We start from the raw sequence: 230,686 nt of genomic DNA on the forward strand, positions 1-230,686 counted from the left end.
AGCTACGAGGACCCGCGGCCCGGCTACACGGCTCTCGCCGGGCACTTCGCGTTCTACCCGGGCCGTGTCGACCTGTGCACCGTCGACGGGGAGCCGGTGCGGGCGCAGCCGGGCGACTTCTACGGCGGCTGGATCACCGAGGAGATCACCGGGCCCTTCAAGGGGGTCCCCGGCAGTGCGGGGTGGTGAGCCGCGCACCCGGAATTCCGTCCCTGGCAGAGCACACACCGTGGAGGACATCATGGCGACGATCCATCCCCTGGTGAAGCCCGAGGAGACCCCGCCCGTCGAGGGCGGCATCGCCGAGGCGCATCCGGAGCGGCCGGACGGCGGCCCGTGGGAGCACCCCGGGGTCTTCCTCGCCCTCATCGTGATAGGCGCGCTCGCACTCGCGGCCCTGTTCGCCGCCCGGGCCTCCGTCCTGTGAGCCGGGCACCCGCCTCGTCGGACCGGTGAGGCGCCGCCGGCCGCTCAGGGGGTACGGTGCTCCGCCGCCAGCCGGAGCACCTCGGGCAGGTCGTCGAGCCGGCCCAGACCGCGTACGGCCTGGGCCGTGCGGGCGTTGGCGGCCAGCCGCTCGCGATGACGGTGGAGGAAGGACCAGTACCCGACCGTGAACGGGCAGGCGTCGTCCCCCGTGCGGGCCGTGGGCCGGTACCGGCAGGGCCCGCAGAGGTCGCTCATCCGGTTCAGGTAGGCGCCGCCGGTGGTGTACGGCTTGGTCGTCATCCGGCCGCCGTCGGCGTACTGGGACATGCCCACCACATTGGGCAGCATCACCCAGTCGTAGCCGTCGACGAAGCTGCGGTGGAACCAGTCGGTGACCGCCGCGGGATCCCAGCCGTACTGCAGGGCGTGGCTGCCGAGCACCATCAGCCGGGGGATGTGGTGCGTCCAGCCGGTGTCCCGCACCTGGGCGAGCACCGTGGACAGGCAGCGGGCCTCGACGGCGTCGGCGTCGAGTTCGAGGAACCAGCGCGGCAGCGGCTCCGTGTGGCCGAGCGCGTTGGCGTGCCGGTAGTCCTCGCCGAAGTGCCAGTACAGCTGCCAGACGTACTCGCGCCAGCCGCAGATCTGACGGATGAAGCCCTCGGCGCTGTTGAGCGGCACCTCGCCGTCGCGCCACGCCTGCTCGGCACGGGCCACGCACTCCCGGGGCGACAGCAGGCCCAGGTTCAGCGAGGAGGAGAGCAGGCTGTGGCTCATGACGGGGTCCTCGGCCAGCACGGCGTCCTCGTGCGCGCCGAACGAGGCCAGGCGGTCCCGGACGAAGTGGTCGAGCGCGGTGAGGGCCTCGCGCCGGGTGGCGGGGAAGGTCCGGGGGCCGTCGCGCCCGACGAAGGAGATGCCGTCCTCGCGCTCCCAGCGGTCCAGATCGGCGCGGACCTCCTCGTCGATCGCGTCCTCGCGCGGCCGGTACGGCGGCTTCACGTCGAGGCGGCGGGCTCCCCTGGGCGGCGGCTGCCGGTTGTCGTGGTCGTGGTTCCACCGCCCGCCGGCGGGGTCCGGCCCGTCCATCAGGATGCGGCGGTCGGCCCGCACCCAGCGGTAGAAGTCCTCCTGGCGCAGCCGCCGCGGGGCGTGGTCGGCCGCCCACCGGGCGAACTCCCGCCGGTCGACGAGGAATCCGCGCGCCGGGTGGACCGTCACCTGCGGCAGCGCGTCGAGCAGCCGGAGCGCGGCGCGCGAGGTGGGGTGGTGGACGCTGACGGGCGCGTCCCCGACGGCCTCGGCGAGGCCGGCCCGGTACGTGTCCGCCCGCACGTACCGGGCGCCGAGTTCCGCGGCGCGGTGCCGCATCGCGCTGAGCAGCAGATGGGCCTTGGCGCGGTGGAAGCGGCGTCGGCGGAAGACGGAACGCGCCTCGATGATCAGCCAGTCGGTGTCGCGGGGGGTGCCGCCGGCCGCCGTGGCCGTGAAGTGCGGGCCCAGCTGGTCGCCGAACAGCCAGTGCGTCGCCGTCATGCGGGGTTCGGCGGCGCGGGGGCGGAGGCGAGCGCCGTGGGCCCGGTCGCGGGGGGACGCCGCCGCAGGTCGGCCAGGACCTCGCGGGCCGCGCGGGCCCCGGAGGCCAGGGCGCCCTGGAGCGAGCCCGTGGCCCGGTGGTCGCCGCACACGTACCGGCCGGGCGCGAAGCGGGTGGTGCGCGACAGCGGGAGGGGCGGTGGCATGGCCGGCAGCGCGTCGTGGACCGCGACGCGGTGGACCGGTTCCCAGGACCGGGTGTCCGTGTCGTAGACCTCGGCGAGAGCGGCCCGGACGGCCGCCTCCCGCTCCGGGTCCGGGTCCCCGAGGACGGAGGTCGACACCAGGGCCCGGCCGTCCGTCGCGAAGCCGCGGTGCACCTCGGTGAGGACGCAGGAGTTGAGGAAGCGGCGCCGCGCGTCGACGACCAGGGTCGGCTCGGGCAGCGGGGAGCGTTCCGCCGCGTGGTACAGCGTGGTGACGACCCGGCCGCTCGGCACGTCCAGGCCGGGGAGCAGCCGGGCGGCGGCGCGCTGGCCGGTGGCGACCACGACCGCGCGGGCGGCCAGTTCGCTGCCGTCGGCCAGTGTCACGCCCCGGTCGGTGAGCGAGGCGACCGGCAGCCCGGTGCGCAGGACTCCGGGAGGCAGTCCGGACGCGAGCTGGGCGGGGACGGCGCCGATGCCCTCGGCGGGCAGGCACAGGGTGCCGCGCAGCATCGTCCGCCAGACGAGGTGGAAGAAGCGGGCGGAGGTCTCCAGTTCGTCCTCCAGGAACACCCCGGACAGGAACGGGCGGAAGAAGGTCTCCACGAGGTCGGGCGAGACGCCGGCGTCGGCGAGCGCGGTGAGCGTGGTGGCGTCGGGCCGGGTCCGCAGGTACCGGGCCGGAGCCAGTAGGTCGCGGGCGGACAGCGCGCCCAGGGCGAGCAGGTCGCGGGTCGAGGCGAGCCTGCCGGGCAGCAGGTCGCGGCTCTCGCGGAGGCGTCGGGTGGGGTCGGTGAAGCGGCGAGGCCCGTCGTCGGTGTGCACGAGCACGCCGGGTGTGAACGGCCTCAGCCGCAGGGCCCGCAGGTCCAGGCGCCGCTTCACCTGCGGGTACGCGGTGTTGAACACCTGGAATCCGCGGTCGACGGTGAAGCCGGCGACGCGGTCGGTGCGCATCCGGCCGCCCACGGTCCCGGCGGTCTCCAGCAGGCTCACACGGAGCCCGCCGGCGACCAGGTCGGCCGCGCAGGCCAGTCCGGCGGCTCCCGCTCCGACGACCAGTACGTCGTCGCCGCCATCCCTCTGCCCCATGAACGTCGTCACTCCTCGCCGGGTCGGCCGTCTCCGGGCCGTCACGTTACGCGGGGCGCTGGGCCCGCCGGGTCAGGGCGCGCCGCCCGTCCCCCGACCCGGGCCGAGGTGCACTCGTCCGTGCGGCGCGGCCCTCCGAGGTGCCGCACCGGTCCGGCGCCTCAGTGCCTCAGCGGCTCAGCGGCTCAGGGCGGTCTCCCGGTCCATGTGCGACAGCTTGTCGGGGTTGCGGACGGCGTAGAGCCCGGTGATGAGGCCGTCCTCGATGCGCAGGGCCACGACGGTGTCGAGCGCGCCGTCGAGCCGGAGGACCAGCGCCGGGTACCCGTTCACCTCGGCCGGGCGCAGCAGCATCTCCTGCCCCGCGAGTCTGCCGAGCCCGCCGATCATCAGGCGGGCCACCTTGTCGGCCCCCACGACGGGTCGCAGGACGGCCCTCCGGACGCCGCCGCCGTCGCCCATGAGGACGACGTCCGGTGCGAGGAGGTCGAGCAGGCCCTGGAGGTCACCGGTCTCGGTCGCGCGCCGGAAGGCGTCGAGCGCGTGGCGGGTCTCGGCGGCGGAGACCGTCTCGCGGGGGCGGCGCGCGGCGACGTGGGCCCGTGCCCGGTGGGCGATCTGGCGTACGGCGGCCGGGCTCTTGTCGACGGCTTCGGCGATCTCGTCGTATCCGAGGTCGAACACCTCGCGCAGGACGAACACCGCCCGCTCGGTCGGCCCGAGCGTCTCCAGCACGAGCAGCATCGCCATCGAGACGCTGTCGGCGAGCTCGACGTCGTCGGCCACGTCCGGGGTGGTCAGCAGCGGCTCGGGCAGCCAGGTCCCGACGTAGGACTCCTTGCGGCGGCCGAGCGTCCGCAGCCGGGTGAGCGCCTGGCGCGTGGTGATCCGGACCAGGTAGGCGCGCCGGTCGAGCACCTCGTCGAGGTCGACGCCCACCCACCGCAGCCAGGTCTCCTGGAGGACGTCCTCCGCGTCGGCGGCCGAGCCGAGCATCTCGTAGGCGACGGTGAACAGCAGGTTGCGATGGGCGACGAAGGCCTCGGTGGCCCGGTCCGTGCGTGGGTCGCCGTCGAGGCGTGCGCCGATGTCCCGCGGCTCCCGGGGGCCGCTCCCGTGCCGGGCCTCGCGGGTGTCCTGCGTGTGCTCGCTGCGCTCGGCGGTCACCGGATTCTCCTCACTGCGCGCTGTCGCCCCTGCCACGCCCACAAGACGCCGCCCGACCGGTATCCGTGACATCCGAGCAGGATGGCAGAGGTCACACCGGCGCGGCGGTTCGTACGAGCCCGGCAGGTTCGCCGCCGTGACGGGCCGATGCGGCGGGTGCACCGGAACCGTCCTCCCGGGGCGCTCTTTCCCCGAACACCCGTCTCCTTCCGTCGCCCCCGCTCACCTCATCGGGTGAAGAACGGCGCCGGGACCAACCCGCGGGCCATCTCGCGGCGAACCAGCGGGCGGAGGGCCGGCCACCGGTCCTCCCCCGCTCGGACCGAGCGGGTCGGAATCAGAGGAAAGGTGCGTCTCGCATGCAGCACGTACTGAAGACCGCGGGCATGGCCCTGGCCGCCGGAGCCGTCGTCGTCGGCGGTTCGTCGACGGCGCTGGCCGACTCCGGGGCGGGGGCCGTCGCGGCCCACTCCCCCGGCGTGGCGTCGGGCAACGTCGTCCAGGCGCCGATCCACGTGCCGGTGAACCTGTGCGGCAACACCGTCACCGTGATCGGCCTGCTGAACCCCGCGTTCGGCAACGCCTGCGTCAACCACTGACGCACCGCTCCGGCCGCCGACTCCAGGACGGCACGCCGGGCTGAGCGGACGCCGCGTGGGGCGGCGGGGACGACCAGCACCGTTCCCCCGCCCCACGGGGTACACCGGCACTCCACGCACGGGCGTGGGCTCCGTTCTTCCCCTGTGGGGAGATTCGGGGGCCACGCGGGGCGACCCGCATCCGAAAGGGACGTACCGCCCGAAATCGTCGGCATCAGCGCAGGGTGCGCTGCCGGGCGGACGGAGATGTGATGAAGCTACGAGACGAGCTCCCGGTCGATCACCATCTGGCGAGGGTCTACCGCTCCGGCGCCGCCCTGTGCGGCCTGATCCTCATCACCTTCGGCTGCCTCGGCCTCGCCGACGCGCTCAGCCCCTTCGACACCTCGGGCGACCGCATCCTCGGAATGAGCACGAACACGACCCTGAGCATCCTGTCCCTGACCTTCGGACTCGCCCTGGTCGCCGGCGCGGTCATCGGGGGCAACATCGCCTCGACGCTGAACATGACGGTGGGCACGCTGTTCCTCCTCAGCGGCTTCGCGCACCTCTTCGTCCTGGACAAGCCGGCGAACTTCCTCGACTTCGGCATGACGAACGTGCTGTTCAGCTTCGTCATGGGTCTGCTGGTCCTGACCTTCGGCATGTACGGGCGGGTGTCGAGCAAGCTTCCGCACGACAACCCCTACTGGCAGCGCCGGCACCCCGAACAGGCGGCGCGCGAGGGCCGCGGCGCCTCCGCCGTCGCGCACGGCGAGCTGTCCCCGGCGCCGCGGCCGGCACGCGGGTACCTCGACGCGAAGTGAGCCCGCGCGGGCGCCTCTTCTCCCCCACGGAAAATGCCGGGCCTCGGCACCCCGACGTGACAGTCGATACCCGCCGCCCGGGTCCCGCGGGGAGCGATCTCCGGGCATACTTACTCCCCGGTAACCGATCCTCGTCCGACCCGGAGGAGCTCCATGCCTCGGCCCGCCCGCCCCGCCCTTCTGCTCGCCGGTCTGCTGGCCGCCGCGGGCACCGCCCACTTCGTCGCGCCCCGCCGGTTCGACGCGACCATCCCGCGCGCGCTGCCCGGCAGCCCCAGGGCGTGGACGCAGGCGAGCGGGGTCGCCGAGCTCGCCCTGGCCGCGGGGCTCGCGTTCCCGGGGACGCGCCGGGCGAGCGCCCGGGCGACGGCCCTGTTCTTCGCGGCCGTGTTCCCGGCCAACGTGAAGATGGCGTACGACTGGCGCGACCGCTCCACCGCGGCCCGGACCGTGGCCTACGCCCGGCTCCCGCTCCAGATCCCGCTGATCCTGTGGGCCAGGAACGCCACACGCGACGAGGACTGAGCGCCGCCGCGCCCGACCCGGAGCGGCCGGGCGCGGAACGGCACCGGGAGGCCCCGGGGGCCACACCTGGCAGGTGCGGCCCCCGGGGCCTCTGTCGTACGCGACGGAACGGACCGGAGCGTTCAGGGGATCGCCCGCCTGCGGACCACCTCCGATCGCGTCACCGCGGCCCGCCGTCCGGAGCGGCGTCGCCGCCGGCGCCGGGGTCGCTGCTCCGGGGACTCTCCCCGCAGCAGGAGGACCGCCAGCAGGCAGGGGACGAGGACGAGCAGGGAGAAGGTCATGCCCCCTCCCCGATGATCCCCTTCCCGATCGGGGCGCGTCCGGCGCGCCGGGTCGGCGGTGCGCCCCAGGCAGCCGCCCGGAGGCGTTCCATCGCCGGTGTGACGCCGGTCAGGCGCAGCCGCCGGCCCTCCGCCGTCCAGCCTCGCAGGATCCGCAGCAGGGCGGAGTCCGCGAAGGTGACGAGCGAGGTGTCGAGGACGAGGCGGCGGTAGCCGTAGGCGGAGGCCACGGCCAGCAGCACCCGGAGCGGCCCCGCGCTGAGGTGGTCGACCTCACCGTGGAGTGCGACCCGCAGGGTGTCCCCGTCGTACGTGCTGCAGGACCGGACGCTTATGCCGCACGGCGCGGCGTCCGCGCCCTGCTCACGTGGTCCCTGGCCGGTGGGGGTGGTCAGTATCGGAGGGTTGTTCGCGGTGCTCACGCCCCTCCAACCGGTGTCCCCGGGTGTCCGGCACGGCGCTTCACCCCTGCGGAACGGCATTGCGCACGTGCGGGGGTAATCCGTCACCCGTCCGAGCCAACTCCGCATCCGGCACACGGAGCTACCGGGCCAGCATCCCCTCCCGCAGGCGCGCCAGGTTGCCGGCGAGCAGCCGGGAGACCTGCATCTGGGAGACGCCGAGGCGCTCCCCTATCTCCGACTGCGTCAGCTCCTCCACGAACCGCAGGTGCAGCAGGCGCCGGTCCCGCTCGCCGAGTCGCTCCAGCAGGGGCGCGAGGGTGTGGAAGTCCTCGAAGAGCTCGACCGCGTGGTCCTGCTCGCCGATGAAGTGGGCCAGCGACACGTCGTCGTTCTCGTCGTCGCCGATCGCGGCGTCCAGCGACATCGAGGTGTAGCCGTTGGACGCGAGACGCGCCTCGACGACCTCCTCCTCGGTGAGGTCCATGTGCTCCGCCAGTTCGGCCACCCGCGGCGACCGGCCGAGGCGCGCGCCGAGTTCCTCCGCGGCCCTGGCCAGTTCGACGCGCGCCTCCTGGAGCCGGCGGGGCACGTGCACGGCCCAGGAGGTGTCCCGGTAGTGGCGCTTGATCTCGCCGACGATGTAGGGGACGGCGAACGAGGCGAACTGCACCTCGCGTGTCAGGTCGAAGCGGTCGATCGCCTTGATGAGGCCGATCGCGCCGACCTGGACGATGTCCTCGCGCTCGTCGCCGTGCGAGCGGAACCTGCCCGCCGCGTAGGACACCAGGGACATGTTCATGTCGATCAGTGTGGTGCGGACGTACTGGTGGTCGGGGGTCCCCTCCTCCAGTTCCGCGAGCCGCGCGAAGAACACCTTGGACAGCTCGCGCGCGTCCTTCGGGACGAGCTTGTCCGGGGCTTCGACGACGGGCAGCCCTCCCGCCCCGGTCTCGGCAGCCGTCCTCGTCTCCGTCGGCACCGCGGTCGGCACGTCGATGACCTCCTTCTGTCCGTGGCGTGGCTCGTCTTCCCGGCAGGACGGGGCGCCTACCCCGCCTTCCCGGGCGCATGCCCGCCGATTCCGGGTGGCCGTCGCAGGCGCCGCGATCGCGGCCTCCTCGCCCGGAGCCCGCCCCCACCGGCCTTCGCGGAAGCCGCGGTTGCTCCCGCGACAGGGCGGCCCGACCGCGCCCGCCCACCGTCGCGGCGGCCGCGAGCCGGGCCGCCGCGATCGGCGCGGGAGCTGCCCGTCGCCGCCGGATCAGCCACCCCACCCGCGGAGTTCGCCGCCGTCGGACAACGTGCCGGTGAGCCGCACCGGCCCTCGCGCGGGCGTGCGCACGGCCAGCACGGAGCCGCGTACGGCGGCGGAGACGGCGCCCTCGGCGGCGACCCCGGTCAGACGCCGGCTGCCCGCGGCGAGGTAGTAGCCCGCACCGGACGGCGCGGTCCAGTACGTGCCGGCGAGCAGGTGCCGGCCGAACCGGCCGCAGGCCGCCGTGTCCGCTCCCCGAGGTGCCGTGCCGGCCACCGGACGGGCGCGTCCCGCCGGATCCTCGAAGGCCACGTCCACCCGGCCGTGCCCCGTCCAGGTGTCCGCGCGCGTACAGGTCCAGGTGGCCGCGCCGGCGCGTTCGGGCAGCTGCTGCCGGGCGAACTCCCACCGGTTCACGGCGCGGACCCCGCTGCCGCGCAACGCGGGCAGCGCACAGGCCGAGCGGGCCCACGCACCGAGTCCGGCGGCGGAGGTCGCCTCCCGGGGCTGCCGTGAGGGGGCTCCGGTCCCGGGCTCCGGCGTCCAGGTCAGATGGACGGGCGCGAGCTCGCCGAGGTCCGCCAGCAGGAAGGCGTGGTCCTCCACGATCCGTGTCGACGACCGGAGTTGCAGCACGGGCGGCGGGCCGCAGCCGGCGGAAGCCCGTGGGACGGGATCCGTGACGCCGTCCCGGGAGACGCCGAGCCGGGCGGCCGGGACGTCCGGCCGCAGGAGATCGCGCACGGAGCTCTCGGCGATCCAGGGCGCGAGCAGGAAGCGGGCTCCGGCGGACGACCTGGCCAGCACCACGGCCGCGCCGGTGGTGACGTCGGCGTCGTCCGCCCGCGCGAGGTCGAGCCGCGCCGGGCCTCGGCCGGCCGGCGGCTCGGTGTAGCGGGCCAGCCGGACGCCGTCGTGGACCAGCACCACGGCGGCGCCGTCGACGACTCCGGCGTACAGCAGCCGCGCCGGGACCGTGGGCGGTGTCGTCGGGGTGTCCGGTGTCGCGGTGAGCCGGGGTCCCGGCTCGCCGGGCCGGGCGGAGCCGCGTACCCATGCGCCGAGCGCGCGGCCGAGCAGCGCCCGGTCGCCGGTCATCGGGCCGCGGGCGGGCCAGACGGTCAGGTCGACCCGCCCGGTGTCGGCCCACCGCTCGTCGGGGACGCGCACCAGCCGGTCGGGGTCGGCGGCGCGGGCGAGGGCGCCGGCGAGGACGGGCGCGAGTGGCGGACCGGCCTCGGGGACCGGCCGGAGGGCCGCCGTGGCGGTGGCGGCCGCGGTGAGCAGGACGGCCGCGGCGAGCGCGGCGAGCCGGATCCGGTGCCTTCGCCCCAGCAGGTCCGTGGGCCGGGTCTGCACGGTGCAGGGGTCGAACTCGGCCCCCAGGAGTAGCGATTCGGCTTCGGGACCGGCCGCGGCGCGCACCCGCTCGGCGCCGTGCAGGGCCGTGTCGGGCGCGCTGACGCCGGCCACGGCGAGCAGCCGGGCGGCGGATCGGGGGGACAGCCCTTCGAGGACGCACAGCGCGAACGCGGCCCGGACCTCGGCGGTCTCGCGGGCGAGCACGCGCTCCAGGGCGAGTTCGTCGGCCTCGCCGGCCCGGGGGAAGAGCCGTATCCCGAACACCGCGGGGAGCGGAGGGCGGAGGGTGAGGCGCCACGGGCGCCGGGCGGCGGTCAGCGCGGCGGCCACGACCTGTTCCCGCAGCCAGTCGCGGGCGTCACCCGCGGTGCTCCGCCGCTCCGTTGCCTGGTCCTCGGCGTGCGCCGGGCGCCCGGCACCGCGCTGGGCGGGCACCCGCTCCGTTCCGCCGCGCCGGCCGGTCGGCAGCCGTCCCGGGCCCGAACGGCGCGCGCCCGAGAAGGACTTCTGCACCAGGGAGTGCGCGGCGAGGACGCGGCGGTGGCGGCCGAGGGACGACGGCAGGATGACGTGGGCCAGCCGGACGAGCCGGGGGTAGTGCTCGACGAGCGCGGCCTCGGCCGCGACCCGGGTGGGCCGGTGGGGGGATATGCCGGGGTCGGCGAGGGCGGAGTGCGACTGCATGACCGTCCAACGAACCGGGTGGCGACCCGGTCACGTCGGACGGCTGACCGGAGGGCCCCCCACGCGGGTGCCGGCAGCCGCGGCGGCCCGTCGGAGTGCGCGGACCGGCACCCGCGGCCACCCGCCGGCCCTCCCGACGCCGCGGGCGGCCCGGAAACCCGATCGGCCGGGACGAGCGGGCGGCGCCCGGGTGGACCGGGCCCGGGTGGGCGAGCCGCCGCCCGGATCGCCCCGTGCGGGGACGGCGGGCCGGCGGGCTCCCCGGCCGCCTCGGTCGGGTGACCGGTCATTCTGCCGATGCCTTCGCCCGCCGGCGCCTCGACAGTGGCCGGGCCGGTAGATACCGGGGCGCCGACCGATCCCCCGGCCGCCGCCGCGCACCCCACGCCACGACGCAACACGACACGAGAGGACGACTCCGTCGTGAAACGACACCTCGCAGCCGCCGCAGCACTGTCTTCCCTGGCCTTCCTCGCCACCGCCCCCGGGGCCCAGGCCGCGGACAACCCGTACCAGCGCGGGCCCGCACCGACCGTGAGCTCGATCGAGGCGGCCCGCGGTTCCTACGCGGTCTCCCAGACCAGCGTCTCCTCCCTCACCGTCACCGGCTTCGGCGGCGGCACCATCTACTACCCGACGTCGACGAGCGACGGCACGTTCGGCGCGGTGGTGATCTCCCCCGGCTTCACCGCGTACGAGTCCTCGATCGCCTGGCTGGGTCCGCGGCTGGCATCGCAGGGCTTCGTCGTGTTCACCATCGACACCCTCACCACGCTCGACCAGCCCGACAGCCGGGGGCGGCAACTCCTCGCGGCCCTCGACTACCTGACCGAGCGCAGCTCGGTCCGGGGGCGCGTCGACGCCGCGCGCCTGGGCGTCATGGGGCACTCGATGGGTGGCGGCGGCACCCTGGAGGCGGCCAAGAGCCGGCCCTCGCTGAAGGCGGCCATCCCGCTGACCGGCTGGAACACGGACAAGACCTGGCCCGAGATCAGCACGCCGACGCTGGTCGTGGGGGCGGACGGCGACACGGTCGCGCCCGTCGCGACCCACTCGGAGCCGTTCTACGAGAGTCTGCCCGCCTCGCTGGACAAGGCGTACCTGGAGCTCAACGGCGCCACGCACTTCACGCCGAACAGCTCCAACACGACGATCGCGAAGTACAGCATCTCCTGGCTCAAGCGGTTCATCGACAACGACACCCGCTTCGACCAGTTCCTGTGCCCGCTGCCGCGACCGAGCCTGACGATCGAGGAGTACCGGGGCACCTGCCCGCTGGGTTCCTGACGGGGGGACCGTCGTCCCCGCCGGCCGCGTGAGCCGCCGGGGACGACGGTTGTCCGCGTGCACAACGCACGGCCGTCAGATGTGGGCCCTGGCCCAGTCCGCGGCCCCTATCGCCGGTCCCTACCGGCCAGTACCGTGACGGCGTGAGTGGAGCGACGAGGGCCGCCGCTGCTCCGCGGCTGTACGACCGCACGACCGAACTCGCCGCCGTGGCCGGGCTGTCGGCCCGGGCCGCGGCCGGTGCGGGCGGTGTGCTGCTCGTCGCCGGCGGCCCGGGCCTGGGCCGGACGGCCCTGCTCGACCGTGCGGTGCGCGACGCCCCGGTCCGGGCGCACCGGGTGGCCGCGCCGAGCGGCAACCGGGTTCCCTGGAGCGGTGTCCGGGCCCTGCTCGCGGCGCTCGCCCCGACGCCGGCCGCGGCACGCGCGGCCCTGCGGGTGGCGCGGGGGCCGGGCGGTGTGGCCGGGGCGTTGACCGCGTTGCGCGCCGGGGAACCGCTGCTGCTGGGCGTCGACGACCACCACCTCTGGGACGCGCACTCGCGTGCCGCGCTCGCGACGGCGTGGCGCGCCGGCTCCGGCCCGTGGGCGTGGGTCGTCTCGCTGGCGGGGCACCACCGGCCCCCCGACGTGCCGGGCGCCCGGCTGCTGAGGCTGGCACCGCTCGGCCGGGAGGGCGCCGCCGCGCTGCTGGACGAGGTGTGCCGGTCCCCGCTGAAGCCGGCCGTCCGGGCCCGGCTGGTGGACGAGGCGGCGGGGCATCCGGGGCTGCTGACCGCCATGGCGGCACGCCTCTCCGCCGCCCAGCTCGCCGGCGAGACCGACCTGCCGGTCACGGTCGCGGACGACGGGGTGCTGCGGAAGGTGTACCAGGGGATCCTGGACTCCCTGCCCGCGGAGTGCGGGCGGGTGCTGACACTGGTGGCGATCGCGGGCGAGGCCGGACCGGGGGCCGGAGAGGACGACGCCGGCGCGGCCCACCCGGCCGGCGGGCCCGTACGGCATCCGTCCTCGCGCTCCGGCGCCCGGCCCGTCGCCGCCGACGCCGTGCTGGCGGTCGCGCGCACCACGAGGACGTCCCCCGAGGCCCTCGACCGGCTGGTCGCGGACGGGCTGCTGCGGGGGCCTCGGGAGGCGTTGCGGTTCGAGGACCCCTTCCTGCGGCGCGCCGTCCTGGGCGCCGTGCCGACGGCACGACGCCGGGACCTGCGTGCCCTGTTCACCCCGCCCCGGGAACCGGGCGTCCCGCCCGGGCCGGCCCGCACGAGCGTGCCGCGGGGCCCCGGACCGCACGGCTCGGCGCTGGTCCGGGGGGCCGGGCACCGGGCGGACCGGCTCCGTCCCGCCGACGAGGTGCGGGCACTGCCCGGTGTGGTGCGCGGCCGGGCCGAACTCGCGCGCGGATTGGCCGGGATGGCGGACGGACCGGTCGCGGACGCCCACCAGGTGCTGCTCCTCGCGGCCTCGCTGCTGCGCGAGGACGCGCCGGAGGAGGCCGCCGACGCCCGCTTCCTCGCCATGGAGGCGGCCTGGTCCGCGGGCGACGCCGACGCGTGCGCGACCGCCCTCGCCGCGGGGGACGGTCCCGGCGGGGCGGCCGGCCCGGGCGCCGCGGGGGGCGACGGCGCCGAGCGGGACTTCCGGGACGGCATGCGCGCGGCGCTGGCCGTCCGGCTGCACGAGGCACGGGAGCCGTTGGCCCGGGTGGTCGCCCGGGACGGCGTGTCCGACGAGCCGCGCCTTCTGCTGCGCGCGGGAGCGGCCGCCCTGGTGCTGGGGGACGCGGCCTCGGCCGTACGCGTCCACTCGCGCGCGCTGGCGGCCGTGCGGGCAGAGGGCCGCACGGCGCTGCTGCCGCGCGTGCTGGAGCACCTCTCCTACGCCGAGTTGAGGGCCGGGCGGCACGAGCGGGCCGCCGCGCACGCCCGGGAGGGCCTGCGGGCGGCGCACCTCACCGGCCAGCGCAACTCGGCGGCCCACCAGCACGCCGTCCTGGCCCTCGCGGCCTCCGTCGCGGGCGACACGCGGGCGGTGGCCGAGCACGCCGGCCGGGCGCTGGTGACCGCCCGCCCCCACGGACTCGCGCAGGCGACGACCCTCGCCGAGTGGTCGCTGGCCCGGGCCGAACTGGGCGGCGGACTGGCGGCGCATGCCGCGGCGCGCCTCGCCCCGCTCGTGGGACCGGGGCCCCGGAGCGGTCATTTCGCCCTGCGGATGCTGGCCGTGCCCTGCTTCGTCGAGGCGGCCTGCGCGGCCGGCCGGCGGGCCGACGCCCACGCCGCGGCGGAGGAGTTCGCCGTCTGGTCGGACCTGGGGCTCGATCCGCAGGCGCCGGCCCAGCTGGCCCGGTGCCGTGCGCTGCTGGCGGCGACGGAGGACTCGGCCCGCTGGTACGGGGAGGCGGTCCGGCAGCACGCGGACTGCGGCAACGACTTCGAACGCGCCCGGACCCTCCTCGCGTACGGCAAGTGGCTGCGGCGGCGCCGGCGGCCGGTGGAGGCGCGCGCCCCGCTCAGCGACGCGCTCGTCACGTTCGAGCGCGCGTCGGCCGGCGTCTGGGCGGACCAGGCGCGGGCGGAACTGCGGGCCACGGGCGGGGCGGTGGGCGGTACGGGGCCGGGGGGCGCGGCCGGGGAGCTGACACCGCAGCAGCAGCGCATCGCCGGACTGGTCGCGGACGGGGCGACGAACCGCGAGATCGCCGACCGGCTGTCGCTGAGCCCCCGGACGGTCGACCACCATCTGCGGAACGTGTTCGCCCGGCTCGGGGTCCGCTCCCGGGTCGAGCTCTCGGGGGTCCTGTCGCGCGCCGCCCGGGACGGCCGCGGAGGCCCGAGGTGACCGGCCGGCGGGGCGGCCGGCGCGGGTGACGCGCCGGCCGGGCGAGGGCCGCCGGGGAGGTACCGGCACCGTGCGGACGGCGCATCCGCGGGAAGTGCCCGCGGCGAAGTGGGGGCATGAGCCTGCAGGCACGTCGGCGAAGGAGCGCGGTCATGACCGGGACGGGCGTCAGGGTCCTCGTGGTCGGGGCCACCGGGGAGATCGGCGGCATCGCCGCCCGGCAGCTGGCCGGGCACGGCGCCGCGACGGCGCTCGCGGGACGGAACCGCCGGCGGCTGGAGGAGACGGCGGGGGAACTCGGCGGTCGGCCGTGGCAGACGTTCGACGCCTACGACCTCGACGGCTGCGCGCGGCTGGCCGGCTGGGCGGGGACCGTGCTCGGCGGGCTCGACGCGCTGGTCGTGGCGGTCGGCGTGGCCGGCTTCGGGCCGGCGACGGATGTGTCGGACGCCTCGTGCGAGCACCTGTTCACCGTCAACGCCCTGGCCCCGATGGCCGTCGTCCGCGGCGCGCTGCCGGTGCTGGGGGCCGGCGGAGCGGTGGTCGTGGTGACGGGTGAGATCGTGGACCGCCCCGCTCTGGGGATGGCCGACTACGCGGCGGCGAAGGGCGCGCTCGCCGTGTGGCTGGGCGTGGTGGGACGCGAGGCGCGGCGCCGCCGGATCGGCGTCACGGACGTGCGGATGCCCCATCTGGACACGGGCTTCGCCGGCCGCGCGGCGGTGGGCACGGCGCCCGCCCTGCCCCCGGGGGCGGACCCGGAGGAGGCGGTGCGCCGCCTGGTGGTGCCACCGGCGCTGGGGGCGTCGGCAGGTGGAGAGGACGCCCGGGACCGGCACTCCACCGAACCCTGAACCGGCTGGTGGGAGGTGCCCCGCCGGTCCGGCCGGGTGGTGCGGAGGCATGGCTTTCGGACGGTGTGGAAGGAAGCCAGGTGACCACTCTCCGTCGACCCCCTCCGCGCCCCCTCCTCCGACGACAGGAGACCCGTTTGTCCACCCCGTCCTGGTACGAAGACGTCTCCCCCGGCCGCGGCGTTCTGCCGCCCCGCGCCTGGTACGCCCGCTCCGACGCGGCCGCCCTCCCCCTGGACGGCACCTGGCGTTTCCGGCTGTCGCCCACCGCCGACCACGCCGACGAGTCCTTCGCCGCCGAGGGGTACGACGCGCGTGACTGGGGGGAGGTCACCGTGCCCGGGCACTGGGTGCTCCAGGGCGAGGACCGCGGCTCCCCCGCGTACACCAACGTCGTCTACCCCTTCCCGGTCGACCCGCCGCGCGTGCCCACCGAGAACCCGACCGGCGACCATCTGCGCCGGTTCGACCTCCCGGACGACTGGCCGGAGGCCGGCGGGGCGGTGCTGCGGTTCGACGGCGTCGACTCCTGCGCGCGGGTGTGGCTCAACGGGAGCGAGCTCGGGGAGTTCAAGGGTTCGCGGCTGCCCCACGAGTTCTCCGTCGGCCGGATCCTCAGGCCGCGTGGCAACGTGCTCGCCGTCCGCGTCCACCAGTGGTCCTCGGGTTCGTACCTGGAGGACCAGGACCAGTGGTGGCTGCCCGGCATCTTCCGCGGGGTGACCCTGCTGCACCGCCCGGAGGGGGCGCCCGGGGACTTCTTCGTGCACGCCTCCTACGACCACGCGGACGGTACCGGCACCCTGCGCGTCGTGTGCGACGTGCCCGGCCGGGTCACGGTCCCGGAGCTCGGTGTCGACGTCCCGACGGGCGAGCCGGTGACGGTTCCGGTCGAGCCGTGGACCGCGGAGACGCCCCGGCTGTACGACGGCGAGCTGGCGACGGGCGGCGAGCGGATCCCCCTGCGCGTCGGGTTCCGGACGGTCCGCGTCGAGGACGGCGTCCTCACGGTGAACGGGCGCCGCGTCCTCTTCCGAGGGGTGAACCGGCACGAGTTCCACCCCGACGGCGGACGGTGCCTCGCCCCGGCGACCATGCGCAGGGACGTGGAACTGATGAAGCGTCACAACATCAACGCCGTCCGCACCTCGCACTATCCCCCGCACCCGGCCTTCCTCGACCTGTGCGACGAGTACGGCCTGTGGGTGATCGACGAGTGCGACCTGGAGACGCACGGCTTCCAGCGCCTCGGCTGGCGGGGCAACCCCGTCGACGACGCCCGCTGGACGCCGGCGCTGCTCGACCGGGCCGCGCGCATGGTGGAGCGGGACAAGAACCACCCGTCGGTGATCCTCTGGTCGCTGGGCAACGAGTGCGGCACCGGCGCGGGGCTCGGCGCGATGGCCGACGCGATCCGCGAACGCGATCCCTCCCGGCTGCTGCACTACGAGGGGGACCGGTCCTGCGAGCACACCGACGTCTACTCGCGGATGTACGCCACGCACGACGAGGTCGACGAGATCGGCCGCCGCGCGGACGACGGCCCCGCGGCCCGCGGCGCGCTGCCCTTCGTCCTCTGCGAGTACGCGCACGCCATGGGCAACGGGCCGGGCGGACTGGCCGCGTACCAGCGGCTCTTCGAGAAGTACGAGCGCTGCCAAGGCGGCTTCGTGTGGGAGTGGATCGACCACGGACTGGCCCACCCCGTCCACGGCTACGCGTACGGCGGCGACTTCGGCGAGGAGCTCCACGACGGCAACTTCGTCTGTGACGGGCTGCTGTTCCCCGACCGGACGCCGTCCCCCGGTCTGGCCGAGTTCAAGAAGGTGGTCGAGCCGGTCCGCGTCGGGGCGGCGCGGGACGCGGGCGCCGTGCGCGTCACCAATCTGCGCGACTTCGCCGACCTCTCGGACCTCGCCTTCACCTGGACGTACCAGGTCGACGGGGAGACCGTCGGCGGCGGGCCGCTGAAGGTCCCGCTGCTCGCCGCCGGGGAGAGCGCCGAGGTCGCCCTGCCCGAGCCGCCTGAGCACGGGCCGGCCGGCGAACGGACCTGGACGGTACGGGCGGAGCTCGCCCGCGACACCCGCTGGGCCCCGGCGGGTCACGAGGTCGCCTGGGGGCAGCTGCGGGTGTCGGCGCGCCGGCCCCCGGCGGCGGCGCTCGGCGCGCGGGCGGACGTACGGGACGGCCGGATCGTCCTGGGGCCGGGCGTGTTCGACGCCCGGACGGGTGAGCCGCTGGCCCTCGGCGGGATGCCGCTGACGGGCTTCCGGCTCGACGTGTGGCGGGCGCCCACCGACAACGACAACGGGTCGGCGCGCCGGCCCGCCGAGCGGTTCGGCCGGCTCTGGCGCGAGCTGGGCCTGCACCGGATGCGGCACCGGATCGACGCGGTGTCCCTCGACCGGACTCCGGGGGAGGCCGGCGGCGACACGCTGACGGTGCGGACCCGGGTGGCGCCGGCGGCCCGCGACGTGGCGCTGCGCACGGCGTACCGCTGGACCTCGGACGGGACGCGGCTGCGGCTCGCGGTGTCCGTCACGCCGGAGGGCGAGTGGCGGCTGCCGCTCCCGAGACTCGGTGTCACGCTGGGTCTGCCGGCCGCCCTCGACGAGGTCGTCTGGTTCGGCGGCGGTCCGGGCGAGGCCTACCCGGACACCCGGGAGGCCGCTCGGCTCGGCCGCTGGCACGGTACGGTCGACGGCCTCCAGACGCCGTACGTGCGGCCGCAGGAGAACGGCGCCCGGATCGACACCCGGTGGGTCGAACTGCGCGGCGGCACAGGCGGGTTGAGGGTGGAGGGGGATCCCGCGTTCTGGTTCGCGGCGCGCCGCTGGACCGACACGGCCCTCGACGCGGCGACCCACCGCGACGGCCTCGTCCCCGGTGGGGCGGTGTGGCTCCGGCTGGACCACGCCCAGCAGGGCATCGGTTCGGGTTCCTGCGGCCCCGGTGTCCTGCCCGAGTTCGGGCCGCTGCCCGCTCCCGCGGCGTTCGCCTTCACCTTCACGGCGCTCGCCGCCTCCTGAGACCGGAGGCGGCGCGCAGGGCCGGGCAGACCCGGGGAAGCGGGTCTGCCCGGCTCGTCGTACGCGGAGCCCCTTCTCGCGGGGCGGGCTGTTACTCGAGGAGCTCCGCGTACGAGCCCATGGCCAGGGCGATGTCCGCCTGGGCCCAGAACCGGTGGTAGGTGAAGACGGGCGCGGCGCCGCCCGCGAGGTAGGCCTCGATCTTCGGCCAGGCCGGATCGTCCTGGTAGAAACCGCGGATCGAGGCGAAGGTGGACGAGGAGTCGACCGGGTCGCCGTTCGGCATGGTGCCCGTCCAGCCGCTGGGCACGTACACCGGGTCGTCGAAGCGGTTGTAGTCGGCGCGGGTCTCCTCGACGGCGATGCCCAGCGGGTCCTGGTGGTGGGTCCACATGCCGTCGAGCAGTGCCTTGGCGACCCGCTTGGCCTCGGCGTGGCCGGACTTGGCCGCGTAGTAGGTCAGGGTCTTGGCGTAGGCCGCGGCCACGCCGACGTCGTCGGTGTAGTCGGCGACGGTGACGTGCAGGCCGGCGTTGGCGCCGGGAGCGGCGGCGTTCCAGGTGTCGGGCGCGCCGGACCACTGGAGGGTGGAGGGGATGCGGTAGGTGCCGTCGGGGTTGACGGTGGTCTTCGACAGCGCCCAGGTGACCCACTTGTCGAGGACGGTCTTGGCGGCGGCGTCACCGGACTGCCGGTAGTACTCGGCGACGCGCTCCATGGACCAGGCCTGGAAGCCGAACCACTGGTTGGACGCGGGGTCGTGGTAGACCGGCTTCTCGTCGTAGAAGAGGCCGTGGAAGGTGGGGGTGCCGGCCGGGGGCTGCGCGTACCGTCCCTGCCAGCTGTTCGTGGCGCCGCCCGCGATCGCGCCCTCGTCCGACTGGAGCCAGCGGTAGAACTCCAGTTGGCGGTCGAGGCTGGTCGCCCAGTCCGCGGCGCCGGTCGCCGACTTCGGCTTCAGCGGGGCGTACTCGCTGAGCGCGTAGGCGGCGAGCGGGTTCTGGTAACCGCCGTGGGCGTGACTGGAGCCGATCCGCCAGGCCCAGCCGGCCGAGGTGTCGGTGGCACCGCCCCAGGCGTAGTACCAGGACATCAGGTAGTGCGCGCTGTTCTTGCCGGTGCCGGCGGGGCAGGTGGTGGGGCCGACGCAGTCGCCGGCCTTCTTGAAGTACTTGTCGAACATGGAGTACCGCAGGTAGTCGCCCATCCTGGCCGCCTTGGAGACGGTCGCGGTGACCTGCCCGCCCTTGCCCTGCTCCTTGGCCCAGACGTCGGCCCAGTAGGCGGCCTGGACGGCGCGCGCGTCGGCGTCCGGGGCGTTGGTGAACTTCCACTGCTTCGCGTAGGAGGAGTCGCCGGTGAACAGGTCGAGGTAGCCGTTCCGGCCGCCGTGGGCGAAGCGGTCGCAGGTGGGGTGCGGGACGGTCTCCCAGACGGACTCCTGGGGACCGCGCTGGAAGGTGTTGATGTACGAGGGTCCGGTCGCCGTCGGTCCGGCGGAGCACGTGCCGGGCTCGTTGCCGTAGCCGTAGACGTTGTCGACGTCCTGGAGCCAGTGCATGCCGTAGACGTCGTCCGTGCCGTAGGCGCTCTTCAGTTCACCGGCGATCGGGTCGGCGCCGGCGGTGACCGCCGGGTCCAGCTTCGCCGGGTACTGCGAGGGCAGGTCGTGCTCGGGGGCGTAGGTGGCGGGCTTGGACGCGTTGTAGAAGGAGTTGGTGGGCTGGTCGGCGTGGGTGGGGATCATGAACTTCTCCATGGTCTCCCAGGCGCCGTTGAACTTGGTCCAGTCACCGGTGATCTTGCCGTACATGGCCTGGAGCCAGATCAGGTAGCTGTACGCCTCCGAGGTCGTCTCGTGCCCGTGGTCGGGGGCTTCGACGATCAGCGTCTCGACCGAGTGGTACGGGACGCCCTCCGGTGAGAAGTAGCCGTTGGCCGGGTCGGTGATCTTCCCGTGCAGGGCGAGGAAGCGGGCGTCGTAGGTGGAGTCGGCGGCCAGCTCGGTCGCGGTCACCTCGGCCTTGGTGTGGCCGGGCGCGGTCGCGGTGAAGACGGCGGAGCCCGTGCCGGTGGTCCCCGCGGCGACCGTCACCCTCTGGGCGGTGTTCCAGTTCGCCGGGGTGAAGGTGAGGGTGGCGGGTGTCGCCGAGAGGTCGGTGTTGCCCGAGGTCCGGGCGACGCCGACCGTGACGTTCGCGGCGGGCCGAGTGGAGAGCTTCAGGTCGAACGTGCCGGACTCGCCGCGGCGCACGGCCAGTTGGCCGGGGGTGGCGACGAGGGCGGGTCCCGCGGCGACGGTGATGCCGACGGGGGCGGACTCGCCCGAGGCGCCGAGGCTGTCGTACGCCTTGGCGTAGAGGGAGTGGGCGCCGGCTCCGAGGCCGGCCGCGCCGAGGGTGAAGGGCGCGCTGGTGTCCGTACCCAGGAGCGTGGTGTCGCTGTAGAACTCCACCTTCTCGACGACGGCTCCGTCCGCGGCGGCGGCGGTGGCGGCGAGCGGGACGGAGTCACCCGCGGTGTAGACGGCGCCCGGGGCGGGGCTGGTCAGGACGGCGACCGGGGGCTGGTGGGCTCCGGTGCAGGGGGTGCCGTTGACGGCGAAGGAGGTGGGGGCGGTGTTGGTCCCGCTGTAGGTGAACTGGGCGCCGGCGGTCACGGCCGCGCCCGGCGCGACCGTTCTGTTCCAGCCGGCGTGGGTGACGCTCACCGTCTTGCCGGACTGGGTCCAGGTGCCGTTCCAGCCGTTCGTCAGCTTCTGGTCGCCGGTGTAGGCGTAGCCGAGGGTCCAGCCGTCGAGGGCGGTGGTGGAGCGGTTGGTGAGGGTGACGTCCGCGGTGAAGCCGGATCCCCAGTCGTTGGTCCTGTAGTCCACGCTGCACTGCACCGCCGCGGCCGTGGCCGGGGTGGTGCCGACGGCGGTCAGGCCGAGGGGGAGCGAAAGGGCCGCGGCCAGCGCGGTCAGCGTGCCGCGTCGTCTGCGGGGCGGGTGTGGTGGCATGCGGGTGGTTCTCCTCGCGGCTCGGGGAGGTGGGGCGTGCGAAGAGCGTGAGCACAAGCTCTGAACCAGTGGGAGCGCTCCCACTGTGCCGACGTGACGCGGGCGCGTCAAGGTGCGTGAAGAGTCGAAGCCAATCGGCTGGGAATTCCGTCAACTCCTCTTTTGCTTGGCGCTAGTTGCCGCTACGGTCTGGCCCACCAGTGGGAGCGATTCCATGCCGTCGGCGCGTCTCAGGGCGCGCCCTCGCCTCAAGGAGTCGCTCATGCGACATCCCCCGCGTCTGCCCGCCCTGCTCACCGGGGCGGCCCTCCTGACGGCGAGCTGTGCGTTCGCCGTCGTGGGTACGGCGACAGGAGCCGCCGCCGTACCCGCCTGCACCGTCCAGTACTCCGTCGTCGGCTCATGGGCCGGCGGCTTCCAGGGTTCCGTCACCGTCACCAACGGCGCCGCGGCGCTGAACGGCTGGAGCCTCGGCTTCGCGTTCCTCGACGGCCAGCGGATCAGTCAGGGCTGGGGCGCCAAGTGGTCCCAGACCGATGCCGGCGTCACGGCCGCGAACGAGAGCTGGAACGCGTCGCTCGGCACGGGCGCGAGCGTCACCGCCGGCTTCATCGCCTCGTGGTCGGGTTCCCACCGCGCGCCCGCCGCGTTCACGCTGAACGGCGCGGTCTGCAACGAGGACCCCGGCCCCACCGAACCGACCCCGACCCCAACCGGACCGACGCCGACGCCGACCGAACCGACCGATCCCCCCGACCCGGTCACCGGAGCGCCCGAGCTGGGCGTCACCGGCAACCGGCTCACCGACCGGAACGGCGCCACCCGCCGCCTCCTCGGCGTCAACCGCTCCGGCGGCGAGTTCATGTGCGTGCAGGGCCACGGCTTCTTCGACGGCCCGGTCGACGACGCCGCCGTGCGCGCCATCGCCGACTGGAAGGCGAACACCGTCCGTATCCCGCTCAACGAGGAGTGCTGGCTGGGCCACGACAACGTCAAGCCCGAGTACCGGGGCGCCGCCTACGTCGACGCCGTGAAGGGCCTGGTCGACCGGGTCCTCGCCCACGGCATGACCCCGGTCGTCGAACTGCACTGGACGTACGGGCAGTACACCGGCAATTCGGCGGGCTGCTCCGACGTCCACGCCACCTGCCAGAAGCCGATGCCGAACGCCCGGTACACCCCGGCGTTCTGGACCTCGGTCGCGAACACCTTCAAGCACGACCGGCGGATCGTCTTCGACCTCTTCAACGAGCCCTATCCCGACCGGGCGACCACCACCGCCGCACAGGCCTGGACCTGCTGGCGCGACGGCGGCACCTGCCCGGGCATCGGCTACGAGGTCGCCGGCATGCAGGACCTGGTCGACGCCGTGCGCGCGACGGGCTCCCGCAACGTCGTCCTCGTCCCCGGCATCGCCTACTCCAACGACCTGAGCCAGTGGCTCGCGCACGCCCCCACCGACCCGGCGGGCCTGCTCGCCGCGGCCTGGCACGTCTACAACTTCAACACCTGCGCGAACGAGGCGTGCTGGGACAGCACCCTCGCCCCCGTCTCCGCCCGGGTCCCCCTCGTGGCGGGCGAGATCGGCGAGAACACCTGCGGGCACGGCTTCATCGACCGCGTCATGACGTGGTTCGACGACCGCGGGCTCTCCTATCTCGGCTGGACCTGGAACACCTGGAACTGCTCGTCCGGTCCGGCACTGATCACCTCGTACGACGGCACCCCCACCAGTTTCGGCATCGGGCTGCGCGACCGACTGCGCGCCCTGAACTGAGAGGCACCTCATCACCATGAGCCGCACAACCCGCACGCCCCGCCGCACGGCTCTGCTGGCGGCCCTCGGCCTGATCACGGCCACCGGCGCCACCGCCACCGTCCTCACCACCACCGCGGGCGCAGCCGCCGCGGGCTGCAAGGTCGAGTACCAGATCACCAACCAGTGGAACACCGGCTTCGGCGCCAACGTGGTCGTCACCAACACCGGTGACCCGGTGGCCTCCTGGACCCTGGAGTGGTCCTACGGCGGCGACCAGAAGGTCACCCAGGGCTGGAACGCCACGATCACCCAGTCCGGGGCCGCGGTCACGGCCAAGAGCCTGTCGTACAACGGGACGCTGGCCACGGGCGGTTCGACGAGCTTCGGCTTCAACGGCTCGTACAGCGGCACCAACGCCGTCCCCGCGAGCTTCAGGCTGAACGGCGTCACCTGCAACGGGACCACGGAGCCGACGACCCCGCCCACCACGCCGCCCACGACCCCGCCGACGACCCCGCCGCCGTCGGGCGGCAAGGCCGACAACCCGTACGCCGGCGCCAAGGTGTACGTGAACCCGGAGTGGTCCGCCAAGGCCGCCGCCGAGCCGGGCGGCAGCAAGGTGGCGAACCAGCCCACCGGTGTCTGGCTGGACCGCACCGCCGCCATCGCGGGCGTGAACGGCGGCATGGGCCTGCGCGACCACCTCGACGCCGCCCTCGCCCAGAAGGGCAGCGGCGAGCTCGTCGTCCAGCTGGTGATCTACAACCTCCCCGGACGCGACTGCGCGGCGCTCGCCTCGAACGGCGAGCTCGGCCCCACCGAGATCGACAGGTACAAGACCCAGTACATCGACCCGATCGCCGCGATCCTCGCCGACTCCAAGTACGCGGGGCTGCGGATCGTCACCACCGTCGAGATCGACTCGCTGCCGAACCTCGTCACCAACGTCTCCGGGCGTCCCACGGCGACCCCGAACTGCGACGTGATGAAGTCCAACAGCAACTACATCAAGGGCGTCGGCTACGCGCTGAACAAGCTGGGCTCCATCGCCAACGTCTACAACTACGTGGACGCCGGCCACCACGGCTGGCTCGGCTGGGACGACAACTTCGGCCCCTCGGCCGAGCTGTTCAAGACGGCGGCGACGGCGGAGGGCTCCACCCTCGCCAACGTCCACGGCTTCATCGTGAACACCGCCAACTACAGCGCGCTCAAGGAGGACCACTTCACCATCGACGACAGCGTCAACGGCGTCTCCGTGCGCCAGTCGAAGTGGGTCGACTGGAACCGGTACACCGACGAGCTGTCGTACGCCCAGGCCATGCGGACCAAACTGGTCTCCCTCGGCTTCGACCAGAACCTCGGCATGCTGATCGACACCTCCCGCAACGGCTGGGGCGGTACCGCCCGGCCGACCGCACCCGGCGCCAGGACGACGGTCGACACCTACGTGAACGGCGGGCGCTACGACCGGCGCATCCACCTCGGCAACTGGTGCAACCAGTCGGGCGCCGGACTCGGCGAACGGCCGCAGGCCGCTCCGGCCGCCGGCATCGACGCGTACGTGTGGATCAAGCCGCCGGGCGAGTCGGACGGCGCCAGCAAGGAGATCCCGAACAACGAGGGCAAGGGCTTCGACCGGATGTGCGACCCCACCTACACGGGCAACGCGCGCAACGGCAACAGCATGTCGGGCGCCCTGCCCGACGCGCCGCTCTCGGGTCAGTGGTTCTCGGCCCAGTTCCAGGAGCTGCTGAAGAACGCCCACCCGGCGCTCTGACACCGCACCGGTGAGCGCCCGGGGCCGTACGGAACCGCCGGGTTCCGTACGGCCCCGGTGCGTGCCCGCGACAGCGCGCCGGCGTCCGCGCACGCGGCCCGCGGCGGGTCGCGCTCAGGAGGAGTCGCGCACGATCAGCTCCGTCGGCAGGACCCGGCGCGGCTCCCCCTCGGCCGTCCGCTCGCCCTCCGCCTTCTCCGCGATCTTCTGCAGCAGCAGCCGGGTCATCGTCCGGCCCATCTCCTCGATCGGCTGGCGCACACTCGTCAGCGGCGGGTCCATGTGCCGCGCCACCGCCGAGTCGTCCACCCCGACCAACGCCACGTCCTCGGGGACCCGGCGCCCCGCCTCCCGCAGCACGGACCGGGCACCGGCCGCCATCACGTCGGATGCCGCGAACACGGCGTCCAGGTCCGGGCTCCGCTCCAGCAGGTCCCGCATCGCCAGCCGGCCGCCCTCCTCCGTGAAGTCACCCGTCGCCACCAGCGACTCGTCCGGGGCCAGGCCGGCCTCCGCCAGACCGGCCCGGTAGCCGCCCAGACGGGCGCGGGCCACGTACATGTCCGGCGGACCGCTGATGGTCGCGATCCGGGCCCGGCCGCGGCCCACGAGGTGGGCGACGGCCGCACGGCCCGCGCCGATGTTGTCGGAGTCCACGTAGGCGACGGGTTCGGCCTCCGCGCGCCGCCCGTTCATGACCACCGGCAGCCCGAGCTCCCGCACCCGGTCGGGCAGCGGGTCGTCGCCGTGCACGGACGCCAGCAGCACGCCGTCGACGCGCTGGGCGGCGAGGTACTGCTCGAAACGCTGCCGCTCCTGCTCGGTGCGCACCAGGGTGAGCAGCAACTGCTTGTCGGCGTCGGCGAGCTCGGCGCTCACGCCGCGCATGAGGTCGAGGAAGTAGGGCTCCGCGAAGAGCCTCGCCTCGGTCTCGGGGATCACCAGGGCGACCGCGTCGGTGCGGCTGCCGGCCAGCGCCCGGGCCGCCTGGTTGGGGACGTACCCGAGTTCGGCGACGGCGCGGGCGACGGCGTTCCTGGTCTGTTCGCTCACCCGGGGCGAGCCGTTGATCACCCGCGAGACCGTGCCCCTGCCGACGCCGGCCAGGGCCGCGACCTCCTCCAGAGTGGGCCTGCCGTTGCGCCGTCCGTTCACGAACCTCGAACTCCCCTCGTACGAACCCGTGTTCCGCGCCGATCCCGTCGCGGCAGATCAGAGGGGCTGAGGCCGCTCCGAGCCCCTCCCCGGGCGCGCGTGGAACAACCTACGCCGACCCGAGGAATGGGAGCGCTCCCACACTACGGGACGACCCTCCCCGATGTCATGGTCCGCGTTCAGGACATGACGACGCCCCTCGGGGCGCGAGGGCCCGAAACCCGACGAACACCTTCCGGTAACGAATCCGCGTTCATGTCTTGACACTCGCACCCGCCAGGCAGCAACCTTCCGGCAACGACGTGGGAGCGCTCCCATCCGGGAAGCGACACCGACCCTTCATCAGGTCCGGGCGGGGCCTCGCCGAGCCGCGAACCCCCCGCCGGGCCCACTTGGCGCACAACGAGCACCACCTTGGACGAGGAGAGTGGAATGCGCACTTCCAGCAGCAGACGCGGTCACCGCACCGCCATAGCCGCGGTCGCCGTCCTCGCGACCGGCACGGCCCTGCTCACCGGCTGCGGCGGCGGGAGCGACGACGACGCGTCCGGCGACGGGAAGATCACGCTGCGGATCGGGACCTTCGGTTCGTTCGGCTACGACAACAAGACCGGCGCCAAGCTCTACGCCGAGTACGAGAAGACCCACCCCAACATCAAGATTGAAGAGTCGAACGTCGCCGACGGCCAGAAGTACTGGGACACGCTGAAGCTGCGCCTCTCCCGCAACAGCGGCCTGGCCGACATCCAGGCCCTGGAGGTGGGCTACATCGCGGAGGCGACCGGCCCCGCGATGGGCGACAAGTGGGTCGACCTCGGCAAGACCGGCGGCGCGGACCTCGGGGCGTTCCTCGACTGGAAGGTCAAGCAGGCCACCACCGGCAAGGGCTCCGTGATCGGACTCGGCACCGACATCGGCCCGATGGCCATCTGCTACAACAAGGACCTGTTCGCCAAGGCCAAGCTGCCCACCGACCGCACCGAGGTCGCCAAGCTGTGGGCCGGCGACTGGGCGAAGTTCCTGGAGGCCGGCAAGACCTACCAGAAGAGCGCCCCCGCCGGGACCTCGTTCCACGACTCGGCGAGCGGCCTGTTCAACGCCGTGGTCTCCAGCCAGCCCATCCAGTACGCGAACGCCCAGGGCGAGCTCGACTACGAGAACAGCCCCGGTGTGAAGAAGGCCTGGGAGACCGCCGTCTCCGCCGCGCAGAGCGGACTGACCGCCAAGCTGCGCCAGTTCGACGAGAAGGGCACCTGGAACGCCGCCTTCAAGAACTCCAAGTTCGCCACGGTCGCCTGCCCGAGCTGGATGACGGGCATCATCAAGGACCAGGCCGGCGCGGGCAACCAGGGCAAGTGGGACATCGCGGCCCCGCCGGTGGCCGGCAACTGGGGCGGCGCCTTCCTCGCCGTCCCGAAGGCCGGCAAGCACACCAAGGAGGCCGCCGAGCTCGCCGCCTGGCTGACGGCCCCGGAGCAGCACGCCAAGGTCTTCGGCGTGAACGGGAACATCCCGTCCTCCAAGGACACGCTGACCTCCTCGGTCGTCCAGGACGCGAAGCTGCCCTACTTCGGGGACACCCCGGTGGGCAAGATCTACTCGGAGGCCGCCGCCGGCATCACACCCGCGCCGATCAGCCGCTGGGACGGCCAGGTGAAGACCTTCATCACCGACAACGGCGTCCTCGACATCGAGCAGCGGGGCACGGCACCGGACAAGGCCTGGCAGAACGTCAAGAAGCTGATCGACGACAAGATCGACCAGTAGCGGGGACCGCGTGACGGCCCGCCGCCGCCTGAGGGCGGCGGGCCGTCACCGTCCGCACCACCGCACGCATCGACCTGGAAGGACGCCCCCGTGGCCACCTCCGTTCGGGCGACGAGCGGCGACTCCCCGCCCCCCGTCGCACCCCCGCCCTCCTCCCCCGGCCCGCGCGCGCACGCGGCCGGCCGGACCGGCTGGCGCAGCACGCTCTACCGCTGGGACCTCAAGGCGATCCCGTACGTCTTCGTCGCCCCCTTCTTCCTCACCTTCGCGGCCTTCGGCCTCTTCCCGCTGATCTACACGGGCTGGCTCTCGCTCAACCGGGTCGAGCTCGGCGGCACCGCCGAGTGGCGGGGGCTGGAGAACTACAGCTCGCTGGCGACCAGCGAGTTCTTCTGGAACGCGCTCGCCAACACCTTCACCATCGGCGTGATCTCCACCGTCCCGCAGCTCATGATGGCGCTGGGGCTGGCCCACCTGCTCAACTACAAACTGCGCGGCCGCGGGTTCTTCCGGGTCGCGGTCCTCGCCCCGTACGCGACCTCGATCGCGGCGGCCACGCTGGTCTTCGCCCAGCTGTTCAACACCGACTACGGCCTGATCAACACGGCCCTGGGCTGGGTCGGCTTCGACCCCGTCTCCTGGGAGTCGTCCAAGTGGCCGTCGCAGATCGCCATCTCGGCGATCGTGACCTGGCGCTGGACCGGCTACAACGCGCTCATCTACCTGGCCGCGATGCAGGCCGTGCCGCAGGACCTGTACGAGGCCGCGGCGCTGGACGGTGCCTCGCGCTGGCGCCAGTTCCTCAGCGTCACCATCCCGTCGATCCGCCCGACGATCCTGTTCACCGTCATCGTCTCCACCATCGGCGCCACCCAGCTCTTCGGCGAGCCGATGATCTTCGGTGGCAGTGTCGGCATCAGCGGCGGCAGCGGCAACCAGTACCAGACCCTGAGCCTGCTGATGTACGAGAAGGGCTGGGTGACCGGCGCGCTGGGCCAGGCGTCCGCGATCGCCTGGGTGATGCTGCTGCTCCTGCTGCTGATCGGCGCGGTCCAGGCGCTCGTCGGCCGGGCGAACCGCAAGAAGCTGGGGGCCTGACCTCATGACCCACACCCTCGACGCGACGCGCGCCGCCGACGGCGGCCGCCCGAGGCGCGGCAGGCGGCGTTCGGCGGCCGGCCGCCAGCACCACGCGGGACCGCTGACGTACGTGCTGCTCGGCTTCGCCGCCCTGATCTCGCTCTTCCCGCTGTACTGGAACCTCGTCGCCGCCTCCCACACGGGCGAGCGCGTGGTCTCGCCCCCGGCCCCCCTGCTGCCCGGGCCGCGGCTCTTCGACAACCTCACCTTCGCCTGGAACCAGGTCGACATGGGCGAGGCGCTGGTCAACACGACCGTCGTCGCGAGTCTCGTCGCCGTGTCCACGGTCCTGTTCTCGACCCTGGCCGGCTTCGCCTTCGCCAAGCTGCCCTTCAAGGGCCGGGGCGCACTGCTCGCGCTGGTCGTCGCGACGATGACGATCCCGCCGCAGCTCAGCGTGATCCCGCTCTACCAGATCATCACCGACCTCGGCTGGGTCGACCAGCTCCAGTCGGTCGTCCTGCCGTCCCTGGTCGCCGCCTTCGGCGTGTTCTTCATGCGGCAGTTCCTGATCGAGGCGCTGCCCGTGGAGCTGGTCGAGGCCGCCCGGATGGACGGCGCGCACAGCCTGCGGATCATCTGGCACGTGGTGTTCCCGGTGGCCAGACCCGCGATGGCGGTGCTCGGCATGCTCGTCTTCGTCCAGGCGTGGAACGACTTCTTCTGGCCGTTCATCGCGCTGACCCCGGACGGCAGCCCGACCCTCCAGGTGGCGCTGGCCGGTCTCGGGGCGGGCAACCACTCCGTCGACCAGGCGATCGTGCTGACCGGCGCGCTGATATCCACGGTGCCGCTGCTGCTGGTCTTCGCCGTGCTCGGCAAGCACATCGTGGGCGGCATCACCGCCGGCGCCGTCAAGAGCTGACCGCCGCTTCCCCCTGTCCGTACCGCATCCGCATCTTCGCGTTGGGAGCGCTCTCCTATGACCGCGTCCGAGACCCGGCCGCTCACCGCCACCCGTTCCTTTCCCGCCGATTTCCTCTGGGGCTCGGCCACCGCCGCCTACCAGATCGAGGGCGCCGCCCGCGAGGACGGCCGGACGCCGTCCATCTGGGACACCTTCTCGCACACCCCGGGCAAGGTCTTCGAGGGCCACACCGGTGACGTGGCCGTCGACCACTACCACCGGTTCCGGGACGACGTCCGGCTGATGGCCGACCTCGGTCTGAACGCCTACCGGTTCTCCGTCTCGTGGTCGCGGGTGCAGCCCACCGGCCGCGGCCCGGCCGTGCAGAAGGGCCTGGACTTCTACCGGCAGCTGGTCGACGAGCTGCTCGCCGCCGGCATCGAGCCCGCCCTGACCCTCTACCACTGGGACCTGCCCCAGGAGCTGGAGGACGCGGGCGGGTGGCCCGAGCGCGCCACGGCCGAGCGCTTCGGCGACTACGCGGCCCTCGTGGCCGACGCCCTCGGCGACCGGGTGAAGCGCTGGACCACCCTCAACGAGCCCTGGTGCAGCGCCTTCCTCGGCTACGGCTCGGGCGTCCACGCGCCGGGCCGGACGAACCCGGTCTCCGCGCTGCGGGCGGCGCACCACCTCAACCTCGGCCACGGCCTCGCCGTCCAGGCACTGCGGTCCGCGCTGCCCGAGGGCAGTCAGCTCTCGGTCTCGCTCAACCTGCACGAGATCCGTCCGCTCACCCCCTCGGCCGAGGACGTGGAGGCGGCCCGGCAGATCGACGCCGTCGGCAACCGGGTCTGGCTCGGCCCCATGCTGGAGGGCGCGTACCCCGAGGACCTGCTCGCGGACACGGCGCACCTGACCGACTGGTCCTTCGTCCGGGACGGCGACACCGCGACCGCGCACCAGCCGCTGGACCTGCTGGCGATCAACTACTACGCCCCGACGGTCGTCTCGCGGGTCGCGCAGGGCGACGAGAAGCCGCAGGACGACGGCCACGGCAACAGCGAGCACTCGCCGTGGCCGGGCGCGGACGACGTCGCCTTCCACCGGGCGCCGGGCGAGCGCACGGCGATGGGCTGGCCGGTCGACGCGAGCGCGCTGTACGACCTGCTGAAGCGCACGGCGGACCGCTATCCCGGTCTGCCGCTGGTGATCAGCGAGAACGGCGCCGCCTACGAGGACGAGGTCGGCCCGGACGGCACCGTGCACGACCCCGAGCGCGCCGCGTACGTCCACGCGCACCTGGACGCGGTGCACCGCGCGATCACCGACGGGGTGGACGTGCGGGGCTACTTCCTCTGGTCGCTGCTCGACAACTTCGAGTGGGCCTACGGCTACGCCAAGCGGTTCGGCGCGGTCCACGTCGACTACGACACCCTGGAGCGCACGCCCAAGTCGAGTGCCCTCTGGTACGCCGGGGTGGCCCGGTCGGGCGAGCTGCGCGCCCCCGGCGACGCGTGAGCGTACCTACCCGATGACAGGGGGCGGGCACCCGGGAGGGAAGCCCGCCCCTCCGCCGTGCGGGGGCGGGGGCGGGGGCCGGCAGCCACGGGTGGCTCCGTGCGACCGGCGGGCGCGCGGGTCGCCGCGCCGGTACGACCGGCGGGCGCATGGATCAGCGCCGTACGACCGGCACCCGCAGGGGGGCCCGGAAGGACAGCAGGCCGAGCATCGGAGGCTGCCGCGGTGCGGGGGCGGGTGGTGTTGCCGGGTCGGCCGACCGCCCGGCCGCCGGGCCGGGTTCCGGGGCTCCCGCGAGGCGGACGTCCGGGAGACGAAGGGCCGCCGCCCGCAGCGCGACCGCCGCCTCCGTGCGCGCCAGGGACGCGCCCGGACAGCGGTGACGTCCCACGCCGAACGCGAGGTGGTGGCGGGCGTTCGGACGGTGCGGGCACATCCGCTCGGGGTCGGTGAAGACCTCCGGGTCGGAGCCGGTACCCATCAGCATGAGCAGCAGCTGCGCCCCGGCGGGGAGCCGCACCCCGCCGAGGTCCACGGGGTGCGCGGTGACGCGGCGCCAGGTGGTCACCGGCGGCTCGCGGCGCAGCACCTCCTCCACCCACGCCTCGGCCAGACCGGGCTCGCTCGCGGGCCGCGGCCACAGTCCGGGTTCGGTGAGCGCGCGGTGCAGCACGGTCGAGATGAGCTGCCCGGTCGTGGACTGCCCGGCGATGAAGACGAAGAAGCACGCGCCGACGGCGGTCGCGACGTCGAGCGGCCGGCCGTCGGGCAGCAGATGGCGGGTCAGCGCACCGATGAACGAGTCCGGCGCGACCTCGGCGTCGCGCACGGTCGCGGTGAGCCACCGATGGAACTCGCCCGCGAGCTGCGCCAGTTCCAGCTGCCGCTCCGGTGCGGGCCGCCCCCAGAACAGCTCCAGCGACGCGTCGCTCCAGCGCACCAGGGTGGCCGGGTCGATGCCCTCGATGCCGAGCAGCTCCATCAGCACGCGGCAGGGCAGGATCTGGGCGAAGGTCTCGAACAGGTCGCATGCGCCACCGGCCGCCGTCCGCGCCTCCGCCGTGTCGAGCAGCTCGTCGGCGATCCGCTCGATCACCGGGACGGCCGCCGCCACCCGTTGGGCGTTGAAGAAGCGGGTGACGGTGCGGCGCAGCCCGTGATGGCTGGCGGTGCCGTTGTTCGCGAGGGCGGGCGGCAGGCGGAACCCGGACCGGGCGAGCACCCGCAGGACGGGGACGGGCAGCGGGTCGACCGCGTGCTGGGCGTTGTCCGGACGGTACGCGGCCGGGTCGAGCAGGACCCGCCGTACGTCCTCGTAGCGGCTGACGAGCCACAGGCCGGTGCCCGGATCGTGGTGCACCGGCGCCTCGGCGCGCAGGGTGTCCAGCCAGGGGTACGGCTCGCGTACGAAGCCGTCCCCGAACAGGTCGAGGAGACCGAGCGGTTCGCGTCCGTCGCCGGCCGCGCCGCCGCCGGGAGCAAGAGGGGCAGCGTCCAGAGCCGGGGAGGTCACCGCCGGACGCTAACACGCGGGCGGGGCCTCGTCGGGCGCGCGTGCGCGGCGTCACACGAGGTCGGGGGCGGGTGCGGGCCGGACACGGCGAGCGATCCCGCCCGGGGCGGGCGCGCCGTCGGCCGGGCCGGGACGCGGGCGGCCGGGGCACGGTGCGGCGGCCGGGCGGGCCGGCGCCGCACCCCGTCTCCTCCCGCGCCGAGGCCGGGCGGGCCGGCCGCCCGGCGTTCGTCAGCCGCGGCACCTCACAGGTCCTCGCCGTCGGCCGTGTCGTCGTCCGACTGGGCCACGGCGCGGCGGCCGACCACGGCCGCGGCGGCCAGCGCGCTGCCGAGGAAGGCCGTGGCGACGACCCAGGGGCGGTCGAGGACATGTCCCGTGGCGTGGTCGAGGGAGTAGCGGCCCGCGCCGGCGATGCCGATCGCGGCCGCGGTGAAGCCGAGGAACGCGGGGTACTCGAAGCCGCCTCCCTGCGCGAAGAAGCCGGCCGGGGCGTGCACGGAGACCGCGCCGGCCATGGCACCGGCCGCGGCGGCGCCGGCGGCCGGGGTGGCGAGGCCGAGGGCGAGCAGGGCGCCGCCGCCCGCCTCCCCGAGACCCGCGGCGATCGCGCTCTCGCGCGGTGGCGAGAAGCCCATCGCCTCCATGGCGTGGGAGGTGCCCTCGATGCCGCCTCCGCCGAACCAGCCGAAGAGCTTCTGGGTTCCGTGCGCGGCCAGGACGGCGCCGGTGCCGACCCGTAGGACGAGGAGCCCGAGGTCGCGTCGGTTGAGGTTCATGGGGTCTCCCGGTACGTGGGGGTGCGGGATCGCGGGGCGTGTGCCGCGCGTCGTGGGGCGGGGGCACGCAGCGGCGGGTGGGACGTGCCGCGGGCGGTCCGCGAGGGCGTACGTCTCCACTCTGGTCGCGGGGACGCCCGGCGGCCGCGCGATACTGCGCCGTTCAGGTCAGATTTTGCGGCATTTGTCCGCTATTGCTTTAGTGAGAGCGCCGCCACCGACCGGGGCGGACCCGAGGGAGGTGGGTACGCATGACCGCCGAGACCGCCCGATCCGCCGAGACCGCCGAGACCGCCGCGCTGCGGGAGCGGGTCCGGGCCCTGATGCCGCGCGCCAAGCAGGACCTGACCGAGCTCGTCGCGATGCGCTCGGTCGCGGACCCGCGGCAGTTCCCGCCCGAGGAGTGCGCGAGGACGGCCGACTTCCTGGTCCGCGCCTTCACCGAGGCCGGACTCGGGGACATGCGCCGGGTGACCACCCCCGACGGCACCGACGCGGTCGTCGGCCACGCCCCCGGCCCGGCCGGCTCCCCCACGGTGCTCCTCTACTGCCACTACGACGTCCAGCCGCCGCTCGACGACGACGCCTGGACCACCCCGCCCTTCGAGCTGACCGAACGCGACGGCCGCTGGTACGGGCGCGGCGCCGCGGACTGCAAGGGCAACATCGCCATGCACCTCACCGCGCTGCGGGCCCTGGGCGGGGCGCACGGGGGCGGCTTCCCCGTCACCGTCAAGTTCGTCGCGGAAGGGTCGGAGGAACAGGGCACCGGCGGCCTCGAGGAGCTGGTGCCACGGCAGCCGGACCTGTTCGACGCCGACTGCCTGCTGATCTGCGACACCGGGAACTTCGCCCTGGGCCTGCCCACCGCCACGACCTCGCTGCGCGGCCTGACCAACGTCGTCGTCACCGTCTCGACGCTGAAGGGCGAGATGCACTCGGGCATGTTCGGCGGACCGGCCCCCGACGCGCTGGCCGCGCTGGTACGGATCCTCGACAGCCTGCGGGACGAGAAGGGCGGCACCACCGTCAGGGGGCTGGCCGGCGACGGGGTCTGGGACGGCGTGGACTACCCGGCCGACCGGTTCCGCGCCGACGTCGGCGCCCTGGAAGGCGTGTCCCTGCTCGGCACGGGCTCGGTGGCCGACGAGCTGTGGGCCCGGCCGGCCGTCACGGTGCTGGGCATCGACTGCCCGCCGGTGGTGGGCTCGTCGGCGGCCGTACAGGCGAAGGTCCGGGCCCGGGTCAGTCTGCGCGTCCCCCCGGGCGTCGACGCGGACGACGCCCGGCGCGCGCTCACCGACCACCTCGTCGCGGCGGCGCCGTGGGGCGCGCGGGTCGAGGTGGAGGCCGAGAGCGCCGGGCAGCCCTTCCGCGCCCGCACCGACGGTCCGGCCTACCGGGCCCTGGCCGCCGCGATGCGCGAGGCGTACGGGAAGGACATGGTGGAGTCGGGGCAGGGCGGTTCGATCCCGCTCTGCAACGTGCTGGCCGGCCGGTTCCCGGACGCGGAGATCGCGCTGATCGGCGTGGAGGAGCCGGGCTGCCTCATCCACGCGCCGAACGAGAGCGTGGATCCGTCCGAGATCGAGAACATGGCGCTGGCCGAGGCGCTCTTCCTCCGCGCGTACGCAGAATCGCGCTGACCGTGCGTCCCCGCACGGCCCCGCGCCCGACGACGGGAGTCCTCCCATGACCCGGACATACGAACCACCGCCCGAGCGGCCCGCGGACCCTGGGGACCTGCCGCCGGGGCCCCTGAGCATGCTCGCCGGCCTCGCCTGGCAGGCCCTGCTGATCGCGGGTCTGATGGCTCTGGCGCTGGGAGTGATCGTGCTGGTGTGGCCGGAGGCCACGCTCCGCGTCGTGGGTGTGCTGTTCGGTCTCTACCTGCTGTTCAGCGGCGTGATGCAACTCGTCACCGCCTTCGGCACCCATGGCACCACCGCGCTGCGGGTGATGGCCTTCATCAGCGGCGCGGTGTCGATCCTGCTGGGCCTGTTCTGCTTCCGCGGCGCCATGCAGTCGACGCTGCTGCTCGCCCTGTGGATCGGCATCGGATGGCTCTTCCGCGGCATCACGCAGACCGTGGCGGCGGCCTCCGACGAGACGATGCCGGCGCGCGGCTGGCAGATCTTCCTCGGGATCGTCAGCGCGCTCGCCGGCATCGTGCTGATCGTGTCCCCGCTGGAGTCGGCCCGGGTGCTGACCGTCCTGGTGGGCGTCTGGCTGCTGGTGCTGGGGGCGGTCGAGATCGTCACCGCGTTCCGCGTGCGGGCCAGGGCGAAGACGCTGCCCGCCGACGTGTGAACTCCCGCCCCGAGAAGGCCCCGGCCACCCGGCCGGGGCCTTCCGCGCATGCGCTACATTTTGCCGGTCCTTGACCGCGATCATCCACGATCACTCTCCCCTCGGAGCCGGCTCACATGACCGACATCGTCAACGGCCTCGGCCGGGCCACCGCCTACGGCGCACTCGGCGTGGTGCTGCTGATCCTCGGCATCGTCCTCGTCGACCTCCTCACCCCGGGGAAGCTCGGACGGCAGATATGGGAGGAGCGCAACCGCAACGCCGCCCTGCTGCTCAGTTCCGCCCTGCTCGGCATCGGCGGCATCGTCTTCACGTCGATCTGGACGACCTACCACGACTTCGGCAAGGGCCTCGTCTCCACGGCCGCGTTCGGCCTGCTCGGACTGGTGATGATGGCCGTGGCGTTCCTGGTGGTGGACCTGATCACGCCCGGCAGGCTGGGGGCCACGCTGGTGGATCCGCAGCCGCACCCGGCGGTCTGGGTCACGGCGTCCTGCAACATCGCGGTCTCGGCGATCGTCTCCGCCTCCATCGCCTGACCGGCCGCTCGGCCGTTCACCTCTGGGCCGGCTCCACCTCCAGGAACCTCCGCCGCCGCGGTCCCCGGTACAGCAACGCCTCCCAGCCGAGCCGTTCGAGGACGGGCACGCACGCGGCGAGCGCGGACTCCTCCTCGTGCGCGGCCCCGCCGCCGGGCGGCCCCAGCCACTCCACGACGGCGGTGCCGGGCCGCTCGCCGGCGGTGACCCGGTAGCCGGTCGCCACCCGGGCGCCGGAGGCGTCGACGGCGGAGGGTGCGGTCCGTGCCGCCTCCAGGGCGAGAGCGACCGCCCGGACGGGCCGGCGCCGTTCCCAGTCGGCGGGGAACTCCCGCGGATCCCCGCCCCGGTGCCCGGTCAGCCGGCGGATCTGCAGCAGCCCGTCGAGGGCCGCCCGCACCTCCCGGGACCGCTGCTCGGCCGCCTCCGGGGGCAGCGGCGGACCGTCCCCCGTCGCCGGTTCGAACGTCCCGCCGGTCACAGCAGTCGCCGGATGTCACCGCGCACCCGGTAGAAGCCGCCGGAGGCGGCGTGCAGCGCGTCGACCGCGTAGCGCGCGCCGGGTTCCCGGATCGCCCGGGGGAACTGCACGTTCCAGGACCGCTCGTAACCGTCGGTCAGCACGTGCACCCGGGTCCGGCCGCCCTCCTGGACGCACTCGACGACCACCGAACCGGCCGGCGCGGACACGACGGTGGTGACGGCCGAGACGGTCGTCGCCGGCTCGTAGGTGGGCAGGGCCGCGGCAAGCTTGACGTCCCGGGCGACCGGCACCGTGCCCTGCTGCGCGGCGGTGATCGCCGCCTCGCTCGCGTCCACGCACACCAGTGAGCCGTCGGTGTTCACCAGGTAGAGCCGCTCGTCGCGGTACTGCATGGAGAGCGCCGATCCGCCGCCGGTGCCCAGCTTCCACAGCCGGGTGCCGTCCTCGGCGAAGCAGTACACGGAGGAGGCCGAGTCGGCGGCGAAGACGAACCGCCCACCCGGCGAGGTCGCGCAGGAGTAGACGGGGCTGTCGCAGGCGTACACGGCCTCGATCCGGCCGTCCTTCTTCGCGAGGCGCTGCACCTTCCGGCGCGCCGTGCCCGCGTACACGGAGTCGTCCTCCTGCCAGCCGAAGAGGACCCCGCCCTCGGTGGCCGTGTGCCACAGCTCGCCGCCGCCGTCGGGGGCGTACGCCGTCACGCCCTTGGTGTGCCCGTGATAGACGCCCCGGTCGTCGGCCCGCACCATCCAGGCGTGCTCGCCGCGGCCGGTGCGCGACCACTGGTGCTCGTCCTCGTGGTCGATGACGGTCAGCCGGCCGGAGCGGTCGGCGACGTCCAGCACGCCCTCGTGGATGTCGAGCCAGAAGATGTCGACGTCCGTGGCGATGTCGTACGCGGCGAAGGGCAGCTTCGACGAGAGGTCGTACACCCGGCCGTCGTCACATCCGGCGTAGATCCAGAAGTCGTCGGCGACCAGGCACTTCACTCCGTCTGGCAGACTGAACCGGGCCTGTACCTCGCCCGAGTGGCTCAGGGTGTAGACGTCGCCGGACTGGTTCCCGACCCAGCAGCGTTCGTCGTCGACGTGGATGCCGAAGGCCGCGGAGCCGGTGCGGAAGCGCCACAGGACCGGCGCGACCGCGCGGGCCGTCGACGGCGCCGACGCGACCTCGCGGCGGGTGACCGAGCGCGCGGCGCGCTGCCCCTGGACGGCCGGGGCGTATCCCTTGCGGACCTTCTCGCCTATCTTCTTCGCCGCCGCGGCGCGCGCCTTCTCGACGGTGGCGAAGGTCGAGGTCTGCGTCTGACCGGCGGCGCCGATCCGTCCGTAACGGACCGACACCACCAGGTCCTCGACCGTCACTTCGTAGAACTTGTGCGCGCCGCCGCCGTCCTGCGACAGCTCCAGATAGGTCTTCGTCGTCATGTCGAGAACGGTAGGGGGCGCCACTGACATCGGCCTCCCGTGCGGCTCCGGCGCGGGCGGCGGGTCGGCCGCCCGCGTCAGCGGACCGTGGAGGTCGAGCCGCCGCTGGTTCCCGACAATGACACTCCCTCATATTGGTTTGCTGCAAAGAGAGTTGCCGCGGCACGGGACGATTCGCCCACCTCGGGTCCACGCGTCCCGCGTTGGCCGAAGCAACGGTTGTGAAGCCGGGGATCGACTCGTAGCATCGCGGCCGACGCGGCGATCATCGGCATGTCCGGGACAACGGACGAGCGCCGGCCGAGAGCGCCGCTGCACCGTCCACGGCGAACCACAGCGAGAGGGAAGCAGTCATGCTCCGTAAGGCAACGGCGATGCTCGGATCCCTGGGCATCGCGGCGGCGATTCTGGTCGTCGGCGCTCCCACGGCCTCGGCCGGCGGCTACGGCTGCACGGGAAGCCAGATCGCCACCTATCCCGTGAAGTACGGCTCCACCACGTACGGGAACATCTACGTCTACTACGATGCGGCGACCGGCAACAACTGTGCGGTCAACGTCGCCACCACCGCGGGCGGGTACGGCAAGGACAAGTACATGGAGGTGCAGATCACGCGCTGCTCCGAGACCTCCACCTCCTCCACCTGCCATGTGGTGACCCAGGACTACGAGGGCTACTACCCGTTCAAGTACTACGCCGGCCCCGTCACGGTGAACGCCGCCGGCCGCTGCATCAACGTCTCCGCCGAGATCGTCTACGGCGGCAACACCGCGAAGGGCACCAACTACGGCGCCGACCACTGCGGTTGATCCGCCCGGGTGAGCCGCGCGAGTCGTGGAGCACCCCGAACCCCTCCGGGTGACGATCCGGAGGGGTGCCGCGCGACGGTGCGGACGGCGCCCTACCGCGCCGCCCGCCACCAGGCGTAGGTGGACGCGATGCCCTCGCGCAGGCCGATCGCGGGCTTCCAGCCGAGCGCGTGCAGCCGGGACACGTCGAGCAGTTTGCGCGGCGTGCCGTCGGGCTTCCCCGTGTCCCAGCGCACTTCGCCCCGGTAGCCCGTCACATCGGCGACGACGGCGGCGAGTTCGCGGATCGTGAGGTCCTCGCCGCAGCCGATGTTCACGGGCTCGTCGCCGTCGTAGCTCCGCAGCAGCAGGCCGCACGCCTCGGCCAGGTCGTCGACGTGCAGGAACTCCCGGCGCGGCGCGCCGGATCCCCACAGCGTGAGCTGCTCGTGGCCGGCCTCGCGAGCCTCGTGGAAGCGGCGGATCAGCGCGGGCAGGACGTGCGAGGTCGCCAGGTCGAAGTTGTCGCCGGGGCCGTAGAGATTGGTCGGCATCGCGGAGACGTAGGCGGCACCGTACTGCCTGCGGTACGCCCGGATCTGGGCGATGCCCGCGATCTTGGCGAGCGCGTAGGCCTCGTTCGTGGGCTCCAGCGGGCCGGTGAGGAGCGCGTCCTCGGTGATCGGCTGGGCCGCCTCCCGGGGGTAGATGCAGGACGAGCCGAGGAAGAGCAGCCGCCGCACCCCGGCGGCGTGCGCGCCGGCGATCACGCTCAGCTGGATCCGGAGGTTGTCCTCCAGGAACTGCACCGGGCTCGCGCTGTTCGCCATGATCCCGCCCACCTTGGCCGCGGCGAGGACGACGGCGTCCGGCCGGGTCCCGGCGAGGTGGGCCGCGGTCCGGTCCGCGTCGCGCAGGTCCAGTTCGGCGCGCCCGCGCGTGAGCACCTCGTATCCGTCCGCGGTCAGCCGACGGGCCACGGCCGAGCCGACGAGGCCGCGGTGACCCGCGACGAACACGCGGGCCCCCGGGAGCAGGTACGGCGTCGGTCCGGTCGTCGATTCAGTCATGAACCGGATCATGCCAGTCGATCCGGAGCGGAACGTCGCATATCGGCGTGACGCCCCCGGCGTGTGCCCCTCCCGACCCGCCGCCGTGCGGGGGCGTCCGGACCGGACGCCCCCGCACGGCGGTGTCAGACCTCCACGGCGTCGGCCGGGCGGTTCTCCTTGATCGTGATCCGCCCCTTCCTGATGGTCGCGAGGCGCGGCGCGCGACGGGCGATGACGCTGTCGTGGGTGACCATCACGAAGGTCAGTCCGTGCTCCTTCCACAGCCCTTCGAGGAGCTCCACGATCTCGTCGCGCATGGACTCGTCGAGGTTGCCCGTCGGCTCGTCGGCGAGCAGCACCTTCGGGCGCTTCACCAGCGCGCGGGCGATGGCGACACGCTGCTGCTGACCGCCGGACAGCTCGGACGGCAGATGCCCGAGGCGCTCGGCGAGGCCGACCGACTCCAGTGCCTCCGCCGCCCGGCTCCGCCGCTCGGCGGCCTTGAGGCCGAGCGGGACGAGCGCCGTCTCGACGTTCTCCTGGGCGGTGAGCGTGGGGATGAGGTTGAAGCTCTGGAACACGAAGCCGATCTTCTCGCTGCGCACCGTGGTCAGCCTGCTCTCCGGGAGCTTGGCCAGATCGATCCCGTCGAGCAGGACGCTGCCCGCCGTGGGCCGGTCGAGGCCGCCGAGCATCTGCAGCAGGGTGGACTTCCCGCCGCCGGTGGGTCCCTGGATGACCAGACGGTCGCCCTCCCCGATGGTGAGGTCGACGCCGGCGAGCGCGTCGACTCTCTCCTGGCCTCTGCGGTACTGCTTGGTGACGCCGGTGAGTTCGTACATGGTGCAACTCCTGCGGTACGTGAAGGGGTGGGGGGCTACTCGACGCGGCGCAGGGCGTCGGCCGGGCGGAGCCGGGAGGCGCGCCAGGCGCCGAATCCGCCCGCGATCAGGCCGCCGCCGAGGGCGAGCACGACGGCGAGTCCGACGGTCGTGACGCTCACGGGCGCGGTGAGGGCGATGTCGAGGGTGTTGCCTCCGCCGCCCCCGGCGGCCGAGACCATGGGGCCGCCGAAGCCCCGGCCGCCCCCGCCGCCGGGTCCGCCGGTCAGTGCCCGGGAGCCGAGTTCGGCGGTGAGGGTCGGGCTGATCGCGGTGACCAGGTACGCGCCGCCGAGGCCGACGGCGATGCCGAGCGCTCCGCCGATGAGGCCGTTGACGAGGGCCTCGCCCATCACCTGCCGGGTGACCCGGCCGCTCTTCCAGCCGAGCGCCTTGAGCGTGCCGAACTCGCGGACGCGGCGGCTGACGGCGGAGGAGGTGAGCAGCCCGGCGACGAGGACGGCGGCCACGAGGACGGCGTAGGACAGCCACCGGCCCACGTTGGTCGCGAGGTCGGCCGCCGTGTCGAGGGATCCGGAGACCGTCTCGGCGAGATCGGCGGAGGTCGTGACGGTGGTTCCGGCGACGTTCTTCTGGATCGCGGACTTGACGCCGTCGATCCGGGTGGAGTCGGTGGCCTGCACGTAGACCGTGGTGATCTTGTCCTTGGAGTCGGACAGGGTCTGCGCCTGCTTCAGGGGCAGGTAGACCTGGGCGGCCGCCTGGCCGCTGTCGGCCGTGGCGATGCCGATGACCTGGAACGCCACGCCCTTCACGGTGAGGGTCTTGCCGACCGAGAGTCCCTCCTGCTTGGCGTAGGCGCTGTCGACGACCACGACCTTGGCGTCGGTCTCGGTGGTCTTGAAGGTGCGGCCCGTGGTGATCGTGGAGGTGGTGAGGGGACCGAGGTCCGGAGCGGTCACGTCGGTGCCGTAGAGCGAGAAGGAGTCGACGTCGAAGGCGGCGCCGCCGCCGGTGACGGTGTCGCTCCGGCCGGAACCGCCGCCGGAGCCGCCCGGTCCGCCGGGCTGGGCCGGCTGGGCTCCTTCGCCACGCTGGATCTCGCCACGCTTGAACTCGCCGTTGATCTTCAGGTTGGTGAGGCTCAGCCCGCCGACGGCATGGGCGACGCCGTCCTGCTTCGCGACGGTGGCGACGGTGGAGGCGGGGAGGGTCTGGAAGCCCTGGACCATCAGGCGGTCGCTGCTCTGTTCCTCACCGTCGCCCTTGCCCTGGAACTCGAAGCGCGGCCGGTTCGGCTGCTCGCCCGCCTTGGGCTCCTCGCGTGCCTTGGTGACCGTGAGGTCGGTGCCCAGCCCGTACAGGGACTCCAGGACCTGGGTCTGCGCCTGCTTCATGCCGGAGGCCACCGAGTTGACGACGATGACCAGCGCGATTCCGAGCGCGAGCCCGGAGGCGACGACCAGCGCCGCCTTTCTGCGACGGCGCAGTTCGCGCCGGAGGTAGGTGAAGAACATGGGCGCGAAGCTAGGCACCCGGGGTGATGGCCGGATAAGGCAAGGGTGAGAGGCGGATGAGAGTCGGGCCGCGGGCGTCCGGCGGTGCGTCAGGCCGCGTACGACAAGGGGTCCGCGAGGACCTCGCGCAGGACGACGGCCGCCGCCCCGCGAGCCGCGTCCGCGGAGGCCGAGGCGGCGCGCAGTCGGCCCGCGGAGGGGGTCCAGAGGCCGGAGACGACACGGCGGCCGAGTTCGGCCTCGACGGCCGGGCCCAGCCGGGACATCAGGCGCGGGTAGATGCCGCCGAGGACCACCGTCTCCGGATCGAGGAGGTTGACCGCGCCGGACAGCGCGAGGCCGAGCATGGTGCCCGCCTCCTCGACGGCGGCCACCGCGCGTGTCTCGCCGGCGTCGACGCGCCGGGCCAGCTCGTCGACCCCGGCGGGACCGGCGGGCGGGCCCGGGGTACCGACGGGTCCGGCGGCGGCGCCGTCGCCGTCCTGCCGGGCTCCGGCCGACTCGGGACCGTCCGCCGTCGCCGTGCCGCTGGGCTCGGGGACGGCCGCCCACGCCTGCCCGTCGTACGGATCGGAGGCCGGCGCCAGGCCCGCCGCGCGGAGCAGCGCCGCCTGGCCGGCGTACTGCTCCAGGCAGCCGTACGAGCCGCAGCGGCAACGGCGCCCCTGCGGGGAGACCACCATGTGGCCGATCTCGCCGGCGAAGCCGTGTGCGCCGCGCAGGAGTTCGCCGTTCACCACGATCGCGCCGCCCACGCCGATCTCGCCCGTGAGGTGCAGGAAGGTCCGCGCCTCCCCCGCCTCGCCGAACCACAGCTCGGCGAGGGCCGCGGCGTTCGCCTCGTTGTCCGAGGCGACGGCCAGCTCGGGCCGTCCCGGGCGCCGCGCGGTCAGCGCGTCGGCGAACAGCCGGTCGGCGGCCACCCGGTTCCAGCCGAGGTTGGGGGCCTGGTGGACGGTGCCGGCGGAGACGAGTCCGGGCAGGGCGAGCCGTACACCGGCGGCCCGCAGTCCGTGTCCGGCCGCTTCCTCCAGGGCGCGGGCGGCGAGGCCCGCGGCACGCTCCAGGACCTCGGCGGGCCCCGCCGCGCGATTGTCGACGGACTCGGTCAGGCGCACCCGGTCGGTGCCCGTGAGGTCGACGACGCAGACGGACACGTAGTCGACGTTGACCTCGACACCGAGACCGGCGGGGCCGGTGTCCGCGGCCTTCAGGACCGTGCCGGGACGCCCCGCCTGGCCGCTGAAGGTCTTGCCCGACTCGACCAGGAACCCGTTCTCCATGAGCTGTTCGACCAGGGAGGACACGGCCGCCCGGGTCAGCCCGACCCGGGCCGCGACCGCCGCGCGGGTGGTCTCCCCCGCCGCGTGGACGGTCCGCAGCACCAGGCTGAGGTTGTGCCGCCGCACGCTCGCCTTGTCGGCCTTGGGTTCCACCGGCTGGACGCGGCCGGTCCCGGGAGTCTTCGTCATCGTGAGCCGAGCCTAATCGTCCCGCCGAACAGTTCAACCACCGAACTCTTCCTGGCTAGGGTGGAGGCCATGCCCCTTCCGCGCGACTACCGCGGCCAGACCTGTGCCCTCGCCCGCTCGATGGAGATCGTCGGTGAGCGCTGGACCCTGCTCATCGTGCGGGACGCCTTCCACGGGGTGCGCCGCTTCGGGGAGTTCGCCGCCCATCTGCGCCTGCCGCGGGCCGTGCTGACCGACCGGCTCGCCACGCTGGTCGAGGCGCGGGTCCTGGAGCGGCTCCCGGACACCGGACGGCGCGAGGTCTACGGGCTCACGCCGAAGGGCGTCGCGCTCTGGCCCGCCGTCCGCGCCCTCACCGACTGGGGCGACGAGTTCTACGGCGCGGGCGCCGGCCCGCGCCGGGTCTTCCGGCACAGCCTCGACGACGCACCGCTCACCGCCGACGGACGCTGCACCGGCTGCGGCGCGGCGGTCGGGGCGGCCGACACCCTCGTCACCCCGGGCCCCGGCCTCGCTCCCGCGGCCGAGGACGACGACCCCGTCACGGCGGCACTCGCCCGCCCGCACCGTCTGCTCCGGCCCCTGCTCGAACCGCGTCCCCGTACCCGTCCCCGTACAGAGAGAGGTCCCCACTCATGAAGATCCTGATCGTCGGCGCCGGAGCCACCGGAGGGTACTTCGGCGCCCTGCTCGCCCGCGCCGGGCAGGACGTCACCTTCCTGGTCCGGCCGGGCCGGGCCGCGGCCCTCCGCGAGCGCGGCCTGCGCGTGGTGGGGCGCGACGAGGAATGGACCCTCGAACCGCGGCTGGTCACGGCCGGCGCCCTGACCACGCCGTACGACCTGGTCCTGCTGTCCGTGAAGTCCACGGCCCTGGCGCAGGCCGTCGAGGACGTCGCCCCGGCCGTCGGTCCGGACACCGCGATCGTCCCGCTGCTCAACGGCCTGGCCCACGTCGAGGCCCTCAACGCCCGGTTCGGCGCCCCGGCCGTGCTCGGCGGTGTCGCCAAGGTGGTGACGACCCTCGACGACACGGGCGACATCCAGCGCCTCGCGCCGCTCGCCCATCTGACGATCGGCGAGCAGGACGGCTCGCGCTCGCCCCGGGTGGAGAAGATCGCGGCGGTCCTCGGCGAGGCGGGCATCGACGTCCTGGTGCCCGCGGACGTGCTCACCGCGATGTGGCACAAGTGGGTCTTCATCACCACCTTCGGCGCGGTCACCGGCCTGATGCGCGGCACGGTCGGCGAGGTCAACGCCGCTCCGGGCGGGCCGGACCTCGGCCCGGCGGTGCTCGCCGAGGCCGCCGCGGTGTCGGCCGCCGCGGGGCATCCCGTCCCGGAGGCGGAGCGGAAGGCGACGCTGGCCGTCGTCAACGCCCCGGGCTCCTCCATGGTCCCCTCGCTCTACCGCGATCTGACGGCCGGTCGCCCCACCGAGGTGGAACATCTCTTCGGCGACCTGGTCGACCGGGCCCGCGCCCTGTCGGTGCCCACGCCGCTGCTCGACCTGGCGACCCTGCACCTCCGGGTCCACCAGGCACGGGCGCTCGCGGCCGACGGCCGCTGACGTCGGGCCGTACGGCCTCCGGCCGGAGCGGGCATCCGCGCCCGGCCGGCGGTGGCGGCGCTGAGGTCCGGGCCGGCGGTCCGTGACCGCGCCGGCGGCCGGTGACCGTGCCGTGCGAGGGAGCCGGTCCGGGCGTCCGGGTCCTCCGCACGGAGCGCCTGGTTCGGCGGCGGCAGAGCGGGAAAGGATGCGTCGTTCCGGACCCGTGACCGAAGGAGGCGCATGCCGCACCCCTCAGCCTCGTGCCCCGCGCCACCGGGGCGGCCGCGCCGGGAGCCGGCGTGGGTTCGGTAGCCGAGGCGCTGCGGGAGGCGCCGGCCGCTCTGCAGCGCTGGCGGCGCGACCCCGTGGTCGTCCAGACGCTGCGGTCCACGGCCGCGGCCACGATCTCCTACGTCGTCGCCCTCTGGCTCAGCAGCGAACCCGCGCCCCTGACCGCCCCGCTCACGGCCCTCCTTGTCGTCCAGGTGACCCTGTACGCGACGCTCACCACGAGCCTCCGCCGGGTGAACGCCGTCGTGGTCGGCGTCGTCATCGCGATCGCGTTCAGTGTCCTCGTCGGCCTGACGTGGTGGAGCCTGGCCCTGGTCATCCTCGCCTCCCTCGTCGTCGGACGCTTCGTCCGGGTCGAGGAGTTCGTGCCCGAGGTCGCGATCAGCGCGATGCTCGTCCTCGGCGTCACCCAGGTCGCCAGCACGGCCTGGGACCGGGTCCTGGAGACACTGATCGGCGCGGTCGTCGGCCTGCTCTTCAACGTCGTGCTCGTGCCGCCCGTCTGGGTGGACACGGCCGGCGAGTCGATCGGGGACCTGGCCCGCCGGATGCGGCTGCTGCTGCTCGACGTCGGCGAACAGCTCACCGCGCCCGCGCCGGTCGAGCGGGTCGAGGCGCGGCTCCACGAGGCACGGCGGCTGGACAACGACATCGCCGACGTCGACGCGGCGCTGCGCCAGGCGGAGGACAGCCTCCGGCTCAACCCCCGCGTGAAGGAGGGTTTCCTCCATCGCATCGTGCTGCGCACGGGGCTCGACACCCTGGAGATCTGCGCGGTGGTGGTGCGGGTGCTCACCCGCACGCTGACCGACCTGGCCAAGCGACGTCAGGGCGAGGTGCTCTTCCCCCGCGAGACGGGCCTCGTACTGGAGGAGACGGTCCAGCACCTGGCGGACACCCTCGTGAGCTTCGCCGTGCTCGTGACCTCGCCGTCCACCGGAGGGTCCGCGGCGGCCGAGGCGCGGCTCGGCGCGGAGCTCGAGGCCGCCGCCACCGCCCGGCACCGCGCGGCGGGCCTGCTCTGGGAGCAGGCCCAGGACGATCCCGAACTGTGGCATCTGTACGGGGCGATGCTGGCCGAGATCGACCGGGTCCTCGACGAGCTCGACCCGGACCATCGCGGGCGCCGGCTGATGGAGGAACTGGACCGCCACGCCCGCGAGCAGCGGGCGCGCCGCCACCGCATCCGCTCCTTCGCCCGGCCCGGCGGCGGGTCGTAAGACACCCCCTCAAAGCGCGGGCGGGCCGCCCCGCACCGGGAGGAGCGGGCGGCCCGCCGGAGCGGCCCGCCTCAGGACACCGCCCGCTTGATCAGGTCGGCGATCCGTGCCTCGTCGGCACCGGTCAGGTCCGTCAGGGCGTAGCTGGTCGCCCAGAAGGCGCCGTCGTCGAGCGCGGCCAGGTCGCTGAAGCCCAGGGTGGCGTAGCGCGACTTGAACTTCTGCGCGCTCTGGAAGAAGAACACGACCTTGCCGTCCCTGGCGTAGGCCGGCATCCCGTACCAGAGCTTCGGCGTGAGCTCCGGTGCGGCCTCCTTGGCGATGGCGTGGATCCGTTCGGCGAGGACGCGGTCCGCCTCCGGCATCTCCGCGATCTTCGCCAGCACCTCGCTCTCGGTGTCCGCCTTGGCCCCGCGCGAGCCGCGGCGCGCGCCCTTCTTCAGCTCCTGCGCGCGCTCCTTCATCGCGCCGCGCTCGTCGTCCGTGAAGCCGTCGTACTTCTCGCCGGCGGTGCCGTTGCCCTCGGCGGACGTCGTGGTGCTGCTCATGACGGGTTCCTCTCGTGCGTGGCTTGCTCGGGATGGGTCGGGACCTCGGAGTCCGAAGCTTCGGATTGCAGGGCTTCGGGCTTCAGGGCTTCGGAGTTCGGGACCGGGGACGCGGCGCGGCGGCGGCCGCTGGAGAACCGATCGACTGCGGGGCGGCCTCCGCGGCGGTCAGCCGAGCCAGCGGCCGTCGCGCATGAGGTCCCGGCCGCGGAGCTCGTTCGCCTCCCGCCAGGCCTGGACACGCCGCGGCCGGATCAGGAAGTACTGGTACGGCTCGTCCAGCTCGCGCGGGTCGAAACCGGTCCTGGCGGCGAAGGCGTCACCCGTCCCGGCGGCGAGGTCGGCGAGTTCGACCGGCTCTGCGGTGCCGTCCACGACGACGACGTCGCGCGTCGGCCCGAGACCGAGCCGCACGTGGCCGTCGGCCAGCAGGTTCCGGCCGGTGACCGAGGCGCGCGGGGTCGAGACGAGGAAGGCGTCCCCGTCCCACAGGTACGAGAGCGGGATCAGGTGGACTCCCGGGGAGCCCGGCGTCGCGACCCAGACGTCGACGTCGCTCTCCAGCCTCGCGCGGGTGTCCCGCAGCCGCTCCTCGAGCCCTCGCGGCGGCGCGCCTGTCATGGTTTCCTCCGTCGTTCGTGGTGGAGAACCCCGCCGTGCGGCAGGGCTCGTCGGCCAGGTGGCCGGTCGGGTGCCGCCTCGGCGGCCGGTGCGGCCCGCGGCCTCCGGCGTTGCCGGTCGGGCCCGGTCCGTACGGCCGGACCGGCGGGTCGGGCCGGATCAGCCGTGCGGGCCAGTCGGGTCGTGTGGGTGGGTCAGGCCGTGCGGGCCGGCTCCACGGCCTCCCAGGCGAACCCGTCCGGGTCGGAGAAGGCCCCGGCGGCGCTGGAGAGCGCGATCCGGTGCGAGCCGGTGCCCTCCTCGGGGACGCCGACGTCCTTGGCGAGCGCCCGCCGCCCGTACAGCGCGAGCTTCACGGGCGACGAGGGGGCGGCGAACTCGACGTACTTGCGGCCGAAGCTCTTGGCCACCACAAGGCCCTGCTCGACGTAGAAGCGCTTGCTCTCGGCCACGTCCGTGGCGCCCAGCAGGAGGACGAACTCGTCGATGCGCGGCTCGACCGGGGCGGTGTTCTTCCGCGCCGACGTGGCGATCTTGCAGATCGTGCCGTCGGGGGCGCGGACGACGCCGCCGTAGCCCCAGAAGGACTTCGTGGCGGGCTTCAGCACCGTGGCGCCCGCGTCGACGGCCGCCGCGACGAAGTGGTCGACGACGGCGGGCTGCGCCACCGTGAGGGCCAGGGCGAACCCGCGGAAGCCGGTGGTCTCCGCGTCCGAGGCCCGCAGGCGGACGTGGGCGTCCAGGCCGAAGGCGGTGTAGAAGCGGGCGGCGGCCGTGGTGTCGGCCACCTCGAGGGTGAGGGTTTCGATGGAGGTCATGTCGTAGACGCTAGTTTCTGCTCGGTGTCGGATGCTTCTCGATTCCTGATCGGTCGGCCTGCCTGCGCCGGAAGGCGCACCGCCGGTACCGTCGCGTCGGCCGCCGCGTGGTGCCGGTAGGCGTCCGGTGCCACGCCGACCAGCTCGGTGAAACGGCTGCGGAAGACGCCGGGCGACGGGCAGCCCACCGCGGCGGACACCTCGGTCTCGCCGAGACCGCCGCGCCGCAACAGCGCGGTGGCGTGCGCGACACGGCGTGCCGTCAGGTAGCCGTACGGCGATCTGCCGTAGGCGAGCCGGAACTCACGGCTGAGGTGGCCGGGCGGCATGCCCGCGCCGCGGGCCAGCTCCTCCACGTCCAGCGGGCGCGCGTACTCCCGGTCGATCCGGTCGCGGACGCGGCGCAGGTGCGCGAGGTCGAGCAGCCGCTGCGCGGCCAGCCGTGCGCGTTTCCATCCGGGATGACACATGCGGGAACCCCTTCTTCGACGTGCGCGGGTGACGGGTGCGGGCCGGAGGGGGTGCCCGGCGGCCGGTGTCGTGCGGGGCACGACGGCCCGGCCACCGGGGACACGCGGCCCCGACCGGGTGGGTCAGCGGAGCTCTTGGATGCGGACCAGGTTGCCCGCGGGGTCGCGGAAGGCGCAGTCGCGCACGCCGTACGGCTGCTCAGTCGGCTCCTGGACGACCTCGACGTCTCCGGCCTGCACCTTCTCGAAGGTGCCGTCGAGGTCCCGGGTGGCGAGGAGGATCCAGCCGTAGGTGCCCTTGGCCATCATCTCGGCGATGGTGCGGCGTTCGTCCTCGGTGATGCCCGGGTCGGCGGCCGGCGGCGCGAGGAGGATCGAGGTGCCGGGCTGGTCGACGGGGCCGACGGTGATCCAGCGCATCTTGCCCTGGCCGACGTCGTTGCGGACCTCGAAGCCGAGGACGTCGCGGTAGAAGGCGACGGAGGCGTCCGGGTCGTCGTGCGGAAGGGCGGTGGTGTGAATGGTGATGTCCATGACCGTCACGTTAGAGGCGCCGGGTGCCGGACGCTTCTCGATTCCTGATCGGTGCTCCGGGCGTCCCCCGTACGGACCCGGCGGGTGTCCGAGCCGGACCCGGCGGGTGTCATGGGTCCGACCCGCCGGCGGTCGCACGTCCCGATCCGGCGGCGGTCGCACGTCCCGATCCGGCGGGCGTCCGGAGTCCTGGCCGGGGCGCGGGAGCGCGACGCCCGTCAGGCGTCGCGCTCCCCGGCTCAGTGGAGGTCGGCCCGGGCGGTGGTGCCGTCGAGGAAGCCGCCCGACTGGTGCTGCCACAGCTTCGCGTAGGCGCCCTCGGCCTCGAGGAGCTCCTGGTGGGTGCCCTGTTCGATGATCCGTCCGCGGTCGAGGACGATGAGCCGGTCCATGGTGGCGACGGTGCTCAGCCGGTGTGCCACCACCAGCGCCGTCCGCCCCTCCATGAGGCGCCACAGCGCGTCCTGCACCAGGATCTCGCTCTCGGAGTCGAGTGCGCTGGTCGCCTCGTCCAGCAGGAGGATCGGGGCGTCGCGCAGGATGGCGCGGGCGAGGGCGACCCGCTGGCGCTGTCCCCCGGACAGCTTGACGCCCCGTTCGCCCACCATCGTGTCGTAGCCGTCGGGGAGCGCCTCGACGAACTCCGAGACGTGCGCGGCCTCGGCGGCCCGCCGGATCTCCGCGTCGGTGGCGCCGGGCCGGGCGAACGCGATGTTGTCGCGCAGCGTGCGGTGGAACATGGCCGGGTCCTGGGGCACGTAGGCGATGAGACTGCGCAGGTCGGCCTGGCGCAGCCGGCTGATGTCCTGCCCGCCGACGAGGATCCGGCCGGCGTCGATGTCGGTCATCCGCAGCAACAGCCGGGTGAGCGTGGTCTTCCCCCCGCCGGACCGGCCGACGAGACCGATCTTCGTCCCGCTGGACACGGCCAGGTCGAGGCCCTCGAAGAGCGGCTTCCCACCCCCGTGGGCGAAGGTCACCTGCTCGAACCGCACGTCGACGGCCCGGCCCACCAGCGGCTCGGGCGACTCCGGGTCGCGCACCGTGGGCGGGTCCAGCAGGAGTTCGGTGAACTGCGCGGCCTCCGTCATCGAGCTCTCCAGACGGCGGTAGATCTGGTTGAACTCGAACATGATCCGGGTCGCGTTCGCGTAGTAGGTGAAGGCGACGACGACCGCCTCCACACCCCGCTCCCCCGCACCGAGCGACAGGGCGAGCACCAGCCCCAGCACGTTGGTCAGTACGGACATCGGCGCGACCAGCGTGTCGATGCGCAGGTTGCCGTAGTCCCACGAGCGCAGCGTGAGGCGCCGGGACTCCGCGACGCGGGACCGGTGCTCCGCGGCCTCGCGGTCCTCGGCGGCGAACGACCGGACCGTGTCCATGTTCATCAGGCTGTCGGCGACGTGCCCGGACACCCGGGCGATCGCCTGCTCGCGCCGGGCGACGAGCGCCTGCCGGCGGCGGATGAGGGGGGCCACGCCCAGCCCCGTGACGGCGATCAGCGCCAACAGCCCGAGCACGAGCAGGGGGTCGTACTGCCACAGCACCACCGAGGCGAACAGCAGCGGGACGACGCTGCCGATGACCGAGAACGTCAGGGTGTCGACGCAGTCCTCGAAGCGGGAGGCGAAGCTCAGGACGCGCTTGGTCAGGGATCCGGCGAAGTTGTCGTGGAAGAACGACGCGTCCTTGGCGAACAGTTCGTCCATGCCGATCACGTACAGATGCTCGATGCCCCGGGCGTCGAGGCGGTTCAGGCAGTGCAGTCCGACGCGCCACAGGGCCTCCGCGAGCAGCAGGACGCCCGCGAAGCCGAGGATGTACGGCAGCGTCGGACCGATGCCGGCGGCTCCGCCGTGGTCGCCGGCGATCCGTCCGACGAGCTTGGCGACGACCAGTGGCGCGAGGTAGTGGATGCCGATGTTGCCGAGGGCGGGCAGCAGCATCGCCGGCACGGTCAGCCACCGGAGCCGGGCCAGTTCCCGCCCGTAGAAACGTAGTGCGAGGAGTACGGAACCTTTGCTGGGTAATCCTTCACCTGATGCGGACAATCCCATCCCAACCCTATGCAGTGGTGACAGTCGGTGAGGAAACGGAGTCTCCCGCAGGGACGTCGGCCGCGTCCAAGCCTTTTCCGGGAGTGGCTGATTCACCTCCCCCGGGGGTGGCCGACGGGTCACCGACGAGGGGTCGGCCACCCCGCCCGACCCCTCTGACCTGTGAAGACCCCGTGAATGAGACGATCATGACGGGACGGCAGGGGTTACGCTCACCAAATGAAACTCATGTTCGGACGAGGAAAACGTCTCGCCCAGTTGTCACTCGGTGCGGCCGTAGCCGCCTCCGTGCTGCTCCCCGTCCAGCCCGCCCAGGCCGCCTCCGGCCTGGACCCGTTCACCGCGAACTTCACGCTCACCCGCGTGGACGGCGACAAGACCGGCCTCGTCGACTCCGCCGAGGCCGCCGGCGTCGCCAAGGCGTCCGTCACCGACGTCCTGGGCACCCGCACGGGCCGCCCGGGCCTCTGCCACGCGACCGGGCTGAACGGCGCCCTCAAGCCCGGCGGGTTCTGCTGGGACGACGAGGACGACCGGTCCAACTACGCCGACGCCGCCGGCGGCTGGATGCCGCAGGGCTTCGCCGGTTCGCACGCCGCCACCGCCGACGGGCTGTACTCGGGCCGCTCCCTGACGGTCACCTCCTGGTACCACGGCACGTACGTCTCGGACCGCACGCCGACGACCGTCGAGGACTACGCCCGGGTCTCGATCGCCGAGTCGGCCGGTGGCCAGGTCACGTACGGCCACATCGCGCTGGTGGAGCCGGTCAGCGGCAACTTCCAGCCGCTCCGGTGGAACTCGCACTCGGACGGGGTCGCCTGGTACGGCAACCGGCTGTTCGTGGCCAACGGCGCGGAGCTCCAGGTCTTCGACCTCACGCGCATGTGGCGGATGAACGACACCACGAGCGCCCTCACCCGCCTGGCCGCCGGCAAGACGTCGGCCCGGTTCCACCTCTGGGCGATGCCGCTCGTCGCCCGCTACAGCACGATCTCCACCGCCGCGGTCGACAACCCCGCCACCGCCTTCGTCAACAACAGCCCTCGCGCCTGCGGCCCGTCCGTCAACAGCGAACTGTGCCTGAGCAGCCTGAGCATCGACCGGTCCGGCGCGACGCCGGCCCTGGTCTCGGTGGAGAACCGGAACGGCGCGGGGGCCCGCATCGTCCGCTGGCCGCTGTCGGCCCTCGGTACCGGCACCCCCACGACGGTGGCCTCGGAGACCACGGGCTACAGCTCTCCCGTGTGGGGCATCCAGGGCACCGCCACGGACGGCACCACCTACTACATGAGCGGCACCTGCCCGACGTACTGGCCGGGCGGCACCGAGCCCTACTCCTGCATCCACGCGGCCAAGCCCGGCGAGGCCCCGCACGTCCTCACCCAGGCGCCGCAGCTGACCCAGGGCCTCTCCTGGGACCCCCACGCCAAGCGGCTCTGGGGCGCCAACGAGGCACTGGTCGACTCCACCGGACCGCGCCGGGTCGTCTTCAACGTCGAGCCCGACGCCGGCAAGCCCGTCGACGGCTGGAGCTGGCTCACCAACTTCCACCGTGCGGGCTCCGTCTGCGCGACGCCCCAGGGCGACGGCACCGCCAACGGCACCCCGATCACGGTGTGGCCCTGCACGGGTTCGGACAGCCAGCGGTGGAAGTACGAGAACGGCCTGATCGTCCACCGGGCGAGCGGCAAGTGCATCACCCCGGAGGCGAACGGCGCCAACACCAACGGCGCGCTGCTGACCCTGTGGACGTGCAACCCGTCGAGCGACGTCCAGCGCTTCTCCCCGTCGGCCGACGGCAGCGCCGTCAACGCCTACGGCAAGGCCATCACGCCGAAGGGCAACTCCCTGGGCAACGGCGTCTGGCTGACCCTGTGGACCCAGGGCAGCCCCACCCCCGACGTCCAGGACTGGGTGATCAAGGGCTTCTAGACCGAGAAGACCGCCCGGACAGGACCTGCCCATGGCCCGGTGACGCGGTCGGACTCCCGCACAGCCATCCGCCCGACGCGCCGAAGGACCTCCTGGTGACAACGCTTCGAGAGATCACAGCCCTGCTGGGCGAACCCCGGTTCAACTGGACGGATCCGGCTCCGTGGCTCGAGTTGGAGCAGGAACTCGGTATCGGGTTCCCCGCCGACTTCCGCGAGATCGTGGACGCCTACGGTTCGATCGAGATCAACCGGCAGCTGTACCTGAAGCACCCCGCCGGCCATCTCCTGCACGGCCTGGGCAGGTTCATCAAGGACGATCTCGACCTCTGGCGCGAGGAGGACATGGCGGAGTTCCTGCCGAGCCCCGTGGGCGCGAACCCCGGGGAACTGATGCCGGTGGCCACCGCCACGACGGGCGAGGCGGTCTTCCTGCGCGTCCCCGACGACCCGGCGTCGCCCTGGCGCGTCGTGGTCCAGGAGTTCGACAGTCCGGCCTGGACCCTCTACGAGATGACCTTCGGCGAGTGGCTGCTGGCCTATCTCCGGGGCAGGGACGTGACGTTGTGCTCCCGCGACCGGGCGCCTGACGGCCCGTTCTACACGTTCCTGCCCTGAGGGCCGTCCCGGTGACGGGGGGCCGCCACCGTACGAGGACGGCGACGGCCCCTACCGGAGCTCCCCTGCGCGGCACCCGGTCAGCCGGTCGTCCTGACCGGGGCACTGCCGCGGCCCCGGTCCCGGCCGCTGAGCTCGGCGTCGAGCGTCTCCTGGGCCACGCGCATGGCGTCGGCGTACACGGGCTCACCCAGCCGCTTCCACATCTCCTCCTCGGAGACGTCCTCCACGCGGCCGACCACCCACCAGATGTTGCCGAAGGGGTCCTTGACCCGGCCGCCGCGCTGTCCGAAGGCATCGTCGACGACGGGGGTGACGACCCGGCCTCCGGCGGCCACGGCCCGGGAGACGGCGTGGTCGGGGTCGGGAACGAACACGCGCAGCAGACTCGGCATGGCGGGCCAGTCGGCGTGCCGGTCGAAGGCGAGCACGACGGTGTCGCCGATCCGGATCTCCCCATGGCCGATCGCACCGTCCTCGGTCCGCACCCGCGCCAGCTCCGCACCGCCGAACACCCGGGTGACGAAGTCGAGGAAGGCCCCCGTGTCGTCGGTGACGACCCAGGGCGCGACAGTGGTGTATCCGACGGGCGCCGCGCTGTCGGTCTGCTCGGGCATCGTGATCCTTCCGTCGATGTCGGTTGACGGCAGCGACGGTAGGCGAGGAGTAGGTCGGATTCCGTCCTAGAAAAAGCGGTGTCGGGTCACCACCGGGGGATGAGCGGCGTGTCGGGTCACCACCGGGCGATGAGCGGCGTGTCCGGTTCGTGCTCACGCCAGGCTTCGGCGAGGCGGACGAGGCGGTGGGGGGCGGCGATGCCGCGCACGGTTGTGATCCTCCCGTCGGTGAGGTCGAACGTCACGGCGCCGACGACCCGGTCGCCGGGCACGAAGAGGATGGCGGGGGCGCCGTTGACGAGCGCGTAGTGGACGGCAGGCGTGCCGCCGGCGAGTCGCCGTTTCGCGGGGGTGGGCTTGAAGCCGGCCCGCGCGATGGCGGCGATGCGCTGCGGGGTGTCGTACCGCAGCAGCTTCCGGCTCAGTCCGGCGCCGTCGGAGATCGCGGTGGCGTCGTCGGTGAGCAGCGCGACCAGCCGTTCGACGCGGCCCGAGGTGGCCGCGGCGAGGAATTCCTCGACGATCCTGCGGGCGGACGCCGGGTCGACCTCGCCGCCGCGGCGCGCGGCGGTGATGCGGTGCCGGGCCCGGTGGAGGTGCTGCTGGCTGGCGGACTCGGTGATGTCGAGGATCTCGGCGACCTCGGCGTGGCTGTAGGAGAACGCTTCGCGCAGGACGTAGACGGCCCGCTCGTGGGGTGACAGGCGCTCCATGAGGGTCAGCACGGCCAGGGACACCGATTCGCGCTGCTCGAAGGTGTCGGCCGGGCCGAGCATCGGGTCGCCGTCGAGGAGCGGTTCGGGCAGCCAGGCGCCGACCGTGCGTTCGCGGCGGGCGTGTGCCGAGCGGAGCCGGTCGAGGCACAGGTTCGTGACGACCTTGGTCAGCCATGCTTCCGGCACCCTGATCCGCTGCCGGTCGGCGGCCTGCCAGTGCAGGAACGCGTCCTGCACGATGTCCTCGGCGTCGGCGGCCGACCCCAGCAGCCGGTACGCCAGCGAGGCCAGCCGGTTGCGACCGGCCTCGAACCGGCCGGCGTCGAAGCGATCAACGGCGGTGCTGTCCACGCGGACCACCTTAGGTGCTACGCGATCGCCTTCTCGGCGGAAGCTTCCGGCGAGAAGGCGGCCAGGTGGCGCTTGCGCCTGGGCAGGCCGAAGGTCGGGTGCGAGGTGGTCCACAGCGACATGCCGAGGATGCCCGCCTTGATCCGCGCGGCCTTCCGGCCGCCCAGGTACTTCGGCTTCGCCCGCCCCTCGTCGTCGACCATCTGCAGGATCCCGTCCCGCCGGCCGAGGCTGATGTGGTTTCCGTGGTACTCCAGCCTGGCGTTCGGGATCTCACGGCCGGTCAGCCGTCCCACGATCGCGGCCGTGGCCTGGAGGCCGGTGTAACCGGCCGAAGCGCAGGACATCGGCAGCGGCCGGCCGTTGTCGCCGATCGCGTGGACGCTGTCACCGACGGCGTAGACGTTCGGGTGCGAGAGCGACCGCATGGTGCGATCGACGACGATCCGGCCTTCCTCGGTGACCTCCAGCCCAGCGACGGCGGCGAGGGGGCTGACCGCGAACCCGGCCGTCCACACGGTCGCGTCGGACGCCAGGACGGTGCCGTCGGCACACAGCACCCGTGTCGCTTCGACGGCTTCGACGGCGGTGTGCTCCAGGACGGTGACGCCCAGCCGGTCGCAGGCCCGGCGCAGATGGCCGCGGGCCCCGGCGGAGAGCGGGGCGCCCAGCTCGCCCCGGGCGACCAGTGTCACCGACAGGCCCGGCCGGGACTCGGCGATCTCGGTGGCGGTCTCGATGCCGGTCAAACCGTCGCCGACGACCAGCACTTCCCCGCCTTCGTCCCGCCTGCTCAGGCCGTCCAGGCGTTCGCGCAGGCGCACCGCCGCCGGACGACCGGCGACGTGGAAGGCGTGCTCGGCGACGCCGGGGACGCCGTGGTCGGCGACGTGGCTGCCGAGCGCGTAGAGAAGCGTGTCGTAGCCGAGCTCGCCGCCGCCTTGGGCGTCGGCCACGGCGACGGCCCGGCGCTCGGGGTCGACGGCGGTGACACGGGCCAGGCGGAGCCGGATCCCGGTGCCGGCGAAGACGTCGGCGAGCTGTGGAGCCTCGATCTCCTGGCCGGCCGCGAGCTGGTGCAGCCGCAGCCGCTGGACGAAGTCCGGCTCGGCGTTGACCACGGTGATCTCGGTGTCCGCCGGGGACAGCCGGCGGGCCAGGGTCCCGGCCACGTAGGCCCCGGCATAGCCGGCGCCGAGGACGACGATGCGGTGCTTCATGTGATGCTCCTGTCGGTTCGCTTGCTCCCGGTGACTTGAGCGGAGCAGCGCCTCGATTTCTGACAGGAACCGCGTGTGACGTGGATCACATGACGCAGGAGCGCCGTCCGACGACGCTCGTGACGCGGAGGCGGCAGGGACGGCGGCGCGGACGCAGGCCGAGCCGGCCAGGTGATCCGATGCCGATCACCGCCGTCCGGCCGCTCCCCCGAGGCGGAAGGGCGGCTCGACCGCGGGGAGGACCCGGCCGGCGCCTGCAGGTACGAGGACGAGTCCGGCGACGGGCGGGGCGGCCTCGGCGACCGCCGGCCCACCTGACGGTGCTCGCAGCACTCAGCTCCAGTGGAACTGGTCCCGGTGTGCGGCCAGCCAGGTGGAGAAGTCCTGGAGGGCCGGGTTGAGGGCGCGGACCGCGTCGAGATCGCGGGCGCCCGTGAAACGGGCCTCGCAGTCGGCGTAGAACTGGAACATGTTGCCGGCCTCGTCGGCGCCCGGGAATCCCAGGGCGCGGAACGCGTCCGGTGTCAGAGGCCGATAGCGGACGGGCTGTCCGAGCGACTCGGAGAGGGCCGCGGCCATGTCGGCGACGGGCAGGTGTTCGCCCGCGATGCTGACGGTGGCGGGGATGAAGTCGGTGCCGCGCTTGAGGATGGCGAGCGCGGTCTTCCCGATGTCCTCCACGGCGATGCCGGCGAGCCTGCGGTCGCCCATCGGGAAGTTCAGCTCGAAGGCGCCGTCCTCGCCACGCTGCGGGGCGAACGCCCCGAACAGGTTCTCCCAGAAGAACGTCGTGCGCAGGAAGGTGGTCGGTACGCCGTCGTCGGTGAAGTAGTGGTCGGCTTCGGCCTTGCCGTCGAAGTGGGGGACCTTGTAGGAACGCTGGAGCGTGGGCATCCGCTCGTCGTCCAGCGGAATGCACTCGCGGGTGTCCTCCAGGGTGGACCAGATGGCGTGCTGCACGCCCGCCCGCGACGCCGCCCGAGACAGGGCCGCCGCCTGGGCCTTCTCGTGGGCCGCGTCCATGTCCTCCCAGAAGTTGGTCACCAGGTACGCGCCGTACGCGCCGTCGAGTGCGGCGACCAGGCTCTCCTCGTCGTCCAGATCGGCCCGGACCACCTCGACCCCGAGCCGTTCCAGCTCCTTGGCCCGGTCCGAGTCCGGCCGACGGGTCACCGCGCGGACCACGAAGCCACTGTCCCGGTCCGCGAGGATCGCCCGTGCGAGCGAGCCTCCCTGGTTCCCCGTCGCGCCGAAGACGGTGACGGTTCGCTGCTCGGTCATCGCCGCACTCACTTCCTGATTCCTTCGGCACGTGTTGCGTGCCCGGCCGGGCCCACCGCGCTGCGAAGACTACGTCCGCGGGGCAGGCCCCGACCGGCGGTACACGCCGACGCGGCCCGGATGGACGTACCTGGCGACGGTGAAGACGGCCGGCTTCCACCCGCCGTCCCGCCGGGCGACCCGGACACGCTGCACACGTGCCGCTCGGACACCCGCACGGTGACGCCGGCTCAGGCGGTACGTCCCGACGGACCCCCTGCTCCCCGCCCCGAACGCGGTCTCGTACGTCGACAATCCGACTAGGTGGATCAATCCGCATCACGACCCGGACCGGGAGAGGGATCCGGGGGCGCACCCACACAGCGGTGACGACTACAAGTACGGCATGCCGCCGGACTGGATGACCCATGTCGCTGCCGCGGTGGGTGACCGGGGAACGACCCTGTCCATCACCCTGGACGGAAACCCGACATTTCGAAGCTTCCGAAGCACATGAGGTGAGAGCAGGGAGATGACGGACAACGCTGACGCGCGGAGTGCCGCGGAGATCGTGGACGAGGAATGGCGCCTTCTCCTCGGCGGGAGTCACGACCTGATCGACGGGGAAACCGTCCGCGCGGCTTCTGCGCAGCCGCGGCTGCGACGGCTCTTCCCCCTGGTCAGTCACGGAGTCATGTACTTCAGTGGCTGCACCGGAATGCCGGCCGCCCATGTCGGGGGGCAGGTCTGTCCGCGAGGTACTGACGGACGGTTCCGGGTGCGCGGACCCAGGGGCGTGGGGACCCTCGGCAGGGCGGAGACCCGGGAGGAGGCGTTCGCGCTGGTCGTCGCCAACCTCCCGGAGGAGTGCGGGCCGGCCGTGCTCGGAGGCGCGGGCCGAGTCTGACCGCGGGTGCGAGGTGCCGCGGCACCGCCGTCGGCGGTGTTCACCGTCCAGGATCACGTCATGGAACCGACGATCCTGCGGTCGAGGCGCCGGCGTCTCCTGCGGTCGGAGACCTTGACTCACAAGCCGTGCCGGGCTCCCCGAGACGGTCAGGAGTACCAGTCAGCCTCCGCCGGCCGTGCCCGGCGGGGCACCTCCCGGGCGGCCATCGGCGTGCGTTCGCCACCCGAGAGCAGGGTGCTCGCCGGATCGCCGCCGAGAGCGCCCGGGAGCGTCACCTCGACCTCTATGCTGCGCGGCGGGTCGGTGGGCAGGATCGTGGTCATCACCGTCTTCTGGGCGTGGTGGCCATGGGCGCGGACGGCGGCGACCTGCTTCCCGTCCACGAGGAGCTCCAGCTCCCGCGCCCCGCCCATCCGCAGGCCCACGGTGACCGAGCAGCCGGAGTACTCGCAGTGAAAGTGATACTCGCGGCTCATGATTGCCTCCCTGAAGCGCCCGGCAACAAAGCCTCCTGCCTCCATCGTGGCACCGGATGGTGGCTGCGTCAGCCCCTGGATCCGGCTCCTGCGGTCCGTCACCGCCACGCCACCCCTCCCGACGACCACACCGCCGTCGCCGCGCACTGGCGGGCGCCGTCGTCGCGACTCTCGGACAACGACAGCCACTGCGGCCAGACCAGGACCAGGTGGTCGAGCCCGTCCGGCGCTCCGATCGCATTGCCGCGGAGCAGGGGCGACCAGCGCGAGTACCCCAGCATCGCGGTGGGGCCTCCGTGTTGGTCATCCATCAGCCGAGCCCGCGCAACGGAAGCCGATGTTGCCGGTGGAGGAGTCGGGAGTGTTGGGCATCCGGGCGGAGACCCGGTAACGGCGGCAGTACGAGGCGTGGCAGAGATAGGAGCCGCCGCGAAGCGCGCGCACGATGCCGGTCGGTGGGCCGGCCGGGTCCTCGCGGGGGCCGGTGGCGTGCCAGACGGGGTGGAACCAGTCGGCCGTCCACTCCCAGACGTTTCCGGTCATGTTGTGGAGCCCGTAGCCGTTCGGGGGGAAGGCGTCCACGGGACAGGTGCCGAGGTAACCGTCCTCGAGCGTGTTGTGGTCGGGGAAGGATCCGTTCCATACGTTCATCCGGTGGCGGCCGCCGGGGCGGATTTCGTCGCCCCAAGGAAAGGGCTGCTGTTCGAGCCCGCCGCGGGCGGCGTACTCCCACTCGGCCTCGGTGGGCAGCCTTCTGCCGGCCCAGGTGCAGTACGCGAGGGCGTCGTTCCAAGAGACGTGCACCACCGGGTGCTTCGTACGTCCGTCGAGGTCGGAGCCGGGGCCGTATGGGTGCCTCCAGTCGGCGCCGAGCACCTCGCGCCACCACGGGGCGGCGGCGACCGCACGGGTGGGCGGGAAGTCGTCCGGCAGCAGGCCGCCGAAAACGAACGAGGCCCCGTAGCGCTCGGCATCGGTGACGTGCCCGGTGGCGGCCACGAACGAGGCGAAGCGGGCGTTGCTCACGCAATGCCGATCGATGACGAAAGGCTTGACCCGGACCCGGCGCACCGGGCCCTCGCCGTCCGCAGCGTAGGCGAGGCCGTCATCGCTGCCCATCCGGAACCAGCCACCGTCCAGCCGGATCGGTCGCGGGCCGGCGGGGGGCACGCCGGACGGCTCGGCCGGCCGTGTCGGGGTAGTCGAGGCTTCCGACTCACCGGGCGCCTCCGGGCGGCGGCCGGGGGTGCAGCAGGAGGGAGTATCTCGTGTCATGTGCTCGGCTTCTCCGCTTCCTGGTGGCCGAAGGAGTCCACGTCGTACATGGTCCATTCCTCGCATGACGGACCGGCTTCCGCAGTCCCGGGCTGTCGCATCATCCAGACGCATGCGCGCAGAATCCCGGCCGGAAGAGCACGGCCAGCCGAAGGGCCGGCGGACGAAAAGCGACGTACCGTCGGGCCGGCGACCTCCAGGGCATGACCGGCAGCCGGATCTTCAGTGTCCCCGGGTCGGTCGCCGGGAAGGCGTAGCCCCGGGTGCGGTAACTGTTGCGGTGCGTCCCAATGGAAGGCGAGCGGCAGCCCGGCCGTCGAGTCCTCTGGAGCGCCATGAGCGCAGCCTTCCTGAGCCGCCTGCGTCCGAACCGCCCCAAGAGGCACCGTCGCACGTCCCGTCCACCAAGGGCCGGACGGGTGCCTCACGTGCTGGCCGGATCGCGATGGGCATCCTCTCGGCCCTGCTGATCACGCTCACCTGCATCCTCGTGCCGGTCTCCCTGCTCACCGTCTGGGTGCACGACATCGTGCTCGACACCGACAGGTGCGTCTCGACCGTCGAACCCCTCGCGACGAACCCGGCGATCGAGGCCGCCGCCGCGAACCGCATCACCCGCGCGGTCGACGTCAAGGTGAACGGCGACGAGGTGACCTCGGACGTGGCCGCCTGGCTGCAGGCCCAGGGTCTGCCGCCCCGCGCCGCCGCAGGGATCAAGTCCCTCGGCCCGAAACTGGACGAGGCCGTCAACGACGTGGTCGACAAGGCGGCGACCCGATTCGTCGAGAGCGACCGGTTCGAGACCATCTGGACCGATGCCAACCGCGCCGCGCACAACGCGGTCGTGCACGCGCTCACCGGCCACGGCCGGGGAGCGGTGGACGTCAGCGACGGCACCGTCGCATTGGACGTCGGCACCGCCGTGGAGACGGTCAAACAGGACCTCGTGGACGCCGGCCTCGCACCGGCGGAGAAGATCCCCACCGTCAACAAACAGATGGTGCTCTTCAAGTCCGACTAGGTGGAGAAGATCCAGGGCGCGGCCCACACACTCGACGTCCTCGGCAACTGGCTGCCCGTCCTCACGGTGGCGCTGGGCGCAATCGGCGTGCTGCCCGCCCGTCGGCGCCGCCGCGCACTCGTGACCACGGCGCTGGGCGCGGCCGGCGGCGCCCTGGTCCTCGTCATCGGGCTGGTCATCGCGCGCCACTACTACCTCGACCACCTGCCCGCCCATGTGCAGTCGCCGGATGCCGCCGCGGCGGTCTTCGACACGCTGCTGCGCTTTCTGCGGGTCAGCGCACGCACCGTGATCGTGCTCGGCGTCGTGGTGGCCCTCGGGGTGTACCTGACCGGCACCGGCCGTCTGCCGCGCGCCGTGCGCGGGAGGGCGGACCGTATGGCCGACTCCGCCGCGCGCTGGGGCAGTGCCCACGGAGTGCACACCGGACGGGACGGCACCTGGACTGACTCCTACCGGCGCTGGATCGCCCTCGGCGTCGTTCTCGTGCGCAGGCAGGTGCCACTCCACACAAGCCCTCTTGAGGAGCGGGTGGCTGCTGACGCGCGCGACCTCGACGATGCAGCAGGAGTATGGAGGCGACGCTCGCGACCGTTCATCCGGTGATGTCGTTGTCTCGCATCCTGGTCTGACGGCCCGACAGACTCACCACCGCCCCAGTCAGCACCAGCGGCCGGGCCTCGCCCACACGCGCAGCCCTCTGCCACGGACACGTCCGGGCGGGCCCCAAGGGAGCATGCATGTGGCAGAGCGGAGGTGCTGCCCGGCCTCCGACGTGGCAGCCTGGATATGGAGTCTCCGACCAGGTCGCCCGATTCGGCGACGAGGTCTTTCTCGAAGGAGCTCGAACATGGCCAGCAACGTCAGCGGAGCGCGTGGCCAGACTTCGCCGAGGCGGTTCGCAACCGGCTGGACCTTCTTCGCCGCAGTTCTGATGATCTTCGGCGGCACCATGGCGATCTTCCAGGGCATCGCCGCCATCGCGAAGGACGACCTCATCGTCGTCACCCGCGACTACGCCTACAAGATGAACACCACCGGCTGGGGCTGGATCCACCTCATCCTGGGCGTACTCATCATCCTGGCGGGTCTCGCCCTCTTCACCGGCGCCCTGTGGGCGCGCATCATCGGTATCGCCCTCGCCGGGCTCGGTATGATCGCCAACTTCCTGTGGCTGCCCTACTACCCGTTCTGGGCCGTCGTCCTGATCGCCATCGACGCCTTCGTGATCTGGGCTCTCTGCGCCGGAACGACCAGAACAACCGAGCAGGATTGATGCGCCGCCGCCGGTCCGCCACGCGCGAGACCGGCGGCGCACCGCCGACCGAGAGCGCGCCTCAAGCCGAGTCCTGCGCCCAACGGTGGTCCGGTCGTGCCGCCGCGGTGCCTCGACCGTAGGGGCGTGGGTGATCCGGCAGGACCGAACGCGCGCGGACGCGGACAACGGTCCGGTCGGGACCGATCCGCAGAGGAGAAGGGCATGGCGAAGGACTTCAGGGGGAAGATCGCCCTCGACATCCACGACTCGGAGCCGGACTGGGAGCCGTTCTTGGCGCCGAAGGCACCCAAAGACGCCCCGAACGTGCTGGTGATCGCCTGGGACGACGTCGGCTACGGGACCATGGACTGCTTCGGTGGCCCGGTGAGAACTCCGACGATGTCGCGGATCGCGGACATGGGCGTGCGGTACTCGAACTTCCACACCACCGCACTCTGCTCCCCGACCAGGGCCTCGCTGCTGACCGGCCGCAACGCAACGTCGAACGGCATGGCCACCATCGCCGAGTTCAGTGCCGGCTTCCCCGGGATCTCCACCCGCATCCCGTTCGAGAACGGTTTCATCTCCGAGGTCCTGGCCGAGCGCGGCTACAACACGTACTGCGTCGGCAAGTGGCACCTCACCCCTGGCGAAGAGACCAGCATGGCGGCCTACAAGGGGCGCTGGCCTCTGGGGCGCGGCTTCGAGCGGTTCTACGGCTTCCTCGGCGGCGAATCGAGCTGCTGGTATCCGGACCTGGTCCACGACAACCACCGGACCGAGCCGCCGGCCACTCCCGACGAGGGCTACCACATCGCCAAGGATCTGTCGGACAAGGCCATCGCGTTCATCAAGGACGCCAAGGTCGTCGAGCCCGACAAGCCGTTCTTCATGTACCTGGCGCTGGATGCGGCCCATGCGCCGCATCAGGTCTTCAAGGAGTGGGCCGACGCGTACAAGGGCGTGTTCGACGAGGGTTACGAGGCGATCCGGACGGAGATCCTCCGGCGTCAGAAGGAGCTCGGCCTGCTGCCCGAGGACACCGGACTGTCCGCGATCAACCCGCATGGCGAGCCTCAGGTGACCGGCCCGGACGGGCAGCCGTGGCCGAGGCTGGACACCGTCCGCCCCTGGGACACACTCGGCGACGACGAGAAGCGGCTGTTCATCAGGATGGCCGAGGTCTTCGCCGGCTATGTCTCCTACAGCGACGACCAGCTCGGCCGGGTGATCGACTTCCTCGAGGAGGCTGGCGAACTCGACAACACGATCATCGTGGCCGTCTCCGACAACGGCGGAAGCGGCGAGGGCGGGCCCGACGGCACGTTCAACGAGTGGCGGTTCTTCAACGGCCTGAACACCCCGACCGAGCTGTCCCTGGAACACATCGACGAGCTCGGCAGCCCAGCCTCCTACAACCACTACAACACCGGATGGGCGTGGGCGTTCGACACCCCGTTCCCGTACTGGAAGCGCTGGGCGGGCTACGAGGGTGGCGTGGCCGACATGTGCCTGCTCGCCTGGCCCGCCAAGCTCAAGGCGCGCGGCGAGGTGCGCCAGCAGTACGTCCACGCCGTCGATGTCGTCCCCACGCTCTACGAACTGCTGGACATCGAGCCGCCCTCCGTGCTCAAGGGGTACCCGCAGAACCCGATCGAGGGCGAGAGCTTCGCGGCCTCGCTCACCGACCCCACCGTGCCGGGAAAGCAGACCCAGTTCTACGCGATGCTGGGACAGCGCTCGATCTACCACGACGGATGGCTGGCCTGCACCGTGCACCCGCCACTGAGCGGCTGGGGCGGCTTCGCGCACGACCGGTGGGAGCTGTACAACCTGACGAAGGACCGCGCGCAGTCCACGGATGTGGCGGCGCAGGAGCCGGAACGACTCGAGACGCTCAAGAGCCTGTGGTACTACTACGCGGGCCGCTACCACGGGCTGCCGCTCGACGACCGTACCGCGCTCGAACAGACCCTGGCCGAGCGCCCGCATGGCACTCCCCCGCGCGAACGCTACGTCTACTACCCCGACTGCGCCTCGGTGCCCGAGCAGTCAGGCGTCGTGATCAGCGGCCGTTCGTACACCATCGCCGCGGGTGTCGACATCGAGTCGTCCGACGCCGAGGGCGTCGTGTACGCCCATGGCGGCATCGCCGGCGGCCACAGCCTCTACGTCAAGAACCGCCGCCTGCACTACGCGTTCAACTGGGTGGGCACCCACCTGCAACACGTGGAATCCGACCGTGAGATCAAAGCGGGCAGGCACGTGCTCACGGCCGAGTTCACCGCGAGCGGACGCAGCGCCGATCCGGCGATGCCGGGTGCGTCTGGAACCCTCACCCTGTACATCGACGACCAGCAGGTGGGCAGCGGTGACATCGTCACCCAGCCCGGCTACTTCTGCGTCGTCGGGGACGGGATCTGCGTGGGCCGCGACGACGCCTCGTCCGTCACCCCCGACTACCGGGCACCGTTCCGCTTCACCGGCGGCACCATCGACAAGGTCGTCGTCGACGTCTCCGGCGAGCGGTTCGTCGACCACGAGGCGCAGGTCCGCGGCTGGTTCGCGATCGACTGACCATGCAGACGCCCGCATGGAACGGGACGGAGAAGCGGCCCTCCAGGCGGCAACCGCCGGTGCGACCGCGGGCCCCAGCACTTACGGCCGAGGGCCACCACAGTCCGGCCGCGCTGACGGCGAGTCCGGGCCTGCGCCACGGCCGCCCGTCCCAGGCTCCTGGAACCTGCGACCACCAGAGTAGAGGTCGCTGGCGCGACCACCGCGGCGGTCGCCGGCCGGACTGTCCGCCGTTGCGTCGCGCTGCCGTGCCGCCCGGCGACTTCGCGATCCTTGGTCCCTTCCTGGCTCGTCCGTGCACTACCGCGCTGTTGACGGGGGCCCGGCGTGGTCCCCTTCCGGCAGGCCCTCACGCAGGTGCGGCCGTGCGGCAGCGACCTTCGTGTGCCAGGCGCCGTAACGGTTCGCGAGGACGACGGCGGAGATGCCGTGCAGGAGGATGCTCAGCGCGACGGTGACCGCGATCACCCGGCCGAGGAGCTGCACCCCCTGTACGTGTTGCTCCACGACGAGAAGCCCGAAGACGACCGAGGCGAGGCCGCGCGGCCCGAACCACCCGATGTAGCCGACCGTGGGAAGGGCCAGGCCGGTTCCGGCCAGGGAGAGGGCGACGGGCAGCATCCGGACCACGGTCAGACTCAGCACGGCGTAGGTGATGACCCGCCAGTCGAGGTCCTCCAGTACCGGACCGAGAAGGACCGCGCCGAAGACCAGGAAGCTCAAGGACGCGAGCAGCTCGGCGAGACGCTCGGCGAGAGCGGCAGTGTCACCGGTGTCTGGTGTGTCCGCCGGCGCGCTCTGCCTCAGCGAGACCCCGAAGGCGAAGCCGGCCACCCAGGCCGCGATGAACCCGCTTCCGTCGACGACGACCGCCAGGGTGTACGAGCCTGCCGCCACGGCCAGCACGAAGACCTGCCGCCAGTCGTCACTCGCCCAGCCCCTTTCGCGCGACCAGCGCAACAGGCGCCCGCCGCCCCATCCCACGGCAAGACCCAACGCGGTGCTGAGCACGAGCGCCCGCCAGAAGACCCCCACGACTCCCTCCTCCGAGGCCGTGGTACCGGGCAGAGCTGCAAGGAACAGCACGAAGAAGGGCAGCGCCATACCGTCGTTGAGGCCGCTCTCGACATTGAGGCCGCTCCGCACGAGCGGGGGAACACGCCGGCTGGAGACCGCCGTCTTGCCCAGTGCCGCGTCGGTCGGGGCCAGAATCGTCGCGACCAGCGCCAACTCCCACACGGCCAGCCCCGGCAGCAGAGGCCAGGCCAGGAGCCAGCCGGCGCCGATCGTCAGCGGCAGCCCGATCCCCAACAGGCGTCCGGGAAGGAAGCCGCCGACGCGCATATCCCGTCGGCGTACGGACATGGCGTCGGTCAGCAGGACCAGCGTCAGGGCGGCTTCGACCAGGGTGAGCACCGGGCCGGCGTCGTGCTCCAGATCGACAAGGTCGAGCCCGATCGGTCCGACGGCCACCCCGAAGCCGGTGAACACCATCGGCGCCGTCACGGCAGTCGTGGACAACCGCCGGGAGAAGAGCGCGTACCCCGCCGTGACGGCGGCCACGGCCGCCCCCGTCCACGCGCTGCCGCTCACTGGGCCCTCACGGGTCCGCCGTCGCGGACGCGGCGGAACTCTTGGTTGCCGGTACCGCTGTCGGGGGAGCTGGAACTGCGGGAGGGGACACGGTAGGCATGCTGACGCCGCCCCGAGGTCCCCTCAGCCGAGGTACGCGACCGCGCCGAGATCCGGAAGGGCGGGGGCGCACCGGATGAACGGGCCCCTCTCCATCGCCGGGCACGGTCCAGTCGTCTTGCGCCCCCATCAGGAACTCGCCGCCGGTGATGCGCACCATGCCGCCCGCCCGCTCTCCTGCTTCGGAGGCAGGGACGGCACCGTCACCCTCACATGCCGCGGTGCCTCGCACCCGGACGAACTGCAGCAGCGTCCGCCTGATCCACTTTCCGACATGGAACACCAATCAGTATCGAAATATGCCAATCTGCTCATGATCGGGCTCTGATACGTCCGCACCGGACATCGACACGCTGCGCGACGCCCGTGCCACCCGGTCCGACCGAGGAGGTGACCATCACGGCGCGTCGCTCGAGCTCTGCTGCGGTCAGGGCCGATGGTGGTGCACGCCGGGTCGGCCGCGGCCGATGCCGGGCTCCGTCTCCGTCCCCGGAAGGCGCACCCCCGGGGCCCGCGCACCCAGGCAGTGAACCCCGCGCCCCGGTCCCTGCCGAGCCCGATCGTGGCCGCCCGCTGAGCGGTCAGGGCGAGTTGGTCCCCGAGCGGTACCCGAAAACGAGTCAGGGGCCGGTTCAGATTTCTCTGAAACGGCCCCTGACCTGCGACTTCGAAAAGTCGGGACGACAGGATTTGAACCTGCGACCCCTTGACCCCCAGTCAAGTGCGCTACCAAGCTGCGCCACGTCCCGATGCCCGTCGTTCCGGGGTGTCCCCCGGTGTCGGCGTGCAAGAGAACATTACCTCACTCCGCGCGACCGATGGACGCGTGGGCTCTCTTCGCGTCGCCCGTCGGGGTGGCGGCGCCGCAGGTGGTGGCCGGGTGGTGGTCCCGCTGCGGGTGGCGGGGGTGAGGGGCGCCGCCAAGAGGTGCGGGCCTGCCCGGCACGGGGCCGGGGCGGGGCCTCGTCCTGGCCGTGGCGTCCCTCCGGGGGACAATGGGGGCGTGGACAGGACGCCGAGGGACCGGGACGAGGAGGGGCGGGCGCGGAGTGCGCGCCCGCGGGACGGGCTCGGGCGGCCTCTGCCGTACGGCGCCGAGGGGGTCGAGCGGCAGCCCGAGGGGGTCGAACGCAGTCCGGCGCAGACGCTCCGCGAGGCGCAGCGGCTGCTCGACGCGGGGATGCCGTTCCACGCGCACGAGGTGTTCGAGGACGCGTGGAAGAGCGGGCCCGCCGGCGAGCGGGACCTGTGGCAGGGGCTGGCCCAGCTGGCGGTGGGGCTCACGCACGCGGCTCGCGGCAATGCCACGGGAGGCGCCCGGCTGTTGCGGCGTGGCGCCGACCGGATCGGCGCACCCGATCCCGTCCGGCAGGCGGCCGGATACGGTATCGATGTCGCCGGACTGGCCTCCTGGGCTCGGGAGTTGGCCGGTCGGGCGGACCGGGTGCGGGACGCGGCGGCCGAGGCGCCGCGGCTACGCGTCGGGCTCGTGGACTAGGACCACTTCCAGGGTCCGGGGGCCGTGGACGCCCTCGACGCGGTCGAGTTCGATGTCGCTGGTGGCCGACGGGCCGGAGATCCAGGTGAGCGGGCGGGTGGGGTCGAGCCGCGTGAGGGCCTGCGGCACGGAGGCCACCACCTGGTCGGGGACGCGTACGACGCAGATGTGGTGGTCGGGGACGAGGGTGATCCGGCGGCGGCCCTGGCCGGGTCCGCCGTCAAGGACGAGCGTCCCGGTCTCGGCGACGGCCACCGCGCAGCCGGTGACGACGCTGTCGACGGCGTCGAGTTCACGGGGCGACGAGGCGGCCCGGTCGTGGATGCGGGTGATGTCGATCCGGGTGACGTCGGCGCGAGGCAGCCACTGGTGGGGCAGTCCGGACGGGATGAGGACGGTGTTGGCACCGCGCTCGGCGAGGAGCCGCAGGAGCAGGGCCGGCAGGCCGTCGGGGTCGGTGCGGTGGACGAGGGCGCGGTAGTCCGCCAGGTTGGCGTGGAGCAGGTCGACGAGCGCCGCGGGGTCGTCGGGCACGTGGCTCCGCAGGTACGCGCGCTCCGCCTCGGGTGCCGGGGGCGCGGCGGAGACGGCGTCCCGGACCCGGGCGAGGATCCGGTCGCGCGCGGAGGAGGCCGGCCCGGCGGGGGTGCGGGCGGGCGTGGACCCGGGGGCGGGTGCGGTGTCTGCGGCGGCGCCGTCGTGCGGGTGGTTCGGGTGCGGGTCGTTCACGTGCGGTTCTTCTTCCACCAGGTGCGGAAGGACTCCGCCGGGAGTTCGGGCAGGTCGCGGCTCTCGGACCAGGCGCCGGCCCCGGGGACCGCCCCGGGCAGGCGGCGGGGGTGGAGGGCGCGTGTGGCGGAGGCGACGCGTTCGGCCGCCGCGAGCGCGGCCGGGCGGTCCAGCACCCAGCCCGCCGCCTTGATGGCGGCCTTCTCCAGCCGGTGTCCCCTGCCGCCCTGCTCGGCGACCTTCTCGCGGAGGTGGACGAGGACCTCGGGGATGTCGATGGCCACCGGGCACACCTCGTAGCACGCGCCGCACAGCGAGGACGCGTACGGCAGCGAGGCGTCGACGGCACTGGCCGTACCGCGCAGTTGGGGCGTGAGGATGGCGCCGATGGGGCCGGGATAGACGGATCCGTAGGCGTGTCCGCCGGCGCGTTCGTAGACGGGGCAGACGTTGAGGCAGGCGGAGCAGCGGATGCAGCGCAGGGCCTGGCGGCCGACCTCGTCGGCGAGCGCCGCGCTGCGGCCGTTGTCGAGCAGGACGAGGTGGAAGGTCCGCGGCCCGTCGCCGTCCGTGGTCCCGGTCCACATCGAGGTGTACGGGTTCATCCGCTCGGCGGTCGAGGAGCGGGGCAGGGTCTGCAGGAACACCTCCAGGTCCTGCCAGGTGGGCACGATCTTCTCGATGCCGACGACCGAGATCAGGGTCTCGGGGAGGGTGAGGCACATCCGGCCGTTGCCCTCGGACTCGACGACCACGAGCGTGCCGGTCTCGGCGACCATGAAGTTGGCGCCGGAGATGCCGACCTTGGCGCGCAGGAACTTCTCCCGCAGGTGGAGCCGGGCCGCCTCGGCGAGTTCGGCCGGGCTGTCGGACAGGTCCTCCGGCGCGGGGCGGCCCCAGGCGCCCATCCGTTCGCGGAAGATGTCGCGGATCTCGCCCCGGTTGCGGTGGATGGCGGGAACGAGGATGTGCGAGGGGCGGTCCTCGCCGAGCTGCACGATGAGCTCGGCGAGGTCGGTCTCATAGGCGTGGATGCCCTCGGCCTCCAGCGCCTCGTTGAGCCCGATCTCCTGCGTGGCCATCGACTTGACCTTGACGACCTCGGTCTCCCCGGTCGCCTTCACCAGGTCGGCGACGATCCCGTTCGCCTCTGCGGCGTCCTGCGCCCAGTGCACGGTGCCGCCCGCGGCGGTGACCGCGGCCTCCAACTGCACGAGGTAGCGGTCGAGATGGCGCAGCGTGTGGTCCTTGATCTGCTTGCCGGCCTCGCGCAGCTCGGCCCAGTCGGCGAGTTCGGCGACCGCTTTGGCGCGCTTGTCCCGGATGGTGTGGGTGGCATGGCGCAGGTTGGCGCGCAGTACGGGGTCGCCCACGGCCGCGCGGGCGGCCTCGGGGAACGCGGGCATCCCGACGAACGTCCCGGTCACAGCGCCGGCTCCGGCTCGGTGCTCGCGAGGATCTCGGCGAGGTGCAGGGTCCGCAGGGGCTCGCCCTCGCGCCGCAGGATCCCGTCCAGGTGCAGGAGGCACGAGTTGTCGGCGCCGCAGAGGACCGAGGCGCCGGTCGACGCGGCGTGGGCGACCTTGTCGCGGCCCATCGCCGCCGACACGTCGGCGTTCTTGACGGCGAAGGTGCCGCCGAAGCCGCAGCACTCCTGGGCTGCCGGCAGTTCGACGAGGTCGAGGCCCCTGACGGCCCGGAGCAGCCGGCGCGGCCGGTCGCCGAGGCCGAGCGCGCGCAGGCCGTGGCAGGAGGGGTGGTAGGTGACGCGGTGCGGGAAGTAGGCGCCTACGTCCGTCACTCCCAGCACGTCGACGAGGAACTCGGTGAGTTCGTGGGTCCGCGGTCCGAGCGCGGCCGCCTCGGCGCCGAACCCGGCGTAGTGGTGCCGCACCATCGCCGCGCAGGATCCCGAGGGGGTGACGATGTGGTCGTAGCCGGCGAAGGCGTCCACCGTGCGGCGGACGAGGGCGGCGGTCTCGCGGCGGTAGCCGGTGTTGTACTGCGGCTGGCCGCAGCAGGTCTGGGCCGCCGGGAAGTCGACGTCGACACCGAGCCGTTCCAGAATGCGGACGGTTGCCACTCCCGTGGAGGGATACAGGGCGTCATTGACGCAGGTGACGAAGAGTGCGACGCGCATGCGCGCAGGATATGCCGGTGAAGGGCGGCGGGGCACCGGCCGGATGCCGGGCCGGCGGGTATCGATCCGGTCTCGCCCGGCCGCCCCGTGTTCACCAGGTGAGATGGAGCTCCTCGGGCGATCGGTGGATCAGCGTGGGCCGCATCAGCACCTCACGGTCCTCCGCCAGTCGCAGTCCGGGCAGGCGGCGGGTGAACAGTTCGAGTGTCAGGCGGAGTTGGGTGCGGGCCAGCTGCGATCCGGGGCAGCCGTGGGCGCCGTGGCCGAAGGCGAGGTGCCGGGTGGGGGCGGCGGGCCGGGCGATGTCGAACACGTCGGGGTCCGGGTGGCGCGCCTCGTCGCGGTTGGCGGAGCCGTAGGCGACGAAGACGGTCGCTCCGGCGGGCAGGTCGGTCCCGGCCAGGGCGACGGGGCGGGTGGTGGTGCGGCGGAATCCCTGGACGGCGGTGTCGAAGCGGGCCGCTTCCTCCACCGCCCCGGGTATCAGCTCCGGCCGGGCGCAGAGCAGCTCCCACTGCTCGCGGTGGCGCAGCAGGTGGAGCAGCGTGGTGCCGATGAGGGCGGTGGTGGTGAGGTGCCCGGCGATGAGGAGGTTCTGCAGGTTGGCGACGAGTTCGCTGCGCTGGTCGCAGGTGAGGTCGCGCCGGCCGGGGCCGAGGCCGGTGTCGGGGGCGAGTGCGGCGACCATCGCGGAGCAGAGGTCCTCGCGCGGGCGGGCGCGCCGCTCGCGGGCGTAGCGGTCGAGGAGGTGCTGGAGGGCGACCACGTCCTCGGCCGCGGCGATCTGCTCGTCCTCGGGCATCGGCCGGAAGAGCAGCTGTTCGGCGCGGTGTCCGCCGCGCACGGCGGCGGGCACGTCCTCGGGCTCGATGCCGATGAGCCGCCCGATGACGGCGCCGGGCAGCCTGCGGGCGTAGGCGCCCATCAGCTCGGCGCGTCCGTCGGCGGCGAAGGCGTCGACGAGGGACGTGGCGACCTCTTCGGCGTACGGGGCGAGGGCGGCGATCCGGGCGGCCGAGAGTCCGCTGTTGAGCGGGGCGCGGTGGCGGCGGTGGGCGGCGCCGTCGGTGGAGACGACGGTGGGCCGTTGGCCGAAGCCGCGGGCCAGGACGCCGGAGACGGCCGGCGGTGGCAGGACGTCGGGACGGAGCGCCTGGGCCGAGGAGAAGTCCTCGGGGCGCAGCAGCACTTCGCGGACGTCGGCGTCCCGGGAGACGAGCCAGGCGTCGAGTTCGGGGACGAAGGTCAGCCCCTCGGTACGCCGGGCGTGGGCGTAGAGGGGGTACGGGTCGCGTTGCAGTGCGTCGAGAAGCTCGTACGAGATCGGGTCCACGCGGCGCCTCCGGAGGGAGCTGGTGCGGAACTCGGTGCGTCGGGCCATGGTGACGGGCCCGGCGCGCCCCTGGCTATGCCCCCGGGCCACGGGACGGGGGGCGGGGAGCGGTTCCGGACAGGGCCGCCAGGAGCACCGAGGTGTGGCTCGTGTCCGGTTCCTTCGCCGCGGTGAGCAGGGTGACCCGGCCGGCGGCCGCGAGTTCGCGGAGCCGGTCCAGCGCCTCGGCGGCGCCGGGTTCGGCGAGTTCGGTCTCGTAGCGGCGGCGGAACTCGTCGTAGGTGCCCTCGGGTCCGTGGTACCAGCGGCGCAGTTCGGTGGAGGGGGTCAGCGCCTTGGGCCATTCGTCGATGTGCGCGTCGGTCCTGGCGAGGCCGCGCGGCCAGAGCCGGTCGACGAGGACGCGCAGGCCGTCGTCGGGCTCGGGGGGCTCGTAGATCCGGCGGACGCGCACGTCGGGGGTGGAGGCGGGCATGGCTCCAGGGTGCCGGACGGGTGCCCCGGCCACACTCCCGGGCACCGCCGGACGGGGCGGGGCCCGGTCGGGCGGCGGGTCCCGGCCGGTGGGCGGCGGGGGGAACCGTCGGGGCGGGGCGGGCGGGTGCGGCCGCGCGCCCCGACGGCGCGGGGCCGGGGCGGGCGCTCGGCCGGACGGCCGGAACGGGGCCCGGGCGTCAGGGCCGGGCGCGCAGGGCCGGCAGCAGGACCCCGTCGACGAACGTGCGCATCGTGGCCGCGTCCGAGAACCGCTCCTCGAAGAGCCGCTCGATGCGGAGCATCCCGAGGAAGCAGGGGGCGACGAAGCCGATCGCCGGGTTGTCCGCGTCGATCTCGCCGCGCTCGACGGCGCGGCGCAGCATCTCGTCGAGCGCCGCGACCTCCGGCTGGATGACGGTCTCGCGCAGCGCCTCGCGCAGGTCGGGGTGCTGGATGTACGCCTGGCTGACCGCCTCCATCAGCTCGGCGTCCCGCTCGCGGGGCGTGGCGGCCAGGCGTGCGGCTTCCCGCAGGTCGCCGGCGAGGGAGCCGGTGTCGATGCCGGCGAAGAAGGTGCAGCGCTGTTTGGCGAGAGCGGCGGTGACGAGCTGCGGCTTGCTCCCCCACTGCCGGTAGAGGGTGGCCTTGCCGCATTTGGTGCGGGCCGCGACGCCCTCCATGGTCACCGAGTCGTAGCCGCCTTCGCGGAGGAGGCAGAGCACGGCGTCGTACAGCTCCGCCTGGCGTTCGGGTGTGATCTTGCCGCGTCGGGCGGCGGCGGTGGCGGCCTGCGTGGACGTCGTGGCCTGCGTGGACATCGATTCCTCCCGGACAGCTCTCTGCACATACGAGAGTAGGGGGTGCACAATCGAGACGCAAACGTATCGAGACGCTTGCGTCTCGATGAAATCGGATCTAGGCTTCCCCCGTTTGTTGCCGGTTTGACGGAAAAAGGGGCCGCGCCATGGCTGCCGGGATACGTGGGACACGTCCTGCAGGACCGGGGCCGACCGCTACCCCGAGACCGCCGCTGGTCCGCGAGCTGCTGCTCGTCACCGCGCTGTTCCTCGTGTACAAGTCCGGCCGGCGGTTCGCGAACGGCCACGAGCTGCGGGCGTTCCACAACGCCGACCGGATATGGGACGCGGAACGCGCCGTCCATCTGCCCGGCGAGGGCGCGGTACAGGCCCTGCTGCTGCACGGCGACACGCTCGTCCGGGCCGCCAACACGTACTACGCGGCCGTGCACTTCCCGGCCACCGTCGCCTTCCTCGGCTGGCTCTACTGGCGCCGCCCCGGCCACTACGTGTGGTCCCGGCGCGTGCTGGCCCTGGTCACCTCCGCGGCCCTCGCGCTGCACCTGCTGATGCCGCTCGCGCCGCCCCGGATGCTCGCCGCCGCCGGACTCGTGGACACCGCACAGGTCTACGGGCCCTCCGTGTACGGCGCGACGCCGGAGACGGACTCGATGGCGAACCAGTTCGCCGCGATGCCCTCGCTGCACTTCGGCTGGGCGCTGATGGTCGCGATCGGGCTGATCGCCGCCACCCGGGGCCGCCGGCGGTGGCTGTGGCTGCTCCATCCGCTGCTGACCCTGCTGGTGATCGTCGGAACCGCCAACCACTACTGGTTCGACGCGCTGGCCGCGGCGGCCCTGGTCGCCCTGGCCCTCGCCGTCGTCCCCGCGCCGGGCGCCCGCCCGGCCGCGCCCGGGGCCGACCCCGGCTCCGGCCGCGGCGAACCCACCCCCTCGGAGACCTTCGCGCGCACCGCCGCGCCCCGCCCGGCAGGAGCCCTGCGATGAACGCCCTCGACGGCACCGTGGTCGCGGTGCTCCTCTCCCTGGTGTCCGCCGCGGGCTACGCGCTCGCGGCGGTCGCCCAGTCCCGGCTGGCCTCCTCGTCCGACGGGGGCGGGGGCGCGCTCCGCGCGCTGCTGGCCCGCGGTCAGTGGTGGTGGGCGGTCGGCCTCAACGCGGCCGGCGCGCTCGCCCACGTGGCGGCGCTGCACTACGGTCCGCTGACCCTCGTTCAGCCGCTGGGCGCGCTGACCCTCGTGGCCGCGCTGCCGCTCGGGGCGTACTGCGCGCGGCGGCGCGTCACCCGGTCGGAGTGGCGCGGGGCGCTCTGGACCCTCGTCGGCCTGGTCGGCCTGGTGTCGGTCACCGGGCCCGCGAAGCCGGGCGAGGCGCTGAGCCTGCGCGAGGCGCTGGTCGTCGCCGCGGCGACGGGCCTGCTGATCGCTGCTCTCGCCTCGGGACGGCTGTACGGGGGCGCCCGCGCGGACGCGCCCGGAGCCGGGTCGGCCGCGGGCGGTACCGGACGGGCCCGGGGACTCGGGCACGCGACGGCCTCCGGGGTCGCCTCGGGCGTCGCCTCCGCCCTCACGCAGACGGTGACCTCGGCGCTCGCGCACGAACTGCCCGGCGGCGCCCTGCGCTGGTGGCAGACGACCCTGGTCGCGGTGCTGATCTCGGCGTTCGCGGTGGGCGGCCTGCTGCTCTCGCAGTCCGCGTACCGGGGTGGACTCGCGGCGCCGCTGGCCGTGGTGAACCTGTCCAACCCGGCCGCCGCCGCGGTGATCGGCGTGGCCCTCCTCGGCGAGTCCTTCCGTGCCGGGGCCTGGGGCTGGCTGGTCGCGGGCGCCGCCTCGGCGGTGGCGGCGCGCGGGGTGATCCTGCTGACCGGCGGGCCGGGGCCGGCGGGCCCGGGCGTCACGGACCCGGCCGTGGCGGTCACGATCTCCGCGACTCCGGCACCGGGCCCCGTCGCGCCGGCCGCGGAACCGGCCCCGGCGACCGCGGCCCTCACGGCTCCCGCCGCCCCGGCGCCCCGCCCCCGGGCCGCCGGCGTGACGGCCGCCCCGGCGGCCTCCGCCCCGCGCCTCACCGTCCCCGCGCCTGCCGCCGCCCCCGTGCGGACGACCCTGCCCGCGCCGTCACCCCTGTCGCCCGCCGGACCGGCCTCCGCGACCGCCCCGCTCGCCGGCTGACGCCGGCTCAGGCCGCGAGGCGCCGTCGACCGCGGCACGGAGGCCCCCCGCCCCGCTGGAACGGCTGCCGGCCCCCGGCCCCCGGGCTCCCCGCGCCGACCCGGCGGCCGGACCACGACGCGACGTCCCGGGCCCGACCGCACGCGGTGCCGCCGGGCGGCCGCGGACCGGACGAACCACTTTCGTCATCTTGACGAAAAGCGGAAGGATCCCTATCGTCATGATGACGACAAGGGGGAGTTCCCATGGCCGACATCACCCGCCGCGCCGGCTGGCGCCATCTGCGTTCCGCGCCCACCGCGCACATCCGCCACCACCGGCGCGGTCAGCTCGTGCACGACGGCACGGGCCTCAGCTTCTGGTTCCGTTCGCTGTCCGCCGCGCTCTCCGAGGTGCCGGTGAACGACCGCGAGCTGGCGATGGCGTTCCACGCCCGCACCGCCGACTTCCAGGACGTCAGCGTCCAGTCGACCGTCACGTACCGGATCATCGGACCGGAGGCGGCGGCCACCCGGCTCGACTTCTCGATCGACCCGGACACCGGGGCGTGGCGGGGCGCGCCGCTCGAGCAGATCGCCACCCTGCTCACCGAGACCGCGCAGCAGCACGCACTCGACGTCCTGGCCCGCACGCCCCTGGCCGCCGCGCTCGTCGACGGGGTCGCCGCCGTACGGGACCGGATCGCGGCGGGGCTGGCGGCCGAACCCCGGCTGCCGGCCACGGGCATCGAGGTGGTCGCCGTGCGCGTGGTGGCGATCCGGCCGGAGCCGGAGGTCGAGCGGGCGCTGCGGACGCCGGCGCGCGAGCAGATCCAGCAGGAGGCGGACCGGGCCACGTACGAGCGGCGGGCCGTCGCCGTCGAGCGCGAGCGGGCCATCGCGGAGAACGAGCTGGCCAGCAAGATCGAGCTGGCCCGCCAGGAGGAGCGGCTCGTCGACCAGCGCGGCACCAACGCCCGGCGCGAGGCCGAGGAGAGCGCCGCCGCCGACGCCGTACGGGCGGAGGCCGAGGCGGTCCGTACGGTCCGGCTGGCGCGCGCCGAGGCGGAGGCGGCCCGCGAGGTGGGCGAGGCCCGTGCCCAGGCGCAGGCGTCCTGGCTGCGGGTGCACGGTGAGGTCGACGCGGCGACGCTGCACGCCCTGGCCGCCACCCGCGCGGCGGAGAACCTGCCGCGGATCGAGAACCTCACGCTGTCGCCGGACGTGCTGACGGGGCTTCTCGCCAAGCTGGGCGGAGGGAACCGGTCGTGAGCCTGGCGCCCCGGGCCGTCCTCGTCCACCGCACCACGGAGTACGAGGAGCTCCTCGCCCGGCACGGTACGCACGGGCAGGCGGCGTTCTTCCTCTCCAGCCGGGGCCGGAGCATCGAGGAGGTCCGGGAGCGGCACGAGCGCACCCGGCGGGCGCTGGCGGAGGTGGCGGGGGCCGTGCCGCTCCAGTGGCGGCAGACCCGGGTCGAACGGGCCGATCTGGACCGCTTCCTGTTCGGCCCCGAGGACGTGGTCGTCGTGGTCGGGCAGGACGGTCTGGTGGCGAACGCGGCGAAGTACCTGTCCGGGCAGCCGGTCGTCGGCATCGACTCCGATCCGGGGCGCAACCCGGGGGTCCTCGTACGCCACCGGGCGGCGCAGGCGCGCACACTGCTGCCGGCCGCCACCCGGACCGGCGCGGACGAGCTGACCATGGTGGAGGCGGTCACGGACGACGCGCAGCGGCTGCTCGCGCTCAACGAGATCTACCTCGGTCCGCCCGGGCACCAGACGGCCCGCTACACCCTCGCTCTCGACGGCGCGGGCGCCGAACCGGAACCGCAGGCTTCGTCGGGTGTCCTGGTGGGGACGGGGACCGGGGCGACGGGCTGGCTGCGGTCGCTGTGGCAGCAGCGCTCCAGCCGGCTGACGTTGCCGGCCCCGACCGACCCCCGGCTCGCCTGGTTCGTCCGCGAGGCCTGGCCGTCCCCGACGACGGGCACGAGCCGGGTGGAGGGGGCGCTGGGCTCCGGCGAGGGACTGCGCCTCACCGTCGAGTCGGACCGCATGGTGGCCTTCGGGGACGGGATGGAGACCGACTCCCTGGAACTGACCTGGGGTCAGACGGTACGGGTGGGGGTGTCGGGGACGGCGTTGCGCCTGGTGGGGTGAGGCCCGCGCGCCCGGGCGGGGCCGGCCGAGCGGAGGCCACAGGGGGCCCACGGCGGGCGGCGCCACCCGCTCCCTGGCCGCTCGCCTCCGACCCCCGCGGGGGCGGCCGGAATTGATCGCCGAGGAGGACAGCGCCCCGCGGCCTCGTTAGGATCGGCACACGCTTTGCCCGGTTTCACCTCCCGCGTACCTGTCGTACGCGTCGTTCCCGGAGTAGCCCCGAGCCCGGGAGCCGTCCGCACCGGCCGCCGAAGGAACCCTCATGACGTCCGCCCCCTCCGGCCCGCTCCACGTCTCGCCCGCGTCCGTCCGGGACTGGGCCCAGGTGCGCGCGTGGGCGGCCGACGAGGGGTGGAACCCCGGACTGTCCGACGCCCCGGCGTTCTTCGCGCAGGACCCCGCCGGCTTCTTCCTCGGGCGGATCGACGGGGAGCCGGTCTCGGCCATCTCGGTGGTCAACTACAGCGACCGTTACGCCTTCCTCGGCTTCTACCTCGTCCGGCCCGACCTGCGCGGCCACGGCCACGGTCTGGCCACCTGGCGGACCGCCCTCGCCCACGCCGGCGACCGTACGGTCGGCCTCGACGGGGTGCCCGCCCAGCAGGACAACTACCGCCGCTCCGGCTTCGCGCCCGCCTACCGCACCGCCCGGTACGTGGGCGAGGTCCCCGGGCCCCCGGCCCCCGCCGCCGGTGTCGTGCCCGCGGACCGGGTGGACCGGGCCGCCCTGGCCGCGTACGACAGCGCCTGCCACCCCGCCGACCGCCCGCGTTTCCTCGACTCCTGGCTGACCACACCCGGCCACCGCGCCCTCGTGCGGCTCGTCGACGGACGCCCGGCGGGGTACGGGGTGGTCCGGCCGGCGCAGGACGAGGCCCGCGTCGGACCGCTGTTCGCGGACACCCCGGCGGACGCCGCGGTGCTGCTCGACGCGCTGGCCGCGGAGGCGCGGGCGTTCGGTTCGGACCGGATCGCGGTCGACATGCCCGAGGTCAACCCGGCGGCGGCGCGGCTCGCCGAGGAGCGGGGCATGGAGCCGACGTTCGAGACGGCCCGGATGTACACCGGCCCGCTCCGGCCGGTCGCCCAGGAGCGCATCTTCGGGGTCACCAGCCTCGAACTCGGCTGACCTCCTCCGTCAGAGGTTCCGGGCGCCGACCGTCCACCACACCAGGAACGCCGCGCCGACGAGCGCACCGATCCAGGCGGCCACGGACATGCCGAGCAGCAGGCCGTAGCCGAGGACGCCGACGGGGAACGCCAGGCCGATCCAGCCGGCGTTGTGGAAGGCGAAGAGCGTGCCGAACCCGCTCCCGAAGGCGGCCCAGAGTCCCAGGCCCAGCAACAGCCAGCACACCGCGCACCACAGGCCCACCAGGAACTCGGAGCCGGTCAGGTAGGTCTCGGTGTGGCCGCGCACCACGACGCGGACCACCCCGCCCTGCCAGGTGCGGACCTCGGCCCGGTCGCCGGGCCGCGCGTCCTCGTACAGGCGGTACCCCACATCGTGCCATTCCGTCCTCGCCGGCCTGCGGATCCGCACCTCGTACGAGGTCGTGCAGCGGTAGGAGCTCGTCCCGTCACCGTTGGAGTCCCACGAGCAGTCCTCCCGCCGGGCCCGGTCGAGCACGGTGCCCCGCGCCACCGCGACACACCCCCGCTGCCCCTCGGCACCGGCGGGGGCGCCCTGCCCGCAGAGGGCCGCGCCGCGGTACACCTGCGCCTCGCGGTACGCATCGGCCGCCCACGAACCACTGAAGGCGAGCCCGACCCCCACCGCGACCAGCACGATCAGCCGGACCACGGAAGGCACCCGTCCGTATCGCCAAGTCCCCCTGCTGGTAAGTCTTTTCACCCACGAGTGATGCCCGGCCTCCATCGCCCCTACCCGCGCACCCCCTCGTACGCCGCCCCCACCCCTCCCCCACCCCCCTCGGGGGGCGACAAGGGTTTTCCCCGTATCGGGTTCATCCCGGCTTTCCCTACTGTCTGCCGCACCGGCAGATCCCATCCCCCGAACCGCACCCCTCAGGTGCATTCAGGCCCTGTCAGGTGCATGCGGAGGGTGGGATCTGCCGGGGACGGCCTTGACCCGGGCCGTCGCGCCGGTGGCGGCGCATGGGCCCCCCAAGCCCAGGGAGCAACGGACCGCGACCCCACTTCGCGCCCGAGGCTCCTGCGCCGCCGCCACTGCTCCGCACCTACGTCGTGCTCGAAAGGGAACACCTTGAACAGTTCCAGGCGGAGAGTCATATCCGTCGTGGTCGCGAGTGCCGCGATCATCGGCGCCGCTGCCACATCCACCGGGGCGTTCGCCGCCGCTCCGGTCGCCTCCACCCCGAAGCCGGCCCCGGCTTCGCAGGCGATGACCGCCCTTCCCACCGCCCCGGTCGAGAAGGTCATCGTCACCTACAAGTCCAAGACCGCCGAAGCCGGTTCCAACGCCGCCGCGAAGAGCGACGCGGCCGCGAAGGCGACCGAGACCGGCGAGGCCCTCTCCTTCGAGCGCCGCCTCGCCGGCGGCGCCGCGCTGGTCGACCTGGGCGACAGCGCCTCGAAGCAGGACGTGGCCGAGGTCATGGCCGCCTTCCGCGCCGACCCGCAGGTCGCCTCGGTGGAGCCCGACATCCGCGCCTACGCGATGGCGGTCACCCCGAACGACACGGACTACGCCAAGCAGTGGGACCTCTTCGAGGCCACCGGCGGCATGAACGTTCCGGCGGCCTGGGACAAGACGACCGGTTCGGGCGTCACCGTCGCCGTCATCGACACCGGCTACGCCGCCCACTCGGACCTCGCGACGAACATCGTCTCCGGGTACGACTTCATCTCCACCTCCGCCGACGCCCGCGACGGCAACGGCCGTGACGCGGACTCGAAGGACGAGGGCGACTGGAACGCCACCGACGGCGAGTGCGGCACCGGCTCCAAGGCCAGCAACTCCTCCTGGCACGGCACCCACGTGGCCGGCACCATCGGTGCGGTCACCCACAACACCAAGGGCATCGCGGGCATCGCGTACAACGCGAAGATCCAGCCCGTGCGCGTCCTCGGCAAGTGCGGCGGCTCCTCGGCGGACATCGCCGACGCCATCACCTGGGCGTCCGGCGGCACCGTTCCGGGCGTGCCGGCGAACTCGACCCCGGCCAAGGTCATCAACCTGAGCCTGGGCGGCGCCAGCTCCACCTGCCCGAGCGTCTACCAGAACGCGATCAACGGCGCCGTCTCGCGCGGTACCACCGTCGTCGTCGCCGCGGGCAACAGCAACGCCAACGCGTCCGGATTCACCCCCGCGAACTGCTCCAACGTCATCACCGTGGCCTCGACCAGCCGCGAGGGCAACCGTTCGTACTACTCGAACTACGGCACCATCGTGGACGTGGCGGCTCCGGGTGGCGAGACCCGCCGCGCCACCGACACGCCCGGCACCGTCACCACCCCCGAGAACGGCATCTACTCCTCGCTGAACTCGGGCACGACGACCCAGTCGACCGAGAACTACAAGCCCTACCAGGGCACCTCGATGGCCGCGCCGCACATCGCCGGTCTCGCCGCGCTGCTCAAGTCGGCCAAGAGCACCCTGACTCCGGCCGAGATCGAGTCCGCGATCAAGACCAACGCGCGTCCGCTGCCCGGCACCTGCACCGGCGGCTGCGGCACCGGCATCGCCGACACGGCCAAGACCGTCGACGCCGTCACCACCACGACGCCGCCGGCCGGCACCGTCTTCACCAACGCGACGGACGTGACGATCTCCGACAACACCACCGTGTCGTCCTCGATCGCCGTCACCGGCCGCACCGGCAACGCCCCCGCCGCCCTCAAGGTCGGCGTGGACATCAAGCACACCTGGCGAGGTGACCTGGTCATCGACCTGGTCGCCCCCGACGGCACCGTGCGCAACCTGAAGGCGTCCTCCTCCTCGGACAGCGCCGACAACGTCCTGACCACCTACACGGTCGACGCGTCGAGCGAACTGGCCAACGGCACCTGGAAGCTCCAGGTCCGCGATGTGGCCTCGGGTGACACCGGCTACATCGACTCGTGGAGCCTGACCTTCTGATCCACCCCTGAACCACCCCCCACAACAGCATTATTGCTGGTCAGCGACGCGCTCGTGGTCTACACCACGGGCGCGTCCTGGCATGTTGACACGTAATCGTTGTCCGAATGCCGGACAACAAGTCTGGACTGCGCGCGTACTCTCCGTATTCTCTGGGCCACAGGGGCTCACGGGGCCGCCCCGAGCACCGGAGGGTGGTGGACACGTGACGACTGCGCCGCACCGCCCTGCGCCGGTGGGCCGCGAGGAACTGCTCGCCCGTCTCGAACGCGTGGTGCAGTCGCGAGGCCGCGCCCTGCTCACCGGACCCGCGGGGGTCGGCAAGACCGACGTCGCCCTGGCCGCGGCCGCCCTGGCGGAAGCCCGCGGCGAGACCGTGCTCTGGCTCTCGACCCTCCCCTCCGACCGCGACATACCCGGCGCGGTGGCCGCCGCGCTCGTGGCGTCGGTGGCGGCGACCGTGACCTGGCCGGGAACCGCCTCCCCGACGCCGGAGGACGGCTCCGCCGAACCGGGTCCGGAAACCGGACACGGACCGGGCCTCGGAGCCGAATCCGGTCCCGCGGCCGGCTCCGGCACCGCGCCGGGTTCCCCCGGGATCCCGGGCCAGGCCCGCGGCGCCCACCAGGGACACGGCGGTCAGTACGGCGCCCCGGCCCAGCCCCCCGCGTACACCGGGGCCGGCCCGCTCGCCGTCACCGCGTCCAGGATCTTCGACGCCCTGCCCGGTCCCCAGCGGACCGCGGTCGCCATGCTCTGCCGCGAGGCCCCGCTCCAGGACGGTGGCTGGGATCCGATCGCCCTGCGCCTCGGCATCGCCCAGATCCTGCGCACGCTCACCGCCCGGGGCCCCGCGCTCCTCGTCGTCGACGGCGTCCAGCACATCGACGCCGACAGCGCCGATCTGCTCCGGTTCGCCCTGCACCTGGCGCCGCCCGCGCTCCGCGTCGTCGCCGTCGAGACACCGGAGGCGTACGACACCGAGGAGACGTACGACACCCATCTGTGGGTGCCGTCGGAGGCCGACATCCTGCTCGTGCCGCCGCTGCAGGCCGACGAGATCGCCGAACTCCTCATCCACCACCGGCTGCCCTCCCGGATGGCCGGACGCATCCACAAGGCGAGCGGCGGCAACCCGCGGCTCGCCCTGGCGGTGGGCCGTTCACTCGCCGACGCCCGCACGCCCGTGCACCACGCCGAGGCGCTCACCCTCTCCGGCCGGGCCCGCGACCTGGCCCGCCAGCTCCTCGGCGCCGCCCCGCCCGCGGTCCGCGAGACGCTGCTCCTCGCGGCGCTCGCGCTGCGGCCCTCCGCCACGCTGATCCGGCGGGCGGGCCGGCCCAACGCGGAGGCCGACCTGGCCGCGGCCGAGCGCGCCGACCTGGTCTCGCTCTCCGAGGACGGCACGGTCACCTTCACCGCCGGGCTGCTCCCCTCGACCCTCGTCCACGACGCCTGCTGGGCCGAACGCAGCGCCGGTCACGCTTCCCTCGCCCAGGTGGTGGACGATCCCGTGGAGGCCGTCCGGCACCGGGCGCTGGCCACCGACGTCCCCGACGAGAAGCTGGCCGCCGAGGTCGCCGCGGCCGCCGACCTGGCCCGGCGGCGCGGCAACAGCGCGCTCGCCGCCGAACTGGCCCTGCTCGCCGCCGAGTCGACCCCGGTCCAGCAGGGCACGCAGCGGATCTCCCGGCTGGTGGACGCCGCCGAGGAGGCCGCGCGCGCCGCCCGGGCGGACCTCGCGATGCGCGCCGCCACGGACCTGCTGGCCAGGGACGCGGCCCCCACCGACCGGGTCCGCGCCCGGCTGGCCGTACTCGACACCGCGGGCCAGGGGCTCACCGGGCTCGACGACATGTACGTCCACGCCATGGAGGACTCCGAGGGCCACACCGCGCTCCGGGCCGCCGTCCAGCTCCGACTGGCCGTCAAGTACGTGCTGGCCGACGGCGATCCGCTGCGCTCCCGGGCGGCGGCCGTGGAATCCGCCGCGCTGGCCGCCTCGATGGGCGATCCGCGGACGGCGACCCAGGCCCTGACCGTGCAGGCCCGCATGGACCGGGCGCTCGGGGTCCCGGACGCGGAGTCCATCCTGGCCCAGGCGCGGGCCCTGGAGCTGGCGGAGCGTCCGCTCGGCATCCGCAACGCCGCCCAGATCCTGACGATCCGTCACGCCCTGTTCGACGACCGGCTCGCCGACGCCCGCGACCAGATCCAGGCGCTGCTGCCGCTGGTCCAGCGACGCGGCTCGGTGGAGGACCGGATCGAGCTCTACCACACGCTGTCCGCGGTCGAGTCCCGGATCGGCGCGTGCGCGTCCGCCCTGGCGCACGCCGGACGGTCCCTCGCGCTGACCCTGGAGGCCGGTCTCTCCCCGGGGCCCGCCTGGTACACCCTCGCGCTCGCGGAGACCGCGGGCGGCAGCTTCGGCCGGGCGGCCAGCTACGCCCGGCGCAGCGTCCAGGCGTCCGAGGAGGAGGGCGACCGCGTCTTCCTCTCCCGCAGCCTCTACGCCCTGGGCCGCGTGCAGTTGGTCAACGGCGACGTCGCCTCCGCGCTGGAGACGCTGCGCCGGGTGCAGACGGACGAGCGGGCCCAGTCGACCGTCGACCCCTCGATGCTGCGGTGGCACGAGGAGCTGGCCGAGGCGCTGCTGGCCACCGACGCGGCCGAGGAGGCCGTGGCGCTGCTCGACGAGGTCCGCCCGGTCGCGGAGCGGCTGGGCCGGACGACCGTGCTGCTGGGCTGCGACCGGGCGTACGCCCTGTCCCTCGCGGCCGCCGGGAAGACCGACGAGGCGGCCGATCTGCTGACCGTCACGGCCGACCGTTTCGGCGAGGCCGGCCTGCCCCTGGAGCGCGGCCGGGCGCTGATCGCGCTGGCCCGCGTGGAGCGCAGACGGCGGCGCAGATCGGCGGCGCAGGGCGCGCTGCAGGCGGCGGCGTCGGTGTTCGAGCGGGCGGGGGCGGTCCCCTGGCTGGCGCTGACCAGCGAGACGAAGGCGGGCGAGCCCGGTGAGGACACCCTGCCCGCGCTGTCCTCGCTCACCGAGGCGGAGTTGCGCCTGGCCCGGCTCGTCGGGCAGGGCGCGAGCAACCAGGAGGCGGCGGCGAAGCTGTACCTGAGCGTGAAGACGGTCGAGGCCCGGCTGACCCGGATCTACCAGAAGCTGGACGTCCGTTCCCGCGCCCAGCTGGCGACCGCGCTCAGGGGCTAGAGAGCGTCCTGTCGCGGCGCCCGGCAGGATCCGTGAGACACCCCCACCCGACGCCGGTCAGACGGTGAACGGCCGCTGCCGCAGGAACGCGGGCGAAGGGCTGCCGGTCGTGTGGAGGTTGGGGCTCTGGGCGGGTGGCAGGCGCCGCTGGATCGCCCGGTGGAACGCGCGGTGGCCGCCGCGGAAGGCGCCGCCGTCCCAGACCTCCAGGAGCGCGCCGGTGAAGGCGCCGTTGACGGGTCCGTCGGAGGCGACCTGGTTGTCCTGGCAGGCCGAGATGAGGACCACGCCCGGGCCCGTGTCCTGGTCCGGTGGTGGGGCGCTCTTCTCCAGGGAGCGCTGCAGGTCCTCGAAGAAGGCCCGGTCCCGCTCCAGGATCTGCTGCTGCCGGTAGACGGGCATGAGCCGGACGCCCGCGTCGGAGGCGGCCGCGCCGGGGAGTTCGATCGAGGTGCCGCTGTGGCAGCAGTCGAGGAGGGTGAGGACGCGGACGCCGTCGGCGAAGCCCTGGAACTCCCGGTGCAGCTCGTCGTCGAGGAACTGTCGGTCGTAGAGGACGAGGGTCTCGTCGAGGGCGTCGGGTTCGTCGTCGGAGCCGGTGACGTCGGGGACCTGCCCGCCGTGACCGGAGTAGGTGAAGAGCAGGATGTCGTCGGCCGTCAGCTTGGCCGCGGCCTGCCGCAGCGCCGCGGTGACCTGGTCGACGGTGCCGTCGGGGGTCATCAGGACGGTGTCGTCGAAGCCGGCGGAACGGGCGAGGGCGGCCATGTCACGGGCGTCGTTCTCGCAGGCCACGAGCTCGCCGTCCCAGCCTTCGTAGCGGTCGGGGTCGACCTTGTTGAGTCCGACGTGGATGGACAGTCCAGCAGGCATGGGGTGCCTCCTTGTGGGGTGGGAAGGAGCACCGGGGGGCGTCTGAACGAGTGGCCTGCGGCCCGGTGCCGAGCGCGACCCTCCATGCGCGGTACTTACATCCTATGAACGCTTCCGACCCTTCGCCTTCTCCGCCGCCCCCGCGCGCCGGGCAGCCGCGCCGCGACGCGCTCGACGACCGAGCCGGCTACGACGAGACCTTCCTCGGTCCCGCCGTGCCGCTTCCGCTGCCGGCCCGCACGTCGGTCGAGACGGTGATCCTCCCGTACACCCACTTCACGGTGGTCTTCCGCCCGGACCGGAGGCTCGCCGCCTCGACCGCGGTGTGCATCGAGGGACGCCGGCTCCTGGAGGACGTGCCCCGCGACGACGTCTGGCTGTACGACCCGCGGCTGCCGCGGGAGCAGCAGACCGGAGACGACGTCTACCGGAACAACAGCCTGGACCGTGGCCATCTGGTGCGCCGGCTCGACCCGGTGTGGGGTGCGGTGGCCGAGGCCGGCCGGGCCAATACCGACACGTTCCACTTCACGAACGCCGCGCCGCAGGCGGACGTCTTCAACCAGGGCAAACGGCTCTGGCAGGGGCTGGAGAACCATCTCCTCGACCACGCGGCCGAGTTCGACCGGAGGCTGACGGTCTTCACCGGGCCCGTGCTGCACGACTCCGACCCGCCCTACCGGGGGATCCAGGTGCCGCTGCGGTTCTGGAAGGTGGCCGCGTTCATGCAGGACGGGGTGCTGGCGTCGACGGGGTACGTCCTCGACCAGAGCCCCGACCTGAGCCGGGACGCGGACCGGGCGCTGGCCGGGGCCACTCCGGGGGCGCCGCCGCCGCTCGGCCCGTTCCGCACCTACCAGGTGCCCGTCGCGGACGTCGCGGAGCTCACCGAGCTGGAGTTCGGGGCGCTGCCCGACGTCGACCTGATGCCGCCGTCGCGAGCGCCCGAGGAGCGCTGGCGCCGCCTGGAGTCGTACGACGACATCGTGCTGCAGGGGTGAGCCCGCCCCGGGGGGGGACCGGGCTCGAAGGGGGCGCGCTCCCGGCGCATTTGCCACGCTCCCGGCCCGGTGAAACCATGAAAGACATCGGTCGGTTCCGTCCGACGCTGCGCAAGAACCGCCAAGCAGGTGCGGTATGCCGCTCACCGAAACGGAGTGGGGACTCGTCACCGGATGGGTGCGGGACCATCTCCTCGACACCCCCGATCCCGCGACCCGGCTACGGCTCAGCGGGCTTCCGGCCGGCTTCGTCGAGGATCTGACCCTCACCCCGGACCAGGACGAGAACGCGCGTCTGCTGGTGCGGGCGGCCCGGCGGGACATCGCCCACCAGCGACGGCTGCTGGAGGCCCTGGCCGGTCTCGACCCGCTCGACGCCGGCGGCGGACCCGGCGGCGACGGACGCCCCGTCGGCCGCGGCGGGTTCGGCGCCTACGAACGCGGCGCCGAGGTGCGCATCCTGCTCACGCGACTGCGTGAGGACGAGCGCACCCACCGGGCCGCCGCAGATCCCTTCCGGGCCCTCGTGCTCCGCAACGGCGCCGAGGTGTTCATCGACCGGGCGGAGCTGCGCGAGAAGCTGCGCGGGTTCGTCGACGACCCCGAGCAGACGGTGCTGGTCGTCGACGGCGAGCCCGACAGCGGGCGCTCGTACACCTACCGGCTGATCCGCCATCTCGGCCAGCACTGCGGCTTCCGGCCGGTGCGGGTCACGCTGTCGCGCACCTCCACCGCCGCGCGGCTGGTGGAGCGGCTGGAGCAGTGCACGGCGGGCCCCGGCACCCCCGCACTGCCGTTGAACCCCACACAGTTGAACGATCCACTGCCCTCGGTCGACGACGCCGTGCACCGGATCGTCAGCCGGGCGACCGCCGCCGAGGAACGCTTCTGGCTGGTCCTCGACGACTGCGACCGGCTCGACCCCAACGCGGACGTGTGGGACTGCATCGGCAAGCTCGCCCTGGCCATCTACGAGCACACGCCGGTCCAGGAGGACGCGGTGCCGCGGCTGGTCCTGCTCGGCTACTCCTCCACCATGCGCCAACTCCCCTACGACATCCGCAAGAACGAGTGCCGAGACACCGCCCGGGTGGTGGACGAGGACGATCTGCGGGTGTTCTTCCGGCAGTTCTTCGCCGAATCGGAGCCGGAGGCGGCGCACGAGCCGGACGAGGCGCACGTCGGCGCACTGGCGGACCTGGCGGTGGCGGAGGTGATGCGGGCGGTCGACGTGCCCGGATCGACGGACAGCCACATGCGCCGGGTGTGCACCGCGGTCGAGGAGACGGTGCGCCTGTACCGCACCGTCGCTCCCGGCGGCGACGTCGCCGCGCTCCTGCGCGGAGGGCTGCGCACGGCAGGTGCCGCGGCCGCGCCCGCGCTGCCCGCACTGCGCCGGGCCTACCGCGAAGCGGCCTGTCTGCTGCAGGACTTCGACCCCGCCCGGCTGCGGCTGCCCGACGGGTCCGAGCCGCCGGGACAGACCGCGGTGCTGGCGCTCGTCGACGACTGCACGGCGCCGGGCGGCCCCTCGGCTCCGGTCTGGGTCCTCAAGCCGGAGGTCCGCGAGGAGGCACTGCGCGGCCTCCGGGGACCGCAGGCGGCGCTGCGCGCCCTGGAGGCCAACCTCGGTCTCCTCCCCGAGGGGCCCTGTCCCGAGCGCACGGCGCTGGCCCTGCTCTCCGGCACCGCCCCGGGCCTCGCGGCGCAGGGCGTCGAGGAGCTCTCGGACACGCTGCAGGCCACCCTGTGGCTGAGCCGGGTGCCCGGCACGAGCGGGCTGCCCGCGGTCGACGACGTACAGCACCGGCTGGAACGGGCCCGGCTGCTCCAGCCGATGGAGCGGCTGGTGCGGGGCACCTTCCACGGACGGGTGCGGGAACTCGACCTCCTGCGGACCTATCTCGCGCTGCCCGCCGAGCCGGCCGAGCCGCCCGTGCTCCTGCACGGGGTCGGCGGCATCGGCAAGAGCACGCTGCTCGCCCGGTTCCTCCTCGACAGCCTGCGCGAGGAGCCCGCCGGGTTCCCCTTCGCCTACATCGACTTCGAGCGCCCCACGCTCTCCGTCCACGAGCCCGCCACCGTGATCGCCGAGGCGGCCAGGCAGCTCGGGATCCAGTACCCGGACCACCGGGCCGCCTTCGACGCGCTGGCCGACGAGTGCGAGGAGACCGCCGCCGGGCAGCGCGGCGAGCGGACCCGGATCGACGAGTTCGCCCAGCTCTCCGCGACCCGCGCCACCCTCGGCCGGGACTACTCGGCGGGGTTCCACACCCGGGCCAGCGCCCGCGAACAGGAACTCGCGCGCTCGGTGGCCGAGTTGGTGTCCGAGGCGGTCCGGACCCCGGAGGGCGGCACGGCCCCGCCGCTGCTGATCGCGGTCGACTCCTTCGAGGAGGCGCAGTACCGCGGCTCCCCGGTGCTGGCCCGGATGTGGGCCATCTGGACGGCGCTGCGCGCCGCGTATCCGCGGCTGCGGTTCATCGTGTCCGGGCGGGCCCCCATCGACCACCCCGCGAAGGTGCTGGCGCCGCGCACGATGGAGCTCGGTGAACTCGACGAGCCGGCGGCCGTGGACCTGCTGATGTCCTGCGGCGTGGACGACGAGACGGTGGCCCGCGACCTGGCCGACCGGGTGGGCGGCCATCCGCTGAGCCTGAAGCTCGCGGCACAGACGGCGGTGATGCTCGGCGCCGGCTCCGAACCCCTGGGCGACCTGCTGGACTCCCTTCCCTCGCGCCGGCGCTGGTTCCACCACAAGGTCGACCAGATGCTCATCCAGGGCACGCTGTACGACCGGATCCTCAAGCACATCGCGGAGGACGACGTCCGCGCGCTGGTGCAGGCGGGCCTGGCCCTGCGGGTCATCACGCCCGAGCTGATCGGCGACGTCCTCGCCGGGCCGGCCGGACTGCGCGTCGAGACCCCTCAGCAGGCCCGGTCGCTCTTCGGCCGGCTGGTCGCGCGGCTCGACCTGATGGAGTCGGCGGGTCCCGGGACGGTCCGGCACCGGGCGGACCTGCGCAGCATCATGCTGCGGCTGTCGGACAGCGCGCGGACCGACCTGATGCGGGCCGTCGACCGGAGCGCGGTGCGGTACTACGCCGCCCGCGAGGGACCCGCCGCCCGGGCCGAGGAGATCTACCACCGGCTCCGGCTGGGCGAGGACCCGCGCACCGTGGAGCAGCGCTGGGAGCCCGGTGTCGAGGGTGCCCTCGCCGGCGCCGACCGCGACATGCCGCCGCGGTCGGCCGCCTTCCTGCTGGCGCGGATCGGCGGGCACGTACCGGACCGTATCATGGCCGAGGCCGACCAGGAGGACTGGGAGCGGATCGCCGCGCGGGAGGTGGAGGACCTGCTCACCCAGGGGTACGTCGAACCGGCCTTGGAGCGGCTGAGCGAGCGGCGGCCCTGGACTCCGTGCAGCAGGCTCCACGGGCTCCTGGTGGAGACGCTGGCCCGGTCCGGCCGGGCGGCGGAGGCACGGGAGTCCGCGGAACAGGCCGTGCAGCGGGCCACGGAGGCCGGCTGCGCCGAGATCCGGCTCGAACTGCTCCAGCTCTCCGCGCGGCTCGCCCAGGACGCGGGCGACGTCGCCGACGCCGACCGCGACCTCCAGGAGGCGGAGGACCTCGCGCGGGGCCTCGGGCTGCCGCACGAGTCGCTGGGGGTCCTGGTCGCCAGGTCCCGGCTGGCGGCGCTGTCGGACGAGGGCTCGGCCGAGACGGACGCACGGCTGGCGCGGACGCTGCGGGGGCTGCCGGACGAGGAGGTGGCCCGCCGGCCGGCGCTGGCCCGGGCGGCGGCGGCGACCGCGAGCCGGTCCGACCCGGAGGTGCTGGAGCACACGCTCCGGCTGGTGGGGCTGCCCGCCGACGACGCGGCGGTGGTGGACGCGCTCACCCGCTGGATCGACGCCGCCATGACGGACGAACCGCAGCTGCGCGAGCCGCTGACGCGGATCCTGGACTCGGCGGCCGGGGAGCCCGACGGCGGTCACCCGGCCGCCGCGACCGGAGCCGTCGAGGCTCCCGTGGCCCAGGCGGCCGGCGGCGGCCGGACGCGGCCCGGGATGTCGTACGCCGACGTGGAGGCGGCCCTGTGGGAGGCGCGCCGGCGCGGCACCCTGGACAGCATCGCCTGGCGGGCCCTCATGCTCCGCGACCGCAGCGGGGACCTGCTGGTCGGGGTCGCCGCCGCCATGGACGTGGCCACGCCGGACGGGCGCCCGGGCGTCGCCGGTCCGGAGGCGGAGGACTCGGGGCAGAGTGCCGGTACGCGGCTGTGGACGCAGCCGCCGCCCGACTCCGCGGAGGGCGCGGTGCGCAGCGAGCCCTATCTGTCCCCCGAGGACGTGGTCAGGGTCCGCAACGCGGCGCTGGACGCCGGCCTCGCGGAGAGCGCCGTACGACCGCTCCTCTTCGACGGCACGACCCCCCGCTTCCGGGCGAGTCTGCCGGTGCTGGACAGCCCGTTGCGGCAGATGCACTCCGACCTGGTGACGATGAACAGGGTCGAGCGCCTGATCGACGGCACGGTGCCGCTGGAGGTCTGGCTGCGCAACGCGATCGCCCAGACCCTGGAGGCCGGTCCCCTCACCGTCCTGCAGCGCGCCCTGGACGACGTGGCGCGCGACGCCGCGGGCGAGCCGGACGTGCCGCCGGGCGCCCTTCCGGGCGAGAGCAAGGAGGAGATCATCTTCCGGGACGACACCGTGCCCTTCGAGTTCCTGCACGCCGGGGTGCTGGCCGGGACGGCGGTCGCCCGGCTGAAGGTCCCGCCGTACGAGTCGGGTGCGCCGCTCCAGCCCGCCTATCCGCACGCGGGCACCGGCTGGCTCATCGGTCCCGGCCTCCTGATCACCAACCACCACGTGGTGGCCGCGCGTACCCGCACCCCCGGGGTGCGTCCGCCGGTCGCCGAGGCCGACCTCCAGCTCCAGGTGCGCAACTCCCGTTCGCGTTTCGACTACGGCGCCGACGACGCGGAGACCGAGGAGGCGACGGCGGGCGCGCTGGTCGCCTGGGACGAGGCGCTGGACTACGCGGTCCTGCGGCTGTCCGAGGGGCTGCCGCCCCGGCCGGTGCTGCGGGTGGCGACGGCTCCGCTGCTGCCGGCCGGCACGGATCCCGTGGCGGTGAACATCATCCAGCACCCCGGCGGGCAGCCGAAGCGCGTGGCGCTGCGCAACAACCTCGTCTACCAGGCGGACGAGCGCGACATCCGCTACTTCACCGACACCCGCAGCGGCTCGTCCGGTTCCCCGGTGTTCACGGACGACTGGACGGTGGTGGCGCTGCACCGCGGCACGCGCCGGGTCGACGAGGTGGACTACCAGGGCAGGGCGACGGCGTTCGTGAACGTCGGTACGCAGATGAGCGCGATCCTGGCCCATCTGCGGGGGACGAGGCCCGAGTTGTACGAGGAGATCATGTCGGCGCAGTCGACGGGCGAGACCCATGTGCGGGCGGCCTGAGTGCAGGGCGGTCCCAGGCGGAGGTGACGGAGGATGCGGTACGGATCACCGGTCGCGACCGACCCCGAGCGGGTGCTGGGCGACCTGACGGCGGTCGCCGCGCGGGTGCGGAAGAACCTGGAGGCGGAGATCTCCGAGTCGATGGCCGAGTCGCCGGCGGAGGAGCTCCCGGCCGGCCAGATCTCCCGCTTCGCGCAGGAGGAACGGGCCAGGGTCCTGGAGGCCGGGGTCTCCGGTCTGGAGAAGCTGGCGGACCACCGGGCGGACGAGATCGACGAGGACGAGTACTTCGGGGTGGAGGCGATCGTCCTGCTGGAGGGCCGCCCGGCGATCCTGGTGCAGGGCCGGGACTTCGCCCCGCAGGAGGGCGACTGGTCGGTGCTCGACGCCGGGAGGGACGCGATCCGGGAGTCGATCGCCCGCGTCGGGCGGGTCGAACTCACCGGGCACGACAGCCTGGACTGGGTGGGCACTGCCTTCCAGGTGGGTCCGGAGACGGTGATGACCAATCGGCACGTGGCCGTGGAGTTCACGCGCGCCGAGGGCTCGGGCTGGACCTTCCGGCAGGGGGTGTCGGCCCGGGTCGATCCGGGCGAGGAGCTTCCGGCCGCGTCGGCGTCACCGGCCGCCGGACCGCCCCCGTACGAGGTCACCGGGGTGGTCGGCATCCATCCGGACGTCGACATGGCACTGCTCCGGGTCGCCCCGTCCGCGGACGGGCCGCTGCCCACGCCGCCGGCGGTCGCGGCGGACGCCCCGGCGGACGTGCCGGGCCGGCCCGTGTACGTGATCGGCTACCCGGCCTGGGACGGGCGGCGCAACGAGCCGGAGTCGATGCGGCGGATCTTCATGGACGTCTACAACGTCAAGCGGCTCCAGCCGGGGACCGCGACGGAGTTCACCCCGGGCGCGCTGGTGATGGGGCACGACTGCTCGACCCTGGGCGGCAACAGCGGGTCCCCGGTCTTCGACCTGTCGGACCACCGCGTGCTCGGCCTCCACTTCGGCGGGCGCTACGGCCAGGGCAACGTGGCCGTGCCGCTGTGGGAGCTGGTGGACGATCCGCTGCTGGCCCGCGCGGAGGTCAACTGGGTCTGAGCGGCCGGGGCGGGCGCGCGGAAGCCGGCCGGGTCCTGTCCCGGCGCCGCGGGCCCGGAGACGGCGCGGGCCGTCCCCCCGTCGGACGGGGGGGACGGCCTGCGTGCGCCGACGGACCGGACGTTCCCGGATCAGACCGCCGGGGCCGGGAAGGTCGGGTACTCGACGCCGGAGACGTGCTGGACGACCCGGATCACCTGGCACGAGTAGCCGAACTCGTTGTCGTACCACAGGTAGAGGATGGCGTTGTCGCCGTCGACCTTGGTGGCGCCGGCGTCGACGATCGAGGCGTGGCGCGAGCCGACGAAGTCCATCGACACGGCGTCGGGGGCCGTGGTGAAGTCGATCTGGCGCTTCAGCGGCGAGTGCAGCGAGACGTCGCGGAGGTACTCGAGGACCTCGTCGCGGGTGGTCTCGCGGCCCAGGCGCAGGCTCAGGATGGCGATCGAGACGTCCGGGACGGGGACGCGGATCGAGCTGCCGGTGATCGGGGCCTTCAGGTCGGGCAGCGCCTTGGCGACGGCCGAGGCGGCACCGGTCTCGGTGATCACCATGTTGAGCGGCGCGGAACGCCCGCGGCGGTCGGCCTTGTGGTAGTTGTCCAGCAGGTTCTGGTCGTTCGTGAACGAGTGGACGGTCTCCACGTGACCGCGCAGCACGCCGTACTCGTCGTCCATCGCCTTCAGCGGCGGCACGATCGCGTTGGTGGTGCAGGAGGCGCAGGACAGGATCTGCTCGTCCGGCTTGATCGTGTCGTGGTTGACGCCGTGCACGATGTTCGGCACGTCACCCTTGCCGGGCGCGGTCAGGACGACCTTGTCGATGCCGGGGCGCAGGTGCTTCGACAGGCCCTCGCGGTCGCGCCACTTGCCGGTGTTGTCGATGAGGATGGCGTTCTCGATGCCGTACGCCGTGTAGTCGACCTCGGAGGGGTCGTTGGCGTAGATCACCTTGATCGTGTTGCCGTTGGCGATGATCGTGCTGTTCGCCTCGTCCACGGTGATCGTGCCCTGGAACTGGCCGTGGATCGAGTCGCGACGCAGCAGCGAGGCGCGCTTCACGAGATCCTGCTCGCCGCCGCCGCGCACGACGATGGCGCGCAGACGGAGACCGTTGCCCGAGCCGGCCTTCTCGATGAGGAGGCGGGCGACGAGGCGGCCGATGCGGCCGAAGCCGTAGAGGACGACGTCGCGGCCCTCACGGCGCTCGATCTTGTTCTCGCCCATGGCGCCGGCGACGGCCTCGGCGGTGAACTCCTCGACCGAGAGACCGCGGTCGTCGGTCTTGTACTCGGCGGCCAGCATGCCGATGTCGATCTGGGACGGACCGAGATCGAGGGTGGTCAGCGTCTTGAGGAACGGGAGCGTCTCGGTGACCGAGAGCTCCTCGCCGGCGATCTGACGGGCGAACCGGTGGGTCTTGAGGATGCTCACCACCGACTTGTTCACCAAGGAGCGGCTGTGGACCAGGACGGTGACGTCCTGCTCGCGGTGCATCTTCCCGATGATCGGGATCATCGACTCCGCGATCTCTTCGCGGTTCTTCCAGTTGGTGAACGAGTCGTCTTTGACAGTCACAGGTTTATCTTTCGAGCTAGGCGGCGCTCATATGCTAACCCCTCGCTCTTTTGATCACTCAGACGGTGCCCCCGAAGGCGGATCCGGCCTGCGGTCCCGACGCCGGCGCACGCGGGAGGCCCGCGGGAGGACGCGCGGGCGCCCCGGCTCGCGAATGCGGACATTACGGGCAAAAATTACACATTGTGATCCGAGATGACTCAGGCGAACCTCCCCATCCGCGGGGGCGCCCGCCCCGGCGGACCGGCGGCCCCCCGTAGCGACGCGCCACGGCCCGCCCGGCCCGCCGGCCGCGCGGCCCCGGCGGCCCCCGTCCGGTTCCGCGGCAGAGATCTCCCCCACACCCGAAAGGCCCGCTCCCATGCGCCCTTCACTCACCCCCGACGCCCTCGCGAAACTCCGCCAGCCCCGCCCGTATCCGGCCGTGTCGCTGACGATGCCGACGCACCGCCGCGGGCCGGACGCCGCCCAGGACCGGGTGCGACTGCGCAACCTCCTCGCGGCGGCCGACCGGGAGCTCCGGAACGACCCGGCGGTGACCCGGGAGCGGCTGGCGGACGTGCTGGCGCAGCTGGACCAGGCGGTGGCGGAGCTCGACCCGGCGCTCACCGAGGACGGGCTGGTGGTCTTCGCCGCACCCGGCGAGCACCAGGTGTGGACGGTGGCGCGCCCCACGCCCGAGCGGGTGGTCGTGGCCGACACCTTCCTCACCCGCAACCTGGTGTCCGCCCACGCCGCGGAGCAGCCGTTCTGGGCGCTGACCGTGGCCGCCGACCGGGCGTCGCTGTGGAGCGGGGACGCGGCCGGGGTGAGCGAGCACACCGGGGACGGATTCCCGCTCACGCGGAGCCTGGAGGACCCGGACGCGGAGCGCAAGGAGCGGATCGGCGATCTGCCCAGCACCTTCCAGGACGAGCAGACGCGCCAGTTCCTGCGCGAGGCCCACGCGCGGATCCTGGTGGTCCTCAGCTCGTACCGCAGGCCGCTGTACGTGATCGGCGAGGCCGCCGCCCTCGCCCTGCTCGAGGAGTCCGGCCCGCTGGGCCAGGACACGATGACCATCCGGCAGGGCGGCCTCGCCCACGGGCCGGCCGACGCGGTGCGGCGGGCCGTCGATCCGCTGCTGACCGGGCGGACGGCGGCCGTGGTGTCGACGGTGCTGGCCGAGCTGGACACCGCCCGGGGACGCCGGGAGTTCGCGGCGGGCCTCGACGAGGTCTGGGAGGCCGCCAAGGCGGGCCGGGTGCGTCTGCTGACCGTGGAGGAGGGCTACCGGGCGGTCGTACGGGACTACGGCGACCATCTGGAGCCGGCCGAACCCTCCGACCTCGACTCCCGGGACGACATCGTCGACGGGATCGTCGAGCAGGCCCTGGAGACGGGGGCGGAGGTCCGCTTCGTCCCGGACCACACCCTGTCCGACATGGGGCGCATCGCCGCCGTCCTGCGCTACTGACGGCGCGCCGGAGGCGCCCGCCGGCCCGGGCCCCGCAACCCGTTCCCGTACGTCCCCGAACAGCACGCGCACGTTCCCGAGAAGGAGAGGACCCGCCCGTGAACACTCCGTCGTCCCGCAGTACCCGCCCGCCGGCGCTCCGCCGGGCGGCGGGCGCCGCCGTGGCCGTCGTCCTGACCGCCGCCGGCGTGGCCGGCCTCGCCGCCTGCGACTCCGGCGACGACGACACGGGCCGGAGCTCGTCGTTCAGCGACCGGCCGACAGCGCCGGACACCGCCTCCTTCTCGGGCGCGGCGCCGTCCGCCCTCGCCTCGGCGGCGGAGTCGGCCGAGGCCGCCGCCCGCGCCTCGGCGTCCGCGGCCCGCGCCTCCGCGTCGGCCCGCGAGGCGTCCCGCAAGGCGTCGATCGGGGCCGAGGTGGAACGCTCCCAGCAGGCCGCCCAGGACGCGCTCAAGGGCGTCCAGGGCGGCGGGAACGCGCGGAGCGAGGTAGCCATGTCCGGCAAGCCGCGCGCCGACACGAACGGCATCCTCACCGTGCTCGTCAGCATCACCAACCAGACCGACGCGACCGCCTCGTACGCCGTCCAGGTCGACTTCCTCGACGCGTCCGGCAAGGTCGTCGAGACCCAGTACACCGGCGCCGAGGACCTGCCCCCGGGTGAGCGGAAGCAGCCGCTCGTCATCAGCCGCAGCGCTCCCGAGCCGGTCCTGACGCCTCGGCTCACCAAGGCCCAGCGGTACTGACGGGTCCGCGATGGCACCCGCCCCATCCCGTACGGCCCCGGTCGGCGCGGCGCGCGGATCCCTGCGCGCCGCGCCGTCCGCCGTCCTCGCCCTGACGCTGCTGCTCACGGCCGCCGCGCCCGGCGCCGGTGCCGCACCCGGGGGCGCGGCACCGGCGCCCGCGGTCCGGGCGCCGACGGGCGTCGCCGACTGCGACGACGACCCCGCGTCCTGCCACGGCCCGAACTGGCTCTACCAGTACACGTACGGGCTCGGGTTCCACCCCTTCACCAGCCCGCAGGCGGTGCGGGAGCAGCTGACGGACAACTTCTGGCTCTTCCCCGTCAGCGGCGCCTGCCCGCGCCGGATCCACGAGGACGCCACCTGTTCGCTGCTGGGCGGGAACCCCGTACGGGTGGAGGCCGTCGGAGACGACTACCTTCAGATCGCAACCCTGGAGGGGCACGCGCTGGGCGCCGGGCAGCACATCCGCTTCGCCTTCGCCGGCTACCTCGGCACCCTCCACCTGGTGGTGAGCGCCTGGCAGAACGGCCCCGGCAGCTGCACCGGGCAACGGCTCTGCGGGGTCCTGAACCGGGTCGGCGCCTGGACGCTGTGGCGGGTGCTGGCCGCGACGCTGGGGCTGTCGGCGTACGCCGCCTGAGGGCGCGCCGAGGAGGCCGCCCTTCCGATGCCTCCTCCAGGAATGGGACATAGGGTGCATAGTGCCAGCCAGGCGTCAAAGGAGGACCGGATGTCCGAGCTCATCGTTGTCGGCTACGACGAACACGCCGTCGCGCACAAGGCCTTCAAGGCGGTCCAGGAGCTGGAGAAGAACCACGTCCTGGAGCTCAGCGGGATCGCCGTCGTCTCCGTGGACGAGGACGGCGAGACCCATGTCGACACGCCGTCGAGGACCGACAAGATCGCCGTCTCGGCCACCGCCGGCGCCCTGTGGGGCATGGTCTTCGGCATCCTGATCCTCACGCCGGGCATCGGCGTGGTCGGCGCCGCGGTCGGCGGGCTGATCGGGAAGCTGACCCAGATGGGCGTGGACAAGAACTTCCGGGAGAAGGTCCAGTCGCTGCTCACGCCCGGCTCGTCGGCCCTCGTGATCATGGCCACGAAGATCACCGAGGACAAGTTCGCCGCCGCCCTCCAGCCCTTCGGCGGCACGGTGCTCAAGACCTCGCTCGCGGAGAGCAGCGAGCGGGAGCTCGCCGACCAGCTCGCCGGCTCCGAGACCGCAGGCTGAGCCGCCGGAGGTCCCCCATACGCCGGAGGGGGCGGGCGCCCGGTGCGCCCGCCCCCTCCGTGACGTGTGCGTTCAGCGGCGGTCGAGCACCGCCGCGAGCGCCTCCCGCAGCGTCGCCGCGGGATCCGCCACCGGTCCCTCGGACCGCCAGGCGACGAAACCGTCGGGACGCACCAGCACCGCGCCGTCGGGCGTGACTCCGTGGGCCTCGGCCCAGTCCGTGTCGCTCGCCGGGGACAGCTCGGCCGCCGGACCGTCGCCGATCCGGTACGCCTCCAGCGGCACGCCCAGCTCCCGCGCGACGCGGCCGGCCGCGTCGTGCCACGCCCCGGACCCGCCCTCGGCGCTCAGGAGCACCGGGGAGCGCTCGTACAGGTCGAGCGTGGACACCCGGGTCCCGGCGCGGTCCAGCCACACGTGCGGCGCCCGGCTCCCGGGCTCGCCCGTCAGCCGCAGTTGGTCCGGGACGACGGGCACCGACGGGTCCGCGCCCACGACCGCGCCCCGCGGATAGCGGTGGCCCAGCACCACGTTGAGGATGCCGCCCTTCCGGCCGCCGGGACCGCCCGGGCTCCCGGCCTCGGGACCGGGGGCGTACCCGGGGTGGCTGTGCTCGACCGAGCGCGTCGAGGCGCGCGCGCCCGTCGCCTGCGCGACCGGCCGGCGCTCCGCGTCGTAGGAGTCCAGGAGGCCGGGTCCGGCCCAGCCTCCCAGCACCGCGGCGAGCTTCCAGGCGAGGTTGTGCGCGTCCTGGATGCCGGTGTTGGAGCCGAAGGCGCCGGTGGGGGACATCTCGTGGGCCGCGTCTCCGGCCAGGAACACCCGTCCCTGCCCGTAGCGTTCGGCGACCCGCTCGGCGGCGTGCCAGGGGGCCCGGCCGGTGATCTCGACGTCGAGGTCGGGCACCCCCACGGCCCGCCGGATGTGCTCGCGGCAGCGCTCGTCGGTGAACTCCTCCAGCGTCTCGCCGTTCTCGGGGTGCCAGGGCATGTGGAACACCCAGCGCTCCTCGTTGTCGACCGGCAGGAGGGCGCCGTCGGCGTCGTCGGCGGTCAGGTAGCAGACGATGAAGCGCCGGTCCCCGACCACGGCCGCGAGCCGGCGGGAGGTGAACGTGACGCTGACGTTGTGGAACAGGTCGCCGGCGCCGCCCTGCGCGATGCCGAGCGCCTCGCGGATCGGGCTGCGCGGGCCGTCGGCGGCGACGAGGTAGTCCGCCCGGATGGTGGTGTGCTCGCCGGTCTCCCTGCTCTTGACCCGCGCGGTCACGCCCTCGGCGTCCTGCTCGAACGACATCAGCTCGGTGGCGAAGCGGAGGTCCGCGCCCAGCTCACGGGCGCTGTCCACCAGCACCGGCTCCAGGTCGTTCTGGCTGCACAGGCACCACTTGCCGGGGCTGAAGCGGGCCAGGCCGCCGCCCGGGTCGATCTCCTTGAACAGCCACTCGCCGGCGTCGCCCACCAGGCTCGTCGCCTGGAGGATGCCGTTGTTGGCCGACAGGACCGACGCCGCCTCCTCGATGCGCCGCTGCACACCGGCGACCCGGTACAGCTCCATCGTGCGCACGTTGTTCCCGCGTCCGCGCGGATGGATCGAGGTGCCCGCGTGCCGCTCGACGAGGACGTGCGGCACTCCGAGGCGTCCCAGGAACAGCGAGGTGGACAGGCCCACCAGCGAGCCGCCGACGACGAGGACGGGCGTGTGGTGACCGTCCTCGCCGGCCTCTTCGTATCGGTTCATCGAATGCCTCCAGCGTCCGTCCGGGACGCGGTCAGGGATGGGATGCAGATGCCTGCCCGGAGGGCGCGGGGTTCGCGCACCCGGGGCACCCGGTTGACGCGCAGTTCACTCGTCCGCCCCGTGGGGCTCGCGCACACGGGGGCTCGCGTCAACGATCGGCTCATGGCGCCCCCGGCCCGTCGGCCGCGGCGGTCGCCCTTCGCTTCCGCACCGTCCCGGCTTCCACGAAGAAGAGGAGAGGTACGCCGGATGACCATCACGAGTCGCATCTCGCAGTCAGCGTTCGACGGGTCCAGGTTGCGGGTGATCCTGCTGCTGGACCTGTACGAAGGAGCCCAGCAGCAGTTCCTCGACGCCTACGAGCACATGCGGAACCAGGTCGCGTCCATCCCCGGGCACATCAGCGACCAGCTCTGCCAGTCGATCGAGAACCCCTCGCAGTGGCTCATCACCAGCGAGTGGGAGAGCGCGCCGCCCTTCCTCGCCTGGGTGAACAGCGAGGAGCACGTCGAGACCGTCCGGCCGATGCACAGCTGCGTCCGGGACACCCGCTCCATGCGCTACAGCATCCTCCGGGAGACCAACCCGGCCCAGTCCTCCGAGCGGCCCCGGCCCGCGGCCGGCGAGGAGGTCTCGGCCCGCGTGGGCGACGGAGTGGCACGCCACGCCCTCACCTTCACGGTGAAGCCCGGCTCCGAGTCGAAGGTCGCGGAGATCCTGGCGGGCTACAAGTCCCCCAAGGCCCAGGTCGACGACAACACCCGGCTGCGCCGGACCTCGCTCTTCATGCACGGCAACCGGGTCGTGCGGGCCATGGAGGTGGAGGGCGACCTGATGGCCGCGCTGCGCCACGTCTCCCGCCAGCCCGAGGTCCGCGCGGTCGAGGAGGCCATCAACCCGTACCTGGAGCAGGACCGGGACCTGACCGACTCGGACTCGGCGCGGGTCTTCTTCACCCGGGCGGCCCTGCCCGCCGTCCACCACGTGGTCTCCGGGCGGCCCGAGCCCGCCGAGCTGCGGCGCCACGCGCTGTTCTACCCGGCCAAGGAGGGCTGCGGGATGGAGCTCGCGCGGTTCCTGGCCCACCAGGACCAGGCGGCGGCGGACGACCCGGACAGCCCGATCCACGGCAGCACGGTCTTCCAGCGCGACGACATCGTGGTGCGTCTCGTCGACACGGCGCGGGAACTCGACCTCGACCCCGTCGCCTCGCTCGGCCTCAAGGGCGCCGGCAAGGCCGCGGAGCTGCAGCGTCTCCTCCACGGCGCCGCCATCGGCGTCGAGGGCGCGCTGGACACGGACCGCAACATCAACCGGCTCCTGTCGCACGCGGACATGCTGCCGATCACCGACCGCAGGTCTGCGGATTCCTGACGGAGCGCCGCGGCCCGCGCCGCGGCCCCTCCCCCGGACGTCACTGCCACCCCCGGAGGTATCAACCATGCTCAAGCAGGCTCCACGCATCGTGAACCTGAGCGACACGGAACCGAACCGCAGGCGCGGAGGTGACCTGCGGGCCATGCTCACGCCCGCGACCGTGGGCTCCACCAGCGGCTTCATGGGCCTGGCCATCGTGCAGCCCGGCGAGCGCATCGGCGAGCACTACCACCCGTACTCCGAGGAGTTCGTGTACGTCGTCGCCGGCGCGCTCGAAGTGGACCTGGACGGCGAGACGTTCGCCCTCCAGCCGGACCAGGGCCTGCTGATCCCGATCGACGTGCGGCACCGCTTCCGCAACGTCGGGGACGTCGAGGCCCGGATGGTCTTCCACCTCGGCCCGCTGGCTCCCCGGCCGAGCCTGGGGCACGTCGACACGGAGCCGACCGACGACACCGCGAGCCCGCACTTCGTCGTCTCCGGTCCGCACCTGTCCGCGCAGGATCACGGACAGGCGTCCGAGCGAAGCGGGGCCATCGAGTGACGCGCCGGGTGGCCATCACCGGCATCGGCGTCGTGGCCCCGGGCGGCACCGGAGCGGCGGCGTTCTGGGACCTCCTGTCCGACGGCCGCACCGCGACCCGCGGCATCAGCCTGTTCGACCCGGCCGGGCTGCGCTCGCGCATCGCCGCGGAATGCGACTTCGACCCGCTCGAGCACGGCCTCGACCCGGAGCTGGGCCGGCACGCCGACCGGTACATCCAGTTCGCCGCGGTCGCCGCCGACGAGGCCGTGCGCGACTCCGGACTCGACACGGACCGCGAGGACCCGTGGCGCGTCGCGGTCTCGCTGGGCAGCGCCGTCGGCGGCACCACCCGGCTGGAGCACGACTACGTCCTCGTCAGCGAGGGCGGCAGCCGCTGGGACGTCGACCACCGCCCCGCCGAGCCGAAGCTGCACATGGCGTTCGCGCCGAGCACCCTCGCCTCGGTCGTCGCCGAGCGGTTCGGCGCGCGGGGTCCGGTGCAGACCGTCTCGACGGGGTGCACCTCCGGACTCGACGCGGTCGGGTACGCCTTCCACACCATCGAGGAGGGCCGGGCCGACGTGTGCATCGCGGGTGCGTCCGACTCCCCCATATCCCCGATCACCATGGCCTGCTTCGACGCGATCAAGGCCACCTCGCCGAACAACGACGACCCGGCGCACGCCTCCCGCCCCTTCGACGCCGACCGCAACGGCTTCGTGATGGGCGAGGGCGCGGCGGTCCTCGTCCTGGAGGAGTACGAGCACGCCCGCGCCCGCGGTGCGCACATCTACTGCGAGATCGGCGGCTACGCCACCTTCGGCAACGCGTACCACATGACCGGTCTGACGGGCGAGGGGCTGGAGATGGCCCGGGCCATCGACTCCACGCTCGACCAGGCACGTCTCGACCCCACGCTGGTCGACTACGTCAACGCGCACGGCTCGGGGACCCGGCAGAACGACCGGCACGAGACCGCCGCGGTGAAGCGCTCGCTCGGCGACCACGCCTACGACACGCCCATGAGCTCCATCAAGTCCATGGTGGGGCACTCGCTCGGCGCGATCGGCGCGATCGAGGTCGCCGCCTGCGTCCTGGCGATGAAGCACCAGGTGGTGCCGCCGACGGCGAACTACGAGACTCCCGACCCCGAGTGCGACCTGGACTACGTGCCGCGCACCGCCCGCCCCCGGAAGCTGAGGAACGTGCTCTCCGTCGGCAGCGGGTTCGGCGGCTTCCAGTCCGCGGTCCTCCTGACCGGGGCCGGTGGGAGGACACGATGAGCACGCAGCGCCCACGGAACGCGGTCGTCACCGGCGTCGGTGTGATCGCCCCCAACGGACTGAGCGCCGAGGCGTTCTGGAAGTCCACGTCGGAGGGCCTCGGCGTCCTGGACCGGATCACCCGCGAGGGATGCGGTCACCTGCCGCTCCGCGTCGCGGGCGAGGTCCGGGCCTTCGACGCCTCGGCCCTCATCGAGGAACGGTTCCTCGTCCAGACGGACCGGTTCAGCCACTTCGCGATGGCCGCGGCCTCGCTCGCCCTCGACGACGCCGGCCTCGGCCGCGACGCCCCCGCCGATCCCTTCTCCGTCGGTGTCGTCACCGCCGCGGGTTCCGGCGGCGGCGAGTTCGGCCAGCGGGAGCTCCAGAAGCTGTGGGGACAGGGGTCGCGGTTCGTCGGCCCGTACCAGTCGATCGCCTGGTTCTACGCGGCCAGCACCGGTCAGATCTCCATCCGGAGCGGCTTCAAGGGACCGTGCGGCGTCGTCGCGAGCGACGAGGCCGGCGGCCTGGACGCGATCGCCCACGCGGCCCGGGCGGTACGGCGCGGGACCGGGGCGATGGTCGTCGGTGCCGCGGAGGCCCCGCTGGCCCCGTACTCGATGGTCTGCCAGCTCGGATACCCCGAGCTCAGCACCGTCGAGGACCCCGACCGGGCCTACCGGCCGTTCACCCGCGGGGCCTGCGGCTTCGTCCCCGCGGAGGGCGGCGCCATGCTCGTCGTCGAGGACGAGGCGCGGGCCCACGAGCGGGGCGCCACCGTCCGGGCCACCGTGGCCGGGCACGCCGCCACGTTCACCGGCGCCTCCCGCTGGGAGGAGTCCCGGGAGGGGCTCGCCCACGCGATCCGCGGCGCGCTCGACGAGGCCGGCTGCGCGCCGGAGGAGATCGACGTCGTGTTCGCCGACGCGCTCGGCGTGCCGGAGGCGGACCGCGCGGAGGCCCTCGCGATCGCCGACGCCCTCGGCGCGCACGGCACCCGGGTCCCGGTCACGGCGCCCAAGACCGGTACGGGCCGCGCCTACTGCGGGGCCCCGCTGCTGGACACGGCGGCCGCGGTGCTCGCCATGGAGCACGGTCAGGTACCCCCCACCCCCAACGTGTTCGACATCTGCCACGACCTCGATCTGGTGATGTCCCGCGCTCGCCCCGCCGAGCTGCGCACGGCCCTGGTCCTCAGCCGGGGACTCATGGGATCCAACGCGGCGCTCATCGTGCGCCGCGGCGGCGAATCCGCCCGGTAGGACCGGGCGGGAAGGAGAACACTCGCATGATCACCACCGAAGTGACCTTCGACGAACTGGCCTCGCTGATGAAGAAGGCCGCCGGGGTCACCGTCGCCCCGCAGGACCTGGAGCAGGCGTCGGACGTGCCGTTCAGCGCGCTCGGCCTCGACTCCCTCGGCCTGCTCGGCATCGTCGGCGAACTGGAGAACCAGTACGGCCGGGCGCTCCCCACCGACGCGGAGCGGTGCAAGACCCCGGGCGAGTTCCTGGGCCTCGTCAACAGCAGCCTGCGGACGGGGGTCTGACGTGTCCGGTCACACCGACAACAGCGTCACCGTCGACGCCCCGCTCGATCTCGTCTGGGACATCACCAACGACATCGAGAACTGGCCGACGCTCTTCAGCGAGTACGCGTCCCTGGAGGTGCTCTCCCGCGAGGGCGACACCACGACGTTCCGGCTGACCATGCACCCGGACGAGTCCGGGAAGGTCTGGAGCTGGGTCTCGCAGCGGACCGTGGACGTCGCCACCCGGACCGTGCGGGCGCACCGCGTGGAGACCGGCCCCTTCGCGCACATGGACATCCGCTGGGAGTACACGCAGACCCCGGCGGGCGTGAACATGCGCTGGGTGCAGGACTTCGCGATGAAGCCGGACGCCCCGGTCGACGACGACTGGATGACGGACAACATCAACCGCAACTCCCGCACGCAGATGGCCCTCATCCGGGACCGCGTCGAGCAGGTCGCCCGCGACCGGCGGCGCGCGCCGGTGCTGCCCGCCTGATCACCAGGAAGGACACCCGATGCACCACGCCCTGATCGTCGCCCGCATGGCGCCGGATTCGGCGCCGGCGATCGCCGACGTGTTCGCCGCGTCGGACCGCGGCGAACTCCCTCACCTGGTCGGCGTCAAGCGACGCAGCCTGTTCCAGTTCGGCGACGTCTACCTGCACCTCATCGAGTCGGACGAGGACCCGGCACCCGCCATCGCGAAGCTCACCGGTCACCCCGAGTTCCGGAGCACCAGCGAGCGGCTGTCGGCGTACGTCACCGCGTACGACCCGAAGACGTGGCGCAGCCCCAAGGACGCCATGGCGAACTGCTTCTACCGCTGGGACGCCGGTTCCTGAGGCACCCCGCCGCATGACACGAGGCCGCCGGCTCCGCGATCGAAAGCGGAGCCGGCGGCCTCGTGTCGTGGTGCCTCGCGCGTCAGCCGGGGACGGTGCACTCGAAGGCGTGGAGGTAGGCGTTGACCGGGCGGATCCCGTCGATGACGAGGCCCGCGTCCGTCAGCCGGTCGACCATGCTCTGACGGGTGTGCTTCGCCCCGCCGACGTTGAGGAGCAGCAGCAGGTCCATGGCCGTCGTGAAGCGCATCGAGGGGGTGTCGTCGACGAGGTTCTCGATGACCACCACGCGCGCGCCGGGCCGGGCGGCCTTGCGGACGTTGGCCAGCGCCCGGCGGGTGCTGTCGTCGTCCCACTCCAGGATGTTCTTGATGATGTACACGTCCGCCGCGACCGGGATGTCCTCGCGGCAGTCCCCGGGCACGATCCGGACGCGGGAGGCGAGGGTGCCGCCCTCGCGCAGGCGCGGGTCCGCGTTGCCCACCACGCCCGGCAGGTCGAGCAGGGTGCCGTGCGCTCCGGGGTGCTTCTCCAGCAGGCTGGCCAGGACGTGGCCCTGGCCGCCGCCGATGTCGGCGACCGTCGCGACGTCGCGCAGGTCGAGCAGCTCGGCGACGTCCTGGGCGGACTGGCGGCTGGAGGTGGTCATGGCCCGGTTGAAGACGTGCGCGGACTCGGGCGCGTCCTCGTTGAGGTAGGTGAAGAACTCGCGGTCGTACACGTCCTCGAAGACGTTCCGGCCGGAGCGCACCGCCTCGTCCAGCTTGGGCCAGACGTCCCAGGTCCACGGCTCGGTGCACCACAGGGCGATGTACCGCAGGCTCTGCGGGTCGTCCTCGCGGAGCAGCCGGGACATCTCGGTGTGCGCGAAGGTGCCGTCGGGCAGCTCCGTGAACACGCCCTGGCAGGACAGGGCGCGCAGCAGCCGCCGGAGGGTCTGCGGCTGGGTCTTCACCGCCCCGGCCAGGTCCTCGACGGACCTGGGTGTGTCGTCGAGGGCGTCCGCCACGCCGAGGCGGGCGGCCGCGCGGACGGCGGCGGCGCACGCCGCCCCGAAAACGAGCTCCCTCAGCCGCATGGGCGGCGGGGGAGCCGGATCAACAGTCGTCATCCGTTGCCTTGCCTTTGCTGTTCGGGCTGTCGTGCCGTGAGGGGTGGGAGGGCTGACCGGCTGCTCAGCACATCCCGGCGGGCTCGGAGAGGGTGCAGGTGTTGCCGCGGAAGGTGTTGCCCTTGCCGGTGTCGCGGTTGGCGAGGTCGGCCGTGCCGTTGCGCAGCACGACGTTGTCGCGGATCTGGTTGCGCTCGTTGGGGGCCCCGACGAAGCTCTTGAAGAGCACGATGCCGCCGGAGAGCGGCGAGGTGCCGACGTTGTCGACGACCCGGTTCCTGGTGACCTTCGTGTCCTCGGCGCCGGTCAGGACGATGCCCGAGCCCTGCAGGAAGGGCAGTCGGGGGGTCTTGGGGCAGTACTTGTTGTTGGCGCGGATCTCGTTGCGGTGCAGGGTCATGTCGCCGGCCCGCGGCTTGGACTCGTCGCCGACCACGAAGACCGCGGCGCAGTTGCCGGTGGCCTCGTTGCGGTCCACGGTGAGGTTCCGCAGGCGCCGGACGGTGACGCCGATCCGGTTGCCGCTCAGCCGGTTGCGGCTGATGACCATGCCCTTGGAGTCGGCGGCGCCGGCCTCCTGGTCGATGGTGTTGGCGACGAAGAGCCCGGCGTCGCCGTTGTCGCGGGCGACGTTGCGGCGGAAGACGCCGCGTACGGACTTCTCCTGGGCGATGCCCCACTGGCCGTTCTTCTCGGAGACCACCCTCTCGACCTTGAGGCGGTCGGTCCAGGAGGACCACAGGCCGTTCTTGGCGAAGCCGTGGAGGGTGAGCGAGCGGACGGACACGTCACGGACCGGGCTGGTCTGCGTGCCGGTCACGCAGATGCCGTTGCCGGCCTTGGCGCAGGCGTCGCCGGCCCGGGCGGTGCCCGGCTCGATGCGACTGGGGAAGAGGCCGGACCCGCGCAGGGTCAGGCCCGAGGTGGTGATGCGGACGCTCTCGCGGTAGGTGCCGGGGGCGAGGAGGACGGTGTCCCCCGGCTTCGCGGCGTCCACGGCCTTCTGGATCGATTCGCCGGGCTTCACCCGGTGCACCGTGCGGCTGTCGGCCGACGGGGCGGTGGCGCCCAGCCCCGACACCACGACAGCCGCGGTGCAGGCGAGGAGGGCGATCTGTCGTCTGGTCATATGGCGAAGTTATGAGCGCGCTTACCGACTCGCCACCGTTGATCCCCCAGGCGGGCAGCGGCCGTCAGCCGGTCAGCGGCGGGCGGTCGGGGACGGTGGCCGGGAAGCGGGTCCGGACGCCGGCGGCCGGGGACACGGCGGAGCGGGGGCCGGGACGGCGTGCCGCGTCGCCGACGGCCGGGCCGGGCGGCGGATCGGGTGCCCGTGACCCGCGTCAGCGTCGCGTCAGCGGGACGTCAGCGGAACGGCAGGCCGGGGGCCGAAGCTGGAGCCCCGTAGCGACGCGGCCCGAGGCACCTGGGCGCTCCTCTTCCTCCGGGAGGGGCCGCGTGCCCGGCCCGCTCCCGTTCCCTTCCCCCCAGGAGGCACCATGCAACGACGGACGTTCCTCACCGGCACCGTGCTGGGCGCGGCGCTCGGCGCGCTGCTGCCGGCCGGCGCGTCGGCGGCCACCGTGACGGTCTCCTCGCTGGACGCGCTGCAGCGGGCGATCGACCGGGCCGCCCCCGGAGACCGGATCGTCGTGGCGGACGGCACGTACGCCGTACCCGCGGGGCGCGCCGTCGACGTCTCGGGGCGGCGCGGCACCACCGCCGCGCCGATCACGATCGTGGCGGAGTCCCGGGGCGGCGCCGTCCTCACCGGCGAGCGCGGTTTCGTCTTCGGCGACTCCAGCAACGTCACCGTCAGCGGTTTCGCCTTCCGGCAGCGCACCACCCTGGAGATCCCGGCGAGCTGCACGCGCATCCGCCTGACCCGCAACGACTTCCGGCTGGCCGATGTCGGCGGGCTCGACTGGGTGGTCGTCCGGGGCGACGACACCAAGATCGACCGCAACCACTTCCACGGCCGGACGACGGAGGGGATCTTCCTCGTCGCCGACGGCCCGGGCACGACCGCGATGGCCCAGCGCCTCCACGTCCTCCGCAACCACTTCTCCGACCACACCTACACCGGGGCCAACGGCGGGGAGCCGATCCGGCTCGGTGTCAGCGGCCGGGCGCTGTCGAGCGCGAACGCGGTGGTGGAGTACAACCTCTTCGAACGGTGCGACGGCGACCCCGAGGCGATCTCGGTGAAGTCGTCCGACAACGTCATCCGCCACAACACGATCCGCGACAGCCGCGGCGGCATCGTGCTGCGCCACGGCAACCGCTCACGCGTGGAGGGCAACCACCTGCTCGGCGGTACGGACGGCGTGCGCGTCTACGGCAACGACCACCTGATCGTCAACAACCATCTCGCCGGCCTGTCGGGCCGTGCCCTGGTGATCGGCAGCGGCACCACCCGCGACCACCACGCGGGCGAGAGCGTCGACGAGCGGCGCGGGAACGACGCCGCCGACCGTGCGCTGGTCCTGCACAACACCCTCGTCGGCAACGCCGGCACGCTCTCCGGCGAGTCCCGCGCGTACCCGCCGCAGAACGTGGTCGTCGCCGACAACCTGCTGGTCGGCGACGCCGGCAGCCTGGTCGCGATGGGACAGACGGTCGGCTTCACCTGGCAGGGGAACATCCTGTGGGGCCGGGCGGCCGACGGCACGATCCCCGCGAGCGGGTTCCGCCGGGTCGACCCGCTCCTGCGGCAGGAGTCCGACGGCGTCTTCCGGCTGTCCGCCGGCAGCCCGGCGATCGACGCGGCGACGCTCACGGGCACGGACGTGACCGAGGACGCCGACGGTCACGCGCGCGGAGCCGGCCGCGACGTCGGCGCCGACGAGTACGCGACGGCGGCTCCGCTGCGCCGCCCCCTCACCCCGGCCGACGTGGGCCCGGACGCCGCCTGAGCGGCAGGGCGCCCGGGCCCCAGTCCCTCCGCCGGCCGCGGCGGCGGGACGGCGCGGGGCCCGGCGCGTCCGTCCCCCTCCCCCGCGGGCGCACGCCCCGCCCGGGCGACGCCCCGGCGGCCCCGTGGAACGCCCCCGGCGACCGGCTGTTGCCGGGTGGGCACAACTGGCTATTCTGACGCACCAGTTCGAGGGGGACGGAGCAGCACAAGATGAGCAAGCCCGCACAGACCGAGACCGGTGACGGTGCACGCCGAAGACGCCCCAGGCCGAGGACGGTGCTGCTGACCGCGCTCGCCCTGCTGGTCGCCGCGGGGCTGCTCACGGCGGGGACGGGTTACTGGGCCTACGAGCACTACACCGGGCGCGTGCAGCGCATCCCCCAGACCTTCCCGTCGAACGCGCCCGTCCCGCCCCCGTCCCGGGGAGGCCGGAACTACCTGCTGGTGGGCCTCGACTCGCGCTCGGCCGTCGCGACGACCGGCAACGACGCGAAGGGCGCCCTCTGGAAGTACGGCGACCAGCGCAGCGACGCGATGATGCTCGTGCACATCCCCGACGACCACTCCAGCGCGTACGTCGTCTCGCTGCCCCGCGACTCGTGGGTGGACATCCCCGGCCGCGGCCGGGCGAAGCTGAACGCCGCCTACTCCTGGGGCGGTCCGCCGCTGCTCATCGACACGGTCCAGCGGCTGACCGACGTCCGCGTCGACCACTTCGCCGTCATCGACTGGAACGGGTTCCGGAAGCTCACGGACGCCGTCGGCGGCGTCGACATGTCGATGCCCGACGGGGAGCGCCGGCACATGAACGGGGAGCAGGCGCTGGCCTACGTGGGCGAGCGCAAGAGCCTGCCGAACGGCGACCTCGACCGGGCCCACCGGCAGCAGAACTACCTGCGCACGGTCCTGGAGAAGGTGACGACCTCGGCCTCGCTGAGCGATCCGCTCCGGCTGAAGGAGACCCTGGACATCTTCACCGACACCATCAGCGTCGACGAGCGGTTCAGCGACACGGACATGCGTGAGCTGGTCTGGAACATGAAGGGGGTCCGCGCCGGCGACATGACCTTCATGAACGCGCCCGTGAAGGGCACCGGCACCGAGAAGGGGCAGTCGGTGGTGCATCTGGACCGGCCGGCCTGCGCGGAGCTGTGGAAGGCCTTCAAGGAGAGCTCCATGGCGGCCTACCTGTCCACCCACCGGGTCGACCGGCTGCGCGCGGCGACGAACTGAGCGGGCGTCACTCCCCCGGGGCGGACGGCGGGGAGGGCCCCTGTGCGTCGCGCGCGACGCACAGGGGCCCGGCACTCGTCCGCGGGTCCCGGGTCCGCGGGTCCCGGGTCCCGGGTCCGCGGGTCCCTGGTCCCGTCAGACCCGGTCGGCCGCGATCAGCACGTACTGGAAGGAGCCGTCCTTGTACGAGTTGATGAACGCCTCCTCGATCCCCGTCACCAGCGACGACGTCGCCCGCAGCTCCCAGTAGGGCAGCGTGTCGGGCGTCAGGTCGATCACGGCCTGCGGCACGAGGCGGTTGTCGGCCATCGCCCGCAGGTACTCGCGCCGGGAGTGGATGTTGCACTCGAAGTGCGCGTTGATCTGCGAGACCCACTTCGACGGCTGGCCGTAGCGGGGGTTCCAGCAGCCGGTGATCGTGACGTAGCGGCCGCCGACCGCGAGGACCCGGGAGTGCTCGGCGAAGAGGTCCTGCAGGTCGACGTACATGCTCGACTCGTTGTTCCACGAGGCCGCGGCCCGGCCCGTCTCGAACGGCGTGGCGAGCATGTTGCACACGCGGGCGCGGACGTGGTCGTCGATGCCGAGCTCCCCGGCGCGCCGGTTGGCGAAGTCCGCCTGCTTGGCCGACAGGGTGACGCCCTCGACCTTGCAGCCGAAGCGCTGGTGGGCCATGACCATCGAGCCGCCGCGTCCGCAGCCGGCGTCGACGAGTGTGTCGTCGCGTCCGATCGCGCCGAGGTTGTCGAGGAGCACGTCGGTCTGCGCCGACTCCAGGCGGTGCAGTTCGGCGATCAGCTTCTTCTCGTAGGCACTGTCCGCGGGGTCCCCGATCGCGGCGTGGTCGACGTCGCCGATGCCGTAGTGGTGGTGGTAGAGCCCGTCGACGTCGCCGAGGCGCAGGTTCACGGGCCTGGCCTCGCCGTCCCAGTAGCGGGCGATGTCGCCCTGGTACGGCGACGCGGGGGCGGGGATGAACGCGGAGGCGGTGCCGTCGAGGGTGCTGAACTCGGTGCTGGTCACTGATGATTCCGTTTCTCTACCAGAAGTCGGGCAGGCTGTAGCGATAGGTGTTGGTCTGGTGCCAGTAGTGGTTGCCGTCCACCCACACGGCCACTCCGCGCAGGAAGCGGAGCACGCTCGGGAGGGGGCAGGCGGCGGCCAGCGCGGCGGCTTCGGTCTCGAAGTCGCGCATGAGGTCGTTGTGGACCCCGACCGCCTTCAGATAGGCGTCCCGGTCGGAGACGCCCTCGCGTTCGGCGATCACCACGGGCAGGTTCAGGTGCCGGCCGGGGGCGGCGAGCTCCTTGGTGTACGAGTAGAGGTCGTTGACGATGGTGCTGGCGTTTCCGGCGAGCGCCAGGACCCGTTGCATGGCGGGCCGGGCGTGCAGGTCCGCCGGCAGTTCGTAGCCGCCGACGGTGTCGGTGATGGTGGGGCAGGGCCGGAAGTTGTTGAACTGGCGCATCGCCAGGTACTCCCACACCTCGGGCATGTGGTCCGTCTCGGCCCACGCGGCCTCCGCGAGGTATCCCAGGTGCAGCCGGGCCATGTCGTGCCGGTAGCGGTCGGCCTGGGAGGGGGTGGAGTGGCGGACGAAGTACTCCATCGCGGAGCGGTAGGCGCGCCGCGGGGCGTCCGCGTGCAGCGACTCGGCCCACCGGGGCTGGTACTCCTCCGTCGTGTGCAGCGCGTCGAGGGCGGTGTGCGCGAGGAGCAGACGTCCGCCCAGGCCGACGGGCGAACCCCCGTGGTCCTCGCAGTAGCAGTCGTCGAGCGCGTTCTCGGCGACCATCAGGCGTGTGGCGATCATCAGGTGGTCGACCGTCGGCGCGTCGGGATGGCAGGCGACCATGTAGCGCCCGACGGAGAAGCCGTCGAACTGCCCCTCCCACTCGTCGGGGAACAGCTGCACCTCCTCCACCGCCCAGGACTTGATCCGGCGGCTGACCTCCTCGACGCGCGCAGGGTCGGGTTCCGGCACGGGGTGGTGGTACAGGCCGGGGATCGGCCGCCCCTCCGCCGGTGCCGGGGCCGACGCCGCCGGCGGAAATCCCGGGGACGCCTCGCGGCGGCCCGGGTACAGCCCCGCCGTCCCGAGGCCACGGGGTCCGCTCGGGATCCGGTCCGGGACGGGGGCCGGGGCGGCGATGTCCGCCGCGGCGGTGGCCGGTGGCGCCGTGCGGAAGGGGAGCGGGGGGCCGGTCGGCAGGGCGGGACGGGCGGGCGGGACCAGGGCCGGTGCGGCGGGCTCCGCGCCGGCGGCGCCGACGCCGGACGGGGGCGCGTCACCGACGCCGGACGCGGCGCCGGGGACCCTGCCGGCGGCCGACTCGACGGCCCGGGCGAGGACGTGGGCCCCGAAGCGGGCCGCCGCGTCGGGCAGGCTCGACTGCAGAGGGGAAGGCCCGGGATCGGGCATCCGTGACTCCTTGGTTGATGGGTGGGCCGCCCCGTGTCCGGGGCACGCTCGACCGGCCCCGCAGGGGGTTCGGGAGGTGGCGGACGCCGTCGTACGGGGCCGGGGTTCCGGTGGGCCGGGCGCCGGGGGCGGGCATGGGGTGCCGCGGGCCGTGCGGCAGCGGGGTCGCGGGCGGCACCGTGTCCGCCGGACCGCGGAGGGCGGCGGGGAGCGGCCAGTGCGGGCGGCTCCGCGCCCGGCGGGACGTGCTGGAGGCCCCTCAGGCGCGCCGGCGGGCGATCTGCACGTTCTCCAGCACGCCGAGCGCGTTGGGCACCAGGATCGCGGCGGAGTAGTAGGTCGTGACCAGGTAGGAGATGATCGACCGCTCGTCGACGCCCATGAAGCGCACCGAGAGCCCCGGCTCGTACTCCTCCGGCAGCCCGGTCTGGCGCAGCCCGATGACGCCCTGGTTGTCCTCGCCGGTGCGCATGGCGAGGATGGAGCTGGTGTTCTCCCTGCTGACGGGGATCTTGTCGCAGGGCAGGATCGGGACGCCGCGCCAGGCCGCGACCTGCTGTCCGTCTAGGTCCATGTGGTCGGGGTAGATCCCCCGGGCGTTGAGTTCGCGGCCGATCGCCGCGATCGTCCGGGGATGGGCGAGGAACAGCTTCGTGCCGCGGCGACGGCAGAGCAGTTCGTCGAGGTCGTCCGGGGTGGGCGGGCCGGCGTGGGGCTGGATCCGCTGCTTGAAGTCGGCGTTGTGGAGGAGCCCGAACTCGCGGTTGTTGATCAGCTCGTGTTCCTGGCGTTCGCGCAACGCCTCGATGGTGAGCCTGAGTTGCTCCTCGGTCTGGTTCATCGGCCCGTTGTAGAGGTCGGCGACCCGGGTGTGGACCCGCAGCACCGTCTGGGCGACGGACAGTTCGTACTCGCGCGGCTTGAGCTCGTAGTCGACGAAGGCGCCGGGCAGCGCGACCTCGCCGACGTGTCCGGCGGACATGGCGATCTCGGCCTCGCCGTGACGGTTCTGCCGCTGCCGGGGCAGCGAGCCGAAGGCGTCGACATGGGCCCGGAGTCCGGGCGCGGCGGACATCACGGCGGCGAAGTCGGCTCGGGACAGGGTCAGGAGGGTGCCCGCGGTCTCGGCGGTGGCGGTGTGGTCCCATCTGGCGTCGGCGTCCAGAAGGGCGTGCTCCCCGAAGCGGTCGCCGTCGGCGAGCACGGTCACGGCGACCTCGTCGCCGTACCTGCCGACGGAGGTCTGGTTGATCCGGCCGTGCGCGATGAGGTGGATCTCCCCGGCCGGGGCGCCGCGTTCGACCAGTACCTCGCCGGCGCGGAAGTCCCGCTGGACGCACCGGCAGGCGAGCGTGCCGAGCACCTCGACGTCCCCGAAGCCGCGCAGCAGGGCGAGTTCGCCGAGCTCCTGCGGGATCACCCGTACCTGTCCGCCGTCCTGGACGAAGTCGACGCGCCCGTCGCCGACGGTGTAGCTCAGCCGGCGGTTCACCCGGTACGCGCCGCCCTTGGTCTCCACCCAGGGGAGCATCCGCAGCAGCCAGCGGGAGGTGATCTCCTGCATCTGCGGGGCGGATTTGGTCGTGGTGGCGAGCTTGCGGGCGGCCGCGGTGCTCAGACTGGACCGCCGAGGCGGATCCAGCTGCTGCGGGTCGATCTGGGCGGTCATCGGGCGAGGGCTCCTTCGCGGGACTCGTGGTCGGCGCAGCGCACGCCGACCGGCGGAAAGGGGACCGGGACGGTGGGGCGAATGTCAGGGATTCGTCCGGATCCCGCTGAACAGTAGAGCCGGATACGCGTGGCTCGCCCTGCGAGTCCGTTGGTATTACCTCGATGAAGTGACCTTGATCCGAACGGGGTTTATCCGGCTGACCGACGACATTCGAGCCACCGGCCCGGCCGCCGCCCGGCGCGCTCCGGGCAGGTCGCCCGTCCCGGTCCGCACCGGCGCGGGCCCGTGGTCCGGCCTCGCCCGACCGGCCGCGGTTCCCGGCTGCGCCCGACGGCGGCGGCACGGTCCGGTGACGGCGGTGGCGTGATCCACACCCGGCGGGATGCCGTTCCCCGGCCACGGACGGGGACTCCGCATCACATCGGAGACGGGCCGGCGCGTGCGAACGAGCCCGGCGGGACGGTTCGTTCTGACGAGGAAGAAGATGATCTCTTCTCTTTCCCCTGACGAGCCGGGTAGCCTGACCGCTCCCAACAGGGTTGACCACGACATGACATCGGGGTGGGGCGATCAGTGGCGAGTCCGGCACGTACCTCGGCCGAGGCCCCGGAGCAGGACCGTTCCGCCGGTCACATCGCCGTCATCGGCCTGGCCTGCCGGTTCCCCGGAGCCGGGAACGCCGAGGCGTTCTGGCGGAATCTCGTCACCGGCACCGACTCGATCACCCGGGTCAAGGGTCCGGAAGGCGTCGCGGCGCGCGGCCTGATCGAGGACCCGGAGTCCTTCGACGCCGGCTACTTCGGGGTCTCGCCCCGTGAGGCCCGGATCGTCAACCCGCAGCAACGGCTGTTCCTGGAATGCGCGGTGGCGGCCCTGGAGGACGCCGGACACGATCCGGCCCGTGCGGACGCGGTCGTCGGCGTGTACGGGGGCGGCAGCGAGAACGACCACGCGCGGCTGCTCCGCGCCCGCCGGGCGGACCTGCCGTCCGTCTCCGACTGGGAGATCCGGGTCGCCAACGGCGCCGACTTCCTGTGCAGCAGGGTCGCCCACAAGCTGGGCCTGACCGGTCCGACGGTCGCGGTGCAGGCGGCGTGCGCCACCTCCCTCGTCGCCGTCCACCTGGCCGTCCGCGGCCTGCTGGACGGGGAGTGCGACCTCGCCCTGGCCGGCGGGGTCACCGTTCGCCTGCCGGTCCGCGTCGAGGGGACGGACGAGGTCGGGATCCAGGCCCCGGACGGGGTGCTGCGGGCCTTCGACGCCCGGGCCGGCGGGCTGGTCGGCGGCGACGGCGTCGGCATCGTGGTGCTCAAGCGCCTGGCGGACGCGCTCGCGGACGGCGACCGGGTGGACGCGGTCGTCCGCGGATCCGCCGTGAACAACGACGGCGCGGGGCGGATGGGCTTCACCGCCCCCGGGGTCGACGGGCAGGCGACCGTGATCGAGAAGGCCCAGCGGGCCGCCGGGGTCGGCCCGGACACCTGTACGTACGTGGAGACCCACGGCACGGCGACCCCGCTCGGCGACCCGGTCGAAGTCGCCGCGCTCACCCAGGCGTTCCGGCGCGGCACGGACCGGCGGGGGTTCTGCGGGATCGGCTCGGTGAAGACCAACATCGGGCACACCGACGCCGCCGCCGGGGTCGCCGGACTGATCAAGACCGTCCTCGCGCTGAAGCACGGCGTCCTCCCGCCCAGCCTGCACTTCACCGAGCCCAACCCGGCGATCGACTTCACGGGCAGCCCGTTCCGCGTGGTGACGCGCGCCGAGGAATGGGCGCCGCCGGGTCTCCCGCGGCGCGCCGGTGTCAGCTCCTTCAGCGTCGGCGGCACCAACGCCCACATCGTGCTGGAGGAGGCCCCCCGGCTGCCCCGCCCCGAACCCGGGCCGGAGACACCCCGGGTGCTGCCGCTCTCGGCCCGGACCCCGGAAGCCCTCGACGCCCTCACGGCGCGTCTCGCCGACCGTCTGCGCGACGATCCCGGCGCCTCCCTCGCGGACGTCGCCTGGACCCTCCAGACGGGTCGCTCCGAGCACGGCCGGCGGCGCTACGCGGTCGTCACCTCGGTCCCCGACGCCGTGCGCGTCCTCTCCGGGGAGGCGCCGGACCGGCTCGTGACCGCCGCCGGCGAGTCCCGCCCGCGACCGGTGCTCCTCCGGTTCGTGCCCCCGGCCGACCCGGTCGCGGAACGGGCCGTCTGGACGCGGCTGTCCGCCGCCGACCCGGAGTTCCGGCGGGCCGTCGAGGAGTGCGGCGCCCCCTCCCCCGTCGCGGACGACGCCCGGTCCTGCGCCGCGCTCGCGTTCGCGGGCCGCTACGCCCTCGCACGCGACTGGCTGCGCCGGGGTGTCGGACCCGCGGGAGTCGTCGGCACGGGCACCCACGCGCTCGTGGCGGCGGCCGTCGCCGGGGTGTTCCGCCCGGCGGACGCGGCCGCCCTCGCGGCCGAGGCCGCTGGCGGCGCGGCGGACGAGCGCCTCGCCGAACTCGTACGCCACGCGGGGCCCCGTCCCCCCGTCCTGGCCCTGCGCACCGCGTACGACGGCAAGGCGGCCTCGGCGGCCGAGGCCATGGATCCGGCGTACTGGGTCGGCGTCCTGCGAAGGCCGGCGGCGGCCGCGCCGCCGGCGGGCGACGGCGGCCGTCCGGTCCTCGACGTGGACACCGCGCTCACTCCGGACGGTCCGCGGTCCGTGCCGGAGGTGCTCGGGGCACTGTGGCTCGCGGGCGCCCGGATCGACTGGGCCGCCGCGCACGAGGGACCCGCGCCCCGCAAGGTCGCCCTCCCGACGTACCCGTTCGCCCGGCAGCTCCACTCCCTGACCGCCACCGAGCGGGACGCCGCGCCCGCGCCCGCCCCGGCAGCCCCCGACGCGGCGCACGGCACCGCGGTCCGCTCCGGGGCGGCGACGCCGGCCGCACCGCCGCCGGCGGCCGCGCCCCGCGCCGGGGGCCACTCCACGCTCACCCTCGTCACCGGCCTCTTCGCCGAGATCCTCGACCTGCCCGACGTCGAACCGGACGACAGCTTCTTCGACCTCGGCGGGGACTCCCTCATCGCGACCCGTTTCGTGGCCCGGGCCGAGGAGGTGCTGTCCGTCCGGCTGGTCCCGCGTTCGCTGTTCGAGGCGCCCACCCCGGAGGAACTGGCCGCTCTGGTCGACGGGCTGGCGGCCGCGGGGAGGGAGCGGTGACGGGCTGGACCGTCCGCAGGATCCGGCGGCCCGGGGCGGGTTCCTCGCTCTACTGCTTCCCGCACGCGGGAGGTTCGCCGGGCGAGTACGTCCGCTGGTCCGACGAGCTGCCCGACGTCCAGCTGTGGGGCGTGCACCTGCCCGGCCGGACCACCCGCTCCGCCGAACCCGCCTTCACCCGTGTGGCGCCGCTCGTCGACGCCGTCCTCGACGCCGTCCGCTTCACGCCGCCGTTCACCCTCCTCGGGCACAGTCTCGGCGCGCTGGTGGCCTTCGAGGTGGCACGGGAGCTGCGGCGGCGGGACCTGCCCGCGCCCGAGCGCCTGATCCTCTCCTCCTGCCCCGCCCCGCCCTTCCCCGCTCCGTCGCGACCGGTCCACACCCTGTCCGACGACGACCTCCTCGCCGAGATCGAGCGACGCTCCGGCGACCCGATGGACCATCTGCGGGACGACCCCGTCCTGCGGGCGGCCGCCCTCGCCTGCTACCGCGCCGACTTCGCCCTCCTGGAGAACCACGTCCACGTCCCGGGCCCGCCGCTCGACTGCCCGGTCACCCTTCTGGCGGGCGCGGACGAACGCCTGCTGCCGGACCCGGACGCGTGGGCCGCGTACACCGGCGGCACGGTCGAACGGCGGCTGCTGCCGGGTGGGCACTTCTACTTCCGTACGGCCCGGCCTCAGACGCTGAGCGTCCTGCGGGAGACCGTCAGCACGACGAAAGGAGACACCGAGTGGACCGGATAGGCGTGGTCGGCGCGGGCACCATGGGCCGGGGCGTCGCGCAGCTCTTCGCGGAGCACGGGCACGAGATCGTGCTCGTGGACGTCGCGGAGGACATCCTCGACTCCGCGCGGGCGGACATCACCCGTCACCTGCGGCTCGCGCCGCTCATCCGGCGCGGCGCGCCCGTCCGGCCGCCGGAGGAGGTGCTCCCGCGCATCCGGTTCACCACGGACCTCAAGGACCTGCGCGAGGTCGACTTCCTGGTCGAGAACGTCACCGAGGACTGGGACGTCAAGCGCGCCCTCCACCGCGAGCTCGACGCGATCTGCGCGCCCGAGGTCGTCTTCGGCGTGAACACCTCGGCGATCCCCGTCACCCGGGTCGCCGGCGTCACCGGCCGCCCGGACCGCGTGCTCGGCACGCACTTCATGAACCCGGCCCAGCTGAAGCCCACGGTGGAGCTGATCCGGGGCCACCACACCTCGGACGCGACCCTGGCCCGCACCCGGGCCCTGCTCGAGGGCGCCGGCCGGCGGCACGTGGTGGTGGAGGACTCCCCCGGCTTCGTCACCAACCGGGTGCTGATGCTGACGCTGAACGAGGCGATCTTCACGCTGCACGAGGGCGTCTCCACGGCCAAGGACATCGACCGGCTGTTCAAGGAGTGCTTCGGCCACGCGATGGGCCCGCTGGAGACGGCGGACCTGATCGGCCTGGACACCGTGTACCTGTCGCTCCAGGTCCTGTACGAGAACTTCGGCGACCCCAAGTACCGCCCGTGCCCGCTGCTGCGGAGGCTGGTCGACGCCGGACTCCACGGCAGGAAGACGGGACAGGGCTTCCATTCCTACGAGTCGGGAGAACAGCGGCGTGGTTGAGCAGCACAAGGAACTGATCCGCGACTTCATCGCGCAGCACGTGCCGGACACCGAGGTGGACGACGACGAGGACCTGTTCGCCGGCGGGCTGGTGAACTCGCTCTTCGCGGTCCAGCTCGTGGTCTGGGTGGAGCGGACCTTCGACCTGCGGGTGGAGGGCGCGGACCTGGACTTCGCGCACTTCGCCTCGGTCGACGCCATCGCGGGGTTCGTCGCCGGCAAGCTGGCTCCGGCCGGAGGCGGCGCGTGGACTTCGAACTGACCGACGAGCAGCGGCGGCTCCGTAAGGAGATCGTCGCGTTCGCCCGGGCCGAGCTCGGCCGCGACGTCGCGGAGGACGACCGTACGGGGCGCTTCCCCCGGGAGGACTGGGACCGCTGCGCCGAGTTCGGCGTGCTGGGCTGGCCGGTGCCGCGGGAGTACGGAGGCGGCGGCCTCGACCCGCTGACGACGATGATCGCCCTGGAGGCGCTCGGCTACGGCTGCCGCGACAACGGACTCGTGTTCGCCGTCAACAACCACCTGTGGGCCTGCGTCGTCCATCTGCTGCTGCACGGTACGGAGGAGCAGAAGCGGCGCTTCCTCCCGCCGTTGTCGGCGGGCACCCTGGTCGGCGCGCACGCCCTGTCGGAGCCGGAGGCGGGCACCGACATCCTCAGCATGTCCACCACGGCCGTGCGGGACGGCGACGGCTACCGGCTGCACGGGACCAAGTGCTTCATCAGCAACGGGCCGGTCGCCGACGTCTTCGTCACGTTCGCCCGCACCGGTGACGGGGTCGGGACGCAGAACCGGCTGTCGGCGTTCGTGGTCACCGCCGACATGCCGGGCGTGGTGAAGAAGCGCGAGCTGCCGAAGATGGGGCTGCGGACCACGCCCATGGGGGTGCTGGAGTTCGACGGCACCCCGGTGCCCGCCGCCAACCTGCTCGGCCGGGAGGGCGCCGGCTACCAGGTGTTCACGTCGGCGATCGAGTGGGAGCGCTCGTTCATGTTCGCGGCGCAGGTGGGGGCGATGGAGCGGATCCTGGAGAACTCGGTCGCCCACGCCAACGCGCGCCGCCAGTTCGGCCGTTCGATCGGCACCTTCCAGGCCGTCTCGCACCCGGTCGCCGACATGAAGATCCGGCTCGAACTCGCGCGGAACCTGCTGTACAAGGTGGGCTGGCTGAAGCGGGAGGGCCGGATGGCCCTCGTCGAGGCCACCATGGCGAAGATCTTCATCAGCGAGAGCCTGGTCCAGACGGCCCAGGCGTCGATGGACCTCCACGGCGCACGCGGCTACGTGGCGGACGACGGTGTCGAGCGCGAGCTGCGGGACGCGCTCGCCGGTCCCATCTACGCCGGGACGAACGCCGTCCAGCGCGGCATCCTCGCCGAACTGGTCGGCGTGCGCGGGGCCCTGTCCGGGGGCGGGGGCGGATCGCGATGAGCACGTTCCGGATCCCGCTCGACCCGCCGGTGCCCGGCGCGCTCGCCGAGGAGCTGGCGCGGCGCGTCTACTTCGTCTCGTCGACGATCACCGGCTTCACGCTGGTCAGGACGCCGACGGCGACCGCGCCGGGGGCCGGCTCCGGTGAGGGTGGCTCCGGCTCCGGCTCCGGTGAGGGTGGCTCCGGGGCCGCGGCCGGCCCGTACGGGCCGGTCACCGCCGTGGACGTCACCGCCACGCCGCTCGGCGAGGAGCCCGTCGACGTCGCGGGGCTCACCCGCAAGCTGCGCCACGTCGTCACCCACGACGTCCTCGCCCAGCGGCCCGTGGAACCCAAGGTCGTCTGGCGCGGCTCCGTCGCCGAGCCGCCCCGGGACGTCTTCGAGGAGCTGGTCGCCCGGGGCGCCGCGGCCGAGCTCGGCGAGGGGCAGATCGCGGTCGGCGAGCCCGTCCTGTCCCTCATGGACCATCTCGACGCCGAGCTCCGGTCCCTGGTCATGGACGAGTTCGACGCACGCGAGTTCCGCTATCCGACGCTCATCACGTCGGCGGCGCTGCGCCGCACGGGGTACTTCGACTCCTTCCCGCACATGCTGATGTTCGTCACGCGGCTGCACGGAGACGTCGACAGCTACCGCGGGTTCCTCGACTCCCTCGCGGACGGCGGCGACCTCGCCGAGGGGCTGCGCGCGCACACCGGCGGGTTCGACCACTCCCTGCCGCCGACGATGTGCTTCCACACCTACCACCAGTACGCGGACGGGCCGCTGCCGGCGCCGTCGACGGTGGTGACCGCACGGGGCAAGTCCTTCCGCCACGAGTCCCGTTACCGCCGTTCGCTGGAGCGGCTGTGGGACTTCACGATCCGGGAGATCGTGTTCATGGGGACCCCCGAGTTCGTGCTGGGCGCGCGGGCGCGGGTGATGGAGCGCTCGTACGCGCTCATGGAGTCGCTCGGTCTCGGCGGCCGGTGCGAGGTCGCGGGCGACCCCTTCTTCCTGAACGAGGCGACGGCGTCGCGCGCCTGGTCGCAGCGGCTTCTCCAGCTCAAGTACGAGCTGCGGCTGCCGCTCGACGGGGAGCGGGATGTCGCCGTCGCGTCCTTCAACTACCACGAGAGGCTCTTCGGTTCGTCGTTCGGCATCCGGGACGAGGCCGGCGACCCGGTGTACTCGGGCTGTGTCGGCTTCGGGCTCGAACGGCTCGCGTACGCGTTCCTCTGCCGGCACGGCGTGGATCCGGCCGGCTGGCCCGAGGCGGTCCGCAAGGCGGTGTCACCGTGAGCGGGGAGGCCCGGCTGCTGGCGCTCACGGCGCGGACGGCCGAGGCGCTCGAGGACGCGACGGACCGCCTGGCGGACCGTCTGGACCGCATGGACGAGGCGGAGTTCGCGGCTCTGCCGGCCGTGTCCGAGGCCGCCAGGACGACGTCCCCACCCGGCACGCACCGGCGGGCGCTCGCGGCGAGCGGGGCGGCGGACGCGGCCCGGAGGCTGCGCAAGCGCGATCCGCGGCGGGTGTCCACCGGCGTCGCTGGTCCGGAGGGCGGTCACGGGACGGACGGCGGCGGTGCCGGTCCCGGGGCGTCCCGGGTGTTCCTGTTCTCCGGGGTCGGAGACCAGTACGCGGGGCTCGGCGCGGGCCTGTACCGGTGCCTGCCGGTGTTCCGTGAGGAGCTCGACCGCTGCTTCGGGCTGCTCGCCGCCGAGCACGGTCTCGACCTGCGGCCGGTCCTCTTCCCCGCCGCGCCGGACGACGGCGCCGGGCCGGGCGCGGACGCCGCCGCCCGCCCCGACCTGGCCGCCCTGTTCGACCGGCGCGAGACGGTGCAGGAGATCCACCGCACGGTCGTCGCCCAGCCGCTGATGTTCTCGGTGCAGTACGCGATGGCCCGGGCGCTGACCGCGCTCGGCGCGGGGCCCACGGCCCTCGCCGGTTACAGCGTGGGCGAGTACGCGGCGGCCTGCGTCGCCGGCGTCCTCCCGTTGCCGGACGCGCTGCGGCTGGTCGGCCGCCGGGCCCGGCTGGTGGACGGGCTGCCGGAGGGCGCCATGCTCGCCGTCATGGCCGGGCCCGAGGCGGTGCTGCCGTACGTCGGCGGGGAGTTGTCGGCGGCGGCGTTCAACGGTCCCCAGCAGACGGTGCTGTCGGGGCCGGTCGAGGCGGTGGAGAAGGCGGCCGGCCTGCTGACGGAGGACGGTCACGCCTGCCGGCGGCTGGCCACCTCGCACGCCTTCCATTCCTGGATGACGGAGCCGCTGACGGGCCCGCTGGAGGAGCTGCTCGGCACGCTGCCGCTGCGGCCGCCGGAGCTGCCGGTCCTCTCGAACGTGACCGGGACGTGGCTGCGCGACGAGGAGGCGACCAGTCCGGCGTACTGGGCCCGGCAGCTGTCCCGGACGATCCGGTTCGCGGAGGAACTGGCCGAGATCTGGCGGCTGCCCGACCCGCTCCTGGTCGAGCTGGGTCCCGGACAGCCGTTGACCCGGCTGGCGCTCCAGCATCCCGGCCGCCCGCCGGGCGCGGTCGGGGCGGTGGTGCAGTCCCTGCCCGGCGGGTTCGACAGCCGCTCGGAGCACGAACTGCTGCTGGCCGCGCTGGGGCGGTTCTGGGTGACCGGGGTGGACCCGGACTGGACGGCGCTGCGGCTGCCGTGAGTCCGGAGGCCACTGTCGGATCGTGACCGGCACCGGGTCCGTGGCCCGGATCCCCCGGGGCGTCCCTCTGATCGTGGCCTGCCCCTGTTCCGTGGCCCCGGTCGCGGCCGGGTCCCGGCCCGGCCGCCTCGACGGCCTCGGGCGCCCGCGCGGACACCCCGGGGTCAGTCCGTGACGGCCGCCGTCTCCTCCTCCTCGGGGAGTTCGCGCAGGGCCGGGACCGGCGACCAGAGGAGCGGCAGCCAGGAGACGGCTCCGATGACGGCCGAGGCGATGATCGCGCCCCGCATGCCCAGGAGTTCGGCGAGGAGTCCGGACAGGGGGCCGCCGATCGCGATCGTGCTCCAGATGACGAAGCGCATGGAGGCGTTCATCCGCCCCCGCAGCCGGTCGGGCGTGATCGCCTGGCGCAGCGTCACCTGGGCGATGTTGAACAGCGGCACGCCGAAGCCGAAGAGCAGGTGGCCGGCGGCGAGGAACGGGAAGGAGAGGCGGGGCTCGACGGCCGGCACCAGCATCAGCGCGAGCCCGACACCGCAGGTCACCGCGCCCCAGGTGATCGAGCGGCCGTAGCCGAGTCGCTCGATGGCCCGGCTCGCCAGGAGCGCGCCGCCGACCAGGCCGACGCCGGCGAGCGAGAAGACCACGCCCACCATGGCGGAGGCGTAGTCGAGGGTCCGCACCATGTAGAGGGTGAGGAGCACGGTCAGCATCGAGGAGCCGAGGTTGAGGAGGCTGGCGCAGGCGGCGACGGCCCGCAGCATGCTCTGCCGCAGGACGAAGCCGAGGCCCTCGCCGATCTCCTTGCGCAGGGAGCGCGCCCCCTGGTCGGCGGGCACCTCGGGCTCGGGTTCCGGCTGGCGGATGGCCCGGCAGAAGAGGCCGGAGGCGAGGAAGCTGAGCGCGTCGAGGAGGACGGTGGCGGCGGCGCCGATGACCCCGGCCAGGATGCCGGCCGCGGCGGGCCCGGCCATCTCCGCGGCCGAACTGCTCGCGGTGAGCTTGGCGTTGGCGTCGGCGAGTTCCTCGCGCCGTACCAGGGTGGGCAGATAGCTCTGGTACGAGATGTCGAAGGCCACCGTGAAGACGCCGACCAGGAGGACCGCGACGTAGAGCTGGGCCAGGGTCAGCACGTCGAGGGCGTACGCCACGGGCACGCTGCCGAGCAGGAGCGCGCGGAGCAGGTCCGAGGTGACGAGGACCGGCAGGCGGCGCATGCGGTCGAGGAGCGCGCCCGCGGGCAGGGCGAGGAGCAGGAACGGCAGCATGCGGGCGCTGGTGAGGAAGCCCAGTTCCGTGGCGGAGGCGTGCAGCGTCCCGATGGCGAGCAGCGGTACGGCGAGCTGACCGATCTGGGTGCCGGTCTCGCTGATCGACTGCGCGGCCCACAAGCGCATGAAGTCCGGTGAGAGCCAGAGGCCTTTGCGGGTCACCAGGCCATCACGGTCATGGGGTTGCCACCTTCCCTCGATGCGTCGGCGCGTCGCGAACGGAGGCCCCACCATAGAGCTGATGGACGCGCATGTCATGGACACAGAAATCATTGACAGCGGGTTGCTGTTGATCTCTACTTGATGTGGTCACGATCACCATAACCGGGGGTCACGCATGAGGGACGGGAGCGCGCACGCCACGGGGTCGGTTCCGGACATCCGGCCGGTGCTGCCACGTGACGGACACCTGCCGCTGTCCTGCTCGCAGGAGCGGCTCTGGTTCCTGCTCCAGCTCCATCCCGGCATCCGGGCCTACCAGTTCCAGGCCGTCCTGACCCTGGCCGGCACCCTCGACACGCGTGCCCTGGCGGCCGCGCTCACCGAGGTGGTCCGCCGGCACGAGGTCTACCGCACCACGTTCGCCCACGGCCCCGACGGTCCCCGGCAGGTGGTCCACCCGCCGTACGAGGTCACGGTCCCGGTGGTCGATCTGCGCGACTCCCCGGACCCCGAGGCGGCGGTCCGGCGGGCCGTCGGCGACGCCGTCGACGAGGAACTCCCGGTCGACCGGCTCCCACTGGTCCACTGGCGTCTGCTGCGCACGGCCGACGACCGGCACGTCCTGCTCCACCTGGAGCACCATCTGATCCACGACGGCTGGGCCTTCAACGTCTTCATCGACGAACTCTGCGCCCTGTACGAGGCGTTCGCCGAGGGCCGCCCCTCGCCGCTGCCCGAACCCGGGCTCCAGTTCGCCGACTTCGCGGCATGGCAGCACGCCTGGCTCGACAGCCCGGCGGCCGAACGCCAGCTCGCCTACTGGCGCGACCGGCTCGCGGACGTCCCGCCCTTCCTGGAACTGGCCACCGACCGGCCGCGGACGGCCGCCCGCCGCTTCGCCGGGGACGCGCCCCGGTTCACCGTGCCCGCGCACCTCACCGACCGGGTCCGCGCGCTCGCCCGGCACGAACGGGTCTCGCTCTTCGCCGTGATGCTCGCCGCCTTCCAGGTCCTCCTCCACGGCTGGTCGGAGCAGGACCGCTTCTCGGTCGCCTCGGGGCTGGCCGGGCGCGGCCGTCCGGAGACCGACCGGATGCTGGGCATGGTGGTCAACACGGTGGCCCTGGACGCCGATCTGCGCGGCGACCCGACCTTCCGGGAGCTGCTCGGCCGGGTCCGCGCCACCGTCTTCGGCGCGCTGGAGCACCAGGACCTGCCCTTCGACCGGGTGATCGCGGCGCTGCGCCCGCCCCGGATGCCCGGGCGGCAGGCCCTGTGCGAGGTGCTGTTCGCGTTCCACGACGCTCCGATGCGCGCCATCCGCATGCCGGGCCTGGACGTCGAGGTGACACCCGGCATCAGCAACGGCAGCGCCAAGTTCGACCTGAACGTGATCGCGATCCCCGTCGCCGAGCAGGCCGTCGGGCAGCGCGGCCGGGACGTGCCCGGCGGCGTGGAGTTCATCTGGGAGTACGACCGGGACCTGTTCGACGCCACGACCGTGGCACGGGCGGCGGCCGACTACGAGCGGCTGCTCGCCGCGGTGGTGGCCGACCCGCAGGTCCGGGTGTCGGAGCTGGTCGGCGCTGGGGAGGACCTGAGGTGACGGACGAGGACGAGCTGCTGGAGGCGGTGCGGGAGGCCTGGGCCGAGACGCTGGGCATCGACGCCGAGGACGTCCCGGTGGACCAGGGCTTCTTCGACGCCGGCGGCAACTCGCTGCTGCTCCTGCTGCTGTGGGAGCAGCTCAACGAGCTGACCGCCCTGGAGCTGCGGGCCACGGACCTCTTCCGGCACCCCACCGTCGGCGCGCAGGTGAAGCTGCTCGCGGGCGAGGTGTGAAGCGGACGTGACCGAGAGCCTGTACCGGCTGTGCGCCGACAGCGCCGCGCGCCATCCGGACGGCGTCGCCGTCGAGTTCCCCGACGGCTCCCTGACGTACCGCGAGCTGCTCCGCGCCGCGGAGGCGCTCGCGGAGCGCGTACGGGACGCGTACGGCACGGTCTCCCGGGTCGGCCTGTTCGCCGCCCGCGGGCCGTCGGCGTACGCGGGATACCTGGCGGCGCTGCGCCTCGGCGCCGCCGTCGTCCCGCTCCACCCCGGCTTTCCCCCCGCCCGAACCCGCCGGATGTGCGAGCAGGCCCGCCCGGACGTGGTGCTGGCCGACGCGGAGGCGTGGGAGCGCGGCGACGGGAGCTGGGCGGAGGGCGTGCCCGTCCTGGCGCTCACCGCCACCGAGGTGCGGGCGGGGGTGCCGGCGGGGTCGCTCGGCCCGTACCGCCCGGATCCGGACCGGACCGCCTACCTGCTGTTCACCTCGGGGACGACGGGCCGCCCCAAGGGCATCCCGATCCGGCACCGCCAGGCGCTGGCCTTCCTGCGGCAGGCCGCGGCGCGCTACGACGTGGGGCCCGGCTGCCGGATGTCGCACACCTTCGACCTGACCTTCGACCTCTCCGTCTTCGACCTGTTCGTGACCTGGGGCGGCGGCGCGACGCTGGTCGAGCCGGCGCCCGTGGAGTCGTTCTCCCCCGTGGACTACGTGACCGGCCGGCGGCTCACCCACTGGTTCTCCGTGCCCTCGGCGGTCTCGGTGGGCGCGGGGCTCGGGCAGCTGCCCGCCGGACGCGCCACCGGGCTGCGGTACAGCGTCTTCTGCGGTGAACAGCTCACCTACGAGCAGGCGGCCGCGTGGCGGGCCGTGGCCCCGGGGTCCGTCGTCGACAACCTCTACGGCCCCACCGAACTGACCGTCGCCTGCTCGGCGTACCGGCTGCCGCGCGACCCGGCGGCCTGGCCCCGGACCTCCAACGGCACCGTCCCCATCGGCCGGATCCACGACTCGCTGGACCACCTCGTCGACCCGGAGACCGGCGAGCTGTGCGTACGGGGACCCCAGCGGTTCGACGGCTACCTCGACCCGGACGACGACGCGGACCGCTTCCGTGCCGCGACGGCGCAGGACGGGCCGTTCGCCGGGGCGGGGCGGTACTACCGCACGGGCGACCGGGTGCGGTACGAGGACGGCCGGCTGGTGCACCTCGGCCGGCTCGACGACCAGGTGAAGATCCGCGGCTTCCGGGTCGAACTCGGCGAGGTCGAGGCGGCGTTGCGGCGGCTGCCGCAGGTCGACCACTGCGTCGTGGTCGACGTCGCCGCCGGGCACGACGGCGTACGCGAACTCGCCGCCTGCTACACCGGGGCCCCGGTCCCCCGGCGCGACCTGCTGAACTCCCTGCGCGGCACGCTGCCGATCCACCTGGTGCCCCGCCGCTTCCTGCACCGGGAGGCCCTGCCCCTGAACGCGAACGGCAAGGTGGACCGGAACGCGCTCCGGCTGCTCGCCGGAGAGGCCGTCGATGCCGCCCACTCCTGAACCGCCCCCCGCCTCCGACCCCACGGCCCCCATGGACTTCAGCCTCTTCTACTTCGCCAGCGACGACGGCGACGACGACGCCGGCCTCAAGGGCGACCGCTACCGCCTGCTCCTCGACGGGGCGCGCTGGGCCGACACCCACGGCTTCGCCGCCGTCTGGACGCCCGAACGGCACTTCCACTCCTTCGGCGGGCTCTACCCCAACCCGGCCGTGACCGGCGCCGCGGTGGCAGCGGTCACCGAACGGGTGGCGATCCGGGCCGGCAGCGTCGTCGCGCCGCTGCACCATCCGCTGCGCCTCGCCGAGGACTGGTCGGTGGTCGACAACCTCTCCGGCGGCCGGGCCGGGATCTCCTTCGCCTCCGGCTGGCACGCCGCCGACTTCGCGCTGGCCCCCGAGGCGTACGGGAACCGGCGCGCGCTGGCGCTGGACCACGCCGAGGAGGTCCGCAGGCTCTGGCGCGGCGAGGAGCTGACGGTCCGCGACGGCGTCGGCGCCGAGCGCCGGGTGCGGATCCACCCCCGGCCCGTCCAGCCGGAGTTGCCGACCTGGATCACCAGCGCGGGCGGGGTGGAGACCTTCCGGCGGGCCGGCGCCATGGGTGCCGGCGTGCTCACCCATCTGCTGGGCCAGTCGCTCGACGACCTCGCCCGCAAGATCGCCGCCTACCGGACGGCCGCCGGCCCGGACCGCGGTCACGTGGTCGTGATGGTCCACGCCTTCCTCGGCGAGGACGGCGACGCGGTCCGGGAGCTCGTCAGGGAACCGCTCTGCGCCTATCTGCGCGACTCCCTCGGGCTGCTCCTCGGCTCCCGGTTCGAGGGACGGCGCGGCATCGACCCGGCCCGGCTCCGGCCCGACGACGTGGACTTCCTCGTCCGGCGCTCCTTCGACCGGTACTACGACGACGACGCGCTCCTCGGCACCCCCGCAGAGGCCCGCCGCGTGGTGGAGCGGCTGCGCGGCATCGGGGTCGACGAGATCGCCTGCCTGATCGACTTCGGCCTGCCCGCCGAGACCGTCCTCGCCGGTCTCGACCTGCTCGGCGACCTGCGCACCGGAGGCCCGGACCGTGACTGACTTCGAGACCGCCGTCGCCGGGCTCCGGGTGCCCGGGATGGGAACGGAGGCGGTCGCCCCGTTCCTGGCGAACCTGATCCGTCTCACCCGTCCCCGCCGGGTGCTGGAGGTGGGGACTGGCTACACCACCCCGTTCCTCGCCGCCGCCCTCGCCGAGACCGAGGAGCTGGCCGCCCGAGAGTCCGCGGCACTCGCCGCCAAGACCCGGCGGTACCTGGACGACGGCACGCCGCTGGACGACGACTGGCTCCGCGCCGACCCGCCGCTGGCCGCGCCCGCGAGCTATCTGGAGCCGTACCGGCCGGTGTTCGTCGCCGTCGACGACCACTCGATCCCGGAGTCCTCCGCGGGCCGGGTCGCCGAGGTCCTGGCCGCGCTCGGCCTCGCGGAGCGGGTGACGACGGTCGACGCGGCGCTGCGGGACTGCGACGCCGCGCTCCCGCCGGACTTCGCCCCCATCGACCTGGCCTGGGTGGACGCCTGGGACTGCCTGTACTTCCTCGACCACTTCCTCGACCGGGTCAACCCGGACGGCGGCGTGGTCGTCCTGCACTACCTGATGACGTACCCGGAGGGCGAGGCCATCCTGCGGTACCTCGCCGGGCTCCAGCGCGCCCGTCCGGGAGAGCTGGAGGTGCTGAACCTCCTCGAACCCCACAAGCTGCGCCAGAACAGCGTCACCATGATCCGCCGTTCGGTCGGCCCGCATCCCCGGTACGCGGGACCCGGTGGCCGCATCCGGTACGACGGCGCCCTCCGGGAGTCGGCCCGCGACCAGGCCGGGACCGGGAGTCCCCCGCCCTGACCGCCGGCCCGGTCCCTTCGGCCGCCTTCCCTCGCTTCCCTCCGACGCATTCCCCTTCCCCGTCCCTCCGAAGGAACTGGAGACACCGCCTTGGGCATCCTGCGGGGCCCCCTCACGCCCTACCCGGCCGACGCGACCCTGACCGAGCTCTTCGCCGCCCAGGCGAAGGCGCGCCCCGAGGCCGTCGCGGTCGTCGACGGCGAGCACTCCCTCACGTACGCCGAGCTGGACGCGCGCTCCGACCGGCTCGCGCTCCTGCTGCACGACCGGGGCGTGACCGCCGAGGCGCGGGTGGGTGTGCTCCTCGACCGTGGCCACGCACTGGTCACGGCCGTCCTCGCCGTGCTGAAGGCGGGCGGCGCCTACGTCCCCGTCAGCCCCGGGTACCCGAGGGAGCGGCAGCGGCGGATGCTCGACGACGCGGAGGCGTCGGTGGTGGTCACGCCCGAGGACGTCGCGGCGGCGACCGCGGCCACCGGCGCCGCTCCGCTCCCGCCGGTGGCCGTCGGGCCGCGCTCGCTCGCGTACGTGCTCTTCACCTCCGGCTCGACCGGCCGGCCGAAGGGCGTGATGGTCGAGCACCGGTCGGTGCTGCGGCTGGTCCTCGACACCGACTACGTCGCGCTCGGCCCGGACGTGCGGATGGCGCAGGTGGCCGACTCCTCCTTCGACGCCTTCACGTTCGAGCTGTGGGGGGCGCTGCTGCACGGCGGCACGCTCTGTGTCGTCCCGACCGAGACGGTCCTGGACCCGGGCGCCCTGGGCCGGGCGCTGGCCGAGCACCGGATCACGACGATGTTCCTCACCTCTCCGCTGTTCACGGCCGTGATGGCCGACCGGCCGGACAGCTTCGGCGGGCTGCGCACCCTGCTGGTGGGCGGCGACGTCGTCGGGCCCGCCCCGGCCCGCCGGCTGCTCGCCAACGCCCCGGCCGACCGGCCGGAGGTGCTGGTGAACGGCTACGGGCCGACCGAGACCACGACGTTCGCCGTCTGCGGGCCGATCGAGTCGGTACCCGAGGACGCCGTGTCGATCCCTCTCGGCCGGCCCATCGCGAACACCTCCTGCTACGTCCTCGACGCGTCGCTCGCCCCGGTGGCCGAGGGCGGGACGGGCGAACTCTTCGTCGGCGGTCCGGGCGTGGCCCGGGGATACGCGGGGCAGCCCGAGCAGACCCGGGAGCGGTTCCTGCCCGACCCCTTCGCCGAGGAGGAAGGGGCCCGCATGTACCGCACCGGCGACCTGGTGCGCGCGGGCGCCGACGGGGTGATCACCTTCCTGGGCCGGGCCGACGACCAGGTCAAGATCCGCGGCTACCGGGTGGAACCGGGCGAGGTGGAGGCCGCGCTGGGGCTCCATCCCGACCTGCGGCAGGCCGCCGTCGTCGTGGACGAGTCCACCGGCGAACGCCGTCTGGTGGCGCACGTCGTCCCCGCCGTGCCCGGTGCGGAGCCCGAAGGGCTGCGGGAGTTCCTCGCCGGGCGGCTGCCCGAGTGGATGGTGCCGGCCGCCTTCGCGGTCCGCGCCGACCTCCCCCTGGCGCCGAGCGGCAAGGTCGACCGGGCGGCGCTGCCGCCGGTCGCCGCGGAGGCCCTGGACACGGGGGCGGTGGCACCGCGCACCGAGCTGGAACGGGAGATCGCCGGCATCACCGCCGACCTGCTGGGGCTCGCCTCCGTGGGCGTCACGGACGACTTCTTCGCGCTGGGCGGCCACTCGCTGCTCGCGATGCGCCTGGTGGCGCGGATCAACGACCGGTTCTCCGCGGAGGTCCCGCTGGGCGAGTTCCTCTACGACCCGACCGTGGACCGCCTGGCCGCCGAGGTGGCCCGTGGCCGGTGACCATCCGGTCTCGCGCGCGCAGAAGGGGCTGTGGATCCTCGACCGGTTCCACCCCGGCTCGCCGGCGTACGCGGTGCCGCTGCTGCACCGGATCGAGGGCGAGCCGGACGTCGCCGCCCTGGAGTGGTCGCTGGGCGAGGTGGTCCGCCGGCACGAGGTGCTGCGCACCGTGTTCCGGCTCCGGGCGGGCGCCCCGCGCCAGACGGTGCGGCCCGCGGAGCCGGTCCGGATCCCGGTCCTGGACGTCTCGGCCCACCCCGATCCCGCGGCCGAGGCGGAGCGGCTCGCCTCGGCCGAGGTCCGACGGCCGTTCGACCTGGCGGCCGATCCGATGATCCGGGCCCTGCTGATCCGGCAGGGCCCGCGTCGGCACCTGCTCTGCCTGACCTTGCATCACATCGCGTGCGACGGCTGGTCGGTGCAGATCCTCCAGCGGGAACTGTCCGCCGGCTACCGGGCCTTCGGGAAGGGTACGGAGGCGCTTCCGGAGCCGCCTGCGGAGCAGTACGTCGCGTTCGCCACGCACCAGGCCGAGCGTCTCGCGGACCTCTCGGGCCATCCGGCGCTCGACCACTGGCGGCGCCGGCTCGCGGACGTTCCGGCGCCCGCGACCGTACCCGGCGACCGGCCGCGTCCGCCCGTGTGGGACTTCTCCGGCGCCCATGTGCGCTTCGACGTGGACCCGTCGGCGGCGGAGCGGGCCGGGCTGCTGGCCCGTGCCTGCCGGGCGACACCGTACGCGGTCTTCCTCGCCGCCTTCGCCCTGGTGGCCGCCGCCCGGCGGGGCTGCCCCGAGGCGGTGATCGGCTCGCCCGTCACGCACCGGCGCACGGAGGGCCACCACCGGATGATCGGCATGTTCGTGAACACCGTCGTGCAGCGGGTCGCCGTGCCGCCGGAGGCGACGTTCCGGGATGTGGTGCTCGGCGCGCGGGACGAGAGCCGGAGCGCCCTCGCTCACGGGGAGCTGCCCTTCGAGACGGTGGTCGACGAGCTGAACCCGGTGCGGGATCCGGGCTTCAACCCGCTCTACCAGCTGATGCTCACGTACCAGGAGGGCGGACCGGCCGGACTGGAGCTGCCGGGCTGCTCCGTCACCACGGAGTACGGCGACACCGCGACGGCCAAGCACGACCTCTCGCTGTCCCTCACCCGGGCGGAAGGGCGCTGCACCGGGCGGCTGGAGTACAGCACGAAGCTGTTCGAGGAGGCGACGGCGCGGCGGATCTCCGAGGAGTTCCGCGCCGTGCTCACGGCCGGCGTCGGTGATCCGCGGCGCACCGTCGGGGAGCTGCGGCGGACGGTGGCGGAGCCGGCGCGGCCACTGGGCTGAGATGCCGCCCCGTACGCGCGGCGGCGGCCCGTCCGGTTCCGGGGACTTCCGAGGGGCCCGGGAGCCGGACGGGGCCGCGCCCGGGTCATCCCGGTGGTGCCTCCGGCAGGATCTGCCGCAGCCCGACACGGGGATGGCCCTCCCGGCGCCACTCTCGCGGGTAGCCGACGGAGACCTCCTCGAAGCGCACGCCGTCGTGCCAGGTCGTCCGGGGGATGTGGAGGTGCCCGTAGACGACCGCGCGGGCCCGGTAGCGGCGGTGCCAGTCGGCCGTCCGCACGGTGCCGCACCACTGCGCGAAGTCCGGGTACCGCAGGATCCGGGTGGGGTCGCGGACCAGGGGGAAGTGGTTGACCAGCACGGTCGGAAGCTCCGGGTCGCAGGCGTCGAGGCGCCGTTCGGTCAGGTGGACCCTGGCCTCGCACCACGCGTCCCGGCTCGGATGGGGGTCGGGGTGGAGGAAGTACTCGTCCGTGCAGACGATGCCGTTCTCCCGGGCCATGGCCAGGGACTGTTCCTTGGTCCCGGCGCCGGGCACGCGGAAGGTGTAGTCGTAGAGGACGAAGAGCGGGGCCACGGTGACCGGCCCGCCGGGGCCGTCCCACACCGCGTACGGATCCTCCGGGGTGAGGACGCCCAGCCCCTGGCACAGGGCGACGAGGTGCTCGTAGCGCCGCACACCGCGCAGCCGCAGGGGGTCCTGACGGGGTGTCCACAGCTCGTGGTTCCCCGGGGCCCACACCACCCGGGCGAACCGGGCGCTCAGCGTCGCCAGGGCCCACTCGATGTCCTCGGACAGCTCGCCGACGTCGCCGGCGACGAGGAGCCAGTCGTCGTCGGCCCCGGGCCGGAGGCCCTCCACGAGCTTGCGGTTGTCCGCGTGCGCCACGTGCAGGTCGCTGATGGCGAGCAGCCGGCCCCCGTTCACGCCGCTCCCGTCCCGAACCGGGGGCTGCGGAGGTTCCTCAGGTGGGCGGCGACCAGCCCGGCCACGTCCGCGGTGTGCGTGTCGAGGTAGAAGTGCCCGCCGGGGAAGCTCCGCAGCTCGAACGCCCCGGTGGTGTGCTCCCGCCACGCCTGGGCCTCGTCCCACGTCACCTGCGGGTCCTGGTCGCCGGTGAGCATCACGACGGGGCAGGTCAGGGGCGGTCCCGATGCGTACCGGTAGGCCGCGACGGCCCGGTAGTCGCCGCGGAGCGGGGGCAGCACGAAGTCGCGGACCGCGGGCTCGTCGAGCAGCGGGAGCGGGGCCTCGTTCAGCTTCCGCACGGCGGCCACCAGTTCGTCGTCGGAGCGCGGACGGACCTCCCCGGGTCGGGTGAGGCGGGGCGCGCGTCGGCCCGAGACGAAGAGCGCGGTCAGGGTGCCCCCGTCGCCCTCCAGCCGCCGGGCGACCTCGAAGCTCAGGAGCGCGCCCATGCTGTGCCCGAAGAAGGCCAGCGGGCGGTCGGTCCAGGGGCGGATCTCCGCGAGGACGAGGTCCGCCAGCTCGGCCAGGTCGTCGACGCACGGCTCCCGGCGCCGGTCCTGCCGCCCCGGGTACTGGACGGCGAGGACCTCCGCCTCGCCGGACAGCTGCCGCGCCATGCGGTGGTAGTAGCTCGCCGCGCCGCCCGCGTGGGGGAAGCACACGAGGCGGACGGGGGCGTCCGACGGGAGGAGCCGTCGGATCCATGCCCCGGCGTCCCGGCGGGTCTCTGTCATCGTTCGTCACCCTTCTCTCGCGGCCCCGCGGCGGGTCCGGCCGTGGCGGCCCGGACACGAGGGGGTGTCTTCCCTGCGGAGCACCGGACGGCTCCCCCGCGGGCCCCGGAATCCCGGCCGCGCTCCGTGCCTTCCGCCGGCGCGCCGGCCTCGGGCCCGGCCGGTCCGCCCCCTCCCGGCATCCTTGCGCACGCCCGACCGACGCGCCGGGAAACAGGAGCGGTTCGGCCGTGGCCCGGGGGCGGCGTGCTCACGGGACGAGTACCACGCGGCCCAGGCTCCGTCGCTGTTCCAGGAGTTCGTGGGCGCGGGCCGCCTCGGCGAGCGGGATCCGGGCGTGGACCACCGGGCGCACCGAGCCGTCCGTGACCATGCGGACGAGGTCCCGTACCGCCTGCTCGGCCTGCTCCGGCCGGTGCCGGAGCACCACGGGCATGCTGAAGCCCATGACCTGGCGCATGCCGAGGAGGTCCAGGACGGGGATGTCCGGATGCTCGGCGTCTCCGCCCGACCCGCCGAAGGAGACGAGCCGTCCGTACGGGGCCAGGAGCCGGACGTCGTCGAGGAGACGCTTGCCTCCGATGCCGTTGAGGGCGATGTCGACGCCCCCGCCCCCGGTGGCCGCCGCGACCCGCTCGGGCCAGTCGGGGAGGGAGTAGTCGACGGCTTCGTCCACGCCCAGCGCGCGGACGAAGTCCAGCTTGGCCGCGGAGCCCGCGGTGGCGATCACCCGGCCCGCGCCCAGCGCCCTGGCCGCCTGGACGGCCAGGTGGCCGACGGCGCCGGCGCCGGCGTGGACGAGGACGGTCTCGCCGGCCGCGAGCCGGGCGGTGCGCAGCAGGTTGACCGCGACGCGGCCGGGGCCGCCGAGGAGCGTCGCCTCGGCGAAGTCGATGCCGGGCGGCAGCGGCAGGACGCGGTCGGCGGGCGCGGCCACGTGGTCGGCGTAGGCGTTCGGCGCCTTCCACACGACCACGCGGGTGCCGGGCGTGACGTCCTCGACCTCGGCGCCGACCCGGACGACGGTGCCGGCGACGTCGGTCGAGGGGCAGTACGGCAGGGGGGTCGCGCCGAGGGGGAAGGTGCCGCCGCGGCGCTGTACGTCGGCGTGGTCCACGCCGATCGCCGCGGACCGGACGAGCACGTCGCGCGGCCCGACGGCCGGGAGTTCGGACTCCTCGGTACGCAGGACCCCGGGTGGGCCGTATTCGTGATGGCGGACGATGCGCACGCCGGTTCCTTTCCGCGGTTCGACGACGGGGAGTTGGGGGGCGGGTCCGTGGGACGGACCCCGGGAGAGACGGCTCAGCACCCGGGCTGGGCGGGGCCGTTCCGTGCGGTGAGTTCCCGCAGGCGGACGCAGGTGTCCCACACGTCGGTGTGGAGGGTGTGCATCGGGCACAGGACGAGCTCGGTCCGGCCGAGGTCCGGATGGCTGAAGGTCAGCCGGCCGGCCTCCTCCCTGAGCCGGACGCCGTGGGGCCGCAGCCATGACTCGTGGAGGGTCCGCGCGACGTGCCGGAGCCGTCCGCCCTTGCCCTGGGCGGCCACCGCGAGCTGGCCGGCCAGCCGTTCGGCGGCGCGACAGCCCGCGCCGCCGCAGTCCGCGGGTCCCGGCTCCTCGGCCAGGGGCATCCACCGGTCGAGGATCTCGAGGTCCTCCCGGGAAGGCCCGGAGCGGGGTGTGCAGTCGACGGTGACGGCGGGGCGTCCCTCCCCACCAGTACGGTGCACGCCGATCTCTCCCATCCTCGATCAGGGGGTCGGGGTCAGTGCCCCATGCCGATGCCACCGCTGACCGGGACGACGGCGCCGGTCACGAAGGCCGCCTCCTCACTGGCCAGGAATCGCACCACCGCGGCGACCTCCTGGGCCGTTCCGGTGCGCCTGAGCGGGGTGTTGGCGATGAGTTCGGCCCGCCGCCGGTCCGTGACGTGCTGGATCATGTCGGTCTCGATGAGCCCCGGGGTCACCACGTTCGCGGTGATGTTGCGGCTGCCGAGCTCCCAGGCCAGCGAGCGGGCGAGGCCCACGAGGCCGCTCTTGGAGGCCGCGTAGTTGGTCTGGCCGGGCGAGCCGAGGGTGCCCATCACGGAGGACATGAAGACCAGCCGGCCCCACCGTTTGCGCAGCATCCCGCCGGTGGCGTGCTTGGCCAGCCGGAAGGCCCCGAGGACGTTGGTGTCGATCACGTCGCGGAAGTCGGCCTCGCTCATCATCGGCAGGAGGCCGTCGCGGGTGATGCCCGCGTTGGCGACGAGGACCTGGACGGGGCCGTACTGCGCCTCGACCTCGGCCACGGCCCGCTTGACGGACTCCTCGTCGGTGACGTCGCAGGCGACGCCGAACAGGCCCTCGGGCGGCTCGCCGGTGCGGTAGGTCACCGCCACCTTGTCACCGGCCTCGGTGAAGGCGCGGGCCACGGCGAGGCCGATGCCCCGGTTGCCTCCGCTGATCAGAACGGTGCGGCTCATGTCGGAATCCCTTCGGTGTGCGTGGCGACCACCGGGCCGGCCTGCGGGAGCCCGCAGGCCTCCCGGACCGCGCGCACGGCGTCGTCGGTGTCGGTGAAGTGCAGTCCGTGCCAGCCGGCGCGGACCGCTCCCTCGCAGTTCTCGGCGAGGTCGTCGGCGAGGAGGCTCCGCTCCGCGGGGATCCCCGAGCGGTCGACGGCCAGGTCGAAGACCGCCCGGTCCGGCTTGCGGCAGCCGGTCTCGAACGACATCACGAGGGCGTCGAAGTCCTCCGGCGGCACCATCAGGCGCCAGTACCGGTCCCAGCCGGGCGGCATGTTCGACAGCAGTCCCACGAAGATCCCGGCGGCCCGCAGCCGCCGCAGCTCGTCGATCCAGGGCTGGTTGACGCGGCGGTCGGCGAACCAGCGTTCCGCGAAGCCCGACATGTCGGCCCTGACGCCGAACTCGTCGAGCAGCGCGGCCTCGACCTGCCGTCCCCACTCCTCCTCGGTGGCCAGCGGGGTGTCGAGCACCTCCATGGAGCCGGCGCCGTACGCCCTGCCGACCGTGCGCATCGCCGCGTGGAGCAGCCGCGGTTCGAGGCCGAGCGGTCCGCAGAAGGACTCCACCGCCCAGGGCAGGGGCGGGGTGAGGACACCGCGAAAGTCCGTCCACACCGCCTGGACGCGGCCGGTCACGCGGCGCTCTCCGCCGGCCCCGCGACCGGGGCGGCGGGCTCCTCGTGGAGCCGGATCGACGCGGTGGCGACAGTGCGGCCCGACTGCTCGAAGACGATGTCCAGCGTGTCCTTCCCGCCCTGCGGCATCTCGGCGCTGAGCACGACGGGAGCGTCGAGTTCGGCGAACCGGAGGAAGGCCGCGTCGACGCCCGCCACATGGGTCCGGTTCAGCGGCCTGCCGCCCCAGTAGGCGGCCAGCAGACCGAGCTGACGGGCCCCTTCGAGCAGGGTCATGGCCGGGAAGTGGTCGTACTCGTGGTCGAAGAGGCTGCGGTTGTCGAAGTCGGGGACGAGCTGCGCCGTCAGGCGCCCCTCCTCGAAGGCGGGCGAGGCGAGGACGACGTTGCCGCGCGAGGAGCGGCCGACCTGCTCGGGGGCGAGGACCGTCGAGCGGTCGGGACGCGGCACCTCACGGGTGGAGGGTGCCACGCCGCCGCGCTGGTACGTCCGCAGCGCCGCGTACTCGGTCTTGGTCAGGGCACTGACCTGCATGGACGCCAGGCCCACGGGCCGTCCGTTGAAGGTCAGTTCCTGGGCGACGCCGACCTTGCGGGCGCGGTCGGCCTTCATCCGCACGGTGGGGTACTCGGTGAGGAGCTGGAGCTCGCCCGGGTCGCTGCCGGTGCGCAGCGCCTCGGGGTGGTCGAGCTGCACGGACACCTCGTTGACGAGGAAGGAGGTGTCCATGGGGATGTCGAGGAAGGTGTGGGCCGCGCACACCGCCGCCTGCCGGCACGCCTCCAGGACCAGGAGCACGTCGGTGAGGGCGGGCTGCTGGAGGTGGTCGTTGTAGTAGCCGTGCGACAGCGGGGTCTGGGCGCCGGCGAGGTACACGGAGTCGCCGATCTGCCGGGCGTCGGTGACGAACACCTCGGCCACGGCGGCGCGGTGCACCAGGTGCCGGTCGACGGTGTGCGCGAAACGTATGTGGAAGGCGGGTTCGGCGGTCGTGGCCGCGAGGGTCTCGGACATGTAGGGGTTCTCTCTCCGTGCTTCGTGGGGTCGGGCGCCCGGCCGGGTGACGGCCTTCGGCGGCGCGGGCGCGGGGCCGGCCGAGGTGCGGTCCTCAGCGGCGTACGCGCAGGGCCGCGGCGGAGGCGACGGCGCCGGCCAGGACCACCAGGCCCGTGGCGGCGAGGGTGGCGGTGTCCGGGTGGATCAGGGCCTGGCCGCGGAGCGCCTGCCAGGTGACGATCGCCAGCAGTCCGGTCCAGAAGGCGCCCAGGACGATGACGAGCCGGGCGCGGGCGGACTCGTCGGCGAGCGGTGAGCCGGGGCGCCGGCGGGCGAGCGCGCCGAGGCCGAGGGCCGCCAGCGGCAGCACCTGCAGCGCGTGGATGCCGACGAAGTGCGGGATGCGCAGGTCACCGCCCTGCGTGCTCCAGTTGGTCAGCGGCATGCCGGCACCGCCGTCTGCCACACCGACGTTGTGCGCGCCGACGAGGGTCGGCAGTCCGGCGTCGAGGGCCTGCTGCTGTTCGGCGGTGGGCGTGTTCATCAGCATGCCGAGCGCCATGCCGACGACGGCGAGCGCGAGGCCCAGGCGTACCGCCCAGCGCAGCGCGGGGGCGAGCGAGCGGTCGCGCAGTACCAGGATCGCGGCGACGAAGTTGGAGGTCCACAGCACGATCACGGCGACGGTCATGCTGTGCATGAACGCGGTGTTCACCGGCGTGGTCATGTTGAAGTGGCTGTAGGTGCCGCGTCCCGCCTGCACGGAGATGATGAACGCCTCCGCGAAGGAACTCACGGCGATCAGGGTGCCGGCCCACCAGGCGGCGCGCGGGAAGCGCTCGATGCGCGGGAGCAGCCAGGCGAGGGTCGCTCCGTAGACGGCGAGCGAGAAGGCGAAGTGCAGCGGCTTCAGCCAGATCGGCGCGCCGTTGAGGACCCGGTCGTCGGCGGCCACGCCGATCAGGGTGGCCAGGGTGAGGACTCCCATCGACAGGGAGAAGACGGCCAGGGGCCGGTGCACGGTCGGACGTGCCGTGGCGGGTTCGGCCCGGGACGTCCCCGGATCCGCTCCGGTACGGGGGCTGGTTGCTGAGGGCATGGGATTCCCTTTCTCGGCCACGCCTCTCGGGGCGTCTGCGGGAATCAGCATGGGCGGCTTTCGAGGCCCTCCTCAACGGCCGTACCACCAAGGGGCACGGCACTGCCTCCAAAGTGACATCGAGAGGTAGTCACCCCGTCCCACCAGGCATTCCCCCATCGACACAGCGGCCTTGCCACTTGCGGCGCACCGACCGGCGCCTTGGGAGCAAAAGCCTTCTGACGGCGGCCGTGACCTGCCAGATTCCTCATCACTGGCCGGCGGTGGTCGTCGGCCCAGGAGGGGAATCCACCATGTCGAACAACGCTGTCGCTCTCACGTCCGACGAGATCCTGGCGCGCATCCAGGTCATCGTCGCCGAGGAACTGGAGCTCGAGGAGGAGCCCACGGCCCTCGATCCGGCGGCCCAGTTCGTCGAGGACTTCGACGCGGACTCGCTCGCGCTGATCCAGATACTCGCCCGCATAGACAAGGAGCTCGGCATCTCCGTCCCGGTCGAGGAGGCCGAGAAGCTCACCGACCTGGGCACCCTGGCCGGCCACGTCGTCGCCCTGGCCGCGGGGACCGAGCGTGCCTGAACCCACCGCACGCCGCGTCGTGGTGACCGGGCTCGGCGCGGTGAGCAGTCTCGGCATGAGTGCCGAGGCCCTCACCGCGTCGGTCCGGGAGGGCCGCAGCGGCATCTCCCCGATCCGTTCGTTCGACACGGCCGGCTTTCCCAGCGTGATGGCCGGCGAGGTGCACGACTTCGATCCGCGTGCCGCGCTGCGGACGCTCGACCCGGCGCGCTGGGGCCGTTCCGCCCAGCTCGCGGCGGCCGCCGCGGCCCAGGCCGTCGAGGACGCCGGCCTGGACCGGGAGCAGCTGGCCCGGGCCCGCGCCGGCTCCGCCATGGGCACCACCAGCGGTGAGGCCCCGGTCGTGGACCGGCTCACGCAGGAGTGGGTGGTCGGTGGTCTCAAGAGCCTGTCGCCCGACCTGGTCCGCCAGGTGCCGGCCGGCCGGATCGCCGCCGCCGTCAACACCGAGCTGGGTCTCACCGGCGAGGCACAGACGCTTCCCACGGCCTGCTCGGCCAGCAACTACGCCATCGGCTACGCGGCCGACCTGGTGCGCACCGGCGAGGCCGACTACATGCTGGCCGGCGGCGCCGACTCGGTGAACCGCTACACCCACGCGGGCTTCCTGCGTCTGGGGGCGCTCGCCGAGGAGGTGTGCCGACCGTTCGACAAGGACCGCACCGGCATCCTGACCGCCGAAGGCGGTGTGGCGCTGCTGCTGGAACCGCTGGAGCGGGCCGTGGCCCGCGGCGCCACGATCTACGCGGAGGTGCTCGGGTACGGGCTCAGCTGCGACGCGAAGCACATGGTGCACCCGGACTCCGGAAGCATCGCCGAGTGCGTCCGCAGGGCGCACCGCAACGCGGGCGTCACCCCGGACCAGGTGGACTACATCAGCGCCCACGGCACCGGCACCCCGACCAACGACATCACCGAGGTCACCGCGATCCGCGAGGTCTTCGGCGACCGGCTCCCGCCGGTCAGCTCCGTGAAGTCGATGCTCGGTCACACCATGGGCGCGGCCAGCGGCTTCGGGGCGCTGATCTGCTGCAAGGCGATCCAGCAGGGGTTCCTGCCGCCCACGGCGAACCTGCGCGAGACGGACGCGGCGCTCGGCCCGGGGCTCGACCCCGTCCCGAACAAGGCCCGTCCCGCCGAGGTCCGCATCGCGCAGAACCACGGCTTCGCGTTCGGCGGCAACAACGCCATCACCATCCTCGGGAAGGTGTCATGACGACCACTCTCGCGTCCACGACGGACGTCGCGGCGGCCGCGCCGCTCCCCCGTGTCCGGCCGCTGGCCGTCACCGCCCACGGTGTCGTCTCGCCGGCCGGTGTCGGGCTCGACGCGCTCGCAGAGGCGCTGCGCGGCGAACGGCAGCCGTGCGCCGACGGAGCCGAGCTCCCGCTCGGCGAGGCGGCGGCCGACGGTCTGCCCGACGCCGTGCGGGTGGTCCCCGAGTTCCGCATCGCGGACCACGTGGGCCGCAAGGGCACCCGCCATCTGGACCGTACGACCGCGCTCGGGCTGGCCGCCGCCGCGGTGCTGCGCTCGGGCGCGGCCGTCGCGGAGGGCGATCCCGCGTGGGCGGCGACCGGGGTGGTGCTGGGCACCACCTCGGGCAGCGTCCGCAGCAGCAGCGAGTTCGCCCGGGACACCCACGTCCAGGATCGCCCGTACCTGGTGAACGCCGCCGCGTTCCCCAACACGGTGATGAACTCGGTCACCGGCCAGGTAGCGATCTGGCACGGTCTGCGGGGCATCAACGCGACGCTGTCCGGCGGGACCACGGCCGCGCTGGCCGCGTTCCGGTACGCGCGCAACGCCCTCTCGCAGGGTCACGCCGCCCGGCTGCTGGTCGGCGGGGTCGAGGAGCTGTGCCCGCAGACCGCGTGGGGCTGGGCGGCCACGGGCGCCCTCACCCGGGACACCCCGGTCGGGGAGGGCTGCGCCCTGTTCGACCTCCAGGACGCCGAGGCCGCGCACGCGGCGGGCACGCCGGTACTGGCCGAGATCCTGGCCTGCGAGACGGCGTTCGTCCCGGAGGGTGTCCGTCCGGGGCTCGGCGGCGCGCTCGCGCAGTGCGTCACCCGGGCGCTGGAGCGCAGCGGCGTCGAGGCGTCCGAGGTCACCCTGGTGGCTCCCGGCGGTACCGGCCTCGTCTCCCTGGAGGGTGTGGAGCGGCGCGCCGTGGCACGTGCCCTGGGCGGTCGTGAGGTCGCCGAGGTCCGGGTCAAGGACGTCGTGGGCGAGGCGTACAGCGCGGACGGCGCCCTGCAGCTGGCCGCGGTGCTGGCGCGCTGGCGGGACGAGCCGGCCGCCGGCGGCCGACGGGTCGCGCTGGTCACCGGTCTCGGGCACGACGGTCAGGTCGCCTGCCTCGTGGTGCGCGACGGAGCCGGGCGATGAGCGCCGGAACGGCCGCCGACGGCGTCATCGTCGTCGGCGCCGGGCCGGTCGGGCTCGCCGCCGCGACGGGGCTGCTCCAGCAGGGCGTGGCGGTCCGCCTGATCGACCGGGCGGAGCGGCCCAACCCGCACGCCAAGGCGATCACGCTGTGGCCGCGGGCGCTGGAGGCGCTGCACCGGCTCGGCGCGGCGGACGAGATCCTGGACCGGGGTCTCCCGCTGCACGCGCAGAACTACCACTCGGCCGGGAAGAAGGTCGCCCGGCTCACCTTCGACCGGGTCGGCGACACCCGCTTCCCGTTCGCGGTCTCGCTGCCCCAGCAGGAGACCGAGGAGGCGCTGCGTCACCGGTTCGAGGCGCTCGGCGGCAAGACCGAGTTCGGCGTCCGGCTCACGTCGCTGAGCCAGGACGCGGACGGGGTCACCGCCGTGCTCTCGGGCGGGAAGGCCGGCGAGACCGGCGAGGAGGTGCGCGCCGCCTGGCTGATCGGTGCCGACGGCGCCCACAGCACCGTCCGCGACGCGATCGGCACGGGCTACGAGGGCGAGACGTACCCGCAGCAGTTCCTGCTGTCGGACGGGCCCTGCGACACCCCGCTCGCGCAGGACGAGGCCCACTACTTCATGACGGCCAAGGGCGTCCTGGTCGTGGTGGGTCTGCCGGGCGGCAACTTCCGGGTGTTCACCAGCCTGCCGCCGGACGCCGAGATCGCCGAGGACGTCCGGTCCGAGGTGCAGCGCGCGGCGTCGGAGCGCTGCCCGGTGCCGATCGAGCTGACCGGCGAGCACCGGACCGGTGTCTTCCGGGTGCACCGGAAGGTCGCCGACCGGTTCCGTGACCGCCGGGTGCTGCTGGCCGGGGACGCGGCGCACATCCACAGTCCGGCGGGCGGTCAGGGTCTGAACACCGGCATCGAGGACGGCACGACACTGGCGTGGCGGCTCGCCGCGGTGGTGCGCGGTGACGCGCCCGAGTCCTTCCTCGACCGCTGGGAGGACGAGCGGCGGCAGGTCGCCCGCGGCGTCCTCGGCGACACCGACCTGCAGACGCGGCTGTGGATGATGAAGGGCTGGAAGCGCACCGTGCGCGACGCGGCCCTCCGGGCCGGCGAACGCACCGGGATCCTCGACCGGTTCGTGACCCCGCGCCAGACCCAGCTGTCGCTGGTCCACGCCGGCCCCCGCCGCTCCTTCGGGCGGCTGCGCGAGGGGGCCCGGCTGCCCGACGTCCCCCTCTCCGCCGCCCGGCCGGCGGACCGGCTGCCCGGCGACCGGCTGCACGACCTGCTGGCGGACGGCCGGCCGCTGCTGCTGGTGCTCGCCGCGGACGGCCGTGACGCGGGCCGCACCGCCGAGGCCGTCGCCGCGGCCTCGGCGCTGGCCGGCCCCGGTCACCGGACCGTGGTCGTCTCCGGCGTCCCCCGGCCCCGTTCGGAGGACCGGCCGGCGGGCGGTCCGCAGGTACTGGCCGACCCGGGCGGCGCCCTCCATGCCGCGCTGGGCGTCCGCGGGCCGCTCGCCTGCCTGGTCCGGCCCGACGCGGTGGTCTCGACGGTCAGCCGGCTGGGCGACCTGCGCCTGGTCCGCGATCTCGTGACCCGTCCCCACCCGCACCCCGTACAGGATCCGCTCGACTGAAGGAGCACGACCTCATGTCCACCCCCGACGCCCGGCCCGCTGCCGGGAACCGTACGGGACTCACCCTGCTCGTGGTGTGTCTCGGCGTACTGATCGTGCCGCTCGGAGTGAGCGGCACCCCCGTCGCCCTCCCCGACATCGGGCGCGAACTCGGCGGCAGCCTGGCCTCCTTGCAGTGGGTGGTCAACGCCTACAACGTCATGGCGGCCAGTCTGATGATGGTCGCGGGTTCGCTCGCCGACCTGCTGGGCCGCAAGCGGATGTTCGCGTTCGGCACCGGGCTGTACGCGGTGTCGCTCGTCGCGACCGTGCTGGCGCCCAGCGTCCTGGTCGTCGACATCGCCCGTGGTGTGGCCGGTGTCGGCGCCGCCGCGCTGATGACGTCGGCCACCGCGATCGTGGCCACCACCTTCGACGGCGCCGCCCGTGCCAAGGCGTTCGCCGTGGCCGGCATGACGCTCGGCGCCGGTCTCGCTCTCGGCCCGACGACCAGCGGTCTGCTGGTCGGCGCGCTCGGCTGGGAGTCGGTGTTCTACGCGCACCTCGCGCTCGTGGTCCTGTCGATGCTGGGCCTCCCCTTCCTGCCGGAGTCCCGCAACCCCGACGCCGGACGGATCGACTGGCCCGGCACGATCACCTTCAGCCTGGCGCTGGTCCTGTTCACCCTGGGCATCATCCAGGGCCCGCAGAACGGCTGGCTGAGCGGCACCGTGCTCGGCCTGTTCGCCGGTTCGCTCGTGCTGGTCGCGGTCTTCGCCGTGGTCGAACGGCGCCACCCGGCGCCGATGTTCGACCTCTCCCTCTTCAAGGAGCGCCGCTTCCTCGCGGTGAACCTGCTCAACGTCGCGTTCTCGTTCGGCTTCATCGGCCTGCTGCTCGTGCTGCCCGCCTATCTGATCGGCGCGAACGGGGCGAGCAGCGAGGGCGCCGGTCTGATCATGCTGCTGCTGACCGGGCCCGTGCTGTTCTGCCCGCTCATCGGCGGCAAGATGGTCGCGGCCGGTGTGCAGGTGCGGGTCGTGCTGGGACTCGGCCTGCTCCTGATCGCCGCGGGCTGCGCGTGGCTGACGGTCGCCCACCCCGGCATCAGCGTGGCCGGTCTCGCCGGTCCGCTGCTCGTCGCGGGCGTCGGCGTGGGCCTGATCATGGGTGTCCTGGACGGCGCGGCGGTCAGCACGGTGCCGCCGGAGCGCGCGGGCATGGCGGCCGGCATGTTCAACACCATCCGCCTCGCCAGCGAGGCCATCGCGGCCGTGATCATGGTCGCGGCGCTGGCCTCCATGGTCCGTTCCCGGATCTCCGACGGGCTGTCCACGTACCTCGGTTCCGGCACCTCGGCCGGTTCGGCTGCCGACCGGGTGGCCAGTGGTGACGCGGCCGGTGTGGTCGCGGACGCGCCGGCACGGCTGCGGGACTCGTTCCTGGACTTCCTGTCGCAGGGGCACACGGACGCGCTGCGCGTCATCCTGTGGGCCTCCGCGGTCCTGTGCGCGCTCACCGCGGTCGTGGTCCATCTCATGCTCACCGAGCCCAAGGAGGCCGCTCCGGCCGGCTCCGCCCCCGTGGAGTCGCGCGAGCCCTCCCTCGTCGACGACTGATCCGTCGCCCCCTCCCAGCCGGGTCCCCGCCGTATACGTGCGGCGGGGACCCGGCCGGCGTCGAAAGGAAAGCCAGGCATGATCGACCCCGACACCGTCGACCTGTGGGTCGTCCCGCTCGACGACACCACCCCCGGCACCCACGAGGACCGCGCGGGAGAGCTCAGCCCGTACGAGCGGCAGCGGATGCAGCGGCTGGGCGAGCGCAACCCGAAGGCCCGCCACCGGTATCTGACGGCCCATCTCGCCTCGCGCGACATCGTCTCGGGCTACCTGGGCTGCCGGCCGGCCGATCTCACCCACGTCCGTCACGCCCAGCACGGCAAGCCCGGCTACAACCTGGGCTGGTGCCCCGGGCCGGCGATCAGTCTGTCGCGTTCCGACGGACTCGCCCTCCTCGCGGTGCGTGCTCCGGGCGCCACGGTCGGGGTGGACGTCGAACGGATCCGGGCCGGCATCGACTGGGCCCGGGTGCTCGGCGGTCCGCAGCGCGAGACCGCCTCGGGTTTCCGTGCCTGGACCCGGCTGGAGGCCTCGGTGAAGGCGTCGGGTCTGGGGCTCTCCGCCGCCGCGGGCCGGGACCTCTCCCCCTGGCCCGCCCTGTCGGTGACGCTTCCTCACCCTTTCGGGGACTACGCCGCCGCGGTGGCCACGGACCGCGCCGATCGATTCCGGGCACGGATCCGTCTGCGCCACCACGCGGTATCCACCGCCGACCTGACAAATTTCGCCGATTCCGCAGGCCACCGGACGATAATGCCTCGTTACATATTGAATTCTGACCGATCTTCAGCCTGATTGGTTCGCGTAGACTCCCTCTCGGCAACACAAGGGGGAAGGGTTCCAGCCATGGCACAGACACAGCAGGACGAGATCATCGGTTCGGCGGCACGCCAGCTCGAGATCAGACTGGCCGCCGGCAGAGAAGAAATCATCGACCGCTTCCGCGAATCCCTCATCAGCGTCTCCAGCCCTCTCGTCTCCACCGACGAGCTCTGGAGCGAGGCGCGGGAACACGCGCGGCTCGTGCTCGAGGAGTGCTGCGAGTCCCTGCGGAACGACACCGACGAGTCGACGGTTCGAGCCAACATGGCGCTGAGCCTGTCGGTGGGTCTGAGCACCCGCGGCATCCTGCAGACGGTGCATCCCGCGGACACGCTGCGCTCGTCCGGCCTGCTGTTCCAGATCACCCTGCAGTACCTGATCGGTGCCGCCGCGGACCTGCCGATGGAGCAGTCGTCCGAGTGTCTCGGCCGCGCCGTGTCGGCCCTCAACCACAGCCTCGCGACCTGCCTCCAGGTCTCGGCCGCGGGCTACGACGCGTACCTCCTCAACCGGGTGGAGGAGCGCGCCAGCGACCACCGCAAGCGGCTCGGCCGCGACCTCCACGACCACCTGGGCAACAGCCTGGCGATGGCCCACCGCTATCTCGACCTGCACGAACTCGCCGTGGAGCAGAACCAGCCGGCCGAGCAGAGCGGCCGCTTCCTGCGCCGGATCAGGCAGGCGCTGGACGAGGCCGGCGACTACACCCGGGGCCTGATCTCCGACCTGCGGGTCGACAACGGCTCCCGCCGCCTGGCCGAGGCCCTGCGGGAGTACGCCGAGCAGCACCAGTCGACCGGTGTGGAGCTGCACATCGAGGTGAACGGCGACGAGAGCTGGCTGCCCGAGGCGCACGCGGAGGAGCTGTTCCTGGTCCTGCGCGAGTTCCTGCGCAACTCGCTGACGCACGCCAGGCCCCGGACGGTCGCCCTCGAAGTGGACGTCGCCCCGCACCGGGTGGACTGCTTCGCCCACGACGACGGGGACGGCTTCGACCCCTCGTGTACACCCGGCGGGCGCGGCAGCGGCCTGATGTCCATGCGGGAGCGGACCCACGCGCTGGACGGCGTGTTCTTCCTCACCAGTACGCCCGGGGTGGGCACCGGCATGCGCATGTCGCTGCCGATCCCCCAGGACGCGAAGCCCGTCCGGGAGCGGGTCACTTCATGAGTCAGTACCGCGTCATCATCGCCGACGACCACACCCTGCTCAGGGACGCGCTGGCCGAACTCATCCGCGGCATGGGCGACTTCGACGTCGTCGCGGCCGTCGGAGACGCGCCCGGCATGGTGGCCGCGGTCGGCGGGCACCGCCCCGACGTCGTCCTGATGGACATCGAGATGCCGGGCAACGAGGACCCGGCACGCACGGTCCGCGCCCTCCAGGCCGCCTCGCCGAACACCAAGATCATGGTGCTCTCGATGCACGACGACCCCAGGCTCCTCCAGGTGCTGCTGCCGTTGGGCATCCGCGGCTACCTGCACAAGACGGCCACCCACCGCTCGCTGACGGCCGCGCTGCGGGACGCGTGCACGCAGGACGGGCTGACGGTGTCCCTGCCGCCGCGCACCCGCCCGGCGCCGGACCCCGAGCCGGAGCCCGACCGCGAGGTGCTCAGCCCGCGCGAACTGGAGGTGATCGCCCTGGTGGCGGCGGGCCTCAGTAATCGCCGCACGGCGACCCAACTGGGCCTTACAGAAGGCACGGTGAAGCGCCATTTGCGCAATATCTTTGCGAAACTCGGGGCGACTTCCCGGGTGGACGCGACGAACAAGGCGGTGGCGGCCGGCCTGATTCCCGCACCGGCGACGACTCCGTCCTCGTCGCGGACGCGTCCCTCTCCGCTCTGAGGCGCAAGCGAATTTCAGAGAATGGACATCTGACGGATCTTCCCGCGTCTTTTCACCGGAATACGCGTCTTGCGATGTCACCGTCCTGACGTCGCGAAGATCACATATGCGCGCCGCGGGCGCGCGTCGTTCCTCGGTCGGCCGCCGATGGGGTCTCCCGTACCGTCCGACCGGGCGTTCCGCCGAGAACACCGCGCCCGACCGGGCGTTCGCCGTGGACACCGCGTCGGACCGCGACCGGACCGCTCTCCCGGTGACCGGCCGGCCGCGGGCCGGCGACGCGCCGGCACCCTTCCCTGTCCGGCGCCTCCGGCCGTTCCCTCCGGCCCGCCGCGGCACCCCGTGCGGCGCGAGGCGCCTGTCGGCCGCCACACCCTCCGCGTCCCGCCGGGCACGCGCCCCTGGCTGTCGGGCGCCACGGGCAGCCACGCCGGGCGCCGTGGCGCGCCCCCGAGAGGGAGCCGCCGCCCCTCGAAGCCGGTCGGGCACGCGAGACGGAGCCGGAGCCCCCGGGAAGCGGACCACACCCTCGCGGCACCACGAGGACACCATCAGGTGCCACATGGCGCCACAACTACTTGCCATGGCGCCATGACGGTGCCACTATGGCGCACATGAACCTGACGCCTTACGTCGACCGCCTCCGGCATGAGCTCGCGGTCGCCGCGAACGCCGGTGGGACGAGGCACGCGCCGTCGCCCAACGACCCGCCGCACCCGTGGACTCGGCCGCCCAGGTGATCCTCTTGAACGCCTTCTCCACCGCAGCGGACGAACTCACCCAGGCGTCGGCACCGACCGTGCGGAGCGTGCGACCGCGAGGGATCGACACCGAGTCCACGGTGACGGCGCAGCCGACCCCCGCGCCCTCCGTCAGGATCTCCGCCGGAGCGGCAGCCCCCGTGGCGCCACTTCTGGCGCCGGTGGCGCCATTCCCGCCGGACGGCGAAGAGGGCGGAACGGCACGGAACAGCTGCCGGCTCCCGGCGTCCTGAGACGCCCCCCTGACGGCCCCTCACGCACGACCGCCCCACCCTCACCAGCGACCGCCCCACCTGCGGAAACACTCTCCAGAGCCACGAAGACGGGACACCCATGCCTGCGTACGAATCCCCCGAACCCCTGACGGAGCGGCGCACCGCCCGGGCCGTCGCCGCGGCCGCGCCCGCCGTCTCCGCCTTCGGTCTGCGCAAGTCGTACGGCGACAAGGTCGTCCTGGACGGCATCGACCTGGACATCCCCGAGGGCACCGTCTTCGCCCTGCTGGGTCCCAACGGGGCCGGCAAGACCACCACCGTCGAGATCCTGACGACGCTCGTCGCACCCGACGCCGGGGAGGCGCGGGTCGCCGGTCACGACCTCGCCCGGCGGCCCGAGGGCGTCCGCGGCGCGATCGGTGTCACCGGCCAGTTCGCCGCCGTCGACCAGCTCCTCACCGCCGAGGAGAACCTGCTCCTCATGGCCGACCTCCACCACCTGCCGCGGCCCGAGGGCCGGCGCCGCGCGGCCGGTCTCCTGCGGCGGTTCGAACTCTCCGAGGCGGCCCGCATGCCGGCCTCCGCTCTCTCCGGCGGCATGCGCCGCAAGCTCGACCTGGCGATGACCCTGGTCGGCGACCCGCGGATCCTCTTCCTCGACGAGCCGACCACGGGCCTCGACCCCCGCAGCCGCCGCACCATGTGGGAGATCATCCGCGGACTCGTCGCCGACGACGGCATCACCGTCTTCCTCACCACGCAGTACCTGGAGGAAGCCGACCGGCTCGCCGACCGCATCGCCGTCCTCGACCAGGGCCGGCTGGTCGCCGAGGGAACCGCGGACGAGCTCAAGCGGCTCATCCCCGGCGGCCACATCCGCCTGCGCTTCCCGGACCTCGCCGCACTCGACGGCGCGGCCCGCCACTTCGCCGCCGCCGCCCGCGACCCCGAGGAGCTCACGCTCCGCGTCCCCGGCGACGGCGGCATCCCCGCCCTGCGGGCCGTCCTTGCCGTGCTGGACGGCGCGGGGCTGCGGGCCGAGTCGCTGACGGTGCACACACCCGACCTCGACGACGTCTTCCTGACCCTCACCGGCCACGGCACGCCCGGCACCACCACGGAGATGACCCGATGAGCACCCTCACCTACGCCGTCGCCGACTCCCTGACGATGCTGGGGCGCAACCTCAAGCACGCGCTCCGCTATCCCGCGATGACCTTCTCCGTCGTGCTCATGCCGGTGATGATGCTGCTGCTCTTCACCTACGCCTTCGGCGGCGCCATCGGCGCCGGGATCTCCGGTGCTCCCACCGGTGGCGGCGCGTACATCGACTACGTCGCGCCCGGCATCATCCTGATGGCCGCGACCGGCGGGGCCGTGATGACGGCCGTCGGCGTCTGCGTCGACAAGACCGAGGGCATCGTCAACCGCTTCCGCACGATGTCGATCTCGCGCGCCGCGTTCCTGACCGGACACGTCGTCGGCAGCCTGGTCCAGACGATGCTGGGTGTCGTCCTGGTGACCGCCGTCGCCCTCGCCATCGGTTTCCGCCCCGACGCCTCCCTCGTCGAGTGGCTCGCCGCGGCCGGTCTGCTGGCCCTGCTCACGCTCGCGCTGACCTGGTTGTCGGCCGGCGTCGGCCTGGTGGCCAAGACCCCGGAGTCGGCGAGCAACCTGCCGCTTCCGGTGACCTTCCTCCCCTTCCTGGGCAGCGCCATCGTGCCGACCGACTCGATGCCGACAGGGCTGCGCCTCTTCGCCGACCACCAGCCGTTCACGCCCGTCATCGAGACCCTGCGCGGCCTCCTGACCGGTACCGGGATCGGCACCAGCGGATATGTCTCGCTCGCCTGGTGCACCGGCCTCGGCCTCGTCGGCTATGTGTGGGCGCGTTCCGCCTTCGGCCGCCCCGTGAAGCCGTGAAGCCGTTCAGCCGGGAAGCCGTGAGACGCCGTCGGCCTCGCTCACCGACCCGCCCCTTCCCCGACGGCACCCCGCGAAGACCTGCGCGACCGCCTCCTGCGGACGCCGCCGCCACGCCCCACGACCACCGCCCGACCTCATCGACAGGACTCGCTCACCGTGGCTACCTTCCTCTCCGCACTGGGCCGCTTCGCCTTCCGAAGGCGAGGTCTGGTCGTCCTGCTGTGGCTCCTCGCCCTGGTCGGTGTCGGCTTCGCGGCCTCCACCGCCCCGCCGCCGCCCGCCGACACGTTCTCCATGCCGGGTACGGAGTCGCAGAAGGCGTTCGACCTCCTCCAGGAGAAGTTCCCCGCGGCCCGCGCGGACGGCGCCGCCGCCCGCGTCGTCATCCGCGCCCCCGGTTCCGAGAAGATCACCTCGCCCCGCCGCACCGCACAGGTCGAAGCGCTCGTCGCCGGCCTGTCACAGGCACCTCACGTGGTCGCCGTCGCCGACCCGTTCAAGACGAACGCCGTCAGCGGCGACCGTACGACCGCCTACGCCTACGTCACGTACGGGGCACGGGCCACCGAACTCACCGACGCGGCGCACGACGGACTGACCGCGGCGATGGAGCGGGCCCGGGCCACGGGTCTGGTCGTCGAGGCGGGCGGCGACGCCGTCGAGATCGAGCAGGCGATGGACGGCACGGGCGAGAAGCTCGGCATCCTCGTCTCCGCCGTCGTCCTGCTGCTCACCTTCGGCTCGCTGGTCGCCGCCGGGATGCCCCTGCTGACGGCCGTGCTCGGCGTCGGCATCGGCATCGGCGCCATCACCGCGCTCGGCAGCACCCTCGGGCTGTCGTCCACGACCTCGACCCTCGCCATGATGATCGGCCTCGCCGTCGGCATCGACTACGCCCTCTTCATCGTCTCCCGCTACCGCTCCGAGATCGCCGAGGGGCGGCCACGGGAGGACGCCGCCTCCCGCGCGGTCGGCACCGCGGGTTCGGCCGTCGTCTTCGCCGGACTCACCGTGATCATCGCCCTGGCCGGGCTCGCGGTGGTGAACGTCCCGATGCTCACCACGATGGGCCTCACCGCGGCCGGCACCGTCGCCGTGGCCGTACTCGTCGCGATCACCTTCGTACCCGCCCTCCTCGGGTTCGCCCCCGTCAGGGTCCTCGCCCGCCGGGACCGCGGGCGGCACACCGGCAAGCCGCTGTCGAGGCGTCAGGAGCGCCGGGCGGCCAAGCGCGCGGCCCGCGTGAAACCGAACCTGGGCGCGCGCTGGGCCGGATTCGTACTGCGCCGTCCCGTCGCCGTCCTGCTGACCGGCGTCCTCGGCCTCGGTGCCCTCGCCGTCCCCGCCGCGAGCCTCGAACTGGGCCTGCCCGGCGAGGGCACGATGGCCCCGCACACCACCCAGCGCAAGGCGTACGACCTGCTGTCGGACTCCTTCGGGCCCGGCTTCAACGGGCCGCTGACCATCACCGTCGAGGCGACGGACGCGAAGACGGCGGCGGAGCGGGTGCGTACCGCACTGGCGACGGTCCCCGGAGTCGCGACCGTCTCCCCGGTCACGGTCAACCCGGCCGCGGACACCGCCCTCGTCACCGTCGTCCCCGACTTCGGTCCGACGGACGCCAGGACCGAGGACCTGGTGCGCTCCCTGCGTGACAGGGCGGACGGGCTCGAGACGCGGACCGGAGCGTCCACGATCATGGTCGCGGGGCAGACGGCGATGTTCATCGACTTCTCCCGGACCCTGGACGACGCGCTGCTCCCGTACCTGGGGCTGGTCGTCGGCCTCGCGTTCCTCCTGCTGATGCTGGTCTTCCGCTCCCTGCTCGTCCCGCTCAAGGCGGCCCTGGGCTTCCTGCTGTCGGTGAGTGCGGCCCTCGGCGCCGTCGTCGTGGTCTTCCAGTGGGGCCGGCTCGCCGATCTCGTCGGTGTGGACCACCCCGGCCCGGTCATGAGCACCCTGCCGATCTTCATGATCGGCGTGGTCTTCGGTCTCGCGATGGACTACGAGGTCTTCCTGGTCTCCCGGATGCGCGAGGCGTACGCCCACGGCGCGCGCCCCGGAGAGGCGGTCGTGACCGGCTTCCGGTACGGCGGCCGGGTCGTCAGCGCCGCCGCGATCATCATGGCCGCCGTCTTCTCCGGCTTCGTCATGGAGGACAACGACTTCGTGAAGATGATCGGCTTCGGCCTCGCCGCTGCCGTCCTCTTCGACGCCTTCGTCGTCCGGATGGCCATCGTCCCCGCCCTCTTCGCCCTGCTCGGCAAGTACGCCTGGTGGCTGCCCGGCTGGCTCGACCGGATCCTGCCGAACATCGACGTCGAGGGCGAGCGCCTCCCGGAGCCCGGCGGCTCCTCGGCGGGACGCCCGTCGCGGGAGCGGCACCTCGTGGCCTGACCCGCCCGCGCGTCCTCCCGGCACACCGGCCCGGCGGCCTCCCCCCGCCGGGCCTCGCCCGTGCGCGTAGGCGAAAGCGGCGCAGGCGTTCCGTCATCTCCACGCGCCGCCAGGACGTCCCGAGAAAGTCCGGCCGCCGGTGAATCCTTTCCGGTCCTCCCCGCCTCCTGTATGCGTACCGGCCGAACGGGCCGGTGGAACCAGGAGGGAAACTCATGATGGTCACCGGCCTCGTCGTGATCGGAGTCCTGCTCGTGGGTGCGTGCGTGTGGCACCTGGCGCGGCGCTACCGGAGCCGGCGCTGAACGGCGTCCGCGGACGGCACGCACTCCGGAACGAGCAGGGAATGAACCGACGACGACACCTCGCATGGCCCGACGAACGCCTGGTCAAAGCCGCCCAGGACGGCGACCTCACCTCGCTCACCACGGTGGTGCTGGAGTCGCAGCCCCATGTGCGCAGGTTCGCGCTGTCGCTCTGCGCCTCGCCGCAGGACGCCGAGGACGCGGCGCAGGAGGCGCTGATCATCCTCTACCGGAAGATCGGCACCCTGCGGGCCTCGGGCGCGCTCGCCTCCTGGATGTTCCGGATCGTGCGCAACGAGTGCCTGCGGCAGGTACGGCTCCTCGTCGCGCGACGCGTCGACGGGACACCGGCCGAGGAGGAGGCGCCCGCGGAACCGTCCGCCGAGGAGGCGGTGCTGCACCGGCAGGAGGTCGCGAGGATCGCGTCCGCGGTCGGCGCCCTCCCCCGCGACCAGCGGCAGGTCCTGGTCATGCGGGACGTCCAGGGCCTGCCCGGCCGGACCGTCGCCCACGCCCTCGGCCTGAGCGACGCCGCGATGAAGTCCCGGCTGCACCGGGCGCGCGCGGCGCTGCGTCACTCGCTGGAGTCCGCCGACCGTCCCGAAGGAGAGGACACACGACCGTGAACACCGTGAACCGCGTGAACACCGAGAAGCCCGCACCGGGTGCGAAGCCCCGGTCGACCCCACGCTCCGCGGCACCCGGACCGGACTTCGCCAGCAGGTCGGTCCCCCGCCATCTGGCGCGCGGCGCCCTCGGCTTCGGACTGATCATCGGCTCGATCGCCCTGGTGCCCGTGGCCGGCCCGGCCACCCTGCTCGCGGCTCCGCTGGCCCTGATCGCCTTCCGCGGCTGCCCCACCTGCTGGATGGTGGGGCTGGCCCAGACCGTCTCGCGCGGCCGGCTGGAGCGCCGGTGCCGGGACGGCGTCTGTACGCTCACCGCGGCCCGCCCGGCGGGCGAGACCACGGAGCCGACGGCCGGTTCCGGGTGAGTGGCCCGGCGCACGAGGATGAAGCATGTCCATCATGACAGGTCAGAGCCGCTTTTCGTAGGACGGAACGCACAGTTCGCGAGCCTTGTCCGGTCCGCTCACCGACTCCCAGAATCTCCTTCGTGAATCACCCGGAGAACAGGGGGAACATGGGGAAGATCGATCACGACGCGGTGCTGCGGGCACGGGTGCTGCTGCTGGGTTCCGGCCGGCTGCGCCTGCTCGAAGAGGTCCACGCGTACCGGGTTCTGGCGGAGGTGAGCCCGAAGGCGTATCTGCCGAAGCTCGTCGACGCGCTCCTCCTGATGAGCTACCGCAGCCGGGACCCCGAGGTGGATCTGACACTGACCGCCGAAGCGGTCGAAGCCGCGCGGAGGATCGAGGCCGGGGCGCCGGCCCGGGCAGAACGGCTGCACAGGGCCCTCGACGCCTACCAGAGGGCTCTGTTCGCTCTCGGACGCCGAGCCGAGGGGCGCGCGGCCTGCGAGGAGATGGCCCAGGCGGGACGGAGCGGGCGGCCGGCGGAGGTACTGGCCGAGGAGGGGCGGTTCCACGAGGCTGCGAAGCTCAACGAGGATGCGGCGCGGAACGGTACACCGGAGTTCTGGAACAGGGTCGAGTGGGCGGCGAACCTGGAGGGCGCCGGCCTGCACGACGAGGCGTCGGCCGTCTTCCGCGAGCTCCTGGACCGGACCCGGCGCGAGGCCGCCGGGCAGCGCACGGCGGCGTCCATCCTCACCTGGGAGCTGGTGCACCACTCCCGGATGCGCGAGGCCGCCGGGCACGGGGCGGACGCGGCGGCCGTCCGCCGCCAGGCCCTGACCGTCCTGGAGGAGCTGGCGACGACGGGCGAGCCGAAGAACTGGAGCTGCCTCCTCGGGTGGTGGGTCACCCTGTTCGCCCTGTCGGGGCAGGCCGACGAACCGGCCGCGAGCGCCGAGTCCCCGATGCCGCCGTTCGGCACCGACCTCAGGCGGTCGAGCGCCACGCGGGTCTCCTTCCTCGGCACCCAGCCAGGGCTCGAAGCGGAGGCGGAGGCACTGCGCGGGGCCGGCCCACTGCCCGAACTGGTGGACGTCCAGCGCAGGATCAGCATCCGCGCGGCCATCCGCGACGGCAACCACCCCTATCGGTTCGAGGAGCGTTTCAAGCCGTCCTTCGACGAAGGCGTGACACTCGCCCGCCGCCTGCCCGACGACCCCGCACGCCTCGCCCGGGCCCTGACGGACCGCTCGATGTTCCTCGTCGCCGCCCGCACCTTCGAGCCCGCGTACGCCGACTTCGCCGAGGCCGTCGCCCTCGTCGACGCCCGGTAGGCGCGATGCCCGGGGCCGGATCGAGCCGCTGACCCCCGATCCGGCCCGCGGCGGCGGTCGGCGGTGGTCGGCGGTGTGCCGACGTGGCCGACCTGGAGGGAGCCGCCCTCTTGTCTAGTGCTCGCAGAGGGAGAACTCTCGTTCGTAGAGCTGCTCGTTGTGTTCGTCGACGAAGAACTTGCGCTCCTGCATGAGTTGTTCGCGGTAGTTCTCAGCCTGTTCGCGCGTCATGGTCGAGGTGTCGGACCACGGCTGCTGCGGTGGCACGTCGGAGGTCGAGACGATCGTTTCCGACGGGTCCACCAGGAAGAACGCGAGGATCTTGCGGTGTCCCGGGCGGGTGGGGTCCATGAGGCGGAACGAGCCGACGCGGTGTTGCAGGACGTTCGGGAACGCCAGGCAGCGACCCGCCGGCGTCGACGCCGATCCCAGCATCTGGTTCAGCGCGTCCTCGTCCTCCAGGCCGTAGACCTCGCGCAGACCGTTGTCGTCGTTCTGTTCGTAGTTCGGGTCGTCGAGTGCCGCCCGGAAACTCAGCCGGCTCTCGGTGATGTTCTCGCTGTCCCAGTAGTAGATGCCGGTGGAGACGATGCGCTCGTTCAACATCCCCTCGACATGCCAGGAACCACCCGCGTACTCGGGCTTGTCCGGCGTGAGATGAACGGTGGCCAGCTTGACGATGACCTGGAGACGGCGGCCGCGCAGGTCGACCCGGGCGGATTCGTCGGGCGACTCGGGCGGCGTGAAGGCCGGGGCGTCCGGGACGACCGGGCGGCGGTTCTCCCACCAGTCGTCCATGGCCGTTTCCCATGCACGGCGGGCCTCTTCGTAGGCCGCGGCGTCACTGAAGGAGGATCGGTCCGGATACTCCGGTTCCGAGTCGTACCACCCGTAGGGATCGGCCTCGATCCGCAGGGGCCGCGGATGGCGCAGATCGGTGAGCACGTTCTCCAGCAGCGGGCGCATCCGCGCGAACAGGTCCGGCAGGACGGCGGCCAGTTCGTGGTGAGTCTCGGGGTGGACGTTGTTGACGTACGAACGGAAGTCGACAGCGCCGTCGTCACCGACCTCGACGTCCGTGGGCAGCCACTGGAACCTCTCCGAGAACTCGTGCTTCGAGTAGCGGTCCGTCGGGTTGCGCCAAGCCCGCTCCGGCCCGCCGCTCACCTCTCTCACCAGGCAGAACAGTGAGGGATGAACCAGATCCAGCACCTGGCCGTCGGATCCGGGATGCCAGTCCCGCTCTGCTTCGGGGACCTGCTCCAGGACCCGCACCGCCTCGCGCAGCCGGGATCCGAGCTTGTCGTCGACCAGTGTGTCCGACTGCCACACCCCGTCGACGGCGGACACCTCGATGCCGGTTCGCCCGTCCCGCAGCGCGGCGTAGTGCACGAGTTCGGCAAGCACGTAGCGGACCTGTGCCTCGGTGAGGCCCTGGGCGACCGCCTCCTGCGTCCACCGGGCGACGATGCCGGCATCGTTCATCTTGTCGAACCACCCCGGCTTCGCCCGGATGTGCGCGCTGCACTCCATCATCTGGAGTTCCCGCAGCGTTCGGGGTGTCGCGAACGCGAGGGAACGCGCAGCGTGGAAGGGCAGCGGGAAAGCAGGCAGGCCGGTCAAGTCTCGTGGTCCCTACAGTCGGTCGGTGGGCGATGGCGGGAAGGATAGTTCAGCGGACTGACACCGCAGCCGTGGTCCCTGTCCGCCTGTGCAGGTACCCGCACCGGCCGGCGGCTGCCCGCCGGGACCGGAGCGCGGGCGGACGGTCAGCCGCGCAGCCGGACGGCGAGCGTGGCGAGCCAGGCGCCGGGGGTGAACGGCACCCTTCTTCATCTCGGCCCGGAACTGCCGCAGGCTGTCCAGCTCTTGGCGCGTGAAGCCGTCCCGGCTCATCCGCACCGCCTGCGCCAGGACTTCCAGGATCTCCCGGACCCGCACGGCGTCCGCACCGGCCTCCCGGTGCAGCTTCCGGTACGCCGTCGCCGCCTCGCTGCGCCACCGCGCCTCGGCCCGGTCGACGATCGCGTCCATCCGGCGCACCTGGCCGTCGATGTGCGTCCGCATGGCGTCCAGGTCGTCGGCGAGACGCTTCAGGTCCTCGTCCGCGACGGCGAGGTTCGGATCGATGGGCATGGCGGCGGCTCCTTCCGGGGCGATGGGGTGGTGGGTCGGTGCGGTGGGTCAGTGCTGCTCGGCGAAGTGGGCGTGGACGGCGTCGAGGAGGTAGCGGACGCGTGCGTGGGTCACGTGAGGCATGACGGTGGCGAAGGCGGCGTCGAACTCGGCGCGCGTGCGGAACAGGTACAGGATGCGCTGCAACTCCCCGGCGAGGTCGCCGAGTCGCTCATGGCAGTCGGGGTGCTCACTGGTCAGGATCTCGTCCAAGGCCTCGTCCACGCTGTCGTACTCCCCCGAGACCATCGACGAGACGAAGGCCGAGGTCAGCGAGAACCGTCCGCTCGCCTCCCAGCCGGACAACGGCAGCTCTGTCATATCCGGGTACATGAGGAACTGGCGGTCGCGGATGAGGGCGGCCATCGCGCGCAGGAAGTCCGCCGACGGATCGTCGCCGGCCGCCCAGGCCAGGGCCTGGCGGTACTCGGCGGGTCTGCTCTCGAACGCCTCGGTTCCGACCTCGTCGGCCAGAAGGTCCAGCAGGGAGGCCAGCACCGCTGGCGGCATCGCCGCTGACGTCGCCCTGGAATCCAGCAGGAAGCGGGACAGGCGCTGGAGTTCGTCCTCCAGCGGCGCGGCCCCCGGGTTGCGCGACGCCACGGCGATACGCAGCAGCAGCCCCACCGTGCCTTGGGTGAGGAACTCGTCGTGCTTCGAGATCACGTGGCGCATGTTACGGCGGGCACGGGAAGGCGGTGCGTACATAAAACGTACCGGACTCCGGCGAGTAGGCGAGAACCAGCCTCACGCTGTGGACCTGCTTCGGCTGGGCGCCGAAGCCCTGGGCCGTGAAGTCGGACTGCGAGACGGAGGATCCCGTCACGATGTTGTTCCCCTTCGCGTCCGTCACGGTGAAGACGTTCAGCTGCGGCGAGGACGCGGGGCTGAACGTCCCGTTGGCCACCCGCTGCTTCTGCCTCCCCATCCACTGCTCGATCGTCTGGATGTTGTCGGGGTCGTTCAGCGCGGCCTGGACGTGCTTCTGGGCGGCCGGAAGGTCCGGGAAGGCCGAGGCGTCGACGCCCTGGTCCCGTACGCGCATCCGCAGCTGGTCCGGGGAGAGGCCGACATGCCGGTCGATCGCGTAGGCGTCCTTCCCCGGTCTCAACGGGTCGTTCGGAGTGGCCTGATAGGGGTTGGTCTCCCATTCCATCGAGGCGAGGTCGATGCCGAACCTGTTGTTCGGGTTCCGCGACTGCTCGTTGAGCGGGACGATCGACCGGTCGAACTCGAAGAGCGAGCGCGCCCCGAACGCCTCCGCCCTCGCCGACTGCGACTGGAAGGTCGGCACCGCGCGCGAAGCCTCCCGCAGCGGTTCGAGCAGGCCCTTCACCTTCTCCGTCTGAGCCCGCAGCGCGGTCTCGTAGGTGTCGACGGCGCGGTTCACGGCGTCCGTGTCGATGCTGGCGAGCACTGCGGCACCCAGGCCCTTCCACAGCTTCTTGAGGCGCTCGAAGAAAGGCGTCGATGGTGCCGGTGAGCTGTCCCTGGATGATGCCGAGGCCCGTCTGGTACGGCAGCCATGCCTGCGAGAGCTCGTTGACCTTGAGGTAGTTCGGGAGCGGCAGGATCTCCAGCGCGCGGCCGGTGCGCAGCGCTTCCTCGATCACGGTGCGCATCAGGGAGCCGGGGATGTCTCCGCCGTCGAAGATGTCGGCGAATTCGTCGACGGCGTTGCCGTCCCGGACGCCGAACGGCGGCGGGGCCGTGTACGCCGGAGGCGCGGAGATGACCTGCGGCGGCGGCTGCGGCGCGAAGGGTGGATTGAGCGGGTGGGTGGCCGCGTCCGCCTGACGGAAGTTGTTTCCCGTGGTGGTGAAGCCGACGGCCGCGCCGCCGATGGCGACCACGGCCTTGCCGTGTGCCTCCATGAGCAGGGCGACGACCGCGGCGTACTGGGTGGCGAACTCGGCGGTGACGGTGCCGGATCCGCCGACCTTGGAGTAGCCGGCGTGAACGTCGAGGAACTGCACGAGCGCCTTGTGGAACGACTGCTGCTCGACGGCGAGGGCCGTCGCCACCTGGTACAGATGGAGCGGCTGGACGTCGAAGCCGCCGGGGCCCGTCCATGGGTTGGTCACGGCGGGCGAGATCGTCGTGGGCGTACGCGTAGCGGCGGTCGTCCGTGTCGGTCCACGAGACCCGCTCGGCGCGGTCACCCGGTACGCCTACGACGAGGCCGGCCGGGTCCGCACCGACCGGGCGGGGCTGCCGCTCGCCGTCACCAACCGGCTCGGCGCCACCACGACGTACGAGCGGGACGCCTTCGGGCGGGCACACGGCGGTCACCGACCCCCTGGGCGCGGTCACACGCACGGAATGGACGGTCGTGTTCGACCGGCTCGCCGTCGCGGTGCGCGGGGAGAGCGTGCTGACCCGGCTGCGCGACCGGGCGGGCCGGCTCCTCGAGGAGAAGGTCGACGGCCGCACCCTCGCCTGCACCTACGACGCCGCGGGCCGCCGCGACGCGCTGACCACGTCCGGCCGACGGATCGGCTTCACGCGCGACGCGGCGGGCAGAAGTACCTGCGGGGCCATCTGCAGTCGCCGGCCCACTACGTCGACGGCGCGACGGGGGCGCGGATCATCATCGACCGCAGCCTCGACCCGTCGAGGCCGGTGGCCATCATCCGCCAGGACCATATGATCCACGCGTACCACATCGACCCGGAGGACCTCTCCCACTACATCACTCCGCGGGACGGCGAGAACACGGCGAAGTGGCGGACACCGAAGGACGACGAAGTGAATGGGTAGCCGCAGCGGTACACCCCCGAACCCCGTACCCGGCCTGCCGGGCTACCGCGCCGAGCCGTCCTACGACCCCGGTCAGAGCCGGGTCTTCCCGGCCCCGGTGCCGCCGGAGCTGCGGGCTCTGGGGGACGAGGTCCGGGCGGTCGCCTGGCCGGTGCGGCTCGCCTTCCGCGGCTCCCGGATCGCCCTGCTCGACTCGCTCTGCCGCTGGCAGACGCTGCGCGCGCTGGCGTACGTGCACCTCCTGGCCACCCGCACGGCGGACGAGCGGCTGCCGGCCGACCTGAGGGTGGTGCCCGGCCCCGAGACCGCCGGCGATCCGGGGTCGGCCGCACTCCTGGCGCGGCTGGAGTCGGCCGCCGTGGACCTCCCGGCGGACCTGCTGGACGCGGTCGTCTGCGACAGCGGCGGACTGCTCGCGGACAACCGGTTCGCGGCGTCGGTGCTGGCCGCCGGGCTCACCGCCGATTCCCGGCCGGGGGACCCGGACGAGGCGGTCTCCCGCGCGGTCGTGCTCACCAGCTACTGGTACGAGGTTCCCGAGCGGCGCGGTGCGCTGGCCCTGGCGTGGAGCGCGAACCAGTTCGTCCGTTCGTGGCTCGCGTGGTCGCAGCGGTTCGTGTACGGCGACCCGGCGGGTGGCATCGGCATCACCGCCGACCCCCGCCCGCCCCGCCCCACGGCTTCCGCCCTCCCGGACTGGGTGGCCCCCCTGCTGGGCCGCATCGCACGGGAGGAAACCGGATCGGCGCCGTGACCTGGACGTGGCGCACCTCGACCTGGACGCCCTCGTCCCCCAGATCATGGATCGACGCCCATCCCCCTGACTCGCGAGGGAGGGAACCTTGTGCAGTGGCCCAGATGCGCACCGTGAACGCCAGGAGCCCTGGCCTCGGGGAGGTGCTACAACTGGGGTTGTGAGCCCGTCTCGTCTCTCGTGCCCGGCGTACCGGTGCGGTCGAACCTAGGCAGAAGATTCGGAAGCGTCGCCGGACAGGTCTTCGTCCTTCAGGTGGCGATCGTGGTGCTGCTCGCCGCCGGGGCCCTCCTGGCTCTGGTGCTGCAGTCGCGGTACGACATCGACCGTGAAGCGCGCAACCGGTCGGTTTCCGTGGCTCAGACCTTCGCGAACTCCCTGGGCCTGCAGGACGCGCTGAGTTCGCCGGACCCGTCCGCGATCCTGCAGCCCCTCGCCGAGGAGACACGCAAGGACGCAGGCGTGGACTTCATCGTGGTGATGGACACGAACGGCATCCGCTACAGCCACCCCCAGCCCGACCGCATCGGCGAGCGGTTCGTCGGCACGATCGAGCCCTCACTCGCCGGCGAGGTGTACACCGAGAGTGTGGAAGGGCCGCTCGGTAAGGAGATCCAGGCGATCGTCCCGGTCACCTCGCCCGAGGGTAAAGTGGTCGCCCTCGTCTCGGCAGGTCTGACGGTGGAGAGCGTGACCGGCATCGCCGACCGTCAGCTCCCGGTCATCCTCCTGGCCATCGCCATCGGTCTGGCTCTGGCCACCGTCGGCACGGCGCTGATCAGCCGAAGACTGCGCCGCCAGACCCACGGGCTCGGCACGCAGGAGATGACCCGCATGTACGAGCACCACGACGCGGTGCTCCACTCCGTCCGCGAAGGGGTGCTGATCACGGACGGCGAAGGACGACTACTCCTGGCGAACGACGAGGCCGGACGGCTGCTCGGCCTGTCGGACGACGCCGAAGGACGCCCCGTCGACGAGGTCGGCATGGATCGCCGCATGGCGGAACTGCTGCTGTCCGGCCGGGTGGCCACCGACGAGGTGCTGCAGGCCGGGGACCGGCTGCTCGTGGTCAATCAGCGGCCCACCCGCCCGCATGGCTCGGCGGTCACCATCCGCGACTCCACCGAGATGCAACTCCTGAGCAGCCGGGCGGAGACGGCCCGCAAGCGGCTCAAGCTGCTGTACGACGCCGGGGGTGACATCGGCACCACCCTCGACGTGGTCCGCACCGCGAAGGAACTGGCCGACGTCGCCGTTCCCCAGTTCGCGGACTTCGTCACGGTCGACCTGGCCGACCCGGTACTGAAGGGCGACGAGCCCGGCCCGGGCGCCGACATGCGGCGCACGGCGGTCAGCGGCATCCGATCCGATCACCCGCTGTACCCGCTCGGCGCACTGATCGACTTCCTGCCGTCCACACCGCAGGCCCGTGGCTACGGTACGGGCACGGCCGAACTCGTACCCGATCTCCATGACGCGCCGGGCTGGCACGCCCAGGACCCGCCGCGGACGTCCCGGATCGTCGACTACGGCATCCACTCGCTCATCGCGGCTCCGCTGAAGGCCAGGGGTGTCGTGCTCGGGATCGTCAACTTCTGGCGGTCGCAGAAGCCGGAACCGTTCGACGAGGACGACCTGTCCCTGGCCGAGGAGCTTGTCGGCCGCGCCGCGGTCACCATGGACAACGCCCGCCGCTACACCCGCGAACACAATCTCGCCGTGACGCTCCAGCGCAGCCTGCTGCCGCAGGATCTGCCCGAGCAGAGCGCGGTGGACGTCGCGCACTTCTACCAGCCCGCCCAGTCCGGAGTGGGCGGGGACTGGTTCGACGTGATCCCGCTGTCGGGCAGCCGCGTCGGGCTCGTCGTCGGAGACGTCGTCGGGCACGGCCTGCACGCCGCGGCCACCATGGGGCGGCTACGCACGGCCGTGCACAACTTCTCCTCCTTGGATCTGCCGCCCGACGAACTCCTCGCCCGTCTCGACAACCTCGTCCAGCGCATGGACCAGGAAGGCGACAGCGCGCCCTCGGACGCCGGTGTCCTGGGCGCGACCTGCCTGTACGCCGTCTACGACCCGGTCTCCCAGAACTGCACCATGGCGCGGGCAGGACACATGCCACCGCTTGTGGTCGCCCCGGACGGCACGACGACGATCTCGGAACTGCCGGCCGGCCCCCCGCTGGGGCTGGGAGGCATGCCGTTCGAGACCATGGAAATACACCTGGCGGAAGGCAGTCAGCTCGTCCTGTACACCGACGGGTTGGTCGAGGAGCGGAGCCGGGACATCTCAGTGGGCGTGGAAAAGCTGCGCACGGCGCTGAGCCACCCCGACCGAGACCCGCAAGCCAGCCGCCGCGCCGTACTCGACGCCCTGCTCCCCGGCCGGCCGGCCGACGACATCGCGCTGCTCATCGCCCGGACACGGACTCTGGGCCCCAGCCGGGTCGCAGAGTGGGATGTACCGTTCGACCCGAGCGAGGTCGGCGCCATACGCGGCCTCGCGGCCGGGCAACTCGAGGAGTGGGGCCTGCAGGAACTCGCCTTCACGACAGAACTGATCCTCAGCGAGCTCATCACCAACGCCATACGGTACGCCGCCGCGCCAGTTCGCGTTCGTCTGTTGCGCGATCGCACTCTGACCTGCGAGGTGTGGGACGGCAGCAGTACCGCCCCGCATCTGCGGTATGCCGCCACCACGGACGAGGGAGGCCGCGGACTGTTCCTGGTGGCCCAGCTCAGCGAGCACTGGGGCACCCGGTACACACCGGAAGGCAAGGTCATCTGGGCCGAACAGGTCCTGCCCGCCGCTGACAGTGCCCTCTCCTAGGGGGTGTCTTCGTGCAAGCCGGCCTCGCCGGTGACGCGGATGCCGATCCTCCCGCCTGGACGGAACCGGAGCGGCCCGGGAGCACGGATGTCGATCTGCTGGTCCAGGCCGTCCACGGCGATGGTGACCATGGAGTCGTGGGTGGCCGAAGAAGCGGACGGGCCACCGGGTCCCCCACCCACGACCGCCGGCGCGTCCGCGGCTCTTCTGCTCGGCGGTTGCTGCAGTCGGAGGGCTGCATCGGGCATGCGGGCATGGCACCTGACGCGGCTGCCGGAGGCCTCTCCCCGCTGCTACTGGAAGCTCAGTTGATGGGGGTGGAACGCGTCTGTGGGGCAGGTGTGGATACGCAGGTAACCGCGCCCCAGGTACACGCCCGTGGGGGTGATGACGTGCCGGTACAGATCGGGGCGGCGATCTTCCAGGGGAGCCCAGCTCTCCGAGGCGGGATCCCATTCGACATGGTGGGCGGTGAGGAGCGGGGGCATGGAAGTGCCGCACATGGTGCAGTCGACGGGGCGCGGGTCGGTGAGGTGCCAGGTGGCGAAGCCGCCGACCTTCCAGCCCGGGGCGAGGGACAGGTCGCTGGAGTACTCGGTGGGGAAGTCCGCTTCCGCCTCCTGCTCGTCCTCTTCGAGGAGCTCCTCCTCCCACGTCGCGATGGCTTCCTGCAGATCCTCGGGGAGCAGGCCGAGGTATTCGTGTTCGACGATTTGCTCGGGGTGGAGGTCGCAGGGCTGGGGAACGCACTCGGGTGAGCCGACGACAAGCGGCTCGGGCTGTTCGCTGAGTACGGCACCGATGTCCTGGCTGCGGCGCCACTTCAATACGACGTCTACGCTCGCGTCGGGGCCGTGCGCCTCGAACGGGCACCAGAAGACCTGGAGGAGGTCGTACCCCGGGGGCCCGGTGAGGTCGGGGATGTCCCGTGCCCACAGCTGCGCGGCGGCCAGCATCGGGATGGGGTCCGCGTCGCCGATGCCGGGGTCGTGCAGCCCGTCCCGGAGGGTGGCGAGGAGAGCGATCTCCTCTTCGGTCTTCTTCCGCCCCTCCGAAGCCGCATGGATACGGCGTGCGAGTCGGACGTCGGCCAGCAGGTGCCCGGTTCCCTTGGGGTGGACGGCAGTGCACATCGGCCAGGGTTCGTCGGCCGGCCACAGCATGGGGCCTGCGACGGAGCTGTCCTGTGCCTTCGGGTCTCCGGGGCGCGGGTGAAGTCGCGTCGCTGTCCGCCGGAACTCGGCGAGGCCGGGAAAGAGCTCCTCGACATCGGCTGGACGCGAGGGTGTGGTGCGGGGCATGCGTTTCTCCGGAACGATTCGTCGTGAGCGCTAGACGCCGGTTCTGACGTACGCGGCGGGGTTCTCAAGAATGTAGGTGAAGGTGAAACCCTTGCTGCCGTACGCCGTGAAGTGGATTTCGTGGGGGATCGGGTTGCTGCCCGCGTACTTGGGGACCACGTTGTACTGGACGACCTCGTCATTGTTCTTGACCTGGTCATAGATCACCGCCTCTACCGACAGCCGCTGTTCGGGCGTGTTGGTGGGGGTCTGCGTCTCGGTCACCAGATTCTGATGGGCGAACTTCCCCGTTCCGTGACCGCCGAGGCGGTTGGCGTAGAGGTGGCCACGGGCCTCGTTGAAGTCGTTGCCGTTGCCGCGCCAGCCGGGGGTCCGCAAGGTGCCGGCCTCGGTTCCCTTGTTGAGCATCTCGGGCCGTATGGAGGCGTAGACACCTGTGGGGCGGCCCAGGTGGTCGAGGCGCCCGTAGCGGACGCTGCCGCCGAAGCCGCTCGTCGAGTCGCCCCAGTCGTAGGCGTCGAAGCTACAGCGCTTGGGGGCGAGGCCCAGTGGGTCGGTGGATGCCCAGGGGTTGGCGACGTAGGTGGCCGGGTTGGGCGCGGGCGCGAGGCCGAGGGGGTCGAGGGTGGTGTAGCGGGCGGTGTCGGGGTCGTAGTGGCGGTGGAAGTTGTAGTGGAGGCCCGTTTCAGGGTCGGCGTACTGTCCGGGGAAGCGGAGCGGGGTGTAGGCGGTGGCGTCGCGGTTCCACCCTGTGGTCCCCCAGGTGGTCGATCGGCTGCGCCAGGTCGTCTCGCCGGTGGTGGAGACGAGTTCGGTGGGGGTGCCGGCGAGGTCGGTGACGATGGCGAAGAAACGCGCGTCGGTCTCGGCGTCGTCGAGGAGTCTGCGTTCGTACTGGACGAGCGGGCGGTGTCCATCGTATTCCCAGGTCAGAACGGTTGCGGTGGCCTCGTCGATCTGTTCGGCGAGGACGGTTCCGTCCCAGGTGTAGCGGATGGTCTCCACCGAGGTTTGCCCGTCGTCTGCCATGCGGTGCTTGGCGGTGCGGCGGCCGAGGGGGTCGTAGGTGTAGGTCCACAGGGTGCCGTCGGGTGTGGTGCAGGAGGTGAGACGGTCCCGTGCGTCGTAGGTGTAGCGCCAGAGGTCGGGCTTGCGCGAGGGGCGGGTGCGGCGGCGTTCGACGACCCGGCCCGCTGCGTCGTGTGTGTAGTGGAGGGCTCCCGCGGTGAGGAGACGGGTGCCGGCGTAGGTTCGCGGGCCGCGGGCCTCGCCACGCCCGGCTCGGGTGGGCCACCGCGCTGCGTCCTGATTGCCTGCTCGGTCGTAGGCGTACTGCTCCGTCCAGCCGTCGTCGGCGACGGTGAGGGGCCGGCCCATCGGGTCGATGGTGATCTGCTTGACGCGTCGGTCCGTGTCTGCGGTCTTTTCGCCGATGGCGACGGGGAAACCGTCGGCGCGGTAGGAATAGTCGCGCGTGACAAGGGGCGAGGGGACAGTTCCGGCGCCGAGGCTCTGCGCCGCCGGCCTGCCGGCGTCGTCCCAGGTGGTTGTCAGGCTCACCGGGGTGGATGGATCGCCCCAGAACCGGGAGACCTCGCGGCCGAGGAGGTCGTGCCCGAAGGTGAGGGCGTTCCCGTCCACAGCCATCGAGGAGCACCGGCCTGCGGGGTCGTAGGCGAGGCTGGTGACGGCGCCGGTGGGTGTGGTGCGCGCGATGCGGCGGCCGGCCGGATCGTACGCGTACCGGAGAGTCCGCCCGTCGATGCTTTCGCTGAGCGGTCGGCCCATGACATCGCGCACGATACTGAGCGTGGATGTCGCGGTGCGGGCTTCGACGAGCGCCCCGGCAGTGTCGTACACGTAGTTGGTGAGGGCGCCGTCTGCGTCGTCTGAGGTCAGCCGGCCCATGGCGTCCCAGGTGTAGGTGACGGTCTGTCCGGCGGGGTTGACGCGTCGCGTGATCCGGTTGGCCGCGTCGTAGTGGTAGTGGCTGGTGCGTCCCTCGAAGTCGGTCTCGGCGGCCATGTTGCCGGCGGCGTCGTAGGTGTAGCTCCAGCTCTGCCCGAGCGGGTTGGTGACTTCGACGAGGCGTAGTTCGGTGTCGTAGCGCAGTTGGTGGCGGGCTCCGTCCGGGTCGAGTCGGACCAGAGGCTTGTCGAAGGGGCCGTACGCAGTGCCCCAGACGCCGCCGGCGGCGTCGGTGTACGCCGTGCAGTTGCCTTCGTCGTCCCAGGCCCAGCTCTCACGGGCTCCGTCCGTGGCGGTTCGGGCGACGAGGCGGTCGTCGTTGTCCCACACGAACTCCTGCGCCTGGCCGACCGGATCGACGATGCGGAGGGGGCGTCCGCGATGGTCCCGCTGCACGCGCGTCACGCCGTGCTCGTCGTCGCTGACCTCCAGGGTGAGACCGGCGGCGTCGGAGGTGAAGCGGACTGTGCCGCCCAGGGCGTCGGTCATGGTCGCGATGGCGCCCGTGCGGTCGTGGGTGAAACGCTTCACCGTCCCGTCGGGAGCCTGGACGCCGGTGCAGTTGCCCAGGCCGTCGAAGGTCTGCCGCCACACGGTCCCGTCCGCCCCCGTGATCTCCACGGGCATGTTCCGCTCGTCGTAGCGGGCCGTGGCCGTGGTGCCGTCGGGCAGCCGTACCCCGACCAGGTTGCCTTCCTCACTCCAGGTGAGTTCGGTGGTGTGGCCCAGGGCGTCGGTGCGCGTGAGCGGGCGGTCGTACGCGTCCCAGGTCAGGTAGGTGGTGTGGCCGAGCGGGTCGGTCTCGGCGACGACCTGCAGGCGGTCGTTGAGGTGCAGAACGCTGGTGGCGCCGGTGGAGTCGGTGTAACGGGTTATACGGTGCCCGGTCTCAGGGTGGACGTCGTAGGTGAACGTCGACGTGAGAGTGCCTTCGGGGCCGACCGTGCCGGCGACCCTGCCCTCGGCGTCGTACACGTAGCGGAAGGTGAAGGCATTGCGGTCGGTCCACGAGGTGACGCGGCCATCACCGTCGTACGTGAAGTACATGACGGGGCCGTCGGTGCCATCCGGGCCGGTCAGAGCGGTGAGGCGACCAGCCTGGTCGTAGCCGTAGCCGACGACCGTGGTCGGGCCTCCAGGGCCACGGACAGCCAGGTCCGTCACCCGGGTCTCGGTCGCGGTGATCTGGACGACGTATCCACCCGAGTGGGTCACGGCGGTCGGGGCACCGTCGGCGCGGCGCGCCACGTCGACGCGGTTGCCATTTCGGTCCTCGACCGCAGACAGCCAGTAGGCGGTCGAGGACCGGTAGGGGTTGCCGGTGAAGCTCCGGACCGGACCCCCGTGAGGGTCGCGCACCTCGTACGTGGTCGCGTCACCGTCGACGCCGCCATGGACCAGGGGTAGCCGGTCGCCCTCCAGAGGGAAGACCTGCTCGCCGCCGGGGCGAGGCAGCCGCGGATAGATGAGCAGAGAGCCGTCCTCACGAGCCCAGATGGCTCCGCCGCCGAACACGTCGACCTCGATGCGCTCGTCGAGGGTGGACGCCCAACTGGGCCCGAACCACTGACCGTAGCGGTAGGTCGATACATGGGTTCGGCGCAGCGTGAGCGGAAGCACCCCGGGCAGGACGAGGTCCGTCTGCGGGAGCAGCATCTTGCCCGTGGCGACGTCGACCGGATCGTTTTTGCAGACGGTCTTGTCCAGGGACACGCTGTTGGCGCGGGGATCGCCCTTGGCATCGCTGACCGAATTGGGCCTGGTGTGGGCGTCGGGGCCCGGTGCTCTGCGCTCCTGAGACCCGCCGTCGGTGTCGTCATGGTCGCCCTTGCGCTGCCGCGCGAGGCGGTCGCGGATGGCGTCGTCGTTGTTCTTGTGGTCCTTGGATATCTGCTTGACCGCCTTGGGCAGGGTCTCACCGACGTGGTCGCCCATGGTCTTGGCGGACTTCACCAGGGCGCCCATGGCCTTCTCGATGACCGGGTCCAGGGCGTCGGCGATGTCGTCACGGCCCTTGTTGCGGCTCTGAGCCGTCTTCGCCTTCGTCAGCCTGCCGGTGGTCTTGCCATGGATCCCGACGCTCACGCCGTTCAGCTTCGTGCCGGCGCTGTCGTGCTCGTCGTGCTCGATGTGGAACCCCTTGCCCCCCGGGCGACCGCCGCCGCTTCCTGCGGAGGCGAGGTTCAGGCCCTCCTTGGCACCCTGCACGCCTTCATCGAAACCGTCCTTGCCGGCCTGCTTCGTCTGGGCGAGGTCCACACCGTTCTGGACGCCCAGCGCGTCCATGCTCACCTGGACCACCAGGTCCGCCGCCATGTTCTCCAATGCCGCCACGACGGGCTCGGTCATCACCGAGACGATGTGACCGACCGCCTCCTCCATGGCACCCGTGATGAGCTTCAGCAACTGCTTCTTCGTGAAGGCGATCGCCCCGGCACCGAGCAGGGCGGACAGGCCACCGGTCACCGGGATCAGCGCCATGGCGAGACCGGTCTGGCCGGCCAGGATCCCCAGCTCTGCGACGGCCTTCCACTTCATGGCCTCGATCGCGCCCGCCGCCATGTCCAGGGCACCTGCGATCGTCCGGGCAGCGGACACCATGTCCTTCAGGTGCTTGCCCTTGACCTTGTTCCAGTGCTCGTTCAGGGCGTCCATGGCCTCGCCGTGCCCCGACGACAGCAGGCGCTCCATGTGGTTGTTGGCCAGTTGCCCGTCGTCGGCGAGATCGTCCGCGAACTCCCGCAGCGCGTCCGCCATCTCCCGGTAGGCGTCCTCATCGACGTTGGGCCAGTTCACCCCCACCAGATCCAACAGCGTGTCAGCCCAGTCCGGCACCGTGACAGCCATGATCGAGAATCCCCCATACGATGATCAGTCAGCCGTACAGTCCTACCACGGTGTCTTGGCGAGGTGTCATGCGCTGCAGCAACCTGTCTCGATCCTTGGTGCAAAGCCTCGACGGTCTCGTGAACGCCCCAGGTCACGCGCTCGTGCATCCAAGGAGACATACGTAGCGAACAGCTGATGTCGTCGCGTATGCGACTGAGTTTCAGGAGGCGGAGGACGGGGCCCTGCAGAGCTCGAAGAGCGACTCGTCCGTCGGCCTCTCGATGCACCAACCCGTCCGACGCGGAATGCCGAGAAGGTTCTTGCGAATCGAAAGGTCAACCCGGCCCGCGTGACGGGCCGGCAGAAGCCTTACGAGCAGGCCGAGGACGAGCTCCTCGACCCGCGAGCACCGGCCCTGCCCGACCGGGGAGCGCTCGCCGAGCTGGCCGACGCGCTCGTGGCCGCCTCCCACGGCGAGTACCGGGACCGGGGCGAGGTCGTCCTCTTCGTCGCGTGCACGGCCGCGCGTACCGGCGAGGTCTCCGGCTGCCGAGTCGGGGACATCGACACCACCAACTGGATCTGGACCGTCCGACGCCAGACGACCCCCGCTCCCGGCGGCCTCTCCGACAAGGGGACGAAGGGCAAGCGGGCCCGCCAGGTCCCCGTCATCGAGGAGATCCGCCCCCTCGTCGCGCAGCGCATCCTGGCCACCGGCCCCGATCCCGACGCGCGCATGTTCACCGGTCCCCGTGGCGGCCGTATCTCCACCGCGGTCCTGCGCGACGCGACCCACTGGGACGACGTCGTCCTGAAGCTCGGCTACGAGCACCTTCGCCGACACGACCTCCGGCACACCGGACTCACCTGGTTCGCCGACGCCGGGGTCCAGGTGCACGTCCTCCGCAAGATCGCCGGCCTTGGCGCACTGACCAGCACCCAGCGGTACCTGCACCCCGACGTACACAAGATCACCGCCGCCGGCGCCGCTCTCTCGGCACACCTCAGCGTGCTGCGCGCGCCCCGGTCCCTGTCGAGCCCGATCGTGGTCGCCCGCTGACGCGGTCAAGGCGAGCAGGTCCCCGACCGGTCCCCGAAAACGATCGAGGGGCCGTTTCAGATTCCTCTGAAACGGCCCCTCGACCTCCGACTTCGAAAAGTCGGGACGACAGGATTTGAACCTGCGACCCCTTGACCCCCAGTCAAGTGCGCTACCAAGCTGCGCCACGTCCCGATGCCCGTCTGACCTGGGGTTTCCCTGGGCCGAACGCGCATGAGAACAATACCGCACTTCCCCGGGTGGTCACGAACCCCTTTCCGGGGTTGACCTCGAGTTCGCTTGAGGTTGCACCGTGTGTGTCATGACGAACACGGCAGACACCCTCGCCCCCCGCGATCCGCGCACCGACCTCGCCCGGCTCACCCGCCTCATGGGGCTGATGACCGGCGACGAGAAGCACTCGCCGGCCGCGACCTCGACCCTCGACGCGCTCTGGGTGCTGTACGACCGCGTGCTGCGGGTCTCGCCCGAGACCTTCGGCGACCCGGGCCGGGACCGGTTCCTGCTGTCGAAGGGGCACGGGCCGATGGCCTACTACGCCGTCCTCTCGGCGAAGGGCTTCCTCCCGGAGGAGCTGCTGAGCGGGTTCGGCTCGTACGACTCGCCGCTCGGACACCACCCCGACCGGACGCTGGTGCCCGGTGCCGAGATCGGGAGCGGCTCGCTCGGGCACGGGCTCCCGCTGGCCGTGGGCAGCGTCCTGGGGCTGCGGGCCCAGGGGCTGACCGATCCGCGGGTCTGGGTGCTGATCGGGGACGCCGAGCTGGACGAGGGCAGCAACCACGAGGCGCTGGCCTACGCGGGGCCCGCCGGCCTGGAACAGCTGCACACGCTGGTGATCGACAACGGTTCCGCCAGCTACGGCCGTCCGGGCGGGATCGCCGCGCGGTTCGAGGCGGCCGGCTGGTCCGCGAGGACCGTCGACGGGCGCGATCACGACGCGCTCCACGCCGCCTGCACGGCCCCGCACCCCGGCCGGCCGCACGTCGTCGTCGCCCGCGTCGAGCCCAAGCACGCCTGACCCCCGCCACACCGAGCAGCCGAGGAGCACCCTTTCCATGGACACCATGCGCGACCGCTTCATCGCGACCACCAGCCGCCTGCTCGACGAGGACCCCCGCCTGGCGGTCGTCCTCGCCGAGATCAGCAGGGACGGCTTCCGGGAGGCCGAGCGGCGCCATCCGGACCGCGTGATCAATGTCGGGATCCGCGAGCAGCTGCTGATCGGGGCGGGCGGCGGGCTCGCCCTGACCGGGATGCGGCCGGTGATGCACACCTTCGCGAGCTTCCTCGTCGAGCGCCCCTTCGAGCAGCTGAAGCTGGACTTCGGCCACCAGGGCGTGACCGGCGTGCTGGTCAGCGCCGGTGGCTCGTACGACTGGCCGGCCGGCGGCTTCACCCACATGTCACCCGGCGACGTGGCCCTGCTCGACACCCTCGACGGCTGGACCGTGCACGTACCCGGCCACCCGGACGAGGCGGAGGAGCTGCTGCGCCAGGCCGTCCGGAGCGACGACTCCGTCTACGTCCGGCTCTCCGCGCAGTCGAACGCCGCGCCCCGGCCCGTCACCGCGGGTCTCTCGACGGTGCGCGAGGGCCGGGACGGTGTGGTCGTCGCCGTCGGTCCCCTGCTGGACGACGTCCTCGCCGCCACCGAGGGCCTCGACGTGACGGTCCTCTACGCCCACACGGTCCGCCCCTTCGACGCCGACGGCCTGCGTCGGGCGGTCGCCGGCGCGCGCCCGGACGTCGTCCTGGTCGAGCCGTACCTCGCCGGCACGTCGACCGGCTCCGCCAACGACGCGCTGGCGGAGCTGCCGCACCGCGTGCTGGGTCTCGGTGTCGCCCGCCGCGAGCTGCGCACGTACGGGAGCATCGAGGAGCACCTGGCCGGTCAGGGTCTGGACCCGGCGGGACTGCGGAAGCGGATCACGGCCTTCCTCGGCCGCTGACGGCGCTCGCCGGGCCGGTGGGACCGCGATCCCGTTCAGGCCACCGGGGCGGATGCGGGACGGTCTCTTTCCGGCCAGGTCCGGCGGGGCCGGGCCGGTGACCTTCCGGCCAGGACGCGGGGGACGGGACGGCCCCTCACCCCGCCTCCCCCATCTCGGGGTGCTCCGCGAGGAGACGGCGCGAGGCCGCCTGGCGCCAGGAGTCGGCGAGGACGGCGCGGAGTTCGGCCTCGTCGTCGAGGGCTCCGAGCCGGACCCTGATCCACGCGTAGCCGTCGTCGTGCCCTTCGCGGATGAAGAACTTCCCGGGCTCGGCGGCGATGAGCTCCGCCCGCTCCTCCTTGGGGCACTTCACCCCCATCACCTGATCGGCGTCGTCCAGCGAGGCGAAGATCTTTCCTCCGGGGCCGGCCCGGAAGGTGGGCATCCCCCACGCGAGCTTCTCGACCGCCCCGGGGAGCGAGAGCGCGACACGGCGTACGTCGTCTGCGGTGGCCATGCCCCGACCGTACGGCGCTCCGCGGGGGCGCGAAGCGGAATGCGCGCCGACCCGCCCGCCGGTCACTCCCTGTCACGCATCGCCACGCTGTCGCGTGCCGCCGCACGCCCCTTCCGACAGCCTCTTCGGCGCCCGCGAAAGGCCGGAAGCCCCGCCGTTCCCGGCATCGGGGCCCCGGCGAAAGATCCGGCATGCCTCCTCTGTGATGAAGAGGTGGCCTATGAGGCGAAGCCTGGGCTATCGGCGCCATATGACCGGTCACCGGTTGCCGTTGGCATGTGGCAGAAACCTGCCTGAGTGGAATGACCTGGTCGAAGGACCCACCAGCCCAAGACCACGCGAAACACAGTCAGATTCAAACGTCAACCACTCGGGTTTCGGACAAAGTCCGTGGCGATATTGCTCCGGTCACGAAAGATCAACACCATGAAGTGGTCGGCCTGTTCGGGACGGGACCACTGCCGATGCACCACCTGTTCGAACAATCGCGCGAACAGGCGTTTCGCAGGGGAGGACTCCGATGGACGGCTACTTCACCAGCCGCATGCATCATCAACTCAGGGAGACCGTTCGGGACTTCGCAGAGCGTGAGGTTCGGCCACGGATAGCCGAGATGGAGGCGACCCGTACGGTCCATCACGAGCTCTCCCGGCTGATCGCCGAACAGGGCTGGCTGGGGGCGACAATCGGCCACGAGTACGGGGGCATGAGCGCCGGGCATCTGGCCAAGACGATCATCATCGAGGAGCTCTCCCGGGTCAGCGGCGCCATGGGCGCGATGGTCCAGGCGTCCCAGCTCGGCACCGCCAAGATCGTGCACTTCGGCAGCGACGAGCAGCGCAAGACATGGCTCCCCGCGATCGCAGCGGGCGACTGCCTGCCGACGATCGCCGTCACCGAACCCGGGTCCGGCGGCCATGTCCTCGGAATGACGGCGAGCGCCGTCCGGGACGGGGACGACTACATCCTCAACGGCAACAAGGTCTTCGTCGGCAACAGCCATGTCGGCGACCTGCACGGTGTGGTGGTCCGGACCGGCCCCGGTTCGAAAGGGCTCACGGCCTTCCTGGTCGAGTCCGACCGCCCCGGGTTCCGCACCGGTCCCCAGGAGCAGGCCATGGGCCTCCACGGGTTCAGCTTCGGCGAGCTCATCTTCGAGAACTGCCGTGTCCCCGCGGCCAACCGGCTCGGCGACGAGGGCGACGGACTGGCCGTCGCCTACTCCTCCAGCGTCCTGTACGGACGGGCCAACCTGACCGCCGTCTCCCTCGGCATCCACCAGGCGATCCTGGAGGACACCACCCGGTTCGCCGCCGAGCGCCACCGCTACGGCAACCCGCTCCACGAACTCCCCACCGTGAAGCTGAAGCTGGGCCAGATGCAGTCCCGGCTGATGACCGCACGACTCGCCGCCTACCACGCGGTGCACCTGCTCGACCAGGGCATGTCCTGCGACGCGGAGCTGATGAACGCCAAGCTGGTCAACGTCGAGTCGGCCCTCGACTCGGGCCGCAACGCGATGGAGATCCACGCCGCAGCCGGGCTCTTCACGGACCGGCCGATCGAGCGCTACCTGCGCGACGCGCACCACATCTTCGCCCCGGCCGGCACCTCGGACGTCCAGCTGCTGCGTCTCGCCGAGGTCGCCCTCGGCACCGCCAAGGGCAGCTGGTCCGAGCGGCTCTCCGACCTGGTCCGCAGAGAGCCCGTCCCGGCCTGACCTCGACGTCGGCGGGCGCGGCCGCCGACCGGTCCCCACCCCACGTGCGCAACGGCGCGCACGGTTCCGCGCCCCTCCCCCTCCCGGAGGTCCCCGAGAAGAAGAACGCGCCCCGGCCCGGCCTTCGCCGTTCCGGGGCGCCACCCGCGCGCGGGTTCACACCGTGCTCAGAGCATGCCGTCCTCGCGGCGGTGGATCTGCTCCACCAGCTCCGCGGCCAATGTCTTGATCGTCTCCAGGCCCGCCCGGCCCCACGGCCGCACGTCGGTGTCGACCACGCAGATCGTGCCGAGCGCCACGCCGGTACGGTCGATCAGCGGCGCGCCCATGTAGGAGCGGATGCCGATCTCGTCGACGACCGGGTTCCCCGCGAAGCGCGGGTAGTCGCAGACGTCCTCCAGGACGAGCGCCTTGCGGCGCACCACGACGTGCGGGCAGTAGCCGTGGTCGCGTGCCATGAACCGGCCGACGTTGCCGCCGGCCGCCGCCGCGCCCAGGTCACTGCCCGAGTGGGTGCCCGCCGGGGTGTGCAGGCCGGCGAAGAACTGCCGGTTCTCGTCGATGAAGTTGACCATGGAGTACGGGGCTCCGGTCACCTCCGCGAGCCGGTGGGCGAAGTCGTCGAAGGCCTGCTCCGGCCGCTCCCCGAGACCCAGTTCGCGCAGCCGCTGGACACGGACGGGCGCTTCCCGGTCGACGGGGGTCAACAGAAGATGACCGGTCGGGTCGTAGGTCATGTCGTGGCTCCGTAGCTCGGCACGGCGGCCGGGATGGTGGTGAGCAGATGCTGGACGAGGGTGAGGAGGGTGCGGATGCCGGCGCTGGAGATCCGGGCGTCGCACAGGACGACGGGCACCTCGGGCCTGAGGTCGAGCGCCGCCCGCACCTCGTCCGGCTCGTAGCGGTAGGCGCCGTCGAACTCGTTGACCGCGACGACGAACCCGATCCCCCGGCGCTCGAAGAAGTCGACCGCCGAGAAGCAGTCCTCCAGGCGGCGGGTGTCGGCGAGGACGACGGCTCCGAGGGCGCCCTCGGAGAGTTCGTCCCACATGAACCAGAAGCGTTCCTGGCCCGGGGTGCCGAACAGGTAGAGCACGTTGCGGTCGTCGAGGGTGATGCGCCCGAAGTCCATCGCGACGGTGGTCGTGGTCTTGGACTCGACGCCCACCAGGCTGTCGGTGCCCGCGCTGACCTGGGTCAGCAGCTCCTCGGTGCTCAGCGGTTCGATCTCGCTGACCGCGCCCACGAAGGTGGTCTTGCCGACGCCGAAGCCGCCCGCCACCAGGATCTTCAGCGCGGTGGGGAAGGGGTCGGACGCGAAACTCTCGTGGCGCTCAGAGCCGTTGTCGTAGGCCATCGAGCACTGCCTCCAGCAAGGAACGGTCGGTTGGATTGGCGTGGAAACGGGGCGCCCGGGCGGTGAGCGCCCCGCAGTCCACGAGGTCGGAGAGGAGGACCTTGGTGACGACCGCGGGCAGCCGTAAGTGCGCCGCGACCTCCGCCACCGAGGTGGGTCCGTCGCACAGCCCGAGGGCCAGACTGTGCTCGGGACCCATGTGCCCCTGCGGGGAGGAGCCCGTCGCCATCACCATCGACAGGAGATCCAGTGCGGTGGTGGGCTTGGTCCGGCCGCCGCTCACGGTGTACGGGCGGATCAGCCGCCCGGCCGCGTCGTCGAGCCAGGGCCCCTCCTGGGACATCACGCTCACAGCCCCGTGCTGCCCGCCGCGCCGGCGGCCTGTCTGGCGGGCGTGACCAGGTACGGCCGCACGCTCTTGACCAGCATCGCCATCTCGTAGCCGAGTACGGCGGCGTCCGCCTCGCGGCCGGCGAGCACCGCCAGGCAGGTGCCGGAACCGGCGGTGGAGACGAACAGCAGGGTGGAGTCGAGTTCGACGACGACCTGGCGGACCTCGCCGCCGTCGCCGAACCGCGCACCGGCGCTGCGGCCGAGCGAGTACAGCCCGGAGGCCAGGGCTGCCATGTGGTCGGCCGCGTCGGTGTCGAGGCCGTGGACGGATTTGACCAGTCCGTCGGAGGAGAGCAGGACCGCGTTGCGGGTGTAGGGGACCCGCTGGACCAGACCGCTCAGCAGCCAGTCGAGATCCGAGGAATGGCCGGTCGGCGAGTTGCTGACCATGGTGCATCTACTCCTTGTGCGCGTCGCCGGGACGCTGCGGTTCATGGGCTGAGGGCTGGGATTCTGCGAGTCCGATGCCACGCTGGAAGGCGGCCATCAGACCGGGGTCGTGCAGGGCGTGTTCCTCGGGCTTGCGGACCGTGGGCTCCTCGCGCAGCTGGGGGACGAGGTGCTCCTGGGCACGCCGCTTGGGGAGCAGGGGGCGGCCCGGTGCCTGCGGACGCGGGGCCGGGGGGACGGCGGGCGTCTGCGGGGGCAGGTACGCGCCTGCGGTGCGGGAGTGCTCGGTGTGCTCGCCCCGTACGGGCAGGGGGCCGCCGTCGCGCGCCGGCTCCGGGGCGGCGGCGGAGGCCGGGCCCTCGTCCGCCGGCTGGAGCGGGAGCGCGGGGGCCGCGGTGGTGTAGGTCAGCGGCCGGTGGGCGGGATAGGGCTCGGGCGCCGGGGCGGGAGCCGGGGCGGGAGCCGGGGCGGGCGCGTGCCGGGGCGCCGGCACGGTGTCGGGGACGGGCGGCGCGGCCGGGACCGCGGGAGCCGCCTGGGCCGGGAGGGGCGGCAGCTGTCCCGAGGGAACCTGGGACTGGGCCTGGGCCTGGGCCGCGGCGCCCGTCTGCGGCTCGCCCTGGGTGAGGCGGTCCGGCTCGGCGCCGAGCAGCCCCTGCGGCAGGACGAGGACCGCCTGGACCCCGCCGTAGATGTTCGACTGCAGACGAACCGCGATGCCGTGACGTCGCGCGAGGGCGGAGACCACGAACAGTCCGATGCGCCCGTCCTGGAGCAGGTGGGCGACGTTGACCTGGTCGGGGTCGGCGAGGAGCGCGTTCATCTTGTTCTGCTCGGTGACCGGCATGCCCAGTCCGCGGTCCTCGACCTCGATGGCGAGGCCAGCGGTGACGTACTGGGCGCGCATCAGCACGGTGGTGTGCGGTGCGGAGAACAGCGTGGCGTTCTCGACCAGCTCGGCGAGCAGGTGGATGACGTCGGCGACGGCGTGACCGCGGAGCGTTCCGTCGATCGGGGGAACCAGCTTGACGCGCGGGTACTGCTCGACCTCGGCGATCGAGGAGCGCAGCACCTCGGTCATGGTGACCGGGTTCGACCACTGGCGGCGGGAGATGGCGCCGCCGAGCACGGCCAGGTTCTCCGCGTGGCGGCGGATGCGCGTCGCCAGGTGGTCGACGTGGAACAGGCCCTTGAGCAGCTCCGGGTCCTCGACCTCGTTCTCCAGCTCGTCGAGGAGCTGGATCTCGCGGTGGACGAGGGACTGCAGACGCCGGGCGAGGTTGACGAACACCTCGACCTTCTGTTCGTTGCCGACGCTGCTGGAGAGCCGGGACGCCTGTACCACGGCGGCGACGGCGGCCTCGTGGGATCGGGTCAGCTCCTGGGACAGCAGGTCGAATTCGTCACCGGACGCGGCCGTGGGCGGCGTGGCGGGGCGGACCGGCGGGCCCTCTCCCCTGCGCAGCTGCTCGACGATCGTGCGCAGCTCGCTCTGTCCGCGGGCGCTGGAGCGGCGCAGGGAGTTGCAGCGGTCGAGCACGGCCTTGGCGGCCCGGTCCGCGCCGAGCGCCGCGGCGGTCACGGAGGCGACCGTGAGGGCCGCGGCACCCGTGAGCGCGGCCCAGAGGCCGGGCGTCGGGCTGGCTCCGGTGGAGCGGATGGTGAACAGGACGGCGGCGGCGCCGCCGAGTGCCACGGCGACGGCCGGCAGCACGGAGGTACGCAGGAGTTGGGGGCGTATGCGGGCTTCCGCGGGAAGGGGAGCGGAGCGCTGTGCGGGGTTGGGGGCCCCGGCGCCGGGAGCGGAGCGGGCGCCTGACCGGCCGTGGCGCCCGCCCTCGCGGCGGTCTGACCGCGTGGCAGGTGCGCGAAGTTGAGACATGAGTGTCCTTGGTACGTGCCCGGGAATCGGCGTACTACGGGGGGACGACGGGGGTCTGCTTACGTGGGTGTGATGAGCCTACCGATGATCACCAAGTACCCACTGTAGTCGTCAACCGTTCGGGTGCGGTGCGCAGTTGGCAAACTTACCCGTAGAACGCCCCACTCTGGTATCACCGTTCGCACGACAGGCCGAGAACATTCGACCGGAACTCGACGGTGTGGCGGCCGAGGGCCGGAACGGAAGCCGGCGGAGTCCCCCGGACACCCTCGCCCACCGCAGGAACCGACCCTGACCGGAATTTCGGGCACGCCGCCGGACGCCACCCGGCCGCGGCGCGCGCCCGATCCCGCACGCCCCGGCCGGCCCTCGCGCGCGGGGTCGCCCCGCCGCCGCTCCGGTGTCCGGATTCGCGTTCGCGTCGAAGCCGGGGCGACGGTGTCGTGACCGTCCGTAATGGACCCAACCGTCCCGCCCGGTGCGCGGCACGTCGTCCCGATTCGCCCGGCACGCGGGCTCGGCTTGACTGTCCGGCGCCGTGCCAGGTAAGGACATGCCAGCACCCGCTCACGGTGCGGAACGGGGGGTGCACACTCATGAAACCGCTGGTGCCTGGCGATCCTGCCTCGGTCGGCGACGGCCGCTACCAGCTCACACACCGGCTGGGCCAGGGCGGCATGGGGGTGGTCTATCTCGGCCGCTCCCCGTCCGGACGCGCGGTGGCCGTGAAGGTCGTGCGCCCCGAGCTGAGCACCGAACCGGGATTCCGGCGGCGGTTCGCCGACGAGGTGGCCGCGGCGCAGCGGGTGAGCGGCTTCCACACCGCCCCGGTCGTCGACGCGGACCCCGAGGGGGATCCGGCCTGGCTGGTGACGGCGTTCGTCCCGGGGCCGACCCTGGCCGCGGTCCTCGACCGGGTGGGCGCCCTGCCGGCCGACACGCTCACGGTGCTGGCCGCCGGACTGGCGGAGGCGCTGGAGTCGATCCACCGGGCCGGGGTGGTCCACCGGGACCTCAAGCCGGCGAACATCATCGTCGCGGAGGACGGGCCGCGGGTGATCGACTTCGGTATCGCCCGCGCGCTGGACGGGACGGTGCTGACGCAGACCGGCTTCCAGGTGGGCACCCCCGGCTTCCTCGCCCCCGAGCAGCTGATCAGCGGCCTGGTCACCCCCGCGGTGGACGTCTTCGCCCTCGGCGTGGTGCTCGCCCAGGCGGCGGGCGGCTCGCCCTTCGGCGACGGCCCGTCGATGGCCCGCCACTACAAGATCGTGCACGAGGAGCCGGACCTGACCGCGGTCCCGGACGAGCTGCGCACCCTGGTCGCGGAGTGCCTGTCCAAGGATCCGGCGGACCGGCCCGCGCCCGGCGACTTCCTGCGCCGGCTGACGGTGCGCCACCCGGCCGGCGGCGGATGGCTCCCGGACGCCGCGACCGTCCTGCTGCCGCGGCACGACGCGGGCCGTCCGCCCGCGACGGGACCCGCGCCGGCGGCGGCACCGGGGTCCGGGCCGGCGTCGGGGTCCGGGCCGGCCGCGAGCACGGACCGGGAGGTTGCGGCACCCGGGGCGTCGAACGCGAAGCCCTCCGGTCCGACGGCCCCCGCGGCCCCCGAGGTCCCGCCCCACGGCGCCGGCGCTCCGGGAGCCACCGCCGGAGCCGCTCCGGAGAGCACCACCCAGGGGACGGCGGATCCGCGGACCCTCGATCCCCGGAGCGCGGCCCCCCGGGTGGATCCCCGGACCGGGTCCGTGAGCCGGACGCCCGCGCCGGACGGCAGGACCCCCGAGGGGCCCACCGGCACCGGCGCCGACGCGAGCAGCCCGGCCGGCGCGTCCTCGCCGGCGCCTTCGTCCGCCGATCCCGCGGCAGAGGCCGGCCGGCACGCGTCGCCGACCGTGACCGCCCCGGGTGCCGGGTGGCCTGCCGCCGGCCCGGGGACGCTCGGCGTGTTCGGCGCCCCCGAGACCCCGCCGGGACCGGGAACGGCCGGACCGACCAGGGCGACCGGCCCGGCCGTCGCACCGCCCGTACGGCGGCGCCGCACGCCCGCACTGGTCGCCGGCGCCGCGCTGGTCGCGCTGTCCACCGTCGGCCTGCTCGTGTGGCAGCCGTGGTCGGGTGCGTCGGACGGCAAGGGCGACACCCCCGACACCCCGACGGCCACCGGTCCCGCCCCGTTCCCCGCCGACTCGGTGCTGATCCGCGAGGACACCGCCCCGGGCTGGCCGCAGAAATGCCACGGATCGATCTCCCGCCGCGACCAGGGCAACCCCAAGCCGGTCCGGCTGATCACCGGAGAGCCGTGCGTCATGCTCCCCCAGTGGTCCCCGGACCGCCGGTCGTTCGCGTACACCCGGGTCGACGCCGACGGCGCGTCCGTGTGGCGCGCGGACGCCGACGGTTCGAACGCCCGGCGGATCGCGCCCATCGCCGGGGGCCGGGTCTCCTGGTCCCCCGACGGCAAGCGCCTGGCCGTGCTGCGCGCCAAGGACGGCGTCCAGCAGTTGTTCGTGGTGAACGTCGCCGACGGTGCGGCGCAGCAGCTCACGACGGGCAGCGGACGGGTCGAGGACCCCGCGTGGTCCCCCGACGGCAAGCAGATCGCCGTCTGCATGCAGGCGGGCGACAGCGGCTGGCAGATCCACGTCGTGGACCCGGCGAAGCCGGGCGGCGCCCCACGGCAGCTGACCCGGCTGCCGCACGCGGCGTTCGACCCGGTGTGGTCGCCGGACGGCCGCACCTTCGCGTACACGGCCGGGAAGTACGGCGAGGGCACCCAGGGCGACATCCGGCTCGTCGCCGCCGACGGGACGGACGACCGTGCCCTGGTGGCGACGCCCGCGCACGAGATGGACCCGTCCTGGTCCCCCGACGGCAGCTGGGTGTCCTTCGTCCGGGGCCCGTACGCGAGTCCCTGGGTCTGGGTGGTCCGCGCGAACGGCACCGGCGCCTTCTCCCTCAGCACCGGCTCGGCCTCCGAGGCCCACCCCGACTGGAGCTGACGGCACGCCCCTCCCTGCTCGCCGGGCCCGCACGCGCGTCGTGCGGGCCCGCGCGCGTGCGCCCGGGGGCGTACAGGACCACCTCCGCCTCGCCCGCGGGGGCCGGGCGTACGCGACCACCCCGCACGGCCATACGGTCGCCCTAGCACGAGGCCCCACACCCCCGGGCGGTATCCGGCGAACTTCGGTCGGATGATGGGCATTTCTGTTACGTTGCTCTACTTGCCCGATGGTGGTGGGAGCCGCGCGCCGTGGACGCGCGGGTGATCGTCCGACCTGGGTTGCCGCCCGGCGCCGGGGCCCCGCCCCTCCCCCCACCGCCGTCGGTTCACCTCCCGCGTCGGACCGGCACGGACCGGACCTCCGAACGACGTCCGGTCCCGTTGCGGAGGAACTGTGTGGGATGAGCGGGACACGACCGGCCCCGTCCTGGCCGGTGACGTCACGAAGGAGGGGACGGTCGCCGGCTTCGGCTACGCCCCGTCCTCGCAGCCGAAGGCCGCGTGCGACCGGCTGCTGCTGAACGGCGACGAGGCGCTCGCCGAACCGCCCGACCGGCCCGTGCCGATGGACGCCGGGTCCGTCCGGACCCTCGCGGCCACCCCGGTGCAGCGGGTGGATCCGGAACGGGTGCACCGGGCCGAGGAGCTCGACACCACGCTGCCCGACACGGTCGCGGAGACCATGGCGCTGCCGGGGTCGGCCTGGGGAGCGGTCGCGGGTCCGCTCGTCCAGGAGGTGCGCGAGTCGCGTCATCTGCTCTGGCTCACCGGCGGGTTCGCCCGGGACCTGATCGCCGGGTCCGCCGCCGAGGTCAACGACCTCGACCTCACGGGCACGGCCCCGCCGGGCCGCTTCACCGACCTGTCCAAGCGGGCTCGGCGCCGCAACGGGCTGGAGTTCCGCGCCAAGGTGTCGCCGTACTCCCTCGTCTGCTCCGCCGTACCGCCCCAGGGCGGCGAACGGCTCTACGAGTACCGGACGTTGAAGACGAACGCCTTCGGCTTCCCGGCCTGCGGCAGCGACCTCGAGACCGACGCCCGCTGCCGCGACTTCACCGTGAACAGCCTCTACTACGACCCGCTCGGCCACACCGTGGTCGACCCGACCGGCGCGGGGCTCGCAGACCTGCGGGCCCGGCCGCGTCGCCTCACCTCGCTCCACGCCACCGAGGACCGGCTCGACCAGGCCCGGCTCATCCTGCGCGCGGTGAAGTTCGCGCTGCGCTGGGCCGGCACCACCGGTTACGAGTTCGGCGCGACGGCGGCCCGCCTCGCCCAGATGCCCGCGACGGCGTGGGACGGGCTGCCGCCGGCCGACTGGGAACGCCTGGCCGGGGACCATCGCCGGTCGCTCGCCGGCCACGACCCGGGACGGCAGCTCGGCGTCGCCGCCGCACTCGGCCCCGCCGCCGCCGGTCTGCTCGCCGCCCTGCTGGAGGTGCGGCCGTGACCGGAACGCACCGTCCCCTCAGCGACTGGGTCGTCCGCCTCGGCCCGCCGCCCGTCCCCGGCACGAGCCCGATCAACGACGGCGACGAACGGGCCGACGCCCGGGACCTGCCGCTCTTCACGGAGGGCTGGGTCAGGCGCGCCGTGGCGGCGGGACCGGACCGGTCCTCGGTACTCGCCCTGCACCACCCTGCCACCGCCGTCACGTACGTCGAACTCGACGACCACGGAGCGCCGTTACGCATCGGCGAGGCCGGCGCCGAGCTGATCGGCCGTGTCGAGACGTCCTGGTCCCACCCCGTCTTCGGCCCCGACGACCTGACGGCGCTCGCCGCGCTGTCCCGGGAGGTCCGCTACCTGCTGCTGCACCGGTTGGACCGGGAGGGCGCACCGCCGCCCGGGCTCTTCCACGCGCTGCCGTGGGAGCCGGTGACGGAGCTGGCGTCGGCGGTCGTCCGCCTGCTCGACGGCGGCGCGCCGCCGTCGCTGTCCGCCGAGGCGCTGGACCTCGGCCACTGGGTGACGCCCGCGGCGCTCGGCGTGACCGGACCGCTGGAGCAGCTGTACGAGGGGCTGACGGAGCCCGATCCGGTGCTCGCCGCGCGGGGCGGCACCGCGCTCTGCGCCGGGCTGCGCGCCGCGGACCCGGCACGGTTCCCCGCGCCGGTGACGGCGGCTCTCGCCGAGGTCGCCCGGCGGCTGGCCGCGGTCAACCCGTTCCTGCGGCACGCGGCGGTCCTGGCCGCCGAGGGGCTCACGGGCGCGACGCCGGCGGGCTTCGCCGTCCCCCTCGAACCCGCCCTGCCCAAGTCGGCCTCGGGCACGGCCGACCGGACGGTGGTCCGGCGGACCGGCGAGGAGGACGGACCGTTCGCGGTCCGCACCGAGACCACTCCGGGCGGCCGGCTGAAGGTGACGGTGGAACTCACCGTGGAGGCGACGCCGGAGCGGGAACGGCTCCTCGACGCGTACGGAGGCGCGTTCCTCCCGGTCGTCGTGGCGTCGCCCGGCGGCACCCTCCGGTACTGGGTGGCGCTGGAGGCCCGCCGGCGGTGGCTCTCCGGGACGCTCGACGTGCCCGTGGTGCGCGGGGAGTTCCGCGCCGAGGAGGCGGTGACGGGCGTGTGGGGCCTGTCCGGTGTCTCGCCCGACGAGCTGCTGCCCTCGCTGGCGGGGACGCATCGCGCGGGCCTCCGGGTGTGGCGTGCGGCCGCGGAACTGTCCCCCGCGGGGCATCCGCTGCGCCGGGCGCTCCGCCGGTTCGACGGAGAGGGCGGTGCGTCGTGACCTTCGTCGAGGACATCCGGACCCTGCTCACGGCGGAACTCGACAGCCCCGAGGAGGAGTCGGCCCTGTACGGGGCACTGACGCGCTCGCCCCTGCTGCTGGAGTTCGTCCAGGCGCTGGTCGGCGCCGGGGACCTGGAGTCCCTTCGGGCCCTGTGCCACGGCACCGTCGAGCTGCACGAACTGACCGAGCGCTACGGCACGGTGCCGGGCGCCCTCCCCACGCCCGCCGACGAGCCGTACGCCGGCTGCGGCCCGGTGACCGGGGCGGTGCGGGCGCTGGCGGCGCTCGGGCTGGTGCTGGTCGACGAGGAGGACCGGCTCGCGGAGCACCTGGGCGTCGCGCTGACCTGGCTGGCGCACGTGCGCGCGGCGGCGGACGCGCCGTGGCCCGCCGGACGGTCCGCCCCGGCGTGCGCCCGCCGCGATCGGCTGTCCGCCGTCGTGGCGGCCCTGGGCACCGACCCGCACGGGACCGCCCTGGTCGTGTGGCTGCTCGCCCTGCAGGAGGAGCACCCGAAGAAGGGCGCGACGGCGACGGTCGACGTCCTGCTGGACCGCGGGGACAGCGGGATCCGGGCGACGCTGCGGGCGACGACACTGCGCGGACTGCCCGCCGCGCTGGTCCCGGACCCGTGGTCGATGCCGCTGTTCAGCGCGGACGACCGCTTCCGGTCCGGCCTGGAGACCGCCTGGCGGACCGCCCGGCCCAAGCGCGGACGGGCCCGCGAGCGCGGCACGGTCCTCTGGTCGCTGACCGACGTCGACGGACCCGTGGACCATGTCCAGGACATCAGCCTGACGGCGGCGTTCACGGTCCTCGTCGACGAGCTGCGGCGGAAGAACCGGCGGCTGCGCGGCCCCCTCACCGTCCGGCGCCTCGGCGGCTCGACCGCCGTCGTCGGCGGAGTGGACGGCGGGGGCCGGATGGTCGGGGTCACCGGCTACCGCAACAAGCTGGCCGCCGCCGCGGACCTCGACCGGGTGGTGGTGCCGGACGCCGACCTGAAGGAGGCCCTGCAGCACACGCGGAGCCCGTCGACCACGATCGTCGGTGCTCCCGGCTGGCGCGAGGCGGCCCGGCGGAGCCGCGTGCGCGACCGCAGGGGAATGCTGCGCGTCTCCGCGGTGGGCATCGTCGTGCTGGCGGTGGGGCTGACGGCCGGCCTCCTCGTCTGGAACGGCCAGCGCGAGGACCAGAGGCTGCGCGACACCGCCACCAGGGTCCTCGACGAGGCGTACGCCCAGGACGACGGCGTCGACCCGGGACTGCGGCTGCTGCTGGCCATGGCCAGCGACGACATCGCGGGGCGGGCGGGCGACAGGACCGACGCCCTCGTCACGATGGCCGGCGAGAGCTCCTCCCTGCGCAAGCTGCTGCGGCCCGAGGAGGGCCGGTTCGAGCGGCTCGCCCTGTCACACGACGGGGCGTGGGGCGCGCTGTCCACCAGCACCGGTGCCGTGCAGATCCTGTCCACCAAATCCGGGGACGTGGTGTGGCGCCAGAAGGGGAGCGGCGTGGAGCCGACGGCTCCGGGGGTGTTCGTCAACGGTCTCGCGGTGTCGCCCCTCGGCCAGCGGGTGGCCTTCGCGACGAGCGACCTGCGCCTCACCGTCGTGGAGAACAAGAAGGGGTCATGGTCGGTCGCGAGCCGGACCGCGCTGCCGATCCCCTCCCGTCCCGGGCCCCTGAACAGCGAGCGCAACAAGGTGGACCACCTGGAGTTCACCTCGGACAGGCGGTCGCTCGTCGCGTACGTGGACACGATCGGGCTGCTCGCGTACGACGTGCGGCACCTCGACGCCGCCCCGCTCCGCTGCCCCGAGCGCGGCAGCGCCGAGACGATGTGGGCGGGGAAGGACGAGGTCCTGCTGACCAAGGGCCGCGAGGTCGTCCGCGTGGACCTGAAGACCTGCGCCCGGTCCGTGGCCCTCACCGCTCCCGAGGGCGTCGTCCTGCACGGAGCCCTGAGGGCCGACGGGGTGACGGCCGCCGCGACCCGCGGGGCGCAGCTGCTCACCCTCGGCCCGAACAGGCCCGAGACGGTCATCGCCGACCGCGGCCCGTACGAGACGGTCTCGATGAACTCCGCCGACGACGGGGCGCACCTGAGCGCGACGAGGCCCTCGGGCCGCTACGGGGGCACCTACGGCTGGAACGTCGGCGAGCGGGCCCAGGAGTACGGCTACCCCAAGGCAGGGCCGGCCGTGATGGGCAACGGCATCGTGCTGCGGCACCACGGCGGGGTCGCCGAACTCCACGACGGCGACCACTCCGCCGCCACCCGGGCGTGGAACCGCTTCTACGGGGGTATGGGGTCGCTCGCGTGGGCGGGCCAGGACCTCGTGCTGCGCGCCGGACCGGCCCTGTACCTGCTGCCGCGGGCGAAGGACCTCACGTCGGAGACCATGCAGGATCCGAAGCGGTACCACCGCCTGGCCCTGCCGAAGGACAGCACCAGCAGGGAACTCGCCACCAGCAGGAACGGCCCCTGGGCCGCGGTCCTGTACAGCGTGAAGAGGGAGCGCAGCCGCGACCTGGCGGTGTGGGACCTCACCGAACGGCGCCGGACGCCGGTTCCGCTGCCGAAGAAGGCCGGACTCCGTCACGTCGCCTTCGTCGACCGCGATCTCTACGCCGGGTACAGCGACGGCGAGGTCCGGCGCTTCACGGAGTCGGGCGGCACGTGGCGGAGCGCGGGAAGCCGGCGACTCGCGGCCGGCGTCACGGCGCTCGGCGGAGGCGGCGAGGGCGCGGACCGTCTCTACGCGGTCGTCAGTACCGGCAGCGCCGACCGGCCGTCCGTCGTCGCGCTCCGGACCGCCGACCTCTCGGTCGCCGCGACCCGGCGGCTGGAGGGCGGGACGGCGATCGCGAAGGTCGAGGTCATGCGGGACGGCCAGGTGGTCGTGGGCTCCGGTGCGGGAGTGATCACCTTCTTCACCGCGGACCTCCAGCAGCGCGGCCGGGCCTCCGACGGCAAGCTCCAGTTCGTCCTGGACCTCACGGAGATTCCGGGGCAGGGCCTGCTGCTGGTGTCGGGCAAATCGCGCAGCGCCGTGTTCGGGCTGAACACCATGACCCCGCGGGACGAGTGGAACATGGGGTCGCCGTTCCTGTCCGCGGACGCCCCGCCGGACGGCGGCGTCCTGGCGACGTACAACTACTGGACCTTCAACGTGGCCCTGTGGACCCTCGACGAGTCCGATCTGCGGGCCCGGGTCTGTCAGGTCGTCGGCCGCGACCTGACCGAGGAGGAGTGGCGGCAGTACGTGGGCGAGGACATCCCCTACGCGCCGGTCTGCAAGAGGTGAGACGGCGGCCGGGCCCGTCCACCCCGCTCGGGGGGACGGGCCCGGCCCGACGGCTCAGACCGCCGCGTCCAGGTCGGCGGACCCGGACCTCACCTCGGGGGTCACGTCCAGGGGCGCCTGCGCGCGCCGCCAGGTGTGAGTGAGCGGGTGCGACACCGTCCGCCACCAGGTCTCCGCGGGCAACGTGCCGGAGGGCTCGAAGGGCAGGCCGGGGGTGGGGAAGGCGGCCGCCTGCCCCGCCTCGTCGGCAGCGTCCTTCGTCCACTCCTCCGGCTCGCCCCACGGGTGCGGCGCGAGGTTGAAGGTGCCCCAGTGGATCGGCATCATCACGCCGTGGGGCCGCCCGCCCTGGAGGTCGAGGTGGGCCTGCATGCCCTCGGCCGGGGTCATGTGGATGTCGGGCCAGTACTCGGAGTACGCACCGATCTGGATCATGGTCACGTCGAAGGGGCCGTGCGCCGCGCCGATCTCGGCGAAGCCGGGGAAGTACCCGGTGTCACCGCTGTGGTAGATCCGGTGCTCGGGGCCGGCCACGACCCAGGACGCCCAGAGGGTGTGCTGCTGGTTGCGCAGGCCGCGCCCGCAGAAGTGGCGGGCGGGCGTCGCCGTCAGGCGCAGCTCCCCGACCTCGGCGGTCTCGTTCCAGTCCAGCTCGCGCAGCCGGTCGGCGCGCACCCCCCAGCGCTCCAGATGGGCGCCGACGCCCAGGGGGACCGCGAAGACGGTGTCGGTCGAGGCCAGCGCCTTGATGGTGGGCAGGTCCAGATGGTCGTAGTGGTCATGGGAGATCACGACGACGTCGACCGGGCCGAGCTCGGCGAGGGGCACCGGCACGGCGTGCAGCCGCTTGGGGCCGACGAAGGGGAAGGGGGAGCAGCGCTCGCCCCAGACGGGGTCGAAGAGCACCCGGCGGCCGTCGATCTCGGCCAGGACGGTGGAGTGCCCCATCCAGGTGATGCGCAGCCCGGAGGCAGCCGGCTTCGCCAGGTCGGCGAGGGTGGTGGCGTGCACGGGGATCGGGCCCCGGGGGGCCCGGCGCGCCCGCGCCTCCTTCTCGAAGTAGACCTTGGCGAACTCGACGGTGGAACCGGAAGGCCGGTGCCGGGCCGACACGGGGTTCTGGAACACTCCGTCCGCGAAGTTCGGCGAACGGCGGATGCGCTCCAGGCGCGCGCCCGTCGGGTCGGCGCCGAAGGCTTCCGGCCGCAGGGCGCGCAGCCGGGCCCGCAGCGTTCGGTCGGATCCAGTGCCGGTCACAGGACCTCCTGAGGGTCGGGGTCGTTCCATTATGAGCGGCCCGCGGCGTTCCCGGCCGGGCGATGGTCCATACTGAACCGCCATTCAGTAGCCGCATCCCGTGTCACCGGAGGAGTACGTCCATGAGCACCGCCCCGCTGCTGTCCGTCGACTGGACCGACCACGTCACCGGCCGCCGCGGCCATCTGGTCGTGGACCGGCTGGTCCGCGGGGTGGCCAGCGGCGGGCTGCGGATGCGGGAGGGCTGCACGGCCGAGGAGGTCGCCGGTCTCGCCCGGGGCATGACCATGAAGGAGGCCCTGCACTACGACCCGCGGAACCGGTACGTCCCGCTCGGCGGCGCCAAGGGCGGGATCGACTGTGATCCCCGCTCCCCCGAGGCGTACGGCGTCCTGGTCCGCTACCTGCGGGCGATGCGGCCCTTCGTCGAGCGCTTCTGGACCACCGGCGAGGACCTCGGACTGTCCCAGGACCTGGTCGACCGGGCGGCGGCCGAGGCGGGGCTGGTCTCCTCGATCCAGGCCGTCTACCCGCTGCTCGACGACGAGGAGGAGGCCCGCCGGCGGCTCGCCGACGCCTTCGCCGTGGAGGTGGACGGCATCGGGCTCGACGAGCTGGTGGGTGGCTGCGGGGTCGCCGAGGCGGCGCTCGCGGCGCTGGACCGGGCGGGCGTCCCGTACGCCGGGACCCGGGTCTCGGTGCAGGGCCTCGGGACGATGGGCGGCGCCACGGCCCGCTTCCTGGACCGGGCCGGCCTGCGGGTGGTGGCGGTGGCCGACGTGAAGGGCTCGATCGTGAACCCCGACGGTCTCGACGTCGAGGCGCTGCTCGCGGCCCGCGACGCGCACGGGACCGTGGACCGTTCGGTGCTGCGGCCCGGGGACCGGGAGGAGGGCGCCGACGCCTGGCTGTCCGTGGACGCCGAGGTGCTGGTGCCGGCGGCGGTCTCGTACGCGATCGACACCGAGGCGCAGGAGCGGATCCGGGCCCGCTGGATCGTCGAGGCGGCCAACATGCCGGTCCTCGCGGAGGCGGAGGAGCGGCTGACCGCGCGCGGGGTCGTGGTCCTGCCGGACGTCGTGGTCAATTCGGGCACGAACGCCTGGTGGTGGTGGACGCTCTTCGGGGACGTCGAGGCCGACGCGGACCAGGCGTTCGCGCAGGTCAAGCGGGCGATGCGGTCCCTGGTGGGACGGGTCCTTGACCGGTCGGAGGCGGCGGGCACGACGCCGCGCGCGGCGGCGCACGCGCTGGTCGAGGAGCGGCTGCCGGAGATCGCGGAGCGCTACGGCTGGTACTGACCCGCCGGCCGGAGCGCCGGCCTCCCGCCCGGCTCCGCCCGTACCGCCGGATGATCATGGCCGCGTCAGGGATCTGTGTAGGCTGCACGGCGTGGCGAGAGTGCGGTTGAGCGTGGCGGAGCGGCGGGAGGAACTCCTCCGGGCCGCCGTCCGGCAGATCGAGGTCCGCGGGGTCGCGGCCGTGCGGATCGCCGACGTCGCCTCCGCGCTCGGCGTGAGCAACGCGCTCGTGCTCTACCACTTCTCCACCAAGGAGAAGCTGGTCGCCGAGGCCTTCGCCTACGCCGCCGAGGGCGACCTGGCCCATCTGCGCAAGATGCTCGGCCGCCGCACCTCGGCGGAGCGGCGGCTGCGTGCCGCGGTCCGGTGGTACGCCCCCACAGGGCAGGCCAAGGGCTGGCGGCTGTGGATCGAGGGCTGGGCGGCGGCGCTGCGCGAACCGGCTCTGCGCGAGGTCGCCGGGGCCCTCGACCAGCAGTGGAAGGCGGCGCTGACCGGGGTGATCGCCGAGGGCACGGCGGCCGGCGAGTTCTCCTGCGAGGACCCGGCGGCGGCGGCCTGGCGGCTGACGGCGTTCCTGGACGGGCTCGCCGTGCAGATGACCTCCTACGCGGGCTCGCTGTCGCGGGCCGCGATGCTGGAGTGGGCCGACGCCGCGCTCGCCCGTGAACTGGGCCTGCCGGCGCCGGACACGTCCGGGCAGCCCCGCGCCGCGGCACGGTCGCGCGGCGGGGCGGCAGGCGCGTAGGTCCGGCGGCACCCCGAGCCCGTCGGCATGGCGTCGATGGCGAACCGGCCGCAGCTCCCGCGACACCCCCTCCGCGGATGACGTGCCGTCAGAACGCTCCCGCCCGCGGCCCGTCGCCGACCACGCCCGGCCCCCTCTCCGCGGCCGCCGGGGGCCACCGGACGCCCCGGCGCGCAGGGGTGTCGGTGCGGCTTGGTAGAACTCTCGCAACAGCCGATCAACGCCGTCCGGTGTCTGGAGCACTCATGACCATTTCGAGCCACCTGCAGGAGCTCCACGGCCTGCCCGTGTTCGACTTCCCGGAGCTCGGCTCCTCGGTCGGGCTGCCGGACGCCGCCACCGTCGCCTGGCGCGTCTCCGCCCCGACGTACTGCGAGGCGGACGACGAGCAGTGGGAGCAGGTCTTCGCCCGCTTCCTCGCCGACGTCGACGTCCGGCAGGTCCGTGCCCTGGTGGTCGGCGGCTGGGACGAGGCGTACGAGAACTCCTCCGCCGAGATCGTCACCGCGCTCGTCGGCGCCAACAACCGCCTCACCGGTCTCGAGGCACTGTTCCTCGGCGACATGACGTTCGAGGACTGCGAGATCTCCTGGATCCAGCAGTCCGACGTGACCCCCCTGCTGGCCGCGTACCCCGGGCTGCGGGAGTTCGGCGTGCGGGGCGGCAGCAACCTCGCCTTCCCGGCGATCGAGCACACCGCGCTGCACACCCTCGTGGTCGAGTCGGGCGGGCTGGGCTCCGACGTGGTGCGCGGGATCGCGGGCAGCACCCTGCCCGCCCTGGAGAACCTCGAACTCTGGCTCGGCACGGACCAGTACGGCGGCGACAGCACGCCCGCCGACCTGGAGCCGCTGCTCGCCGGCACCGCCTTCCCCGCCCTGCGCAGTCTCGGACTGCGCAACAGCGACGCGCAGGACGGGATCGCCGCCGCCGTGGCGGGCGCCCCGGTGGTCGGCCGGCTCGAACGCCTCGACCTGTCGATGGGCACGCTCACCGACGAGGGCGCGGCGGCGCTGCTCGCGGGTCGGCCGCTCACGCACCTGGGACACCTCGGCCTCGCCCACCACTACCTCTCCGAGGAGATGAGCGAGCGGATCGTCGACGCCCTCGCGCCGCACGGTGTGCGGGTCGACGTCGGCGACCGTCAGGTGCCGGAGTCGTACCGCGACGGCGAGACCTACCGGTACGTCGCGGTCGCGGAATGACCACCGCCCCGCGCCTCGCCGTCGTCGGCAACCCGGCCAACCGCCGTGTCGCGTTCTTCCGCGACGCCGTGCGGGCCGCCGGGCTGCCCGAGGCGCGGGTGGTGCCCTGGCTGGACGTCCTGCGGGGCGACGCCGTGTTCCGGCCGGGCGAGACGGTCCGGCTGGACTCCCCCGGCGAGGACCCGGACGTGGACCGGCTGTTGCGCGGCACCGACGACCCGACCCGGGTGGAGGGCACGGCCCGCTGGTACCGGGCCTTCACCGCCGCCACGGCGGAGCTCGCCCGCACCGTCGACGCGGCCGGGGCGGTCCTGCTCGACGAACCCGCCGACCTCGCGGTCCTGTTCGACAAGCGCCTGGCCCACGCACGGCTGCGGGAGGCGGGGGTCCCGGTGCCGGACTCCCCCACCTCCGGGCCGGCCGCGCCCCCCGTCCGGGGCTGGGACGACGTCCGGTCCCTGATGGCGGACGCCGGTCTTCGCCGGGTCTTCGTCAAGCTCGCCCACGGCTCCTCCGCCTCGGGTGTGCTCGCCGTGGAGACCGACGGCGCGGGGCGGGTGCACGCGACCACGTCCGTGGAACGCGCCCCGGACGGCCGCCTCTTCAACTCCCTGCGGGTGCGGCGCTACACGACGGAGAGCGCGGTCGCGGCCGTGGTCGACGCGCTCGCACCGGACGGGCTGCACATCGAGCGCTGGCTGCCGAAGGCCGCGCAGGACGGCCGTGCGGCCGACCTTCGGGTCGTGGTCGTCGACGGCCGTGCGACCCACGCCGTGGTCCGCACCAGCCGCTCCCCCATGACCAACCTCCATCTGGGCGGCGTCCGCGGCAGCCTGGACGCGGCACGGTCGGCGGTGGAGACGGCCGGCGCCCGCTGGTCCGACGCGCTCGACGTGTGCGAGCGGGCCGCGGCGGCCTTCCCCGGCACGCACTGCGTCGGGGTCGACCTGCTGCCCGCGGCCGGCTGGCGCCGCTTCGCGGTCGGCGAGGTCAACGCCTTCGGCGACCTCCTGCCCGGCCTCACCGGCCTGCCCGGCAGCGGCGCCGAGGGCATGGACACGTACGCGACGCAGGTGGCCTCCCTCCTGCGGACCCCCAGCACCACAGGAACGAGCACCACGTGAATCCCCCGACGGTCCGCCCCGAGCCCGACGCGAGCCCCACGGCGCCTCCGGGCGACCCCGGGACGTCCCCCGCGCCGCCTCCGGGGGACCCCGGGACGTCCCCCGCGCCGCCTCCGGGCGGCCGCGACGCGTCCCCGGCGGAAGCGGTCCGCGGGCCCGACATGAACGAGGTCGTCGGCAGCCACGACATCCTCCTGGTCACGCTCGACACCCTGCGTCACGACGTCGCCGCCGAACTGGCCGCGGCCGGCCGCATCCCGCACCTGGCCCGGCACCTGCCCGGCGGCCGGTGGGAGCGGCGCCACGCCCCGGGCAGTTTCACCTACGCCTCCCACCAGGCGATCTTCGCCGGCTTCCTGCCCACGCCGGCCGCCCAGGGCCCGCATCCCCGGCTGTTCGCCGCGCGCTTCGCGGGCAGCGAGAGCACGGCCGACGGCACCTTCGTCCACGACACCCCCGACCTGGTCTCGGGTCTCGCCGCGCACGGCTACCGCACCGTGTGCATCGGCGGCGTCGGCTTCTTCAACAAGCAGCCGCCGCTCGGTGCGGTCCTGCCGGGGCTGTTCCAGGAGAGCCACTGGGAGCCCTCGTTCGGGGTCGCGTCCCCGGTCTCGTTCGAGTCCCAGGTGGACCGGGCCGAGGAGGTCGTCGCCGCGCTCCCGCACGACCGCAGGCTGTTCCTCTTCGTGAACGTGTCCGCGCTCCACCAGCCCAACTGGTTCCACCTCCCCGGCGCGACCCGGGAGGACGGCGACACCCGGGCCACGCACGCGGCCGCGCTGGAGTACGTCGACCGGCACATCGGCCGGCTCTTCGCCGCCATGAGCAGCCGCCGCCGCTGTTTCGCGATCGTCTGCTCGGACCACGGCACGGCGTACGGCGAGGACGGATTCACCGGGCACCGGCTCGGCCACGACGTGGTGTGGACGGTTCCCTACGCCCACTTCTTCCTGGACGGCCCGCGGGCCGTCACACCCCCGCCCGGGGTGCCCGCCGCCGTCACGCCCCCCACCGTCCTCGCCCCCTTCGCCCTGCCGGCCGGCCCGCGCGGAGGGACCCCCGCATGACCCTCCCCGAGGCCCCGCGCCCGTACCAGAGCTACGTCTACGCCTACCCCCACAAGACGGCCTACCGGTCGCTGCCCGACCCGGCGCCCCGGCTGGACGCTCTGTGGGCGCGGGAGCCGAAGGACGCGCTGTCCCTCTACGCGCACATCCCGTTCTGCGAGGTCCGCTGCGGCTTCTGCAACCTCTTCACCCGGATCGGGGCCCCGGACGAGCTGACGACCCGCTATCTCGACGCCCTGGACCGCCAGGCGTCCGCCGTCCGCGAGGCGCTCGGGGACGACTCCCCGGTCCGGTTCGCCACGGCCGCCTTCGGCGGCGGCACACCCACCTTCCTGACCGCCGGTGAGCTGGAACGCCTCTGCGACATCGCGGAGAAGCGGATGGGAGCCGACCTCCGCGCGGTGCCGCTGTCCGTGGAGACCTCCCCGGCGACCGCGACCGCGGACCGGCTCGCGGTCCTCGCCGAACGCGGCGCGACGCGCCTGAGCATCGGCGTGCAGAGCTTCGTCGAGGCCGAGGCCCGTGCCGCCGTGCGCCCGCAGCGCCGCGCCGACGTCGAGGCGGCCCTCGGCCGGATCCGGGACAGCGGCGTCCCCGTCCTCAACATCGACCTGATCTACGGCATCGACGGCCAGACCGAGGAGAGCTGGCGGCGCTCGCTCGACGCGGCGCTCGCGTGGCGACCGGAGGAGCTGTACCTGTACCCGCTCTACGTGCGCCCCCTGACCGGGCTGGACAAGCTCTCGCCGCAGGCCGACCGGGACTGGGACGAGCAGCGGCTGAGCCTGTACCGCCACGGCCGGGACCACCTGCTCGCACGGGGCTACGAGCAGGTGTCGATGCGGATGTTCCGTCGCGCCGACGCTCCGCCGCAGGGTTCCGACGACTACGCCTGCCAGACCGACGGCATGATCGGTCTGGGCTGCGGGGCCCGCTCGTACACCTCGGCGCTGCACTACTCCTTCGACTACGCCGTCGACATGCGGGAGATCCGCTCGATCATCGACACCTACACGCGGACCGAGGACTTCGGCCGGGCCCGGGTGGGCCGGTGGGTGGACGCGGCGGAAGCACGCCGGCGTCATCTGCTGCAGTCACTGCTCCAGGCCGCCGGGATGCCCGTGGCGGAGTACACCGAGCGATTCGGGTCCTCGCCGTACGCGGACTTCCCCGAGGAGCTGGGGCGTTTCGGGGCCCTCGGCTGGCTGGACCCGGAGGCTCCCGACGGGCTGCTCCGGCTGTCCGCCGAGGGTCTGGCGCACTCCGACGGCATCGGTCCGGCGCTGTTCTCCCCCGCCGTGCGGGCGGCGATGGCCGCCTACGAGCCGAAGTAGGCGGCCGGGATGGACCTGACGATCCTCTACCGAGGCCCGCTCGCCTCCTGCGACTACGACTGCCCCTACTGCCCCTTCGCCAAGCGGCGCGACAGCCGCGAGCAGCTGCGTGCGGACCGGGCGGCGCTGGAGCGCTTCGCGGCCTGGGCCGCGGGACGGACCGGTGACCGGCTGCGGATCCTCTTCACCCCGTGGGGCGAGGGGCTGGTGCGGTCCTGGTACCGGCGCGCGCTCGTCGAGCTCTCCCGGCTCCCGCACGTCGAGCGCGTCGCGATCCAGACGAACCTGAGCTGCCGCACCGAGTGGACGGCCGAGGCCGACCCCGACACCCTGGCGCTGTGGTGCACGTACCATCCGGGCCAGACGCCGTTCGAGCGGTTCGTCGCGAAGTGCGGGGAGCTGGCCGGGCGGGGCACCCGGTTCAGCGTCGGTGTGGTCGGGCTGCCCGGCCACCGGGAGGACGCCCGGCGGTTGCGCGCCGCGCTGCCGCCGCAGGTCTACCTGTGGGTCAACGCGGCCGAGGGCCACCCGTACACCGACGAGGAGGCCGAGGGCTGGGCGGCCCTCGACCCCCTGTTCCCGTACAGCCGCCACCCGCACCGATCGGCCGGTCTCCCCTGCCGGACCGGCGAGTCGGTGATCTCGGTGGACGGCGACGGGACCGTGCGGCGCTGCCACTTCGTGAAGACGGAGCTCGGCAATCTCTACGACGGCTCGTACCGGTCGGCGCTGCGCCCCCGGCCGTGTCCCCTGGCCGTCTGCGACTGCCACATCGGGTACGTCCACCTGGAGTCGCTGCCGCTGTACGACGTGTTCGCGGGCGGTGTCCTGGAGCGGATCCCGGCCTCCGTGCCGCCGCTCCCCGCGCCGGTACGACTGCTCACGCGCCCCTAAGAACTCCCCACGAAATGATCTCTGGGCTTCTCCCGTGCTGCGGTCGACGGCTCGCACATCCGGGCGTTGAAGGGGGATCCACGACGGGACGCACTCTGGGATGCGCGCTGATCTGCCGGCGGCGCTCGCACTCATCCCGATGAAAGTGCGTCGACGCGTGCAGAGGAGGTCACGGGCCGGAACTCACCCGCCTATTCGTTCCTGGGCGGCCATGACCTCATCACCGTGCTCGAAGGCCCACGCGCCGAATGCGTCGATCGGGCCGAGCAACGTGCGTCCCAAAGCGGTGAGTTCGTACTCGACACGGGGCGGCGCTTCGGCATAGGCGTTCCGTGTCACCAGCCCGTTGAACTCCAGCCGCCTCAGCGTCTCGGTCAGGACCTTGGGGCTGATGCCGCCGATGCGCTCGCGTAGTTCGCCGGGGCGTTGGGGACCGTCCCGCAGGACCCAGATCAGCACGGCGTTCCAGGTGTTGGAGAGGAGGTCGAAGGCGAGGCGGGCGCGGCAGTCGGCGAGGTAGGCGTCGGTCGTCACTTACCAAATGGTGCCTGACGGATTTCCTAGTGTCGTCCCGAAAGCGGTTGGAGCGGATACGGAAAGGGGCGTATCGATGAAGATCGGTGTGCTGGGTACGGGGAACGTGGCGGAAGCACTGGCCACGCAGTGGGTGCGAGCCGGGCACGAGGTGTTCGTCGGAGGCCGCGACGAACAGAAGGCCCAGCGGCTCGCGACGCGCATCGGGGGCGGTGCGGGGCACGGGAGTCTGCAGGCGGCGGCCGACTTCGGCGAGGCGGTGCTGGCCGCGTTGCCGTACGGCGCGGGAGCGGACGTCGTCAGGGAGCTTCAGCCGACGCTGAAGGGGAAGGTCCTGCTCGACTGCGCCAATCCGGTCGGGCCCGGCTTCCGGCTGCTCACGGAAGGCGGCCCCTCGGCAGCGCGCCGACTGGCTGCGGCGGTACCGGGCGTGCACGTCGTCAAAGCATTCAACCTCTGTCACGAGAGCGTGTGGCGAATGACCCCGCCGGTCTTCGACGGTCAGCCCTTGACCGTTCCGATCTGCGGGGACGACGAGGCGGCACTCGCGCTGGCACGCACGTTGGTGCGGGACATGGGCTGCGAGCCGGTGGCGGGGGGCGGGCTGGACCGCGCCGGACTGTTGGAGGCGACCGCCGCGCTGTTCATCGGGCTGTGGGTGGCGGAGCAGGCCGACGTATGGGCGATCGCGCCGCCGCTGGCCTATGCGACAGGTCCACGAGCCGAGAGCGAGTGAGGCGTCCAGGGCATTTCGTCAGGAGTTCTCAGGGCTGTCCCGTAATCCCCGGCGGGCGCACGACGCCGGCTTCGGCACCACGCTGCGCTGTCCGGTCGCCCGAACACGCCCGGTATGAGGACGACCCTCCGCCTTGCGATGCACCGCATCCGACGCCGTGCGCCGACCCACCGCGGACTACGGGACAGCCCTCAGAGAGGCATGAGGTCCGGGCGCTTGGCCGCGACGTGGTCCCCCGAGCTCTCGCCCCGCAGCCGGCGCCCGATCCACGGCACCAGGTACTCCCGGGCCCAGTGGATGTCGTCCCGGCGGACCTCCAGCGGGCCGCGCGGCGGCAGCGGCGGCCACGGCTGGTCGGGGTCGGCCGGCACGTCCATGCCGAGGACCTGGGCGGCGCGCAGCGCGACCCGGGTGTGCCCCTCGGGCGACAGGTGCAGCCGGTCGTCGTCCCAGGCCCGCCTGTCCTGGACGGACTTGAGCGACCACAGGTCGAGGACCGGGCAGCCGTAGCGGTCGGCCACGGACCGGACGTGCGCCGTGTAGGTGGCGATCTTGCCGCGCAGGTGCCGCAGTACGGGGACGTCGCGGGTGTCGAAGCCGGTGGTCACCATCACGGTGCCGACGGCGGAGGTCAGGTCGGCGACGGCACGCTCGAAGCGCTCGGCGACGTCGTCGGGGTCGGTGCCGGGGCGGATGATGTCGTTCCCGCCGGCGCAGAAGGTCACCAGGTCGGGGGCGAGTTGCTTCGCGCGGGGCACCTGCTCCGCCACGATCTGGTCGAGGAGCCGGCCGCGTACGGCGAGGTTGGCGTATCGGAATGCGTCGTGCTCGGGCAGCTGGTCGGCGAGCAGGACCGCGAAACGGTCCGCCCAGCCGACGTACGCCCCGTCGGGCCCCGGGTCCCCTACGCCCTCGGTGAAGCTGTCACCGATCGCCGCGTACGACCCGAATACGTGCGCGTCTGTTGATCTCGAATCGTCTGCCACGAGAACACATCTTTCCCTTACGGATGTGACCTACGCGACCGTAGGGCGGGGTTGACGACGGGTGAGATACGCCACCGGTCAAGATTGCGCCAAGCCGGAATACGCGGCAGGTTCCGCGGGGTCGGCACGACACCCCCGAGGCCCGGCACGTGACGTGCCGGGCCTGACGGGGCGTCGAGGATCAGACGTTGACGCCGTGCTCCCGGAGGTAGGCCAGCGGGTCGATGTCCGAGCCGTAGCTCGGCCCGGTGCGCATCTCGAAGTGCAGGTGCGGACCGCTGGAGTTGCCGGTCGAGCCGGACAGGCCGATCTGGTCGCCGCCCGCGACGGTCTGGCCGGCGGAGACGGAGAGGGAGGAGAGGTGGGCGTACTGCGAGTACGTGCCGTCGGCGTGCTGGATGACGACCTCGTTGCCGTAGGCGCCGCTCCAGCCGGCGGAGTAGACCGTGCCGGGGCCGACGGCCTTCACCGAGGTGCCGGAGGAGGCGATGAAGTCGACACCGGTGTGGTAGCCGGAGGACCACATGGAGCCGGAGGCGCGGTACGGGGTGCCGATGCCGCCGCCGACCGGGGCGACCCAGCCGGAGCCGGTGGACGGGGTGGACGGCGCGCTCTGCGCGGCCGGGGCCGTGGACTGGACGGCGGGACGCTCGCTGCTGCGGGAGCTGCGGGTCTCGGCGGACGCCTTCTTGGCGGTGGCCTTCTTGGCGGGGGCCTTCGGGGCGGCCTTGGGCGCGGGGGCCTTGGCCGTCGACTTCGCGCCGAGGGTGAGCTTCATGCCCGGGAAGATCAGCGAGGGGTTCCCGCCGACGACCTGGCGGTTGTCGGAGTAGAGCTTCTTCCAGCCGCCCGCGAGGTGGTGCTCGGCGGCGATCTTGGACAGGTAGTCGCCGGCGACGACGGAGTAGGTACGGGGCTTGGCCTTGGCCGCGGGGGCCGCGGCGGGGGCCTGGGCCGGGGTGGCGGCCGCGGCGGTGACGGCCTGCTGCGGCGCCTGGGCCGGGGCGGCCTGCTCGGCGGCGTGGGCTCCGGTCGCACCGAGGAGCGGCAGGGCGACGACGGCGCCACCGGCGCCGGCGGCGACGAATCCACGGCTGATCGGGTTGACCTTGGGACGGCGGTGCTTACCCTTCGCGGGCATGGCGAATTCCTCTCCGTCGCCTGCGAGGTGAGCTGTCGGGTTCGGACTGGAGATGTCCGGTCGCGCCTTCGCGCGACTTCACCCCGAGCCGTCCTGACCTGAAGGATCGGCGTACTACCTGGGTCCCCCGCTCCTGCCACACGTGGGTGGGTGCGAATTCCGGACGGTGGCAGGATTCGGCGGTCCGACCGGATTGACGGTGACCGTAGACGAGCGGAGTCGGCGCGAACAAGCCACCGCTTTCCCCCCGCATTCCCCGATCCGGAATTCTTCGGGAATTCCGGTCACCCTGCGTGGATGACGGGCCTTCGGCCCCCTTTGCCCAGAAGGCCGTTGCCCAAGACGATCAGGCACGTTCCGTCACAGTTATGACGCTGCTCACGCGCCACAGCTCATCTCCCCTGTAACCAGGGCGCGTTATCTCTAATATCCCAATTCGGACAGAACACCCATTCCCGTCCGAGGGGTGTGCGAACCAGCCACCTGCCGGGATGATTGCACCAAGAACCGATCTCGCACGATCAAAGATCGTCGACACTCAGGAGCACTCGTGACGCAGCAGCTGCCGCAGGTCCCGTCGACCGAACCCGAGCTGAGCGGGGTACGCAACTTCCGTGACGTCGGTGGCCTGCCGACCACGGACGGCCGGTCGGTTCGGTTCGGGCGGCTCTTCCGCAGCGGCCACCTCGCGCACGCCACCGAGGAGGACGCGGCCTTCCTGACGACGCTGGGCCTGCACACGGTCTTCGACTTCCGCAACCACGCCGACCGCAAGGTCGAGGGTCCGGACGTCGAGCTCCCGGGCGTACGGAACGTGAACATCCCGCTCAACGATCCGGCCGACGGCAAGGAGTTCTGGAAGCTGGTGAGCGGCGGCGAGCTGGAGCAGCTGCGGGAGGCGCTCGGCAACGGCAAGGCCGCCGACCGTATGTCCGATTCGTACCGGAAGATGATTGTGGAGCGCACCGCCGAGCACAGCCGGATCCTGCACTCCATGGCCGAGGACAGCATCCCCGCCCTGATGCACTGCGCGGCCGGCAAGGACCGCGCCGGCCTCTCCATCGCGATCTCGCTGCTCGCGGTCGGCGTCGAGCGCGAGGCCGTCGAGGCGGACTACCTGAAGTCGAACGACCCGCACCGCCGCTACAAGGTGCGCCGCAGCTCCACCTCCGCGGACGCGATGGCGCCCGAGGTGATGGAGCTGCTCAGCCCCCTGTTCGACGCGCGCCTGGAGTACATCCGGGCGGCGTTCGACACGATCGAGCTGACCTGGGGCACGGTCGACGACTACCTCTCGCAGGGCCTGAAGCTCTCCCCCGAGACGCGCGAGCGCCTGCGCGGGCACCTGCTCGACGGACAGTAGGAAGCAGGGCCCACGGACCGGCCCGACGGACTACTTCTGCCCGCCCATCGCGAAGAGCAGATAGAGGAAGCCCGCGAAGAGGTGGCCGGCCACCAGGTAGGCGAAGAGGCGCAGGACGAGCCCCTTCGGGAACTTGCCCTCGCCGCGCTCCTCACCTGTGATCGGTGCGGACTTTTCGGACATGACGGCCCCTTCCGGTGGGCTCAGCGCGGATGCGGGGCCCCGTCGCCGAGGCACAGCTCGGCGGCGGGACTCTGCATCAGGGTATGGACGAAGAGCAGCTCGGCGCCGCCGCGGGTGGCGGCGCCGATGCGGTGCGGGGTGAGCGAGTCGAAGTGCGCGCTGTCCCCCGGGTCGAGCACGTGCACGGCGTCGCCGAGGGCGAGGCGCACCCGGCCGTCGAGGACGTGGAGCCATTCCTCGCCGGGATGGACCCGGACGATGTCGGTACGGGTGGCGTACGGCACGTGGACCCGGAGCGCCTGCAGGGCGCGCCCGGGGCCGCCGGCCTGATGATAGATCCAGCCGTCCGCCTCGACCGGCTCGGAGCGGCCGGCCCGGACGATCGGATCACGCTCGGGGGGCACCTCCCCCAGCAGCTCGGAGACCGTCGTACCGTAGATCCTGGCGAGGGCGAGCAGCATGGGCAGCGAGGGTTGCCGGCGGCCCGTCTCCAGCCTGGACAGATGGGCCGGCGAGAGGCCGGCCCGCTGCGCGGCGGCCTCCAGGGTGAGCCCGCGGCGCCGGCGCAGCCCGCGCAGCTGCGGGGCCACGTCGGGAAGCGCGTCCGGGACGCCGTCCGGCTCGCCGGACGTGCCCGGCTCGGCAGGGTCCGGGGACGGTGCTTCGTGGAGGTGCTCCATGCCTCCATTCCGCCAGGAACTTTCCTCGGAGGCAAATTTCTTGCCTCCGAGGCAAAAGCCAAAGTCAAAACCCTACCGTTGCGCCACCGCCTGCTTGACCAGCGTCTTCCCGAAGTCCCACATCAGTCCGCCGCCTCCGTGGGCGTCGTCCATGACCGCCGTGAAGGCGGTGACGAAGCGTTCCACGTCCGCCTCGTCGATGACCAGCGGCGGGATCAGCTTGATGACCTCCAGATGGTCCCCCGAGACCTGGGTCAGGATCCGGTGGCGCTGGAGCAGCGGTACCACGACCATCTGGGCGAAGAGCCCCTTGCGGGCGGCCTGCAGCATCGTCCACCGACTGCGCAGCCCGAGCGAGGACGGCCGGCCGAACTCGATCCCGATCATGAGTCCGCGGCCGCGGATCTCGTGCAGCAGCTCGTAGCGGGGCACCAGCTCCCGGAGCCTCGCGGTCAGCAGGTCTCCCATCCGGCGCGCGTGCGCCACCGTCCCCTCGGACTCCATGACCGCGAGCACGGCGAGCCCGGCCGCCATGGCCTGCGCGTTCGAACCGAAGCTGGCCGAGTGGACGAGGACCCGGTCCATGGACGAGTAGACCTTCTTGAAGATCCAGTCCTTGCCGAGGGTGGCGCCCACCGGCACGTAGCCGCCGGAGAGCGCCTTGGCCACACAGACCAGGTCCGGCTCGACCCCGTCCTCGTGCTGGTACGCGTAGAAGTCGCCGGTCCTGCCGAGGCCCGTCTGCACCTCGTCCGCGATCAGCAGGGCCCCGTGCCGGTGCAGGAGGTCCTGGGCCGCGCGCAGGAAGCCGGGGGGCGACTCGTGCACGCCCTTGCCCTGGATCGGCTCGACGACGAAGGCGGCCACGTCTCCCCGGCGCAGCTCCCGCTCCAGCGCGTCGAGGTCGCCGAGCGCGATCGCGGTGTCGGGCAGCAGCGGGGCGAAGCCTTCCCGGAAGCCCTTCTCGCCGTTGACCGACAGCGAACCGGTGGTCAGACCGTGGAAGGCGTGGGAGCAGTACAGGATCCTGGGCCGGCCGGTGGCGTACCGGGCGAACTTCAGGGCGGTCTCCACCGCCTCGGTGCCGCTGTTGCCGAAGAAGACCCGGTCCAGGTGCGGGCTGTGGGCGAGCAGGCGCTCGGCGAGCAGTCCGGGCAGCGGCTGGCAGTCGAAGCGCGTGAGATCGGCGAGCGAGGCGTCGAGGACGTCGTGCAGCGCCTTGCGGACGACGGGGTGGTGGCGGCCGAGGCCCATCACGCCGAATCCGGCGAGCATGTCGAGGTAGTCACCGCCCTCGGAGTCCCAGAAGTGGGCGCCCTCGGCCCGCTCGTAGACCTTGTCGAAGCCGATGGTGTGGAGCATGCGCGGGAGCTGGTGGTTCAGGTACGCGGCATGCAGCTCGTACCGCTCGGCGCCCCGCTCGGCCAGCAGGGCCGTCAGGTCGAATTCCTTGCCGGCCACCGGGACGGGCTCCTCGCTCACCACGGGTTCTGACTCCTCGCTCATCGGGCCCTCTCCCTCACTGACCGTTCTTCCGGTGCGCCAGGGCGGCGCTGATCCGTCCGGCGACCTCCACCGGGGTGAGCCCGAGGTCGGCCAGCACCTCGCTGCGCTTGGCGTGCGCGAGGAACTGCTCGGGGATGCCGAAGGTGCGCAGCGGGACGTCGACGCCGGCGTCGCGCAGGGCCTGGCCGACGGCGGCGCCGACCCCGCCGGTCCGGCTGTTGTCCTCGACGACCGCGACGAGCCGGTGCCGCTCGGCGAGCGGGGCGAGGGCCTCGTCGACCGGCTTGACCCAGCGCGGATCGACGACGGTGCAGCGGACCCCCCGGCCGGCCAGCAGGTCCGCGGCCTGGAGGCAGACGTCCGCCATCACGCCGACGGCGACGAGCAGGACGGTGGCGTCCTCGTCGCGGAGCAGGACGTCCATGCCGCCGATCCGGTCGAGGGCCGGCACGGGCGCCCCCGCGGTCTCCTTGGGGAAGCGCAGCAGGGTCGGCGCGTCGTGCACGTCCAGGGCCTCGCGCAGCTGGGCGCGCAGCTGGTCCGCGTCGCGCGGGGCGGCGATCCGCAGGCCGGGGACGACCTGGAGGAGCGACAGGTCCCACATCCCGTTGTGGGAGGCGCCGTCCGTGCCGGTGACACCGGCCCGGTCCAGGACGAAGGTGACGCCGCACCGGTGCAGCGCCACGTCCATGAGCAGCTGGTCGAAGGCGCGGTTGAGGAAGGTGGCGTAGACGGCGACGACGGGGTGGAGTCCGCCGGTGGCCAGGCCGGCCGCCGAGACCGCGGCGTGCTGTTCGGCGATGCCGACGTCCCAGACCCGGTCGGGGAAGCGTTCGGCGAACGCGGTGAGGCCGACGGGGTGCAGCATGGCGGCCGTGATCGCGACGACGTCGGGCCGCTCCGCCCCGATCTCGACCATCGCCTCGCCGAAGACGGACGTCCAGGACGGGCCGGCGGCGGGGGCGAGCGGCTCGCAGGTCAGCGGGTCCATCGCGCCGACGGCGTGGAAGCGGTCGGCCTCGTCGGCGAGGGCGGGCTGGTAGCCGCGGCCCTTCTCGGTGAGGCAGTGCACGATGACCGGGCCGCCGAACCGCTTGGCCCGGTGCAGGGCGGACTCCAGCGCCTCGATGTCGTGGCCGTCGATCGGGCCGACGTACTTCAGCCCCAGGTCCTCGAACATGCCCTGCGGCGCGAAGGCGTCCTTGAACCCCTTCTTGGCGCCGTGCAGCGACTCGTACAGGGGCCTGCCGACGACGGGGGTCCGCTCCAGGACGTCCTTGCCCCAGGTCAGGACGCGCTCGTAGCCGTCGGTGGTGCGCAGGGTCGCCAGGTGGTCCGCGAGGCCGCCGATGGTCGGGGCGTAGGAGCGCTCGTTGTCGTTGACGACGATGACGAGCGGGCGGTCCCTGGCGGCGGCGATGTTGTTCAGCGCCTCCCAGGCCATGCCGCCGGTCAGCGCGCCGTCGCCGATGACCGCGACGACGTGGTCGGAGCGGCCGAGCACCTCGTTGGCCTTGGCCAGGCCGTCCGCCCAGCCCAGGACGGTCGAGGCGTGCGAGTTCTCGATGACGTCGTGCTCGGACTCCGCCCGGGAGGGGTAGCCGGAGAGCCCGCCCTTGCTGCGGAGCTTGGAGAAGTCCTGCCGGCCGGTCAGCAGCTTGTGCACGTAGCTCTGGTGGCCGGTGTCCCACAGGATCCGGTCCGCGGGCGACTCGAACACCCGGTGCAGCGCGAGGGAGAGTTCCACGACGCCGAGGTTGGGGCCGAGGTGGCCACCGGTCCTGGCGACGGCGTGGATCAGGAACTGCCGGATCTCCTCGGCCAGTTCGACGAGCTCCGTGCCGCACAGCGGCCGGAGGTCGCGCGGCCCCCGGATGTTCTCCAGAATCGTCATGCTCGGCCCCCTTTCGGTCGGTTGGACACGTACGGTGGGCGGCGCGATGCGTCAGCCGCCCACGGTGACGGCGGGCGCCCCGGAGGGCACGCCGTCCTTCTCCAGCTGCTCGGCGATCTTCATCGCCTCCTCGATCAGGGTCTCGACGATCTTCGACTCCGGAACCGTCTTGATCACCTCGCCCTTCACGAAGATCTGACCCTTGCCGTTGCCCGACGCGACACCCAGGTCCGCCTCACGCGCCTCACCCGGACCGTTCACGACACAGCCCATCACCGCGACCCGCAGAGGCACCTCCATGCCCTCCAGACCCGCCGTGACCTCCTCGGCCAGCTTGTACACATCCACCTGCGCCCGCCCGCACGACGGACACGACACGATCTCCAACCGCCGCTGACGCAGATTCAGCGACTCCAGGATCTGGATACCGACCTTGATCTCCTCCGCCGGCGGAGCCGACAGCGACACCCGGATCGTGTCCCCGATCCCCTCCGCCAGCAGCGCACCGAACGCCACCGCCGACTTGATCGTCCCCTGGAACGCCGGACCCGCCTCCGTCACACCCAGGTGCAGCGGGTAGTCGCACTGCGCCGCCAGCTGACGGTAGGCGTTCACCATCACCACCGGGTCGTTGTGCTTCACCGAGATCTTGATGTCGCGGAAACCGTGCTCCTCGAACAGCGACGCCTCCCACAGCGCCGACTCCACCAGCGCCTCCGGGGTCGCCTTGCCGTACTTCTTCAGCAGCCGCGCGTCCAGCGAACCGGCGTTCACACCGATCCGGATCGGCGTGCCCGCCTCGGAGGCCGCCTTCGCGATCTCCTTCACCTTGTCGTCGAACTGCTTGATGTTGCCCGGGTTCACCCGCACCGCCGCGCACCCGGCGTCGATCGCCGCGAACACGTACTTCGGCTGGAAATGGATGTCCGCGATCACCGGGATCTGCGACTTCCTCGCGATCACCGCCAGCGCGTCCGCGTCGTCCTGCGTCGGGCACGCCACCCGCACGATCTGACACCCCGAAGCCGTCAGCTCCGCGATCTGCTGCAACGTCGCACCGATGTCGGACGTACGCGTCGTCGTCATCGACTGCACCGAGACGGGCGCGTCCCCGCCCACCGCCACCGACCCGACCTGGATGCGCCGTGAGACACGGCGCACCGAGACGGGCCGGGGCGGCAGCCCGGGGAGCCCCAGCGCGACCGGGGCCGCGGGTTCTCCCGTGGGCATCACGTCACCCGCTGCTGCCGGAGACGGTCTCGCGGACCGCCCGGAGGGACTCCTTCAGCGAGCCCATCGTGGCGAGGACGGCGGTGGGCTCGTAGCCGCAGTGCGCCATGCAGTTGGCGCAGCGCGGGTCCTTGCCCCGGCCGTACTTGTCCCAGTCGGTCTCCTCGATCAGCTCGCGGTACGTGGGCACGTACCCGTCGCTCATCAGATAGCAGGGGCGCTGCCAGCCGAAGAGCGAGTAGTTCGGGATCGCCCACGCCGTGCACGGGAAGTCCGCCTTGCCCTCCAGGAAGTCCAGGAAGAGCGGGGAGTGGTTCAGGCGCCAGCGGCGCCGGTTGCCGCCCGCGAAGGCCTTCCTGAAGAGCTCCCGGGTCTGCTCGACCCCGAGGAAGTGCTCCTGGTCGGGCGCCTTCTCGTAGGCGTACGCGGGCGAGATCATCATCTCGTCGACCTGGAGGTCGTCGTTGAGGTAGTTGAGCACCTCGATGATGGTCTGCGGGGTGTCGGTGTTGAAGAAGGTCGAGTTGGTGGTGACCCGGAAGCCGCGTCGCTTGGCCTCCTTGATCGCGGCCACCGCCTCGTCGAAGACGCCCTCCTTGGCGACGGACTCGTCGTGCCGCTCCCGCAGCCCGTCGATGTGCACGGCGAAGGCGAAGTAGGGCGAGGGGGTGAAGTCCTCCAGCTTCTTGCGCAGCAGCATGGCGTTGGTGCAGAGGAAGACGTACTTGCGCTTGGCTACCAACTGCCGCACGATCTCGTGGATCTGAGGGTGCATCAGGGGCTCGCCGCCGGCGATGGAGACCATCGGCGCCCCGGACTCCAGGACCGCGCCGACCGCCTGGGCGACGGGCATGCGCTGCTTGAGCACACCCGCCGGGTGCTGGATCTTGCCGCAGCCCTCGCACTTGAGGTTGCAGGCGAACAGCGGCTCCAGCTCGACGATCAACGGGAACTTTTCCCGCTTGCGGAGCTTCTGTTCGAAGAGATAGGTCCCGACCCGGATGGACTGACGGAGCGGCATGGCCATAACTCGCTCACCTCCTGGGGAGCAGCAAAGAACGGTGCCATTCGAAGAATGCGGGAAGGACGGCACGAAGAACACGGAAAGCCGATATTCCACCGCGTACCGTGCCGATCCGGACCAGTTCATGTTCTGGAGCGTCCACGACCACCCGGACGGCCGCAACCGGGCGGGGTCCGGCCACCAGCGCGGTGCGCAGCGTGGCGGCCGACTCCATGTCGACCGCGAGGGCGCCGGTGGCCAGCAGCTCGGACCGCTCGTGACCGCGCACGACGTGGTCGGACCCGGCCAGCGGGCCGGTGTGCACGGTGCGCCCGGGAACCGCCCGGGTCAGCGCCTTCACCAGCAGTTCCGGGCCGGTGCACACGGTGGTGCCGTCCGGACCGGCCGCGTCGCCGCGGGTCTCCTCCGCCACGACCAGGTCGCCGGGGTGCATCCCGGGCGCGAGGCCGGCGCAGAAGCCGGAGGCGACGACGACGGCGTCCCGCCAGGGCTCCTCGGCGAGCGCCCGGGAGACGGCCCGGCGGGCACGGTCCGGGCCCATGCCCGTGCGCACCACGGTGAACGGGCCGGAGGCCCCGGAGCGTCCGCCGCTGCGCAGGGCGAGCTGCTCGATGCCGAGCGCGCAGGCGATCAGCAGCGGCGGTGAGGAGAGCGCGGCCTCCGGCTCCTGGCTCATCCGCCCTCCCGGGAGACGACCGGCTCGCCGTTCACGTAGCGGCCCAGCGCCGTGAGCGGGAACACCAGCCGGTAGAGGTGGTAGTTGATGGAGAAGTCCCAGGGGAATCCGGTACCCGTGAACCAGGGCTCGTCCCAGGTGCCGTCCTCGCGCTGGGTGTCGGTGAGCCAGGCGACGCCCCGTTCGACGGTCTTCGACTCGCGCTCGCCGGCCGCGAGCAGGGCGAGGAGCGCCCAGGCGGTCTGCGAGGCGGTGGAGGTCCCGTGGCCGATCCAGGGCCGTTCGTGGTACGAGCGCAGGTCCTCGCCCCAGCCTCCGTCGTCGTTCTGCACGGACTCGAGCCAGGCGACGGCCCGGCGGATCGCCGGGTGCGATCCGGGCAGGCCGGCCGCGGTGAGGGCCGGGACCACCGAGCCCGTGCCGTAGATGTAGTTGACGCCCCAGCGGCCGAACCAGGCGCCGTTCGGCTCCTGTTCGGCGAGCAGCCACTCAACTCCCCTGCGGGTACGGGGGTGTCGGGCCCTGCCCTCGTAGGCGAGCATCTCGACCATGTGGGCGGTGACGTCGGCGGAGGGCGGGTCGATCACCTCGCCGAAGTCGCAGAACGGCAGCCGGTTGGGGAGGGGGCTGGTGTTGTCGGCGTCGAAGGCGCCCCAGGCCCCGTTCCTCGACTGCATGCCGAGGCTCCAGCGGCCCCCGCGGGCGATCGCGGCCTCGACCCGGGCGGGGTCGGGGTGCTTCACCCGGCGCAGTGCCAGGATCACCTCGGCGGTGTCGTCGATGTCGGGGTAGTTGTCGTTGTGGAACTCGAACGCCCAGCCGCCCGGCGGGAGTCCCGGCCGGCGCACGGCCCAGTCGCCGCGCTTGACGATCTCCTCGGCGAGCATCCAGTCGGCGGCCTTGACCAGGGCCGGATGGTCCGGCGGCAGGCCCGCGTCGGCGAGGGCGATCGTGGCCAGGCAGGTGTCCCAGACCGGCGACTGACACGCCTCGATCATGCGGGAGCCGTCCTCCCGCCAGACGGCGAAGCGGTCGAGGGACTCCAGTCCGGCGCGCATGACCGGGTGGTTCAGGTCGTAGCCGAGCAGATGGAGGGCAATGACCGAGTAGACGGCCGGGGGCTGGATGCCGCCCCAGCAGCCGTCGTTCTCCTGGCGTTCGACGATCCAGCGGGCGGCGACCTTCATGGCGGCCTCGCGCAGCCGCCGGGGCGCGACCCGGTGGTACAGGTGCATCGCCTTGTCGAGGCGCTGGAAGAGGCCGTCCCAGCTGGTCGCGGGAGCCGGCGGCCTGGGCGGGTTGGGCCGGGCCGGGTCGGTGTGCAGCTCGTCCAGCGGGAAGGGCGCGGGCCGCACCGGCCGCTTGGCGGAGACCACCGTGAGCGGCACGATGGTCTGGCGGGCCCAGCAGCCGAAGTCGTAGATGTTGAGCGGGAACCACTTCGGCAGGTAGATCAGCTCGGGCGGCAGTTCGGGCAGGTCCTCCCAGCGCCACCAGCCGAACAGGGCGAGCCAGATCCGGGTGAAGACCCGGGCGGCGGCGATCCCGCCCCGGTCGCGGACCCAGGCGGAGGCGCGCGCCATGTGCGGGGCGTCGGGGAGGTCCCCGGCGAGCCGCAGCGCGACGTAGGCCTCGATGGTGGCGGAGAGCTCGCCGGGCCCGCCGTGGAACGTGGGCCAGGTGCCGTCCTCGTGCTGCCGCCCGCGGATGTGCAGGGCGGCGGCGCGGGTGGTCTCGGCGTCGAGGATGCCCAGGAACTGACGGAGCAGCAGGTCCTCGGCGTCCATGGTGACGTTGGTCTCCAGGTCGCCCTTCCACCAGCCTTCGGCGTCCTGACGGTCGAGCAGATGTGCGATGGAGCGCTCGGCGGCCCGGGCCGCGGCCTCGTCGAGGCCGCTCCGCACGGGCGCGGTACCGGATGTTTCGCTGGCCGAGGCCGCCCGGGGGCCCACGGCCCCGGCGCTTCCGTCGGTCGTCGCTGTCATGGCTTCCCCTTCGTGCAGTCGGATTCTGCTTCTTCGGGTCTGCCGTCGGCCGGCGCCGGGTGGCGCCGGCCGGCGACTGCGAACTCATATCAGGGTGATGGTGATCATCTCTTCCGTACGACGACGAAGTCGGCGAGTGCGGTGAGCTGGGCCCTGACCCGCTCGGGCATGTCCACCTCGTGCAGCGCGCCGATGGCGACGGCGTGCTGACGGCGGGCCTCCTGGGAGGTCCACTCCCGGCCGCCCGCCTCCTCGATGAGCGCCGCCCGGGTGGCGAACTCCTCCTCGGAGAAGGAGTCGAAGTCGTTGCTCTTGGCGTCGGCGGCGAGCAGTTCGCCGAGCCGCTCGGAGGCCGGTCCGCCCGCGGCGAGGGCGGCGACGACCGGCAGGGACTTCTTGCGCTGGCGCAGGTCGCTCCAGGTCTGCTTGCCGGTGGACTCCGGGTCGCCCCAGATGCCGAGAAGGTCGTCGACGGCCTGGAAGGCGAGGCCGAGGTGGTAGCCGTACTCCTCCAGCTTGTCCGCCGTGCGGTCGTCGGCGCCGCCGAGGACCGCGCCGATGGAGACCGCGCAGGCGAGCAGGGCGCCCGTCTTGTTGCCCTCCATCTCCAGGCACTCCTCGACGGTGACCCGCTCGCGGTGCTCGTAGGAGATGTCCTGGGCCTGGCCGTCGATCAGCTTGCGGGTGGCGGTGGTCAGGCGGCGGGTGGCGCGGCCGGCCTCGACGGTGCCGAGTTCGAGGAGCAGCTCGTTGGCCAGTGCGAACAGGGCGTCGCCGACGAGGATCGCCTGGGCGGGGCCGTGCACCTTCCAGACCGTGTCGCGGTGGCGGCGCTGCTCGTCGCCGTCCATCAGGTCGTCGTGCAGCAGCGAGAAGTTGTGGACGAGCTCCACGGCGACGGCGCCGGGGACGCCGACCTCGGGGGCCGCACCGGCCGCCTCGGCGGAGAGCAGCGCGAGCGCCGGGCGGACGGCCTTGCCGCCGTCGCCGTCGGCCGGGTTGCCCTGGGCGTCGATCCAGCCGAAGTGGTAGGCGGCCACGGTGTCCATCGGGGGTGCGAGCCGGTCGACGGCGGCCCGCAGCACAGGGGTGGACAGGGTCCGTCCCCGCTCCAGCAGGGCGGTCACGTCCTCGGTGTCGACGACCGGATTCACCGGGGGCACTGTCGGCACGGTTTCTCCTCTTGTTCCAGTACTCACACTCATACCGCCTCCTGCAGCGGGTGTTCATGGCGGCGGCCGAGGGCGGAGAGCGCGGCACCCGCGGCGCTGAAACCGCTGCGGACGGCGCCCTCCATGGTCGCGGGCCAGCCGGTGGCGGTCCACGCGCCGGCCAGGTACAGGCCGGGAGCATGGGTGCGGGCGCCGGGACGGAGCCGGCCGACGCCCGGGCTGGGAGCGAACGTGGCCGTACGCTCCCGGGTGACGAAGAAGTCGCGGATGCCGGCGCCACGGGCGGCGGGCAGCAGGCGCTCCAGTTCCGGGAGGTACCGGGCGCGCAGGTCGGCGACCGGCAGGTCGACGTCGTCCTGGGCGGCGGACTGCGAGACGGCGAGGTACTGGCCGCCGCCCTTCAGTCCGGAGGAGTCCGTGCGGTCGAAGACCCACTGGACCGGGGTGCCGAGCGCGGCGAAGAAGGGCTGCCGGAGCACCTTGCGGTCGTAGACCACGTGCACGTTGAGGATGGGCGCCGTGCCGATGTCGAGCAGCCGGTCGGGGTCGTCGAGCGCGCCCTCGGGCAGCAGGTCGCGGGTCTCGCGCTGCGGTACGGCGAGGACGACGGCGTCGGCCTCGATCCGCTCCCCCGGCACCTCGACGGTCCAGCGCCCGGATTCGGCCCGGGTGATGCGCTCGGCCTTGGTGCGCAGGGCGGTGCGCACGCCGAGGGAGTCGAGGGCCTTGCCGGCCAGGGTGTCGTGGAGCTCGCCGAGGGGGACGTGGGCCCATCCGATGTCGGCGGCGCCGGGCTCGGAGAGCAGCCCGGTCTTGAAGACCATGGCGGCCAGGCCCATCGAGGCGTGCGGGGCGGTGGCGTTGAGGGTGGCGACGCCGACCAGGTCCCAGAGAGCCTCGATGGTGCGGGCGGACTGGCCGTGCCGGCCGAGCCAGGTCGCGAAGTCGATGCCGTCGAGGGCGGGGTCGGCGGGGTCGAGCGACTTCAGCGCGAGGGCGGCGCGGCCGACGCTCGCGCGTTCGGCGAGGGAGAGGTGCGGATACGTGGCGAGGCTGGCGGCCAGGTGGAGCGGTACGGGCAGGCCGCTGCGGCGCAGCCGTCCGAGCCGGGGTCCCCGGGGGTGGGCGACGTCGAGGACGGGGACGTCCAGGCGGCGCTGCAGCGGCGCCAGCGCGGCGCCTTCGACACGGTCGAGGAACCAGCGGTAGGCGGTGCAGCAGCGCAGGTAGACGTGCTGGCCGTTGTCGACGGTCAGTTCGCCGCGCCGGAAGGAGAAGGCGAGCCCGCCCAGCCGGGGGCGGCCTTCGAGCAGGGTGACCCGCACGCCGCTGTCGGCGAGCTGGAGGGCGGCGGTGATGCCGGCGAGTCCGCCGCCGACGACGACGGCGTGCGGCGGGCGGTCGGTGTCGGTCCGCGCGGTCGCGGGGCGGCGGGCGCCGTCGTCGTCGGTCATGCCGCCTCCCCTCGGGCCGTCGCAGTCATGGACGCACCCGAGCGCTCCGGGGTTGCGTGGTCGCCGTGCGTGTGCGGGCGCATCAGGCACGCCTCCTGACGGTGCGCCGGGAGACGTGACGGGTGTCGAGACCGGACAGGCCGCGGACGGCGACGTACGCCTTCTCGTGGCCGGGCAGCGAGACCCGTCCGCGCAGGACGGCCTCGGGGTCGCGCTCGATCCGGTCGAGCAGCCGCCGGTAGATGCCGGCCATGGCGGCGACGCAGGCGCCGCTGCGCCGGTCGAGCATGGGCAGGAGCCGGTACCCCTCGGCGAACAGGGCCCGTGCGCGGCGGACTTCGAAGTGGACGAGGCCGGCGAAGTCGGCGCCGGCGGGCGGGGTGTCGCTGCGGAAGCCCTCGCCGCAGCCGAACTTGGCGAGATCGTCGGCGGGCAGGTAGGTGCGGCCGTTGCCGGCGTCCTCCCGTACGTCCCGCAGGATGTTGGTGAGCTGGAGCGCCAGGCCCAGGGTGTCGGCGTACTCGGCGGCCCGCTCCACGCCCTGCGCGCCCGGCTGGGTGCCGAACACGCCGAGCGAGAGCCGGCCGATGGCACCGGCGACGCACCGGCAGTAGACCTTCAGGTCGTCCCAGGTCTCGTAGGTCTCGCCGCGCACGTCCATGAGGACGCCGTCGATCAGTTCGTCGAGTCCGTCGAGCGGGATCGGGAAGCGTCGCGAGGCGTCGGCGAGGGCCACCGCCACGGGGTCGGTGTCGTCCTCGTCGACGTCGCCCTTGCGGATCCGCTCCAGCAGGGCGCGGGTCCCTTCGAGGCGGTCCTGCTTGACCTCGGGCGCGAGGCCCCCGTCGCCGATGTCGTCGACCCGCCGGGAGAACGCGTACAGCGCCGACATGGCCTGCCGCTTCTCGACCGGCAGCAGTCGGATCCCGTAGGCGAAGTTGCGGGCCTGCTGTCCGGTGACGGCCTCGCAGTAGCTGTACGCGGCCTGTACCGGCGCCGACACCTGCGTCTGTCCCTCCACGGTCCGGCTCACCCCTCTCTCCGCGCCGCGAGCAGGACCGTTCCGGCTCGGCGCATCAGACTCGGTTTGGTGGGCTTGGGAGCACGCGCCAGCACGTCGAACCCGGCGGCGGCGATCGCGTCGAGCGCGGCGTGCCCGCCTGCCGCGAACCCGGCGAGCAGCAGACGCAGCCTGCCGTGGACGCTGCCCACCAGCGGCGTGCCGTCCGCCAGCAGCGCGCGGGCGCGTGCGGCCTCGAAGGCGATCAGGGAACGCACCGACGCGCCGGCGGTGGGCCGGGCGAGGTCGTCCTCGGTGACGTGGAAGCGCTTCAGGTCCTCGGCGGGCAGGTAGATCCGGTCCCGGCCGAGGTCCTCGGCTACGTCCTGGAGGTGCTCGACGATCTGCAGGGCGGTGCAGATCGCGTCGGAGCGACGGATCCGCTCGGGGGTGGCGGTGCCGGTGACGCCCAGGACGATCCGGCCGACGGGGTTCGCGGAGAGCTCGCAGTAGGCGAGGAGGTCGTCGTAGGTCTCGTAGCGGCGCACCAGCTGGTCCTGGCGGTTCGCGGCGAGCAGGCCGAGGAACGGCTCGGGGGTGAGGCCGCGGCGGCGCACGGTCGGCTGGAGGGCCCGCAGCAGCGGGTGACGGGGCGTGGAGTCGAAGACACGGCGCAGGTCGGTCTCGAGGGCGTCCAGCATCACGCCGCGGTCCTCGGCGTCCCCGGGCGCGACGCCGAGCAGGCGGGCGTCGGCGCCGCCGGGTGCGAGGTCGCCGTCGCCGATGTCGTCGACGAGGCGGGCGTAGCCGTAGGCCGCCATGAGGTCGTCGCGCCAGGCGCGCGGCAGGAAGAAGGGGGCCACGGGGAAGTTCTCGTCCGCGGCCTTGTCGAGCGTGGTGCGCGGGGTGGCATCGGGGCGCGCCTGCCGGACTCGCGTCACCGGGCGCTGCCCGACGCGGGGACGGCGACACCCTCGTGGAGCTGGAGATTTCGCGTCATGGCCGTCACATCTCCTGTTCTACACTGCCGATCCAATCCATCCTATTTCGGACACGCCACCGGGCCTCCCCGGAGGGATCGCCGCCTGACGGCCGGGATGCCTAGGGAGTATCGCCCCACTTGCCACGAATCAGCACCGGTACAGCTTACGTTGTACAACGCCCAGTGCCGCGTCGGGGTGCTGGGCTCATTGCGAAAACATCACCCGTCGCGCCAACCTTCCCGCAGGGCACGGGAGTTCACGCATCCGTGACCTTGGCGCGGGCGTCCCGCGCGGCGCGGCCGACCCGCGCGCCGGAGACGACCATGGCGAGGGTGCTCTCGACGACGTCCTCCCGGCGCTGTGCGGGAAGCCGCCGCAGCGGCCCTTCGAGCAGGAGGAGTGACAGTCCGTGCACGGCCGAGCACGCGGCGGCCTCGGCCGCGGTCCGGCACGCGGGCAGTACGCGGCGGGCCCGGGCCAAGGCCGCGAGCGCGTCCGTGAGCAGGGTGAACGCGCGGATCTCCGGTTCCGGCCGGGGCGCCCGCCCGCCCGGGTTCCACTCCTCGCCGCAGGCGGGCCGGGGAGTGCAGAACGCCGCCCGGAAGAGGCCGGAGTGGTCCAGGGCGAAACCGACGTAGGCGCGGCCGAGGGCGGCGAGCCGCAGCTCGGCCGCCGTGGCGGGGTCGTCGGCACCCGGGGCGCCGTCGGCGGCCCGCTCCATCGCCTCGGCGAGCTCCCGCTGGGCGTGGGCCTTGACGGCTCCGAGCAGCTCGCCCTGGCCGTCGAAGTGCCGGTAGGCGGCGGTGGGCGAGACGCAGACGCGACGGGCGGCCTCCCGCAGCACGACCCGTTCGGGGCCGCCTTCGCGGGCGAGGTCGACGGCGGCGCAGATCAGCGCGTTGCGCAGGTCGCCGTGGTGGTAGGACTTTCCCCCCGAGATCGCTGCCATGGGCTCATCCTGCCCGATGTTGACCGCATGAACATTCCGGGCGGGGGCGCGACGCGCCCGGAAGCGGACACCCCCCGCCGGCAGGGCCGACGGGGGGTGCTCGACGTGGTACGGGACCGGTTCGCGGGCGGGGCCCGGGCCGGCTACTTCCCGGTCTCGCGCTCGTAGGCCCGCAGGACCTCTTCGGTCGGACCGTCCATCAGCAGCTCGCCCTTCTCCAGCCAGAGCACGCGGTCGCAGGTGTCCCTGATGGACTTGTTGCTGTGACTGACCAGGAAGACCGTGCCGGCCTCCTTGCGGAGCTCGCGGATGCGCTCCTCGGAGCGGATCTGGAAGGCGCGGTCACCGGTCGCGAGCGCCTCGTCGATCATGAGGACGTCGTGGTTCTTGGCGGCGGCGATGGCGAAGCGGAGCCGGGCGCCCATGCCGGAGGAGTACGTCCTCATCGGCAGGCTGATGAAGTCGCCCTTCTCGTTGATGCCGGAGAAGTCGACGATCTGCTGGTAGCGCTTGCGGATCTCCTCCCGGCTCATGCCCATGGCGAGGCCGCCGAGTATCACGTTGCGCTCGCCGGTCAGGTCGTTCATCAGCGCCGCGTTGACGCCGAGGAGCGAGGGCTGGCCGTCGGTGTAGACCTTGCCGTGCTCGGTGGGGAGCAAGCCGGCGATCGCACGCAGCAGCGTCGACTTGCCCGAACCGTTGGTGCCGATGAGGCCGATGGCCTCGCCGCGGTAGGCCGTGAAGGAGACCCCGCGCACGGCGTGGACATTGCGGACTCCGCGCGAGGCGGTCTGGCCGCCTCCCTTGCCGCGGCCGAGGATCCGGCTCAGTGCGGCCGTGGCGCTGCCCTTGCCGCCGCCTCCGCCGTTGACCCGGTAGACGATGTGGACGTCGTCCGCGATGACCGTGGGGATGCGTTCCCCGGTGCCGTTGTCAGCCACGGCCGTACCTCTCTTCGGCCTTCCAGAAGTAGACGAAGCCGGCGAGCCCGACGAGCGCGGCCCAGGCGAGCGCCGCGATCCAGACGTGCGGCGGCAGGTTCGCGGAGTCGTAGCCGTCGATCAGGGCGAACCGGATCAGGTCCATGTAGATGGCCGCCGGGTTGTACATGAGGACATCGGCGATCCAGGCCGGCTTGTCCGCGAGCATCACCGGGATGGAGAACATCACGCCCGAGCCGTACATCCAGGTGCGCATGATGAACGGCATCAGCTGGGCGAGGTCCGGGGTCTTGCTGCCCAGCCGCGCCATGATCAGGGCGAGTCCCACGTTGAAGACGAACTGCAGCGCCAGCGCGGGCAGCATGAGCAGCCAGCTGAGCGAGGGGTAGCTGCCGAAGGCGACCGCGATCGCGATCAGCACGACCATCGAGAACAGCAGCTGCTGGAGCTGCTGGAGCGCGAAGGAGATCGGCAGCGAGGCCCGGGGGAAGTGCAGCGCCCGCACCAGACCGATGTTGCCGGCGATCGCCCGGACGCCCGCCATCACCGAGCTCTGGGTGAAGGTGAACACGAAGACGCCGGTGACCAGGAACGGGATGTACACCTCCCGCGACATGCCCCGGTCGGCGTTGAGGATCAGTCCGAAGATCAGGAAGTAGACCAGCGCGTTGAGGAGCGGGGTCACGACCTGCCACAGCTGCCCGAGCTTGGCCTGGCTGTACTGCGCGGTGAGCTTCGCCTGGGAGAAGGCCAGGATGAAGTGGCGCCGCCCCCACAGCTGGCGGATGTACTCCAGGAGCCCCGGGCGGGCACCGCTGACAGCCAGGCCGTACTTCGCGGCCAGCGCGGCCGGGGTCAGGCCGTCGTCAGCGGACGGCGGGGCGCTCGTCGCGACCGCGCCGTCGTGGGTTGTGTCACTCACAAGTCGAAACTTTCGTATTCAAGATGCGCGGCAAGTCGGGGGCACGCCGTCAGACGACGGGCGGGCGTCCCAGTCGGGTCAGCCGCCACACCGTACGCCACTTCATGGGACGGCGCGGTCCGCAGGGAGCGGTCCAGCCCTCCCGGAAGCCGCCGAACCATGCCTTGAGGGCGGGAACGGAGGGCCGCCGTGCCAGCGTGAGGAGCAGCCAGACGCCGAGATAGACCGGCACCAGGGGTGCGGGCAGATTGCGGCGAGCCAGCCACACTCGATTGCGAGCCACGTTGTAGTGGTAGGTCGCGTGCCGGGACGGCGGAGTGGTGGGGTGGAGCAGCACCATGTCGGAACGGTAGTCGATCATCCAGTCGGCGTCGAGGGCCCGCCAGGCGAGATCCGTCTCCTCATGGGCGTAGAAGAACGCGTCCGGCAGCCCGCCGACCTCGGTGAACACCTTGCTGCGGACGGCGTTGGCGCCGCCGAGGAAGGTGGTCACGCGCGAGGAGCGCATCGGGTCGGCGGCACGCAGCCGCGGCACGTGGCGGCGCTGGGTCAGACCGGTCTCCGGGTCCGCGATCCGGAAGCTGATGATGCCGAGCCGCGGGTCGGCGGTGAACGCCTGGCGGACCAGCTCCCCGGTGTCGGCGTGGGCCAGCAGACCGTCGTCGTCCAGGAAGAGCAGAGCGTCCACGGGGCCGCACGGGCCACCGGGGCCGAAGGCCTCGATGCCGACGTTGCGGCCGCCGGGGATGCCGAGGTTCTCGGGCAGGTCGATGGTGTGGACCCCGTCCGGCACGCCGGTGACGGGGGCGCCGTTGCCGACCACCACGGTCTCGATCGGGTCGCCGTCCTGCTTGGCGACCGAGTCGAGGAGCGCGCGCAGGTCGTCGGGCCGGTTGCCCATGGTGATGATCACGGCGCCCAGCTTCATCGGCGTACTCACGCGGGTCCTCACTTCAGCCGGCTCGACGCCAGGATCGACACGAGATGCAGCACGGTCTGGAGCAGCGCGATGCCCGCCAGCACGGCGACTCCGAGCCGCGTGAAGAACAGGTCGCCGCGCATCTGGTCCACGACCGCCAGGACCAGGATCAGCAGGGACGCCTCGACGCCGAGCACCAGGCGGTGGAACTTCAGCGCGGCGGCGGCCCTGCGGGCCAGCGCCATGCCGGACGAGCGCGGCTCGGACGCCGCCTCCTTGACCGGCGGCAGACCGCCCTGGTGCCGGGCCACGCCGACCAGGTCCGTCTCGGCCTTGATCAGGATGGCGCCGAGTGCGGCCAGGGTGCCGAGGAAGGCCCAGAGCCAGTCGATCCGTCCCGTGCCCCACAGGTCGGAGGCGCGGAGGCCGAAGCCGACCAGGACCGCGGCGTCGCACAGGTAGGCGCCGACCCGGTCCAGGTACACGCCGCCGAGCGAGAACTGCTGCTTCCAGCGGGCGATCTCGCCGTCGACGCAGTCGAGCAGCAGGTACAGCTGGACCATCAGCACGCCGAGCACGGCGCCCCAGATGCCCGGCACGAGCAGTGCCGGGGCGGCGAGGACGCCGAAGAGGGTCATCAGGTAGGTCAGCTGGTTGGGCGTGACCCGGGTGTTCACCAGGTGGCGGTCGATGCGCAGCGAGATCTCGCGCATGTAGAGGCGGCCGGCCCAGTGCTCACCGCTCCGCCGGTCCTTCACACCGGGAGGGTGAACGACCGGGCGGAGCTCAGCTACCGATGGCTTTTGCATAGTCGGCGTACGCGTCCCTGATCTGGTCGTCGGACAGGTCGAGGTGTTCGAGGATGGTGAAGCGGCCCGGCCGGGTCTGCGGGGCGAAGGACACCGCCCGGACGAACTCGTCCACGCTGAAGCCCATCTCCTCCGGCAGGACCGGGAGCCCGTGCCGGCGCAGCGTCTCGACGATCCGCAGCGAGCCGTCCACGGCACCGCGCAGGTGCATCGCGAAGGCCGCGCCCAGGCCGCACTGCTCGCCGTGGCTGGCCGCCCGCTGCGGGAAGAGCAGGTCGAAGGCGTGGCTGATCTCGTGGCAGGCACCCGAGGAGGGGCGCGTGTCACCGCTGATCGACATGGCGATGCCGGACATGACCAGGCCCTCGGAGAGGGTGACGAGGAAGTCGTCGTCGCCCACGCCGCCGGGGTGGCGGAGCACGGCCTCGCCGGCGCTGCGTGCCATGGCCGCGGCCAGGCCGTCGACCGGCTCGCCCGTCTCGCGGTGGGAGAGCTCCCAGTCCGCGATGGCGGAGAGGTTGGAGACCGCGTCCCCGATGCCGGAGCGCACGAAGCGCGCCGGGGCGTCCCTGATCACGTCGAGGTCGATGACCAGCGCGATCGGGGTGGGCACTCCGTAGGAGCCGCGCCCGTTGTCGTTGTCCAGGGTGGAGACCGGCGAGCAGATGCCGTCGTGCGACAGGTTCGTGGCGATGGCGACCAGCGGCAGCCCGACCCGGGCGGCCGCGTACTTGGAGACATCGATGATCTTGCCGCCGCCGAGGGCCACCACGGCGTCGTACCGCTTGCCGCGCATGGCGTCGGCGAGCTTCACGGCCGCGTCGATGGTGCCGCCCTCGACCGGGTACCAGTCCGCGCCGGGGAGCTCCGGGGCGAACCGGTCACGCAGCTTCAGGCCGGAGCCGCCGCTGATCGCGACGGCGATCCGGCCGTTGCTGGAGATCCGCTGGTCCGCCAGGAGCGCGGACAGGTCGTCCAGCGCTCCCCGGCGGATGTCGACGACGACCGGCGACGGAATGAGCCGGGTCAGTACTGGCACGCGATGTCACGGCCCTTCGCCAGGTCGTCGTGGTTGTCGATCTCGACCCACTTGACGTCGCCGATGGGCGCCACGTCGACGGTGAAGCCGCGGTTCACGAGCTCCTGGTAGCCGTCCTCGTAGTAGAGGTCGGGGTCGCGCTCGAAGGTGGCCTTCAGGGCGTCGGCGAGCTCTTCGGCGGCCTCGGGCTCGATGAGGGTGACACCGATGTACTCGCCGGTCGCGGTGGCCGGGTCCATCAGCTTGGTGATCTTCTGCACGCCCTTGCCCTCGGCGGTGATGACCTTCATCTCCTCGTCGGCGAGGTTCTTCACCGTGTCGAGGGCGAGGATGATCTTCTGGCCGTCGCCGCGGGCGGCGAGGAGGGTCTTCTCGACGGAGACCGGGTGCACGGTGTCGCCGTTGGCGAGGATGACGCCCTTCTTCAGGACCTCACGGGCGCACCACAGGGAGTAGGCGTTGTTCCACTCCTCGGCCTTGTCGTTGTCGATCAGCGTGATGCTGACGCCGTAGGCGGCCTCCAGGGCCTCCTTGCGGGCGTAGACGGCCTCCTTGCGGTAGCCGACGACGATGGCGACGTCGGTGAGGCCGACCTCGGCGAAGTTCTTCAGAGTCAGGTCGAGGACGGTGGTGTCACCGTCGACAGGCACGAGGGCCTTCGGGAGCGTGTCGGTGTAGGGGCGCAGACGCCGTCCGGCACCGGCTGCCAGAACAAGGCCAATCATGCTGTTTCTCCTTCGTCATGTACGGCAGGTGCTCCGGAGGACACCCAGAAGCGGATGGATTCCACGAGCACCACGAGCGCGACGGCGACCGCGAGGGCGGTGAGCGCCAGGGTGAAGTCGTTGCCACGGCTCGCCAGCAGGGCGGCGAGGACGGTCACCACGAGCGTGCGGCCCTCGTGACCGCCGATGGTGCGCACCAGCCAGGCGGGCGGCGCGCCGGTGCCGCCGCGGATGCGGTACACCGTGTCGTAGTGATGGTAGGCGACGGCCGCGACCAGCCCGAATGCGGCGGGAAGCGCCCCGTCGGCGTCCGCCTTGACGGCGAGGACGAGGACGGTGGTGTACTCCGCGGCCCGGAAGACCGGGGGGACGAGCCAGTCGAGGGCGCCCTTGAGCGGGCGGGCGACGGCCAGGCCGGCGGTCACGACGTAGATCGCCGCGACGGCGATGAGGCGCGCGTCACCGAAGGGGACGAAGACCGCGCCGGCGATCATGAGCACGGCGCCCAGCACGGCGACGTAGAGCGGTCCGACGGCCCCGGTCCGGCCGCGCAGCAGCCGGGCCAGGAGCTCGGCGAGCGGGCCGGAGTCGGCGAGGTCGGCGAGCGCGCGGGCGGCCCGGTCGGTCCGCTTCGCCTTGCGGGTCAGGGACCGCAGCACGCGTCCCGCGGTGGTGTAGAGGGCGCCGAAGGCGCAGCCGGCGAGGAGCGCGTAGAACACGATCCGCGGGGTGGTGAGCGCGGTGAGGACCGCGATCATCGCCCAGCGCTCGCCGATCGGCAGGATGATCATCCGGCGGAGCCAGACGGTCCAGCCGACGCCGTCGAGCCGGCTGGAGAGGGCCGCGGTGGGGCTGGTGTTGGCCGTCGCGTCGTGGTTGGCCTCGTTGAACGAGAAGTCGACGACGTGCCGGCAGGTCATCAGGACCATCGAACCGAGCGCGAGGGCCCAGACGTCGTCCCCGTCCCGGGCGGCGCCGAGGGCGAGCCCCGCGTAGAAGGCGTACTCCTTGGCGCGGTCGAAGGTGGCGTCGAGCCAGGCCCCCATCGTCGAGTACTGCAGGGAGTAGCGGGCCAGCTGCCCGTCGGTGCAGTCCAGGACGAAGGAGACGAGGAGCAGGACGCCCGCGGCGACGTAGCCGGCGCGCTCACCGGTCGCGGCGCAGCCGGCCGCGACGAGCGCGGTGAGCAGCGAGGCGGTGGTCACCTGGTTCGGGGTGAGCCCGCGGCGCGCGCACCAGCGGGCGATGTAGCGGGAGTAGGGGCTGATGCAGAAGGTGGTGAAGAAGCCGTCGTGGGCCTTCACGGCGGAGCGCAGGCGGACGGCCTCGTCGTCGACGGCCGCGACGGCGGCGCGGGCCGCGTGGGCGGCCTCGGCGTCGGCCGGTACGGCGGCGACGAGGGTGCCGAGCTGCGGCCGGTGCACGGCGACGCCTTCGGCGTCGAGGGCGTCGGCCAGGGCGTCGGGCAGGTTCTCGGCCGCCGGTGCGGTGGTGGTGCCCTCGGTGCCGGCGCCGTCCGCGGTGGTGCCGTCCGTGCCTCGCACCCCGACGGGGGCGCCGGTCAGGGCACGGGCCAGCGCCGGGCGGGCCTCGCTCTGCGCGGTGAGGGCGCCGGGCGCGGCGGCGGCGGGGAAGCGGGGGTCGGTGAGGGCCAGCCGCAGCGCGTGGAGGTGTCCGACGAACCGGGGGTCGACGACGGCGACCCGCTCGCCGGCCGGTACGGCGGCGAGCAGCGGGCCCGTCTCGTGGGGACCGGAGGCGACCCTGACGTCGAAGCCGAGCGACCTCAGATCGCCGTCGAGCGACGATCCGGGTACCGGCGGACCGGTGAGGATGGCGGTCGACAGGACGAACTCACTCCTTGGAGCTGACGGGCGGGCCCTCGGGGCCCGGGGGCACGGCCTCGGGCACGGCGATCCGGCCCGGCACGGGGCGGCGGCACGTCGGCTGAGGCTATCGGATGAACGAAAGCGCGAGTTCACCGAGGCTTTGCGGGGAGGACTCCCCCGGTGCCCCCGCGCCCGTGCGCGGGTGCGCCTCTCCGCACGGAGATCATCATGGGCGATCGGCGCCCCGGCTCACAAACCGCGCCCGCGGCGCTCGCGAGCGGACCGGCGCGGGGGCCGCCGGAACGATCTCGGCGGATCCCTGACCTGCGGGCATCACCGCAGGTCAGGGCATATGACAACGGTGTTCAATGCCGTGTTGCGGATACCCCTCCCCCGTAGTTCACTTGCCAGTCGGGGCACGGAGACGACACGACCGGGAGGCCTTGTCATGGGGGCTGGACACGACCACGGGCATCACCACGGAGGACCGCCGCCGACCGGCACGGCCGCCGCGGCCCACAAGGGGCGGCTGCGCATCGCGCTCGGCATCACGCTCTCCGTGATGGTGGTCGAGATCGTCGGCGGCGTGCTGGCCGACTCGCTGGCACTGATCGCCGACGCGGCCCACATGGCCACCGACGCGGTCGGGCTGGCGCTGGCGCTGCTCGCCATCCACTTCGCCAACCGGCCGCCGTCGGGGAACCGCACCTTCGGTTTCGCCCGGGCCGAGATCCTCGCCGCGCTCGCCAACTGTCTGCTGCTGCTGGTCGTCGGCGGCTACGTGCTGTACGAGGCGATCCAGCGGTTCCTCGAGCCGGTGGAGACCCGGGGCGGTCTCACGATCGCCTTCGCCCTCATCGGCCTGGTCGCCAACATGATCTCGCTCTCCCTGCTGGTGCGGGGCCAGAAGGACAGCCTCAACGTGCGCGGCGCGTATCTGGAGGTGCTCGCGGACGCGCTCGGCTCGGTGACGGTGCTGGTCTCGGCGGGCATCATCCTGGCCACGGGGTGGTCGTACGCGGACCCGATCGCGTCGATCGTCATCGGCCTCATGATCGTGCCGCGGACGGTGAAGCTGCTGCGCGAGACGCTGGACGTGCTGCTGGAGTCGGCCCCCAAGGGCGTCGACATGGCGGAGGTCCGGGCGCACATCCTGGCGCTCCCGGGCGTCGAGGACGTGCACGACCTGCACGCCTGGACGATCACCTCCGGGATGCCGGTGCTCTCCGCCCACGTGGTGGTGGACCAGGCCGCCCTGGACGCGGTCGGGCACGAGAAGATGCTGCACGACCTGCAGGGATGCCTCGGCTCGCACTTCGACGTGGACCACTGCACCTTCCAGCTGGAGCCGGCCGGCCACGCGGCCCACGAGGCGAAGCTGTGCCTGTGAACGCCCCGTTCCCGCCGCAGGGGCTCTGTTAATCTCCTCGCACGAACGTGAGGTGGAGAGGAGCTGAGGTTGATGACCGTCGCGATGGAGGCTGCCCCGTGCGGCAGCACCCGGTCCGGCTTCAGCCTCCGGGTCTCCGGCTGACCTGATCCCGGTTCTCCGAACCGGTCGTCAGCACGTCGGCCGGGGCCCTCACACACAAGGGTTCCCACGTTGTCCGACAACGCGCTCCACGACGCCTTCTTCGCCCTGCACCACGGTCTCCCGCGGCAGGGTCCGGGCTCCGACACCACCACCCGCCGCCTGCTCGCGCTCGCCGGCCCGCTCCCCGCGCGTCCGCGCGTGCTCGATCTGGGCTGCGGCCCCGGCCGCTCCGCACTGCTCCTGGCCGCCGAGGCCGGGGCCGAGGTGACGGCCGTCGACCTCCACCAGCCGTTCCTCGACGAACTGACGGCAGCCGCCGGCGCCCGCGGGCTCGGCGACCGCGTCCGCACGCTCCACGCCGACATGGGCGCGCTCTCCTTCCCCGACGGGTCCTTCGACCTGATCTGGGCCGAGAGCTCGGCCTACGTCGTCGGCTTCGACACCGCCCTCGCCTCCTGGCGACGGCTGCTCGCGCCCGGCGGCTCGCTCGTGCTCACCGAGTGCGAGTGGACCGTCGAGGAGCCGAGCGCGGAGGCCCGCGCCTTCTGGGAGCGGCACTACCGGCTCCGTACCACCGCGGCGAACACCGCGGCATCGGTGGCGGCCGGGTACCACGTCCTCGGGGTCGTCCCGCAGCCCGAGGGCGACTGGGCGGAGTACTACGGGCCGCTCGCCGAGCGGGCCGACGCCGCCGACCCGGCCGCGCCGGGGATGGCCGAGGCGCTCGCCGCGACCCGCGCGGAGCTCGCGGTGCGCCGCGACCACGGAGGCGAGTACGGCTACACCGGCTACGTCCTGCGGCCCGCCGACACCCGGTGGCGGACGCGGGAGGAGACGGCGGCCGACGTGCCCGCCGTACGGGAGATCAACGCGGCCGCCTTCGCGACCGCGGAGGAGGCCGCGCTGGTCGACGCCCTGCGCGCCGACGGCGAGGCCTGGCTGCCGGGCCTGTCGTACGTCGCGGAGGCGCCGGACGGCACGGTCGCGGCCCATGCCCTGATCACCCGGTGCCGGGTCGGGGACACCCCGGTGGCGGCGCTGGCGCCGGTGGCCGTGGCGCCCGCGTACCAGCGCGGGGGTGCCGGTCAGGCCGTCGTCCGGGCGGTGCTCGACGCGGCGCGGCTGCGGGGCGAGCGGCTCGTCCTGGTGCTCGGCCATCCGGAGTACTACCCCCGGTTCGGCTTCGTACGGGCGTCCGAGTACGGGATCAGGCCAGGTTTCGAGGTGCCCGATGCGGCCATGATGGCGCTCGCGCTCGGCTCGTCCGGCGCCGTACCCGCGGGGACGATCCACTATCCGGCGGCATTCGGCGTGTGACACACCTCCCGCTCCC

At 73.1% G+C, this 230,686-nt stretch carries 193 protein-coding genes, 2 tRNA genes, 1 pseudogene and 1 riboswitch (1 of these 197 cut by a window edge); of the genes and pseudogenes, 102 read left to right on the forward strand and 94 right to left on the reverse strand.

Features of this window, described 5'->3' with window-relative positions:
* Together ACE1OA_RS04945 and ACE1OA_RS04950 are read left to right on the forward strand one after the other, a co-directional pair.
* A protein-coding gene (locus tag ACE1OA_RS04945) for a DUF427 domain-containing protein (protein ID WP_432752339.1) crosses the window boundary here: on the forward strand, positions 1-189 show its end. 324 nt of this gene lie to the left of the window's left edge; the window shows 189 of its 513 coding nt (coding positions 325-513); its start codon lies off the left edge, out of view; the stop codon is at positions 187-189.
* Between the two features lie 52 nt (positions 190-241).
* Entirely contained in the window at positions 242-427 is a 186-nt protein-coding gene (locus ACE1OA_RS04950) for a hypothetical protein (RefSeq protein ID WP_356600025.1), read from the forward strand.
* Between the two features lie 44 nt (positions 428-471).
* Here the strand turns inward: ACE1OA_RS04950 and ACE1OA_RS04955 are convergent, their stop codons facing one another.
* The 3 genes from ACE1OA_RS04955 to ACE1OA_RS04965 all read right to left on the reverse strand — a co-directional run bounded on the left by ACE1OA_RS04955 (position 472) and on the right by ACE1OA_RS04965 (position 4,352).
* Positions 472-1,965 carry a cryptochrome/photolyase family protein gene (locus tag ACE1OA_RS04955; RefSeq protein ID WP_432752340.1) on the reverse strand — a complete coding sequence of 498 codons (1,494 nt, stop codon included), beginning with the start codon at positions 1,963-1,965 and terminating at the stop codon, positions 472-474.
* Positions 1,962-3,263, reverse strand: a complete 1,302-nt coding sequence (locus ACE1OA_RS04960; RefSeq protein WP_432752341.1) for an NAD(P)/FAD-dependent oxidoreductase — start codon at positions 3,261-3,263, stop codon at positions 1,962-1,964. Before ACE1OA_RS04960 ends, ACE1OA_RS04955 begins: the two co-directional genes overlap by 4 nt.
* Positions 3,264-3,440: 177 nt before the next feature.
* A complete protein-coding gene (locus ACE1OA_RS04965; RefSeq protein ID WP_384871998.1) occupies positions 3,441-4,352 on the reverse strand; it encodes an RNA polymerase sigma-70 factor in 912 nt (303 codons plus the stop codon).
* A 437-nt stretch (positions 4,353-4,789) separates the two neighbouring features.
* On the opposite strand from ACE1OA_RS04965, the gene ACE1OA_RS04970 reads away from it, so the two are divergent.
* The 3 genes from ACE1OA_RS04970 (at position 4,790) to ACE1OA_RS04980 (ending at position 6,360) form a co-directional block, all read left to right on the forward strand.
* Positions 4,790-5,029: a chaplin gene (locus tag ACE1OA_RS04970; protein WP_356600033.1), complete on the forward strand. Its 240-nt coding sequence runs from the start codon at positions 4,790-4,792 to the stop codon at positions 5,027-5,029.
* Positions 5,030-5,280: 251 nt separating this feature from the next.
* A complete protein-coding gene (locus ACE1OA_RS04975) occupies positions 5,281-5,835 on the forward strand; it encodes a DUF4383 domain-containing protein (RefSeq protein ID WP_384871951.1) in 555 nt (184 codons plus the stop codon).
* Positions 5,836-5,988: 153 nt separating this feature from the next.
* Positions 5,989-6,360, forward strand: a complete 372-nt coding sequence (locus ACE1OA_RS04980; protein WP_432752342.1) for a DoxX family protein — start codon at positions 5,989-5,991, stop codon at positions 6,358-6,360.
* A 122-nt stretch (positions 6,361-6,482) separates the two neighbouring features.
* Here ACE1OA_RS04980 and ACE1OA_RS04985 read toward each other — a convergent pair whose 3' ends face one another.
* The 4 genes from ACE1OA_RS04985 to ACE1OA_RS05000 form a co-directional block, all read right to left on the reverse strand.
* Positions 6,483-6,644: a hypothetical protein gene (locus ACE1OA_RS04985; RefSeq protein ID WP_432752343.1), complete on the reverse strand. Its 162-nt coding sequence runs from the start codon at positions 6,642-6,644 to the stop codon at positions 6,483-6,485.
* Entirely contained in the window at positions 6,641-7,066 is a 426-nt protein-coding gene (locus ACE1OA_RS04990) for an STAS domain-containing protein (protein WP_432752344.1), read from the reverse strand. Before ACE1OA_RS04990 ends, ACE1OA_RS04985 begins: the two co-directional genes overlap by 4 nt.
* Positions 7,067-7,187: 121 nt before the next feature.
* A complete protein-coding gene (locus ACE1OA_RS04995; protein ID WP_432752345.1) occupies positions 7,188-8,039 on the reverse strand; it encodes an RNA polymerase sigma factor SigF in 852 nt (283 codons plus the stop codon).
* A gap of 270 nt (positions 8,040-8,309) precedes the next feature.
* On the reverse strand, positions 8,310-10,349 hold the full coding sequence (locus tag ACE1OA_RS05000; RefSeq protein ID WP_432752346.1) for a hypothetical protein: 2,040 nt from the start codon (positions 10,347-10,349) through the stop codon (positions 8,310-8,312).
* A gap of 423 nt (positions 10,350-10,772) precedes the next feature.
* On the opposite strand from ACE1OA_RS05000, the gene ACE1OA_RS05005 reads away from it, so the two are divergent.
* The 4 genes from ACE1OA_RS05005 (at position 10,773) to ACE1OA_RS05020 (ending at position 18,362) form a co-directional block, all read left to right on the forward strand.
* Positions 10,773-11,636, forward strand: a complete 864-nt coding sequence (locus ACE1OA_RS05005) for a bis(hydroxyethyl) terephthalate hydrolase (RefSeq protein WP_356600043.1) — start codon at positions 10,773-10,775, stop codon at positions 11,634-11,636.
* Positions 11,637-11,779: 143 nt separating this feature from the next.
* Positions 11,780-14,476, forward strand: coding sequence for a LuxR C-terminal-related transcriptional regulator (locus ACE1OA_RS05010; protein WP_432752347.1), 2,697 nt, complete (start codon positions 11,780-11,782; stop codon positions 14,474-14,476).
* Positions 14,477-14,628: 152 nt separating this feature from the next.
* The gene (locus ACE1OA_RS05015; protein WP_356600047.1) at positions 14,629-15,330 is read left to right on the forward strand and encodes an SDR family NAD(P)-dependent oxidoreductase; all 702 of its coding nucleotides are present in this window, start codon (positions 14,629-14,631) and stop codon (positions 15,328-15,330) included.
* Between the two features lie 137 nt (positions 15,331-15,467).
* Entirely contained in the window at positions 15,468-18,362 is a 2,895-nt protein-coding gene (locus tag ACE1OA_RS05020; RefSeq protein WP_432752348.1) for a glycoside hydrolase family 2 TIM barrel-domain containing protein, read from the forward strand.
* Positions 18,363-18,453: 91 nt separating this feature from the next.
* Here the strand turns inward: ACE1OA_RS05020 and ACE1OA_RS05025 are convergent, their stop codons facing one another.
* A complete protein-coding gene (locus tag ACE1OA_RS05025; RefSeq protein ID WP_432752349.1) occupies positions 18,454-21,363 on the reverse strand; it encodes a glycoside hydrolase family 48 protein in 2,910 nt (969 codons plus the stop codon).
* Between the two features lie 262 nt (positions 21,364-21,625).
* On the opposite strand from ACE1OA_RS05025, the gene ACE1OA_RS05030 reads away from it, so the two are divergent.
* Together ACE1OA_RS05030 and ACE1OA_RS05035 are read left to right on the forward strand one after the other, a co-directional pair.
* Positions 21,626-23,140, forward strand: coding sequence for a cellulase family glycosylhydrolase (locus ACE1OA_RS05030; RefSeq protein WP_432752350.1), 1,515 nt, complete (start codon positions 21,626-21,628; stop codon positions 23,138-23,140).
* A 16-nt stretch (positions 23,141-23,156) separates the two neighbouring features.
* Positions 23,157-24,902: a glycoside hydrolase family 6 protein gene (locus ACE1OA_RS05035; protein WP_432752351.1), complete on the forward strand. Its 1,746-nt coding sequence runs from the start codon at positions 23,157-23,159 to the stop codon at positions 24,900-24,902.
* Between the two features lie 114 nt (positions 24,903-25,016).
* Here the strand turns inward: ACE1OA_RS05035 and ACE1OA_RS05040 are convergent, their stop codons facing one another.
* Positions 25,017-26,057, reverse strand: a complete 1,041-nt coding sequence (locus ACE1OA_RS05040) for a LacI family DNA-binding transcriptional regulator (protein WP_356600057.1) — start codon at positions 26,055-26,057, stop codon at positions 25,017-25,019.
* 432 nt (positions 26,058-26,489) lie between these two features.
* Here ACE1OA_RS05040 and ACE1OA_RS05045 point away from each other — a divergent pair, with 432 nt between their 5' ends.
* The 4 genes from ACE1OA_RS05045 to ACE1OA_RS05060 all read left to right on the forward strand — a co-directional run bounded on the left by ACE1OA_RS05045 (position 26,490) and on the right by ACE1OA_RS05060 (position 31,329).
* A complete protein-coding gene (locus tag ACE1OA_RS05045) occupies positions 26,490-27,824 on the forward strand; it encodes an ABC transporter substrate-binding protein (RefSeq protein ID WP_356600059.1) in 1,335 nt (444 codons plus the stop codon).
* 90 nt (positions 27,825-27,914) lie between these two features.
* A complete protein-coding gene (locus ACE1OA_RS05050) occupies positions 27,915-28,922 on the forward strand; it encodes a carbohydrate ABC transporter permease (protein ID WP_356600061.1) in 1,008 nt (335 codons plus the stop codon).
* A gap of 4 nt (positions 28,923-28,926) precedes the next feature.
* The gene (locus ACE1OA_RS05055) at positions 28,927-29,829 is read left to right on the forward strand and encodes a carbohydrate ABC transporter permease (RefSeq protein ID WP_356600063.1); all 903 of its coding nucleotides are present in this window, start codon (positions 28,927-28,929) and stop codon (positions 29,827-29,829) included.
* Positions 29,830-29,886: 57 nt separating this feature from the next.
* On the forward strand, positions 29,887-31,329 hold the full coding sequence (locus ACE1OA_RS05060; RefSeq protein ID WP_356600065.1) for a GH1 family beta-glucosidase: 1,443 nt from the start codon (positions 29,887-29,889) through the stop codon (positions 31,327-31,329).
* Positions 31,330-31,483: 154 nt separating this feature from the next.
* Here ACE1OA_RS05060 and ACE1OA_RS05065 read toward each other — a convergent pair whose 3' ends face one another.
* Positions 31,484-32,842, reverse strand: coding sequence for a cytochrome P450 (locus ACE1OA_RS05065; protein ID WP_432752352.1), 1,359 nt, complete (start codon positions 32,840-32,842; stop codon positions 31,484-31,486).
* Between the two features lie 245 nt (positions 32,843-33,087).
* Positions 33,088-33,621, reverse strand: a complete 534-nt coding sequence (locus tag ACE1OA_RS05070; RefSeq protein ID WP_356779610.1) for a DoxX family membrane protein — start codon at positions 33,619-33,621, stop codon at positions 33,088-33,090.
* A 251-nt stretch (positions 33,622-33,872) separates the two neighbouring features.
* Between ACE1OA_RS05070 and ACE1OA_RS05075 the strand changes: the two genes are divergently transcribed.
* The 3 genes from ACE1OA_RS05075 to ACE1OA_RS05085 all read left to right on the forward strand — a co-directional run bounded on the left by ACE1OA_RS05075 (position 33,873) and on the right by ACE1OA_RS05085 (position 36,470).
* A complete protein-coding gene (locus ACE1OA_RS05075) occupies positions 33,873-35,267 on the forward strand; it encodes a dipeptidase (RefSeq protein ID WP_356600071.1) in 1,395 nt (464 codons plus the stop codon).
* 46 nt (positions 35,268-35,313) lie between these two features.
* Positions 35,314-35,931 (forward strand): HdeD family acid-resistance protein, encoded by a 618-nt coding sequence (locus tag ACE1OA_RS05080; RefSeq protein WP_356600073.1) that lies wholly within the window; start codon positions 35,314-35,316, stop codon positions 35,929-35,931.
* Positions 35,932-36,047: 116 nt separating this feature from the next.
* The gene (locus ACE1OA_RS05085) at positions 36,048-36,470 is read left to right on the forward strand and encodes a DUF350 domain-containing protein (protein ID WP_356600075.1); all 423 of its coding nucleotides are present in this window, start codon (positions 36,048-36,050) and stop codon (positions 36,468-36,470) included.
* Between the two features lie 16 nt (positions 36,471-36,486).
* On the opposite strand, the gene ACE1OA_RS05090 is transcribed toward ACE1OA_RS05085, so the two are convergent.
* The gene (locus tag ACE1OA_RS05090) at positions 36,487-36,951 is read right to left on the reverse strand and encodes a hypothetical protein (RefSeq protein ID WP_356600077.1); all 465 of its coding nucleotides are present in this window, start codon (positions 36,949-36,951) and stop codon (positions 36,487-36,489) included.
* On the reverse strand, positions 36,948-38,384 hold the full coding sequence (locus ACE1OA_RS05095) for a WGR domain-containing protein (protein ID WP_432752353.1): 1,437 nt from the start codon (positions 38,382-38,384) through the stop codon (positions 36,948-36,950). Before ACE1OA_RS05095 ends, ACE1OA_RS05090 begins: the two co-directional genes overlap by 4 nt.
* Before the next feature lie 353 nt (positions 38,385-38,737).
* Between ACE1OA_RS05095 and ACE1OA_RS05100 the strand changes: the two genes are divergently transcribed.
* The gene (locus tag ACE1OA_RS05100) at positions 38,738-39,193 is read left to right on the forward strand and encodes a hypothetical protein (protein WP_356600083.1); all 456 of its coding nucleotides are present in this window, start codon (positions 38,738-38,740) and stop codon (positions 39,191-39,193) included.
* A gap of 92 nt (positions 39,194-39,285) precedes the next feature.
* Here the strand turns inward: ACE1OA_RS05100 and ACE1OA_RS05105 are convergent, their stop codons facing one another.
* The 4 genes from ACE1OA_RS05105 to ACE1OA_RS05120 all read right to left on the reverse strand — a co-directional run bounded on the left by ACE1OA_RS05105 (position 39,286) and on the right by ACE1OA_RS05120 (position 44,055).
* Positions 39,286-40,254, reverse strand: coding sequence for a GDP-L-fucose synthase family protein (locus ACE1OA_RS05105; protein WP_384871861.1), 969 nt, complete (start codon positions 40,252-40,254; stop codon positions 39,286-39,288).
* A gap of 113 nt (positions 40,255-40,367) precedes the next feature.
* Positions 40,368-41,066, reverse strand: coding sequence for an ABC transporter ATP-binding protein (locus ACE1OA_RS05110; RefSeq protein WP_356600085.1), 699 nt, complete (start codon positions 41,064-41,066; stop codon positions 40,368-40,370).
* A 35-nt stretch (positions 41,067-41,101) separates the two neighbouring features.
* Positions 41,102-42,583, reverse strand: a complete 1,482-nt coding sequence (locus tag ACE1OA_RS05115; RefSeq protein ID WP_386546319.1) for an ABC transporter permease — start codon at positions 42,581-42,583, stop codon at positions 41,102-41,104.
* A gap of 89 nt (positions 42,584-42,672) precedes the next feature.
* A complete protein-coding gene (locus tag ACE1OA_RS05120) occupies positions 42,673-44,055 on the reverse strand; it encodes an ROK family protein (RefSeq protein WP_432752354.1) in 1,383 nt (460 codons plus the stop codon).
* 69 nt (positions 44,056-44,124) lie between these two features.
* Here ACE1OA_RS05120 and ACE1OA_RS05125 point away from each other — a divergent pair, with 69 nt between their 5' ends.
* The 3 genes from ACE1OA_RS05125 (at position 44,125) to ACE1OA_RS05135 (ending at position 47,116) form a co-directional block, all read left to right on the forward strand.
* Positions 44,125-44,694: a winged helix-turn-helix transcriptional regulator gene (locus ACE1OA_RS05125; protein WP_432752355.1), complete on the forward strand. Its 570-nt coding sequence runs from the start codon at positions 44,125-44,127 to the stop codon at positions 44,692-44,694.
* Positions 44,691-45,623, forward strand: coding sequence for a ketopantoate reductase family protein (locus ACE1OA_RS05130; protein ID WP_432752356.1), 933 nt, complete (start codon positions 44,691-44,693; stop codon positions 45,621-45,623). Before ACE1OA_RS05125 ends, ACE1OA_RS05130 begins: the two co-directional genes overlap by 4 nt.
* Before the next feature lie 281 nt (positions 45,624-45,904).
* Positions 45,905-47,116, forward strand: coding sequence for an FUSC family protein (locus ACE1OA_RS05135; protein WP_356600094.1), 1,212 nt, complete (start codon positions 45,905-45,907; stop codon positions 47,114-47,116).
* A 71-nt stretch (positions 47,117-47,187) separates the two neighbouring features.
* Here the strand turns inward: ACE1OA_RS05135 and ACE1OA_RS05140 are convergent, their stop codons facing one another.
* The 6 genes from ACE1OA_RS05140 to ACE1OA_RS05165 all read right to left on the reverse strand — a co-directional run bounded on the left by ACE1OA_RS05140 (position 47,188) and on the right by ACE1OA_RS05165 (position 52,167).
* Complete coding sequence (locus ACE1OA_RS05140; RefSeq protein ID WP_356600096.1) at positions 47,188-47,664, reverse strand: iron chaperone; 477 nt, start codon at positions 47,662-47,664, stop codon at positions 47,188-47,190.
* 168 nt (positions 47,665-47,832) lie between these two features.
* Entirely contained in the window at positions 47,833-48,285 is a 453-nt protein-coding gene (locus tag ACE1OA_RS05145; RefSeq protein ID WP_356600098.1) for a pyridoxamine 5'-phosphate oxidase family protein, read from the reverse strand.
* A gap of 194 nt (positions 48,286-48,479) precedes the next feature.
* Positions 48,480-49,103: a glyoxalase gene (locus tag ACE1OA_RS05150; RefSeq protein WP_356600100.1), complete on the reverse strand. Its 624-nt coding sequence runs from the start codon at positions 49,101-49,103 to the stop codon at positions 48,480-48,482.
* On the reverse strand, positions 49,100-49,573 hold the full coding sequence (locus ACE1OA_RS05155; protein WP_356600102.1) for a helix-turn-helix transcriptional regulator: 474 nt from the start codon (positions 49,571-49,573) through the stop codon (positions 49,100-49,102). Before ACE1OA_RS05155 ends, ACE1OA_RS05150 begins: the two co-directional genes overlap by 4 nt.
* 123 nt (positions 49,574-49,696) lie before the next feature.
* On the reverse strand, positions 49,697-50,107 hold the full coding sequence (locus tag ACE1OA_RS05160; RefSeq protein WP_356600104.1) for a VOC family protein: 411 nt from the start codon (positions 50,105-50,107) through the stop codon (positions 49,697-49,699).
* Between the two features lie 239 nt (positions 50,108-50,346).
* The gene (locus ACE1OA_RS05165) at positions 50,347-52,167 is read right to left on the reverse strand and encodes an ABC transporter ATP-binding protein (RefSeq protein WP_432752357.1); all 1,821 of its coding nucleotides are present in this window, start codon (positions 52,165-52,167) and stop codon (positions 50,347-50,349) included.
* A gap of 219 nt (positions 52,168-52,386) precedes the next feature.
* On the opposite strand from ACE1OA_RS05165, the gene ACE1OA_RS05170 reads away from it, so the two are divergent.
* Together ACE1OA_RS05170 and ACE1OA_RS05175 are read left to right on the forward strand one after the other, a co-directional pair.
* Positions 52,387-54,102: an RICIN domain-containing protein gene (locus ACE1OA_RS05170; RefSeq protein ID WP_432752358.1), complete on the forward strand. Its 1,716-nt coding sequence runs from the start codon at positions 52,387-52,389 to the stop codon at positions 54,100-54,102.
* A gap of 95 nt (positions 54,103-54,197) precedes the next feature.
* Entirely contained in the window at positions 54,198-54,719 is a 522-nt protein-coding gene (locus ACE1OA_RS05175) for an SMI1/KNR4 family protein (protein WP_356779627.1), read from the forward strand.
* A gap of 80 nt (positions 54,720-54,799) precedes the next feature.
* Here the strand turns inward: ACE1OA_RS05175 and ACE1OA_RS05180 are convergent, their stop codons facing one another.
* The 4 genes from ACE1OA_RS05180 to ACE1OA_RS05195 form a co-directional block, all read right to left on the reverse strand.
* On the reverse strand, positions 54,800-55,336 hold the full coding sequence (locus ACE1OA_RS05180; RefSeq protein ID WP_432752359.1) for a VOC family protein: 537 nt from the start codon (positions 55,334-55,336) through the stop codon (positions 54,800-54,802).
* 116 nt (positions 55,337-55,452) lie between these two features.
* Positions 55,453-56,403: a sigma-70 family RNA polymerase sigma factor gene (locus tag ACE1OA_RS05185; RefSeq protein WP_356600114.1), complete on the reverse strand. Its 951-nt coding sequence runs from the start codon at positions 56,401-56,403 to the stop codon at positions 55,453-55,455.
* Between the two features lie 17 nt (positions 56,404-56,420).
* On the reverse strand, positions 56,421-57,623 hold the full coding sequence (locus ACE1OA_RS05190; protein WP_432752360.1) for an NAD(P)/FAD-dependent oxidoreductase: 1,203 nt from the start codon (positions 57,621-57,623) through the stop codon (positions 56,421-56,423).
* Positions 57,624-57,956: 333 nt separating this feature from the next.
* Positions 57,957-58,904, reverse strand: coding sequence for an NmrA/HSCARG family protein (locus ACE1OA_RS05195; protein ID WP_386543757.1), 948 nt, complete (start codon positions 58,902-58,904; stop codon positions 57,957-57,959).
* A gap of 511 nt (positions 58,905-59,415) precedes the next feature.
* On the opposite strand from ACE1OA_RS05195, the gene ACE1OA_RS05200 reads away from it, so the two are divergent.
* Positions 59,416-59,790 carry a DUF6193 family natural product biosynthesis protein gene (locus tag ACE1OA_RS05200; RefSeq protein ID WP_432752361.1) on the forward strand — a complete coding sequence of 125 codons (375 nt, stop codon included), beginning with the start codon at positions 59,416-59,418 and terminating at the stop codon, positions 59,788-59,790.
* Between the two features lie 149 nt (positions 59,791-59,939).
* Here the strand turns inward: ACE1OA_RS05200 and ACE1OA_RS05205 are convergent, their stop codons facing one another.
* From ACE1OA_RS05205 to ACE1OA_RS05215, 3 genes are all read right to left on the reverse strand, one after another.
* The gene (locus ACE1OA_RS05205; protein WP_384866510.1) at positions 59,940-60,269 is read right to left on the reverse strand and encodes a hypothetical protein; all 330 of its coding nucleotides are present in this window, start codon (positions 60,267-60,269) and stop codon (positions 59,940-59,942) included.
* Positions 60,270-60,367: 98 nt separating this feature from the next.
* Complete coding sequence (locus tag ACE1OA_RS05210) at positions 60,368-60,580, reverse strand: hypothetical protein (RefSeq protein ID WP_432752362.1); 213 nt, start codon at positions 60,578-60,580, stop codon at positions 60,368-60,370.
* Positions 60,573-61,544: a formylglycine-generating enzyme family protein gene (locus ACE1OA_RS05215; protein WP_432752363.1), complete on the reverse strand. Its 972-nt coding sequence runs from the start codon at positions 61,542-61,544 to the stop codon at positions 60,573-60,575. The genes ACE1OA_RS05210 and ACE1OA_RS05215 overlap by 8 nt, the downstream gene beginning before the upstream one ends.
* A 445-nt stretch (positions 61,545-61,989) precedes the next feature.
* Between ACE1OA_RS05215 and ACE1OA_RS05220 the strand changes: the two genes are divergently transcribed.
* The 4 genes from ACE1OA_RS05220 (at position 61,990) to ACE1OA_RS05235 (ending at position 66,400) form a co-directional block, all read left to right on the forward strand.
* A complete protein-coding gene (locus ACE1OA_RS05220) occupies positions 61,990-62,565 on the forward strand; it encodes a hypothetical protein (RefSeq protein WP_432752364.1) in 576 nt (191 codons plus the stop codon).
* Positions 62,566-63,171, forward strand: coding sequence for a hypothetical protein (locus ACE1OA_RS05225; RefSeq protein WP_432752365.1), 606 nt, complete (start codon positions 62,566-62,568; stop codon positions 63,169-63,171).
* Between the two features lie 244 nt (positions 63,172-63,415).
* Positions 63,416-63,841, forward strand: a complete 426-nt coding sequence (locus ACE1OA_RS05230; RefSeq protein WP_384866500.1) for a DUF7144 family membrane protein — start codon at positions 63,416-63,418, stop codon at positions 63,839-63,841.
* A gap of 204 nt (positions 63,842-64,045) precedes the next feature.
* Positions 64,046-66,400: an arylsulfatase gene (locus tag ACE1OA_RS05235; RefSeq protein WP_384866498.1), complete on the forward strand. Its 2,355-nt coding sequence runs from the start codon at positions 64,046-64,048 to the stop codon at positions 66,398-66,400.
* A gap of 300 nt (positions 66,401-66,700) precedes the next feature.
* Here ACE1OA_RS05235 and ACE1OA_RS05240 read toward each other — a convergent pair whose 3' ends face one another.
* Together ACE1OA_RS05240 and ACE1OA_RS05245 are read right to left on the reverse strand one after the other, a co-directional pair.
* On the reverse strand, positions 66,701-67,993 hold the full coding sequence (locus tag ACE1OA_RS05240) for a cation:proton antiporter (protein WP_384866497.1): 1,293 nt from the start codon (positions 67,991-67,993) through the stop codon (positions 66,701-66,703).
* Between the two features lie 774 nt (positions 67,994-68,767).
* Positions 68,768-68,841 (reverse strand) — tRNA-Pro (locus ACE1OA_RS05245).
* Positions 68,842-69,095: 254 nt separating this feature from the next.
* On the opposite strand from ACE1OA_RS05245, the gene ACE1OA_RS05250 reads away from it, so the two are divergent.
* A complete protein-coding gene (locus ACE1OA_RS05250) occupies positions 69,096-69,590 on the forward strand; it encodes a DUF309 domain-containing protein (protein WP_356600120.1) in 495 nt (164 codons plus the stop codon).
* On the opposite strand, the gene ACE1OA_RS05255 is transcribed toward ACE1OA_RS05250, so the two are convergent.
* From ACE1OA_RS05255 to ACE1OA_RS05280, 6 genes are all read right to left on the reverse strand, one after another.
* Complete coding sequence (locus tag ACE1OA_RS05255) at positions 69,567-70,202, reverse strand: LutC/YkgG family protein (protein WP_356600685.1); 636 nt, start codon at positions 70,200-70,202, stop codon at positions 69,567-69,569. The two genes, ACE1OA_RS05250 and ACE1OA_RS05255, sit on opposite strands and share 24 nt — an antisense overlap.
* 113 nt (positions 70,203-70,315) lie before the next feature.
* A complete protein-coding gene (locus ACE1OA_RS05260) occupies positions 70,316-71,746 on the reverse strand; it encodes a LutB/LldF family L-lactate oxidation iron-sulfur protein (protein WP_432752366.1) in 1,431 nt (476 codons plus the stop codon).
* Positions 71,743-72,459: a (Fe-S)-binding protein gene (locus ACE1OA_RS05265; protein ID WP_356600124.1), complete on the reverse strand. Its 717-nt coding sequence runs from the start codon at positions 72,457-72,459 to the stop codon at positions 71,743-71,745. The genes ACE1OA_RS05260 and ACE1OA_RS05265 overlap by 4 nt, the downstream gene beginning before the upstream one ends.
* Before the next feature lie 91 nt (positions 72,460-72,550).
* Positions 72,551-73,792: a cytochrome P450 gene (locus tag ACE1OA_RS05270; RefSeq protein ID WP_432752367.1), complete on the reverse strand. Its 1,242-nt coding sequence runs from the start codon at positions 73,790-73,792 to the stop codon at positions 72,551-72,553.
* 73 nt (positions 73,793-73,865) lie between these two features.
* The gene (locus ACE1OA_RS05275) at positions 73,866-74,267 is read right to left on the reverse strand and encodes a DUF488 domain-containing protein (protein WP_356600128.1); all 402 of its coding nucleotides are present in this window, start codon (positions 74,265-74,267) and stop codon (positions 73,866-73,868) included.
* A gap of 199 nt (positions 74,268-74,466) precedes the next feature.
* On the reverse strand, positions 74,467-75,087 hold the full coding sequence (locus ACE1OA_RS05280; protein ID WP_356600130.1) for a TetR/AcrR family transcriptional regulator: 621 nt from the start codon (positions 75,085-75,087) through the stop codon (positions 74,467-74,469).
* Positions 75,088-75,233: 146 nt separating this feature from the next.
* Here ACE1OA_RS05280 and ACE1OA_RS05285 point away from each other — a divergent pair, with 146 nt between their 5' ends.
* From ACE1OA_RS05285 to ACE1OA_RS05305, 5 genes are all read left to right on the forward strand, one after another.
* The gene (locus tag ACE1OA_RS05285) at positions 75,234-76,073 is read left to right on the forward strand and encodes a phosphatase PAP2 family protein (RefSeq protein WP_356600132.1); all 840 of its coding nucleotides are present in this window, start codon (positions 75,234-75,236) and stop codon (positions 76,071-76,073) included.
* A complete protein-coding gene (locus tag ACE1OA_RS05290; RefSeq protein ID WP_384866487.1) occupies positions 76,070-77,260 on the forward strand; it encodes a DMT family transporter in 1,191 nt (396 codons plus the stop codon). The genes ACE1OA_RS05285 and ACE1OA_RS05290 overlap by 4 nt, the downstream gene beginning before the upstream one ends.
* A gap of 245 nt (positions 77,261-77,505) precedes the next feature.
* Complete coding sequence (locus tag ACE1OA_RS05295; protein WP_356600136.1) at positions 77,506-78,510, forward strand: SPFH domain-containing protein; 1,005 nt, start codon at positions 77,506-77,508, stop codon at positions 78,508-78,510.
* The gene (locus ACE1OA_RS05300; RefSeq protein WP_356600138.1) at positions 78,507-79,400 is read left to right on the forward strand and encodes a hypothetical protein; all 894 of its coding nucleotides are present in this window, start codon (positions 78,507-78,509) and stop codon (positions 79,398-79,400) included. The genes ACE1OA_RS05295 and ACE1OA_RS05300 overlap by 4 nt, the downstream gene beginning before the upstream one ends.
* 262 nt (positions 79,401-79,662) lie before the next feature.
* Positions 79,663-80,529, forward strand: coding sequence for a GNAT family N-acetyltransferase (locus tag ACE1OA_RS05305; RefSeq protein WP_432752368.1), 867 nt, complete (start codon positions 79,663-79,665; stop codon positions 80,527-80,529).
* Positions 80,530-80,538: 9 nt separating this feature from the next.
* Here ACE1OA_RS05305 and ACE1OA_RS05310 read toward each other — a convergent pair whose 3' ends face one another.
* A complete protein-coding gene (locus ACE1OA_RS05310; protein WP_432752369.1) occupies positions 80,539-81,213 on the reverse strand; it encodes a hypothetical protein in 675 nt (224 codons plus the stop codon).
* 552 nt (positions 81,214-81,765) lie between these two features.
* Here ACE1OA_RS05310 and ACE1OA_RS05315 point away from each other — a divergent pair.
* Both ACE1OA_RS05315 and ACE1OA_RS05320 read left to right on the forward strand, forming a co-directional pair.
* Positions 81,766-83,463: a S8 family serine peptidase gene (locus ACE1OA_RS05315; RefSeq protein WP_356600687.1), complete on the forward strand. Its 1,698-nt coding sequence runs from the start codon at positions 81,766-81,768 to the stop codon at positions 83,461-83,463.
* Positions 83,464-83,668: 205 nt separating this feature from the next.
* The gene (locus tag ACE1OA_RS05320) at positions 83,669-86,680 is read left to right on the forward strand and encodes a helix-turn-helix transcriptional regulator (protein WP_384866481.1); all 3,012 of its coding nucleotides are present in this window, start codon (positions 83,669-83,671) and stop codon (positions 86,678-86,680) included.
* A gap of 57 nt (positions 86,681-86,737) precedes the next feature.
* Here ACE1OA_RS05320 and ACE1OA_RS05325 read toward each other — a convergent pair whose 3' ends face one another.
* Complete coding sequence (locus ACE1OA_RS05325; protein ID WP_361316917.1) at positions 86,738-87,553, reverse strand: caspase family protein; 816 nt, start codon at positions 87,551-87,553, stop codon at positions 86,738-86,740.
* A 104-nt stretch (positions 87,554-87,657) separates the two neighbouring features.
* On the opposite strand from ACE1OA_RS05325, the gene ACE1OA_RS05330 reads away from it, so the two are divergent.
* From ACE1OA_RS05330 to ACE1OA_RS05340, 3 genes are all read left to right on the forward strand, one after another.
* The gene (locus tag ACE1OA_RS05330; protein WP_356600148.1) at positions 87,658-88,554 is read left to right on the forward strand and encodes a DNA/RNA non-specific endonuclease; all 897 of its coding nucleotides are present in this window, start codon (positions 87,658-87,660) and stop codon (positions 88,552-88,554) included.
* Positions 88,555-88,690: 136 nt separating this feature from the next.
* Positions 88,691-94,030, forward strand: coding sequence for a trypsin-like peptidase domain-containing protein (locus ACE1OA_RS05335; protein ID WP_384866478.1), 5,340 nt, complete (start codon positions 88,691-88,693; stop codon positions 94,028-94,030).
* A gap of 33 nt (positions 94,031-94,063) precedes the next feature.
* The gene (locus ACE1OA_RS05340; RefSeq protein ID WP_432752370.1) at positions 94,064-95,128 is read left to right on the forward strand and encodes a trypsin-like serine peptidase; all 1,065 of its coding nucleotides are present in this window, start codon (positions 94,064-94,066) and stop codon (positions 95,126-95,128) included.
* 131 nt (positions 95,129-95,259) lie between these two features.
* Here the strand turns inward: ACE1OA_RS05340 and ACE1OA_RS05345 are convergent, their stop codons facing one another.
* A complete protein-coding gene (locus tag ACE1OA_RS05345; protein ID WP_361316909.1) occupies positions 95,260-96,705 on the reverse strand; it encodes a glyceraldehyde-3-phosphate dehydrogenase in 1,446 nt (481 codons plus the stop codon).
* 361 nt (positions 96,706-97,066) lie between these two features.
* On the opposite strand from ACE1OA_RS05345, the gene ACE1OA_RS05350 reads away from it, so the two are divergent.
* The 4 genes from ACE1OA_RS05350 (at position 97,067) to ACE1OA_RS05365 (ending at position 100,141) form a co-directional block, all read left to right on the forward strand.
* On the forward strand, positions 97,067-98,161 hold the full coding sequence (locus ACE1OA_RS05350) for a chemotaxis protein (RefSeq protein ID WP_356779645.1): 1,095 nt from the start codon (positions 97,067-97,069) through the stop codon (positions 98,159-98,161).
* Between the two features lie 98 nt (positions 98,162-98,259).
* A complete protein-coding gene (locus ACE1OA_RS05355) occupies positions 98,260-98,907 on the forward strand; it encodes an FxLYD domain-containing protein (RefSeq protein ID WP_356779646.1) in 648 nt (215 codons plus the stop codon).
* A gap of 10 nt (positions 98,908-98,917) precedes the next feature.
* The gene (locus ACE1OA_RS05360) at positions 98,918-99,550 is read left to right on the forward strand and encodes a hypothetical protein (RefSeq protein ID WP_432752371.1); all 633 of its coding nucleotides are present in this window, start codon (positions 98,918-98,920) and stop codon (positions 99,548-99,550) included.
* A gap of 90 nt (positions 99,551-99,640) precedes the next feature.
* Complete coding sequence (locus ACE1OA_RS05365; RefSeq protein ID WP_356600161.1) at positions 99,641-100,141, forward strand: DUF1269 domain-containing protein; 501 nt, start codon at positions 99,641-99,643, stop codon at positions 100,139-100,141.
* Positions 100,142-100,213: 72 nt separating this feature from the next.
* Here ACE1OA_RS05365 and ACE1OA_RS05370 read toward each other — a convergent pair whose 3' ends face one another.
* Entirely contained in the window at positions 100,214-101,881 is a 1,668-nt protein-coding gene (locus ACE1OA_RS05370; RefSeq protein WP_432752372.1) for an FAD-dependent oxidoreductase, read from the reverse strand.
* A 249-nt stretch (positions 101,882-102,130) separates the two neighbouring features.
* On the opposite strand from ACE1OA_RS05370, the gene ACE1OA_RS05375 reads away from it, so the two are divergent.
* From ACE1OA_RS05375 to ACE1OA_RS05405, 7 genes are all read left to right on the forward strand, one after another.
* Positions 102,131-103,255, forward strand: a complete 1,125-nt coding sequence (locus tag ACE1OA_RS05375) for a SchA/CurD-like domain-containing protein (protein WP_432752373.1) — start codon at positions 102,131-102,133, stop codon at positions 103,253-103,255.
* Between the two features lie 67 nt (positions 103,256-103,322).
* Positions 103,323-103,802: a cupin domain-containing protein gene (locus tag ACE1OA_RS05380; protein ID WP_356600167.1), complete on the forward strand. Its 480-nt coding sequence runs from the start codon at positions 103,323-103,325 to the stop codon at positions 103,800-103,802.
* A complete protein-coding gene (locus ACE1OA_RS05385; protein ID WP_384866469.1) occupies positions 103,799-105,067 on the forward strand; it encodes a beta-ketoacyl-[acyl-carrier-protein] synthase family protein in 1,269 nt (422 codons plus the stop codon). The genes ACE1OA_RS05380 and ACE1OA_RS05385 overlap by 4 nt, the downstream gene beginning before the upstream one ends.
* The gene (locus tag ACE1OA_RS05390) at positions 105,064-106,311 is read left to right on the forward strand and encodes a ketosynthase chain-length factor (protein ID WP_384866468.1); all 1,248 of its coding nucleotides are present in this window, start codon (positions 105,064-105,066) and stop codon (positions 106,309-106,311) included. Before ACE1OA_RS05385 ends, ACE1OA_RS05390 begins: the two co-directional genes overlap by 4 nt.
* A gap of 26 nt (positions 106,312-106,337) precedes the next feature.
* A complete protein-coding gene (locus ACE1OA_RS05395; protein ID WP_147981406.1) occupies positions 106,338-106,598 on the forward strand; it encodes a phosphopantetheine-binding protein in 261 nt (86 codons plus the stop codon).
* Between the two features lies 1 nt (position 106,599).
* Positions 106,600-107,079 carry an SRPBCC family protein gene (locus tag ACE1OA_RS05400; RefSeq protein WP_356600173.1) on the forward strand — a complete coding sequence of 160 codons (480 nt, stop codon included), beginning with the start codon at positions 106,600-106,602 and terminating at the stop codon, positions 107,077-107,079.
* Between the two features lie 19 nt (positions 107,080-107,098).
* The gene (locus ACE1OA_RS05405; protein WP_356600175.1) at positions 107,099-107,425 is read left to right on the forward strand and encodes a TcmI family type II polyketide cyclase; all 327 of its coding nucleotides are present in this window, start codon (positions 107,099-107,101) and stop codon (positions 107,423-107,425) included.
* 82 nt (positions 107,426-107,507) lie between these two features.
* Here ACE1OA_RS05405 and ACE1OA_RS05410 read toward each other — a convergent pair whose 3' ends face one another.
* Positions 107,508-108,536: a methyltransferase gene (locus tag ACE1OA_RS05410; protein ID WP_356779555.1), complete on the reverse strand. Its 1,029-nt coding sequence runs from the start codon at positions 108,534-108,536 to the stop codon at positions 107,508-107,510.
* 64 nt (positions 108,537-108,600) lie between these two features.
* Positions 108,601-109,665, reverse strand: a complete 1,065-nt coding sequence (locus tag ACE1OA_RS05415; protein WP_356600179.1) for a right-handed parallel beta-helix repeat-containing protein — start codon at positions 109,663-109,665, stop codon at positions 108,601-108,603.
* A gap of 370 nt (positions 109,666-110,035) precedes the next feature.
* Between ACE1OA_RS05415 and ACE1OA_RS05420 the strand changes: the two genes are divergently transcribed.
* On the forward strand, positions 110,036-111,451 hold the full coding sequence (locus tag ACE1OA_RS05420) for a chondroitinase-B domain-containing protein (RefSeq protein ID WP_432752374.1): 1,416 nt from the start codon (positions 110,036-110,038) through the stop codon (positions 111,449-111,451).
* A 212-nt stretch (positions 111,452-111,663) separates the two neighbouring features.
* On the forward strand, positions 111,664-112,686 hold the full coding sequence (locus ACE1OA_RS05425) for an LCP family protein (RefSeq protein ID WP_384866462.1): 1,023 nt from the start codon (positions 111,664-111,666) through the stop codon (positions 112,684-112,686).
* Between the two features lie 135 nt (positions 112,687-112,821).
* On the opposite strand, the gene ACE1OA_RS05430 is transcribed toward ACE1OA_RS05425, so the two are convergent.
* From ACE1OA_RS05430 to ACE1OA_RS05440, 3 genes are all read right to left on the reverse strand, one after another.
* Positions 112,822-113,709 (reverse strand): geranyl diphosphate 2-C-methyltransferase, encoded by an 888-nt coding sequence (locus tag ACE1OA_RS05430; protein ID WP_356600185.1) that lies wholly within the window; start codon positions 113,707-113,709, stop codon positions 112,822-112,824.
* 16 nt (positions 113,710-113,725) lie between these two features.
* Complete coding sequence (locus tag ACE1OA_RS05435; protein WP_432752375.1) at positions 113,726-115,108, reverse strand: family 2 encapsulin nanocompartment cargo protein terpene cyclase; 1,383 nt, start codon at positions 115,106-115,108, stop codon at positions 113,726-113,728.
* 259 nt (positions 115,109-115,367) lie between these two features.
* Positions 115,368-116,777 carry a family 2B encapsulin nanocompartment shell protein gene (locus tag ACE1OA_RS05440; RefSeq protein WP_432752376.1) on the reverse strand — a complete coding sequence of 470 codons (1,410 nt, stop codon included), beginning with the start codon at positions 116,775-116,777 and terminating at the stop codon, positions 115,368-115,370.
* A gap of 576 nt (positions 116,778-117,353) precedes the next feature.
* Between ACE1OA_RS05440 and ACE1OA_RS05445 the strand changes: the two genes are divergently transcribed.
* Genes ACE1OA_RS05445 through ACE1OA_RS05475 form a run of 7 tightly spaced genes read left to right on the forward strand, consistent with a single transcriptional unit; the run spans position 117,354 to position 125,665 of the window.
* Positions 117,354-119,975, forward strand: coding sequence for a beta-ketoacyl synthase N-terminal-like domain-containing protein (locus ACE1OA_RS05445; RefSeq protein WP_432752377.1), 2,622 nt, complete (start codon positions 117,354-117,356; stop codon positions 119,973-119,975).
* Complete coding sequence (locus tag ACE1OA_RS05450; RefSeq protein ID WP_384866456.1) at positions 119,972-120,721, forward strand: thioesterase II family protein; 750 nt, start codon at positions 119,972-119,974, stop codon at positions 120,719-120,721. The genes ACE1OA_RS05445 and ACE1OA_RS05450 overlap by 4 nt, the downstream gene beginning before the upstream one ends.
* Positions 120,709-121,578: a 3-hydroxyacyl-CoA dehydrogenase family protein gene (locus tag ACE1OA_RS05455; RefSeq protein ID WP_356600195.1), complete on the forward strand. Its 870-nt coding sequence runs from the start codon at positions 120,709-120,711 to the stop codon at positions 121,576-121,578. The genes ACE1OA_RS05450 and ACE1OA_RS05455 overlap by 13 nt, the downstream gene beginning before the upstream one ends.
* Positions 121,571-121,840: a phosphopantetheine-binding protein gene (locus tag ACE1OA_RS05460; RefSeq protein WP_356600197.1), complete on the forward strand. Its 270-nt coding sequence runs from the start codon at positions 121,571-121,573 to the stop codon at positions 121,838-121,840. The genes ACE1OA_RS05455 and ACE1OA_RS05460 overlap by 8 nt, the downstream gene beginning before the upstream one ends.
* The gene (locus tag ACE1OA_RS05465; protein ID WP_384866453.1) at positions 121,825-123,009 is read left to right on the forward strand and encodes an acyl-CoA dehydrogenase family protein; all 1,185 of its coding nucleotides are present in this window, start codon (positions 121,825-121,827) and stop codon (positions 123,007-123,009) included. The genes ACE1OA_RS05460 and ACE1OA_RS05465 overlap by 16 nt, the downstream gene beginning before the upstream one ends.
* Positions 123,006-124,292 (forward strand): hypothetical protein, encoded by a 1,287-nt coding sequence (locus ACE1OA_RS05470; protein ID WP_384866451.1) that lies wholly within the window; start codon positions 123,006-123,008, stop codon positions 124,290-124,292. The genes ACE1OA_RS05465 and ACE1OA_RS05470 overlap by 4 nt, the downstream gene beginning before the upstream one ends.
* On the forward strand, positions 124,289-125,665 hold the full coding sequence (locus ACE1OA_RS05475) for an acyltransferase domain-containing protein (protein WP_432752378.1): 1,377 nt from the start codon (positions 124,289-124,291) through the stop codon (positions 125,663-125,665). Before ACE1OA_RS05470 ends, ACE1OA_RS05475 begins: the two co-directional genes overlap by 4 nt.
* A gap of 164 nt (positions 125,666-125,829) precedes the next feature.
* Here the strand turns inward: ACE1OA_RS05475 and ACE1OA_RS05480 are convergent, their stop codons facing one another.
* Positions 125,830-127,098 (reverse strand): MFS transporter, encoded by a 1,269-nt coding sequence (locus ACE1OA_RS05480; protein WP_432752379.1) that lies wholly within the window; start codon positions 127,096-127,098, stop codon positions 125,830-125,832.
* Positions 127,099-127,273: 175 nt separating this feature from the next.
* On the opposite strand from ACE1OA_RS05480, the gene ACE1OA_RS05485 reads away from it, so the two are divergent.
* From ACE1OA_RS05485 to ACE1OA_RS05515, 7 genes are all read left to right on the forward strand, one after another.
* Positions 127,274-128,704, forward strand: a complete 1,431-nt coding sequence (locus tag ACE1OA_RS05485) for a condensation domain-containing protein (RefSeq protein WP_432752380.1) — start codon at positions 127,274-127,276, stop codon at positions 128,702-128,704.
* Positions 128,701-128,940, forward strand: coding sequence for an acyl carrier protein (locus ACE1OA_RS05490; RefSeq protein WP_356600209.1), 240 nt, complete (start codon positions 128,701-128,703; stop codon positions 128,938-128,940). The genes ACE1OA_RS05485 and ACE1OA_RS05490 overlap by 4 nt, the downstream gene beginning before the upstream one ends.
* A gap of 7 nt (positions 128,941-128,947) precedes the next feature.
* The gene (locus ACE1OA_RS05495; RefSeq protein ID WP_432752381.1) at positions 128,948-130,474 is read left to right on the forward strand and encodes an AMP-binding protein; all 1,527 of its coding nucleotides are present in this window, start codon (positions 128,948-128,950) and stop codon (positions 130,472-130,474) included.
* Entirely contained in the window at positions 130,458-131,555 is a 1,098-nt protein-coding gene (locus tag ACE1OA_RS05500; protein WP_432752382.1) for a MupA/Atu3671 family FMN-dependent luciferase-like monooxygenase, read from the forward strand. Before ACE1OA_RS05495 ends, ACE1OA_RS05500 begins: the two co-directional genes overlap by 17 nt.
* Positions 131,548-132,360: a hypothetical protein gene (locus ACE1OA_RS05505; RefSeq protein ID WP_356600215.1), complete on the forward strand. Its 813-nt coding sequence runs from the start codon at positions 131,548-131,550 to the stop codon at positions 132,358-132,360. The genes ACE1OA_RS05500 and ACE1OA_RS05505 overlap by 8 nt, the downstream gene beginning before the upstream one ends.
* A gap of 90 nt (positions 132,361-132,450) precedes the next feature.
* Complete coding sequence (locus tag ACE1OA_RS05510; protein ID WP_432752383.1) at positions 132,451-134,202, forward strand: amino acid adenylation domain-containing protein; 1,752 nt, start codon at positions 132,451-132,453, stop codon at positions 134,200-134,202.
* Positions 134,192-135,535 (forward strand): condensation domain-containing protein, encoded by a 1,344-nt coding sequence (locus ACE1OA_RS05515; RefSeq protein WP_432752384.1) that lies wholly within the window; start codon positions 134,192-134,194, stop codon positions 135,533-135,535. Before ACE1OA_RS05510 ends, ACE1OA_RS05515 begins: the two co-directional genes overlap by 11 nt.
* Before the next feature lie 85 nt (positions 135,536-135,620).
* Here ACE1OA_RS05515 and ACE1OA_RS05520 read toward each other — a convergent pair whose 3' ends face one another.
* The 8 genes from ACE1OA_RS05520 to ACE1OA_RS05555 form a co-directional block, all read right to left on the reverse strand.
* Complete coding sequence (locus tag ACE1OA_RS05520; RefSeq protein WP_384866438.1) at positions 135,621-136,463, reverse strand: metallophosphoesterase family protein; 843 nt, start codon at positions 136,461-136,463, stop codon at positions 135,621-135,623.
* Positions 136,460-137,239 carry a thioesterase II family protein gene (locus tag ACE1OA_RS05525; RefSeq protein WP_384866436.1) on the reverse strand — a complete coding sequence of 260 codons (780 nt, stop codon included), beginning with the start codon at positions 137,237-137,239 and terminating at the stop codon, positions 136,460-136,462. The genes ACE1OA_RS05520 and ACE1OA_RS05525 overlap by 4 nt, the downstream gene beginning before the upstream one ends.
* Positions 137,240-137,489: 250 nt before the next feature.
* A complete protein-coding gene (locus ACE1OA_RS05530) occupies positions 137,490-138,470 on the reverse strand; it encodes a quinone oxidoreductase family protein (RefSeq protein WP_432752385.1) in 981 nt (326 codons plus the stop codon).
* A gap of 74 nt (positions 138,471-138,544) precedes the next feature.
* The gene (locus ACE1OA_RS05535; protein WP_356779531.1) at positions 138,545-138,973 is read right to left on the reverse strand and encodes a hypothetical protein; all 429 of its coding nucleotides are present in this window, start codon (positions 138,971-138,973) and stop codon (positions 138,545-138,547) included.
* Positions 138,974-139,008: 35 nt separating this feature from the next.
* The gene (fabG, locus tag ACE1OA_RS05540; protein WP_356600229.1) at positions 139,009-139,713 is read right to left on the reverse strand and encodes a 3-oxoacyl-ACP reductase FabG; all 705 of its coding nucleotides are present in this window, start codon (positions 139,711-139,713) and stop codon (positions 139,009-139,011) included.
* The gene (locus ACE1OA_RS05545; protein ID WP_356600231.1) at positions 139,710-140,393 is read right to left on the reverse strand and encodes an HAD-IA family hydrolase; all 684 of its coding nucleotides are present in this window, start codon (positions 140,391-140,393) and stop codon (positions 139,710-139,712) included. Before ACE1OA_RS05545 ends, fabG begins: the two co-directional genes overlap by 4 nt.
* The gene (locus tag ACE1OA_RS05550; protein WP_356779529.1) at positions 140,390-141,406 is read right to left on the reverse strand and encodes a ScbA/BarX family gamma-butyrolactone biosynthesis protein; all 1,017 of its coding nucleotides are present in this window, start codon (positions 141,404-141,406) and stop codon (positions 140,390-140,392) included. Before ACE1OA_RS05550 ends, ACE1OA_RS05545 begins: the two co-directional genes overlap by 4 nt.
* A gap of 94 nt (positions 141,407-141,500) precedes the next feature.
* Positions 141,501-142,487, reverse strand: a complete 987-nt coding sequence (locus tag ACE1OA_RS05555) for a hypothetical protein (RefSeq protein WP_356779528.1) — start codon at positions 142,485-142,487, stop codon at positions 141,501-141,503.
* Positions 142,488-142,780: 293 nt separating this feature from the next.
* On the opposite strand from ACE1OA_RS05555, the gene ACE1OA_RS05560 reads away from it, so the two are divergent.
* From ACE1OA_RS05560 to ACE1OA_RS05625, 14 genes are all read left to right on the forward strand, one after another.
* Positions 142,781-143,065 carry an acyl carrier protein gene (locus tag ACE1OA_RS05560; RefSeq protein WP_147976850.1) on the forward strand — a complete coding sequence of 95 codons (285 nt, stop codon included), beginning with the start codon at positions 142,781-142,783 and terminating at the stop codon, positions 143,063-143,065.
* On the forward strand, positions 143,058-144,281 hold the full coding sequence (locus ACE1OA_RS05565; protein ID WP_386540148.1) for a beta-ketoacyl-[acyl-carrier-protein] synthase family protein: 1,224 nt from the start codon (positions 143,058-143,060) through the stop codon (positions 144,279-144,281). The genes ACE1OA_RS05560 and ACE1OA_RS05565 overlap by 8 nt, the downstream gene beginning before the upstream one ends.
* Entirely contained in the window at positions 144,278-145,456 is a 1,179-nt protein-coding gene (locus ACE1OA_RS05570) for a beta-ketoacyl synthase N-terminal-like domain-containing protein (RefSeq protein ID WP_432752386.1), read from the forward strand. The genes ACE1OA_RS05565 and ACE1OA_RS05570 overlap by 4 nt, the downstream gene beginning before the upstream one ends.
* Positions 145,453-147,093: an FAD-dependent monooxygenase gene (locus ACE1OA_RS05575; protein WP_356600241.1), complete on the forward strand. Its 1,641-nt coding sequence runs from the start codon at positions 145,453-145,455 to the stop codon at positions 147,091-147,093. The genes ACE1OA_RS05570 and ACE1OA_RS05575 overlap by 4 nt, the downstream gene beginning before the upstream one ends.
* 14 nt (positions 147,094-147,107) lie before the next feature.
* Positions 147,108-148,691 (forward strand): MFS transporter, encoded by a 1,584-nt coding sequence (locus ACE1OA_RS05580; RefSeq protein WP_356779524.1) that lies wholly within the window; start codon positions 147,108-147,110, stop codon positions 148,689-148,691.
* A gap of 78 nt (positions 148,692-148,769) precedes the next feature.
* On the forward strand, positions 148,770-149,489 hold the full coding sequence (locus ACE1OA_RS05585; RefSeq protein ID WP_356600245.1) for a 4'-phosphopantetheinyl transferase family protein: 720 nt from the start codon (positions 148,770-148,772) through the stop codon (positions 149,487-149,489).
* 51 nt (positions 149,490-149,540) lie between these two features.
* Entirely contained in the window at positions 149,541-150,686 is a 1,146-nt protein-coding gene (locus tag ACE1OA_RS05590; RefSeq protein WP_356600247.1) for a sensor histidine kinase, read from the forward strand.
* The gene (locus tag ACE1OA_RS05595; protein WP_356779523.1) at positions 150,683-151,366 is read left to right on the forward strand and encodes a response regulator transcription factor; all 684 of its coding nucleotides are present in this window, start codon (positions 150,683-150,685) and stop codon (positions 151,364-151,366) included. The genes ACE1OA_RS05590 and ACE1OA_RS05595 overlap by 4 nt, the downstream gene beginning before the upstream one ends.
* 1,094 nt (positions 151,367-152,460) lie before the next feature.
* Positions 152,461-153,477 carry an ATP-binding cassette domain-containing protein gene (locus ACE1OA_RS05600; RefSeq protein WP_432752387.1) on the forward strand — a complete coding sequence of 339 codons (1,017 nt, stop codon included), beginning with the start codon at positions 152,461-152,463 and terminating at the stop codon, positions 153,475-153,477.
* The gene (locus ACE1OA_RS05605) at positions 153,474-154,265 is read left to right on the forward strand and encodes an ABC transporter permease (RefSeq protein WP_432752388.1); all 792 of its coding nucleotides are present in this window, start codon (positions 153,474-153,476) and stop codon (positions 154,263-154,265) included. The genes ACE1OA_RS05600 and ACE1OA_RS05605 overlap by 4 nt, the downstream gene beginning before the upstream one ends.
* A 159-nt stretch (positions 154,266-154,424) precedes the next feature.
* The gene (locus ACE1OA_RS05610; RefSeq protein ID WP_432752389.1) at positions 154,425-156,665 is read left to right on the forward strand and encodes an MMPL family transporter; all 2,241 of its coding nucleotides are present in this window, start codon (positions 154,425-154,427) and stop codon (positions 156,663-156,665) included.
* A gap of 346 nt (positions 156,666-157,011) precedes the next feature.
* Positions 157,012-157,596, forward strand: a complete 585-nt coding sequence (locus ACE1OA_RS05615) for an RNA polymerase sigma factor (protein WP_432752390.1) — start codon at positions 157,012-157,014, stop codon at positions 157,594-157,596.
* Entirely contained in the window at positions 157,593-157,964 is a 372-nt protein-coding gene (locus tag ACE1OA_RS05620) for a hypothetical protein (protein ID WP_432752391.1), read from the forward strand. The genes ACE1OA_RS05615 and ACE1OA_RS05620 overlap by 4 nt, the downstream gene beginning before the upstream one ends.
* 149 nt (positions 157,965-158,113) lie before the next feature.
* Positions 158,114-159,280, forward strand: coding sequence for a hypothetical protein (locus ACE1OA_RS05625; protein WP_432752392.1), 1,167 nt, complete (start codon positions 158,114-158,116; stop codon positions 159,278-159,280).
* A gap of 114 nt (positions 159,281-159,394) precedes the next feature.
* On the opposite strand, the gene ACE1OA_RS05630 is transcribed toward ACE1OA_RS05625, so the two are convergent.
* The 4 genes from ACE1OA_RS05630 to ACE1OA_RS05645 are packed head-to-tail and all read right to left on the reverse strand — an operon-like array spanning position 159,395 to position 162,872.
* Positions 159,395-160,903, reverse strand: coding sequence for a DUF4246 domain-containing protein (locus ACE1OA_RS05630; RefSeq protein WP_432752393.1), 1,509 nt, complete (start codon positions 160,901-160,903; stop codon positions 159,395-159,397).
* Positions 160,904-160,915: 12 nt separating this feature from the next.
* Positions 160,916-161,416: a WXG100 family type VII secretion target gene (locus ACE1OA_RS05635; protein ID WP_432752394.1), complete on the reverse strand. Its 501-nt coding sequence runs from the start codon at positions 161,414-161,416 to the stop codon at positions 160,916-160,918.
* Positions 161,417-161,464: 48 nt separating this feature from the next.
* A complete protein-coding gene (locus ACE1OA_RS05640; RefSeq protein WP_432752395.1) occupies positions 161,465-162,121 on the reverse strand; it encodes a hypothetical protein in 657 nt (218 codons plus the stop codon).
* A gap of 10 nt (positions 162,122-162,131) precedes the next feature.
* The gene (locus ACE1OA_RS05645; RefSeq protein WP_432752396.1) at positions 162,132-162,872 is read right to left on the reverse strand and encodes an RNase A-like domain-containing protein; all 741 of its coding nucleotides are present in this window, start codon (positions 162,870-162,872) and stop codon (positions 162,132-162,134) included.
* Positions 162,873-164,207: 1,335 nt separating this feature from the next.
* On the opposite strand from ACE1OA_RS05645, the gene ACE1OA_RS05650 reads away from it, so the two are divergent.
* Together ACE1OA_RS05650 and ACE1OA_RS05655 are read left to right on the forward strand one after the other, a co-directional pair.
* Complete coding sequence (locus tag ACE1OA_RS05650) at positions 164,208-164,969, forward strand: hypothetical protein (protein WP_432752397.1); 762 nt, start codon at positions 164,208-164,210, stop codon at positions 164,967-164,969.
* A 255-nt stretch (positions 164,970-165,224) separates the two neighbouring features.
* Positions 165,225-167,801: a SpoIIE family protein phosphatase gene (locus ACE1OA_RS05655; protein WP_432752398.1), complete on the forward strand. Its 2,577-nt coding sequence runs from the start codon at positions 165,225-165,227 to the stop codon at positions 167,799-167,801.
* On the opposite strand, the gene ACE1OA_RS05660 is transcribed toward ACE1OA_RS05655, so the two are convergent.
* The 3 genes from ACE1OA_RS05660 to ACE1OA_RS05670 form a co-directional block, all read right to left on the reverse strand.
* A complete protein-coding gene (locus tag ACE1OA_RS05660) occupies positions 167,798-167,932 on the reverse strand; it encodes a hypothetical protein (RefSeq protein WP_432752399.1) in 135 nt (44 codons plus the stop codon). The genes ACE1OA_RS05655 and ACE1OA_RS05660 overlap by 4 nt on opposite strands.
* A gap of 162 nt (positions 167,933-168,094) precedes the next feature.
* Positions 168,095-168,934, reverse strand: coding sequence for a hypothetical protein (locus ACE1OA_RS05665; protein WP_432752400.1), 840 nt, complete (start codon positions 168,932-168,934; stop codon positions 168,095-168,097).
* 198 nt (positions 168,935-169,132) lie between these two features.
* Positions 169,133-173,917 (reverse strand): DUF6531 domain-containing protein, encoded by a 4,785-nt coding sequence (locus tag ACE1OA_RS05670; protein WP_432752401.1) that lies wholly within the window; start codon positions 173,915-173,917, stop codon positions 169,133-169,135.
* 313 nt (positions 173,918-174,230) lie between these two features.
* Here ACE1OA_RS05670 and ACE1OA_RS05675 point away from each other — a divergent pair.
* Positions 174,231-174,959: pseudogene (locus ACE1OA_RS05675) on the forward strand (tyrosine-type recombinase/integrase); the annotation flags it as partial.
* A gap of 100 nt (positions 174,960-175,059) precedes the next feature.
* Here the strand turns inward: ACE1OA_RS05675 and ACE1OA_RS05680 are convergent.
* Positions 175,060-175,133 (reverse strand) — tRNA-Pro (locus tag ACE1OA_RS05680).
* A 127-nt stretch (positions 175,134-175,260) separates the two neighbouring features.
* Between ACE1OA_RS05680 and ACE1OA_RS05685 the strand changes: the two genes are divergently transcribed.
* Together ACE1OA_RS05685 and ACE1OA_RS05690 are read left to right on the forward strand one after the other, a co-directional pair.
* The gene (locus tag ACE1OA_RS05685; RefSeq protein ID WP_432752402.1) at positions 175,261-175,980 is read left to right on the forward strand and encodes a transketolase; all 720 of its coding nucleotides are present in this window, start codon (positions 175,261-175,263) and stop codon (positions 175,978-175,980) included.
* Positions 175,981-176,017: 37 nt separating this feature from the next.
* Positions 176,018-176,911, forward strand: a complete 894-nt coding sequence (locus ACE1OA_RS05690) for a transketolase family protein (RefSeq protein ID WP_356600286.1) — start codon at positions 176,018-176,020, stop codon at positions 176,909-176,911.
* A gap of 136 nt (positions 176,912-177,047) precedes the next feature.
* On the opposite strand, the gene ACE1OA_RS05695 is transcribed toward ACE1OA_RS05690, so the two are convergent.
* Positions 177,048-177,410: an MmcQ/YjbR family DNA-binding protein gene (locus tag ACE1OA_RS05695; protein ID WP_384866395.1), complete on the reverse strand. Its 363-nt coding sequence runs from the start codon at positions 177,408-177,410 to the stop codon at positions 177,048-177,050.
* A 520-nt stretch (positions 177,411-177,930) separates the two neighbouring features.
* Between ACE1OA_RS05695 and ACE1OA_RS05700 the strand changes: the two genes are divergently transcribed.
* Entirely contained in the window at positions 177,931-179,130 is a 1,200-nt protein-coding gene (locus ACE1OA_RS05700) for an acyl-CoA dehydrogenase family protein (protein WP_356600290.1), read from the forward strand.
* A gap of 167 nt (positions 179,131-179,297) precedes the next feature.
* On the opposite strand, the gene ACE1OA_RS05705 is transcribed toward ACE1OA_RS05700, so the two are convergent.
* The 5 genes from ACE1OA_RS05705 to ACE1OA_RS05725 are packed head-to-tail and all read right to left on the reverse strand — an operon-like array spanning position 179,298 to position 183,152.
* A complete protein-coding gene (locus ACE1OA_RS05705; RefSeq protein ID WP_356600292.1) occupies positions 179,298-179,867 on the reverse strand; it encodes a GAF domain-containing protein in 570 nt (189 codons plus the stop codon).
* Complete coding sequence (locus ACE1OA_RS05710) at positions 179,864-180,487, reverse strand: GTP-binding protein (protein WP_356600294.1); 624 nt, start codon at positions 180,485-180,487, stop codon at positions 179,864-179,866. The genes ACE1OA_RS05705 and ACE1OA_RS05710 overlap by 4 nt, the downstream gene beginning before the upstream one ends.
* A complete protein-coding gene (locus ACE1OA_RS05715) occupies positions 180,465-180,830 on the reverse strand; it encodes a DUF742 domain-containing protein (protein ID WP_147976650.1) in 366 nt (121 codons plus the stop codon). Before ACE1OA_RS05715 ends, ACE1OA_RS05710 begins: the two co-directional genes overlap by 23 nt.
* 5 nt (positions 180,831-180,835) lie before the next feature.
* On the reverse strand, positions 180,836-181,270 hold the full coding sequence (locus ACE1OA_RS05720; RefSeq protein ID WP_147976497.1) for a roadblock/LC7 domain-containing protein: 435 nt from the start codon (positions 181,268-181,270) through the stop codon (positions 180,836-180,838).
* Positions 181,271-181,277: 7 nt separating this feature from the next.
* Positions 181,278-183,152: a sensor histidine kinase gene (locus tag ACE1OA_RS05725; RefSeq protein WP_432752403.1), complete on the reverse strand. Its 1,875-nt coding sequence runs from the start codon at positions 183,150-183,152 to the stop codon at positions 181,278-181,280.
* A 608-nt stretch (positions 183,153-183,760) separates the two neighbouring features.
* On the opposite strand from ACE1OA_RS05725, the gene ACE1OA_RS05730 reads away from it, so the two are divergent.
* The 4 genes from ACE1OA_RS05730 to ACE1OA_RS05745 all read left to right on the forward strand — a co-directional run bounded on the left by ACE1OA_RS05730 (position 183,761) and on the right by ACE1OA_RS05745 (position 192,209).
* A complete protein-coding gene (locus ACE1OA_RS05730; RefSeq protein WP_432752404.1) occupies positions 183,761-186,157 on the forward strand; it encodes a protein kinase domain-containing protein in 2,397 nt (798 codons plus the stop codon).
* A 396-nt stretch (positions 186,158-186,553) separates the two neighbouring features.
* Positions 186,554-187,609: a hypothetical protein gene (locus tag ACE1OA_RS05735; RefSeq protein WP_386540185.1), complete on the forward strand. Its 1,056-nt coding sequence runs from the start codon at positions 186,554-186,556 to the stop codon at positions 187,607-187,609.
* The gene (locus tag ACE1OA_RS05740; RefSeq protein WP_432752405.1) at positions 187,606-188,895 is read left to right on the forward strand and encodes a hypothetical protein; all 1,290 of its coding nucleotides are present in this window, start codon (positions 187,606-187,608) and stop codon (positions 188,893-188,895) included. Before ACE1OA_RS05735 ends, ACE1OA_RS05740 begins: the two co-directional genes overlap by 4 nt.
* Positions 188,892-192,209, forward strand: a complete 3,318-nt coding sequence (locus tag ACE1OA_RS05745) for a hypothetical protein (RefSeq protein WP_432752406.1) — start codon at positions 188,892-188,894, stop codon at positions 192,207-192,209. The genes ACE1OA_RS05740 and ACE1OA_RS05745 overlap by 4 nt, the downstream gene beginning before the upstream one ends.
* Positions 192,210-192,263: 54 nt before the next feature.
* Here the strand turns inward: ACE1OA_RS05745 and ACE1OA_RS05750 are convergent, their stop codons facing one another.
* Positions 192,264-193,466, reverse strand: coding sequence for an MBL fold metallo-hydrolase (locus tag ACE1OA_RS05750; protein WP_356600307.1), 1,203 nt, complete (start codon positions 193,464-193,466; stop codon positions 192,264-192,266).
* Between the two features lie 122 nt (positions 193,467-193,588).
* Between ACE1OA_RS05750 and ACE1OA_RS05755 the strand changes: the two genes are divergently transcribed.
* The 7 genes from ACE1OA_RS05755 (at position 193,589) to ACE1OA_RS05785 (ending at position 201,139) form a co-directional block, all read left to right on the forward strand.
* On the forward strand, positions 193,589-194,767 hold the full coding sequence (locus ACE1OA_RS05755) for a Glu/Leu/Phe/Val dehydrogenase dimerization domain-containing protein (protein ID WP_361315530.1): 1,179 nt from the start codon (positions 193,589-193,591) through the stop codon (positions 194,765-194,767).
* 91 nt (positions 194,768-194,858) lie between these two features.
* Positions 194,859-195,515 carry a TetR/AcrR family transcriptional regulator gene (locus ACE1OA_RS05760; RefSeq protein WP_356600311.1) on the forward strand — a complete coding sequence of 219 codons (657 nt, stop codon included), beginning with the start codon at positions 194,859-194,861 and terminating at the stop codon, positions 195,513-195,515.
* A gap of 245 nt (positions 195,516-195,760) precedes the next feature.
* Complete coding sequence (locus tag ACE1OA_RS05765; protein ID WP_384866382.1) at positions 195,761-196,720, forward strand: STM4015 family protein; 960 nt, start codon at positions 195,761-195,763, stop codon at positions 196,718-196,720.
* A complete protein-coding gene (locus ACE1OA_RS05770) occupies positions 196,717-197,844 on the forward strand; it encodes an STM4014 family protein (protein ID WP_432752407.1) in 1,128 nt (375 codons plus the stop codon). Before ACE1OA_RS05765 ends, ACE1OA_RS05770 begins: the two co-directional genes overlap by 4 nt.
* 161 nt (positions 197,845-198,005) lie before the next feature.
* Positions 198,006-198,911 carry an STM4013/SEN3800 family hydrolase gene (locus tag ACE1OA_RS05775; protein WP_432752408.1) on the forward strand — a complete coding sequence of 302 codons (906 nt, stop codon included), beginning with the start codon at positions 198,006-198,008 and terminating at the stop codon, positions 198,909-198,911.
* Positions 198,908-200,245 carry an STM4012 family radical SAM protein gene (locus ACE1OA_RS05780; protein ID WP_432752409.1) on the forward strand — a complete coding sequence of 446 codons (1,338 nt, stop codon included), beginning with the start codon at positions 198,908-198,910 and terminating at the stop codon, positions 200,243-200,245. Before ACE1OA_RS05775 ends, ACE1OA_RS05780 begins: the two co-directional genes overlap by 4 nt.
* 9 nt (positions 200,246-200,254) lie before the next feature.
* Positions 200,255-201,139: an STM4011 family radical SAM protein gene (locus ACE1OA_RS05785; RefSeq protein ID WP_432752410.1), complete on the forward strand. Its 885-nt coding sequence runs from the start codon at positions 200,255-200,257 to the stop codon at positions 201,137-201,139.
* A gap of 183 nt (positions 201,140-201,322) precedes the next feature.
* Here ACE1OA_RS05785 and ACE1OA_RS05790 read toward each other — a convergent pair whose 3' ends face one another.
* A complete protein-coding gene (locus ACE1OA_RS05790) occupies positions 201,323-201,673 on the reverse strand; it encodes a winged helix-turn-helix transcriptional regulator (RefSeq protein ID WP_356600321.1) in 351 nt (116 codons plus the stop codon).
* 76 nt (positions 201,674-201,749) lie between these two features.
* Between ACE1OA_RS05790 and ACE1OA_RS05795 the strand changes: the two genes are divergently transcribed.
* The gene (locus ACE1OA_RS05795) at positions 201,750-202,409 is read left to right on the forward strand and encodes an NADPH-dependent F420 reductase (protein WP_432752411.1); all 660 of its coding nucleotides are present in this window, start codon (positions 201,750-201,752) and stop codon (positions 202,407-202,409) included.
* 191 nt (positions 202,410-202,600) lie between these two features.
* Here ACE1OA_RS05795 and ACE1OA_RS05800 read toward each other — a convergent pair whose 3' ends face one another.
* Entirely contained in the window at positions 202,601-203,395 is a 795-nt protein-coding gene (locus ACE1OA_RS05800) for an SGNH/GDSL hydrolase family protein (RefSeq protein ID WP_384866372.1), read from the reverse strand.
* A gap of 181 nt (positions 203,396-203,576) precedes the next feature.
* Positions 203,577-204,536 carry a LysM peptidoglycan-binding domain-containing M23 family metallopeptidase gene (locus ACE1OA_RS05805; RefSeq protein ID WP_432752412.1) on the reverse strand — a complete coding sequence of 320 codons (960 nt, stop codon included), beginning with the start codon at positions 204,534-204,536 and terminating at the stop codon, positions 203,577-203,579.
* 2 nt (positions 204,537-204,538) lie between these two features.
* A riboswitch (cyclic di-AMP (ydaO/yuaA leader) is annotated at positions 204,539-204,695 on the reverse strand.
* 391 nt (positions 204,696-205,086) lie between these two features.
* Between ACE1OA_RS05805 and ACE1OA_RS05810 the strand changes: the two genes are divergently transcribed.
* The gene (locus ACE1OA_RS05810) at positions 205,087-205,899 is read left to right on the forward strand and encodes a tyrosine-protein phosphatase (protein WP_356600329.1); all 813 of its coding nucleotides are present in this window, start codon (positions 205,087-205,089) and stop codon (positions 205,897-205,899) included.
* 30 nt (positions 205,900-205,929) lie between these two features.
* On the opposite strand, the gene ACE1OA_RS05815 is transcribed toward ACE1OA_RS05810, so the two are convergent.
* The 20 genes from ACE1OA_RS05815 to ACE1OA_RS05910 all read right to left on the reverse strand — a co-directional run bounded on the left by ACE1OA_RS05815 (position 205,930) and on the right by ACE1OA_RS05910 (position 227,837).
* Complete coding sequence (locus ACE1OA_RS05815) at positions 205,930-206,082, reverse strand: DUF6126 family protein (protein ID WP_356600331.1); 153 nt, start codon at positions 206,080-206,082, stop codon at positions 205,930-205,932.
* Positions 206,083-206,102: 20 nt separating this feature from the next.
* Positions 206,103-206,762: a helix-turn-helix domain-containing protein gene (locus tag ACE1OA_RS05820; protein WP_356600333.1), complete on the reverse strand. Its 660-nt coding sequence runs from the start codon at positions 206,760-206,762 to the stop codon at positions 206,103-206,105.
* Between the two features lie 72 nt (positions 206,763-206,834).
* Positions 206,835-208,268, reverse strand: a complete 1,434-nt coding sequence (locus tag ACE1OA_RS05825; RefSeq protein ID WP_356776744.1) for an aspartate aminotransferase family protein — start codon at positions 208,266-208,268, stop codon at positions 206,835-206,837.
* A 13-nt stretch (positions 208,269-208,281) separates the two neighbouring features.
* Positions 208,282-210,162 (reverse strand): 1-deoxy-D-xylulose-5-phosphate synthase, encoded by a 1,881-nt coding sequence (gene dxs / locus ACE1OA_RS05830; RefSeq protein ID WP_432752413.1) that lies wholly within the window; start codon positions 210,160-210,162, stop codon positions 208,282-208,284.
* A 51-nt stretch (positions 210,163-210,213) separates the two neighbouring features.
* Entirely contained in the window at positions 210,214-211,392 is a 1,179-nt protein-coding gene (ispG, locus tag ACE1OA_RS05835; protein ID WP_356600339.1) for a flavodoxin-dependent (E)-4-hydroxy-3-methylbut-2-enyl-diphosphate synthase, read from the reverse strand.
* Between the two features lie 4 nt (positions 211,393-211,396).
* Positions 211,397-212,419: an adenosyl-hopene transferase HpnH gene (gene hpnH / locus ACE1OA_RS05840; protein ID WP_356600341.1), complete on the reverse strand. Its 1,023-nt coding sequence runs from the start codon at positions 212,417-212,419 to the stop codon at positions 211,397-211,399.
* 7 nt (positions 212,420-212,426) lie between these two features.
* On the reverse strand, positions 212,427-213,092 hold the full coding sequence (locus tag ACE1OA_RS05845) for a 1-hydroxy-2-methyl-2-butenyl 4-diphosphate reductase (protein WP_356600343.1): 666 nt from the start codon (positions 213,090-213,092) through the stop codon (positions 212,427-212,429).
* Entirely contained in the window at positions 213,089-215,077 is a 1,989-nt protein-coding gene (gene shc, locus ACE1OA_RS05850; protein ID WP_384866362.1) for a squalene--hopene cyclase, read from the reverse strand. The genes ACE1OA_RS05845 and shc overlap by 4 nt, the downstream gene beginning before the upstream one ends.
* A gap of 104 nt (positions 215,078-215,181) precedes the next feature.
* Positions 215,182-216,282, reverse strand: coding sequence for a polyprenyl synthetase family protein (locus ACE1OA_RS05855; protein WP_356600347.1), 1,101 nt, complete (start codon positions 216,280-216,282; stop codon positions 215,182-215,184).
* Positions 216,279-217,703 (reverse strand): hydroxysqualene dehydroxylase HpnE, encoded by a 1,425-nt coding sequence (gene hpnE / locus ACE1OA_RS05860; protein ID WP_432752414.1) that lies wholly within the window; start codon positions 217,701-217,703, stop codon positions 216,279-216,281. The genes ACE1OA_RS05855 and hpnE overlap by 4 nt, the downstream gene beginning before the upstream one ends.
* Before the next feature lie 82 nt (positions 217,704-217,785).
* Complete coding sequence (gene hpnD, locus ACE1OA_RS05865) at positions 217,786-218,736, reverse strand: presqualene diphosphate synthase HpnD (protein WP_356600351.1); 951 nt, start codon at positions 218,734-218,736, stop codon at positions 217,786-217,788.
* Complete coding sequence (gene hpnC / locus ACE1OA_RS05870) at positions 218,733-219,644, reverse strand: squalene synthase HpnC (protein ID WP_384866356.1); 912 nt, start codon at positions 219,642-219,644, stop codon at positions 218,733-218,735. Before hpnC ends, hpnD begins: the two co-directional genes overlap by 4 nt.
* Before the next feature lie 298 nt (positions 219,645-219,942).
* The gene (locus tag ACE1OA_RS05875; RefSeq protein WP_356600355.1) at positions 219,943-220,635 is read right to left on the reverse strand and encodes a TetR/AcrR family transcriptional regulator; all 693 of its coding nucleotides are present in this window, start codon (positions 220,633-220,635) and stop codon (positions 219,943-219,945) included.
* Between the two features lie 143 nt (positions 220,636-220,778).
* The gene (locus tag ACE1OA_RS05880) at positions 220,779-221,576 is read right to left on the reverse strand and encodes an ABC transporter ATP-binding protein (RefSeq protein WP_432752415.1); all 798 of its coding nucleotides are present in this window, start codon (positions 221,574-221,576) and stop codon (positions 220,779-220,781) included.
* The gene (locus ACE1OA_RS05885) at positions 221,569-222,498 is read right to left on the reverse strand and encodes an ABC transporter permease (RefSeq protein ID WP_356600359.1); all 930 of its coding nucleotides are present in this window, start codon (positions 222,496-222,498) and stop codon (positions 221,569-221,571) included. The genes ACE1OA_RS05880 and ACE1OA_RS05885 overlap by 8 nt, the downstream gene beginning before the upstream one ends.
* Positions 222,499-222,547: 49 nt before the next feature.
* Positions 222,548-223,426: a glycosyltransferase family 2 protein gene (locus tag ACE1OA_RS05890; protein WP_384866588.1), complete on the reverse strand. Its 879-nt coding sequence runs from the start codon at positions 223,424-223,426 to the stop codon at positions 222,548-222,550.
* 20 nt (positions 223,427-223,446) lie between these two features.
* Positions 223,447-224,226 (reverse strand): CDP-alcohol phosphatidyltransferase family protein, encoded by a 780-nt coding sequence (locus ACE1OA_RS05895; protein WP_356600363.1) that lies wholly within the window; start codon positions 224,224-224,226, stop codon positions 223,447-223,449.
* Positions 224,204-225,265 carry an iron-containing alcohol dehydrogenase family protein gene (locus ACE1OA_RS05900; protein ID WP_356776732.1) on the reverse strand — a complete coding sequence of 354 codons (1,062 nt, stop codon included), beginning with the start codon at positions 225,263-225,265 and terminating at the stop codon, positions 224,204-224,206. Before ACE1OA_RS05900 ends, ACE1OA_RS05895 begins: the two co-directional genes overlap by 23 nt.
* A complete protein-coding gene (locus ACE1OA_RS05905; RefSeq protein WP_147976525.1) occupies positions 225,253-225,990 on the reverse strand; it encodes a sugar phosphate nucleotidyltransferase in 738 nt (245 codons plus the stop codon). Before ACE1OA_RS05905 ends, ACE1OA_RS05900 begins: the two co-directional genes overlap by 13 nt.
* Complete coding sequence (locus tag ACE1OA_RS05910; protein WP_356600693.1) at positions 225,987-227,837, reverse strand: DUF5941 domain-containing protein; 1,851 nt, start codon at positions 227,835-227,837, stop codon at positions 225,987-225,989. The genes ACE1OA_RS05905 and ACE1OA_RS05910 overlap by 4 nt, the downstream gene beginning before the upstream one ends.
* Before the next feature lie 430 nt (positions 227,838-228,267).
* Here ACE1OA_RS05910 and ACE1OA_RS05915 point away from each other — a divergent pair, with 430 nt between their 5' ends.
* Together ACE1OA_RS05915 and ACE1OA_RS05920 are read left to right on the forward strand one after the other, a co-directional pair.
* Positions 228,268-229,209, forward strand: coding sequence for a cation diffusion facilitator family transporter (locus ACE1OA_RS05915; RefSeq protein ID WP_356600367.1), 942 nt, complete (start codon positions 228,268-228,270; stop codon positions 229,207-229,209).
* 213 nt (positions 229,210-229,422) lie between these two features.
* Positions 229,423-230,670: a GNAT family N-acetyltransferase gene (locus ACE1OA_RS05920; RefSeq protein ID WP_432752416.1), complete on the forward strand. Its 1,248-nt coding sequence runs from the start codon at positions 229,423-229,425 to the stop codon at positions 230,668-230,670.
* The last annotated feature ends 16 nt before the right edge of the window (positions 230,671-230,686 follow it).

The organism is Streptomyces sp. JL2001, from assembly GCF_050917515.1.
In the GTDB taxonomy this organism is placed as follows: Bacteria; Actinomycetota; Actinomycetes; order Streptomycetales; family Streptomycetaceae; genus Streptomyces.

Coding starts and splice junctions, on each gene's coding strand:
- ACE1OA_RS04950 (WP_356600025.1), top strand. CDS start 242: ATGGCGACGATCCATCCCCTGGTGAAGCCCGAGGAGACCCCGCCCGTC.
- ACE1OA_RS04955 (WP_432752340.1), bottom strand. CDS start 1,965: ATGACGGCGACGCACTGGCTGTTCGGCGACCAGCTGGGCCCGCACTTC.
- ACE1OA_RS04960 (WP_432752341.1), bottom strand. CDS start 3,263: ATGGGGCAGAGGGATGGCGGCGACGACGTACTGGTCGTCGGAGCGGGA.
- ACE1OA_RS04970 (WP_356600033.1), top strand. CDS start 4,790: ATGCAGCACGTACTGAAGACCGCGGGCATGGCCCTGGCCGCCGGAGCC.
- ACE1OA_RS04975 (WP_384871951.1), top strand. CDS start 5,281: ATGAAGCTACGAGACGAGCTCCCGGTCGATCACCATCTGGCGAGGGTC.
- ACE1OA_RS04980 (WP_432752342.1), top strand. CDS start 5,989: ATGCCTCGGCCCGCCCGCCCCGCCCTTCTGCTCGCCGGTCTGCTGGCC.
- ACE1OA_RS04985 (WP_432752343.1), bottom strand. CDS start 6,644: ATGACCTTCTCCCTGCTCGTCCTCGTCCCCTGCCTGCTGGCGGTCCTC.
- ACE1OA_RS05000 (WP_432752346.1), bottom strand. CDS start 10,349: ATGCAGTCGCACTCCGCCCTCGCCGACCCCGGCATATCCCCCCACCGG.
- ACE1OA_RS05015 (WP_356600047.1), top strand. CDS start 14,629: ATGACCGGGACGGGCGTCAGGGTCCTCGTGGTCGGGGCCACCGGGGAG.
- ACE1OA_RS05025 (WP_432752349.1), bottom strand. CDS start 21,363: ATGCCACCACACCCGCCCCGCAGACGACGCGGCACGCTGACCGCGCTG.
- ACE1OA_RS05030 (WP_432752350.1), top strand. CDS start 21,626: ATGCGACATCCCCCGCGTCTGCCCGCCCTGCTCACCGGGGCGGCCCTC.
- ACE1OA_RS05035 (WP_432752351.1), top strand. CDS start 23,157: ATGAGCCGCACAACCCGCACGCCCCGCCGCACGGCTCTGCTGGCGGCC.
- ACE1OA_RS05045 (WP_356600059.1), top strand. CDS start 26,490: ATGCGCACTTCCAGCAGCAGACGCGGTCACCGCACCGCCATAGCCGCG.
- ACE1OA_RS05055 (WP_356600063.1), top strand. CDS start 28,927: ATGACCCACACCCTCGACGCGACGCGCGCCGCCGACGGCGGCCGCCCG.
- ACE1OA_RS05060 (WP_356600065.1), top strand. CDS start 29,887: ATGACCGCGTCCGAGACCCGGCCGCTCACCGCCACCCGTTCCTTTCCC.
- ACE1OA_RS05070 (WP_356779610.1), bottom strand. CDS start 33,621: ATGAACCTCAACCGACGCGACCTCGGGCTCCTCGTCCTACGGGTCGGC.
- ACE1OA_RS05075 (WP_356600071.1), top strand. CDS start 33,873: ATGACCGCCGAGACCGCCCGATCCGCCGAGACCGCCGAGACCGCCGCG.
- ACE1OA_RS05080 (WP_356600073.1), top strand. CDS start 35,314: ATGACCCGGACATACGAACCACCGCCCGAGCGGCCCGCGGACCCTGGG.
- ACE1OA_RS05085 (WP_356600075.1), top strand. CDS start 36,048: ATGACCGACATCGTCAACGGCCTCGGCCGGGCCACCGCCTACGGCGCA.
- ACE1OA_RS05095 (WP_432752353.1), bottom strand. CDS start 38,384: ATGACGACGAAGACCTATCTGGAGCTGTCGCAGGACGGCGGCGGCGCG.
- ACE1OA_RS05100 (WP_356600083.1), top strand. CDS start 38,738: ATGCTCCGTAAGGCAACGGCGATGCTCGGATCCCTGGGCATCGCGGCG.
- ACE1OA_RS05105 (WP_384871861.1), bottom strand. CDS start 40,254: ATGATCCGGTTCATGACTGAATCGACGACCGGACCGACGCCGTACCTG.
- ACE1OA_RS05110 (WP_356600085.1), bottom strand. CDS start 41,066: ATGTACGAACTCACCGGCGTCACCAAGCAGTACCGCAGAGGCCAGGAG.
- ACE1OA_RS05115 (WP_386546319.1), bottom strand. CDS start 42,583: ATGTTCTTCACCTACCTCCGGCGCGAACTGCGCCGTCGCAGAAAGGCG.
- ACE1OA_RS05120 (WP_432752354.1), bottom strand. CDS start 44,055: ATGACGAAGACTCCCGGGACCGGCCGCGTCCAGCCGGTGGAACCCAAG.
- ACE1OA_RS05125 (WP_432752355.1), top strand. CDS start 44,125: ATGCCCCTTCCGCGCGACTACCGCGGCCAGACCTGTGCCCTCGCCCGC.
- ACE1OA_RS05130 (WP_432752356.1), top strand. CDS start 44,691: ATGAAGATCCTGATCGTCGGCGCCGGAGCCACCGGAGGGTACTTCGGC.
- ACE1OA_RS05140 (WP_356600096.1), bottom strand. CDS start 47,664: ATGAGCAGCACCACGACGTCCGCCGAGGGCAACGGCACCGCCGGCGAG.
- ACE1OA_RS05145 (WP_356600098.1), bottom strand. CDS start 48,285: ATGACAGGCGCGCCGCCGCGAGGGCTCGAGGAGCGGCTGCGGGACACC.
- ACE1OA_RS05150 (WP_356600100.1), bottom strand. CDS start 49,103: ATGACCTCCATCGAAACCCTCACCCTCGAGGTGGCCGACACCACGGCC.
- ACE1OA_RS05155 (WP_356600102.1), bottom strand. CDS start 49,573: ATGTGTCATCCCGGATGGAAACGCGCACGGCTGGCCGCGCAGCGGCTG.
- ACE1OA_RS05160 (WP_356600104.1), bottom strand. CDS start 50,107: ATGGACATCACCATTCACACCACCGCCCTTCCGCACGACGACCCGGAC.
- ACE1OA_RS05165 (WP_432752357.1), bottom strand. CDS start 52,167: ATGGGATTGTCCGCATCAGGTGAAGGATTACCCAGCAAAGGTTCCGTA.
- ACE1OA_RS05170 (WP_432752358.1), top strand. CDS start 52,387: ATGAAACTCATGTTCGGACGAGGAAAACGTCTCGCCCAGTTGTCACTC.
- ACE1OA_RS05180 (WP_432752359.1), bottom strand. CDS start 55,336: ATGCCCGAGCAGACCGACAGCGCGGCGCCCGTCGGATACACCACTGTC.
- ACE1OA_RS05190 (WP_432752360.1), bottom strand. CDS start 57,623: ATGAAGCACCGCATCGTCGTCCTCGGCGCCGGCTATGCCGGGGCCTAC.
- ACE1OA_RS05195 (WP_386543757.1), bottom strand. CDS start 58,904: ATGACCGAGCAGCGAACCGTCACCGTCTTCGGCGCGACGGGGAACCAG.
- ACE1OA_RS05200 (WP_432752361.1), top strand. CDS start 59,416: ATGACGGACAACGCTGACGCGCGGAGTGCCGCGGAGATCGTGGACGAG.
- ACE1OA_RS05205 (WP_384866510.1), bottom strand. CDS start 60,269: ATGAGCCGCGAGTATCACTTTCACTGCGAGTACTCCGGCTGCTCGGTC.
- ACE1OA_RS05210 (WP_432752362.1), bottom strand. CDS start 60,580: ATGGATGACCAACACGGAGGCCCCACCGCGATGCTGGGGTACTCGCGC.
- ACE1OA_RS05215 (WP_432752363.1), bottom strand. CDS start 61,544: ATGACACGAGATACTCCCTCCTGCTGCACCCCCGGCCGCCGCCCGGAG.
- ACE1OA_RS05220 (WP_432752364.1), top strand. CDS start 61,990: ATGGGCATCCTCTCGGCCCTGCTGATCACGCTCACCTGCATCCTCGTG.
- ACE1OA_RS05230 (WP_384866500.1), top strand. CDS start 63,416: ATGGCCAGCAACGTCAGCGGAGCGCGTGGCCAGACTTCGCCGAGGCGG.
- ACE1OA_RS05235 (WP_384866498.1), top strand. CDS start 64,046: ATGGCGAAGGACTTCAGGGGGAAGATCGCCCTCGACATCCACGACTCG.
- ACE1OA_RS05265 (WP_356600124.1), bottom strand. CDS start 72,459: ATGCGCGTCGCACTCTTCGTCACCTGCGTCAATGACGCCCTGTATCCC.
- ACE1OA_RS05275 (WP_356600128.1), bottom strand. CDS start 74,267: ATGCCCGCCTCCACCCCCGACGTGCGCGTCCGCCGGATCTACGAGCCC.
- ACE1OA_RS05280 (WP_356600130.1), bottom strand. CDS start 75,087: ATGTCCACGCAGGCCACGACGTCCACGCAGGCCGCCACCGCCGCCGCC.
- ACE1OA_RS05285 (WP_356600132.1), top strand. CDS start 75,234: ATGGCTGCCGGGATACGTGGGACACGTCCTGCAGGACCGGGGCCGACC.
- ACE1OA_RS05290 (WP_384866487.1), top strand. CDS start 76,070: ATGAACGCCCTCGACGGCACCGTGGTCGCGGTGCTCCTCTCCCTGGTG.
- ACE1OA_RS05295 (WP_356600136.1), top strand. CDS start 77,506: ATGGCCGACATCACCCGCCGCGCCGGCTGGCGCCATCTGCGTTCCGCG.
- ACE1OA_RS05305 (WP_432752368.1), top strand. CDS start 79,663: ATGACGTCCGCCCCCTCCGGCCCGCTCCACGTCTCGCCCGCGTCCGTC.
- ACE1OA_RS05315 (WP_356600687.1), top strand. CDS start 81,766: ATGACCGCCCTTCCCACCGCCCCGGTCGAGAAGGTCATCGTCACCTAC.
- ACE1OA_RS05325 (WP_361316917.1), bottom strand. CDS start 87,553: ATGCCTGCTGGACTGTCCATCCACGTCGGACTCAACAAGGTCGACCCC.
- ACE1OA_RS05330 (WP_356600148.1), top strand. CDS start 87,658: ATGAACGCTTCCGACCCTTCGCCTTCTCCGCCGCCCCCGCGCGCCGGG.
- ACE1OA_RS05335 (WP_384866478.1), top strand. CDS start 88,691: ATGCCGCTCACCGAAACGGAGTGGGGACTCGTCACCGGATGGGTGCGG.
- ACE1OA_RS05340 (WP_432752370.1), top strand. CDS start 94,064: ATGCGGTACGGATCACCGGTCGCGACCGACCCCGAGCGGGTGCTGGGC.
- ACE1OA_RS05350 (WP_356779645.1), top strand. CDS start 97,067: ATGCGCCCTTCACTCACCCCCGACGCCCTCGCGAAACTCCGCCAGCCC.
- ACE1OA_RS05360 (WP_432752371.1), top strand. CDS start 98,918: ATGGCACCCGCCCCATCCCGTACGGCCCCGGTCGGCGCGGCGCGCGGA.
- ACE1OA_RS05365 (WP_356600161.1), top strand. CDS start 99,641: ATGTCCGAGCTCATCGTTGTCGGCTACGACGAACACGCCGTCGCGCAC.
- ACE1OA_RS05370 (WP_432752372.1), bottom strand. CDS start 101,881: ATGAACCGATACGAAGAGGCCGGCGAGGACGGTCACCACACGCCCGTC.
- ACE1OA_RS05375 (WP_432752373.1), top strand. CDS start 102,131: ATGACCATCACGAGTCGCATCTCGCAGTCAGCGTTCGACGGGTCCAGG.
- ACE1OA_RS05380 (WP_356600167.1), top strand. CDS start 103,323: ATGCTCAAGCAGGCTCCACGCATCGTGAACCTGAGCGACACGGAACCG.
- ACE1OA_RS05390 (WP_384866468.1), top strand. CDS start 105,064: ATGAGCACGCAGCGCCCACGGAACGCGGTCGTCACCGGCGTCGGTGTG.
- ACE1OA_RS05395 (WP_147981406.1), top strand. CDS start 106,338: ATGATCACCACCGAAGTGACCTTCGACGAACTGGCCTCGCTGATGAAG.
- ACE1OA_RS05405 (WP_356600175.1), top strand. CDS start 107,099: ATGCACCACGCCCTGATCGTCGCCCGCATGGCGCCGGATTCGGCGCCG.
- ACE1OA_RS05410 (WP_356779555.1), bottom strand. CDS start 108,536: ATGACGACTGTTGATCCGGCTCCCCCGCCGCCCATGCGGCTGAGGGAG.
- ACE1OA_RS05415 (WP_356600179.1), bottom strand. CDS start 109,665: ATGACCAGACGACAGATCGCCCTCCTCGCCTGCACCGCGGCTGTCGTG.
- ACE1OA_RS05420 (WP_432752374.1), top strand. CDS start 110,036: ATGCAACGACGGACGTTCCTCACCGGCACCGTGCTGGGCGCGGCGCTC.
- ACE1OA_RS05425 (WP_384866462.1), top strand. CDS start 111,664: ATGAGCAAGCCCGCACAGACCGAGACCGGTGACGGTGCACGCCGAAGA.
- ACE1OA_RS05435 (WP_432752375.1), bottom strand. CDS start 115,108: ATGCCCGATCCCGGGCCTTCCCCTCTGCAGTCGAGCCTGCCCGACGCG.
- ACE1OA_RS05440 (WP_432752376.1), bottom strand. CDS start 116,777: ATGACCGCCCAGATCGACCCGCAGCAGCTGGATCCGCCTCGGCGGTCC.
- ACE1OA_RS05470 (WP_384866451.1), top strand. CDS start 123,006: ATGAGCACGTTCCGGATCCCGCTCGACCCGCCGGTGCCCGGCGCGCTC.
- ACE1OA_RS05485 (WP_432752380.1), top strand. CDS start 127,274: ATGAGGGACGGGAGCGCGCACGCCACGGGGTCGGTTCCGGACATCCGG.
- ACE1OA_RS05500 (WP_432752382.1), top strand. CDS start 130,458: ATGCCGCCCACTCCTGAACCGCCCCCCGCCTCCGACCCCACGGCCCCC.
- ACE1OA_RS05525 (WP_384866436.1), bottom strand. CDS start 137,239: ATGACAGAGACCCGCCGGGACGCCGGGGCATGGATCCGACGGCTCCTC.
- fabG (WP_356600229.1), bottom strand. CDS start 139,713: ATGAGCCGCACCGTTCTGATCAGCGGAGGCAACCGGGGCATCGGCCTC.
- ACE1OA_RS05550 (WP_356779529.1), bottom strand. CDS start 141,406: ATGTCCGAGACCCTCGCGGCCACGACCGCCGAACCCGCCTTCCACATA.
- ACE1OA_RS05555 (WP_356779528.1), bottom strand. CDS start 142,487: ATGCCCTCAGCAACCAGCCCCCGTACCGGAGCGGATCCGGGGACGTCC.
- ACE1OA_RS05560 (WP_147976850.1), top strand. CDS start 142,781: ATGTCGAACAACGCTGTCGCTCTCACGTCCGACGAGATCCTGGCGCGC.
- ACE1OA_RS05570 (WP_432752386.1), top strand. CDS start 144,278: ATGACGACCACTCTCGCGTCCACGACGGACGTCGCGGCGGCCGCGCCG.
- ACE1OA_RS05575 (WP_356600241.1), top strand. CDS start 145,453: ATGAGCGCCGGAACGGCCGCCGACGGCGTCATCGTCGTCGGCGCCGGG.
- ACE1OA_RS05580 (WP_356779524.1), top strand. CDS start 147,108: ATGTCCACCCCCGACGCCCGGCCCGCTGCCGGGAACCGTACGGGACTC.
- ACE1OA_RS05585 (WP_356600245.1), top strand. CDS start 148,770: ATGATCGACCCCGACACCGTCGACCTGTGGGTCGTCCCGCTCGACGAC.
- ACE1OA_RS05590 (WP_356600247.1), top strand. CDS start 149,541: ATGGCACAGACACAGCAGGACGAGATCATCGGTTCGGCGGCACGCCAG.
- ACE1OA_RS05595 (WP_356779523.1), top strand. CDS start 150,683: ATGAGTCAGTACCGCGTCATCATCGCCGACGACCACACCCTGCTCAGG.
- ACE1OA_RS05600 (WP_432752387.1), top strand. CDS start 152,461: ATGCCTGCGTACGAATCCCCCGAACCCCTGACGGAGCGGCGCACCGCC.
- ACE1OA_RS05605 (WP_432752388.1), top strand. CDS start 153,474: ATGAGCACCCTCACCTACGCCGTCGCCGACTCCCTGACGATGCTGGGG.
- ACE1OA_RS05615 (WP_432752390.1), top strand. CDS start 157,012: ATGAACCGACGACGACACCTCGCATGGCCCGACGAACGCCTGGTCAAA.
- ACE1OA_RS05625 (WP_432752392.1), top strand. CDS start 158,114: ATGGGGAAGATCGATCACGACGCGGTGCTGCGGGCACGGGTGCTGCTG.
- ACE1OA_RS05635 (WP_432752394.1), bottom strand. CDS start 161,416: ATGCCCATCGATCCGAACCTCGCCGTCGCGGACGAGGACCTGAAGCGT.
- ACE1OA_RS05650 (WP_432752397.1), top strand. CDS start 164,208: ATGGGTAGCCGCAGCGGTACACCCCCGAACCCCGTACCCGGCCTGCCG.
- ACE1OA_RS05660 (WP_432752399.1), bottom strand. CDS start 167,932: ATGGTCACCATCGCCGTGGACGGCCTGGACCAGCAGATCGACATCCGT.
- ACE1OA_RS05665 (WP_432752400.1), bottom strand. CDS start 168,934: ATGTGCACTGCCGTCCACCCCAAGGGAACCGGGCACCTGCTGGCCGAC.
- ACE1OA_RS05670 (WP_432752401.1), bottom strand. CDS start 173,917: ATGGCTGTCACGGTGCCGGACTGGGCTGACACGCTGTTGGATCTGGTG.
- ACE1OA_RS05685 (WP_432752402.1), top strand. CDS start 175,261: ATGACGAACACGGCAGACACCCTCGCCCCCCGCGATCCGCGCACCGAC.
- ACE1OA_RS05690 (WP_356600286.1), top strand. CDS start 176,018: ATGGACACCATGCGCGACCGCTTCATCGCGACCACCAGCCGCCTGCTC.
- ACE1OA_RS05695 (WP_384866395.1), bottom strand. CDS start 177,410: ATGGCCACCGCAGACGACGTACGCCGTGTCGCGCTCTCGCTCCCCGGG.
- ACE1OA_RS05700 (WP_356600290.1), top strand. CDS start 177,931: ATGGACGGCTACTTCACCAGCCGCATGCATCATCAACTCAGGGAGACC.
- ACE1OA_RS05705 (WP_356600292.1), bottom strand. CDS start 179,867: ATGACCTACGACCCGACCGGTCATCTTCTGTTGACCCCCGTCGACCGG.
- ACE1OA_RS05710 (WP_356600294.1), bottom strand. CDS start 180,487: ATGGCCTACGACAACGGCTCTGAGCGCCACGAGAGTTTCGCGTCCGAC.
- ACE1OA_RS05715 (WP_147976650.1), bottom strand. CDS start 180,830: ATGTCCCAGGAGGGGCCCTGGCTCGACGACGCGGCCGGGCGGCTGATC.
- ACE1OA_RS05720 (WP_147976497.1), bottom strand. CDS start 181,270: ATGGTCAGCAACTCGCCGACCGGCCATTCCTCGGATCTCGACTGGCTG.
- ACE1OA_RS05725 (WP_432752403.1), bottom strand. CDS start 183,152: ATGTCTCAACTTCGCGCACCTGCCACGCGGTCAGACCGCCGCGAGGGC.
- ACE1OA_RS05755 (WP_361315530.1), top strand. CDS start 193,589: ATGAGCACCGCCCCGCTGCTGTCCGTCGACTGGACCGACCACGTCACC.
- ACE1OA_RS05765 (WP_384866382.1), top strand. CDS start 195,761: ATGACCATTTCGAGCCACCTGCAGGAGCTCCACGGCCTGCCCGTGTTC.
- ACE1OA_RS05770 (WP_432752407.1), top strand. CDS start 196,717: ATGACCACCGCCCCGCGCCTCGCCGTCGTCGGCAACCCGGCCAACCGC.
- ACE1OA_RS05775 (WP_432752408.1), top strand. CDS start 198,006: ATGAACGAGGTCGTCGGCAGCCACGACATCCTCCTGGTCACGCTCGAC.
- ACE1OA_RS05780 (WP_432752409.1), top strand. CDS start 198,908: ATGACCCTCCCCGAGGCCCCGCGCCCGTACCAGAGCTACGTCTACGCC.
- ACE1OA_RS05785 (WP_432752410.1), top strand. CDS start 200,255: ATGGACCTGACGATCCTCTACCGAGGCCCGCTCGCCTCCTGCGACTAC.
- ACE1OA_RS05795 (WP_432752411.1), top strand. CDS start 201,750: ATGAAGATCGGTGTGCTGGGTACGGGGAACGTGGCGGAAGCACTGGCC.
- ACE1OA_RS05805 (WP_432752412.1), bottom strand. CDS start 204,536: ATGCCCGCGAAGGGTAAGCACCGCCGTCCCAAGGTCAACCCGATCAGC.
- ACE1OA_RS05815 (WP_356600331.1), bottom strand. CDS start 206,082: ATGTCCGAAAAGTCCGCACCGATCACAGGTGAGGAGCGCGGCGAGGGC.
- ACE1OA_RS05820 (WP_356600333.1), bottom strand. CDS start 206,762: ATGGAGCACCTCCACGAAGCACCGTCCCCGGACCCTGCCGAGCCGGGC.
- ACE1OA_RS05825 (WP_356776744.1), bottom strand. CDS start 208,268: ATGAGCGAGGAGTCAGAACCCGTGGTGAGCGAGGAGCCCGTCCCGGTG.
- dxs (WP_432752413.1), bottom strand. CDS start 210,162: ATGACGATTCTGGAGAACATCCGGGGGCCGCGCGACCTCCGGCCGCTG.
- ispG (WP_356600339.1), bottom strand. CDS start 211,392: ATGCCCACGGGAGAACCCGCGGCCCCGGTCGCGCTGGGGCTCCCCGGG.
- hpnH (WP_356600341.1), bottom strand. CDS start 212,419: ATGGCCATGCCGCTCCGTCAGTCCATCCGGGTCGGGACCTATCTCTTC.
- ACE1OA_RS05845 (WP_356600343.1), bottom strand. CDS start 213,092: ATGAGCCAGGAGCCGGAGGCCGCGCTCTCCTCACCGCCGCTGCTGATC.
- shc (WP_384866362.1), bottom strand. CDS start 215,077: ATGACAGCGACGACCGACGGAAGCGCCGGGGCCGTGGGCCCCCGGGCG.
- ACE1OA_RS05855 (WP_356600347.1), bottom strand. CDS start 216,282: ATGAGTGTGAGTACTGGAACAAGAGGAGAAACCGTGCCGACAGTGCCC.
- hpnE (WP_432752414.1), bottom strand. CDS start 217,703: ATGACCGACGACGACGGCGCCCGCCGCCCCGCGACCGCGCGGACCGAC.
- ACE1OA_RS05875 (WP_356600355.1), bottom strand. CDS start 220,635: ATGGCAGCGATCTCGGGGGGAAAGTCCTACCACCACGGCGACCTGCGC.
- ACE1OA_RS05890 (WP_384866588.1), bottom strand. CDS start 223,426: ATGAAGCTGGGCGCCGTGATCATCACCATGGGCAACCGGCCCGACGAC.
- ACE1OA_RS05895 (WP_356600363.1), bottom strand. CDS start 224,226: ATGCAAAAGCCATCGGTAGCTGAGCTCCGCCCGGTCGTTCACCCTCCC.
- ACE1OA_RS05905 (WP_147976525.1), bottom strand. CDS start 225,990: ATGATTGGCCTTGTTCTGGCAGCCGGTGCCGGACGGCGTCTGCGCCCC.
- ACE1OA_RS05915 (WP_356600367.1), top strand. CDS start 228,268: ATGGGGGCTGGACACGACCACGGGCATCACCACGGAGGACCGCCGCCG.